Consider the following 230,686-nt stretch of genomic DNA (forward strand, 5'->3'; position numbering starts at 1 on the left):
AATGCCTTAAAATGCGAATGTAGGGGTTAATTCGTAATATGAATATGATTTAGTTGCATTAACTTTGTCATTCAAGCGACAATTTCTAACGGAATTGCTATGATCAGCATTTTTTTGTACATTTTCTTTCGCTTTTCTTTTTCCTCCATAATCGATGATATGTCATGAATTGTTTTTTGCGACCCATCCTTGAAAGAAGCCAAAGAACTTCTTATGCCTTTAATATTTTCTAATTGTTTCGTTTTTTTCTTGACATCCGCCTGAATATTTTTTTCTTGCTCATCAAGCAAAAGTTCGATTACCTTTTTTGACTCTTCGGATTCCAATATTTCAGCAATATCTTTTATAGAGATATCCAAATCTCTTAAAAAGCAAATCGTTTCCAATGTGGCAACATCCTCTTCGGAGAACAGTCTTCGTCCCCCTTCCGTCAAATCTGTTGGCACCAAAATACCTCTTTCATCATAGTATTGAATCGTTCTTACTGAAACGTTGCACTTCTTTGCAAGCTCTCCTGTTGTGTATAATGACATATCCTGCCTCCTTTCAAGGTCCATATTAGTACATAACGTAGCGTGACAAGCAATATATCACGCTACGTTATTTTTTGATTTTTTCAAATAATCAAATTTTTATATCAAACCAGACAGCGAGAGAAATTCAAATTTGCTTATTTTAACCAAATCGGACCGACAATAAATATTCCCCAAAAGAGAACTGTAATAATGACTAAGGCTTCAGATACAGACCAGTAAATGATTTTATATTTTTTTACCGTAAGAGGATATATAAAATATATCAGTACAACTAATAGCTGTAAAATGATAAATAGTATTGTTTCCTCAACCGTTGCAGATATGAAAAAGTCAGCAGCGCCCTTTGCTACACCCTTACCTATAAGCCAGATATTGACTGCCAAAAAAGAAACGATTGAAAGAATTAGCTTTACACCAAATCTATTCATGTTATTCCCCTCCAAATTCAAATTTTCACCTTATTTTACAAATCAAACAATTGCTCATAATCCACATAATCATCTGAGATTGCCTTAATCGTTAGTTGCGGCTGTGTAGAAACAGCTTTTTTGAAAATATAATATATCTTAACAGGTTCGCTCTCTAAGTCATTCTCTTCAACAAATAATTTTACACATGCTTTATCTCTTGGTAACTCTAACTCGTCATAAGCTTTGATGAATGTATTTTCATCAGCTAACCAATCAAATTTTGCCCAATCACTTACATAACCACAATTTAATATAATGCTAAAAAAATCTTTAATGTTATTTGCTATAATCCCTGCTTGCCCTTCGGAATCCAAATATCCTATTAACGATTGATTTAACAAAACAAACACTCCTCCCGAACCATCACACGCAAATGGTTCCATATCATAATTACACTCACTACATACTATAAGTGATTTCAAATCATCACATAGGATATCATCTTCTGCAAAATCAACACCACATTCACACGATAAATAATCACATAAGTCTTCACTATTTTTAATTTGTTTTATAAATTGAATATCACAATCTCGCATTGCCTTGCCTCCACTAACTTCCGATTTTCACGTTAGGTTTCATCCAAATATATTTCTATTTTGCTGAATACCTTATCTTTACAGAAATCAAACTCAGGAGTCTTTTTGATATAGCTGAATATATCTTCTTCAATATCCTCATTCCATATAGTTCGTTGAAAATCTTTATTTTCTTCCGTTGGAATATATAACACATCCACATGAATTTGATAATACTCTTCCTCATCATTAGGAAATTGTCTAACCAAAGAAAAGTTAAACATAGGTTTTCCTGTAAAAGAATAGGTTCCTGTTTCAAATAAAATCATATCTTCTTTAAGTGGCATATTACACATCTCTTCGAACACGCTTACTATGTGTTCCAGGCTAGAATTATCTGAAATGCTATTTTGCAAATATCCTAATAAACTTTCCTTTGATATCTTCTTAAATCTATCAAATAATCCCATTTGAACCCTCCTGTAATTTGTACTTATAGGCTCAGCATAAGCTCCCAATATCATGTGTGATATATTATTACAACCAAACTCTAACCCATGTTGTAATATCGTTCTGATTCCATAAAAGACTAAATAACCGCCTTGCCTATTTCCTCAGCATCTGCATCAGCAAATAATATAAATTCTTTGATGATTTCATCATATGTATATTGTCTTTTATGTGATTTTTTCATCGAATGTATTATATACTGATTATCTTCAGTGATTTTAACACGAACATAATGATTATTTTTCCAAAAAGATACTCGGCTTCTATATTTCGTATTTTTCTTCCATGCAGCATTTTCTTTTCGCTCATTAGGCGTCAGCGAAGATAAAGGACTGTTGACCAATATCATTTTGCGTTCTTATACGAAAGCAAAATATGGCTTGGCGCAAACAATATTGCTGCGATAAGCAATAGAATTGATCTGCTCATAATTCCACTAAACAAGAACAAAACTGAGGGAATAACAGATAGCGCCAGTGCTCTGAATATGCTGCTCTTCTTAAAGCAAATTATCCAAATTGCACAATACAACACTACTAATATCGCGTCCACAATAAGGTATATGGCAAATGCTTCGTCAGACCACCACCCGAACCATGTTCCAGGAATGTTAATTATCATAAAACCAAAGCAGCCAAACCTTCCTATCTGTTCTGCAACCTCAACAAATTTATTGCTCCATTTGTTTTGAAATCCCTCTTTGCATCTAACTGCAAAAATAATATTGGGTATCATAATAACTGCAATCATTATCAGTCCGAATATATTTAACCAGTCCATAACTTTCTCCATAAATTCACATCACCACATGCCCTTGTCTGGACGCACCACTGAATTTTATCTGATATTATCATAAAATCTCTGCAACACGATCGCCAACTCTTCCGGAGCTTCTATGTTTGCTTCATGACCTGTTTTCGCAAGTTCATGGAAACAGGCGTTGTTCAAATATTGGCAAAGTTCTTTTGAAGTTTTTTTGTTTGCAGTGTCCTTTTCCCCACAAATGAGCAATACCGGACAAGACACCTTATGCAGGGAGTCACTGAAATCCAATTCAGCCATCGTCCCGCACAGGCTGATAACATCCGCTTTTTTGAAACCCATTTTACTGAATGCCGAATTCGGCATAAGATGAAACAACATATTCTGAACTTTCAATAATTTTTGAGGCATTTTATACTGTGCTGCAATTAATACGAGCGCTTTTACTTTATCTGGGTGGTCTATAGCATAATTAAGTGCCAAAACAGCCCCTAGAGAAAGCCCACATAAAACAATTTCATCGTTCACCTTGTCACATTCTGATGAGAATGCCGAATATAATTCCTTATATGTAGCAGATTTTCCTTCTAACATCTCTGCCAAACTTAATTTGACACTACTTTCCGATACCTTCGTTTCTTTTATTACTCTATTCCAACTGTCTGGTTTTTGTCCTAGTCCATGCAAATACAAATACTTCATATATTGTCACTCCTCCTCATGTGGGGACGTTCCTTCTCAATAGAATTCCAGCCTGTGCTCCACCAGCTCACTTCCCTCATATACGAGCTTGAGTGAGAAAAATCTCTCCTCCCCTTCAAGCAACAGCTTCAGAAATATCGCATCCCCGCTCCACGTCGGAAGTGTTGGCACGATCTCTTTATCTATCCATTGAAGATCACCCTCATCGCATATCTGGACATCCCCCTCAAATCCATCTGCGGTGAACAGGCACATAAGCTCATTCTCGCACTCATTGCTTATAAATGTCACCAGACCTCTGAATCGATATGATGTAAGCGTAAGTCCCGTCTCCTCCTTTATCTCCCTGAGAAGGCAGTCTTCAGGACTCTCACCCTCCTCGGCATGTCCACCTACACCGATCCATTTGCCTTTATTAATGTCCTTCTCCTTCTTTGTCCTGTGGAGCATCAGGTATCTTCCATCTTTCTCTATGTAACAAAGTGTTGTCATCTTCATAATTACTACTGTCTCCTTACCCTCTTTTGCACGTTTCATGTCGCAAATACAATTAATCTTTCTCGCTCCGTTCTCTGCTGTTCACTATGTATATTCCTGTGCACACCAGCACCAGCGACACCAGGCTTACCGGGCCAAGTGCCTGCGCACCCTCGCGGAGCAGCCATGCCGACAGTATCACGCCGAATACCGGATTCATAAATCCAAATACTGCAACCCTTGATATAGGATTATACTTGAGCAGCATTCCCCACAGAGAATATGCCACCGCCGATACAAGAGCCAGATATATGAGCATCAAAACTCCACCTGTGGATACGGTGCTGAGTCTGCCTCCCATGGCAAAACCGGCAGCCGACAGAATAATTCCGCCAACTATAAACTGGTAGCCACTGAGCATAACCGGATTGTGTTTTACCGAATATCGCTTCAGGAACACCGATGAAAATGCATAAGCCACTGTCGACAGAAATATCGCACCCTCACCTGACAAGCTCATATGGAAATTCATTCCATTCATGTTTATAAGTACAACTCCCGCAAATCCAACCAGACAGCCAAGCATCTTCTTTGCAGTGACATTTTCCTGATGGAATATGAATCCTGACACTATGATGGCAACGAATACATTTACTGCCTCTATGATGGACGCCTTGACTCCGCTTGTATGTGCGAGACCTATATAAAAGAACAGGTATTGTATGACTGTCTGCAGCATCGCCAGCCATGCTATCTTGCCGGCGCAGCCCTTCTCCGGCCTGATGAATCTTCCTTCCAGCAGACTTCCAAATATCACGGCAAGGATTCCCGCCAGCACGAATCGCATACCGGCGAACAGTATCTGTGCCGACGTATCCGCACTCTCTATATTCCACAGTCCATAACCTATCTTTATACAAGGAAACGCACTTCCCCACAACAGGCAGCACAGCATGGCACCGAACCACACAACACTGGTCTTCTGCATCCATTTGTCGTTTATCTCTATCTTTTTCATATTTACTTCTCTCTCGTGTCTTTTATATCATAGACTAACAACATTATATACGATTATAACTGCCAGTCTATATTCTTTGCATTCTCAGCAAGCAGCAACCTGGTCGCAAGCTCTTCATCATCCAGTTCTACATAGTCACCATTTGCATAATATCTCCACTCGGCTGTCATCTTTTTCCCTGTAAAGTTCGTCTCCCTTATGACCCAGAACTGTTTTGGAGACAATCTCTCCTGATTATTTTTCATCAACGTATAGCACTCTGTGTACTTGCAATTCTTTACTAGTTCCTTGACATCCATAAATGTCTCACGATTCTGAACCTGACATATAAGCAGACTGCAATTCTTCTTTGGTTTTCTCTGTACCCTCTCAATGGATATATCAAACCATGAACACAGTATCATATATATCAATATGTATACAAACAAATATGCTATGGAAAATACGACATCACCTTTATCGCCAATAATCTTGTATAGGAACCATTTATTAAAATAGAACAGGATCACGCCAGTCAGAAATGAACATAAGATCAGATCTGTGAACCACTGGCCGGCTATGATCAGCCCATGTGTGTTACGTGAATCTGATAAAAAGCGCAGTATCCATAGAATCAACAGTGTGCCAACCGCCAACACAAGAGCCGCTATGCCAAGATGCACACCTGAGTCAAATATCCAATGCCAGTTAAGCGGCAATTTTATATGTTTTATATCTTGCAAGAGGTACTGCACATCAGGATTCCACACCGTATTGCCCCAATATATGAATCCCCATACTGCACCTATCACAAATAACAAAATCTCCTTTTTCCATCTTCCCCTCATAATGTACCTCCATTCTTAAGCATCTTTTATTGTATATATATGGAAAGTATATTTTTATACACGAAAAAAGTCAATTTTCTTTCCCCATTGGCGCGACTTGTTTTTGGCAAATATTTCTTCAATTATCTCCTCGTATATGATATGCTCTAGTTAGTTTGTGCTAACCATATAGATTATTTACAAGGGGGATTACATGGAACAGAAAGAAAAAATTAAATACCAAAGGAACTGCCTGCTGGGCGCGCTCGGCGCAGCACTCCTGATCGTGGGGGATCTGTGTATCAGCATAGTACCCGCATCACCCGCGGACAAAGGACTTTATGTGAGGGGGGCATATCTGAACGGGGATTTCCAGCTGTGGAGAGTGGCTCTGCTGCTTGTGACAGGTCTTGTCGGTATGTTCTTCTATGCATTTGGCATAGACGCCATATCGGAGCAGATACTTCCCAAGTACCGCAAGACGAGGGCACTCGTCAAATACGCAGGGCTCATGTATGTCGCGTCCGCCGCGACACTGCATTTTCTCGTGGGAACACTCGCTTACTGGGTAACCTATCTGTCTGAACACATTGGAAGAGAACAGGCCATCGCATATTTTGACGACTACTACAATCTGCTCTTTCCAGCCGTCAGCATAGCGTACATACCTACGGCACTGCTCATGCTCACAAGTCTTATATCGCTGCTGGCAGGCAGAACTGTCATGAAGAGGAGCATGATCGTATTTCACATCATCACATGGCAGCTTATATTTGTGCTCATTCCTGACATCAGACAGGCCATGGGCGCCGACATATCCACACTGGATTATGTATTCAGTCAGGCATCAGGAAACACCGCCTGCCTCATCTGGCTAGTTGCCAGCTTTGTATATTCTAAAAGAAACAGCAATTAACAACCGTCTCCAAACTAATTCAAACATATAAAAAGTTCCATGCATCTGCACCGTGCAGACACATGGAACTTTCTTATTACTCTATATTAACTTCAACCTACAGCATACCCTCTTTTATGATATCGTGGTCTCTCAGTACCTTTTCAATCACCGTGCCCTGGATCTTCTTAAGTATAGGTCTCTTGAGCTTGTTCAAAGGTCCAAGATTTATCTCAAGCGGAGATTTGCCATCCATGAGCTTCACGCTGCTGTCCAGCAGTTCACGGATATCGTACACACTTCCCCACACCTCAGGAACACCTCTGTCCACGCCGAGAAGTCCATACACAGCCTCCATGGCTGTTCTGACAGAATACTCTGTGGTGAACACTGTGTCACGAGGAGTGTCGGCGAACTGTCCGAGGAATGCAAAGTTGGTGCATCCATCCGGAATTACGTCTGGTCTGTCGCCCTTTGCCCTTGGCATGAAGAATGCGGTGATATATGGCATCATAGTTGGCACACAGACTGCGCTGTTTGTGGCCAGTTCCTCGATCTCATCTTCTGGCACTCCCAGATGATAGAGCCACTCCTCCGTGATCTCCTTACCGGTACAATCCTTCATAGGCTTCTTGATATAATCGCCCGGAACATCTGTGAACAGGCCATATACCCATACACACACCTTATCCTTGTCCTGGGTCTTGAACTGTCCCTGTCTGTTGATGGTCCAACTCATCAGCCAGCTTGAATCCTGACAGCTCACGATACCACCCGTGACAACCTTTCCTGTTCTCGGATCACGCTTGCAGATATCCACGATGTATGGGATGATCTTGTCGTCAAGCGTTGTTACTGTGGCCGACTCCCAGTTTGTCTTAGATATATCAGAACAGAACTTCTCAGGATGGCCAAATGAAGGATCCTGTGCAGCTATGTTCTTCCACAGGCTCCAGCAGCCGCTTGTTCTCACCTCTGCGTCACCATTTGGCGCATGATTCTGATCACCGTAGATAGTTCCCTCCGTGCAGCTTCCATTTGTGACAAATACAAGATCGTTCTCAGTGAGCGGGATCCCCTTCTCAGTTCCGTTTACCCTGCACTCGATGGTCTTTGCTATCTTCTTGCCGTCTCTCATGTCAAATATGACATTTGTGACCTCCGTGTTGTACTGGAATGTCACGCCCGCCGCCTCAAGATACTTCACCATCGGAAGGATCAGCGACTCATACTGGTTGTACTTCGTGAACTTGAGGGCCGAGAAATCCGGAAGTCCTGAGATGTGATGTATGAATCTCTGGAAGTAAAGTTTCATCTCCAGCGCACTGTGCCAGTTCTCAAATGCGAACATCGTCCTCCAGTACAGCCAGAATGTTGAATCAAATACCTCATCGTCAAATACATCCTCTATCGTCTTGTCATACAGATCCTCATCCTTTGTCATGAAGAGCTTCATGATTTCCATACAGCCCTTCTGGCTCAGATTGAATTTGCCATCTGTGTGGGCATCCTTGCCTCTGTTCACTGTTGCTCTGCACAGTGAGTAATTTGGATCCTCCTTGTTCAGCCAGTAATACTCGTCAAGAACCGATGCCCCTGGTGTCTCTATGGAAGGTATACTTCTGAACAGATCCCACAGGCACTCGAAATGGTTCTCCATCTCACGTCCACCTCTCATGACGTAGCCTCTGGCAGGATCAAATATTCCATCGCACGCACCGCCCGCTATATCCATGGCCTCAAGAATATGGATATGTGAGCCCGGCATCTGTCCGTCACGTACAAGGAAGCAAGCTGCTGCCAGTGATGCAAGACCACTTCCCACTATATATGCGTTCTTGTCATCCACACCCTCTGGCTTTCTCGGTCTGGCAAATGCCTCGTAGTTACCATTTGTATAATAGATTCCCTTACTGTTCTTCTCATGCTTTCCGCGCTCCGTATTGCGGTACTCAGCATGTTCAGCCGCAGCCTTATCCTTCTGAACTTTTGCCTTATTATGATTTTTAACTGTGAGAGCTGCTGCTCCTGCGCCGGCTGCTGCCACCGCTGCTATCCCGATTCCCAATTTCTTCTTTGACATAAGCAATTCTCCTTTCAGTTTGCCGTCTATATCCATCTCATGCCCCTATAATAGCTTGCCCAATTTTTATTTCATATTTACAAAAAAAGTGGAATGATAAAATTTTTATCATTCCACCCGTTTTGTATAACTCTATATTGCATATGTACTCTAGCGATACCTTCTATCGCCGCCCTTCTGCCTGTAATATGCCGCCTTGTTCTCGTACATTCTCTCATCTGCAGCCTTTACTATCTCGTCAAATGACTCCCAGTCCTTCTCATCACTTGACACATAGCCACATGATATCGATACGGATTTCACCAGCTGTCCAGACCATCCACGCACAACGTCATCAAACTCCTGCTGCACTCTCTTCAGCCTTCTGGTATTTACAAAGATGATGGCTGCAAATTCATCACCGCCCATCCTGTACACCTTACCATAGTTTCCAAAACACTGCTCCATACACTCGGCAGCACCCTGAAGCAGTTCATCTCCAGCCGCATGTCCCAGGGTATCATTCACTGGCTTAAGCCCATTTACATCCATGGACACATACACATATACAGAATCCCCCGGAAGCTCCCTGACATCATCTATATATGCGCTCCTGTTATAACATTTTGTGAGCTCATCTGTATAAGACCGTCTTATCAGCTTCTGCTCCCGTTTCTTATCTTCATCTATGTTTCTGGTAGTAAATATGACTTTTAAAGGACGTCCGTCCTCGTCAACATCTATCGATATAAATGACAGTCTGAACCATCCAAGATCCTTCACCATGAACTCACCTGATACAATCTTTTTCTTGATCAGCCTGTCCCCAAGACTATCAAGATCCATGAATTTCTGGGCACTTGCCTGATGTTCATCCACAACCACCTTATGAACGATCTTCCTCATAAGTTCCTTCGCCCCTGCTGCCCGCTCACCAGCCCTCAATATCAGGTCTCCTGCGGTATAGAGTGCAAATGTATCATGTTGAAGATCAAGCATATGCATGCTGTAATACATCCCCGACATGGATGTCAATATTGACAGCTGTTCATTTCTCTCCCGGTTCGCATGTATCACCTTCATCACCATGCTTACCACCAGGCCGGCGGCAAAACACAGATACAGTGCCATGATAACCATGATTGCCATATTACTCCGGCTATTCACATCCATTCTATATATGACCCCGATCACATACTCTCCGGATCTTCGGAATACACATCTGTTTCTAAATCCATTAATCCTTCTTATGCCTGTAAAACTGTCTTCATCGTCCGGCAACATATCATCAGTCACCGAAATGCCGATCTCATCAAGAGTAAGCCCTACTACCGGTTCATATGAACATCCATATATTTCTCCCGATTCGCCATCTGCCACTACAACACTCAGTCCATCATACATAGGCATATTGGCAACCACCGTGGATATCTCATTCTGTTTTACTTCATTCAGAAGTCTTCTCGGCTCGATTCCAACCTGTATCATCTTGGTTCCATCGTCGTTCCATGTTATTGCATACATCATCTTCTTACCCTTTGATGTGTTCGGAGTGACATCCTGACACATGGTGAGATTCTTGTCATCAAGCATCGGCTTGAAATACGCCATCTGCTCCCCGGAATCAAAGCTATATCCAAAATATTCGGGATTGGTACCAGCATATATCACGCCATCCGTATTAAACAAATGCACCTCATCAACAGATATAAGTGCAGCAATCTTGCGGAGCTCCTCCACATCATTTGCCACCTCAGGCTTTGCATCAACTATATACGCCACAGCCTTAGCCCTGACCATATAATCCTCCTTGAGAGAGTCTATCAGATCATCCTCACTTGCTTTATTCTTCTCAATTACATTGCTGACCTGATCCAACAGCACCTGCGAGGTCCTGTCAAAACTCCTGTTATTGATAAAGCTGAGTATGACCGCCTGGATGACCATCGCAACCAGCACGATCCCCCCTGTTATCAATATTATCCCTGGCAATCTCTTTTTCATATCTGATGTTTGACTCATAAGCGCTCTCCCGTATATCCCCGTAGTAACAGTTTTCTTTATCCTAATCTGTCTTCTGCTTTTACATCTCGATTTCAAAATTATGAATAGAATTTGCTATATTTCCACGAAGCGTGGTGCTAAGCTGCTCCACTATTTTATGATAATCGTCTTTCATCCCCTTGTCTACCCAGTCAAGCATAATCCCCACAAATCCATACTTGTAAAAGTCTGCGATGAACTGCTTATCAGCCTCCGAAAGATTATCCCCTGCACATTTCTCATCGACTACATCCGCTATGAGCTGATACGACAGCTTATACAGATAGTTTTCTATCTTAGCCTTATCCACCGACCTGTATATATTTGCGATAAATGGCTTGTTCTCCAGCACAGCCTCAAACACCTGTATCATGCCCTCCTGCCAGGTATCGTAGGTCTTCTTATCCTTCAGCGCCTGCTTTCCATCCTCTATACACACCCACTCGGCAAGCTCATATATATCCTGAAAATGATAATAGAATGTCATTCTACTTATCCCGCAGTCTCCAGTGAGATCCGCTATTGTTATCTTGTCAAATGGCTTTTCTTTGAGCAGTTTCTTAAGCGAAACTTCAAGCGCCTTCTTCGTTGTATTCGCCATCTTACACCTCCTCACAATCTTTTCCCGGGGACGGAGGTACCTGTCCCCATTTTTTTCGACAATTCTCTACTTAAAAATGTTATATTTCCTTATCCTTCTTCTGATCTTACGTCTGTTCTTCTCGTCTCCAAAGAAGCTGCTGAGCTTTTCAACAAACAATGTCAGATACCTGAACATGGATTCCGCCGCAAATGCAAATACAACCATGAGCAGGAAACATATGTTGGATATCGACTCTATGGCAAACAGCCTGCCGAGGAAAAGGCCACAGAACAGCAGTCCGATTATGTTGATAAGAAGTACACCATACTTCATCTTGTTGAACGGATGGCTGATCTTGATTATTATCATGAATCCGACAACCGCAAGAAGCATTGTGCCGGCTGTGGCTATGTCCTCACTCGGGAGATTGAAGACCTGTCCGCAGATTACAAGTGCTCCGACCGACAACACATCCGTGAGTCCTGCAGGCAATGCTTTTAACATGACATTTACCATAAAGTTTCCCTCTATACGATCCCTGTTCGGCTCAAGTGCCAACAGGAATCCCGGCAATCCTATGGTGAACATGCTTATGAGCGATATCTGTGAAGGCTCCAGCGGATATGTGATCGCAAATATCGCTGAGAATATGGCCATCAGCAGTGAGAATATATTCTTAACAAGGAAGAGGCTTGCTGATCTCTGTATATTGTTGACCACCTGTCTTCCCTCAAACACCACATATGGCATACGTCCGAAATCCGAATCCAAAAGCACCGTCTGTGCCGCCTGCGCAGCCGCCTCACTTCCGGATGCCATTGCGATACTGCAATCAGCATCCTTCATTGCGAGTATATCATTTACACCATCACCAGTCATGGCAACCGTGTGCTTCTGTTTCTGGAGCGCCCTGACTATGAGCTGTTTCTGTTTAGGTGTAACTCTTCCAAATACTGTATATTTATCCACAGCCTCAGTTATATCCTTCTCAGACGCCAAAGTGGACGCATCCACATAGTTCTCCGCTCCATCTATGCCTGCCCGCTTTGCCACCTCTGATACTGTGGCAGGGTTATCTCCGGATATGACTTTTATGGCAACGCCCTGCTCTTTGAAATATGTAAATGTGCTCTCCGCATTTTCCCTTATTGGATTTGAAAGCACTATATAACCAATAGGAGATATGCCTCCTAATGGTCTTACCGAACCAATAGAATCCTCTCCTGACTCCGCCATAAGAAGGACTCTGTATCCCTTGCTCTGGTACTCCTCTATCTCTTCGGATATATCCTCATACCTATCCTTCATTATAAACTCCGGAGCACCAAGCATATAGTCTCCCTCGACAAATGACACCTTGCTGTATTTGTTCGCCGATGTGAAAGGTTGTGTCTTGAGCAGTGTCCTGCTGCCCTTCTCTATCTCATTCTTAGCCACATAGGCTCTGATTGCCTCCATTGTGGCATTGTTGTCCTCAATGACCGCCGAGTAATCCGCCAGCAGATGCGCAAATGCTCTCTTGTCCATCTCGGCATCGCCGCATCTGCCGCTTATCACCAGCTCTGTAACCTGCATACCCGGCTCAGTGATGGTTCCGGTCTTATCCACACAGAGTACATCGACTCTCGCAAGTGTCTCTATACTCTTCATGTCATGCAGTAACACTTGTTTCTTCGCAAGTCTTATTGTGCTGAGCGCAAGCGCAACAGTTGTGAGCAGATAAAGTCCTTCAGGGATCATTCCGAGAACCGCCGCAACCATCGATACAACACTCTTCTTGAATGTCTCTCCATTCATGATATACGCCTGGCAGAACAATATGATTCCCACTGGTATGATGATGATTCCAACCCATTTTACAAGCTTGTTGATGTACCTGATCATCTCTGACTGTTCGCCATCACCCATGGCCTTCGCCTGGGCTGTGAGCTGTGATATGTATGACTCATTGCCCACCTTGTCAAGCTTGGCATAGCACTGCCCGGACACCACAAAGCTTCCGGACATGAGTCGATCACCTGATTTCTTCTTGATCTCATCCGACTCACCGGTGAGCAGGGCTTCATTTACCGATATACTGCCGCTGAGCACCGTAGCGTCAGCACATATCTGATTGCCTGCCGACAGAATGATGATATCGTCCTTAACCAGTTCCTCTGATTGTATCTGCTGTTGTTCTCCGTCTCTCACAACTATCGAATGCGGCGCATTTAACATGCTCATCTTGTCAAGAGTCTTTTTTGCACGCAACTCCTGAAATATTCCTATAACCGTATTGCCTATGATGACCGGCAGGAAAGTCAGATTCCTAAATGAACCAACGATACATAGCAGCACCGTAAGTATGAGGAATATAAGATTGAAATATGTAAGCAGATTGGACTTGACAATCTGCCCCACTGTCTTCTGCGTACTTATATCCGTGTGATTGGTAAGTCCCTTGTCGATCCGTTCCCTTACTTCCTCCGATGTAAGGCCAATGATCGGGACTCCCCGTGTATCCAGATTGTTTTCTGAGTTTGTATCCAAATAAAACACCTCTTCCTGTGTATATGGTCGGCAAATGTTATGCATCGAGCAGCATTTTGCATCGACTGCCCATGACATCTCATGATTTCTTTAACAAAGTTCTATTATAAGTACTCCAAGTAAGGTTATTCAAGGATGATGGCAGATATTTCATATTTTTTTAAGAAACCTTGTGTCTTATTAACGACAAGCGGACAACCATCTGGTTTGAGATATAGTTGATGACTGAGTCGGCTAAACAAAATGAGCATAACACATTTCCCATCTGGGTATTATTGTGTTACGCTCATTTTTTATGCAAGCCGCGAACCAGGATCCGCATCTACATCATATTCTATTATCATAGCATAAGCCATATTTGATATATTGACTGCACTATGGTCTCTGTCCCATTGCGCCCTCAAGTGTGATCGTCTCACCACTCATGTACTTGAAATCCGGTGATGCGAGTGCCACGCACGCACGTCCAATCTCCTTCTCTACGTCTCCGAAGTGTCCCATTGGCGGCATCTTAACATTTGCCTTGAACGCATCCGGATATGCCTTCTCAAAATTCTCAAGCTGTGATGTCCATGCGAGAGGACATACTATATTGACATTTATTCCGTCAGCTGCCCACTCTGTAGCTGCAACTCTTGTAAGGCCCCTGATGCCTTCCTTCGCTGCCGCATATGCGCACTGTCCGTAATTTCCAAAGAGGCCTGCACCTGATGCAAAGTTGATGACTGAACCCTTTGTCTCCTTCAGATATGGATAGCATGCCTGCATATAGTAAAATGCAGCGTAAAGACCTGAATATATGGCAAGGTCAAACTGTGCTGTTGTGTGATCTGCGATGGTAACGCCTGATGCAGATGCCTGCGCATTGTTGATGAGCACATCTATTCTTCCAAATTCCTTAACCGCCTGCTCCACAACATTCTTGACAACGCTCTCATTGTCCGCACCTGCGTTTACATCAGCCTGGACTGCAAGAACCTTGATTCCATATTTGCTCTCAAGCTCTGCCTTTGCATCCTCAAGCTTCTGGACATTACGACCTGTAAGTACAAGATTAGCACCTTCCTTGGCATATGCTGTCGCTATTCCGTATCCGATAGATCCACAGCTTCCATCGCTGAGAACTGCACGTCCGCCTCCTGTTATTATCGTTGTCTTACCTGTTAAAAAACCCATATGTGTACACTCCTTCCCTAGCCATGACTACTTTCTTCACACCGCATAGATTTCTGTCAACCATAACATATATCTATAATTTCATAGCCCATGTCTATTATTATAGCCACACTACCTACCCAAAACAACACCTTCACATACCTTTAAATGAAAATATTTATGCATATCTTTACTTAACCCACTATCCTGTCCTCTTATTAAAATTTATATAAACTTGCTTGACTAAATCCGATTTCGGATTTATATTGGATAGTGGTGCTTTCCCGATCAAATATCATATATTTTAAGAAAATACTTTCTCATTGCTATGGGTTTAAATTTGCACCCCAATAATAACTAAAGGAGTTTTTTCATATTTTATGATCGCATATAAAGACAGTCATTTACAAGAACAGCTACGCATATTTAACACCCTCTGGAAAGCTCAGGACGATATCTGGCAGGAGGCGGCAAGAAACTCCGGGCTGCCTGAAACTGCTTTCTGGATAATTTATATATTGACCATTGAGAATAAAGCTGAACTTACTCAGGCAGAGCTATGCGACACATGGTTCATACCCAGACAGACATGCAACTCTGCTGTCAAAAAACTGGAAGGCAAGGGACTCATTTCTCTGACAACACACAAAGGTGCAGGGAACATCAAATATTTATCACTCACGGAAAATGGAGTCTCATTCGCCAACAAATATATTACGCCACTGACAAATGCTGATATTTCATCATTTTCGAGTTTTACGGATGAGGAAAGAGAACTTCTGCTCTCACTCATGCAGCGTCAGCTCGATTACCTTAAGAAAGGAACTGAAGGATTATGGAAATAAGACTTTCTGATTCATTTACATATAAAAAGCTTATAAGATATGTGCTGCCGTGCATTGCCATGATGATCATGACATCCATCTACAGCATTGTGGACGGCTACTTTGTCTCCAACATCATAGGCAAGAATCCATTTGCAGCGGTCAATCTGGTCATGCCTGTGCTGATGGCGATATCCGCCATAGGATTCATGATCGGTACGGGAGGCAGCGCACTGACTTCATATTATATGGGGCTCGGGGAAAAGAAAAAGGCAAATGAAGTATTCTCGATGCTGGTGTGGCTTATCATCATCTCGTCCTGCATTGTGGCAGTCATAGGATTTGTCTTCATGCCCCAGATAGTCGAGCTCCTCGGAGCCAGCGATACTATACGCTCAGACGCCATATTATACGGAAGAATACTCATTCTGTCAGAGCCGTTTTTTATGCTTCAGAACAGTTTTCAGAGTTTTCTTACAACGGCAGAGAAACAAAACCTTGGTCTGCTGGTTTCAGTACTTGCGGGTATCACCAACATGGTACTTGATTTTCTTCTCATGTTTGTGTTCCGCCTCGGCATAGCCGGAGCTGCGGCTGCCACAGTGTGCGGACAGATTATAGGAAGTGTAGTACCGCTCATATATTTTGCGACCAACACAACAGGATCGTTAAAACTGACGAAAGCAAAGTTTGACTGGAAGTGTATCTGGAAAGCCTGTGGAAACGGCTCTTCTGAGATGCTTACCAACCTGTCCACATCCCTTGTGTCTGTGGTCTATAACCTGCAGCTTATGAAACTTGCGAATGAAAATGGTATAGCAGCATATGGTGTGATAATGTATGTGTCATTCATATTCATGGCAATATTCTTCGGTTATGCCATCGGAGTCACGCCTATCATCGGTTATAACTATGGTGCCGGTAACAAAAAACAGCTGCACAGCCTGCTTAAAAAAAGCCTTGTGATCACCGCCGTCACAGCCATAACAATGACGGTTTTGTCCGAGGTTCTGGCACTCCCTATCGCAAGAATATTTGTTGGCTATGATGATACACTATGCCGTATGACCCAGACCGGTATGATGCTTTTTTCCATATCATTCCTGTTCTGCGGATTCAACGTATTTGGCTCAGGTTTCTTCACAGGTCTAGGCAACGGGCTTGTATCCGCAACCATATCTTTCCTCAGAACACTGGTGATACAGCTTGCAGCGGTGTTGATGCTGCCTATGGTGTTTGGCATCAATGGAATCTGGTGTGCTGTGGCCGTAGCGGAGGCTGTGACCCTTGTCATAACTATCACCTTCCTTATAAAAAATAAAAAGAAATACGGATATTAAACAAAATAAGCCGGAGTATGTGATTTTTAATTGTCACGCACTCCGGCATTTTTACATCGCCCTATTCACTATGTTCTTAAGTTCCGGATAGCTGGACACAGCCAGTACATCCTCGTCCGTCTTGTTCTGCAGCGACAAATACCACACCGGTGTCATTCCAGCATTTTTCGCTCCCATGACATCCTTCTTGTAGCTATCGCCCACATAGATGACCTCATCGTTCTTTACGCCCAGCTTTGTAGCTATCATATCGAACATCCTGCGGTTCGGCTTTTCTATACCAGCCTCCTCGCTTGTTATCATTGCGTCAAGTCTGCCCGTAAGTCCAAGTCTGTCTATCTTCCTGAACTGGATATGCGCAGTCATATCTGTACAGATACCAATCTTTATTCCTCTGGCTTTCATATCATCTATAAACTCCAATGCCCCGGGGAATATGGATATCTTGTTCAGGAAATTGTTCCAGAAATAGTTGTACACCTGCAGGTCATACTTAAATGGTGATACCCCCAGAATCTCCAGCATCTTCTGGAAGTACAGCACCCTATTGTGCTGCGCCGCCATATCCCAGGCAGAGAGCTGATCCTTTACCATGTCTCTGCCTTCTTCAAAGGCTTTCATCACTGTCACTTCATCTATATGAAGAAGTTCATTTGCCACATATCTCACAGTGTCTTCCACTGCCTTATCATTCTCGTGAAGGCAGTCGTATAATGTATCATCTAAATCAAATACTATTGCTCTTATCATATCTACCGGCACTCCCTTCGAACTTCATCGGTGATCGTTGTTCCACCGGACTTATACCAGTTGTCCACAAAACTGTCAAATTCATCCAGATCTGCTTCACCTGTAACTATCTTCAGGTAAGTATTGCTCTCCAGATTCTCAAGGTGCCACCAGTCTGACACCATGGTCTCAGTCTCACCGAAGTACAGAGATTCGACTTTATTTGTACGCGCATCATTGAGGATCTTGCATGCAGTTATACGGGATGTATATGCCGCCCAGTCCTCCGATGACGCATTATCTTCATTCTTGAGATATGACTCACACGCCTCATAATAAGATTGTTCCAGCAGATTCAGATCATCCGGCTGCCTTATGCCAGAGAACACGTGGTTCAGCTCGCCATAGCATATCTGAAGTGCATTGTTGTAGTCCACGTTCATTGCAAGTGGTCTTGCGGTAGGATCCACATTGAGTTTGTAGTAATCCTTTATAGCCTGATTGTCTTTGTCCTCATATCTTACATAGTCGAACAGCACACTTATTATCTTGCACACTATCTCCGGGTGCTCATATCCCTTTCTGACTACCACGAAGTTGCCATATGGAACCTGAGTGTGATAACTCGTTGAGTCGTTTTCCTCTGTGGCAAGCAGATATGGTTCCCACTTTGCTGTTGGATCGGCCGCTACAGCGTCCATAAGAGGATTATTTGGCGCCCACCATGGTCCAAAGAATGAACCACACTGTCCATTCACTATGAGTTCTATTATGTTGCTGCTTGTCCGCATGAGGAAATTCCGATCCAGAATCCCTTCCTCGTACATCTCATGTATATGCTCCAGAGCCTTCTTTGCCTCCGGCTGTACAGAACCATACACAACCTTTCCGTCCTCATCCTTTATCCACTGTTTCGGAAATGCCCCATATGCGGCAAATACAATGTCGAGTGTGTACTCGCTGCTATAACCACAACCGCCGCAGAGACTTGTGTCTGCCACCAGCCCTACGGTACTTCCTACACCATTATTTCCCGGATCTTTCTCAATAAACTGCCTGATGATCTCCTCCGCATCCGAAAGTGTTCTCGGAGCCTCAAGTCCCAGCTTATCCATCCAGTCTTTTCTAAGCCATATCAGATTTGGTCCATCTGATATATTTGTCTCAGGTATGGCCATGATACGGTCATCAAATGTGACTACATCCATAATACTGCTGCCATAACTCTTATATATGTTCTTTATCGTTTCACTCATACAGTTGTTATAACTGTCTGTGAGATCCTCGATCATGTCATTTTCCACCAGATACTGCAGCTCATCCATGTCCTGGACGATCATCACATCCGGAAGATCCTTCTGTGCTATCACCATGGATACATTATCATCATACTGATTATCAGCAGCCTCAAATATATCCTGGTTCTGCACATTTAAGATTTCATTTAATATCTGTGTGTATGCGTTATTTTCATACGTTTCTCCCTGTGGGAGATTTGAATTATTTGCACCGGACAGCTTTCCCAGGGTATAGGTGAGCTGTTCCGGATACCTTCCAAGCGGCGTTGTCTCCGCAATATGCATGGCAGACTCATATTCTGCATCTGTGGTCGCCTTAGACGGGTTGGAGGGGGTGTTATTGTCCTGGCAGCCACATATTATTATAAGGGTAATTGTTAGCACACATGTTATTATTTTTTTCAGATACTTCATTGCTGGCATATGCTTTCCTCATTCCACTTAGGTTTTGCAAATAATTTCATATATTATCCTTAACCCTTTACGCCTCCAGACATGCTATCCTTGTAGCACTTCTGCATTATCATAAAGAGAATGATAATCGGTACGGATATCAGCACTGCGCCAGCCGCAAATGAGTTGAACCAGTTGTACACATACTCTTTCTCGAGCATGTTCCAAAGTCCGATGGATACTGTGTAATAGTCCTTGTTGGCTCTGCATATAACCTTGGCAAACACAAAATCAATCCATGGTGCAAGGAACGAATTCAGAACCGTATAAACTATGATCGGTCGGCTGAGTGGTATGATGATCCTTGTAAATGACTGCCATCTTGTAGCACCATCAAGGTATGCTGCTTCTTCCAGCGACTTTGGTATAGTATCAAAGAATCCTTTGGCGATATAGAATCCAAGTCCTGAACCGCCTGAATATACGAGTACCAGAGCAACCCTGATGAGTGAGCCTTCTGAAAGTCCCAGAACCTTAAGGATGTAATACACAGCTATCATAGCCATGAATCCCGGGAACATTCCAAGGATAAGTGCCACATTCATAAATGGCTTTCTCAGTCTGAAACGCATTCTTGACATACAGTATGAAACTGCAAGCACGAACGCTGTTGATATTATACATGAGAAAATTGCTATTATCAAAGTATTCTTGAACATCTGCATGAAATTCAGAATACCTGTGTCTGTAAAAAGCTTTGTATAGTTTGCCAGAGTCAGAGACTTTGGCAGCAAAGTTGAAACATACTGTCCTTTCTCTCCTCTGAAGCTTATCATGATTATCCATGCGATCGGCAATACCCAGATAACCGAAAGGATTACCAGTATGATATGAACCACGATGTCTCCCAGTGTCCATTTGCTTCTTGCTTTAATCTCATTATTATTTGATTTAGCCATTACTGAAATCCCTCCTCATCTTTATATGATGCGGTGTTGTGGTAAGTTACCAGTGACACAACAGCGAGAACTATGAATGTCATTATACCTATAACAGCACCTAAGTTGTAGTACTGATTATCAACCGTCAGCTTATAGAGCCATGTGACAAGAAGATCTGTCTTTCCGGCAGTCTTTCCAACCGGGGTAGGCGCTCCATTTGACAGAAGGTAGATAACGTTAAAGTTGTTTATATTTCCTGCAAATGTTGTTATCAGATATGGTGCTGTGACAAACAACATATAAGGAAGAGTGATCTTGAAGAAGATCTTTACCGGGCCTGCTCCGTCAACTCTCGCAGCCTCGTATATCTCCTCCGGTATGCTCTGGAGAATTCCTGTGACCTGCATGACGGTAAATGGAATTCCTATCCAGATATTGATGACAATTACCATGACTCTGGCAAGTGTTGCATTGCTCCAGAATGGAATAGCATTGTCGATTATTCCGTTATTTATAAGTAATGTATTGACGATACCATTCTGACTGAAGATCGTTCTCATCAGAAGAAGTGATACGAATTGCGGAACCGCTGCTGAGAGCATGAAGATTGCTCTCCACATACCTTTTGCCCTGGTTCCCCTTCTGTTGATCACCATTGCGAGTATCATTCCAAGGAAGTAGTTACTGAATGTGGCTGCCACAGCCCAAACAAGTGTCCAGCCAAGCACTGACCAGAATGTACTTCCTATTGCATCACTAAAGTTCAATATCTTTGCAAAATTCTTCAGTCCAACCCAGTTGAATATAACTGTATGTGAATCAAGCTTGCTGTAATTTGTAAATGCCATAAATATCATGAAAACCAATGGCAATATCGTAAATACAACGACTCCAAGTACAGGAAGTGGAAGAAGGAATGCATGAAGATTGCTGTCAAACAGACTCTTCACATCGTCCTTGAACTTTGGAACCTTTTTGCCTGTATCCCACAGGCAATACGCTTTGTATGCGCTCTCTATACTTACTACCCAAAGGCAGATGAATGCGAAAATTATAAACAGTGTTGCCACACCGTACAGGAGCATGAGCAGAGAGTTGTCACCCTGGGTATATTCAAATACACCCTTTGCATCATTCCAGACCTTCTGCTGTTCCTGACCACCCAGATGGAAGATATCCACCAGTAGTGATGCTCCATGCTTTATCATAAACCATATAAACAGTACCTCAAGTACCAGGTACGAAAATCCCTTTACAAACTGTTTTCTGACTATGCTTCCAAACCCCAAGATCAGAAATGAAATTCTGGTAGCTATGTCTCCATTTGCCGCTGCCTGTGCAACGGTATATGGGTAATCAGATCTTCGTATTTTCTTTATTTTGCCTTTTTTATTTGTTATAGCCTGAGCCATCCTAACACCTCCGTCTCAAAGTAAATCATTATCTCTTCTTATTACAAGTGCCCCATCACCTGTAGATGAATGGAGCACCTGTTTTTGAAATATATAACTAGTATTTTTACTGTGCTACATCAGTGTTAAGTGATGTGTTGAATGACTCTGTCATATCTGCTGCGTTGTCGTGTGTAACCTCACCATTTACGAGAGACTTACCAAAGTTTTCTGCTGGTGTCCAGTAGTTGCTCATCTTAGGAACAAATGGCTGGATGAATGCTGTTGTATCGAATGTAGCATTCTGAGCTGTTACAAGTGCATCGCCCTTAACTGCATCGCTCTCAAGAAGGCTTGTGTTACATGGAACGATGTTTCTTGCTGTATAGTGTGACTCCTGTGATGCCTCATTTCCAAGGTAGAGCGCAAGTGCAACTGCAACCTGTGGATACTCGCAGTTAGGATTTACAGCGATTGCCTTTGATCCTGCAAATGAGAGGAGCTGCTTGTCCGCACCGCCGATCTTGGCTGTTGGCATAACTGCGATTCCGAGATCATCTCCAAGTGCATCGTGTAATGCCGCGTAGTCCCATGAGCCTGAGAACATTGCTGATATTGAACCATCTGTCATACCTGAGATACCAACACCTGACTCATCGTTTACAAAGTTCTTGTTGTTTACAAGATCTACCAGGTAGTCTGTAACAGCCTTGCCGTTGTCACCACCGAAGTTGATTCCTGCATCATTGTCTGTACCATCACCGAATAATGTTCCGCCATTTGCAAGGTAGAATGCTGCGATGTACCATGAGTTTGAGAGTGGGAATGAAACCTTACCCTTCTCAAGCATTGTGTCAAGGCTCTTTACATCATCCTCTGTAAATGTCTTCTTGTTGTAGTACATAAACCATGTATTTGTTGTAAATGGCACACCATAGATACCTCCATCAACTGTGATAGAATCTACGATCGCCTGTGAATTTGTTGACTTAACATAATCTGCTGTGCTTCCGCCGAGCTCTGAGATAGCACCTGCATCGATCAGAGTCTGTAACTGGTCATTTGCGAACATGTATACATCTGCTGACGCTGAAACATCCTGTGTTACAGTCTTTCCAGCATCACCCTCACTACATGTACCATACTCAAATGTGATATCCCAGTTTGGATGCTCTTTCTTGAATGCCTCACATGTTGTCTGTAACCACTCGCCGTAATCAGGTGACTGATCCTCAGCTGGTCCCCAGACTGTAAGTGTTGTCTTGATTGCCTCTTCCTCTGAAGCTGCCTCTGTTGCATCTGTAGCCTCTGATGCATCACTCTTTGCTGCTGCTGTTGTTGACTCGTCCTTTCCTGAATCTCCACATCCTGCCAGCATTGACATTCCCATTACACCCGCAAGTGCAACTGCTGCAAATCTCTTAACTCTCATAACCGTTCCTCCTTAAAAATATAGTTTTGATTGAATGTTTTTAACACCTTTGCAGTACCTTTACCTTATGTCATTATTATAAGAAAACGTTTCCAATCCGTATATATCAATGATTTTAGAATCATGTTGGATTTTTTAGATATGTTGAATTTTTTTGATGGGCGGGCGCCGCTCCGGAGTGTGCCGCGGAGATCCGCCGTTATGCATTGTTATTATGTCCACAAAAGTATAAAAAAATGTACCTCTTGAGCTTTAATTAGCTTCAAAAGGTACATCCACTCTTCGTATTTTTTATAATTTTTCTAGTTTTCTACTCTCTTTGGGAAGTGGAGCATTACTTTCGTGCCGGCTCCTGGGGTGCTTTCGATCTTCACCGCGTACTTCTCTCCATAATATAGCTTGATCCTCTCGTTTACATTTGACACACCGTAGCCATTGGACGACTTCGACAGGATCAGGGCGGCCTGGGTCTTTGTCATTCCGATACCGTTGTCAGATACGGTAAAGTCAATGAAATCTCCATTCTCCTTTCCCTCTATGCGTATCTCTCCTCTGCCGTCAGTCTTGACGTCAATTCCATGTCCTATCGCATTTTCAAGCAGCGGCTGGAGTATCAGATTCAATGTTTCATATTTTAAGATACTGTCATCTATGTCGTACACCACATCAAAGCTGTTGTCATGCATGGCAAGCTGGATATCAAGATACGACTTGATATTTGCTATCTCATCTTTGACAAGCAGGATGTTTTTTCCTTTGTTCAGGGCTGTCCTGTAGAATGTTGACAGAGACAAGGTGATCCGGCTTATGTCTTCCTGCTCCGCCTCAAGGGCTTTCCAATTGATCATAGACAGAGAATTGTACAGGAAATGCGGGTTGATCTGGGCCTGAAGTGCCCTCATCTCGTATTCTTTTTCCTTGATCTTGCTCTGATATACCTCATTGACAGTCTCATCAAGGCGCTTACTCATGCTGTTGTAGCCATTTATAAGATCACCAATCTCATCTGTACTGTCATTTTCTATAACCATGCCCAGATTTCCTGTCTCGGTGGCCTTCATAGTCTTCTGAAGATTTTTGATTCGCTTCGTTATAAATTCTGATACCATATTTATACATAATATACCTGCGAGCATACTTACCAGAAGTGCCGCCACCGCTATTATAAGTATCGGACGAACCGATGAGATTATAAGTTTGTTCGGTTTGTATACACATATGTTCCAGCCGGTCGCCTTGGACGTCTTATCTATGAACTGATACCCTGAATTTTCCATCTCTCTCAGAACATCGAATTTATCCACATCCAATTCATATGCTGACTGCTCATCGGCAAATGTATTCTTGTTGAATATCATATGTCCATACTCATCCTCTATGATAAGCCCATAATTATCAAACATTGTCTCTGTATAAAACGGTTGAAATACACTGTCATAATCCACGCCTACATACAAAACGCCCTTGGCACCTTTCTGCTCCAGCATAGCCATCCGGCTGACTGAAAATGCAGTTCGGCTTTCCAGATCAATATGCCAGTGTATATTGTTATCCAGATCATCATATGCATGCGTTCCATCCGCCAGATCTTTTAACGGTGCAACTGTTGACCCATGTTTCACATCACTGGCATCAGTATATATCGTGACCTGGTTTACATCCTCATGGAAATACATGATTGATGCCAGCAGAGGATCGATCACCGTACTGAACTGCTCATAATTCTGATATGCCGATTGATCTGCGCTCAGTATCTTTGCAATCGACTGGTTATACGATATATATTTAGAGAGGTTGTTATATATCTCCAATTCATTGTCCATAGAATCCGTGGTCTGGCTGACATAAGATTCCAAGATTGTTGTCTCCCGGGCCCACAGGATCTTTTTCATCTCCATATATGTTATACCCAGTATTATCATAACAGGCACAAGTCCGGCCAGCAGATAAATAACAACCATTTTGCCAGTCAGCTTCATATCACGAAATCTCTTCTTGACTCCACCTTTGTTCATCTACGATCCCCCTGCTTAACGAGTTCTGCAATCGTCCTTTTCCAAGTCTGCTGTATGTCTACTCACCGCCTGCAACACCGCTCTCCCTGAATTTCTGAGGGCTCACTCCATAAAACTCCCTGAAACTCGAACAAAAGTAGGATACATTCTGATAACCACACATCGCACCTATATCTACAATCTTCGCCATACTATTCTCAAGCATATCCCTTGCCCGCTCCATTCTGTATGACTTGATAAATTTGCTCAGGTTCTGTCCCGTCTCTTTCTTAAACACTGTGCTGAGATAACTTGGGGCAAGATATACCATATCCGCAAGCATATCTATGCCTAGCTCGCTCCCGTAATTCCTGTAAATATACTGCTTTACTATCTCCACTTCCTTATGTCCGGTCTGACTCTTGTCCTCAAAGCAGGCCGCGAGTCTGTCTATCGCAACCTCAACAAGACCTGTAAGACTCTGAAAATCTGTCGTCATATACATCTTTTCAACATCCTTGTTAAGATCCGCCTCACCAGTCCCATCTATACTGCCGTATATGTCCTTCAAAAGATTTGAGTAGAGAAACTTTATATATATCTGTGAACACTCATTCTTGTGCCTGTACTTTTCACAGAATTTGTCAAAATGTTCCCTGAGTGCCTCTACATCCTTCATCTTGATGTCCTGTTTCATCTGTTTCATGAGAGTGTCATCATCAAACTGGATCATTCCTGACGAATCGCTCTCCATATTTGGGTAGAACACCTTTATCTCCGGATGATAAAACTTATTGTCCATAAGCTCATCAAGCTCATCGACCTTCTGTTTCATGTCCTCAGGGTTCTCTATATCCGATGAAACTGCTATAAAACATTCCTCATCGTAATCACTTTTAATTATCCTGGCAAGCTCCTGGGCCGTGTAAACCGCATCTGTTTCATCGCCCAGAAAAATAAGTTCCTGCTGTTGATTCAGATTGAGGTATCTCTGTATTCCAAGTGCCATTATCTTCTCATTTTTCTTGAAATCTACATCTCGTCTTCCAAAGAAATCGTGATTAAATTCAACCAGCAGAATTCTCTTAAATCTGGCGAAATTCAGGTTCAGACCGTTGTACTCTCTGCGTATACTCTCTATATCTTCGCCATTTACAAGCATATATAGCGCATGCTCATAAAGGAATTCCATGCTCTTGCTCTTGAGCTCATCCGAGGCTTTAGCCGCCTCTAGCTCATCCACAACCTTCTCCAACGTCTCCTTAAACTCCTTCGGGTCGACCGGTTTCAATATATAATCCACAACTCCCAGCCTTATTGCTCTCTTTGCATAGTCAAATTCATTGCAGCCGCTGAATATCACACATCTCATTTTCTTCTTCTCATTTACCACATTGTCAATGAGTTCTATGCCGTCCATGAAAGGCATCTTCACATCGGTGAGGAGGATATCATAATTCTCCTGACGCATCTTCTCCAATGCATCAAGACCGTTTACCGCCTCGTCGATATCAAATTCCATATTCAGCTTTTTCAGGAGGAATCTTATCCCGTTTCTCTCTATTCTCTCGTCATCAACGATCAGTATTCTATACATCTCTCCACCGCCTTCCTTTTTCTTGATGTGAACTGTTTTCGCATCACATTACAACTTTAGTATATTTAATTATAACCGACTTACTTCCTGTTCGCCACCAAAACCTAAATCAAAAGGGGACGGAGGTGCCTGACCCCTCCGTCCCCTGCTGTGAAATAAACTAAGTTTTATATTATAATCTCCAAATGTCCTTGTTGTACTCAGCGATGGTTCTGTCTGATGAGAAGAATCCAGCCTTGCTGATGTTGACAAGTGCCTTCTTTGCCCAAGTCTTACGATCCTCGTAGTCTACAAGTACGCCTTCCTTGGTCTTGATATAATCTTCAACATCGAGGAGTGTCATGAACCAATCCTTTACGATAAGTTCGTTGTGAAGTCTCTCAAGGCTTTCCTTCTGTCCGATCTCAAGGAGCTCATCGCTCACGATGAAATCAACAAGCTTCTTGATCTCAGGCTGCTCGTAGTAATCCTTTGACACATAATCAGCCTTTGCATAGTGGTCGATGACTGCCTCGCTTGACTCGCCGAAGAAGTAAATGTTATCCTCGCCGACAAGCTCTCCGATCTCAACATTTGCACCATCTCTTGTTCCGAGTGTAAGCGCGCCGTTCAGCATGAACTTCATGTTTCCGGTACCTGATGCCTCCTTTGATGCAAGGGAGATCTGCTCTGAAATGTCACATGCAGGTATGATCTTTGCTGCCTTTGACACATTGTAGTTCTCGATCATGACAACCTTGAGGTATGGACTTACCTCTGGGTCATTATCGATGAGCTGCTGCAGGCAGAGGATGAGATGAATGATATCCTTTGCGATGGTGTATGCAGGAGCTGCCTTTGCACCAAATATTACAGTCACAGGAGTCTTTGGAAGATTTCCTGCCTTGATATCGAAGTACTTGTGGATAACCCAGAGTGCGTTCATCTGCTGACGCTTGTACTCATGAAGTCTCTTAACCTGTATATCAAAGATAGAATTCTCATCTATGTCAATGTTCTGTGTCTCCTTAAGGTAATCCTTGAGAACGACCTTGTTCTGCTTCTTGATATCCATGATCCTGCCAAGGACTGCGTCATCATCATAGAACTTAGCGAGGTCATTCAGTTTCTCTGCATCCTTTTTGTAGCCGTCACCGATGAGCTCTGTGATATATGCTGCAAGCTGCTCGTTGCAGTGGAGAAGCCATCTTCTGAATGTGATACCATTTGTCTTGTTGTTGAACTTCTCAGGATAGATCTTGTAGAAGTTGTTCAACTCAGAATCCTTGAGGATCTCTGTGTGAAGGTATGCAACACCGTTTACACTGTGGCTATAGTGTATATCAATGTGTGCCATGTGCACTCTCTGATCCTTGTCGATGATATATACGCTCTCATCCTTGTATCTGTTACGAACCTTCTCGTCCAGCTTCTTGATGATAGGAACAAGCTGTGGAACAACCTTCTCAAGGTAAGCAAGCGGCCACTTCTCAAGAGCCTCTGCAAGGATAGTGTGGTTAGTGTATGCGCACACCTCTGTCACGATCTCTGTAGCCTCGTCAAATGATATTCCCTCAGCGGTAAGAAGTCTGATGAACTCAGGGATCACCATTGAAGGGTGTGTATCATTGATCTGAACTGCTGCATAATCAGCCAGATCGTGAAGATTTGAACCCTTTGCCTTAGCCTCATCAAGAATGAGCTTTGCACCATTTGCCACCATGAAATACTGCTGGTAGATACGGAGAAGATTTCCAGCCTCATCGCTGTCGTCCGGGTACAGGCAGAGTGTCAGGTTCTTTGCAATGTCTGTCTTGTCGAAGTTAATTCCGCCCGGCTCCATGATGGACTCGTCAACGCTCTCGATATCGAAGAGGTGGAGCTTATTTGTTCTGTTCTCGTATCCGGTTACATCTATATCGTACATTCTTGACTGGACTTTCAGATTGCCAAATGTGATCGTGTTGGTAACGTCTGTCTTCTCGAGCCAGCTGTCTGCCTCAATCCAAGGATTTGCAGTCTCCTTCTGGTAATTGTTCTCAAATACCTGCTTGAACAGACCCATGTGGTAATTAAGTCCAATTCCATCTCCGTGAAGTCCGAGGGTTGCCATGGAGTCGAGGAAACATGCTGCAAGTCTTCCAAGACCGCCATTTCCAAGTGATGGCTCCGGTTCAACCTCCTCTATGTCATAGATGCTCTTGCCATTCTCAGCAAGCACCTGTTTAACCTCGTCAAATACACCAAGGTTGATGAGATTGTTCGAGAGAAGCTTTCCTATGAGGAACTCTGCTGAGATGTAATAAACCTTCTTCTGTCCCTCCTCTGAAACCTTTCCGTCTGCGAGCTTCTTTGTCATATCAAGGAGTGCGAAGTATATCTCCTCATTTGTACAATCCTTGATCTCCTTGTTGTATTTCTTCATGCAAATATCCTTTAACATAATATCCTCCTTACAAATATACGTCTTCACCCTGTTTCTTCCATACAGTCTGGTGAGATCCCTTAATTTATCTATATGTTCCTGTGTAAATTCCCATGTTGCTCCCTTGGTAAGCCGCCACTTCCAATTGCCGCCAAGCGTTGATGGATAGTTCATTCTGGCGCTGTTGTCCTTGCCCAAAATATCCTGCATCTGAAGTATGACCGTGTCCGCTGAGCTCATGTAAAGTGCATGTATCATCTTCTCTGCCACATCATCCAGGCTGTTCGCCATGAGGTACTTCATCATATATTCCTGAAGCTCCTCACCCTGTCCGCTGATATAACTTTTCAGCATATCATTGTCGTGGGTTCCGATATACGCTACGTAGTTCTTTGCGTGATTGTGCGGCAGATATTCATTTGCCGTATTGCCGTCAAATGCAAATTCCAACACCTTCATTCCCGGATAACCGGATTCCTTCACAAGTTTCTGAACCTCTGGCACGACCACGCCGAGGTCCTCAGCTATAACCTTGGATGAACCTATGGCACTGTCTATAGCATCGATGAGTTTCTTTCCCGGTCCCTGTCTGTAGTAGCCATCCTTCGGCTCGCCATTTGCCGGGATGCTGTAGTATCTGACTATTCCGATAAAATGATCTATACGGATCACGTCGTAGAGCTTTGCAGATGCAGCAATTCTCTTCTTCCACCACGCGAAATCATCCTTCTCCATGACATCCCAGTCATAAATCGGGTTCCCCCACTTCTGTCCGTAGCTTGAGAACATGTCCGGTGGGCATCCTGCCACAACTGACGGTGCCAGACTTCCAGAAAGCTGGAACTGATCCGTGTTCGCCCACACATCAGCACTGTCCAGTGCCACATAGATTGGAATATCTCCAATGATGCTTATGCCGTTTCTGTTGGCATACTCTTTTAATGGCATCCACTGCTCGTAGAACTTGAACTGAAGGAATTTGTAGAATTCCACGTCTTCACCAAGCTTTTCTCTGTAAGCTGCCATAGCCTCCGGCTTTCTCTTCTTGATCGCCGGTTCCCACGCAAGCCATTCTCTATTGTTATGATCAGCCTTGATCGCCATATACAGCGCATAGTCATCTATCCACTGTTCATTTTTCTCTATGAAATCTACGTAATCCCTGCTGTCTTTGTGCTCTGATCTGCCAAATGCTTTTCTGAGAACTTCAAATCTCTGTCTGTATATTCTGGCGTAGTCGATCTCGTCATCACTGTCAGCCCATTTGTAGGATTCTACCTCCTCTTTCTTGAGAAGCCCTTCAGCTATCAATGTATCCAGATCGATAAAATACGGATTGCCCGCAAATGCTGAAAACGACTGATAAGGACTGTCACCGAAGCTTGTTGGTCCTATCGGAAGCACCTGCCAGTACTTCTGCCCTGCTCTTTTCAACATATCAACAAAATCATAAGCATCTCTTCCCATAGTTCCAATTCCATATGGTGATGGGAGGCTGCTTATCGGCAGGAGTATTCCTGCGCCACGCTCCAACGCTTTACTCATATATGATACCTCCTGAACAGTTCCTGTTATGGCTTGTATTTTATTAGCATTTCCCCTTTTATGCTTGCATTATATAAGCAATTTATTGTACAATTCTATCATCTTGATGATGTACAATATGTAAAAGCTGTAAAAAATCGTCGAATTAACAAAAAGGAGGCACATGGTTATATGAACAGTCTTGAATACGAAAATCTTCTGGAGAATAAGACCCATGCGGACCCGATGTTTCCGTACAATACTTACCTGTGCTCCATACCACTTGACTTCAATTCTGTGTCTCTGCACTGGCATGAATTTATGGAGATTATCTATATCAAAAAAGGCAAGGGAAATGTGACTGTGGACTTCACAACTCACTATGTTGAGGAGGGTGACATAGTCATTATCCTGCCAGGACACATTCACGGAATCTCCCAGCACGAAGGATATTCAATGGAATATGAGAATATTCTTTTCTCCGTCGACATGTTCAGATCCAGAAATCACGACTCACTGGACAGCGAGTTTTTCCTGCCTCTGCTGGCGGGCGACGTGGATATCAAGAGTATTTATGACAGGGACGATCCATTATATCCGTCTCTTTCCGCGTGTCTTAACAGGGTAGACAAGCTCTGCTCAGAGACGCCAAAGGGATACCACCTTGCACTTAAGGGATGCTATTTTGAATTCTTCTACATTCTCTATGCCAACTCCACCGCAAGGGATGAGGCAGACAGGAAGAACCGAGCCAGGGATCTGGAGAGAACAAAACTCATCCTCTCCTACATAGACGAAAATTACAAAGAGGCCATATCCATAACGGATATAGCCTCCTACTGTGGATTCTCTGAATCCCATTTTATGCGATTTTTCAAGAACACCATGGGGGTGTCATTTGTATCATATCTGAACGACTTCAGGCTGAATGTTGCCGCAAGACTTCTCTCCTCCAATGACGAGAGCATACTCTCCGTCGCGGAGAACTGCGGCTTCTTCAACCTGTCCTACTTCAACAGGATGTTTAAGAAAAAATACGGCGTGACTCCGGGTAAATACAGGGATAATCATAACCTGTAAGCGGCCACTCATTGCCTACTACGCATCAGATCTTGAATACGAGTTCTTCATCTGATTGCTGAGTTCATAGAGAACCCTGCCAAGGGTTGCATTTGCCTCACGTCTCACCATGTCTGTGGTCTCCTGGTTGGCCTGCTGGCGGAGTTTCTCGCCCAATGGCTGTTCATTCATAATATCATCATATCTGTATATTATCTCATGTGCCTTGGACATGACTTTCTCCTCGTACCTTTCGATATGGAACACCGACTTCGCATAAGATGCATCCGCCATCGCCGCGATCATACGGCTGGTCCAGTAGAAGTTGTCCGTGGAAACATCCGCCCCTGTATTTGCCAGATACTCAGGAGTCGTGTCTACATTTGCATAGAAAGGAACCATGACATTGAATGCATTCGATGCAAATGCTATCCACTGTACAGCGCAGATATCCTCACCAACATATGGTCTCATCTGGATCGCCGACATGAAATCCGTCCTGTTCACACCTATCGATCTATATGCCCCGCGCATCTTATTGTCGCCGTAATTGCCGTACGGATCATACGGAGTTCCCTGATAATGCGAAGAAAGCACATACTTCACATCCTCCATGGTTATCTTCTTCTCTGGTATCATGCACCATGGAATGTCATCCGAAACCGGCGTAAAGTCCGCATCCGGTCCGTCCCAGACTGCCGAATTCGGGTTGAGCGTCCTCTCCATGAACCATGCCCTCGGGGTGTTGTACACGTGATCCGCATCGTCGTGACTGCCGAATATATCCCGTGGACAGATCGTGTCCTCCATATTCTCCACGTTCAGATGATACTTCTCTATAAATGCTGGAAGATCTGCCGGGCACATGAACTCGCTCTGCGCTCCCATTGCGTCTGCCATATCAAATTCGTCCATACCAAACTGGTTTGGCATGACAACATACACATCATCAGGAACTTTTCTCGCGATCCAATGATGTCCTCCGATGGTCTCAAGCCACCAGATCTCGTCTACATCCTGAAACGCAATTCCGTTCATCTCATAGGTTCCATATCGTTCAAGCAGGCTGCCAAGTCTCTTCACGCCCTCTCTTGCGCTCTTTATATATGGAAGTGTGATACTGACTATATCCTCCTCGCCGATACCTCCAGCCTTCTCAGGCTTATCTCCCTCCGCAGGCTCATAGCACACCAGTGGATCCGCGCCGAGCACTCTTGGATTTGAGGTTATGGTCTCCGTCGCCGTCATAGCCACATTTGCAGAATTCACTCCGCTTGCCGCCCAGATTCCTTCGCCCGCCAGCGCATTTGGAACACAGGTGTAACGCATCGGATCATCCGGAAGTTCAATCTCCACATGGGATATCTCCGACTTGTATATTCTTGGCTGCTCCTCCGGCTTCACAACCACATATTTCTTCGGCGTGTACGAACCGGCACCCGAATCGTCATTTCTCGCTATTATTGTTGAACCGTCATAAGACGCATTTTTTCCTACCAATATTGTTGTACATGGCATGATCTATTCCTCCATCCGTTAAATTATTTGCTTTCACCTTATTTATTTCTGAAAATATGTTACCTATATCTGCCCAACGCCTGAATCTGTTTTACACCTATAACCTTTTTTGCGATCAGAAATATAATATATCCCGCAAGGCTTCCGAGGGTATTCATAACTACATCATCGAGCTGGCAGTAACCGCGCTCTGTTATAAGCTGAACCGTCTCTATGCAGACACTGCACAGAAATCCAAACAGTACAGTACATTTGGACAACCTGTCTACCGCCCTGCCATCGCCATTCTTACTTCCAGCCACCGCCAGCGGGAAAAGCACGCCGAACGGCACAAAGAGCAATATATTTTCTATGACAAATGCGTGCTCCTGGGGCGTCACTCCCCACGTATGAAACAACGTCATGTCAATGCCCTGCCTTGAGCCCGGCTCTCTGGACAGGAACACAGTAACTGCCATCACCGCCAAATACACCACCAGCAGGAACCACACTATTAACTTCTTCACACGTCCGCCGGCACTGACCTTTTTTCCTGCAGGACTCACTGTATACACGAGATAAACCACGACTGCTATGCATCCGCATAGAATCCCTATCGGAAGGTAGCCCGCGACCTCCATTATATCTTTTATAATAAGTTCAAACATACATTCCCCTCAGTAATTTCTACTATACTATGTCTTGCTGCTCATTATATCATATATCATCGTGCGCAAGCGCGATGACCTGCGCACGCATCAGCGTGCTACATTATACCACGATTCCCAACATGTGTCATTTTACACATTGTTTACATACACCGCGTCTGATATACTTTACATGTCAGTCCAACTAACCATTTGGACGGGCTGAACAAATATAGAACAGGAAATATCCAACATGATAATAGCAAAAAAAATTCTAAAAATAACATGTATCGTCCTCGGCGTGATCCTTGCGGCCGCCATAATATTTGTGGGAGTTCTCACTATAACAGAATACAAGCCAGACGATTCCGAATCCCTTGAGGTCACATCCGGAAGCACATTTGGCAAAAATGCAACCGGCTCAGCCAAGCTTTCACCATCTGTCGGCGACTCCATATCCATCGTGACATGGAATCTCGGCTACGGATCCCTCGGTGCAAATGCTGACTTTTTCATGGATGGAGGAGACAGTGTGTACACTTCCACAGCCAAGCAGGTAAACGACAATATGGAGGCCATCACATCAGAGCTGAATTCACTTGCCGCTGACATCTTTCTTCTCCAGGAGGTTGATGAACGATCATCCAGAAGCCACAAGATAAACGAAGCCGATATTTTGAGGGAAAAGCTGCCGTCATACACAAGCTCATACGCCTACAACTACAAAACACTCATGGTTCCATATCCACTTCCACCGATCGGCAGAGTGACATCAGGAATAATGACTCTCAGCTCATTTGAAGTATCGGATGCAGAAAGAATACAGCTTCCATGTCCATTTTCCTACCCGATCAGACTGTGCAACCTGAAAAGATGCCTGATCGTGTCCAGAATACCGATTGCCGGAAGTGAACACGAACTCGTCATAGTAAATCTCCACTTGGAGGCTTATGACTCAGGCGAGGGCAAAGCCGCCCAGACCAGGATGCTCGCCGACATTCTCCAAAATGAGGCTGCAGCAGGGAACTACGTTATCGCAGGAGGCGACTTCAACCAGACTTTTTCAAATGTGGATCTGTCCGCATACCCTCAGCAGTCCGCTGACCTGTGGGCACCAGGAAGCATAGATGTATCTGAATTTGGAGATTCCTTCACCTGCACCACCGATTTCTCAGCTCCGACATGCCGATCCCTGGACAAACCATACGAAGGACATGACCACGAGAGTTTCCAATATTATGTCATCGACGGATTCATAGTATCGAGCAATTTGCAGATCAACTCCACAGAGACCATAGATCTGGATTTTAAAAACAGCGATCACAATCCGATAAGACTCGATGTTGCGTTGAAATAAACTATATTTTCAGTTGTTTTATGTATGTTATTTTAATTAACATTAATTATGTATAATTTTATGTTTAAAATACATTTTTCTCTTGATTTATGCCGTTTTTACATGTATTATGGCATTGTAAATGTTATAAATATTAACATTTGTTGCTAGTTTTGAATAATACTTCTAAGAATAATAGAGAATACTCATCAGAGAAAGGAATTTTGATCATGAAGAAATTATCACAGTCACGTCTCGCCGACACTGTCATGAACGGAAGAAAAGAAAAGGGTATGACCCAGGCTCAGCTCGCCGATGCAACCGGTATCAACAGAGCACTCATTTCCAGAATAGAGCAGAAGGATTTTGTTCCTTCTATAGAGCAGCTCGAAAGTTTATCAGAGGTTTTGAACTTCGACCTCACAGAAATGTTCATCAATGCTGGCGCACACAAGCTCGAGTCTCCATCCCCACTGAACATTGCAGTGGCAGGAACCGGTTACGTTGGTCTGTCCATTGCGACCCTGCTGGCACAGCACAACCATGTAACGGCAGTTGACATCATCCCTGAAAAGGTTGATCTCATCAACAACAAGAAATCCCCTATACAGGACGACTATATTGAGAAATATCTCGCCGAGAAGGAGCTTGATCTCACAGCAACTCTCGATGGCAAATCAGCATACAAGGATGCAGATTTCGTAATCATAGCTGCTCCGACAAACTACGACAGCAACAAGAACTATTTCGACACATCAGCCGTTGAGGCCGTTATCGAGCTCGTCCTCAAGGTCAACCCTGATGCCATCATGGTCATCAAATCAACTATACCAGTTGGATATACCGAGTCCGTAAGGAAGAAATACAACACGTCAAATATCATTTTCAGCCCAGAGTTTCTTCGTGAATCAAAGGCACTGTACGACAACCTCTATCCATCAAGGATAATTGTCAGCACAGACAAGAATGACGAGAAGATAGTTAAGGCATCCCATACATTTGCCGCACTGCTTCAGGAGGGTGCCCTCAAGGAAGATATAGACACTCTGTTCATGGGCTTCACCGAAGCTGAGGCTGTAAAGTTATTTGCAAATACCTATCTCGCACTCCGCGTGTCCTACTTCAACGAGCTTGACACATACGCAGAGATGAAGGGACTTAACACACAGGACATCATAAACGGCGTATGTCTCGACCCAAGAATCGGAACACACTACAACAACCCATCATTTGGATACGGCGGATACTGTCTGCCAAAGGATACAAAGCAGCTCCTTGCCAACTACAACGACGTGCCTCAGAATATGATGAGCGCCATCGTTGAGAGCAACAGAACGAGAAAGGACTTCATCGCAGACCGCGTTCTCTCCATCGCAGGCTACTACGACTACAACAATAACGGTGATTACTCAGCAGCCCAGGAGAAGGAATGTGTCATAGGTGTATACAGACTGACGATGAAGAGCAACTCCGACAACTTCCGCCAGAGCAGTATACAGGGTGTCATGAAGCGTATCAAAGCCAAGGGCGCAACCGTCGTTGTATATGAGCCAACCCTTGAAGACGGAACCACATTCTTCGGAAGCAAAGTTGTAAATGACCTAGACAAATTCAAATCCATGTCCGACGCTGTCATCGCCAACAGGTACAATTCATGCCTCGACGACATCAAAGACAAGGTATACACAAGAGATCTGTTCCAGAGAGACTAATCCTTAAGAAGACCTTTAAGAACATTTTTATAACATAAAAAATAACCGAATGATACGAATTAAAACTTGTATCATTCGGTTATTTTTTGTCAATATTTCTTATGAATTAGCCTGAGCCTTGAGCTCCTCAAGCATCTGAGGAAGTCTTGTATCCATCTCGTCATCCTTGAACTGACATGTACCAACCTTCCTGTGTCCACCGCCACCATACTTGAGCATAAGGCTTCCAACATCCATGGTCGCTGTGCGGTTCAGGATACTGTATCCAACTGCTGCCGAACATCCCTGTCCACCACGTCCGCTTACTATCCACGCTGACACATTCTGTTCAGGATACATACTGTATATCATGAAACGATTGCCGGTGTATATCGGATCCACTCCGCGAAGATCGCTTATGATAAGATTACCGTCCACTATGGTATGTGCCTTGACCATCTCCTTGAACTTCTCTGTCTGCTCATTATACAGAACTATTCTCTCCTGTATATCCGGCATGGCAAGTATCTCATCAGTGGTCATGGTACGACATGCATCTATAAGCTTCTCCATGAGCTGATAGTTTGATATGGTGAAATTTCTGAATCTTCCAAGTCCGGTTCTAGGATCCATCAAGAATCCAATAAGTATCCATCCCTTTGGATTCTGTACCTCATCGATGGTAAGGTAAGATTACCTGAATCAACCTTATCAACAGCCTCCATCATATCGTCAAACTGCGGAAATCTCTCTCTGCCTCCATAATACTCATAGATTATTCTAGCGCACGATGGAGTTATACGACTCTCCCCCTTGTATTTACCCTCAAGCGCCAATCTCTCATGCTCACTTGAATGATGATCGAACCAAAGTCCGCAACCCTCAACAAATGGCACATTTGCAAGGCAGTCATCCTCCGTAACCTCGATCAATCCGTCCTGAAGATCCTTCGGATGCGCAAACTTCCAATGATCAATAATTCCCGCTTCCTTCAGCAGTGCGCCACACGCAAGTCCATCAAAATCCGATCTTGTAACCAACCTCATAGTAATTCCTCCCTGGTATTGAACTTCAGCCCTGTAAAACCGGGCTGAATCGTTCATTTTCCGTAACAAATATATCTTAATTATATAGAAGCGGGTGGGGTATTTCAAGGTTGGATTTTCCATAAATGTCTCATTGATTAAATATTCCTATCTTTATTTTTTTGTAACACACTTTTACTCACGCTCCAAAACTCTAAAGCTCTAGCACTCCACACATTTACTCATTATTGACTTCTTTATACATATGTAATATTATAATCAAAAACACTAAAGAGAGGTTACTATCATGGCAGATATAAACTGGGAACCATTTATTTCTACTCGTGCCCACAAAGCATCACAGGCACTTCCACAAATAACGATCTCAAAAGACAATGGTCGTATTTCTTTAAATGCGACTGCCTGCGAGTTAATCCCTGGATTTTATTCATTAAAATACGCGGAGGTATATTGCGGATCTATCGAAGGAAAACTTAAGAAAATACGACTACAATTCACAAATGATAAAACATTTAAGAGTATCCCTATCTCTCGAAAGAAATACAAGGGAACATTTACAAACGGAGCCGTCATACACTCTAAATCATTAGTTAATGACATTTTTAGTACTTATCCAGATTTAGAGCGCACTAGCCATTTTAGTGTGGAACCTCTAACTATAAATGACAATATCGGACTTTCTTTTGACTTTGTTGAATCTCTTATAAAATAATTGACGTTATATCACAAGATCCCCCTTTCTTGTTGCTAAGAAAAGGGGGATCTTATATAATTCTTCCTAACCATTACCTGAGCAGGCAAACCCAATTAACTAATTTTCATTGTTTTGGGCCTTAAACATAAACGTTACAAATTCGTCTACATTCTTCCTTTCAATTGATGTCAAATTGTAAATATCTAAATTATTAGTTACAACATACTTATAGAATTCTATAACATCATTAACTTTTTTATTATTTCTTTTTAACAGCCCGTAAAAATAATCTTCATTCGTTTTATTTTTTATTCCTTCAGAAATATACCTAATTCCTTCCTTAAATCTATCAAAGTCCTTATACTCCATGATATTGTTAATTTTGGCATAAATCAGAGCTATTGTAAAATCTATATGTGCCAATGCTATTTTTACTTTCTCATTCTCTCTATTCCCCTGTATTTCCAAGTTGTGCTTACTTATCAAGTAACTTTCTTTCAATTTCTTTCTTCTAACACAAAAATGGACTGTGAAAAACCTCAATCGAGTTTTTTCACAGCCATTTTTATGCTCCTCAATATTATTTATCTGTCTCTGCAAATTCCAACTTAACCTATCTCCAATAATTCCTTCCAATTATCAGTAAATCCCATTGTCCTTACATCTACTTTTTCATACTTCTCTATTAATGCTTCTATTTGGTCTACATATAAATTCCAGTGTTTATCATGCAACAGAATGTGTCTCATACATAATAATACACCAAACATTCTATTATTTCCTATTCCCTGTTGGGAATATTCCTTATACAAGATAGGTGTCTTTGATAGTTTTGCATTATACAACCGCCCATAATGTGCACAGATATTACGTACATAAGAAATACTCTCCAGCCAGCTCTCTAAATATGTATATCCAATTCCAAAGCTTTTAGCTACCGCTTTTTTATCTGTATTTTTCATATTTTTATAAAATTTTGAAAGAGTCCCAAAACTGAATACCTCTACCAGAGCGTATATCGGTAAATCTCCACCCTCGTAATTAGTTCTGAAGTTTTTCACAAAAGGGGCTTTAGAATTACGGCCAACTTCCTCTTTTATATCCTCTAAAAAAGATCTGTGATATTCTTCATCAACAAAATTTTCAGAATTCATATAACCAAGGACTCCATATGTTTCCGCAAAGTAATTGGCAATTCTACATCTAACATTTACTTCTATCTTCTCTATCTCAGCAAATGTTATCTGTCTGAAATTAGCATTAAACAGGTATAACTCTACAATCTGCTCAAACGTTACTCCTTCATCATAGTCCCCATTTTTTGCTTTAAAACCCAAACTATATGCCTTAATCAGCCTGAAGTATGATATATCATTCAATATGTGCCTTGCATAATCTTCATCGCTGATAACTAATCCCAGTGTCTTTAAATTCTCCACCTGTTCATCAATCGACAGTGATGGTTGATGCCGTTTCAGTTCCCCCATATATTTTCTCCTTAAAATTAAAAGACCCAACGTGGTCCGCATCGTTGAGAGGCGTGTTGGGTTCTGTTGATATTAGTATATGCGATTTTCATAAAAAAAACAACGTTTTTTTCAAGTATGTGCATTACCTCGCTCTACTTTTCATCAACTCGAAAACATTAAATGATGATTGGAATTTTAATGGGAAATGTCTGCTATTAAGTGTTCTCTTTCACATACCAATCCCGACTTTCCTGCTTTAACAACCATAAATATTCTGATAATAGTTCTTGATTTAATATGGGAACTGAGAATCTATCACTCTTCCCAACTACAGTTATTAACTGTTCTTGCAATCAATTCCATCTATAAACATTGCATATTTATCTAATTTTGAATATGCTATAGATAATATGCCCCAATTTTTGCCTATTTTATTCACCTTTTCTACATATATTAAACCTTATTGCTCCCTCTTTTTTTACAAAATTAATAACTTTATTTTTTTCAGGACAATTTCTATCTACATCATGATTTCCTGGCACTATAAATAAACGTTTCTCTGGCAAGCCAATCGCATTACATATATTTTCTATTTCTTTTCCAGCATTTGAAGGGAAATCTCCACTTGGCGCATGTCGAATGTCCCCCGTAAAAAAAGCATAATCAATTTTTCCAACTACAGTGTCCAAATACCACAAAAGATTTTTGCGTAATCTTTTGATTTCTGTTCCAGTTAAATTAAGATGTAAATCTGAAAAATGAATCCATCTAATTCTTGACATTCTTTGCTACCTTCTCCGCATATAATTCTATTATCTGAAAATGTATTATCCTCCCAACGTATTTATATGTGAGTTATAACATATTATTATTCTAAATCTTAAGTTGCAATAATATGTATATTATAATATATAGCTATATCAAAGTCTATACAATATAGAAAAACTTAAAAAAACAGAGAGACTTACATCTCTCCGTCTTTTTCAATTTATATTATATTGCAAATCTTATCATATTTGTAACCATTCTCCCATACTACATATAACACATTACAATTCCGCCCTGGCTCTTCTCCGCTTCAAGCGCCAACACCTCTCCAGCTCCAACGCCCCCAGCGTAAATCCATCATCTATCCTCTTCTTACTAACCCATATCTCCATCTGTTTCCTTGTTAACTCAATGGTAGATATAATCCCTTCATGGCCGCAACGTTGTTTGTAGGCGCCTATATTGGTCAAAAATACATGGACGCATCCCCCCGTGAGGCCACTGTCGGCGGCTATACGGCCGAGTTCAATCGGCTCTCCTATGATATCGGCGCCCAGTTCCTCTCTAATCTCACGGCGTACATCTTCAATCGGTGTACAATTTGGATCAGAAAAACCACGAGGGCATGCATACTGTCTTCTTCTGATTGCATGTCTGAACTGTTCCAGCAAAACATATTTTCCTTTGTGCTTCGCCAGAATAACCACACCATCGTTTCCATTTGGCAGGACTCTCTCATAAGCCATAAGTTCATTATCATCCTTGCGTATCGGGTCTACCACCATCATGTTATATGCGCTGCTGTAAACAACTCCATATTTACGGCTATGTAGCTCCTCGTCACGGAGGATCTGTTTTCTGGCCTCTAAAGTATCCAGGGACGCTATCGGATACGATTTATATTTCGAATCCTCTTTTGTTATATTCCTATCTTCACAAAGCTTTAAATATCTCTTCAGTTCTTTTGTCAATGTGTATCTTATTTTTTCGCCTTCACAAAAATGTTCAGAGTTATCTAATCCTTTCATGACCGAATTCACATATGCCTTACTTTTTCTAAAGGTAATCCGAACCATATCCCTAAGCAGTTGCCAGATTTCCGCTAAGGATTCTGATAATGACAAAGCATCAAGTCCAGGAATCTTAGCTATGAGCGAAGTCACGATCTCTGTAATTATCAGCATAACCATTGTCTGAATACCCGAAGGAACCGAATTCCAAAATGCTACAGCAGGTTTTATCCAACTATTTTGCATAGCTTTTGCGGTCCAATAATCACCTGTCAGTTCGGGACTTATCACTATTAGAAAACACAAAATAGCAAATACTATTTTCTTCAATATTCCACATAAAAGTTTCAGTTTTCTTCTATACTTGTCCTTCTTAGCGTTATTCTCATAATAGAATACATAATTCCTATCTATTTCTGGTTTATCCTTGACATAACCTACAATTCTTGCAGCATTAACGATCTTTGGGGGGCTATATTTTCCCAGTTTGAATGTCTTAAAATCATTTTTCTCATCAACAAGATATCTTTCATCACGTTTCCTTCCACCATCCCACGTGCGCTTCAATCGCTTAGAAAAGTCACATTCAAATGTATTCTCACCATGGCAGGCACTACCCCAATCTTCTAAATCCCTCACATCATAATGCCTTGACACGTTTGATATACTGCTCTCGCAAGCATAGTTATAACACAAATCAACAATTGCCTGTGCATATTGACACCCCTTGACATTTGTGCCTGTTTCTACCAATTTTTTAAGCTTTCTGATATACACTGAACGATTATTTTCATTCTTATTTTGCTTATATATGTTATCAAGTATCGTTTGAGCACTTCCCCACAGCTCCACATTATCTTTCGGAACATATAAACGTATAACCTTATCCAATATCGAACTGAATTTCCAACAGCCCAACTCACCATCAGCCCTTGGACTTATGTATATATCATGCATCATGCTCAATTTGATCACGGTTTCCATAAAGCTATACAAGTTCTCCAATATCTCAGCCATAGCATCCCAGGATAGATTAGTCTGGTGCTCACCATTCTTGTCCACTTCAACAAATATATCTATGAGCTCATCTCGCCTGTTCTTATAATCATCATTATACTGCTCACCATTCTCATTCTTCTTTAGTGCCAAAGCCATCTGACCGTACTCATATATTTCAGACAAATCAGAATACAGAAGGCACCTCTTCATAATTGCGGTAAGTCGTTTCTGGCTATATTTCAATGGAAGTGCGGAATATATAAATTGCTTGTCATCCTCTATCGAATCCATCAAATACTGGGACACAGTACGTATATCGCCATACTGGGATATCTTGATAACCCCACTATCAAACAATTTCAGCAAAGCCTCTTTGTATTCTCCGTTTTTTAGCAGGCTGAAAAAGCCCCTCGAATCCACCATCTGATTATAAGTCAAGACAACTATATTACCATTTGTCACAATCTCATCGTACAATGCAGCCTGTCCCGCAATTATCTCCTCATCTGTTTTGCGCACAGAATCCAATTCAAACAAATATACATATTTACTCATCCCTTCACTCTCCCATATCCTACATTCCCCTCAACCTATCTGCGTACCACCTGATAGTTTGCCGTATTCCATCATCGAAATCCACCTCCGGCCGCCAGCCAAGAGTCTGTTCAATCTTAGTTGAATCAATAGCGTACCGCATATCATGGCCTTTCCTATCGGTGACAAATGTTATGAGTGACTCAGGCTTACCCAATTCCCTGCAAATCATCCTGACAATATCAATATTTGTCCGTTCACAATGACCGCCCACATTGTATATCTCACCAACTTTTCCCTGAGTCAATATCGCATCTATGGCACGGCAATGGTCATCCACATGTATCCAATCCCTGACATTTATCCCCTGTCCATAAACAGGCAGCGGCCTGTCTGCCAATGCATTTGTCACCATCAAAGGGATAAGTTTCTCAGGGTACTGGTATGGTCCATAATTATTTGAACACCTGCTGATGGTAACCGGTAAGCCATACGTTCTATGATAAGCCATAACCAAAAGATCTGCAGCCGCTTTCGAGCTGCTGTACGGCGAGCTCGGACAAATCGACGATTCTTCAGTGAATAACAGATCCAGCCTGTCAAGAGGCAGATCTCCATACACTTCATCCGTACTTATCTGATGAAATCTGCCGACATCATATCGCATACATGCATCCATCAACACGGAAACACCCTTGATATTCGAATCAAGGAACACCTCCGGGTTATCTATAGATCTGTCTACATGCGACTCCGCTGCAAAATTCACGACCACATCCGGCCTCTCCGCCTCAAATATACGATACATCTCACCTCTATCGCATATATCCGCCTTATAAAAAACAAAATTAGACCTGTCCAAGACAGGTCTAATCGTATCCAGACTTCCCGCATATGTGAGTTTGTCCACGCACACAAACTCATACTCAGGATGTCGATCCATCATATAAAATATAAAATTACTGCCAATAAAACCAGCTCCGCCGGTGATTAAAACCTTCATATGTTATACCTCTTTGTACAAAACAAGTTGTGGTTGGTATAAGTATAACATAAAGATCAGTAAAGCATAAGTTTTTAGAGAATTAGAAATGCATTTATTGTAACCATTTTCATAACCAATATTGACTCTGGTTAGTATATATGTTAACCTAATATATAGATAATTATCAGATTTTTAATATGTTTTATAAATATGCGAAGTCACAAACCCATAATAAATTAATACAAAAGGAGATTCATACTATGAATATAAAATATACGCCAATTTTAAGATGGAAAACTGGAGAAAGAAAATGTCTTGAAAATCTTTCTCCTGAAATATCAAGTCAAATTATTCCATTTATTGAGGTTGCTCCTCCTACAGTTTCCTCAACAACCACAGACGAATCTGCCTACGAAAAAAAATTAAAAAAATTGATATCATCTTTCAACATAAGTTGGGAGGATAAATTATTCTATTTATATTTATCAGCCAGTTGGTACGCAGACGTTTATAACCCTGACGAATATTTTGATATATACAGAAATTTATTCACACTCATACATCATCCAGGAGCTATACCAGCTTTTGACATCAATGATGAAATCAATATCAGCCATGCGGCAAGTTTAGAAAATACAAATGGAATTTGCTTAAGGATACACGTGAACGACTTTGAATCGATAAGTCAAACTCTGCAAGATTATATTGATAATTTATGGATTATTCCCGAAGAAACTGATCTGTTACTCGACTTAACTTACATCGACGATGAGATTTATCCTAAAAAAGCGGCATTAACAACTGCAATATCTGATATCCCTAATTTGTCTAATTACAGACGTATTATTATTGCCAGTTGTTCATTTCCTAAGGATATATCGAACCTTACTTCAAATTGCATAAGCGAGCGCAAACGTGCTGAATTAGCAATCCATCAAATATCTCTGAATTTACAACGTAATTTTACTTTTAATTATGTATATGCTGACTATGGACCTATGAACTTAAATGAAACACCTTACATAATTGGCATGTCTCCTACTTTTAAAATTAAATATTCTACCGAGGAAAAATATCTAATCTATAAAGGACTTCCTCTCAAAAAGGGAGGACTTGACCTAATAAATATAGTAACTGCATGTAAACAGCTCATAAACCACCCTCTTTATTCTGGTAAGTCATTCTCATATGGAGATGGCATAATAGATTCGATAGCTAACGGAACAAATAGCAAGGGAGGGAATCTCACCAATTGGGTCGAATATAGCTTTAATCACCATATTACCTTGATTGTCTCTTTAATGTAAAAAACGGAGAGATTAGAATAAATATATCTAATCTCTCCAATTCTCTCTATATTTAATTGTTTCTCGTGTATAATCTCTTATTTGTTTTAAAGAAAATTTTTCCAGTATTATTTGCCGCAATATTCTTCTATTTTTCCCAGATATTCCTTTTACTCCAGCCTTTTTCAATAACGAAATAAGTTCTTCTTTCCATAATAATTCAAGTAAGGAAATAGCCTCTATGTTTTTATTTATTTTAGCATTTCGTTTTTTTCTAATTCTATATTCTCCTTTGAATTCCCAAACTATGTATATTCCCCAATATTCAGGAATATATTCTTCTATTTTATCTTTAAACTTCTCTCCTACCACAATTGAAACCATATCAAACGTCTTATCATAGCATTTTTGTTGCAACGGAAGTCGTTCTAATGTATCTGCATCACTTTTAATCTCGTATCCACACAGTTTTCCATTTGCAACCGCAACATCAACTCTTGCTTCCCCATCACAAACAGCCAATTCCTCTACAATTCTATAATCATGTTTGGCATTTATTTTATTCAATTCATCAATCAAGGTTGTTCTTATATCATTGTCTTTCAACAAAGCACAATCCCCCTATACATTTCCTGACATATTTGAACTAACGATTAAAAAGTATACCACTTTATATAATAATTCTCAAATAACTTTTATTTGTCGAGCAAATGCCAAAGTTACTGTCAAGGAAGGCTTTGGCAGACATGCTATACTCTGTATGAGTAAACTAGCATATTAAGGAGTCTTGCCCGTATGGACATGCGTTTTCTCCGTCTACTGGATTGGCAATATCTCCACACAATAATATTACTCTGGAACATCCAATATATTTACTATCTTCATTGGCCTTCACATTATATATAACTCTATTCTCCATTCACTCCACCGATTTACTCCAACATCATAACATTGACCTATTGTGCGCTTTTCTGCAATATTTTTCTAATTCTATCAATACAACTTCTTTATACTCCATTAACATTCTACCATACAATTCTTTTTTATACTATGTCTTTAGCATTCAAAATCAATGTGTATCTTTGATATTGTGTTTTTGTATGTCAATATATAATTCCCCATAACCACCAATTGCCAGCCCCTTAAATCTCTCCTATAAATGCAGTAATAAAGAACTTAGCCTTAATCGGATCACCTGGAACCTCAGTCTCAATAACTCCGCATATACTTGCTGATAACAAATACAACATGATTAAATCCTGCCTCTATAGTATAATGAATTACATATCAAGTAACTTTCTTTCAATTTCTAATACATTGGGAATATAAGTTTTGCGCCTTTCCTCTGGAGCGCCAACACTTTGCTTGCTTTTTCTTTTAAATCTTTTTCCAATATACCGGTCACACGAACCGGTACATTTGACCTTGCATCAAAATATTCATTTTTCATATATTTTGATGTAATAGGACACATATTTTGAATAAGGAACGCTTTTTCATGACCGAGCACCTCGCCAAAAACTATGGTATCACAGCGCTTATATTTTTGTATTTTGCTGTTATAGATCTTTTTAAACTTTGATACCTGAGATGAAAATGGAATCATCCAATATATTCCTGTAGAATTATCTTTGAATGTATAAAAACAAGGTCTATCATGCACCTGCCCATTTACTGTCTCTTTATTCTTCATAAAATATTGATCCGGAAAATCCATAAAATAACTATCATCTATGTAATAAAAATGCCCTGCTTCCATTTCTTTCTCCTAACAAAAAGAGACCTCACTCTCACGAATGAAGTCTCGAAACATTTGAACTCGATCTTTTATAAGTCGCATATCGAGTAGCGACAAACATTTGAACTCGACCTTATTTCAGTTGCATATCGAGTAGCAACAAACATTTGCAGCAAATCGCTTACTGTAACTAAAGTATATATTCAAATGCCCTCACTGTCAATACACACGGAGTTCAAAATCAGCTTGCTGCTGTATTATTAGTATATGCTTCTCCACTTCTTCACATTCAAATTTCATTATTCCTTCGCCATCATCTTCATATATGAAATCAGATGTTCCCTGTCTTCAAAACCCATCTTGCCAAATGTATCTATAACCCATCTTTCTTCAGTATCTTTTGGAATAACAACATAGTCCATAGTCTGCCCCCTCTTGCTATCTTCTGTAACACCAGATAGCAGATATTCTGGTGTTACATCCAGAGCTGCACATATGAGCAATATCTTGTCTGAACCTGGATTCGTATTCTTCTTCCGCCAATCACTGATCGTTGTGGTCGCTATCCCAGTTCTAATTGAAAACTCTTTCTATGACATTCCTTTTTGATTCATTCAGAGCCAGAATGCATCTCTAAGCTCCTCGACCTCATCATACGGAAAGCACTCGGCAACCCCTTCGTTTTCTTCCAGATAATTGATAATCTCTCCCACCAATTCAATCCCCTTCCGACTGTGTCTTACGCCAGAATAGTAAACCGATTCATTACTTTCCGTCGGATCGCCGAGTGCGCCATAGAGAGAATAAAGCTACCGCATGACGCCATCGGCATTCAAATCCATCGGCACATAGATTCTCACATTGTCATCTGGCAGAATCCCACCCTCAGACTTTTTCTTTCCAGCGACTGCTTTCTCCATCTCATCTTCCGTTTCATATGGTACTTTCACAGCCAATGAAACATTACTTTTCTATACATAATTTATCCTTTACTTATAAGCCTTGCTACAGGTATAAGGTCTGTAAAAACGCTCCCAATAATATTCCCACACACAGGGCATTCTACCTCTTCACGTTCACGGTTGCCCTCCCATATAGATCTATCATCATATTCCGAAATGGAACCACATTTATCACAAGTCACTCTATGAATCATATCGTCATGCCTCCTTAATATAAACAGATAATATAAAATCTGACATTGTCATTGCCGCATTTACAAACAGTCTTGCATGATGTTCATCAATCGCTATCCTATTAGCCCCAACTCCATGCGCATCACTGTCCTTGTTTCTCATTTCAGCAATTGAAGATCTCTATTATTTTTTATTACGAATTGATTCGAATAAATCATCCATATTATATCCCTCCCCACTTTGTTTTTCGTAAAATTATCATCAGCCACTTGTTTCATTGCATACTTTGGTATTAAACATTATAACATACATTCTTTTTTCAATCCACATTGTATAGCAAATCACAACAGGTCTATAATATTATCTATAACCACCAATTGCCAGCCCTCCCGGGCTGGCAATCACATCACATCCATATAAACATCCTATCTACAAATCCCCAAACAAATCCTTCTCATACATACCGACCTCAATCATCCCCTTAAAGCTCTCCTTAACAGCCTCAGCATCCTCCTTATACGTCCATACCATACCAGGTATCATTCGTCCGGAGAACCTTAACCGTCATCTTCTTCTCATCCAGAAGCTCTCCTATAAATGTAGGAATAAGGAACTCTGCCTTAAGTGTATCAGTCGGGACCTCCGTCTCAAAGAACTCCGCAAATCCTGTCTCCAACATATCCAGGAATTCTGGCGTCAATCCCCACATGTTCATGGACACCAGAGACTCCGTATCAATGGCTGTGCCGTCCGCAGCTGCACCATCCGCAGTCTTGACGATATTCTTGGTCTCCACCACCTCTGTCAGATTATTCTGATCGTCCATCTTGCAAATGCCTCTGGTCACACCGCCATTATCAGACAATGTAATCTTAAGTACGAATCCAGCCATACATGACTGTCCCCCGTTCACCAGATACTCATGAACCAGTCTGAAGCCTTCCTTGCCATAATAATCATCAGCATTTATCACGACAAATGGTGTCTTCAGCACGGCTTTAGCAGCAAGCACGGCCTGTCCTGTTCCCCATGGCTTAGTTCTGCCTGCTGGCAGCTCCCCTGGAATATCCTCAATATCCTGAAATGCATAATCAACCGCTTTGTTCATGGGGTCAGGCACCTACTATCTGTACTATCTGTATAGAGAACCGAATAGCAAACTTACCGCTGTATTATTTTTGCAATATTCATTTGTGTTCAATATATAAGCAAATATATTTGTCATAAAACAACAGAAGCAAAACCCAACAAATCCATACATCGACTGCTTGCATAACATATTCAGTACAAAAAGAAAAATCATGTGCATATAATATATTACTGTACTTGTTCGTCTAAATTTTCTTCCATCGCCAGAGCAGTTGCACATCAGCACTAACATAAAGAACATCACACTCATTATTATTTTCATGAGAAAGAGATTTAAGAATGCTGCAGCTAAAAACGTTCCCACCAATACTGGAAGAATAATTTTTGCCTTTGCAAATATTCTTGTTCTTGCAATCAACACACCCAGCAAAATATAATATGTTCCCGAAAAGATTCTTCCTTTACCTATTGTTTTTTCTATTAAAACAAAAATAATGCCAAGTAACTGGTTCTCAGAAACGGGCACTGCCATAATGTAATCTACCGAATACTGCAAAGTAACGGCAATACAGATAGCTACAATACCGTACAGTTCGAACTTTTTTTTAGATATGATCTTATATACCATAAATCCATATATGGATGAAAGAAGATACCACAACGGCCATGAATAGTGATTTTCACCTTGAAAGATCACATTCCTAAAGAACAAAGCCGTAGACTTTACTATCCCGTCCCCAGATTAGGCAAACCAATATATTGTAATAGGCAGATAAATTGCCGTCTAAATAACATAATACCGTATCAGTTTCTGTATCTGCTTGTTTAATACGAATATCTTGTCATTCCTTTTTTTGCATTTTTTCTCTACAAGATATCCACTTGAAAGAAAAAAGAATGGAACCGCAAGTGAAACAAATATATCAAACAAACTGGTAACTACTTCATTTTGAACATTCTTTAATGGCAATGTATGAATAGCAATAACACAAAATGCCATTATGTATTTCACAACATCAATCGCATAATTCTGCTCTGCTCTGCTCTGCTCTGCTCTGCTCTGCTCTGCTCTGCTCTGCTCTGCTCTGCTCTGCTCTGCTCTGCTCTCAAGATTGTATCGCCCCTGTTTCTTTCGTCAATATTGATTTTTACTGCGTTCACTCCCTGTTAGCGATTGCTGTACATTTTCTCGTAGTAGTTCTGATACTCGCCGCTGATGATGGTCTCCCACCACTCACGGTTATCGAGATACCACTGGATCGTCTTCTTGATGCCGTCCTCGAACTTGGTCTCCGGCAGCCAGCCCAGCTCATTGTGGATCTTAGTCGGATCAATGGCGTAACGCATATCATGCCCCTTACGGTCACCAACATGAGTGATCAAGCTCTCTGGCTTACCCAGTTCCTTGCAAATAATCTTCACAATGTCAATATTCTTCTTCTCGTTATGTCCACCGACATTATATACTTCTCCAACACGGCCATTGTGAATAATCAAGTCAATAGCCTTACAATGATCTTCAACATACAACCAATCACGGACATTAAGGCCCTCACCATAAACAGGCAACGGTTTATCAGCTAGTGCGTTAGCAATCATCAGCGGAATCAACTTTTCCGGGAAATGATATGGGCCATAATTGTTAGAACAACGGGAGATCGTCACTGGCAACCCATAAGTACGATGATAAGCCAAAACCAATAAGTCAGCAGCAGCCTTGGAACTGCTATATGGAGAGCTGGTGTGTATTGGAGTCTCCTCGGTGAAAAACAAATCAGGCCGATTCAGTGGCAGATCACCATAAACCTCATCTGTAGATACCTGATGATAACGCTGTATACCATATTTACGACAAGCATCCATCAGTACACTAGTACCGATAATATTGGTCTGAAGAAAGATGCCTGGATCTTCAATAGATCGGTCAACATGAGATTCTGCCGCAAAGTTAACCACAATATCCGGTTTTTCCTCTTCAAACAACCTGTCCACAGCCTCTCGGTCACAAATATCCGCTTTCACAAAGCGAAAATTAGGGTTATCCATAACAGGTGCCAATGTGGACAGGTTGCCCGCATATGTCAACTTATCCAAACAGATGATCCGGTAATCCTGATACTTATTCAGCATGTGAAATACAAAGTTGCTACCAATAAATCCGGCACCGCCGGTAACAATAATATTCATTTATCCTTTTCCTTTCAAAAAATTATTCTATCTTCTGCCACTCGCCTTAAGTGTTCTCCATAAGGAGACTTTCCATAAGCGTCTGCGGACTCCAGCAGTTTTTCTTTATTGATCCACTTCTCATGATAAGCAATTTCTTCCGGTGCTGATATTACTACATCCTGTCGATTCTGCACTGTCTGAACAAAGATTGAAGCTTCCATTAAGCTGTCCATAGTGCCAGTATCCAACCAAGCAAAACCACGACCTAAAATCTGTGCTTTCAGCTTTTCATGCTGAAGATACATTTCATTCAATGTTGTTATTTCTAGCTCTCCACGAGCAGAAGGCACAACCTGCTCAGCCATTTCAGGCACACCTGCAGGATAGAAATATAAACCTGTAATGCAATAGTTTGACTTCGGATGCATCGGCTTTTCCTCAACGGAGATCACGTTTTTATTTTTATCAACCTCCATGATGCCGAATCGCTCAGGGTCTTTGACATAATAGCCAAAAATAGTTGCATATCCGTTTTCTGCATTATATACTGCATCGGACAAGTTTTTTCTAAACCACCCACCATAGAAAATATTGTCGCCAAGCACCATTGCACAAGCATCATTTCCAATAAACTCTTTTCCGATGATGAAAGCCTGTGCTAACCCATCAGGACTAGGTTGTACAGCATACGATAAGTTAATTCCAAAATGCTTTCCATCTCCCAACAGTTCCTGAAATCTCGGCGTATCTTGTGGCGTAGAAATAATCAAGATATCTCGGATTCCAGCAAGCATTAACGTTGACAGCGGATAGTAAATCATCGGTTTATCGTACACCGGCAATAACTGCTTACTTGTCACCCTAGTCAATGGATAAAGACGTGTACCAGAACCTCCCGCTAAAATAATTCCCTTCATTAGTTTTCCTACTTTCTATAATAATCACCAATTTATAATCATTAATTCATTTCCACCGTAATAGCCATTACATTACCTTCTGCTCACCACGAAGAGATATGCAATTTTTGAGCAACACCCCTTGCATTTAAACACATGCAGACCTTATTATCTATCTATTTTGTTTAATTATCACATATTCTCTTAACCAAGAATAATATCGCAAATTCGATCAACATCTTCCAGTGCAAGGTCTGCATACAACGGCAAAGTCAACACGCGCAGTGCCAAGTGCTGTGCAACAGGGGTTTTCTCCGTTCCAGCAGTCGGATAGTTACGATAGCACTCAAAACTATTTGTCAGCGGATAGAAATATTTTCTAGCCGTGATCCCCTGTTCTTCCAGCATTGCAAAAATCTCATTACGAGTATACTTGTAACCATCGAAAACAACTGGGAAGTACGCATAGTTGCTGTCCACATTCTCCTGTACAGCACTAAGCTGAATTCCCTCTACATCAGACAGGTGCTCGCGATAACGCTCTACAACTTTCTTTCTCTTTGTGATTTCCTCATTCAAGTGTCGTAGATTGCAAATTCCCATAGCCGCCTGGAATTCATTCATCTTGGCGTTGCCGCCAACAAAACATACCGATTCTGGGCCATGAATACCAAAGTTCTTCTGATCATTCAGCAACTGAACCCAATCATCATTTTTAAAGCAGACCGCACCACCCTCTATCGTATTGAACACTTTTGTAGCATGGAAGCTGAACATTGATGCATCACCGAAGCAAGCAGAGGACACACCTTTATACTTTACAGCAAAAGCATGTGCGGCATCATAAATCACTTTCAGGGCATACTTCTTTGCAATCCTGTCAATTTCCTCTACATCACAAAGATTTCCATAAACATGTACAGGCACGATAGCAACAGTACGATCTGTGATAAGACTCTCAATCTTTGTGACATCAATGGTATAGTCTTTCTCATTGACATCACAGAACACTGGAACTAATCCATTGCGCACAATTGCATGTGTAGTAGATGCAAAAGTAAACGGCGTGGTAATCACTTCGCCACCTTCCGGCAAATTCAAAGCAGCAATAGCATTCTCCAATGCCAAGTGACCATTGGTATAGAGTGCAACATGAGAAACTCCTAGATATTCCTCCAACTCTTTCTGTAGCTGTTTATGCTTCACTCCCATATTTGTCAACCAATGACTATCCCAAATCGTCTGGATTTCTTCAACATATTCATCTAAACTTGGCATAGACGAACGCGTTACCAAGATTTTATTACCCATATCATCACACTTCCTTACTCAATTTGTTGAAAATTGTCGCTTATAAATCCTGCAGAGAAATTCTTTTCATAAATTCAATTGTCTCGTCATTTATATCTCTGGCAATCAGTTCAGGCATTGCCTGATTTAAAATTTCTTTAGGCCAATCCCACCACTTAATTTTTTCTAATTCGATAATTTGCTCCGCAGAACATCTATAACCTATAATCTTTGCAGGAACACCAACAACAATTGCATATGGCGGAACGTCTTTTGTTACTACTGCACCACCACCAACTACTGCGCCATCACCAATCGTAACTTTATGTAAAACCTGTGCACCTGCTGCAATCCAAACATCATTTCCAATTTTACAAAAATCCTTATGTTCTGTTCTACTTTCGAGTTTTCCTCCTCCATTTTTTGTCTGAGCATATCGAAATGCAGGCATTGTTGTTACTTTATGATAATCATGGTCGAATCCACCCACATCAACATTACGAGCCAATGAACAAAATTTTCCAATTTTTGTAAAGTTCATTGTAGTATTAATTCCCATATAGGTATACGCTCCAATGTCACTGTCATTAATATATGAACGCCTATTAATAACAACATTATTGCCAATAACGCAACGTTCTACATTTGTATCATCTCCAATAGAACAACCACTATCTATTTTTGAATCCACAATGGTTGCATTTCTAAAAACTTTAATATCGCCAATTTGTGATGAAACCACCCTTGCCGATTCATGAATAAACTTTCCCATAAATTACTCCTCCCAATAATGATTGTTTGCTATAAGTTCCTCATAATCTGTCTTTAAGCACCCCATCAAAATTAGGTCAATATATTTTCCATTTTTATAAACTGCTTGCCGTTGAGTGCCCTCAACCTTAAATCCCACCTTTTCACAGACTCGGAGAGAGGCCTTATTATATGACAATGCGCTACCATTAATTCTATTCAACCTCAGTTCATTAAAAGCATACCGCATTAATGTCATCCACGCATCTGTGGCCAATCCTCTTGTTCGAATTTCCTTCTTTGCAATTCGCATTCCCAATCCAGAAGCAACTCCATTCTTCCAATCAATATTCCGAAGGCCAATCATACCCACTGCCCCGTCTTCTTCTGTTTCAATTGTATAACGAATTACAGAAAGACTATTCTTGCAATTTGCAAACCATTCAAGTTGGTCTTTCTTTGAAATCGGAAATGACCATCCGACAATCATCTTTTCAAAATCAGGACTGTTACTCAATTCTCGTAACATCTCTAAATCTTCTTCTTCAACAGCCCTAAGGATTACCTTTTTTCCATACAATTCCATGTTAATTCCCCCATTTTTCTTTGATAATTTTTTTCATATGTGCAATATGCATTTTTTCATATGCTTTGCCATCTATCATTAAAACTGCCTTCTGTTCTTTTTCATACAGATCTATAATTTCTTGCATAGCTGCTAAATCTCCACCAGAGAAAGCCTTTTTAATATATGCCAATTGTCGAGGATTGATTGCCAGCTTTCCATCAAATCCCAAATCAAATGCATTATCTACTTCTGCTCTAAATAACTCATGGTTATTTAGCTGGAAACTTGGAGTATCATATACTAATTTTCCATAAGCCCTTGCATAGCTCACCAACCGACTCTTTTGATATTGCAAATTTGCAATGGTATTGCTCATTCCCACTGAAGCCGTATAATCTTCGGCGCCAAAAGCAACTGCGTATATTTCTTTATTTTCTAGTATATGCCCGATGTTAATTAAACCTTTTGCAGTTTCAATCAAAACATAAATTTTATGATTATCCCAAGACGTGTCATTCAATGAATACTCATCACTATCTTCATATTTGGGAAGCATAAAATCCACGTTGAATTCTTTGAGTTTCTCCAATTCTCTCTTATATGTCGTTTTATTTAAGCGAACAATAATTTTATGCTTTTCTGCATTACCCCTTAGCCAATTAACCAGTCTTTCTAATGCCTCTTCTTTATCATAATCTTCTATCGAATCTTCCAAGTCAATAATATACGCATCGGCATCAAATGACTCAATTTTGGCAAGCATCCTATCTTTCGCTGGTACAAAAAGTAAACTGTGATTCACTATTTTCCTCCTAACCTTTTAAAAATAACTATTTTTCGTAGTTTCTATTATCCAAATCACAATATTATGACCGTGAGAAGAACTATCTGTAAATCTTTTCGTTCAAGTTCTCTCAGATGAAACACGTTTTATCACCCCCACCAAATATTTCATGTCCTCTATTCCATATCTTTGATCTACTGGAATCGGCAAAATATCTTCCGCATAATAGTATTCCATACTATCCTTCGGACATTCTTCCAGCACATTCGGCCACAATGTTGGGATATAGATTTTATTCTTTTGCAATTTTTTTCGTACTGCGGCACCATTTGGGAGCAGAAGCGGATACATAAATGCTCCATAGACACTCTTTAGCTTCAGTTCATTTATGCTCCTGAATTCAGTATCCAAGCACTCAAAGTTTTCCTGTCGTTTTTTTGCTACGCTCGCATAATCAATCCCCCGCAAAAGGTTTTCCGTCATACGGGACATTCGCTTTATCGGCTCTGTGGAAAACAGCTTATTGTTCGCCACATATTCGCTGTAAAACTCATTTGCACAACGTTCAAAGCGTCCAATAAGAAAATGCATCCTCTCAAAGGATTCATCTTGCAGAAGTTCACGTTCCAGTCTCTTATCGGTATACAAAAACGCTCCATCTGCAACACCGAAATATTTTCTGCACGTATAAAGTGTATCTACTCCTTCTGCAGGCATCTGGAAATAACTCTGTGCGTTGTCAACAATGATCCGATCATATTTACGTTTCAATGCAATCAAATAATCATTATTAAGCTGACCGTAAAAATTGACAATATAAATCCATTCATCTTCACCAAGTGTCAAATTGAAAACTGGTTCAAACCTTTCATTGATGGAATAGTAACTATACCCAACTCCGATTTTATTGCATAGATTCGGGACTGAGGAACAAAGAAAATGCGGTAGATATAGTTTTCTGATTTTCTTTGCTTCGCAAATGTATTCCAATGCCCCTCTGCCACAGTTTAAGGCGACTGCATTGTCGTGGAGCATCTTTCCGTGAAATGTTTCAAATTCTATGTATCCTCCATATTCTTTCATAGTTCCTTGTCCTTCTATCTTTTTACTGAAGTTCAACTGTAATTAGCTCATTAATATGTTCAAGTACACTCTTCATTGTAGTTTCATCAGGAAATCTAAAAAATATAATGCCCAAGCACTTTGAGGCATTGTCAAAATATTCCACCCTATCACCACTCTTTTTATACAAACATTTGCGATAGATATAGGGTTCTATTTCTGGGGAAAAATCGATTTCTTTGTATGTTCCATTTTTGTTGCTATGTAAATTGTGCGTAGCATAGAAACCATTTGGCTCATGGATATTACCTTTAATTGTTGTTCCCATTGCCGATTCTACAGACATTTCTGCAATATTCACGCCAAACATATCTCCCAATATGTCTGGAATCATGTTTCCTCCGCTGCGAGGTCCCACATCAATAGGCCAAACCCGATTACTTTTATCCACCACAAGTTCAACATTCATAGAACCATTACGAATTCCAAGTTTTTCTATCATAGAAGATAATGTATACTTGACATGTTTAACATCTTCATTATCCAACTGCAGAGGATAACTCTTACCAATAGGCACCAGTGGATTAACGTGACTATCTCTATGACAATTCATCAATCCCCAAAGAACAACTTTTCCATCTTCAATAAAAATGTCTCCTCCTATCAAATAAGGATGTTTCTTTTCGATAAAACGCTCAACAATGATCCGATGGCATCTCGAAAACGAAAAGGCAAATTCCAATGCATCCACCAAACCATTTTCTGAGTACAACACCGTTGCACCTTTGCTTCCAGAAGAATCTACTGGCTTAATAATAATCGGATACTCATAGCTTGTTTTGTCTTTTAAGGCATCTTCTGCAAAAGAATATCCAGTAGCTTTTGGTGCAGAAAAGCCATTTTCTAATAAAAATTTACGGAACTGATCCTTATTGCATAAGATCTCAACGGACCGATAAGGATTTCCCGGCAAACCGAGTTTTTCTGCAATATAGGCTGCGGTAGGTGCAGCAGGGTCAGACGCATAAGCCAAAACACCATCAATCTGCTCCTTTTGAGCAACTTCCAAAACGGCATTTTTATCCGTAGTGCTAACAAGATAAAACTTATCAGCCACATACTGACCTGGATTATCAGGGAGGAAATCGCATAGAATCGTGTAATAACCAAGATTCCGAGCAGCTTTTATAGCTACAACCTGTTGTGCAGAACCACCTAATAGGAGTATTTTTTTCATTTTACAGCCTCCTTACTTTCTAATAATTTTTCTTATCATTGGTCGAATTAAATCCATCATGTATTCGAATGATTCCAAATGCAATAATTCTGAAGCAACAATATAAATCAATGCCCCCAATGGAATCTGGATCGACAGCGTAACAATATTCGATAAATTAAACAGCCCCACCATGTTCACACAAAATCCCATAAATGCTGCTAATGCAATACTCGGTAAAACATCCTTCAACTGCTCCAAATAATCATAATTCAGCAGTTTTCTGTTTGGCCAAGAGTTAATGATCTGGCTTAAAACACTGCTAATCAATAGACTATAGGCCATAGCCATAACCCCAAACCACATCGTAGACAACAACAATACCATTCCAACAATTTTCTTGGCGATTTCCAGCTTTAAAAACAAATCGCTTCGCCCCATTGCCTTAATTGCATTCAGGTTTGCTGTATGGATAGGGTAAAACATATATGTAATACAGAATATCCGTAAAAAAGGAACACATGGCAGCCACTTATCCGTCAACACCAGTTGTACGATTGGTTCTGCACAGAATGCCAACCCCATCATCAAAGGTGCCATGATATAGGTACTTGTTTTGATTGCGCGACGTGTCATTGATTTAACACGCCTAGCATCGTCCTGTGCACTAGCCATTGTTGGCAAAAGCACACTATCGATAGATGTATTGATATTGGTTACAATGACATTTGGGAACTTTTTGCCTTGATCGAAGTATGCCAAGTCTGAGGACGAATACATCTTTCCAATAATCAAACTTCGAATATTATTGTAAACTGTGTCCAACAGGGAAGACGCCAGCATCTTCCATCCAAAAGAAAATAATCCCCTTAACCTTTCCCACGAAAACATTTTCTTTGGGCGCCATTTAACCGTCAGCCAAAGAATTAAAGTATCGATAGTAGTATTAGATAACTGTTGTGCCACAATTGCCCAAACACCGAAACCAGCATATGCTAAAGCAATTCCAAAAAAAGCCGAGAAAATTGTTCCTCCCAGCGTCGAGTAGAAGAACCTCTTAAACAGCATATTTCGAGACACATAAGATTGCTGAATTCCCTTAACACCTGAAATTACAATGGTTAAACTAATAACTCTAATAATCTGCGTAAGAGAACCATCATTATAGAATTCTGCTATAAATGGTGCCGCCACGAACATCGCTGCATAAAGGATAAAACAAACTGCAAAATTAAAATAAAATACAGACGAAAAATCCAAATCATCCGCATTCTTTTTTTGAATCAATGCTGTGCCTAAGCCACTATCCACAAACACTTGCATAATTGTCGTAAAAACAGTGATAAGGGCAACCTGACCGTAAGCCTCTGGTGCAAGAATACGTGCCAAAACAACAGAAACAATAAACGTAACCAACTGAGCACCACAGCGTTCAGCAAAACGCCATATAAAATTTTTAAATGTAGAATTTTTATCAATTGTACTCAATTATTTTTCTCCTCATATATTCATGTGCTTTTTATTAAAAATTTAAGATTATTCAACCTTTTTTATCCTTATATCCGGTAAATACACAGATGCCATAAGCATTCGATATATCAGGTAGTGAAATGATATGTGAAATCTATCTGCTTTTGTAATACTTTTTCAGAAATTTATTATCTTATTTTATCGATTAACAAATTTACCATGTCTAGAATCGTTTTCGGAGTTCGCCACTTAATAAAATCTTTGACTCTTTCCTTTTTGGTAGTTGTATCTCGATAATAATATGTCTTCGCAGCCTCTGGATACATTTTTTCTCTAATGTAATACAGGTAATGCTCTTTTGATTTTGCCAATTCAATCGCATCAGTATATTTAAATCCTGTATATTTATCGAACCGATCAAAGAAAGAAAGCATATTTTCCAACAACTTCTTGCTTTTTTTATTATCGCGCATTATCGTTCCGCCAAACGAATTCATGTTGTCAGTTCGATATACGCACATAATATCATCAAAATAGTATACACTTCCTTGTGTCGCTAAATAAAGACGTTTGGGTCTGTCTCCCACACCCGGAATTCTAAATACATCCATAGGCATTTTTTTAAGTGCATCCGATTTAATAACCATTGATGCCGTAGGTGTCATTCCTCCGCTCTCAACTAACACTTCCGCCATGGACAAAAAACCCCTTGTCTTATATGGGTTAAGAGGCTTAAATCGCCCAGTTCTATCATTAAGCCTAAAACCATTGTGAATAGTTAAGGTGCAATCCGTATGTTGCTCCATGAAAGTGACTTGCTTTTGCAATTTATATTCATCAGTCCAATAATCATCCCCCTCACAAAATGCCATATATTTCCCCTTAACCTGCATTTGAAGATTCCTTGATATTGACACGCCTTTACTGTACTGATTTTCTTTTTGATAGATTGGCTTTATCAAATCCGGATATTTCTCTTCAAATTCTCGTATAATAGATGCAGTTGAATCTGTCGATGCATCATCATGAATAATATATTCAACGCTAAAATTTGTCTTCTGCATCACAAATCCCTCTAATGTTTTTCGAATATATTTTTCATGATTATATGCCAGGCATATAACACTTACAGTTGTGCTCATGGTGTATTCTCCTTCCTATAACATCAAGCTATAAATCATTGATTTTATGAGCTTTCTTTAAATTATATCTCCTATCTTAAAACAAAACAGAAAGCATATAACCGTTCATTATGTCTTATTGAAAAGAAAAGTAAAATGGAAGGGTTCCATGCCATCCCAAAATCATATATCCACAAAACCAATATCCCAAGATAGTAATAAACATACAAGCTGTATTTCTATGAACCACTCCAAATTTGACATTGTTTTCTCGAAGTTTCGAGTAGGACATTGGCAACCAAACAATAAAGAAATATTCCATGTACCAAGTAATTCGAACAGCATAACTAGTGTGAAATAGCACAAACAGCACTGTATACACTACTACAGACATAAGCAGAATAATATTAGCCGAATTATACAGGTTCGATTGTCTCTTACTATACTTGCACAAAAAAAGTGGAACCACATACAATATCCATCTAAAAATGAGTTCAACATAGTTACTTTTAGTCAATATAAAATAATAACTATTTTTATTATGTCCTCCAGCGAATATATTAATATAAGTAATAAACCGTCGTGGAAGTATATTTACATCGTTAATCGCCCACATCAAAATATTCTGCCAACTTTGTAAAACAGCAATTAAAAGTATGCATGAAATCACAAATACCAATATTCTTAATTGCTTACTCTGAATTCTATAAAACCATATTCCAAAAAGAATAACTGCCAATCCAATAAACGCAGTATTATGAAACGATTGCGCCAACAAAATCAATATGATGAATTTTAACCATTTCTTTTCTACCAACTCAAAATAAGCAAGTAAGAGTAATGCAGCAGCAATTGACTGCCGCATAAAATTGAATGAAGCAATATAAAATATCATATAATAGACAAGTAATGTCACCCACATAGGACAATTCTTTCTATTCTTAATAGCAACAATATATATTGGGCATATGATTAATGCCTCTGTAAAGAAAAGTATCGCATTGAAATTTTTAAAAATTTTTGTGATAACAAACACAAACACTTCATATCCTGTTTCTGCAGAACCTTGTAGTAAAAATGACTGTAAACTACTTGAATTTAGGGCTTCCAGATAATACGGTTTTGCATATTGAAGAACATCCGTTCCCACCTTTTCTCCTCTAAATGCTGCAAAAAAACATGGAATTATAAGCGCAAGTAGGGAAAGGAAAATAAACTTTCCCTTACTTTTAGCCTTATCAGCTTGATTCACAAAATAAAGGGATGCTATAAACATTCCACTATATATCATTAACCTCCCTACCAACGCTACTACTTCATTTATCATCTCAATCATCCATTCCTAGCTATACTAAATTAAGGCTTAATTGTTGCACCAAGTCTTTCTTTTTTTCCGTCTTGATATCCTTTAAACAGCATTTTCATTACATCCAACTTATTACAGTTACATACCATGCAACAATATATTCTTTTAATTAAAAACAATATGGCATCCTTCTTTTTCCCAAATTGCAAAAAAGAAAACGTATAATTTCTTACGGAATAGTACTCTTTCCAAGCTGGTTCAATGTATACATACATTTCTTTTCCAAAAACTTTTTTCTTCTTGTATCCCCCCAGCTTCGGATGGAAATATCTTGAATCTACAACTGTAGCTACAAAAGCACCTGTGCTCTGCGCCCTTCTTAAATAATCATTTTCATCTCCTTTAATGAAAAACTTCCCATTAGGAAAGCCTATTTTTTCAATCAGGCCGTTAGAAATCCACGTTCCATTAAAAGGATTAATCATATCAACAACTTCATTTTCGGTAACAACAGAATTCAGCTCAGTTACACTTTCTATATGCCCAAGACCAAACGACAGTGTGTCTTTATCACTCAAAACCAACGAATTTAAAAGATACGGTCTCTGTGAATCATATCCTTTTTTTACAATATGCCGCTTCATATTTCCAAAGCAATCTTTATCCATTGGTCGTCCATCATCATCCATTAAAATATACCAATCATACTTATCCTCAAAGGCACATTGCAACCCATAAGAAAATCCACCGGCGCCACCACAATTACTTACCGTTCTACAGTACTTTATTACAGATCCATCATACTTATCTATAAGTGCTCTGGTTCCATCTGTACTACAATTATCAATCACATAGTATGCATCAATCTTCAACTCTTGATTATGTATAATCTCTATTATCTGTTTCTCAAGCAGTTCTTTTCTATTATATGTCACTACTACAGCACAAATTTTCATATTATCCAATACGCTCAACCTTAACTGATTGGCCTTCCTTTCAAAAAAAAATCTATTATTTCATTAAGTTCAAAACGGCTGTTGTGGTGCCGAATCCTAAATAACTTAAAAGACATGCTCCCCTAACTCGAATTGAGGCATATTTATCTCTTATGACGTCATTTCTTACCTGCTTTATGTTTCTCTCAATTAGCTTCTTTTCTGGTATCTTCTCCTTAATCTGAGCCAATATATGAAAGTTAGCGGCTACATATCTGCTCTTCGCAGATTGCAAAAGTTCAGGATAATTAATCATTATATCGTCCAGCATCATTTGGGCAGTTTTTATGCAATCCATTTTTTTTATAGTAAATTTTTGATTTTCTATACTTTCTTTTCGAATTTGGTATCGATACAACTCTCGCGTAGTAAAAGCTACTTTCTGGCATCTAAGTAACGCCTTATAGGTTGTAGGAATATCTTCATGAATTAACCCATCAGGGAATGAAATTCCAATCATAGTGTCTTTATGATACATTTTTCCCCATGCAGCGACATCAAAATCCTTTTGATACAGCATATTCTTTATTGCTTCTTCGGCATCAAAGCATCGATCGTTTATCCCTGCATGGCTATTAACAAGTGGACCACCTTTTTCAAATGTAGAATTCTTGCAAACTGCAACCTGAGCGTTATATTTATCAATTATTTTCAACATTTCTTCAACAAAATCATATTCCAAAATGTCATCACTATCAACAAATGTAACATATTCTCCTGTCATAATGTTCATTCCAGCATTGCGTGCTTGTGACAATCCACCATTAACTTTATGAATAACCTTTATTCTAGCATCATTTCTCGCAAATTCATCACACATTTGTCCGCAATTATCTGGAGAACCATCATCAACAAGAATGATCTCTAATTTTGTATAGGTCTGGTTGCAAATACTTTGCACACAAGCCGCCAAATCTTTTTCCACCTTATATATAGGAACAATAACAGAAACTAAATAATCTGTACTTTTTATCATCAATATCTACCCGCTATAACATTATTATAAAATTGAATATACTTTTTCTTCATCGCTTCAGTGTTATAAATCTCAAGGACATCCTGATAAGCTCGTTCAGGAAGTTCTCTAGGGAACTCTCTCATAACTGCTTTTATACGATCAGCATACTCCTCAGCCGTATCACACACATAGCCATTAACGCCATCGTTAATAACACTTTTATTTCCCATTGTATTGCTGACAAGAATCAATTTTTTAATGTACATATTTTCAATAAGACTCATTGCAATGGCTTCACCAAGGCTACACAAAATGAATGCATCTGCACCCTTAGCCATTGCTAAAGCTTCCTTACGGGGTTTCCATCCCGTTACTTCAATATTGGAAGCGGTCAATTCATTTTCGAGTTCTCCATTACCAATCCAAATAAACCTTGCATCTGGCACTAGCTCCGCAATTTTATTAAAAAGCTGCGGCTGTTTCTGAACACAAGCACGACCAAGTGTAAAGACAGTGAATTTGTCATTTTTCATGGGCTTTATACCATCAAGGGACGCTGAGAGATCTGCAAGGTTCACACCAGTCTCAACATAAGCTGTTCTCTTGGAAAACTTCTTTGCTTCCTCATCTTCACTTTCACAACAAGTAAGTGTAAGTGCACGATTTCCGAGAATCTTTTCAGCAAACTTACAGACTTTGCTCTTTTTCCCTGGCCCCATAAGAATATGTGCATATCCATGAGGTGTATACACTACAGTATTATTCTTTCCATTATACGCGAGTCTACCCAAACCACCTGCAACAGAGGAATGCAAGTGAATTACATCCGGCTGAACATCTTTTTCAATCTGGCGCAATTCTCTGATTGCTGCAATGTCACTTTTTAAGTTGATCAATCCATTAACTCCGACATTTTTCATTTCAATCAAATTCACTCTATGATTCAAGAAATCTTTGTAATTCTTAGGTGTCTGCGGTCTGAGGGAATATGCAAGATAGACATCAAAATCATCCACCATATCGTTGCAGAGCTGGGACACGTAAGTAAATACACCGCCTCCAAAAGCCTCACAGACCATTAAAATCTTTTTCTTTGCCATTTTACTCTCCCAGTTCCTTCTCACATTTGTCCAACACAGCAGCAATTACCTGATCCATATCGTAATACTTATACTCACCCAGGCGGCCACCGAAAATTACATTTTTCTCTGCCTCCGTTAACTTCTTATACTCAGAATAAAGCAAGCTGTTCTTAGCATCATTGACCGGATAATACGGCTCATCACCTGGCTTCCACTCGCTACTATACTCACGGCTAATAATCGTTTTGGGAAGATCATTTCCGTTCTCATCTTTTCCAAATTCAAACCATTTGTGCTCAATAATTCGAGTCCACGGTGTTTCACGGTCAGTATAGTTCACCGCAGCATTGCCCTGGAAGTTTGGTTTATCCAAAGTTTCCGTTTCAAAGCGAACAGAACGGTATTCCAATGTGCCCAGCTTGTAATCAAAATAAGCATCAATCGGTCCAGTATACACTATCTTATCAGCCAGCGCATCCAACTCGGTTTTATTCTCTAGATAGTCTGTGTTCAAACGAACCTCAATAGCATCCAGCAAATTGGCAATCATCTTAGTATAGCCACCAATAGGAATGCCCTGATAAAGTGCATTGAAGTAGTTATTATCAAAAGTCAAGCGAACCGGAAGACGCTTAATAATAAAAGATGGCAGCTCTTTACAATCACGTCCCCATTGCTTCTCAGTATAACCTTTGATAAGCTTCTCGTAGATATCCCGCCCCACAAGGGAAATAGCCTGCTCTTCAAGATTCTGTGGCTCGCCAATAATTTCTTTGCGTTGTTCCTCAATCTTAGCAGTAGCTTCCTCCGGCGTTACAACTCCCCACATCTTGTTAAAAGTGTACATATTAAAAGGCAAAGAGTACAACTCGCCCTTAAAATTTGCTACGGGGCTGTTTGTAAAACGATTGAATTCTGCAAACCGTGTGATGTAGTCCCATACCTTTTTATTATTGGTATGGAAAATATGTGCGCCGTACTTGTGGACGTTGATTCCCTCGATATTCTCTGTGTATACATTGCCCGCTATGTTTGGTCGTTTGTCTACTACTAAAACAGATTTTCCATGAGCTTTAGCCTCATGTGCAAAAATCGCTCCGTAAAGACCAGAACCTACTACTAAATAATCAAATTTTTCCATAATTTACTCCTCCACCATTACCTGATTCATACCTCTTTTTTCTATGTACACATCCGCTATTGGCAAATGGCATTCTTTCTAATTTCCCCATGTTTTATCTCACGTTCTCCCATTGCCTGTATATTATAATTCCTACTTTGATCCTTCCCTTCCAAGTACAACCTTGATAGTCTTAAGAACTATTTTAATATCCAACCCAAAGCTCCAGTTTTCTATATACTCCGTATCCAGTCTCACGACCTCCTCGAAGTCCGTGATGTCGCTTCGGCCGCTCACCTGCCACATTCCGGTGATACCCGGTTTCGTAGCAAGACGGCTCTTGTGGTGCATCTCGTACTGCTCCACCTCAGAGATGAGAGGCGGCCTGGTTCCAACCAGTGACAGATCCCCTTTTAGCACATTGAAGAACTGTGGGAACTCGTCTATGGAGAAGTCCCTGATATACTGGCCGATTCCCTTCTTCTTGGTGCCGTCCGACAGGATCTTGTTGCCTATGACTCTCGGATCAAAGTCCATCTTGAACATCTTAGAATCGCTCATGGTGTTCTGCGCCATGAGTTCCTTCTTGCGCTCCTCAGCGTCCATGTACATGCTTCGGAACTTGTACATCTTGAATATCTTGCCGTTCAGTCCCACTCTCTCCTGCTTGAAGAAGATCGGTCCCGGGGACTTGATGTATATGATAGGTCCTATGAATATGGTGAGGATAAGCGTGAATACGCTGCCCACCAGACCACCTATTATATCTGCCGTTCTCTTGAGCAACATCTGCTTTGGTGTTGCGTAGTTCATCATGGTCGTGACCACGGTCTCACCATTTATCTTCTGGATGAGCTGCTTGTCGCCGTGGGTCTTCACGATGGATGATATACACATGTGAACCGTGATGCCGCCCTCGACAAATGCCTCTATCAGGGTGTTCGCATATCCGTATGCTCCGCGCACATCCACGTATATCTCGTCCACCCATGCGGTTCTCACATAGTCAACTGCGGTGTTGTAATCCGCCACCACCGGCACTCCCTGAATCTCCTGACCGACGAGATTGGCATCTATCACCATGACTCCTACTATATCAAACCCGGAGTAGTTCTTCTCCTTGAGGCCTGCCACCACTTCATCTACTACATGTCTGGTGGTCATGACCAGGAGCTTCTTGCCCTTGCCATGCTCTGCATATTTCTCGAGATGCTTCTTCCACAGGCTCCTCACTGCAAATGTAGCATATACGTATATGGCCCACATGAGCAGTATAGTAGTTCTGGAATATATAGATGTATCCTTGAGGACAAACACATACAGAAGGAGCAGTGCAACGATCACGAAACCGTTCTTGAAGCTGGATATGAATTCCTTGAAGTATCCTCTTCTGATGACGCCCTCATATGTATTCAGAAATATCATGGCTACTATATCCGCCAGCTCCGTGATGATAGCCAGCGCGAGATAGTCTCTGTTCGCATACGGATTTACCATGCCGTGTCTGATCTGGAATGCCACAAGAAATGACAATTGAAGTACTATAAGATCCAGCAGCATGAAGTCAAAGTGCTTCAGCCAGCCTTTTGCGCCTTTCTGATACATAATTTTCTCTCCTCATCCTCTGTCGTCAGGGTCATATTTGTGCCCGCATGACCCGGTCTGTTGATTCATACATGAAATGACTCAGCCCGTGTGATTGTCGGCTGAACCTTTTCATCTGTAAACCATGTTACTCATTAAACGGTCTGTTATTTATCACCCACACTGGCGGCGCGGAACGTCCTGTGGCATGGACATTCGTTTTGCGCCACCGGCTAGGGCTTGGAACTATTTAACATAGCAGGTTGATTATTTAACCTTGTAAATAATTGACTTGCTGTATGCCTTGTAGTTCTTTGTTGCAGCAACCTTAACAGTGATTCTTACCTTTGTGCCCTTCTTGACACCCTTACCAACAGTAATCTTGCCATTCTTAACCTTGACCTTCTTATTGGCTGACTTGTAAGTAACCTTTGCCTTTGCCTTAACACCAGATACAGTGATCTTCTTCTTAGAAGCATTTACCTTAACCTTAACAGACTTCTGAGCAGCCTTGTTAATTGTGTAGTAAATTGTCTTTGTACCCTTGTAGTTGTTGATACCCTTTACGGTAATCTTATACTTGCCAGCGTTCTTAGCCCTAGTTACACCAGTAATCTTGTAATCAGTACCTCTCTTGAGAACTGTGTTACCATACTTAACTGTAACCTTGGTTGTCTGATTCTTAGCATTGTATGTCTTTGCAGCAGCAGTAGCCTTGTAGCTCTGCTGTGCGTTAACTGTGTACTTAACTGTTGTATCGCCTGAATAGTTACCTATTCCCTTGATCTTAACTGTGTATGTACCAGCCTTTGTTGCCTTAAGGCTTCCTGAAACGACTTTGAAATCCTTGTTCAGGGTAAGTGTCTTACCGTTAACAACAATTGTTGTTGTCTGGCTCTTTGCATTGTATGTAAGCGACTTTGCTGTAGCAGACTTAACGTTTACCTTAGTTGGTGATGATGTAGCTGCAAATGCAACTGTTGGCACCATCATTGCGATACATACAACTATAGCCAAAAGCTTCTTTAAATTCTTCACAATAAATTCCTCCTTCCCAAAAAGTTCTATTGTATTGAATATATGATAAAACGCCCTGCACGCCACTATACATGGCGTTATATCCAAAGTGAATTATTTTGACGGGGTACTGTCGCTGGAGGCTGCAGCCTCTTTGCCGTAAGTGCCATAACCATAGCCGTACTGGCTATAGTATTTGCCATACTTGCCGTAGTATTTCTTGTATGCTCTACCCGTTGTCTGGGCTCTGTTGAGTATGACTCCAAGCAGCGTACAACCTACCTGGTCAAGCTGCTGGAATGACTGTTTGATGAGACTTCTTGATGTCTCACCTGCTCTGACTACCAGAGCTGCGCCATCGCACAGTGATGCGATCTGAGCGGCATCCGCCACACTGCCAAGCGGTGGCGAGTCTATAATGACATACCTATATGTCTCTGCCAGCTTGTCAAGAAGCTCTGCAAATCTGGCATCCTCCAGAAGAGCCGATGGGTTCTCCAGAAGGTTCATACAAGGTACGATGCATGCATTTTCTACCTGTGTTTCATAGATGACATCCTCCATCTCAGACTGTCCCGACAGGAAATATCCAAGATCAGGAAGCTTGTCAGCATCCTTTATATGATGTCTCTCCTTTATGACTGACTTACGAAGATCCACATCCACCAGCACTGCAGGGAATCCTGCCTCGGCGAGCATCTTCCACAGGTTGATCGCCACGCTGCTCTTGCCCTCATTTGGCATGCTGCTGGTTATGAGTATCTTTCTTGTGTTCTTACCACAGAACTTTATGTTGATCCTGAGACGGTTCATCGCCTCCTCCACTGCATATGGGAGTTCCTGAAACTCTATGTTAAGCTTCTTCATGCTCTGACCCTCTCTTTCCTGTTGTGTTTCTTTCCAAATTCATCCTCTGTGTCGTCTGTCCTGAACTGATCACTCTCAGGTATTGTCGTGAGCGGTACTATTCCGAAATACTTCTCCATGTCGTCTGCTGAGTGGATCGTGTCATCCATCAGGTATCCCACAATGACGATCAGGCAGTAGATGAGTGCTCCAAGCAATGCACCTATGGCGGTGTACTTAAGGTAGCTTGGTCCGACCTTCTGGTCTGCTACCCTTGCAACTTGGGCTATGTTAGGTGCGCTTGTGCTCATGGTATCCGGGAGATACTCTATCGACACGTTTGCCAGTGTATTTGCAATGTCACATGCCTGTTGCTTGTCAGTGCTTGTGACCGTGATCTTCAGGACTCGTGTGTCTGAAGGATTCTCAAGGGTTATCATCTTGGCAAGCCCCTCTGAGTCCATGTCAAGGCCGAGCTTTTCGATGACCTGGTCGAGAACCGGATAGCTGAGTATCAGGTCTTCGTAATCCTTGGTCAGGGATGAACCGATGTTCAGATCCTGGAGATTTACTATGGAATCATCTGATGCTGATACCACATACAGCTTGGCTGTCGACTGGTATGTCGGCTTGATCAGGAAGTATGCAAATGCGTTGAACAGCACCGCACCGATCAGGAAGCACAGTATGATGTATGGGAGCTTCTCAAGAAGCGCCATTCCCATGTCCAGTAGATCGATTTCGGTTTCATCATCCTCTGTATTCTTGTATGTGTTCACTGCGGCTATATGTGTGGTCTCATCCTGCACAGCAGCCATTTTCTTGTTGGAATTCATATATTCCCTCCATCCGTTTTTTTGTATCTATATCCCCTGCATCAAATGTGTGATGCTAGTTATATTCCTTGTAGAACAGCTCTACGATCGCCCGCTGAAGGCTGTCCGCATCCGGCTCCACCTCGACAAATCCGAGATCATCTATGGTCTCTGTTCCAGCTATCGACACCGTTCCGGCATCCTTTTCCTTGAGAACAAGTAGCGCCAGCTTGGAGAATTTCTGTGAGCTTATGTCAGTCACCATGTAATCTCCCAGGGCGTCATATATGGTCAGTGGATATGTGTTATCCTCGCTACACTTTGCCGCCAGGTTATCCTTGAGTCCTGCCTTGTACACCTCCTGACGCTTCATTCGCTGGGTGTTGGATTCATCTCCCACATCGAATCTGTCATGGATAAAATGTACTGCCTGCTCATCGGTCAGTGTGATGGTCTCTCCCTGCTTCATGGTCTTATCCACCTTGGAGAAATCATCCTCTATGGTAACCGTGACTCCGCCAGCCAGATTGTTGATGGTTCCTATGGCCCCCATATTCACCGCTGCGTATCCGTCTATCTTCTGGCCGCCAAGGAAGTTTGACACCGCCTTGACCACGTTCTCGCAGCTTATCTCCATTCCGTCACCATTCTCATGTGCCAGAGCAAGCTGTGCCGGGCTCGTTGCAACGTAGGTTCCGTCGGGATCCAGTGTATCCTGCTCCACTATGGTATTTCTGTCTATGCTCAGCGTCTTGTATGTTCCATCTGTCAGGTCTCTGACCATCAGCATGACCACATCGCATCGGCCTGCCCCCTCATAATCGGTGACTTTCTGAACCTTGCCCATGTTGTCGATTCCCATAAAAAGATATGTTTCTATATTCTTCTTGGGAACGTATTTGACTCCGTCCACCTCGATCATGCCTTCAACCGCCTGTGTGCCCGATGCATTGTGTGATGCATTTCCTTTTGTCGGTCTGAGTGCTATCGCCAGTGCAATGCATACGACCAGTATGGCTGCGATCACAAGTCCAAGCTTCTTGTATATTCTCTTTTTTTCTGATAGTGTTCTGTTCCTGTATGACATATGTATCACCTCGTTGGAATGTAATGTGCTATCTCAGAACGTTCAGCATAAGCAGGTCTGTTCCCGCTGTAGGCCACTTCTTCTCGCACACAATAAGACCACACAGTATTATGAACAGCACAATACTGATGATTATCGCTGTCTTCTTAGACATGTTGTTGTCCTCCATCTATCTGTTTATCTTTTACATGTTTCGTTGTTATTGCTGATTATGGGTGTATCTGATGTTCTTTCAGGAGCTTTGTTCCGTAGCTGTCCATGTTCTCCAGGAATTCATGTCCCAGCTTCTTCTCCAGCACCTCGCGGCCCAGCCACAAGTTCGGCACCCTGTGATGCATACCATGGCAGTCGCTTCCTATGATGTGTGCCTGTCCTTTCTTGAACATCTTGAGCATTTTGCCCTTCTGTCTGAAATCCAGAAGTGTCTCCGCATTCACCTGCACCGTAACTGGCAGTTCAAGGATCTGTCTCACATATGGCTTGTTGCCTGGTATTTGTAAGAATCGCTCTATATGAGCTAGTATGATATGGAAATGTCTCTTCTCAATTAAGTCTCGTACTTCCTGCACTACCGAATCACTCCATGTCACAAACGGCATCTCCAGCAACATGATATCAGTTCCTTCTACTTTTAGTGCGTCCGTTTTCTCCGCTCTGCTTATTCCTGCAAAGAACGCGACCTCTGCCCCCATTATAATCTGCGGTATGTCCATATTCTCAGCCATGACTTTATCATATGCTTTCTGTCTTGAATCAATGAACCTCTCCACAGTATTTGAATCAGCATAAAAGTGCGGCGTTGCTATCATAGTATCCACGCCGTGCTCTTTGCACATCCAAAGCATGCCTATAGATGTCTCGACATTCCTGCTGCCGTCGTCTATACCCGGCAGTATATGTGAATGAAAATCTATAACACCCATGTTTTCCTCCTGTTTTCTTTATAAAAAACTATAAATATTTATATAGGAAAATTCTTTATCCATGCTCACACCCTAATTTAACAGTTTCTTCACAATTTTTCAATTCCATTTGCGATTTAAAATCGACAAAAATCCTCGTTGATTTTTCGCTTAACTATACAATTTGTATAAACCACTTTATTTTCTTAATCCAATTTCTTCCATAATAAAAAAGCGGGATATGATATTTCATATCCCGCCGTGTCAATCTCTTCTTTATTCTATTATACATACATCTCCGAGCCGTTGCCCAGGCAGTATATTCCAAGCTGTCCGCCCTTGCCGCACCCGCAGTCGATGGCAACGTTGTTGTTCTTCTTAACGATCTTGCCCTCACCGCCGAGCTCTGTGGTTGGCACATGTCCAACGACGAGTGTTCTGTTCTTGTAATATGTCTTGTCCAGGTCTGCTGGCTCTGTGATGAAGTCCTCTGTGTCGTACTCATCCAGTTCCTTCTTCGGATCGAAGTTTCTTATTCCGGCGTGAACCAGCACAAATTTCTTTCTCGCCATCATCACTTCGAGGAACGCTTCCTCAGAAATCTCATCTATATACTCTATGACATCCTCACGCTCTTCATCGTCAAGCTGCAGGAACTCCTCCACCGCACCTGAGAGCTCTTCTCCAAGCATGGATGTTATCTTGTCTACCAGCATCTGTGGTGGCACCTCACCTGTGGACTGGATATGGTCATTCAGTGCCTTGAGTGCCTGTGTGATCTTGTACTCGTTCTCACCGACAACTGCGATGACATTATCTCTGCTCATCATATCCTGAAGTATCTTCATGGATCCGCCGCCTGCTCCGATTATATTGCCAAGGACATACAGGACATCCTCGCCCTCAAGAGTGCTGATGACTGCCTCCTCGTTCATGATGTCCTCTTCCTTTATATCGTCAAGGTTCTGAAACTTAAGTTTCTTGAGTGCTCTCTTGTATGCCTCATAATCCCCGTTAATTCCTGAAATAGCATAAAACATGTCTATCATCCTCCTAAGTCTTTTCCTTCTGCCGACTGTGAGCCTGTCCGTTCACGTCCTGACTATTATAACATATTTTCCATATCCTGTAGATATGTATGCGTATTTTTTGAGGGAGGTTTTTCGACGTTTTACGAGCGCCTGCCAAGCTCCCAGAATGCCACGGCACTGGCTGCAGCCACATTCAGGCTGTCCACTCCGTGATACATTGGTATCTTCACTGTGTAGTCGCTGGAATCTATGGTCTCTGTCTTGAGGCCTTCTCCCTCGGTTCCCAGTATTACTGCAAGTCTGTCGATCTGCTTCAGCTCCGGGTCGTGTATGTCTATCGTGTCATTTCTTAGCGCCATGGATGCCGTCCTGAAGCCCATACTGTGAAGTTGTCCCATCCCAAACTCCGGCCATATGTCATGATCTGCTTTATTGTGTGCAAGACCCAGGGTGTCAAATGTAATATATGTCCACGGTATCTGGAACACCGTTCCCATGCTGACCCTTGCCGCCCTCCTGTAGAGCGGGTCACTGCAGCCCGGCGTGAGCAGTACAGCATCCATCCCGAGTGCCGCCGCACTTCTAAATATCGCTCCCACATTTGTCGGGTTCATCACTTCCTCAAGCACCGTTATTCTGGTGGCATGTTCACACACGCTCTCAACAGACGGCAGCTCTGCCCTCCTCATGGCGCACAGCATCCCCCTTGTCAGGGCAAATCCCGTGAGCTTCGTGAGGACATCAAATGGTGCTGTGTATATCGGTATATCTCCGCACCGCTTTATTATATCCGCGCACTGTCCTTCCACGTGCCTGTCTTCCAATAGAATGGACACTGGCTCGTAACCCGCATCCAGTGCCCTCTCTATGACCTTTGGACTCTCAGCTATGAACAGCCCGGAAGCCGGTTCATATATGTGCGCCAGTTGATTCTCTGACATGCGCGCATATATATCAAGCTCGGGTGCCGAAAGGTCGGTTATATTTATTATTCTCATATCTGTACCTTATCCAGTGCATTTTCAAGATCTGCTATTATGTCTTTTACATTCTCAATGCCCACCGACAGTCTCACAAGATCAGGACTTACTCCTGCCGCCAGAAGCTCCTCGTCATTCATCTGTCTGTGTGTAGCTGATGCAGGATGAAGAACGCATGTATGTGCATCCGCCACATGTGTTGCTATCATCGCAACCTTGAGTTCCTTCATGAAGGCCTCCGCAGCAGCTCTTCCTCCCTTGACGCCAAATGACACAACTCCACATGTGCCGTCCGGCATATACTTCTTAGCACGCTCGTAATACTTGCTGCTCTCAAGTCCAGGATAATTTACCCAGGCTATCTTATCGTGTGCCTCGAGGAACTTCGCAACCGCCAGTGCGTTCTCACAGTGACGTGGCATACGCACGTGAAGCGACTCCAGTCCAAGATTGAGCATGTACGAATTCATAGGTGCAGGTATCGGGCCGAGATCTCTCATAAGCTGTGCCACGATCTTGTTGATATATGCGCCGCCCTGGCCGAACTTCTCTGCGTATACCACTCCGTGATATGACTCATCAGGTGTGGTGAGTCCTGGGAACTTGTCTGCGTGTGCCATCCAGTCGAATTTGCCTGAATCCACGATTGCCCCACCCACGGTTGCATCATGTCCGTCCATGTACTTCGTGGTGGAGTGTGTGACTATGTCTGCGCCCCACTCTATAGGTCTGCAGTTGATCGGTGTGGCAAATGTGTTGTCCACGATGAGTGGTACTCCGTGTGCATGTGCCGCATTTGCAAATCTCTCTATATCGAATACTATGAGTGCCGGATTGGCTATGGTCTCGCCAAACACGGCCTTGGTGTTCGGTCTGAACGCTGCCTCAAGTTCCTCGTCCGAACAGTCAGGATCCACAAATGTGAATTCCACACCCATTCTCTTCATGGTCACAGCAAAAAGGTTGAAGCTTCCTCCGTATATGGTGGATGATGCCACAACGTGATCTCCCACTCCGGCAATGTTGAATACCGAGAAGAATGTTGCTGCCTGTCCTGACGATGTGAGCACTGCTGCCGATCCCCCCTCCAGGGCACATATCTTTGCTGCCACATAGTCATTTGTCGGATTTGCAAGTCTGGTGTAGAAATAGCCGCTCTCCTCAAGGTCAAACAGCTTACCCATATCCTCGCTCGTGTCGTACTTGAACGTTGTGCTCTGTACGATCGGTATCATTCTTGACTCCCCATTCTTAGGCTGGTATCCAGCCTGTATACACATAGTCTCTCTTTCCATTATTCCTTTATACTCCTTTGAATTAATAACGCTCTACTACCTTGCGCTCTATATTCTCATTGTTAAGCATGAACATGTATCTTCCATTCACCAGACGTATGTCCTGCTCTGCCGCGGATATATCTATGTTCAGTGAATTCCTGACAACCACATTCAGATCTGCATTATTGTTGGACAGCATGCCTGTGCCGTCTCTGCTTCCAAGTGCGAAGCACGCTTCGCCCTGAACCGCCAGCCTTGAGTTGGCGTCCGTCATGCGTATGTCTGCTATTCCATGGTCAGATCCCATGGCTATACACGAATTGCCCTTAAGGTTCATGTCCACATGTGCTCTGCTTATATCTACGCTGCATCCATCTCCGTCCAGGGTTCCGACCGCCACGTATCTGTTGCCCGATCCTCTGAGCGATATGGATGTGTTCTTTATCGCGATATCTGCATGCTGGCTCACCGAGCCGATGGCGACTCCATTTGCAGCCTCATAGGTTATGTCTATGTCCGCCTGCAGGAGATTCAGATTCACCGGGGTGCTTATGCTTCCAATAGCAACTCCGTTCTCGCCGTTGATATACAGGTCGTATCGTCCCTTCTCTATACGTATATCTCCTCCGAGTCCGGCGCCTATTGCCACTCCGTTCACACCGTTTGTTTCTATATTAATGGCGCCCTCCTGCTTGAACTTCATGACTCCATGCTTTGAATTAATGTCATTGCCTATTCCGTAATAGCTGTTACCGTTGACGCGGATCATTATATCCCCATCTCCGATAAATGTCACTCTGGACGACTCCGGTATCTTTATTCCGCCATTCCTACAGAAATTCTTACCCTCAAGCATGATGTGCAGATCCGTATTCTCACCGCAGTCTATACAAGGCTTGTCACGGTCGCCCGAGAAGCTTACATTCTGCAGCACTATGGTTCCGGTGAAACCATCCTTTATCTTGAGTGTCATATCTGACTTGAAGCCCTGTGCGCCGACTATGCGAACATTGTTGTCGCCACCGGCTCTCTGTGCCACAACTATCTTCCTGATTCCCCGGGATGTGAGCTTCAGAAGTGATGCACTTCTCTCATGCTCCATGACAAATATGCTGCTGTTCTCAGCCACCTCTTCCTGTTGGTTGTACTGAACTATCTCATTCACAACCTGTGGGGATATGAGCTGTACCACCTCCGCGTTCGGATGGGCGGTATAGTATCCCTGAATGAGATCCGCACCGAGCTGGATGACGGTCTTCATCTCCTTCGTGGTCTCAACGCCCTCTGCCAGCGCCTTGATGTCGTTGGTCGAGGTGAATTCTATTATATCCTTGACGAAATGCTGTCTGTGTGGGTCTGCATCGATCCCTGTCAGAAGCATTCTGTCTATCTTCACATACTCAGGCATATACCTGAGAAGATTGTTTACATTTGAATAGCCTGAGCCGTAGTCGTCTATGGCGATCTCCATGCCATTTCCTCTGAGGAATGCCTTGAGATCATTCAGTTCCGCATCCGACAGCTCTGCTCCCTCGGTAAATTCTATGACGATGCCTGCACACTGGAGCGTCTTCACCTTTGAAATGAATTCATTTCTGTCCTGTGCGTTGAGCATATGCCCCGGCATGCTGTTGATAAATACCTTCTTGCCCCTGAACATCTCAGGATTCGATGCCACGATCTCCACGATGTTGAACAGTGTGAGTTTTTCCACATCGTACAGTCTGTTCAGTCTCTCTGCACTCTCCAGAAGCTCAGGGGGTGACATTCTCATAGGAACCAGTATCCTCATAAGTGCCTCGTATGCAAATATGCTTCCGTCACGGGCACTTACTATAGGCTGGAAATGATATGTAAGCATGTTGTTGTCCAGTATCATAGCTACTATCTCATCTCTCTCCAGATCCCTGTTCGTTATCGTCGCTTTGTTGCGTCCCTTGGCATTGTTCTGTTCTTTTATGCGGTTCTTCTGGTTGACCGCATCGTTGATGAGGGTCTCCAGCTCGGCAGATGACTTGACCAGAGCCTTCTTACATCCGTAATATATACCGAGCTCGTAATCGTCCTTTCCGCCACTGTTTGCCGCCTCAAGCTTCTTCTTGAGTTCCTCGGCTATATATTCTCCCCTTGAGATATCGCCACTCTTTGCCACTGTGGCTATGACGAACTCGTCATTTCCCATCCTCATGGATATCTCGTATGGGGTAAGTATCTCATTTATCGACTGGGCAACATAGCTCAGGACTCTGTCACCCTCTGTTCTTCCGTAATTGCTGTTTATCTGGCGTGTATTCTTCAGATCCACCGCCAACACAAGTATCTCGGACTTCTCTTCAGCGGCCTGGACTATCATGTCATTTGCCCTGCCCATGAAGCCTCTGAAGTTGTACATTCCGGTGAGACCATCTCTTATCTGATCCGCCTCAAGCTTGTTTAGAAGTACATTGAGTCCCTGATGTCTTGCAAATGACTCCATGTCCCTGGCAACCGTCTTGATCCAGGATCTGTATACATCTTCGTACACCCTCGGCTCTGCACCGTAGTTCACCACTGCATAGCCAAAGCTTCTGTCCTGGAAGAACAATGGTGTAAATATGAACGCTGTAGGATAATCCCTGTCCTCGTACAGCTCCGGCAACAGCTTCGCAGACTCGAATACGTCGTCGTAGCGTATGTGTCTCTCTTCTTTTTCATCCGGGCCACACTTTATCAGTCTGTATACATGATCTGTGTAACCGTGGCGAAGTGCCTCATCGCCGGTCATGACCTCCGGATTTCTCCAGTAGTCGTTCAGGCACAGATGGAAGCTCTCAAATGGTCTTATCTGGTACACGTATTCCGACACGGTGTCGAAGAATGACTCCACGCTCGTCTGCGCCACAAGGTCATCCGCCATGTTGTTGAAGCAAGAGTAGAAGCCGGTCTCTGAGAGGTCTGTCTCCCATTTGTCTCTTCTGATCCTGACTGTCTCTCGTTCCCAGCCCTCACAGCCACAGGTTCCACCTATGTACAGCTCCACGTTGGACTTGAATTCCGGTACGTCATGTCCGTTAAGCTTTGCATCTATATATTTCATACAGTAGTGCCCGCAGTCATCCGCCGGTATGTCCGCAGATGTGATCGGAACAGGACTGTTTCTTCCGTCTTCTATGGAGTCATAGCCCACCACGGCTATGTCCTCGGGAACTCTTATTCCATATCTGTCAAATGCGGTGCACACTCCGATGGCCATACAGTCATTTGCACATACGATGGCATCCGGCAGATGCTCCTTATCCTTCACAAGCTCGTCCACCATGTAGTCGCCGCTGTCGTACCAGTATGTTCCATAATATATCATGTCGTCCGTAACCGGCAGGTTGTGCGCCTTCATGCTGTCTATGTAACCGGCGAGTCGCTGCTTGGAGTGTATGTGCTCTTTGAGTCCGCCCAGGAAATATATATTCTTGTGTCCGTGAACCTCTATAAGGTGATCCACGAGTTTTACTATAGGGGTATAATGATCCATCATGACCGTTGGGAATATGTTATTCTCTTTGTCGACTACCACTACCACACCATTTGCAAATTCTGACTGCAGGCGCTTCTCCAGCTTTTCTACGACTCCCGGAGTCTGTATGGTGTCCTGACACAATACCACAGCATCAAAAAGGTTAAAATTAATAAGGTTGTAGATGTTTGAATCTCCAACCTCCCTGTCTGTTGAATCCTGGTACTTCAAAAACATGGAAAATATGCAGACATCGTAATTCATATCATATGCCTGCTTCAGAAATCCCTGCATGAAGCGATTCTGTGTACTCTCTTCAACCTGTGCTGTTATAACGCATATTCTCTTCCTGTTGCTCATCTGATCATCCCCAACTGCATTTTTAAAACATTCTTTATGCAATTATATCATGTTTGCAGGCTAAAAAAAACCTTATTTATGCAATTTGACAAATGCCATAGTTTCTGTCTACATTTTTAGTCTATTTTTCACCTCAAGCGCCATCTGCTCGTCTGCTATGTCCAGGGCATCCGGAATCCTTGTATCATCCGGCAGCATTCCCAGAAGTCCTGCCACTATGGCCTTTCTGGTACCATGCCCTTTGCCGGTCGTCAGAAATAACCCATACAGGCATATCTTAACTGCCTTATTTCAATTATAGACCACGAGTGCGGTTATTTGGAATTTATTATCTTAGTTTTTTGACTCGGATATACTGTCTTTTTTCTTTTTCTGCCCGAAAAAGCAGGAAAATTTTTTCGCAAACCCGCTTACTCTGCCTTGAGCACATAGAGTCTGGAATCATAGTCTCCGCAAGGCATATCCTCTCCGACTATCTCTCCCGCCGATGTGTCGCTGGTGATGAGTCCGAGGTTCATCAGCTCATCGCCATAGCATGATGGGCCTGCGATGACATTGACTGCAGAATCCTCTCCTTTGTCTCCTGACACTTTCTCATATATCAGCTTTCCATCCGGTGTCTTGCTCACTGTGAGCGCCTGTCCCCCGAGCACATTGCAGCTATATATCGCATCAGGATCAAGGCCGTGGAGCTTCATTCTGGTGAAGCATTTGTTCGGTGTGTAGAGTGTTCTGAACCACGCAACGATGGCGGTCTTCTTATCGTCTGATACGACCATCCAGCCGCACTCCTCATTGTCAAATGGACTTGCAAGCCTGTAGAATGTTCCGTACTGGATCACCTCACGGTATGCCTTCATGAACTTGACCTGCTCCTTGACCTCCTCTATCTCCTCGGCTGTGAGCTTGTTCAGATCCAGCTCATATCCAAATGTTCCGAAGTATGCAGCATTTGCACGGGTCTTAAGCGGAGTCTCACGTCTTGTCTGATGATTTGGCACAACCGAAACGTGGCTTCCCATACTGCTGATCGGGTAACACATGGATGTTCCATACTGGATCTTGACTCTCTCTATGGCATCCGTGTCATCACTTGTCCAGCCCTGTGGCGCATAGTAAAGAATGCCCGGATCAAAACGTCCGCCGCCGCTGGCACATGACTCAAAGAGTACATGCGGAAATGTGCTTGTGAGTCTCTCATACAAATCGTACACACCAAGTATGTATCTGTGGAACACCTCGCCCTGTCTGTCAGCCGGAAGAGCCGCACTATAGCACTCGGTGATACTTCTGTTCATATCCCACTTCACATATGACACCTTTGCCGTGCTGAGTATCTTTGCCATCATCTCATATATTCTGTCAACGACCTCTTTTCTGGAGAAATCCAGAACATACTGGAATCTTCCGTGTGAGTCATGTCTTCCCGGAACTGAAAGTATCCAGTCTGGGTGCTCTCTGTAGAGGTCTGAATCTTTATTTGTCATCTCCGGCTCGAACCACAGTCCGAACTTCAATCCTACCTTCTCTATATCCTCTGCAATTCCTGTGATTCCCTCCGGGAGTCTGTCTGGATTTGCAACCCAATCTCCAAGGCCTGCATGGTCTGTGGTTCTGGCTCCAAACCAGCCGTCGTCAAGAACGAACAGCTCAACTCCGCACTCCTTTGCCTTCTGTGCGATGGCTATGAGCTTCTCTCTGGTGAAATCAAAATATGTAGCCTCCCAGTTGTTGATGAGGATCGGCCTTGGCTTGTCTCTCCACTCGCCTCTTGCAAGTCTCTTCTGATACAGCTTGTGGAAGGTCTGGCTCATCTTGTTGAGTCCCTGATCTGAGTATACGATGACTGCCTCAGGAGTCTGGAAATGCTCACCTGTATCGAGCTTCCAGTCAAATGTATCTGGATTTATTCCGGCAAGAATGCGGGCTGTATTTCTCGTGTCAACCTCTGCCTGTATCTTGAAATTGCCGCTGTATACAAGGCTTATTCCAATCGCCTCTCCCTGGTTCTCGTCAGTTGTCTCTCTCTTCAATACGATGAACGGATTATGCTCATGGGATGAATGACCACGGTTACTGCCTATGGACTGTACTCCCTGCTCAAGATCTCTGGTTATTATGTGGCGCTCCCTTGCCCATGCGCCTGAGAGCTGCATCCACTGATAATCAGGATCAGGGAGATCCAGGCACATACTGTAAGCAGTGGTGAGATGTACCGCCTCTGTGCCTTCATTTACATACTCCACACTCTTTGCTATGACTGGTCTGTCGCTCCATATCGTATAGAGCATTCTCGCCTTTATGCCTGTGAGTGAATCCTTCAATGTGACGATCAATGTCTCTGCCTCGTCATCATTCTCTGTGTATGTTGCCGGCAATGCCTCAAGCTTTGGCTTGCCCTCATTTACCTCATGTGATACATATACAAAATCTGATATCCTGCTGCCATTTGACTGAAGTACCTCAACCATCGGTACTCTGTAGTCTGTGGTTCCGTACACAGGAAGCTCCTGCTTCACTGACTCAAGTGAGAACAGTCTGTCATCGTCATATATATACTGGAACATAGGTCTCTGGACAAGCTCCAACAGATGTGAGAAATCCCCTCTGTCCCTTATCGCCTTGCCATAGTACAGATTTCCCAGATGTCCATTGGGGAGCACTGTCATGATGTAGCTTATCTCGCCATTTGTAAGGTGAAATGTCTTTGTTTCTTCGTGAAAAATAATACCCATAAGTGTGACTCCTTTTCTCCATTTATTTGTCTGAGCAGACAACCTCCGTTACGCCTGTGCACTGCGCACCCTCTGCTCTAAAATCTCATGTCTGACTGCTTTTAATACAGTTATTTTAATATCTGGGAATTAGATTTTATATGGAAAAAAGTTGACCAAATATGGTACCGATGATGGTTAAGTTGGGTGATTATTCTGAATTGTGAATACGCTTTGAACATTAAGACATATCTTGCATTTAATGATCCATTCACTTTGTCTATAGATTTGAGCAAAGTATCCCAAAAGTATACAGACAATGAAAAAAACCTGAATACTGATACCAGACCAACTGTAATTTTCAATCAGTCTCCACCAATATTCAGGCTTTTTCTGCCAGCTCCGGTCTACACCGCGTACACCACAGTCTCATAAGGTCTGAGCGTACCATCGTAATCCGCATAATTACCCATAAGCACATCCGCAGTCTCAGGAATTACATAGCCCACATCCTCACCGGTCATGTTGACAACAACATATACCGATCTGTCTGTGCTTTCTGCATTTGCTCCAGTTCCACATGCACACTCAATCTGAACCGGCTTGCGCCTGTACACTATGATTCCTGCATTATCCGTCTCCACATCCTCCAGGTCTCCGTAGATGAGAGTCTGTGTGTACTCCGAGTGATTTCTGAGCTGTATCATCGCCTTATAAAAGTTAAGCACAGAATCCTTATCAGCGCTCTCAAGCTCCACTGTCTGGAGGTCACACTGATTGTTGCATGCCAGCCATGGCTCATGCACTGAGAATCCGAAGTTCTTATCGCTGTTCCACTGCATCGGAAGTCTTGACTGGTCGCGGCTCCTGATATTTACAGATTCCATCGCCTCTGCCTCGCTGTATCCGGCTTCAATGCATCTTGCGAACTGTCCCTTGGAGTTGATATCGTCCAGCTCATCTATGTTGTCAAAATGAGTGTTTATCATGCCAAGTTCCTGTCCCTGATATACAAACGGCGTACCCTTCAGGAAGAAGAACAACGCACCCAGCGCCTTTGCCATCTGTGTTCTGTATTCAGGAATATCACCGGCCGGGAAGTATTTGCCTATACTTCTAGGCTGATCGTGGTTTTCCAGGTAATTTGCTGCCCATCCGATCTTTTTCACAAGTCTCTGATTGGTGAACAGCTTGTCCTTGAATTCCTCTATCGTCCAGTCTCTCTGGTGCAGCCAGAGATCGCCCGGATTGATATCTATATCTGTGTAGCTAAAGTCAAATATCATGGAAAAATGTCCATCTCTCCCAATATATCTGTCCAAATCCTCATTTGGAACTCCAGGAGTCTCTGCGACAGTCACAAAGTCTCCTCTGCCATATGTGTTGAGTTTTAACTCGTGAAGGAACTCATCTATTCCCGGCCTGTTGAGGCAGCATTTGCCAACATCGCATCTGCCGTCCTCGCCGTCTGACGGCATAGGCGGGAATGAGAGGTCTTTCTTGATAAATGTGATGGCATCCATTCGGAATCCTGAAACTCCCTTGTCAAGCCACCAATTCATCATGTCGTAGAGCTCTTGTCTCATCTCCTCACATTCCCAGTTGAGATCCGGCTGTTCCTTCGCAAATGAATGGAAATACCAGCTGCCATCCTCAATCTGTGTCCATGTGCTTCCACCGAAATTAGATCTGAGATCTGCAAGTCCATCTATGTTGTCCTTAAATATATAGTAATTTCTGTATTTGCTGTGTCTGTCCCGGCACGCCTCCTGGAACCATCTGTGCTGGTCTGATGTGTGATTGATGACCATGTCCATGATGATCTTGATGCCATTTTCATTTGCGCGTCTTATAAGTTCATCCGCATCCTCTATGGTTCCAAACTCAGGATTCACATCGTAGTAATCCGATATGTCATATCCGTTGTCCTTCATAGGCGACTTGAAGAATGGACATATCCACACAGCGGTCACGCCAAGATTTTTGAGGTACGGCAATTTCTCAGTTATTCCCTTCAGATCTCCTATTCCATCTCCGTTGCTGTCATAGAAGCTTCTAGGGTATATCTGATAAAATACCGCCTCTTTCCACCATTTTCTGTCCATATTTTATGTTTATCCTTTCACAGCTCCGGCTGAAATTCCCTCGATGATATTCTTCTGAAGTATGATGAATATGATCACGATAGGGATGATGCAGAGAAGTACCGCAGGGAAGATGAGCTCCCAAGGATTTCCGTACTGTCCTGACAGACTCTTTGCATAATATAAGCTCAGCGTGAGCGTCTTTTTGTCGTTATTTCCTATTACGAGGAATGGAAGAAGGTAATCGTTCCATATCCACACTGCGTTTGTGATGACAACTGTCATGGTCGTTGGCTTTAAGAGCGGCATGACAACGTATCTGTATATCTGGAATATATTTGCTCCATCGAGCATGGCTGCCTCCTCAAGTGACAGCGGGATACTCTTGATGAATCCTCTGTACAGCAGAACCGACATACTGATTCCAAAGCCTCCGTACATGAGGATCAGCCCCGGTGTGTTTTTGAGTCCCAGCTTGTCCATCAGCGATACCAATGGGTACATAACTGACTGGAAAGGTATGAGCATGGCTGCTGTGTATGCGATGAAGAGTATATTTGCCACCTTGGAATCTGTCCTGGCAATTGCCCATGCGGCAAATGAAGATATGACCACGATAAGTGCCACTGCCGCAACTGTTATGAGTACTGTCTGAAGCAGGCTGCTGCCGAGATTTATCTGCTCAGCTGCATTCTTCAGATAGTCCAGATTCCATGATTTCGGGAGAGCTATTGGAGATGCAACTATCTCCTGCTGTCCCTTGAATGAATTGACGATCAGGAACCATATCGGGAATATGGTCACGATTGCCAATACAGCGAGTATAACCACTATGATTGCTCTTTTGATCTTGCCTCTTACTCCCATTATGATTCGATCTCCTTTCTCTTAGTGATCATTACCTGAGCTATAGATATAACTGCAATGATAACGAAGAATATAACTGCCTGTGCCTGTGCCTCTCCGTATGCCGGAGGAGAGCTCTCTCTTACTGTTTTCAGTATCATGTAGGATATCATGGTCGTTCCGAAATTGCCCTCTGTCAGTGAAACGTTGAGATCAAGCATCTTGAAGCTGTTTGCCAGTGACATGAAGAGCACTATCGTAAATGAAGGCATGAGAAGCGGAAGTGTGATCTTCCTGAAGCTTGTCCAGCCCGTAGCCCCATCTATTCTGGCAGCCTCATAAATATCCTCTGAAATATTGTTGAGTCCGTTGAGGTAGATTATCAGATAGTAACCTGCAACCTGCCACACACCAACGATCGCATATGCCAGAAGTGCTTTCCACTGATTCTGAAGCATGTTGTTGAGCACCTCTACGTGTACCACACCGTCTGTTCCGAACAGCGTCTGTGAAAATACATTTTCAAATATGAAACGCCATACATAACCCATGGCGAGCATTCCAAGTACATATGGAAGGAACAGTACCGTTCTGAAAAGTCCCTTGCCCTTGGTAAGCTTCTTGATCATGAGTGCCAGAAGAAGACTGACAACATTCTGTGCTATTACTGCGAGTACAGCATATATGGCCGTGTATCCAAGTGACTGAAGGAAATCCTTCGACTTGAATATGCTTGTATAATTCTTAAGTCCCACCAGTGCATTCCACCAGTGCTCCCCACCTACGAAGTAGGAACCTCTCCACTCGGTGAAGGAGTAGATCACACCCTCTATAAAAGGAACTATGATAACCAGCAGAAACAACACTATAGAAGGCAGAACCATAAACCAGAATTTTCTCTTGTAAAATCTTTTCATAGTTTTTCCTTTCCTACATTGAACACCAGCCATACAAAATTTGCCTTCGGCAAATGGCTGGCGCTACATGTCAGGTTTTCATAGAAAACCTGACACATCCCATTGAACACCGATTACTCTTTGATGCTGTCCTTCCACTTTGTCAGTGCATCTTCCACACCTGTTCTTATAGTGTTCTCATCCCACTGATCAGGATTTGTAAACAACTGCTCCTGAATAGTTGCACCGATGGTGTTGAGTCCCCATGACTCAGGGAAAGCATCGAAGTCATTGCCCATCACAAGGTCATTGCTCATATAGTATACAAGTGAATTGCTGAGCGGATTCTCAAGCTTCTCGCTCTCGTCTGCGTTGAATGGGACAAATGCGAATTTGTTTGTGATGTAATCTTTTCCTGTATCTGATGTGTAGAGCCATACAAGGAAGTCCTCAGCGGCTTTCTGCTCCTCTTCTGAATCCTTCTTGTTGATAACGTAATACTGTGAAACGAACTCAGGGATTGAGCTGTTCATCTTGTCAACTGTAACGCCCTCAGCTGAGATGTCACTCTGCTCAAGGTTGACCTTCATTGGGAGCATCGTAAGTCTTGATGCCTTGTCTGCATCCACACCTGCGATGGTTCCGTATACCCAGTTACCCTGCTTGATGAACATTGCCTTACCCTCGGCAAATGTCTGAACTGCCTGATCATATCCTGTCACTGTTGAGTTGATGTACTCTGATCCACGCTCTACCTTGCCGCTTGGTCCTGCTGTGTAGCTTGAAAGCATATCGAGCTCCTGAACCATCTTTACAAGTGGCTCCTCAAGCTTATCAACATCTTCCTTTGTAGCTGCTGCCGTTGCATTGTAGTTAGGGAATACTGCATTCAGTGCGTAGTTTGTATAGTGGTTTGCATATGTCCACTTCTCTGCGCCTGCGATTGCAAATACTCCGTTCATGTTCTCTGTTGTGGCTGTCTTGTCCTTTGCCGTGGTGTATGCATTGCCTGAAAGTGTAACCTTCTCGCCACCCTTGCCGTTTATGTAATCATCGATTGCCTTGATCATGCCTGTGAACTCTTCATAATTGGCACTTCTGTAATCAGCGACAAATGCGTCTGCGCTGTCAAGTCCAAATACATCACATATCATCTGCGTATCTGCGATAAGTCCGTAACCCTCTACGTTGTAAGGGATTCCGCAGCTTGCTCCGCTCTCATCTGCGAGCTGCATGCTCTCTGGAATTGAATCGTAGATTGACTTTAATTCTTCATTATTTACTGATGTTGATGGAAGTACAAATCCGCCCTCGTTCCACTCTGTGAACTGTGCCTGATTTATCGCGTACAGTGTAGGATAGTTCTTGGAATTCATCTCAGATCTGAGTGTCTCCATGGTCTCCTGTGTACCACATGTGTAAACCTTAACCTTAACTCCTGTCTCTGTCTCATAATCCTTGCACAGATCCTGGATACTGTCTGCGATCTCGGACTTTGTGTTGTAAATATACAGATCGTAATCCTTCTTTGCTGAACCACATCCTGTCATGGATGCAAGTCCCAGCATCATAGCTGCTGAAAGTGCACATGCTACTAATTTCTTTGCTCTCATAACCTTTTCTCCTTTTCTTGCTTTGAATTTTCCCTCTTGTTAATTCTCGCTATCATTCATATTGTTCCGATAAAACACATTTCATAAGCGCTTAAATGAAACATGTTTCATTTGCATTAAGATTATCATATGAAACATGTTTCGTCAATAGGGGATTTATAGATTTTTGTATTTTGTGCTCTTAGTAAGTTTTTTATGTTTTGTACCCGCATAAAAAAGAAGTTCATGATTTTTGAGTGGCACCTCATTTTCTCTTCATGAACTTCTTTTCGTAATCATACTATAAAGTTGTATCGCCTTTTTCTACGCTCACCGGAAGTAGTATAAGATTTCCGTCTATATGTGTGTTTCTCTCTTTTACGCTGTCGATCTGATCTGCGGTTGCACTTTCACCCTGTCCTTCGGCATCATCTTCCTCCTCCGGTCCGTCGATCATCTCCATAAGCTGGCGTACTGCCTCCTGGGCGATCTCCTTGTACGGCTGATGTATCGATGTGAGCCTTGTCGTGCTGGCGTTGGTTATGTACGTTCCGTCGTATGCCACGATCGCCAGGTCATCAGGAATCTTTTTGCCTATGGCAAGTGCTGCCTTGAGGAATGCTATCGCTGGCATGTCTGCGGCAAATATTCCGTCCACGTCAGGATACTCCTCCAGTATGCATTTTGCCATCTCAAAATATCCATGAAAATCAAAGTCGTTCCACTGTATTGGAACTCGTCTGGATTTTATCCCATTCTCGGCAAGGACTCTATCTAGTTCCTCATGGCACTCAAATGACATGATATTCTTATCTACCTTGATTCCTGATATGTGGATGACATATTTGCATCCACTGTTTATAAATTCCTGGGCAGCAAGCTGTCCGCCCATCTTGTGATCCGACACTACGACAGGAAATTTGCTGCCAACCTTATAATCCAGCATGACCATCGGCTTATCTATCTTCTGGTATTCCTTCGCCGTACATGCCGACGTTCCGCATATGATCCCATCCACGATGTTGGACTTTAACAGCTTGAAACACTCCTTCTCCCTCTGCTTGTCATCGGATGTTGAAAAAAGCATAAACTTGTATTTCTTCTCATAAAGTATCTTTTCTATCTCCGATGCCAGTGATGAGAACCATGGGTGCTGGATATTTGGAACCAACATCGCAATGGAGTTTGATCTGCCCTTGAACATGCCTCGCGCAAGCTCATTTGGAACATAATCCAGTTTCTTCATCGCATCTTCTATCTTCTTCTGAGTCTCAGGTTCAACATTTGCCGTGCCGTTGATAAGTCTCGACACCGTGCAGATGGCGACCCCCGCCTCCTTCGCAACGTCTCTTATACTTGCCATATATAAATATACTCTCCTTATGAATTTCAGACTGTAGTCCATGAAACTTGTTTCATAAGAAGAGTATACCATAATACTTTCCGTAATGTAAATTGTGTAATATGACGATAATCAGCTCAAAAGCTCCTCTATCATAGCTCCGTCAAATGTCACGCTCTGAACGTGATTTACCTCGATCTGGTAAAGCGCATGTGCAACTATGTGCTCTGCAGCCTGCTCTATATCTCTGATTCCGGTCACGCCGTCGCACTTCTTGATGACAGCATCCACGCCGTCTGGAAGGATGATGCACTCGCTCCCTTCAAGTCCGATGCGCTTGAGCACCTTCGGCAGAACAAATTTGTTGAATATCTCCTTCTTCTCATCCGGGGTGTAATCCGGTATGTCTATAACAGCAAATCTCGACATGATCGGCTTGCTGATGTTCTCCTTGTCATTTGCCGTCGCTATAGGATACACGCCATTTGTCGGGATCATGCACTCCATGTAGTTGTCGGTGAATCCCAGGTTGTCCAGCAGTGTCAGCAGTACATCCGCAGGATTGCCGTTGCCCTTGCCGGAATTTGCCTTGTCCAGCTCGTTGATGATGAATACGAGGTTAGATTCTCCAGCCTGTGAAAATGCCTCCATGATGATTCCCGGCTTGGCATTGGAATATACTCTTGAACTTCCTGTAAGCTGTTCCGGATCGTTGATGGAACTCATGTCAAGGGTCGTCCATGGAAGTCTGAGTATTCTCGCAACCGCATAGGCTATCTGTGACTTTCCTGTTCCGGCAGGTCCGCAGAGCAGAAGTCCATATGCAGGAAGTGTATGTGTACGGTTGATCTGGATGATTGTCTCGATGATCCTCTGCTTTACCTTCTCCATTCCGTAGAGTTCCTCGTCCAGTATCCTTCTAGCCTCTTCCGGATCTATCGCCTCAAAGTAATTGCTCTTCCATCTGATGTTCATCGCCATGGAAAGTGCTCTCTGGGCGTGGCGTCTCTCCTCCGGTGATACCTCGCTGGATCTCGCAACCGCAAGATTTCTTCTGGCCCACAGCCTTATATTGTCAGGAAGTGTTCTTCCGGCGCAGTGCATGAAGTCAATGATGCTCTGCATGCTCGTGAGCTTCATGTCATCGCCCAGTGCCTCTTCCTCTTCTTCCTCCTCGGATTTCTCCTCTTCTGAAGGGGCGTCGCTGGCAAGAAGTCTCTCTATCATAAACTGCAGGAATCCATCATTTGCCGAGAGCTTTGATCCGCCGCCGAACTCGGTCTCCCTTATCTTGTATACCGCATAACCCTCCGGTCTGTTCTCTCCCGACAGACGGACGTTGATGTGATTCTCGCCGAGCCATTTGAGAAGGCTTACAAATCTCGCATCTATCTTCAATATGTCTGCGGACTGGACTCCGTCTACCTCGTCAAATTCAAATGCTGTTCTCTTGATCGGATTGGTGAACTTTCCGCTGGAGTGGTGAGCCCACTTCCTGGTCGTGTTCTCAAGGATCATGATCGGCTTCTCCGCTGTTGCTGTAGACTCCGAAGACTGAAACGTCTCATATGTAACTATGTTCTTATTCTTGTTGTCACTTCCACTGAAATCAAATACTGGCATATTTTCCTCCCTGTTTAACGATGTTTTATTGCAAGTTTAATCATGCCTTGCAATTATAAAACATCATATTTAATGTTCGTCAAACACCCGCATCCATCTTTCCCGTTTAAGCCTTGTGGTGAACAGGATTCCTCTGAAACAGAGCTCCACGCACATGGCGATCCATACACCGTAGAGACCGACTCTAGGTGCAAGTATGGCTGCAAGCGGTATCCGCACACACCACATACTTGCAAAGTTCATGCAGCTTGGGACCAGAGTGTCCCCGGCTCCCCTGAGTGCTCCCGATGCAACTATGGATGCGGCATAAAATGGTTCGGCAAATGCCTCTATCCTCAGCACTGCCGCCCCAAGATTTCTTATCTCTTCGTTCGGTGTCAGCACACCTATCATGGACGGAGCTGCTATGTACATAAGGACTCCGCCAATGGTCATAACCGACACACCTAATCCCATTGTAATCCATGCCATTCTTCTGGACAACTGTTTTTGTCCTGCTCCCACGCATTGTCCCACAAGTGTGGTTGATGCCGCCTGTACTCCGTACCCCGGCATGTAACAGAAGCTCTCCGCAGTAACCGCAAATGAGTTGGCTGCGATGGCTATCGTTCCAAGCGGTGACACGATCTTTGTGGACATGACATACGCTGAGCACATGACCATCTGCTCAAGACCCACAGGTGCTCCAATCTTCACCGCCTTGGCAAGGGTATCCCTGTGAAATCTTAAACGTTCTCCCTTTCTTAAATGGAGTGTCCTGTTCTTCCAAAGAAGTGCAGTGACCATGATGGCACAGGTAACTGCTTCAGCAGTGATGGTTCCAAGTGCCGCCCCAGCAACGCCAAGTCCAAGTCCCGGCATGGTAAATGTCAGTCCATTCATCGAGGTTTCAGACTGCACAAGTGTTGACAAATGGGAACCAAAGGCTCCTGCCTGAACCGTTCCTGCCATCTGAGAACCAGCCAGCCTTACGCTGGATAAAAACGGAATACTTAAATTTACAATTCTTGTCGGAAATATAAAGAACAAATTAAAAATCACATCCATCACACAGCACATGACATTCAGTATACCTGGGAGTCTCATATTTCCGGAGCTCTGGTGCATACCGCCCGCTATGCTGTTCATCTGCAGAGCAGGAAGTCCCAGCATATACACAAGGAAATACTGGCTTGCCATCTTCTGTATAGCAGCTTCACCGCCGAGCCAGCTCGGAAGCGGTGTGCTTATAAGTGCTGCAATGAGTGCGAGTATGACGCTTATGCACAGGGCTATTATGAGTCCCTGTTTCATGATATTTCTGGCAGATTTATCCTCACCGGCCCCCACAGCCTGGGCTATCTGCACAGTAAATCCTGTAGTCACCGCAATGCATAGCCCGCCAAACAGCCATGTCGTGGACGAAACAAGTCCGATGGCTCCCGATGCATTTGCACCAAGACGCCCCACCATGGATGCATCGATGTACTGCATGACAATGGACGAGATCTGGGCAAGGATCGCCGGGATACTGAGCCTGACCGTAAGTCCTATCTGCTGGGATGCGGTCATCGACTTTCCAGATATCATGTCCTTCAGCAAGTTTTCACTGCTACTCATCTATATCTCCTTTTTTAGCCGCATTGTCTATGTTTACCATCTCTGCGTTCATTTTTCTGAATGCCGTGGTTCCCTCGGCAAGTCTCTTCATGCCCTCTTCCACGATCGACCTTGGACATGCGATGTTAAGTCTGATAAATGCCTTTCCGTTCTTACCATATGAAAGTCCCGGCGACATATAGAGTCCGGTGTTCTTCCTGATAAATGCTGAAAGCTGTTTTGCGTTGTCAGTTATCTTACTGCAGTCAAGCCAGAGAAGGTATGTTGCTTCCGAGTACACCACCTTCATGTCAGGGATATTCTCAGATACAAATTTTCTCACATACTGCTTGTTCTCATACAGATACTGCCTGAGACTGTCCAGCCACTCGCCGCCATTTGTAAATGCTGCTATCGCCGCATCCACCGCAAATGCATTTGGCTCGGCTACCTCGTCTGTGTTCAGACCTCTCCACATCTTGTGTCTCAGGAATTTATTTGAAACCACAATGGCCGCAGTCTGGATTCCGGCTATGTTGAAGGTCTTTGTCGGCGCAATACAGGTCACGCTTATATCCCTGCATGTGTCAGATGCCGTGGCAAATGGCACATACTCCTTTCCAGGATCGGTGAGATCGCAGTGTATCTCATCCGAGATGACCGTCACACCATACTTTGCGCATAGCTCTCCCACATGGGCAAGTGTCTCCTTATCCCAGATCTTCCCCTCAGGATTCTGTGGATTGCAGAGTATCATGAGGCTGGTCTGTGGATCTGCAAGCTTTGCCTCAAGATCCTCAAAGTCCATGGCATATCCCTCGCCGTCGTATTTCAGAGGGCTTTCCAATATATTTCGCCCATTGTTGTATATAGAATTAAAGAAAATATTGTAGACAGGGGTCTGCACTACAACATTCTCTGCAGGTGTAGTGAGCTTTCTCACCGCCGTTGATATGGCTGGGATGACTCCGGTGCAGAACACCAGCCAATCCCTGTCTATCGCAAATCCGTGTCTGCTGCCCCACCAGTTCACGTAGGCATCTGCCCACTCGTCCGGGATGATGGAATATCCGAATATTCCGTGCTCAACCCGGGCTGCCAGTGCCTCCCTGATGCACGGAGCCGTCTGAAAGTCCATGTCTGCCACCCACATTGGCAGTTCGTTTTCCGGCACGTCCCACTTCAGGGAGCCTGTGCCGCGTCTGTCTATAACCTTGTCAAAATCAAACTTCATGTTTGTCCCTCCACTTCATGGAGAGATTCCGCGGCTGCTGTGGCAAACGGCTGGCACATATAGAGTGCTCCATCACGTTCGTCTTCCCTCGCCTTGCTTTGCTTCTATCTGCACTGCGCTCTGCAAGCGATAAGTGCGTTGCTTGCGCCGCTCCGGCAAGAAGCAGCAAGGCTCAGTCGACTTCACTACCGATTGAGCAATCTATATGTGCCAACTCGTATCACCACAGCAGCCGCGGAATCTCATTTACGTTATGATATATCACCAAATCTTAAACTCGTTTAGTCCTGTACTATTATTTTTGTCTTTGACGAATCTACTTTGTCTTTTTCTATTATCAGGTTGTCGATGTGCTGGGCTTTGATGGTTCCTGATGTCGGGTTCATGACACTGTCTATCTTGCTGCAGATATCAGCATCCACTGTTGAGTATTCGAAGGCAAGTGTTGTGTTGATGAGCTTGCAGTTTTTCATCACAAGGTTGTCGATGTAGCACATGCCCTGAAGGCTCTCGATGGTGCAGTTCACCAGGGTGAGGTTCTTTGCGTTCCATCCAAGATACTCGCCCGATATGAATGAATCATATACGGTCACATTCTCTGTGTTCCAGAATGCATCCTTTGAAAGCAGATTGGAGTTTCTTATCTCCACATTCCTGCATCCGTCAAATGAATAGTTGCCGTCAAGCTTCAGGTCGTCTATCTTCATATTATTGCTGTTCATGGCAAAATAGTCGCCCTTTGCTGTCACGTGGTTCATTATCACGTCATCGCAGCTCCACAGTGTCTCCTCCGCATGGGTGAATGTCACATCCGTAAGCTCCAGACCTTTACATCTGCGGAAGTTCTTTGGTGCCTGGATGAGTGCCCGCCTCACCGCGATATTATCAGTGTACCAGACTCCGGCTCTCGCCATCTCAAACCAGTGGCAATCCTCCGCAACAATGTTCTTGCTGTACCACAGCGGATACTTCCATTTGAACATGCTGCCGTACAGATTTATGCCGCGGCTCTCCTTAAGCGGAGACTCGCCGTCGTCAAATATCGTATCATATATATCGAGATTTTTTCCCATGAAAAGAGCTCTCTCACCTGTCAGAAACTCCTGTCTTATGATTTTCTTTTCTTCTTTCTTATCCATCTCGTTCATCTTCCTTTTGTATATTCTCTATTATATTATTGGCCTATTATCACCATGTTATCACTTCTGGCAAATGCGAATATGACTGAGCTTATGACCACCATGAGTGGCAGTGCATACAGTAATATATTTATTACCTGAGATTTGCTATATTAACAGACTTATCCTCTTAAATTAAGGGATTCTCAACCAGTCTTCTTTATATTATAATCTACACATACAAGTCCGGCATGTAAATAGGGATCTCATGTCTGACATTTGGGGGAAACAACAATTTCAGGAGGTACATTATGATTTTAACATCGGGGGATTCTATCAGTATTTTTTTCAGACTATTACCTTATACGACTTACATTATTCCAATAGCATCATTCATCATAGCTGTGGTCATCGGTCTTTCCATACGGGGTAAGGCATGCCGTATCGAGCGGGACTATACCAGAACGTCCGCCAATATCACATCTGTCAGAAGAGTCAGTAAAAGAACCCATATCAACTATGAATACCGCGACCAATCCGGAGTATTGCACAATGGTTTTCTTTCCGTCCGCGGTCTAACAAATTACAACTCCATGTCGTCCATCGCAATATATTACAACCCGGAGAATCCATCCGCATCTTATACGGAAAAAACTATGAACAGCGACAAAAATGCACCATTCATCTATGGTGGTGCTGTTCTGCTTGGAACTTTGGTATTTTTATGGAGAAGGCGCTGATTTCTCAGCGTCTTCTTTTTTATACCCTGATGAGATCCTTTGCCACCTCACCGGCTATGATAAGCCCTGCGACTGATGGCACAAATGCCACGCTGCCCGGGATGTCTCTGCGCTCTGTGCATTTGTGTTCTGCACCCGGAGGACAAATGCAGTTGTTTCTGCAGCTTATCGCCATATCTTCGATTGGCCTTGTCGGAATCTCTTCAGAGTATACGACCTTGAGTTTCTTGACGCCCCTCTTCTTCAGTTCTCTTCTCATGACCTTCGCAAGAGGGCACACCTTTGTCTTGTATATATCTGCAACCTTGAACTGGCTTCCGTCAAGCTTGTTTCCCGCACCCATGCTGCTGATGATCGGAATGTTCTTCTCCTTACACTTCATGACAAGAGCGATCTTGGCTGTCACGGTGTCCACCGCGTCGACTACGTAGTCGTAGCTGTCCCAAGGGAAGTCATCCGCATTCTCCGGAAGGAAGAAACATTTGTGTACCTCAACCTCCACATTTGGATTGATGTCAAGCATCCTGTCCCTCATAACATCGGTCTTATACTTTCCAACTGTGCTCCTTGTCGCTATGATCTGTCTGTTGAGATTTGTCAGACACACCTTGTCGTCATCTATCAGGTCAAATGCTCCGACACCGCTTCTGACCAACGCCTCGCATACATAACCGCCAACTCCGCCTATTCCAAATACCGCTACCTTAGAGCCTGCCAGCTTGTCCATGGCTTCCTTGCCAAATAGCAGCTCCGTTCTCGAAAACTGTGTTAACATCTCTTATTCTCCTAATATGATATATATCCCACTACAACTATATACAAAATAAGTTTTTTTTCAACTGAAATCTTATTGCCCCTCCGGGGACGGAGGTACCTGTCCCCTCCGTCCCTGATTTATATTGAGTACATGTATCCGATCCGGTCACTGTACTCCCGGGTGAGATCGGCGATGGTTTTGTTGTCAAGGACATTGTTGATGGCAGACTCAAGATCATCCCACACCTCTCCAATGACATCGTTCATGACCATATTGGTGTCGCCATCCTCATCAACTCTGTTATCGATTGGTGATATCCTGCCCTCTATCGCCCTTAGCACCATCCCAACCGTGATCTCCTCCGCCGGCATGTTCAGACGGTAACCACCTCTCGGACCTCTCACGCTCCTTAAATATCCTGCCTTTAGCAGAGAAGATGTAACCTGCTCAAGATATTTGTCAGACAATCCACATCTTCTGGCTACGGCTTTGACAGTAACCGTGCTGCCGCTGTTTATCGATATATCTACCATGAGTCTCAAAGCATATTGTCCCTTTGATGATATTAACATTTTTCCGCCTCCTGTTCATTGTTATATTTTACCTATAGAATTACTATGAATTAGTTTTATTTTTTTGGCAGGGAGAAAAAGCAGTTATATCATTGATGTTCTTACCTTATCTCCGTGCCAATTATTTTCCGTTTAATTCACTTGATTTTTATGATTATGTTTCTATGCTGCCTACCATGTGTTGCTGATCAGATACTCAAGTTATACCTTCTTTTTTAATCCGTTCAGGTATTCCTCAACATAATGGACAACTGCTGCACCATCTCCAACTGCTGTCGCCACCTGGCGCACTGCCTTGGTCCTCACATCTCCCGCGGCAAATATTCCCGGTGTGCTGGTCTGTCCGGTCTCGCCCGCTGCAACATAACCAGCGTCATCAAGCTCCACAACGTCACCGAGGAAGTCTGTGATAGGGCTTGTTCCTATGGCAATAAATACACCGGCTACCGGAAGCGTGAAATTGCTGTCTGTCTGTCCGTCCACTGTTTTCGGTGTCTTAACAGCGACCTTGAGTTCCAGCTTGCCCGGCGTTCCGCCTATCTCTGTCACCTGCGCAAATGGGTGGAATTCTATATTCTCAGTCTCAAGCACCTGCGCTCCGAGTATTTTCTCGCCTCTGAACTCATCTCTTCTGTGGATCAGATGTACCTTGCTGCACATCTTTGACAGATACAGGGCATCCTCAAGAGCTATATTACCTCCGCCCACAACTGCGACTTCTTTGTTCTTGAAGAACGCTCCATCACATGTGGCACAGTAAGAAACTCCTGCCCCTGTGAATTCCTCCTCACCGAGAACGCCAAGCTTTCTGTGCTTTGCACCCGTGGCTATCAGAACCGCCTTTGTCTCTATGCTGCTGCCATCCTCCAGGCTGACCTTCTTGTGATCGCCGTGATCCTCGATGGCTGTCACCTCTCTGTCATCAAACTCCACGCCCAATGTATCTGCGTGTTCTTTGAACTTCATACCCATGTCAAAGCCGCTTATGCCCGGCAGTCCGAGGTAGTTGTCCACCTGCTCTGTATTTACGATCTGTCCGCCGGAGAATGCTTTCTTCTCCAGTACCACCACGTCCATCATCGCCCTCTTGGCGTAGACTGCGGCGGACAGACCCGCAGGGCCGCTGCCCACAATAACCAAATCTCTCATATTTCCTCCTTGTCGAAGAAGGTCGCTGTCATGTTTATGTGATGCTCCAAGGCTACGCACGACTCTGTAGCATCACATAAACATGACAGCTTACTCTTCGATAACCGTTAGTTTTATTATGTTATTTCCAAACCACTCTTTTAATACTTATCTAATTATTTCTACAATATAGGAATATAAATTCCTTTTTAATGAGACATCTTCTGACCTACTAAGTCTCTCTAGTTCTCTTTGTATTTCTTTATCAGCTCACAGGTTTTGGATACGTCTTCCTTGCTGTGTGCGTAGGACACGAACATTGCCTCGAACTGTGATGGTGCAAGGTAGATTCCGTTGTCCAGCATGTATGAGAAATACTTTGCATACCTTGCGGTGTCGCTGGATATTGACGTGTCCATATCCACTACTTCCTGATCTGTGAAGAATACGCTCATCAGTGAGCCTATCTGGTTGACATGGACTGTGTCGCCAAATGTGCTTCTGACTGTGTCGGCTATCTGCCTTGTGCTCTTTTCTATCGCAGGATATACAGTGTCTTTTTCCTTCTGGAGTATGCGGAGCGTTGTGAGTCCGGCTGTCATGGCTATCGGATTGCCCGACAGAGTTCCCGCCTGGTATACTCCGCCAAGTGGTGCCACCATGCTCATGACATCGCGGCGTCCGCCATAAGCTCCCACCGGCATTCCGCCTCCAACTATCTTGCCAAGTGTTGTGAGATCCGGCTTTACCCCGAAGTATTCCTGGGCACCGCCAAGGCTGAGTCTGAAACCTGTGATGACCTCATCAAATATAAGAAGTGCGCCGTATTCATTTGTTATGTCCCTGAGAAACTGAAGAAATCCATCATGCGGTGGGACAACTCCCATATTTGCGGCAACCGGCTCGACCACGATTGCGGCAATGTCTTTGCCCTCCGCCTCAAATAACTTCTTTACGCTGTCCTCGTTGTTATACTCTGCTATGAGTGTATGCTGTGTATACGACTTTGGAACTCCCAGGCTGTCCGGAACTGACTGTGTAAGTGCCGCCGAGCCTGCCTTGACCAGAAGTCCATCACTGTGTCCGTGATAGCAGCCGCGGAACTTTACAATCTTGTCTCTGCCTGTAAATCCCCTCGCCACTCTGAGCGCACTCATCACTGCCTCTGTTCCCGAGTTGACCATTCGGGTCAGCTCCATTGACGGCATAAGCTCATTTACCAGCTCTGCGATCTCGAGCTCTTTCCTTGTCGGTGCGCCGAATGTAAGTCCGTCATCACAAGCCGCCTTCACCGCATCTATGACTCTGTCATCGGCATGCCCCAGAATTCCCGGGCCCCAGGAACAAACATAATCCACGTAGGAATTGCCATCCTCGTCAAATATATGTGAACCTTTTGCTTTCTTCATAAATACAGGTGTCCGTCCCACCGAGCCAAATGCCCTGACCGGTGAATTGACGCCGCCTGGAATTACCTTCTGTGATTTCTCAAATAGATCCTGTGAATTTGTCATTGCCATTCTTCTTTCTATAATTTATCGTCCTGTGTGACTTTTTTCTTTGTTTCCTTTTGTTTTTCGCAAAGCTATGTTATTTTAGCCGTTTAGATACAATATTGTATCTTTTTCTAATTTATATTCCAAATAGATAAAAATGCCTCGTTATACATAGCAACTATTGTCCTACTCAGCTCTATCTTCTTTTAAGTGTTGATGTCGCATTCTCCTCATCTTTGGTAACGCCCCTCTCTCCTCCGTCGAGTGGGGCAGATCGTCGGAATCATTCCGAAATATGACTCCGTCATATTGATTCCGACTCAAGCCAGTGTGCCACGTCTATGGCGTGATAGGTTATGATGATCCCTGCTCCGGCACGTTTCATGGCTGTCATGTTTTCCATAACGATCCTCTTCTCGTCTATCCAGCCATTTGCCGCAGCTGCCTTGACCATGGAGTACTCGCCGCTGACATTGTACACCGCTATCGGATAGTCCGTGTGGTTTCTCACATCCTTGACTACATCCAGATAAGCAAGTGCCGGCTTGACCATGATTATGTCTGCTCCCTCGGCGATATCCGCCTCGCACTCTCTCAGAGCCTCCCTGCCATTTGCGGGATCCATCTGGTATGTCCTTCTGTCTCCAAACTGTGGTGCAGAATGTGCCGCATCGCGAAATGGTGCATAGTAACCAGATGCAAATTTCGCACTGTAACCCATGATCAGTACATCCGTCAGCCCGTTGTCGTCAAGTGCCTTTCTGATGTATGCGGTGTGTCCATCCATCATATCCGACGGAGCCACCATGTCTGCGCCAGCCTTTGCAAGTGATACAGCCATCTTGCCCAGATATGGAAGAGTCTCATCGTTGAGTATCTTGCCGTCATGGATAATTCCGCAGTGACCGTGTGATGTGTACTCGCACAGACAAATGTCCGCTATGACTATCATATCCGGATACAGCTCTTTTATCCTCCTGACTGCTTTCTGCATGATTCCCTGATCGTCGTACGCGCTGCTACCCACCTCATCCTTGTGAGCCGGTATGCCGAACAGGAGAACCGCGCTGATTCCGGCGTCCGCCACTCTGCGAAGCTCCTCCTCAAATGTGTCGAGTGAATACTGGTATATTCCCGGCATGGAGTCTACCGGATTCTTGATCCCTGTGCCCTCCGCCACAAACATCGGATATACAAGATCCTCCTTGTTAACCCTGTTCTCTCTAACCATATTTCTGATGGCCTCGCTTCCGCGAAGTCTTCTGAGTCTTATCATGTTACTGCCTCTTTTCTCTAAAATAATAATCACCGATGGCTGATATAAGGTGCTCGATATCACCAACCTCTGGAACTATATCCGCATGATAACCAGCCTTCTCCAAAGCCTTCTCGGTCACATTTCCAAGTGCCGCTATGCGGATATTCTTCATTATATCATGTATTTTAAAACTGCCGTCTGTATTGTCCGTATGATCCCCACATGAATCTATATCATTCAACATATGAGCCACACCGCAGTTTTTTTTCTCTGCATCAAGAACATCTAGAAATCCTCTGACACCTGACGCGCTGACAAATGTGATCACATCCAGATCCTTCAGATACTGTATGCTCTCCATCCTGCGTCCAACCACATCATAAACTGGGATCTCCTCATATACCACACCGCCCTGATCAAGTATGTCAAGCATTGTCTCGCTGCCCTGAACGGCTCTCGGAAGGAGAAGTTTCTCTCCGTCATTCATCACATTTGCAAGTCCCATAGCAAGAGCACTTGTGGTGTACTCGTCCGGCACATAATCCGCTATATATCCCTCAACCTTAAGTGCGTCCCTTGTTCCGGCGCCGACCACCGCAAGTTTCAGATGGGCCAGTTTTCTGACATCTATATTCCATTCTCTGAGCCATTTGAAAAACAAGGTTATGGTGTTCTGACTGGTAAATGCCAGCCAGCTGTAATCTTCTATATGTTCCAGAGCCACTCGCAGCCTGTTCTTCTCCTCTGTCTGCTCCACACTCATATCCACTATGCTGTAGGACTGACCGCCAAGTGCATCTATTGCAACTCTCATCTTCTCGCGAAGCTTTGGCGTTCCAATAAGTCCAACGTGGACATTCTGAAGCGGTCCTCTGTTTGGTGCTGTAAAATCCAACGCTGCATTTTCACCCACAACTATGATCGCAGGAGATTCAAGCTTTGCCTCGTTCACCTTGTCCGCAATTGTCTGTATATCGCCGCGGACTATCCTCTGTCCAGGCATGGTTCCCTTGGAAATGACCGTGACCGGAGTATGTTCCTCCGCCCCAGTCTGAACAAGTCTCTCCATGATCTGTGGCAGTCTGTTCAGCCCCATCAGGAACACGCTTGTCCCTTCCTGATTTCTGATGTAGTCGTAGTCATCTAAACCACCTTCATCAGATCTGTGTATGTCTGCCCGCTTGTGTCCTGTTATCACGTGAAAGCTTCTGCTCGTTCCGCGGTGGGTCACCGGTATGCCGCACACCTCCGGAACCGCCACGGCGGACGTTATTCCCGGTATCACCTGAAATGGGATCCCCGCTTCTAAAAGTGCGGTCACTTCCTCGCCGCCTCTTCCAAATACAAATGGATCGCCGCCTTTGAGGCGCACCACCATGTTGCCTTTGCGGCCTTCCTCAACAAGTATCTCGTTTATCTCAGGCTGCTTCTTGTAGTGGCTGCCCGCCTGTTTGCCAACGTATATCCTGCGGCAGTCCGGCTTCACCATCTCCAGAAGCTGATAGGTTCCGAGTCTGTCATATATGATTGTATCGCATTGTTTTATGAATTCCAGGCCCTTCACCGTGATGAGTCCCGGATCGCCGGGGCCTGCGCCTATCAAATATACCATTTTTTGCTCTCCATTCGCCGTGGGAGTTGGATGGGTGTCTCTCGGCTACGCACAGCTCAGTCACCTTGTCTTGCTCCTATTTGCACTCACTCCCGCCTCCAATAAGGGCGTTGGAGGCTCCCGTTTGGCAAGGAGCGACAAGCTTCCATCGCTTATGTGCTACCCGCCGTAGAGACACCCATCCAACTCACACGGCTTACGCATCGAAAAAATTTACTTCTTTACTTTTCTTTTATCTTCAATACATACTACTTCAAAACAATCTACATTTTATGTTTTTATTTATCTTTTAAATATACTGTTGCAAAACAACTTACTCTACTTTATTAAATTCTCTACCAGCTGTTCCCATTCTGCGGTGTTTCCTTCTACCGTCTTTCTGTGTATCTGGATTTCTTCATCTTTCTCTTTGTCCGATGAAGCCGCATCTGCTTTCATCAGGCTTAGCTTCATGTGGTCGCCATGAAGTTCTGAATACACGCCTATCGGTTCGTGACAGCCGGCGTTCAGGCGATTCAGAACTGCGCGCTCGCATGTGAGCTGTGTGTATGCCTCTGTGTCATTTATCGCTCTGACCATGTCGTATACCTCGCCAGAGGTTCGTGTCTCTATGGCTATGATTCCCTGACATGCTGCCGGAAGCATGGACTCTGTGCTGATGTATCTGAATGTAAGTTCGTCCTTGTGCACTTCAAAGCATTCTGTGCTGTCATTGCCTTTGTCTTCAATAACTCCCAGGCGCTCAAGCCCTGCCGCTGCAAGAATGATGGCATCGTATTCGCCATCTTCCAGCTTCTGTATGCGGGTGCCGACATTTCCTCTCAGATTCTTGCACACAGCATATGGATACATGTCTCTTATCTGGTACTGCCGTCTCAGGCTGCTGGTTCCCACCACGAAACTGTCGTTTCTGTCAAATATTCTGCCGCTCTTATATATGAGAACGTCCTGCGGACAGGCCCTTGGAAGTGTGCCCGCTATCGTAAGACCTTCCATGATCTCCATCGGCATATCCTTGGCACTGTGTACCGCTATGTCTATGTCACCTTTAAGTATAGCTTCCTCGAACTCTTCGACAAATACCGCTTTGCCTCCGAATTCCAGAAGCGCTCTGCTGGTGTCCCGATCCCCCCGGGTACTCATTGTAATCATCTGAAAATCAATCTGGGAAAATCTCTCCTTGAGTGCCTTTATCACCAGTTCAGTCTGAGCAAGAGCAAGCATGCTGCCACGGGTTCCAACTTTTACTGTTTTTTTCTGTCCTCCGCTTTCGCAATCCAAACCGTCACTATTGAATCCATCTGCCATGTCATTCTCCGCAAATTTACGAATATTCGGTTTATTTTTACCATGTCCATTCTCAACTCTCATCTAACAGACTCCTAACCATTTGCTGAAATGCTTTCTTTCGCTCTTCCTCGCCGTCTATCTGTGCTTTGATCTGCTCCCGGAGCTCACCCATCCGCTCCGCTATGTCGCCATAACTCCTGCCTAAATGGCTCTCTATATTTCTCTTGATCGTTCCCGCAAGCACCGGACTCTGTCCTCCGGTGGAAACGCTTATCACGACCTCTTTATCCTTTATGATCGCCGGAAAGTAGAATCCACAATCCGATTTCACATCCACCACATTTACCAGTATGCGCTGCTGCCTGCAGAGCTCAGCCATGTCGTGGTTGACCTTCTCATCGTCCGTCGCCATTATGACGACAAATGCACCGTCAATATCCTGCGGCTGCACACGTCTTTTTACAAGTGTTAGGCATCCAGAATAATCTGCAAAATTCTCTACAGAACCACGATCATCGCTTGTCGCTGCACAGTATTTGTCTGGCGTATTCACCTGCTCCACCAGTTCTAAAAGCTCCGGGCAGAACTCCGGTGACACCACCGTGACCACCGCGCCAAATTCCAGCATGCTGCACACCTTTCTGTATGCAACAGTTCCGCCTCCTGCGATCAGGCATCTCTCATTATTCAATTCTATCATAAATGGGAAATACGACATCACTACCTCTAATTTCTATTATTGAGTATCTATTAAAAAGCACCAAAAGTTGTTCCAATTATCTGACATAACCATCATCAGCCGATGATACTGCATAACCTCAGGCAAACAAGCAGTATTCAGTTCTCACATCCGGCAGTCACAATACTGTCCAGCATTTTCTCAAATGCCTCATACTCAAGCTGTCCTTTGAGTTTATATACCATCTTTGCACCATCTATAGTCTTAAGCTTCGCCATCACGTCCCTGTGCTCCCTGTTGAACCTCGAAAATGCTATGTTCTTCATAATCTCGTCAACCTGTGATATGAGCCACGGCTCCATCTCTGTGATTGTCTTTGCCCTGCTTTCATTGTTCTCTCTGGAGAGTGTTCTGATATAGTCTATGTCACGCAGCACACATCCGTCCACATCTGAGACCGCAGGATCAATGTCCTTTGGCATTGCCAAATCAAGGAGCAATCTCCGCTTCGGCTGCATTTTCACAGCCTCCGCCAGCTCATCCCTGACAAATGTATAATGAGGGCTTGCTGTCGCACTGATGATGACATCCGCCCAGGCTGCCAGCTCATATCTTCTGCTGTAGTCCTCTATCCTGATCTGCTGATGTCTGTCAAATATGCTATCTGCACTGTTGTGACTTCTGCTTGTGCCTGTTATCTCTATATCTGGTGCAAGATCTGCAATATCCTTGACAACTATGCTGCCTATCTTGCCTGTGGCTCCTACGACTAGGATATGCCCGGTATTTGCCTTTTCAGCATCCACACTCTCAACTTGACTGCTGCTTACCACATCACTTCGAACATCTCTGCACGTGTTTTCAATGCCGCCATTTCTTGTAAAATTCACTGCCTCCCGTGCTGACAAGGTTCCGACGGATACCGGAAGTCTCGTAGTGTCACTCTCCGTCGCCACCGCCTTTGCCGCCGCAAGTGCTCCCTGAAATGCTATATTCAGCTCGCCGTCACAGGCTCCAAGCTTCTTTGCCACAAGATATGCGCTCTTCACCTGATGTATGATCTCCACCTCGCCGAGCACCATGGAATCCATACCACACGCCACTCTGCACAGATGTAACATACACTGGAATCCCTCATAATTCATGCTATATCTTCTTATGAGGCTGACAGGGACATCCCTATCATTAGCCAGAAGCATTTCTACCTGTTCAAGCAGTCCACCTCGCCCACCGGAAGCTTCACCGCTGCTCATTTTTCCTGTTATAACAGACCCACATGGCTCACATTTATCCGTAAAGTATATTTCCATCCTATTGCAGGTCGACAACACGACACATCCACCCACCGCAGCCTTTAGCCGCTCGGTGAACTGTCTCTGTCCTTTTGTCGAAAATGCAAAGCTCTCCCTGACATCGGCCGGTGTATTCTTATGATTTATACTTATGCAAAACATATCTTCAGTAACTCCAAATGAAAATTTATGACAAGCTCACGTAAAGAACAAGGGCGGGTATCAAAGCCCGCCCTGTTCTTTCAAATGCCTGCTATCTATCATGATTCTATAACAAGCTCCTCTATCGTCACATTCTTTTCCTCATCTATGTTGAAGGCTTTGAGTACCGGATTGTCTATCTCCATGAGGGAGAGGATCAGATAATTCACCTTGGAATCATATGCAAGCCTCTTATCCTCCTCCGAAGGTCTGGATGGAGACTCTGGATGGGAATGGAAGTTGCCAAGAAGCTCGTATCCATTTGCACGCATATCCTTAACTGCCGCAAGCTGCTCTCTCGGGTCCATGGAAAAATGCTCGTTGCTGGCGTCAATATTTGTCAGGAGATACACCTTCCTGATGTACTTCTTGTCTCCCTCTCTGACACCGCCGATCAGACCACAGGACTCATTTGGAAGGCCCTCCTTGCAGTGTGCAAGTATCTTCTCGTAATCAGACTTTGTCATGTACAACATCTTACTTCATATCCTCCTTATTATCAAGCATTGAGCAGACGCATGAAAAGGCGCTTCGCGCGGCGTCTGCGTGCTTCATAAGGAATCTCCCGCAAGCGGGTCCTCCTTATGAAAATTACTTTCCGTCACACTCCACCTGCTCGTAGTCGATGAGCTTGGTGATGGTTGGATTTGGTCCACATACAGCACATCCACAGCCCTTCTTGTGAGGGAGCTTTACTGTGTGGAATTCCATCTTAAGTGCGTCAAATGTAAGGAGTCTTCCTGTCAGAAGATCGCCAACTCCAATGAGATACTTGATTGCCTCCATAGCCTGAAGACTTCCGATAACACCGCCCATTGCTCCGATGACTCCGGCCTGCTTACATGTAGGAACCGCATCCTTTGGAGGTGGATCCTTGAATACACATCTGTAACATGGTCCCTCATCTGGAACATATGTCATAAGCTGACCCTTGAATCTGATGATTCCTGCATGTGAAAATGGCTTCTTAGCCATAACACAGGCATCGTTGATAAGGAATTTTGCAGGGAAGTTGTCTGTTCCATCGATGATGAAATCATAGTCCTTGATGAGATCCATGATGTTCTCTGATGTCACGAACTCTCTGTATGTGATCACATTTACATCAGGGTTCATGGCGTTCATGGTCTCCTTTGCGGATTTGACCTTTGCCTTGCCCACATCTGCTGTTCCGTGAATGATCTGTCTCTGAAGATTTGACAGATCTACCTCATCGGCATCAACTATACCGATGGTTCCTACTCCGGCTGCTGCCAGGTACATAGCGGCTGGCGCTCCCAGTCCACCTGCGCCTATGATCAGCACCTTGCCATTTAACAATTTCTTCTGTCCCTTCACGCCAACTTCCTGAAGGATAATGTGACGTGAGTAACGTTCCATCTGTTCATTTGTGAATGCCATTAGAAGCTGCCACCTCCCATGAAGTAGAGGAACTCTACTGTATCGCCGTCCTTGAGCTCTGTTGTTGCAAATGCATCTGAGTCAACAAACTCATCATTGACTGTTACTGTGACATAGTCCGGATTCTCAACGTTCTCTGACACGATGATCTGAGCTATTGTTGTCTTCTCTGCTATCTCTTTCTTCTTTCCTGCTATTGTGACTGTCATTTTTCTTTCCTCCTGACGATTCATTTGCCTGTCCGGGATTACCGGGCTGCATAAAATGTGATTATATACTTTATAATTTTAATTATATAGTTTCATTCTTCTGTACACTGGAAGTAATTGACTACAGTCAAATACTCCATTGTGTCACTTTACCAACGAATTTCTACAATAATTTGCCAACTTCCTCCTCCAGCGCATTTCTCTTCACAAGACCGCGGATGCGGGAAACCTCCTCACCACTCTTGAAGAAGAGTATGGTTGGTGATGCCATGACTGCGTACTTCTCAGCAAGCTCTGCGTCGAAGTTTACATTTACCTTGTATACATTTACCTTGTCCTCGTAGTCATCTTCGATGCCGCCAAGGATAGGTGAGAGCTGCTTGCATGGTATGCAGCTGTCCGAATAGAATTCCACGATGACCGGGAGCTCCGACTGAAGAACCTTCGCATCGAAATCCTCTGCACTGACTCTTACTGCCATTCATTTTCTCCTTTCCTGCCGGATGTTTTCACTGCAATAATTTATACTATGCGTATATGTTCTGTCTTAACATACCTATCATGGGTCGTTTCCACTTAACTCAGTCTGCAGCGGTACTATCGCTCGCAAGCTCGCTGAGTACCGGCGACTTCGTATTCCCATGATATGGTAATGTTAAGCAGAACATGTGACAGTATATAACAAAAGCAGTGAAAACATCCGGCTTACCTTATAGGATCAATCCTCCAGCTTCTTAACTATGAGATCGTAAGTACCGTTCTCGTTGTCGATGAGCTTCAGGATCTGCTGTCCTTCCTCCTTAAAGCTTCTTGGTACGTTCTGTACAGGCTCGCCGTCGTTCATGGTAACCGCAAGCACCTGTCCTATCTCAAGCTCCTCCATGGCTACCTTCGCCTTGACAAATGTCATCGGGCACACCACATCAGTTATATCTACTCTGTCATCGATTTCGTAATCAGCCATTGTAAGCCTCCTTTAATATTTCTTTGAATTTGTCTAAGCCCACGCGCTCCAGTGTAAACTGGAAACGCTCGCTTGGCTTTGCATTGTCTGCAAAGAACTGTATTGCCGCATCTGTGATACGGAAAAGCTGTTCCTCAGATTTAACAACCGGAAGTAACTCCTCGCCGCGGTGGATCGTATTTCCAAATAATCCTCCGAATGAGACAAGGTATCCTGTCTCGCCCTTCCATGCATCTGTAGGACATGCCTTTGCGCATCGACCGCAGTAGTTACATTTGTCTGTGTCGAGGATGATCTTGCCGTCCGCCATGGTGATCGCACCCTCACGACACGCCTTGACGCACACGCCACACATGATACATGATGGCTCATCCCACTCTACTACCATTGCGCCCTTGATTCCCACGTCGTTCTCCTCTGCCTTCAGACAGTTGTTCTGGCATCCTGTGACACCGAACTTGAACTTGTGAGGAAGCTCCCTTGCGTAATATCTCGCATCAAGCTTCTTTGCTATATCATAAGTGTCTATATTGCCGCTCGGACAGATCTGATTTCCCTGGCACGCTGTGACTGTTCTTACTCTTGGGCCACACACACCCGGCTTACAGCCTCCCTTTGCCAGTTCTTCCTTTACCTCTTCCACATCGTCAAGCTTAACAAATGGGATCTCAACACTCTGTCTCGATGTGAGATGTACATGTCCATCTCCGTATTTCTCGGCAACCTCTGCTATCTTCTTGAGATTCTCTGCGGTAAGATTTCCTCCCACCACCTGAAGTCTCAGAGAAAAGTTATTCTTCTGTTTCTGTCTCATGAATCCGCCCTTTTTCAGAGCTGCGTAATCTACTGCCATATGTAGTTCCTCCAAATCATATTTACGTGTTCAATCAATTGTGAAACCTGAATGTTGTTTAACGCATGAGGTGATTTAGTATACCGATTAGGGGTCGCTTTCGCTTAACTCGGTCTTCGCAATTGCTTAACTTTCCAAGGCCTTCCGGAAGTCCTCTATGAGATCCTCCACATCCTCGATTCCGACACTAATACGAATCATATCATCATATACGTTGGCGTCAAGCTTCTCCTGCTCTGTGCTGTGCGCATTCAGTGTTGATTCAGGATGCACGATGAGCGTCTTTGTGTCTCCTATGTTCGACACTATCTGCGGTATTGTGAGCTTGTTCATCACCGCAAATGCCTTCTCCTTGCTGCCGACTCTGATGGTGATTATGGCACCATAACCACCGTGGAGCTGTTCATCTGCGATGTCATGCCAAGGACTGGATTCAAGTCCCGGATAGTTGACCTTTACACCCTCCTGACTTTCCAGAAACTGAGCAAGGGCAAGTGCATTGTGTGAGCATCGCTCCATTCGAAGTCCCAATGTCTCCATGCCCAGCATATTGTAAAATGCTGTCTGTGGAGCTATGCAGGCTCCTGTATTTCTAAAAAGTCCGTTCCTGAGTTTTGCTATGTAGGCGAACTTTCCGAACATCTTGTACTGCTGCAGAAGCGGATAACGCTCTGCGTCCCATTTGAAATTGCCGCTGTCGGTGATGACTCCGCTTATGGCATCGCTGTTGCCATTGATGTACTTGGATGTGGAATTGATGACTATATCCGCTCCAAGTGTCAGTGGTGTGACCAGATATGCAGTTGCCACTGTATTGTCTATTAGGAGCGGAAGCCTGTGTGAATGTGCCAGCTCCGAAAGTGCCTTTATATCCACCACATCCAGCTTCGGATTGCCGATCGTCTCAGCAAATATCACTCTGGTATTCTCATTTATCGCTGCCTCAACCGCTTCCTTATCCGATATCTCCACAAATGTCGTCTTGATCCCAAATGCCTCCAGATCGTGGAACAGATCTATCGTTCCCCCGTAGAGTCCTGTGCTGGACACTATCTCTCCGCCAGCTCCTACTATATTTAAGAGTGCATTTGTGAGTGCCGCCATTCCAGAAGAACACGCTACCGAACCCACTCCCTTTTCAAGATTCGTCATCCGCTCCTCAAATGCAGCTATCGTCGGGTTGTTGATCCTCGTATAAGAATAACCCGTCGCCTTGTTGTGGAAGAGCTTCTCATGCTGCTCCGCTGAAGGCTGATAGAATGCACTGGATTGATAGATCGGTGTAAGTGTGGCGCCTGTATTCTCATCACCAAGCTTTGCGCTGTGTAATAATGCTGTGTTAAATCTCATGATCTTCTATGCCTCACTAAATAATAAATCCTATAATTCCTACGAACATGATAGGATTATAGCTCTTATACCCTACTATGTCAATAGGAATTATAAAATAAGCAATGCAGATAATAAAAAAATGCCAGTTGATGGGAGCTTGCTCACAATCAACTGGTGTTTTTTTGTTATCTATATGGCGCATGCCATTCCACGAGCTGCGTTAGCAGCGAGGGGAGCATGGCTTATTTTATAATTTCGTCCGTCTTCCACGGCGCATGCCATCCTCAGGGCCGCGTTAGCGGCGAGGGGCGCATTGCTTATTTTATAATTCCGTACGGTATACACGGCACATGCCATTTCTCTGGCAGCTTCCCCATACGTTTTCACTCATTTCTTATTTGCAATTTTCTTATACAGCATCTTCCTCACATAGAAATAACATACTATCTGCATAGCAAGGGTTATGATCCAGGACGCCGGATATGAGATGAACAGAACCGCCAGGGATCTGTGTCTCGGGAAAATCCAGTATATCCACACGATTCGGGTTCCCACCGTTCCTATGATCGAGAGGAGCATCGGAACTCCGGAATGTCCCATCCCACGAAGCGCCCCCGGGAACAAGTCCATAAATCCGCACAGGAAATATGTGACTGTCGTATACAGCAGAATCTCCATTCCGCACTTTATAACCGCGTCGCTGCTCGTATATATATGCAGCAGCTGCGGTCCAAAGAAATACGCTCCATTGCCCAGAACCATCATTGCCGCAAATGACAATATCAGACAGTCGATCAGAACTCTCTCCATACGTTTCCATTTGCCGACACCGTAATTCTGGCTCGTAAAACTCATGCACGCCTGCGTTACAGCATTCACCGTCACATACAGAAAGCCAAATATATTATTTGCCGACGTGTAGCCCGCCATGGCAACCGAGCCAAACGAGTTGACTGACGACTGCAGCAGTACATTTGAGAAGTTGATGACCGTGCTCTGGATTCCAGCCGGAACTCCGACCGAAAAGATCTGCTTTACATATGCACCCTTGATGGTAAGCTTTGAAAATCTAAGCTGATAGCTCGTTTCTGACCTGCACAGGCAGCGGAGGACGAGTACGCAGGATATCAGCTGTGAGATGACTGTTCCGATTGCGACCCCCGCAACTCCAAGCTTGAAAATGATCACAAAACACAGGTTAAGGCCTGTATTTGCAATTCCGGATATAACCAGAAAAAGGAGTGGTCTTTTGGTATCTCCCACCGCCCTGAGTATGGCAGCGCCGTAATTGTACAGCATGAAAAATGGCATTCCCAGGAAATATATCCTCATATATAAAGAAGAAAGTCCGATGACATCCCCCGGAGTATCCATAAGCTCAAGCGCCGGTTTTGCGCAAATCCACCCGACAAAGGCCATAATAATACCGCTGACCAGCGCCAGCGCGATCGCGGTATGTACTGTCTCTGACATTTCTTTATCTTTTCCTGCGGCATAAAGCCTTGCCGCAAGCACATTTGCCCCAAGGGATATCCCTATGAACAAATTGGTGAATACATTGATAAGTGCTGTGGTTGAACCGACCGCCGCCAGCGACTCGTTACCACTGAACTTCCCTACAACAATGATATCCACCGCATTGAACATCAGCTGCAGAATACCCGAGAGCATAAGCGGGAGCGAAAATGAGATCAGCTTATCCATGATCGTCCCGTTGCACATATCAATTTCATATTTATTTTGTTTTAATGTAGAACTCATTTCTTTCCTCACCAACTAATAGCATATATGTTCTGATAAATCACACACAGCAATGCTTATGTTCGCTCTTCTGCCTGTACATATATTCATCAGCCCGCTTCATGGCGGTCTCCCAGTCGCAGCACCTCGTACCATTGGTGCCTAGTCCCATGAACAATTTTAACACAGAGTATGTTGGGGCACAATGGAGGATGTGAAGCAAACAAAACAAGAGCAAAACATATTCCCTCGTCTACTATACAAATAGTAAAATCACCTCCCATTTCCCCCTTATTTTTCCACTCACAGCGTCACTCTGCGCTTTATAAACGCATTTGTCAAAACCTATTGACACAGCGATTTGAATGGTCTAAATTGTGCCTACCGGCCGGATAAAATACTAAGGAGGAACACTCTTGCCAACAACAAGAAAACTTTATGACAGCATCTTCAAGAAGATTCTCACGCTGTCCTCGAAAGCTGTGATCAACATGATTAACGGCCTGTTCAACATGTTTTACGCTCCGGAAAACTCAACAGTATCTTATCACTGGACTGAAAATGTTCACGATAATCAGAATTCTATGACCACAACTCTGGCCGACACCATACTCGTAATCAACAATTCCGATGCATATCATATGGAAGCGCAGATGAAAAAGGATGATTCTATTGTATTCCGTGTATTTTCATATGGAGCGGGATATGCAGATCAGACTAAGGAGATACTGCAGGACGAAGAGGGCTGTCAGGTATATCGAATTCATTTTCCTGAACCCTGTGTGATATATCTGAGCAATGTACCAAAATCAGTACCTGATACATATTCGTTGCAGGTGGGATTCGGGCATACCCAGAACATAACCTATAACGTCCCTGTTACAAAACTCACGTCCTGCTCCGTAAAGGAAATAAACGACAGGAAAATGATCATCCTGATTCCATTCTACATTCTGAAACTCCGCGAAAAGCTGAGGAATAAGAAAGCACGTACACCAGAGAATATAGCCTCATTGAAAAGCCTCATCAAAACAGATATAATGGGTAGCATAGACAAGAACGTGGAACTTGGGAATATAACAGCTGAGGATGGAGCACAACTATACAGATTTACTCAGATGCTTTATACTCGCCTATATTCCCAGTTTGAAGAGACCGAGGAGGTTACGGATATGGTGGAACAGTCGATTATTACATTTGTGGATGTTTTTCAGGAAGAGAAAGCCAGGATGGAAAAACGTATGGCTGAGATGGATAAGGAGATTGCCGACAAAGACAAGAAGCTCGCCGACAAGGACAACGAGCTTGCCGAATTAAGGGCAGAAATAGCCAGACTTAAAGGTTCTGACAAATAAATATTTCATATTACTACTTTCTATACAAAAGCGAAGGACGAAGGCATAAAACACCTCCGTCCTTCGCTTTATTATTATATTACTACGTGATCTTTTTTAGATGTAGTTTCCATCGTGAACCTGGGCCGCGTCGTATACAGACTCCTTGCGGATCTCGTCTGCTATCTCGTCTGCGTCAAGCTCGCCGTCAGCATTCCAGTCACCGCTGTAGACCTCGGCGCCTTCTACCTTGATTCCTGCGATCTGCTGCTCGCTTGCGAAGAGAAGCACGATGATTCCGGCATGATGAAGATGTTTTAATACAGCATTTACATCCTCGCGGATATCTGGAGCGTACAGATATGTATGACGTCCGTCGATGCTGAGCTTCTTCTCCACCGACTCAACGAAATCTCTTGTGACATTGCCTGCTGCAAATGGAACTATGACAGCCTTCTGTCCCTTGATCGCTGCACGCACATTTCTGTCTATGCGTCCCTCGTAAAGTCCGGTCTCCTCAGTGTGAACCTCCTCGACAACACCGCAGGCACTTGTCATGTCTGTGACACGGTCGATGAGTATGAGTTCTCCGAGAGTCTTATGCTTCTTGAACTCGTCAACCACGATCCTGTCGGCAAATGCGATCCTGCAGACTGCGATACCATTCTTCGCAAGGGTGTCCGCTGATTTCTGCTCACCTGTATTTACATCTATGGTGTAATCGATATGTGTAACTGTACCAGGGATCATCTTGGTTCCGAGCTTCACGAAGAAGTTCTTGCCATTGTACAGCTCATCGTCATCCATCCAGAGAAGTGTTGCGGTGATCGAAGATGCAATCTTTGCGCCTGAATCAACTGTGAGCACACATCCTCTTGACACATCAACCTCACGGTCAAGCTGTATTGTTACAGGCTGTCCCTTCTGTGCTGAGTCCACTGTGTCAAATCCAACATGGATGCTCTTGACCTTTGCGGTCTCGTTGCTTGGGAGTGTGTTGATCTCGTCTCCGACGTGGATCTCACCATCCTCGATCTGACCCTGAAAACCTCTGAATGTGTGGTCAGGACGGCACACTCTCTGAACAGGCATATAGAATCCTGCCTCTGTGTTATCCTCTGCGATATCTATATCCTCAAGGTATGTAAGGAGTGCGGGACCCTCATACCAAGGAATGTTCTCTGACTTCTTTGTCACATTGTCACCCTCTGTAGCTGACACAGGGATGATAGTGATATTTGGCAGGCTGAGCTCTGATGACAGCTCATTTATCTGCTCAACTATCTCGTTGAAACGCTTCTCATCGTATCCGACAAGATCCATCTTATTTACTGCAAATACAAAGTATCTGATTCCCATCAGCGCACAGATCCTTGCGTGTCTTCTGGTCTGTACGAGCACGCCCTGCTTTGCATCTATGAGGATGACTGCCAGGTCGGCAAATGATGCTCCAACCGCCATGTTCCTTGTGTACTCCTCATGACCCGGTGTATCCGCCACGATGAAGCTTCTCTTGTCTGTTGTAAAATATCTGTATGCAACATCGATGGTGATACCCTGCTCACGCTCCGCCATCAGTCCATCCAGAAGAAGTGAATAGTCGATGGCACCGCCACGGCTTCCTACCTTGGAATCAAGCTCCAGAGCCTTCTCCTGATCTGCATATAAAAGCTTTGAATCGTATAATATATGTCCTATAAGTGTTGACTTTCCGTCATCTACACTTCCGCATGTTATAAATTTAAGTAATCCGCTCATCTTAGAAGTATCCCTCCCTCTTTCTACGCTCCATGCTGCCTGCTGCCTCGTTGTCAATAACTCTGGTGGTTCTCTCTGAGGATACCGCACTGAGCGTCTCCTCGATGATCTCAGGGAGTGTGTCCGCTGTGGACTCCACGCCGCCTGTCAGTGGATAACATCCGAGAGTTCTGAAACGAACACTCTTCATCTCTATCTTCTCACCAGGTCTGAGTTTCATTCTGTCATCATCGACCATGATGATATTTCCGTCACGGTATACAACAGGCCTAACCTTTGCGAAGTACAGCGATGGGATCTCTATGTTCTCACGCTCTATGTACTCCCATATATCAGCCTCAGTCCAGTTGGAAAGTGGGAACACTCTGACCTCCTCGCCCTTCTGGATCTTGGTGTTGAACAGCTTCCACATCTCCGGTCTCTGGTTCTTTGGATCCCAGGCATGCTGAGCATTTCTGAATGAGAGAATTCTCTCCTTCGCACGGGACTTCTCCTCGTCTCTACGTCCGCCGCCAAATGCTGCTGTGAAACCGTATTTGTCAAGAGCCTGCTTGAGCGCCTGTGTCTTCATGATATCTGTGTATGCTGAGCCGTGGTCAAATGGATTGATGCCCTTCTTGACACCCTCCTCGTTGATGTACTCTATCATGTCAAGTCCGTATTTCTTCGCTGTCTTGTCTCTGAACTCGATCATTTCCTTGAACTTCCATGTTGTATTTACATGCAAGAATGGAAATGGCGGCTTCTCAGGATAGAATGCCTTGAGTGCCAGATGAAGCATTACCGAGCTGTCCTTTCCTATGGAATAAAGCATAACCGGCATCTCACACTCCGCAGCAACTTCGCGGATGATGTATATCGCCTCTGCCTCCAGTTCGTCAAGATGTGATAATGTACCCATATCTATACCAACCTTTCTTCTTTTTAATATTTATTAGCTTCCTTCTTGTCTATCACTATCTGGTCTGTGGTGCCATCCATCTTGCGGATATTCCACAGAAGCAGATCTCCTTTGTTCTCCACCGACATCCGGCTTCCCATTCCGCCGATGTCAGCTCCGAGATATAATGAGATGGCGTCAAATGCACACTCCTTGATACAGGATGAGCATCCCCAGCAATCCTTTGGGTATTTCATGAATATCTGTCCATCCTCATCTCTCTTTATGAGGGAACCCGGGCAGACATTTGCACATTTGCCGCAGTTTTTGCAAAGCTCTTTATTTATCACTATGCTCATATACATTCCCCTTTCCTTGGAACATCAGCCCATTTGAAGTCGCCTCCGGCGAGGGGCTGACGCTGCATGCCATATTTCCTGCGGGAACCTGACACAAATTAACCAGGTCTCTGTGTATCATCTTAAGCTCGCCGTCCACCATCTTGGAGTTGACAAATATCTCCCAGTCTTTACTCTTCTCCGGGTAGTCCAGGTTCTCAGCAAAGCTGTGCCATCTCGTCTCCTTCCTGTCCTTCAGGTGTGCGATTACGGAGAGTGCAACTGTGAGTCTCTCCTTCACCTCATACACAAACATGAGCTCGTGCATGTCGTGGGCACTTATGTGCCATACAAGTTTCTGGAGCTGCTCTATCTTCTCCTTTGCCAGCTCAAGCTGCTTCTCGTTGAACTGGTAGTGGGTTGATATTCCTCCGGCGTAGTTGTCCATGACCTTTTGCATGGCCTCCTCTATCGCCTCGTATGTGAACATCTTCTCGTCAGTGTCGAGGAAATGGTCATACTCTTCTATCTTTCTGTCAAATGCAGCCTCCTCGTCAAGCTCAGGATCAAGGTATCCCTCGTCAAGCTGCTTTACCATGGCAATGGCTGCTATCTCTCCCTCAACCATCGCACCGGTCACATACTTCTGTGGACATCCGCCCGCCACATCTCCGGCGGCGAACAGTCCGCGTATTGTGGACTCTCTGTCGTTGTCCACCCAGTAACCACTTGCGGTGTGGCCGCCGACTATATAAGGCTCTGTGCCCTCTATCTCCACATTCTGCTCACTCGGATTCTTGCCGGACTCAAGCCATTTGAGAGTCTGGCTCGGAGCCATGTTGAGGTATGCCCTCTTCAGTGAGTCATCCTGCTCTGGGGTGATGCCCTCGGTTCTCAGATAGCATGGACCTCTGCCTTCTATATTCTCCCTCACCGTTCCGTACACTCTCTGGGATGTGGTGAGTCCGTATTTGTTCTCGTATATCTCGCCGAGTGAATTGACCTGCTTGGCACCGACACCCTGGGCTATGGTTCCCGTAGGTGCTATTGTGTCCTTACATCTGAGTGCTATAAATCTCATCTCAAATGTGGTCATCTCCGCTCCGGCATTTATTCCCATTGCGTATCCCGCTCCGGTGTTGAACGGCGGATACCACATCTTATGTCTCGAAAATCCCGGATTGTTCGGTCTGTAAAGTCCCGCCGCACCACCTGTAGCACAGAGCACTTTCTTTGCTCTAATCTCGTAGGCTGTATTATCCTCTATGGAGAATCCAAATGCCCCGAGGATCTGATTGTCCTCCACAATATAGTCCGTGATGTTGACTCTGTTCAGTATCTGACAGTTGTCAAGCTCCTCCACCGCCTTTGCCAGCAGCGGCTTCATGTTCTCACCATTTATCTTGATATTTCTGTTGCCCCTTGCAACATACTCTCCATTCTCATCCTTGAGGATAACCAGCCCCAGCTTCTCCATCTTGTCTGTGACACGGTTCAGCCCCTGTGACATTGAAAGCAGAAGATCTTCTCTGACAATTCCGTCAGCATCTGTCCTGCAGTAATCCACATAGTCCTCAGGCTTTCTGCCCTTCACTATGTATGCGTTGATGGCGTTCACCCCCGCCGCCAGACATCCACTTCTCTTTATGTTCGCCTTCTCGGCGATGATGATGGAATAATCAGAATGTTCTCTGACGGTCAGCGCTGCATAGCAGCCCGCCGTACCACCACCGATTATCAAAATGTCCGTATGAAGTATTTTCCTGTTTGCAATACCCATATTTTCTCTCCAATCACTTTTATAATTAGATGTAGAATACATCGTTATCCTGCATTGCCTTGTTCTCCAGCAGATATGTCTGATTCTCATCAAATACATACAGCCTGTAGATGAGAACGTGGACCTGCTCCCCCGGCTTTACGACATCCTTCTCCATGGATCTCTCGGCGACGATCTCCACTCCATTGACATCCACCGTGACGTCCAGATGGCTTCCGCGGAACAGCACATCCTTGACTATCCCCGACTCCGCCGCACTCTGGTACTGATCCAGCCTGCCGCTCTTGGATATCTTGACGAACTCCGGTCTGATGACCGCCCTGTCCGCTCCCGGCACCCTGTCAAAACCCTTGAGTTTCTCGTAGTCCTCCACAACAGTTGACCTTCCGATGAACTGTGCCACAAACGGTGTGGACGGCGTCTTGTATATCTCCATCGGCGATCCCATCTGCTCTATCTGTCCGTGGTTGGTGATGATGATCTCATCCGCAACCTCCACAGCCTCATCCTGATCGTGAGTGACAAATATGCTCGTTATGCCAAGCTTTTCAACCATCTCCTTGAGCCAGGTTCTAAGCTCCGTCCTGACCTTTGCATCTATCGCGGCAAATGGCTCATCCAGCAGCAACACCTGTGGATTCGGTGCCAGCGCCCTGGCAAATGCTACCCTCTGTCTCTGTCCGCCTGAGAGCTGGTTCGGATATCTCTTCTCCATACCTGACAGCCCTGTAAGCTCCAGAAGCTCCATAACTCTCTTCTTGATCTCTTTCTTTGGAACCTTCATGAGTTCAAGTCCAAATGCCACATTGTCAAATACCGTCATGTAACGGAACAGTGCATAATTCTGGAATACAAATCCTATTCCTCTCTTCGCAGCTGGTATATCATTTACACGCCTGCCGTCTATGTATATGTCACCGGAATTTGGATTTTCAAGTCCGGCTATCATTCGGAGAAGTGTCGTTTTTCCGCTTCCCGACGGTCCCAGAAGCGCCACCAGCTTGCCCTTCTCCACACCAAAGCTGACATTGTTGGACGCCAGGAAATCTCCATATTTCTTATATATATTTTTCATCTCGACGTACATGTCGTCAGCCTCCTTTTTGTTCTCTTATTCTTCCGCACCTGATCTATCTCTCGAAACTCCTGCAAGCCATCCCATATGCAGACTATCTCACTTCGCCCTTATCGGATATCGCCCTTTTTCGGGTATCGCCCCCTCGCCTCCGCTCAGCGGCAGGTCGTCACGCGCATGAGAGTTATGAACTTCGTTCATAAGCGCGTTTCCTCTTCGCTCTGTACTCAAGCAGATTTCTCAGAAACAATATGATGACCGCTATGATCACCAGTATGGATGATACTGCAAATGCCGCTGTGATGGATTCCTCCGTTCCCGACATGTACAGCGCATCGATCTCAAGTGGAAGTGTAAATGTCCCGCCCCTTGTCTTGGACAGTGCATTTACCGCACCGAACTCGCCGAGTGCTCTGGCGGTACAGAGAATTATTCCGTATATGAGTCCCCATTTCATCTGGGGAAGTGTTATCCTTCTGAATATCGTGAAGCCCTTCGCCCCCATGAGCGCCGCAGCCTCCTCCTCATCCTTGCCCTGGGCGTTCAGCACCGGGATAAGCTCCCTTGACACAAATGGGAATGTCACGAATATGGTAGCAAGCACAACGCCCGGAACTGCAAAAGTTATCCTGATATTTGTTCCCAGCATATCATTGATCCATCTGATCGCCGGATACGTCCATCCGAGTCTTCCAAATGTCATGAGGTAGGCAAGACCTACGATGACAGGTGATATGGAAAACGGAATGTCTATCAGTGTCGCCAGCACCTGCTTGCCTTTGAAGGAGAACTTCGTCAGCAGCCATGCCGCACATATTCCGAAAAATGTGTTTACCACCACAGCTATGACTGTGGCAATAAGTGTGACTCCAAGCGCGCTTATCACGTACTCTGTCGTGATGGACTGCAGGTAGAACTTAAAGCCCTCCTTCAGCGCACTTGTTATCACCGATATAAGTGGAACCACCAGCATGAGCACTATGAAAAGCACCGTCACGGTTATCAGTATTATCTTTGTCCTGCGCTTGCCGCGCTGCAGCTTTTCCTGTTCGCTCATCGTGTTTCCTCCTTTCGTTTGTGCATTTGCACATCAATGATTGTCGTAACTTATTATAGGTTTATAGTAGGTTTGTCCTTCTCGACTGCCTCAGCTGTACTATGTTGATCGCGAACAACAGTACAAATGATATGACCAGCATCACCAGTGCTATGGCTGTTGCGCTGGCATAGTCTATGTAGCTGAGCTTCTGCATGATCACGTATGATATGACCTGCGTCTGCTCCTTTGCGCTGTTGCCCGATATGTAGATGACACTGCCGTACTCTCCGATCCCTCTGGCAAATGCCAGTCCAAATCCTGTAAGCAGTGCCGGCCTGAGCTCCGGAAGAATAACCTTGAAGAATGTTCTTCTCGGTGTGGCTCCCAGCATGTAAGCCGCCTCCTCGTACTGATTGTCCATCTTCTCAAGTATCGGCTGCACCGCCCTTATGACAAATGGTATTCCAACGAATACGAGGGCGATGGTAAGTCCTATCTTCGTGTATGCAACGTCTATTCCAAGAGCCGCAAGCGTTTTTCCAAGAAATCCATCCTCACTGTAAAGTCTCGACAGTGTGATACCGGCAACCGCCGTTGGCAGACAGAATGGAAGCTCTATGAATCCGTCCAGTATCTTCTTGCCGGGAAAATCGTATTTGACCAGTGTCCACGCTATTATCAGACCAAACACCGTGTTGACTATCGCCGCTATGAACGAACAGCCGATGCTGGTCTTAAATGCATTCAGCACATTCTTCTTCAGAAGCAGATGCCAGAATTCACCCGGTGAGAGCTTCAGCGATGACACCAGCACCGATGCCAGCGGGATCAGAACTATCAGCGACAGCATTGCAATGACTATTCCAAGCGTCAGATGATATCCTGGGATAACTCTGGTCTTCTTTGCGTTATTAAGTTTATCCTTCTTGCCATTTTCCTCTGCTGCCATCTCGTCTTCCAATCCATTTTAATAATCATATATCTCGTCAAACTTTGCACCGTCATCGAAGAAATCCTCATAGGCTTTGTCCCAGCCTCCGAAATCATCTATGGTCCACTGCTTGATGTCCAGATCAAATACGTCTGCATACTCTGCAAGTATCTTCTCATTTGTCGGGCGATAGCCGCTCTCAGCCTCAAGCCTCTGAGCGTCATCGCTGTACAGGTACTTCAGATACTCTGTGCTGACCGACTCTGTTCCATTGTGCTTTGCGTTGTCATCGACAACCGCCACACTCGGCTGAGCCAGTATACTCACCGACGGATTAACTATCTCGTAATCCTCCGGGTATTCCCTCAGGGTTGCTATCGCCTCATTCTCCCAGGCAATCAGTACATCACCCTTGCCATTCTCCACAAATGTGGTCGTCGAACCTCTGGCTCCCGAATCCATGACCGACACATTCTGATAAAGCTTCTTCATAAACTGCCATATATCAGCTTCATCGCTGTATGTAGTTCTGGCATAGGCAAGAGCCGCAAGGAAATTCCAACAGGCTCCGCCGCTACTCTTCGGATCAGGTGTTATGACTTCCACATCGTCCTTCACCAGATCGTCCCAGTCCTTTATATCCTTAGCATTTCCCTTTCTCACCAGGAACACGATAGTAGATGTGTAGGGTGCTGAATCCTTGTCAAATTCATCTATCCAGCCCTTATCTATCAGACCATTTGCCGATATGAGGTCAATGTCATGCTCAAGTGCCAGTGTGACAACATCCGCATTACAGCCCTCCACAACCGATCTGGCCTGTGAACCGGAGCCTCCATGAGACTGGATGACCTTGATGTCCTGTCCGTACTGCTCTTTGTAATACTGTTCAAACATGTCATTGTATCGCTCATACAGCTCCCTCGTCGGGTCATACGAAACATTTGTAATTGTGATAACATCGTCCTTCTTCCCGCCACAGCCGGCCGCGCCTATCGCCAGCACCGCCGCCATGGACAGAAGCAATACTTTTTTTCCAAGTCTCATATCTTTTCTCTTTCTCATAAATAGGTCAATTCATCCAATGAGCAATAATTGCTGCAACGATATTAACTTCTGCTATACAGTTTTGACATCATCCAAGGAGGGACATACGAAGTCGCCGGTCCTTAGGTGGCGCCTTAGGCGGCACCTTAGTACCGCTGCAGACTGAGTCGAGCGAAAGCGCTCCCGACTGGATATGTCAAATACTGTATACAGTTCACAACCTCCAGGCAATTATTGCGGTCTACAGGTTAAACAGTGATGTTGAGAGGTATCTCTCTCCTGTATCCGGGAAAAGAACCACAATAGTCTTGCCCTCGTACTCAGGTCTCTTTGCAAGCTCAGTTGCCGCATAGAGTGCCGCACCTGCGGATATTCCAACCAATACACCATCTGTCTTTGCTATTTTTCTCGCTGTGTCAAATGCGTCATCGTTCTGGATCCTGATGATCTCATCCACGATGCTCAGATCCATGACGCCAGGTATAAATCCGGCTCCGATTCCCTGGATCTTGTGTGGGCCAGGTGCTCCGCCTGAGAGAACAGGTGAATCAGCAGGCTCAACTGCTATCAGCTTGACATTCGGGTTGTGCTCCTTAAGTCCGCTTCCTGTTCCTGTGGCTGTTCCGCCTGTTCCTACTGCTGATACAAATGCATCAACCTTTCCGTCTGTATCTCTCCAGATCTCCTCTGCTGTTGTCTTCTTGTGGATAGCAGGATTTGCCTTGTTCTCAAACTGCTGTGGGATGAATGCATTTCCATACTGCTCCTTGAGCTCATTTGCCTTGGCGATGGCTCCCTTCATTCCTTCTCTTCCAGGTGTTAATACGATCTCAGCACCGAGAGCTGAAACAATCTTTCTACGCTCAACACTCATGGTATCCGGCATTGTAAGTATCAGGTGAAGGCCCTTTGCCGCTGATACAAATGCAAGTCCGATTCCTGTATTTCCTGATGTAGGCTCAATGATGACTGTCTCCTGGTTGATGAGACCATCCTTGATTCCCTGCTCGATCATGGCTGCTGCCACACGATCCTTTACTGAGCCAAGTGGGTTGAAATACTCAAGCTTTGCAACGATGTGTGCCTTGAGTCCAAGCTCCTTCTCATAATTTGTGAGCTCCAGAAGTGGAGTGTTTCCTATAAGTTCTGTCAACTGTGATGCTATCTTTGCCATGATTTTGTTTCCTTTCTTTTTTTACTTTTTTCAAGTCTCTATGTTCTTTCTTGATTCTTTACTATCTTTATATACTGTACATTATTTTCTATATAATTCTTAACAGGCCATCTGATAAATCTTTTCCTCTATCGCTCCCGCCAGTGCCGCGTGGCCTTCAGGATTCATGTGTTCCTGATCTGCCTCGCTGCTGTCTGCCACGGATGATGCCGCCAGGAAGTCCACGCCAAACTCATCGGCTATCTTCCTGTACACATCTGTGAGTTTTCTTGACACCTCAACGGATTCCGGTGAGAACTCAGGATCAAATTCATCCTTCCACACCTGCTCGCCCAAATGTATCGGCGATACGAGAAGTATCCTGCTGTCCGCTGAATACTGTTTTGCCTGAATGAGCAGTCTCCGTATTCCCTTGCCTATCACATCCGGCGATGCCGAGAACGCTGTCTTACAGTCATTTGTTCCAAGCATGATCACTATATTCTCCGGTTTGTGTGTCTCCAGCAGAGTAGGGAACAGCGACACGCCCTTTCTTCCCTGTCTCAGTGGATCCTCGAACACTGTTGTTCTTCCACAGAGACCTTCCTCTATGATCCTTATATCTTTATTTGCCAGCTTCTGCTGCAATATACTGGTCCATCTGATTCCCCAGGGAAATCTCTCCCCATTCTCAGGATTGTATCCCCATGTATTGGAATCTCCAAAGCACAACACCTGTTGCATGTGTCCACCTCCTGTCTATTGAACCTCGCACTGTTCAATGGATTTCACCATCAATCCACATATATCCTATCTGATATGTAGTAATTATCTGTCAACATGTTGGAGTATACAACTTATTTCCTACTATGTCAATAGGGATTATGTGCTTTTGTATACAAAAAGGCTGTCACCCGACTTAATCTATAAGTCAGGCGACAGCCTGTCCACATTTTTAAATTAACTTATTCACCCGATCACGGAGAAACGGAAGATATATACAGTTTTCTTGTTGCTGACCTTTGCTGGAGTGACCGTAGCCTTAAGTGCAGCGGTCTTACCCTTGACCACGATCAGCGATGTCTTGCTCAGCTTCACGCCTGTCACCGGCTGTCCGACCGTTACTGTGATCACCTTCTTCACTGTAATACTCTTTACACTCGTTGTCGCTGCTTCTGCCGGCACGCTGACACTCGTAAATGTCAGCGCGAAAGCAAGGAGCACCGCAACAAATGCCATATCTTTCTGTACCTTTTCATACAGTCCCTCTTATTTTAACTTACCCCCCCAATAGTTAATTACCCGATTTCGGGTTAGTTTTTGATATATATACATTCGACGAATATCTGCTTACGGATATATAATATGCCTTGCCCGCAACACATTTATAACTCATGCAAAAATCATTTTTATTAGTTGACAGATCGTGATTTACATCATCCACTGCTGCCAGCTCTTTTCTGTTCTCATCATACAGATATCCATACGGATCTCCTGTCGAAATTGAATAGAAGTAATATGTGCCCGTGGTTTTTGGAACAAATTTGTATAACTCTTCTTTTTCTGCATAAAATGAGGTTTTATCGCCAATCTCGATCACATCCTCAGACATTTTTGCTGTGACTGAAACTGCCTTTCTGTCTACCTTTGCAGTTATCACTCCCCGCTTACCCATTCCTTTGGCCTTAAGTGTATATGATGTTCCTGGGACAAGATAAACATACCCATTTGTACCGCATTGTCTGTCATATTCATCATACCATGCTCCGATATCATCAACAGAATACTTGGCATTGTCAGGATTTACAGTAAGTTTTAATACATCTGATACAAAGTTTCTGCCAGTCTCAGACTTGTCAAATTTCTGATTATACAGATATGTGCTGTCATCTCTTATGGATATTACCACTTTGTATGTACCAGGGAACAGATCCATCGAATATGAGCCATCATTTCTTGATGTAGCACCATTCCACGCAAGCTTATAAGGAGTTGCTTTATCCTGATTGTAGAACTTGATCGATACCCCGTTCAGGTTATTTCCATTTATATCCTTGACATACCCCTCAACCTTGATCGCCTTTTTAGCATTTATCTCACAGTTAACTGTGGTGCTAATCTTCGTATCGTTGTCATCCGTTATCTTTACCTTCAGGTTATATGTTCCCTCCTGATAAATTTTTCCTGTGACCCTTCCTGTTATATCAACACTCAAGCCATAGTCATCCCCGTCTATGCTATAAGTGTATTTCCCTGAACCGCCTGCGACAGATGCAGGCTTCACACTTACTGAATAATATTTATCATCCGTGCCTATCATGCCGTATTGAGGTATATAATACGCCGCGATCACCGACGAACTGCTGACATTCCATGTGATTATGTATGTAACTATATCCCCCAGCTCATCAACAGACTTAATTGTTGTTTTCGTTGTTCCTGTCTTTCTCACTGTTCCACTGAAACTGATCGCGTTACTTCCATCCGTTTTTATTGCATATTTCACACCATCAGGGAGCTTGTCTACAGTAATTTTACATATTCCTCTTGCGCGATCCACTGTAAATTCTCTGCTGAATGACTCATTCTGTTCAAGTTCATAAGTCATATAAACCCTTCTATTTGAATGATCCTTGGAATAATATGTCTCAATACTTGACTTACCTGTGCCATACAGTCCATCTACATAGACACAGACTCTCACATAATCGCTTAATGAGCATCCTCTTCTCAGCGCTATGGTGTATGTTTTATTGTCCTTTGTCGTCACGCCGTCCAATGGAATGGTATAGTTATATGTTCCATTCAGTACCGTGCTCGCCTTTACAACAAAACTGGAAGCCGGAAGTTTCTGACTTCCCGATAATGTAACCTGCACAGTTTGTGGGTCACTGACAGTTGCAGATGCTATGGTGTTCGCTTTCGCAACTGTGACTTTGTATGTCGCCTTCTTACCTGTGCCATCTGTAGCCTTTGCTGTTATCACTGCTGTTCCTGCAGCAACCGCATATACTTTTCCTTCAGAATTTACCATGGCTACCTTATCATTTGAAGAACTCCATGCACATTTCTTATTGGTTGCATATGCCGGCTTTATAACTGGGCTGAGCTGCATCGTTTTGCCTACATACAGCCTTCCACTTATTTTGCTGAATTTTAATGATGTTATCGGTGCCTTTACTGTTACCTTGCAGACTGCTTTCTTTCCTGAACCGTCAGCAGCCACTGCTGTGATAGTCACTGTTCCGCCTTTTACCGCTGTGACCCTGCCTGTAGCACTTACCTTTGCGATCTTGGAATTGCTACTCTTCCAGATAACCTTCTTATTGCTGGTTGTGTTAGGTCCTACTGTCGCCTTTATCACTGCCGACCTGCCCTTCTTGATCGTCAGCGCAGATTTGTTCACCTTGACTCTTGTGGCCGGCTGTCCGACTGTGACCTTCACCACCTTCTTGATCTTCGCATTTGACTTGAGAGAGATCGTGATATTTGCACTACCCTTTTTCACTGCTTTTATCTTGCCTGCAGAAGATACTGTCACGATCTTTTTATTGCTTGTTGAGAATTTCAGATTGCCTGAAGTCGTATTTGTCCTCAGAGTAAATGTTTTCCCTGCCTTGAGTGTTAGTGTATTACTTGGAAGATTTTTCACCGTAATACTACTGATGGTTGTTGTGGTCGCTGCTTTTGCCGGAATGCTGACACCTGTAAATGTCAGCGCAAACACAAGGATCAGCGCAACGAGAGCCATAAACCTGTTCCCTTTTTTCATAAATTTCCTCCTTTTTTATGTAACATTCCCTTTTATTACACCATATCATATATTAAAAATTATATACTATGCTTGTCAATCTCGCACATGCTATTGAGCATTACTCATATCCACATAAAAAGACGTACGGGTATCCACTTAATTTCCAGGATACTCTGTGGTTATATATACCATACTGCTGTTTCGTGTAACATTAATATAGTAGACTTTTCCTGCTTCACAGTTATATGACATATAGAAATCGTGGTCATTTCCTGTGCTGATATGCTCCTGCTTGTCATCATCATTAATTGTAAGCACTTCTCCATCTGCATCATAAAGATGTCCATATGGATTATTACTCGATCCAGAGCTTGAATAGATATAGTATGCTGCCGTCATCTTTGGAACAAATCTATAGTATGTTCCCACTGATGCATTTATAGAGGTTCTATCACCAATCTCCTCATAGTCTGTCTTAATATCTGCTACAACATATGAAGTCTTGCTGTTTATCGTTGCGGTTATAGTTCCGGCTAAAGCAACCCCGCGACCTGTAAGTCTGTAAGTACCAGGCGCCAGATAAACGTATGCACCAGCTCCAACGCTGTTGCCATCCTCGTCATACCATGTGCCGATATTCTCTATATTATATCCGTTATCCTTTGATCTAACGGATATCTTTTTTACATCCGACGAATAATTTCTTCCCGAAATGTTTCCGGTAAACCGCTGTGAATATATGTATGTTGTGTCCGAACCCGAATATATAGCTATATCATATGTCCCAGGAACAATATCTACAGAATACGATCCATCTCTTTTTACATCAGAATAACAGTAATATGTATACTCTGTGGATTTGTCCCTATTCGTAAATATAATATATGCATTTGACAATACTTCTCCTGCCACATCCCTGATATATCCCGATACTGTAATTCCCTGTGCAACATTTATCACACAGTCTACAGTTGTGCTGACTCCGGCATTATCGGAATCCGTTATCCTGACTTTTATATTATAAGTACCAGCCTTATTGATGTAACCCTCCAATTTACCATTACTATAAATATCAAGACCATAAGTATTGCCAACTATATCATAGATATAATTTCCTGAGCCACCAGCTACAGAATTTATATCAGCAGCTACATGCACAGCCGCTCCACTTTCACCACGAGTGCGATAATACCTTGGGCTGTAATAAGCTGATATCACGGAGCTGTTGTATACACACCATGTTACGATAGTTGTCATTGTATTACCATACTCATCAACTGCTGTAATTGTCGTGACTGATGTGCCAGACTTGGTTATTTTCCCTGTGAAAGTAATACAGTTGGAACGCATTCCACCTATTGTATACCTCATTCCAGCCGGAACGTCCTTTACAGAAACCTTGAGGTAGCCACTGCCAGATAAATTAACGTCTGTATTCACATTCGCATTCTGCTCAATTGCTCTGGCTTCATAATATGTCTTATTATACTTTCCGTCAGAATAATATGTCTCCACCTTACCGGTTCCTGTTCCTGTAAGTCCACTTACGTACACACATATTCTGTCCGAAGATGAAAGCCTGTTCTCCTTGTTTAACCTGATCGTGTATTTTTTATTGTCTCCTGTAGACACACTTTCAATCGGAATGCTCTTGTTGTATATGCCGCCATTTAATGTGGTCTTTACTTTAACAGCAAAATTTGATGCTGTCAGCTTCTGTGCAGATGACAATGTAACATTTATTGTCTGCCTGTTATCCACCTGCGCCGAAGCAATCTTCACAGCATTTAGAACTGTCAGCTTATATTTTACTGTCTTTTTTGTTCCGTCTGTAGTTGTTGCTGTAATCACTGTGGTTCCAGCGCCAACAGCCACAACGAGTCCGAATGAACTTACCATAGCGACCTTATCATTCGAAGACTTCCAGGTACACTTTTTGTTTGTTGCATCTGCCGGTGCAATGACTGGGTTTAACTGTTCTGTTTTTCCCACATACATCTTACCGCTGCCCTTTTTGAACTTTATAGAAGTTACATACGCCTTGACTGATACCTTACAACTTGCCTTCTTGCCGGAACCATCTGCAGCTACTGCTGTGATGACTGCTGAACCACCTCCGGCTGCTGTTATCCGTCCTCTGGAATTAACCTTATCAACCTTTATATTGCTGCTCTTCCATACGACCTTCTTATTGCTTGCCTTGCTTGTTCCAACAGAAGCCTTTACCACAGCACTTTTTCCTTTTACCAGCGTCAGCTTGCTTTTAGTAAGCTTTACAATCGTGACAGGCTGTCCTGCAGTTACCGTAATAACCTTCTTTACCTTAGGATCAGCCTTCAGCGACATTGTAATCTTAGCTGTCCCATTTTTTACATTTCCTGCTTTGATCACTCCCGCAGTTGTCACGGTTGCTATCCTTCTGTTGCTGGTTACGAATTTCAGCTCTTTCGCCGCCACATTTGTCTTAAGAGCAAATGACTTTCCCGCCTTGAGCGTAAGTGTGCCGGCTGGCAGATTGCTCACAGTGATGCTCTTTACAACCGTGTTTTTTGCCGTAGCCGCCGTTGTAGCTGCCAGCGCAGTTCCCGGAACATTCATACCTGAAAATATCAGTGCAAATGCAAGAATGACCGCCACAGCCTTCATGATTTTTCTGTACCCTTTCATAACACTCCTCCTGATTTAATAAAAAATCCGCTATACTTCATAAAATCAGTATAGCGGACTTTATTTTATTAATCTACCATCAAATACTATCAATGAGTTTTTCGCTGTCATCACACATCCTGTATCCCACGCCCAGCTCATTGATGATAAAACTCTTCTTGCCCGGCTTCACTCCGAACTTCTTTCTTATATTCGCCATATTGACCTGAAGTCTCTTGGTGCTTCCCATGTCATTGTAGCCCCAGACCTCCTTGACTATAAAACTGTATGTAAGCATCTTGCCCGGATGTCTGGACAGAAGATCGACTATGTTGTACTCAGTCTGAGTCAGCTTGATCTCCTCATCCCCTATGAACACTCGTCTGGCCTCATAGTCTATGAGCAGATCCCCAGTCTGGAATTTCCCTGTCGGCAGTTCACTGTCATGTGCCTGGTAAAGCACTGTGCGGAGTGCAGATCTGACCCTGGCAACCAGCTCCTCCGAACCAAATGGTTTTGTAACATAATCATTTGCACCCAGATTGAGAGCCTCCACCTTATCCTTCTCATCAGATCTCGCCGAGAGAACTATGACCGGTGTAAAATCCGTCTTCCTTATCTCTGTGAGGAACGATATACCATCCTTATCCGGGAGTCCGAGATCAAGTATAACTATGTCAGGCCTATGAGACGCATACATCATAAGTCCACTCCCGCAGGATGTGGCTATGATCGTCTGATAACCATTTGCCTGCATCAGGGTATCCAGCAGGTTGTTGATATTTTGTTCATCTTCTATTATCAAGACTTTGTATTTGTTATTGCTCATCCGTAACCTCCTCTATCTTCAGTGTAAACCTGAATACTGCACCACCTTCCGCGGAATTGTATGCACTTATATCTCCTCCATGTGCTTTTATGATGGTCGCACATACCGACAGACCTATTCCGGCATTTCTTCTCGGCCTGCAGTCCGCGGACACCTCATCAGAGCTGTCCCCCAGAAGGCTTCCATCAAACAGGTGTTTCAACCTATCCTCCGGTATTCCATCGCCATCATCCTGTACCTCAAACACAACCCTGTCGCCATCGCATTTCACATTCAATGCCAGATTCTTCATTCCCTCTGCATGCTGTACTGCATTCTCAAGGATATTGATGATAACCTGCTCTATGAGAATTGCATCCATTGGTATGATGACCAGCTCATCGGGCAGATCGACTTCTACCTCCTGATCAGGATATCTCTTTGCAAATTTGATAAGCACCGAATCTATCAGCTCATCCAGGGCTATCGGGGTCTTTATGAGATTAATGTCTCCGTCTAGCCTCGTTACGGACAGCAGATTCTCAACCATACGATAAAGCCACTGGGAATCCTGTTGTATTCCCCTGAGCATCTTCTCCTTCTGCTCATCCGTAAATTCGCTGCCACTCTCTATAAGTGCCGAGCTGGCCCCGTAAATGGTGGTAAGCGGAGTTCGAAAATCATGCGACACTGCACGCAGCAGGTTCGCCCTCATTTTCTCCATCTCACTTTCTTTCTTGAGCATTTCCTGATGCTTTATCTTACTTGTAAAACCACAGGTGATAAACGCTATGGCTATCATGATTATCGCCGATGTGATATTTTCAGGTATCAGGAAATCTATCTTGAAATACGGAAATGTAAATGCAAAATTCACTATTATCACACTGACTACAGATGCCAGTATTCCATACACATATCCGTCAGTGAACACCGATATCAAAAATACCGAAAACACCATGACGGCCGGTATCAATATGTCTGTAGTAAATGTTGTCTTTATTATCAGACACAATCCAACCCCTATGGCTATCATCACCAGCATCAACAGCACATTTTTTATAATGTTCTTACATTTACACCCCTTATTTTTTTTGCTTTTTTGTATATTTATTTTTTTCATATGTATCAATCCCTTTTGGATTATTTTAAAGAAAGCGCCACCAGTACACCTTATGTCACAAACGACATAGATCTTACCAGCGGCGCCCGCTTTCACACATTCAAGTGAAGTATATCATGCCTATAGTTAAGATGCAGATAAAGAATATATCATAAGGAATCCACCCTTATGATATATTCTTCAGTGCTTCTTCAAGGGTGTGCCATCCGAGGACCGCACACTTTACTCTGGCCGGCATGTGCGCTATATCCTTGAGCGCTGATGCCTCCTCAAGCTGGTCTATCTCCTCGTCTGTAGCCTCTCCCTGTATCATCTTCAGAAAGAGCTGCCCAAGCTTCAAGGCCTCCTCCTTGGTCTTTCCTATGATCATTCCAAGCATTATATCTGCCGACGCCTGGGATATAGCACATCCGTCTCCCACGAATGATCCATCCTCGATGACTCCGTTCTCAACCTTCAGTTTAAGCCAGATGTCATCACCACAGTTGGGATTTACACCCTCCAGCACAACATTTGCTGCAGGAAGATCATATTTGAATTCAGGTCTCATATTGTGCTCTGTAAGGATCTCATTATAAAAATTCCTGTTTTGAATATTATTCTGCATATCCCATTCTCCTTCTCACATTTGCGACACTCTCCACAAATGCATCTACCTCTTCATCTGTATTGTAGAACATAAAACTTGCCCTTGTCGTGTTGTACACGCCAAGGTGTACAAGCAGTGGCTGTGCGCAGTGATGTCCAGCCCTCACATCTATTCCATCCGCAGCCATGATCTCGCTGACATCATGCGGATGTACATTGTCTATGGTGAACGCCACTATTCCGGTGTGGTTCTCCGGCTTATCTGAACCGATGACATGCACATGAGGAAGCTTTGCAAGTCCCTCCATGGCACGGGTCGTGAGCTCCAGCTCTCTCTTTTCTATATAGTCAAATCCAACCTCTTTGATGTAGCCTATAGCAGCCGCAAGTCCCGCAGCTCCTGCCGCATTGACTGTACCAGCCTCAAACTTGTGAGGCAATTCCGCATATACCGCGCCATCCCTTGAAACTGAATCTATCATCTCTCCACCTGACATGAATGGAGGCATGGCGTCAAGCAACTCCTGTCTTCCGTATAACACTCCTATTCCCATAGGTCCCATCAGCTTGTGGCCTGAAAATGCAAAGAAATCAGCGCCAAGCTCATGCACATCTATAGCCATATGCGGTGTACTCTGTGCGCCATCGACAACGACAACCGCGCCAAAGCTGTGTGCTCTGTCAGCCATCTTTCTGACCGGATTCACACATCCGAGGACATTTGACACATGTCCGACAGCAAGCAGCTTTGTGTGCTCGTTGATTCCCGCATTGATGGTCTCGTCAGTCAGCGTTCCATCCTTCTCACAGTCGAGATATCTGAGAGTTGCGCCTGTGACTCTGGCTGCCATCTGCCATGGAAGCATGTTGCTGTGGTGCTCCATGATCGTAACTGCTATCTCGTCACCAGCCTTAAGGTTATTCAGCGCGTAGCTGTATGCCACAAGGTTAAGGCTCTCTGTGGTATTCCTGGTGAAGATTATCTCCTTCTCAGAGTCAGCGTGAATGAAGTCCCTGACTACCTTTCTGGCACTCTCATACTTCTCTGTCGCCTCAAGGCTGAGCGGATAGAATCCTCTGAGTGGATTCGCATTGCTCTTCTCATAGAACTCTCTCTCAGCGTCTATGACCACCTGTGGCTTCTGCGCTGTGGCCGCATTGTCTATATAAGCTGTGTCATTGTTTCTCAACAGAGGAAAATCCTCTCTATAATTCCTGTCTGTCATATTCCATTACCTCCGCAAGCTGCTTCTCCACCAGCTTCTCTGTGTTCTCGTCCTGGATCTTGCGGTAGAGGACCTCCATCTTGCCCTTGGTCATCATGTCCTCGGCTGTCTCCATATCGATTCCCCTTGACGCGAAGTAGAATAAAGTATCCTCGTCAAGCTCACCGATGGTCGCTCCATGTGATCCCTCCACATTTTCCTCTGCACAGAGGATAAGCGGTATAGTCTTGTTCACCACATCATCGCCGAGCAGCAGTACATTCTCAGTCTCAGCGCCCTTCGAATCCGATGAACCTGTCTTGAAATCTATCGAACCTCTGAATATCTTCTCCGCAGCATCCTTAAGTGTTCCATCCACCTGTATGTTGCAGTTGGTCTTCTTGCCTATATGGTTAACCACAAGGTTGATATCTATGACCTGCTTCTTCTGGCCAAGGTAACCTATATCCATGTTGGTTGAAGCACGCTTACCAATGAGCTCAGTTCTCACGCCGTTGTACAGATTGCCCTTGCCGATAAATATCTGAAGCACATCTAGCTGTCCGTTCTCCGCACACTCACTGCCAACATCGTTGAGTATGGTCGTGTTCTCATCCTGCATAAATATCTGTACAAGACGTATGTGTGCGTCCTTCTCTATATTAAAACGCGTACGGAATGCCAGGCTGCCGCCCTCCGCATTCTCGCCAAATGTCTCTATGACTGTCATGTCTGAACCTGCATCTGCCTGCACGTAAGCATAACCGCTGCTGCCATTTGCCCCGGTTCCATTTATCAGCACGTGCACTGTCTGCCCTTTATTGGTCTCGTCCGCAACGAGTACACTTCCTGCTGCCTGCTGTGCGAAGAGTACGTCCGCATCTCTTCCTGCACCAGTCTCTATTCCATCGAAATCAGAAGCCTGCTTATCAGCTTCCTTGCCGCCATCTATCTTCACACTGCATCCCGCCATGTCCGGATTCCAGTTAAGTGCTGTGTCGTTCATGCGAAGCCAGTACCATGTCTTTGCCGGGAGCTTGTTGATCTTCATCTCGTTATTGTTCTCCATGTCACCGCACCTCCTTAACCTATGCTGCCCTTCATCTCAAGACGGATGAGGTTGTTCATCTCAAGAGCATACTCAAGCGGCAGCTCCTTCGATACATTGTCTGCAAATCCACTGACGATACATGCTCTCGCGTCTTCTTCACTCATTCCTCTGGACATCAGGTAGAACACAGCCTCGTCACTGATGCTTCCTATCTGTGCCTCATGTCCCACATTTACCTTCTTGGTTCTGATATCCATGGCCGGTATGGTGTCCGAACGTGATATCGAATCAAGCATAAGTGACTGGCAGGAAACTGCTGCCTTGGAGTTCTCAGCCTCCTTTGTCACTACAACTGATGAACGGAATGTGCTTATACCCCCGTCCTTGGAGATAGACTTTGTGTTGATATATGAGCTTGTGTCAGGTGCCGCATGAACTACCTTCGCTCCTGTGTCAAGGTTCTGTCCCTTACCGGCAAATGTAACTCCGGTGAACTCCATCCTGGCGCCCTTGCCCTTGAGCACGCTCATCGGGTAAAGGTATGACACATGTGATCCAAATGAACCCGATACCCACTCGATGGTTCCACCCTCTTCAACGCGAGCTCTCTTGGTGTTCAGGTTGTACATGTTCTTGGACCAGTTCTCTATGGTTGAATATCTGAGCTTTGCGTTCTTGCCGACAAACAACTCCACACAGCCTGCGTGAAGGTTCGCCACATTGTACTTCGGTGCCGAACATCCCTCTATAAAGTGGAGGTCTGCTCCCTCATCTACTATGATGAGTGTGTGCTCAAACTGACCCGCGCCCGCTGCATTAAGTCTGAAGTATGACTGAAGTGGGATCTCAACCTTTACTCCAGGTGGCACATATACAAATGAACCGCCTGACCACACAGCTCCGTGAAGTGCTGCAAATTTGTGATCATGAGGGGTGACAAGCTTCATGAAATGCTTCTGCACCATGTCTGCATACTCACCTGTGAGTGCACTCTCCATATCAGTGTACACAACTCCCATGTCCGCAACCTCCTGACGGACATTGTGATATACGAGTTCTGAATCGTACTGTGCACCAACTCCCGCAAGGGATTTTCTCTCAGCCTGAGGGATTCCAAGTCTCTCAAATGTATCCTTGATATCCTCAGGAACTTCATCCCAGCTGCCCTTCATCTTGGTATTTGGTCTTACGTAAGTAACTATATTGTCAATATCCAGTCCCTCGATGGATGGGCCCCAGTCAGGCACCTGCATATTGTTGTATATCTGTAAAGACTCAAGTCTGAAATTCTGCATCCATGCCGGATCATGTTTCTCCTTTGAAAGCTGCTCAACTATCTCAGGTGTGAGACCAGCTTTAAGCTTATAGGCATCTTTGTCATCATACTTGAAGTCATATATATTTCTGTCTATGTCCTCTACATATGTCTTTTCCTTCATCTTCTATATCCTTTCATACTCTGCAAATCCAGACTCGTTGATCTTGTCCACAAGTGATGCGTCACCAGTCTCTATGATCTTGCCCTCAACCATGACATGTGTGTAGTCAACGGTGAGTGACTCAAGGATCTTGGTGCTGTGTGTGATGATAAGCAGACTTCCCTTGCAGTTCTTCTGGTATTCCTCGATACCTGCTGATACTGTACGGACTGCATCAACGTCAAGTCCTGAATCTGTCTCGTCAAGGATTGCCAGTGATGGCTTGAGCATCAGAAGCTGAAGTATCTCTGCCTTCTTCTTCTCACCACCTGAAAATCCCACATTCAGGTCTCTCTCCGCATAAGATGGATCCATCTGAAGGATCTCCATGGTTCTCTCAAGCTCCTTCTTGAAATCCCAGAGACGGATTCTCTTGCCGGTCTTCTGCTCAAGGGCATTTCTTATAAATGAGCTGAGTGTCACACCAGGCACCTCTAGAGGATTCTGGAATGAGAGGAATATTCCTGCCTTTGCACGCTCATTGACAGCCTCTTCTGTGATGTTCTTACCATCAAACCATATCTCGCCCTCTCTGACTGTATATCTAGGATTGCCCATAAGTGCATATCCAAGGGTTGACTTTCCGGTTCCATTAGGTCCCATAAGTACATGTGTCTCACCCTTGCCTATCTCCAGGTTCACACCGTGAAGGATCTGTTTATCCTCAACATCAACATGTAAATTCTTAACTTCCAATAATTTTTTATCTGACATCAGTCTGCCTCCTTTTATACCAAGCCCGGCAATTGCTTTATCACTGCTATATCCGGCGATTCAATTGTCCCGCTTTAATTATCTTTTTGCTTGTATCAAATTACTCTGCTCATTCCACATTTCTGGCTATATCCGCCAGTGTCTTACCCTGGAAATAATCCTGTATCAACTCCGCCAGTCCCTGCCATATCGGCAAAGTGTAGCACTGTCCGGATCTGTCACAGGTCATTGCGCTGTTCTTCATGCATGCCACCGGGGCAAGTCCACCTTCCGTGAGTTCAAGTATCTCCCACAGTGTATATTCCTCAGGAGCCTTTTTGAGTCTGTAGCCTCCGCCATGTCCGCTGGCTGCCTCTATCAGATTTGCCTTGGACAGCATGCGCATTATACTCTCCAGATACTTCTGGGACAGTTCCTCTTTCTGAACTATTTCTTTTAACGGAATGAATCTGCCGTCGTGGTTTATGGCAAGGTCTGCCATGACCCTCAGGGCATATTCTCCCTTTGAAGAAATCACCATATCTGTAAATCCTCCTTACATATGAGTGTGATCACATTCCAGCCGCAAATACACGGTCATTCCAGTCATCACCCTCATCCGCCATTTTGGGGCGTAATAAGTCAATATCTGACTCGCAAAAATAGGATATTCCCATTTACCTACTATGTCAATAGGTTAATACACAAAAAATAATAGAAGGTGTGGCAGCCTTCCATTATTTTCCATTATTTTGTCTTTTTCAAGCATTTTATATAATTTATCCGTGCAGCAGTCTACTCATGATATGTTATTATCAGCCCGTCTTTTCCCATATAATAGCTGCACAGCCCGCTTGCAGGTACGACGCTCACATCCGTGTCGAGCCATTCAGCCTTGATAAGATGCCCCAGCTTTTCTGCTCCCTCCTCATTCATACAGTGGCTTATGACCAGCTCTCCCCCTGCAAATCCCGTCTCCCGGAGAGTATCTATCAGCTTATCATATGTCTTCTTCATACCTCTGAATTTGTGTCTGAGTTCAATTCGTCCACCAGGTGATGCCACACCTATTGCGGATATATTGAATCTATGAGCCGCATAACCCACAAGCTTATTTAATCTGCCCGCCTTTATCAGGTTGTCCAGACTCCCCAAGGCAAACATTACCTGCGTCTCCCTCACTGCTTTGTCGGCAGCACTTACTATGGCATCAAATGAATCACCTTCATGAATACCTTCATATATTATATTTGTCAGCTGTTCCGGGAGCCCCCCGGCACCACATGTGTTTATCACCGCAATATTCCTGTCCGGATATTTCTCAAGCGCCATATGTCTTGCAGCTATGGCGCTGTTGTAACTTCCCGACAATGCAGCTGACAACGTAAATGCGATAACATTTTCCGCATCCCCCCACGCCTCAAGCCACGCATGGGGTGAAGGGCAGCTAGTTCTTCCGCCTGACCGGCAATTTGCAATATGTTCAAGCATCTTCTCTATATCTATACCCGGTTCGTCTATATAATCTGTGTTATCAACAGATATTACAAACGGAACCTCAGCATAATCTATATCTATATCTATTCCAGCCAGTCCATCCGATCCATCCGGCACAAGCAGACTGCAGCCGGAATCCGAAACCAGTTTCCATCCATGATCATTTCTTTTCATCTCAACAACACCTCCATGCACAATATGCATCACACAAGTATTATTAGATATTTTTTCTGTATTTATACATTTTAGACATTTTTTCTGGGAGCATAGATTTTACAAAAAAAGGTATGATCAAGCTGCACTCAACGCAACCTGATCATACCTTTTATTTATTATATAAATTATCAATTCTTAACCTTAACAACATCCTTCTTCCTGTACTTCTTCACCTCATACAGCTTCTCATCTGCCATAGTCATGGCATTCTGAAGACCTTTCTTGTTATATTCTACGATCTGACAGTTTCCAAGCGATACACTCACCTTATAAGGCTTATCACAGTGCTCATTAAACTTCTCAAATGAACTGTATACTTCCTCAGCAAATGCATCTGCAGCGTCAGAGTCCTTAAGGCCGAGTACAAGACAGCAATACTCGTCGCCGCCTATTCTGCCTACGATTCCATTATCGCCTACAGATTTGATCAGAATATCTCCTATGGTTTTAAGAGAGAAATCACCCTCATCATGTCCATATCTGTCATTGATGATCTTGAGACTGTTCATATCAGCGTAGAATACCGTAGCCGTCCTTTTCTGCTCCTCACATTCCTTGAGCAGCTGTAATGATCTGTCAAAGAAACCTCGTCTGTTCATGATTCCTGTAAGGGGATCCTGTTTTGACAGATTGTCAAGCATAATGTTGTTTTTTTGCAGGATCGCCATACTCTCCTCAAGGCGCTTCATGATCTCCTCGTTCGTCTTGAGCAGATTGATCATCTTGACAGCAGCTGAGACCTGGTTTCCAAGAAACTCCCCATTCACCAGAACTCCTTCCGTGAGATCACACAGAAGAACTCCATAGAGTATTTCGTTGGAATACAGCGGCAAGAGTACATATATTCCAGCTCCTTCCACACCGAGGCTCTCAAAATCATAGAGATTTGATGATGACACCTTCTGGTTCACAGTGATCACACTGCTGACCTTCTCTTTAAGATCCTTAGTCTTGAGATATAACTGGTCAGGCAGTTCAAATGGCTCACCGATCAGATGTATTATTGGCTCTTTATATAAGAATATAAATGCATTCTCTATGTCCAGCCAGTCCATGGTGCCAAGAATCTCTCCATAACTTCTGTCGTTGCCTCTGTCAAAGCTCAAGACCTTCTGGATAAATGTTTTCATCTTGAACTGAGTTTTATTCCGCTCTTCCCACTGCTCTGAGAGCATATGGTTCATTGAGAGATATCCCTCAATGACATTCTTACTACGTTTTCTTGATCCGCCTTTTTTACAGAATGAATCTCTTCTGATAAACTCAGTAGGAAGTATCTTACTCTCAACCTGCTTGCCATCAATGAGCCTGACCATAAGATTTACAGCCTCTGAGCCAAGTTTTCCCGCGTCTGCACGCACAGTCGAGAGCGTCGGATATATCTGTGTAGCCCACTCAATATCATCGTAACCCATGACTGATATATCTCTTCCCGGCAGAATATCCCTCGCCTTAAGTTCTTCATAAAAACCAGATGCACAGGAATCATTCACACAGAACACTCCCTGCATATCCGGATTTCTGTCCAGAATATCTCTGAAAACCTCTTTTGATTCCGATGTAAGATTGCCCTCCACATAAAGTCCCGGATCAAACTCTATTCCATGAGCCTCAAGCACCTCAATGTAGGTTCTCCTTCTCTCCTTTGCATCATAATTGGAGTCCGGACCGCCTATCATGCCTATTCTTGTATAACCAAGTTCCTCGATCATGTAATTGAGTCCTTCTCTTATGCCTGCTCCATTGTCATATCTGACACAAATCTGATCCGGCTCATCTGCAGCCACTATCACGCACGGCATCTGCAGATATCTTTTCATAAATTCGCTGATACGCTCCTTGGTTGCAAAGCAGCCAATACAACTCGATGCAACAATAACGCCGTCCAGATTCTCCTTTGTAGCATAGGAAAACAGTGTCTGGTACTGATATTCATAATATATATCTGACGTTTCTGGGTATTCCCGGTCAAGGAACTTACCCGGAATAACAACTATATTGACATCAAGTGTCTTTGCTCTCTCTATAACCCCATGACAGAGCAGCCTCGTAAAATCATCCGTGATTCCGCCTACCAGAACACCTATCGTCTTTCTCTTCATAACTATCCCCCTTGACATTCTCTTCCAAAGGCAGGATCTTACTTGCTGACTGTGGATGCTACGATCTCCATATTGCCCTCAAACACTGGGTTGCTGTATCCGTTTGGCAGGATAAAGTGATCACCCTTCTTTATAGCGTTTCCATCCACTGTTCCACTTCCCGCAACTACAGACATGATAAGGAATGGCTTGTCGCCCACATTCAGCTCTGCCTTTCCCTCAACATCCAGCTTGTATACTGTGTAATACTTACAGCTTATAAGCTCACAGAGTTCATTTGCCTTATCTGCCTTGACACTTATAACGCTGTCCTCAACCGGCTTTGCAGGAACTGTTATAACATCTATGCTCTGCTTTACGTGAAGATCTCTAGGCTTTCCATTGCTCAGTCTGTCATAATCATAAACTCTGTATGTGATGTCACTGTTCTGCTGTGTCTCAAGAAGTGTAATTCCACCCTTGATCGCGTGTACTGTACCGGGATCTATCTGAATGAAATCCCCCTTCTTAACAGGGATCTCTCTGATAAACTCCTTCCATTTCTTACCTTCGATCATATCACATAATTCTTCCTTTGTCCTTGCATTATGACCGATTACAAGTGTTGAATCTTCCTTGCAGTCAAGAATATACCAGCACTCCATCTTACCAAATGAACCATTCTCATGTTCTGCTGCGTATGCATCGTCCGGATGCACCTGAATACTCAGATCATCTTTTGCATCGATTATCTTTATAAGCAGTGGGAATCTGACACCGTCTATGCCGCCAAACAGCTCTCTGTGGCTGTCCCATAAGTCGGCAAGCGTCTGACCTGCAAACTCGCCATTTTTCACTGTACAGTTGCCATTCTCATGTGCCGCAACTCCCCAGCACTCGCCTATATCATCGCCCTCAACATCATATCCGTATTCTTCTCTGAGCTTTGTACCGCCCCAGATATTGTGCGTAAACACGGGATTTAAAAAAAGTATTTCCTTGTTCATTGTCATTTTCCTCCTTTTGACGTACGGCAATTGGAGAATCTACGTTGTGAGATATTGTGTATGATACTCTTGTTTGTCCCCAATTGCCTGTTCTATATAAGACGGTGAAGGAATCATATTTTTACATTGACTATGACTTCTTCACTCGTCATTTCCATGATAATGTATGCCACTGTTATTTTATTGCATCTGTTGCCTTTTTCTATACATCAGAGTCCTTTTCCCGGCTTATTAGATCCAAAATCTGTCATATGATTGCCAAAGCTCTCAGAACCAAATTCAGCCCGGCTTACTGCCAGGCTGTCATAGTCTAAAAGTTTTGGCAATCACCTGCCATTACATTTCTTTTTAGAGGGGCCCCGAAGGCGGCGGGCACCGCCTTGGGAAATGAGAAAAAAATAATACAATTGCCGCGTATGAGTAGGGGCTCATAGCGATCTATAACTAACTATCTTCTACCGATCTCGGTATCAGAAGTTGTTACCACACTGTGTGACTTGATATAATCTACGATCTCATCAAGCTTTGTGAATGCAAGGCCAACATAGCTGTCAGCTGCACCGTAGTAAATGGCGATCTTTCCAGACTCGCTGTCGTGAATAGTAGCACATGGGAAGCATACATTAGGAACAAATCCACGCTCCTCGTACCACTCTTCCGGTGTGAGAAGGAAGTTCTCACAACGATACTTAACGATCGATGGGTTGTCGATATCAAGGATTGCTCCACCGATTGAGTATACATAACCGTTACATGTTCCCGCTACTCCATGGTAGAATAACAGCCATCCTTCAGAAGTCTCAATAGGGGCTGCACCGCCGCCAATCTTGAGTGACTCCCACCACTCGCTGCTCTTGCCCATGACATGTCTGTGCTTACCCCAATAAACCATATCAGGACTCTCACTTACGAATATATCACCAAATGGTGTGTGTCCACTGTCACTTGGGCGTGACAGCATCACGAAATTACCGTTGATCTTTCTTGGGAAGAGAACTGCATTTCTGTTAAATGGAAGGAATGGGTTCTCGATTCTCACAAATGTCTTGAGATCCTTTGACTTTGCGATGCCTATCGCTGCACCATAGAAATCCTGGCACCAGATTGCATAATATGTATCCTCTACCTTTACAAGTCTTGGATCATATGCGTATATAGGCATGAACTCTTCACCGTTCTCATCAACAAACTTGATCTTCTCCTCGCTGATATTCCAGTGGATAGCATCCTCGCTCTCTCCGAGGTAGATGTATGGAATTCCATTCACCTGCTCGCCTCTAAATACTCCAACAAACTTTCCATCAAATGGAACTACTGCACTATTGAATATTCTTGCAACACCCTTTGCCGGATTTCTTCCTATTATAGGATTCTCTGTATATCTCCAGATTGGAGCGTCATGATTGTCATTTGCCGGTCTGTCCTGCCATGGCACGTTTGGCACAGGCTCGCTGAACATTTTTACTTCTGACATAAGTACCTCTTTCTTCCGGCATCTTAGCCGGATTTTTTATTTTATTATCACGTTATATGGTATCTGCACAGGCAAAGGGCATACTAACCAACGTGCTGTTTCATCTGGCAGCCCATATATTATATTTTCTTACTTGTCTGTATTCTTAAGGAACTCAAGGTTCTTCCTGATCAGCTCACATCTCTGCGCTACACACTCAACGCTTCTTCCCGGATCAGCAGGTGTGTTGAATACATAGTCGATGAGTCTGTCAACTGTTGTTGTTGCAACATGCATTCTTGTATCGCTTGATGCGTAGTAGATGAACACTTCGTTGTTCTCGTTTACGATGGCGCCATTTGTGAATACAACGTTGGATACATCGCCGACTCTCTCCTCACCACGAGGTCCGATGAGCATTCCTGATGGCTCAGCGATAACCTTTGAAGGATCATTGAGGTCTGTTGCAAATGCGTAGAGTACATATCTAAGACCGGCAGCTGTGTTTCTCACACCATGTGCGATGTGGATCCAGCCCTTGTCTGTCTTTATTGGAGGTGCACCTGCACCGTTCTTTGCCTCTGTTATAGTGTGGTACTTACGAAGACTTGTCATCTTCTCCTCGTCTATAACCGCATGCTCTATATCATCACAGAGACCGAATCCTATTCCGCTGCCGCTTCCTGTCTCGATGAAATCATCCATTGGACGTGTATAGAATGCGTACTTGCCATCCACAAATTCAGGGTGAAGTACAACATTTCTCTGCTGTGGGGAACGAAGAGTCTTGAGGTTGTCAAGGCGCTCCCAGTGCTTTAAATCCTTTGTTCTCACGATACCTGCTGCTGCAACTGCTGCTGAGAGGTCATTTACAGTTGTATCCTTGCTCTCTGAACAGAACACACCGTAGATCCATCCATCCTCGTGCTGTGTCAGTCTCATATCATATACATTTGTTTCCTCAGGACATACATCATCCAGAAGGATTGGATAATCCCAGAAACGGAATCCATCGATACCGTTGTCACTCTCAGCTACGCCGAAGAATGACTTTCTGTCATTTCCCTCTATTCTTGCGACAAGATAATACTTGCCGTTCAGGTAGATAGCACCTGAGTTCATGACAGCGTTAACTCCGAGACGCTCAATGAAGTATGGATTTGTCTCAGGGTTTAAGTCATATCTCCATGTGAGAGGTATCATCTCTCTTGTGAGTACAGGGTACTCATATCTGTCATAGATTCCATTATAGAAATCTGTCTTCTTATTCTTTCTCTCAAGAAGCTTGTTCAGTTTGTCAAGCTCTACATAATATTTCTCATTCATCATTTAGGCATTCTCCTTATAATTTGAAAGCAATTGAACGCTATCTACTTGCCGTCAGCGAGTCTGCTCATAATCTCAAGGCACATTCTGCCGTTGTGGTATGGGCACTTCCATGGCTCAACTATAGGACGTCCGACTCTCGGTGTTCCATCTGCATTCAGATCCCAGAACCACTCTGATCCCGGTCTCTTGTCGATAAAATATTCCTTTATGTACTCCCAGACTTTCTCGGCAGCCTCGTAATACTTCTTATCACCCGACTTTTGATAAGCATTTATAAATCCTACTATTGATTCCGCCTGAACCCACCATACTCTTACCGTGTATGGCACGCCCTTTTCACATTCTGTCAGAACTGAATGTCCATCGAAAGCAAGCTCATATATCTGCTCTGCAAGGATATCTGTTATCTTTGTAATCTTCTCTGTGTACTCTGCCTCTCCAAGCACCTCGGTCGCCCTATCCAGGAGCCATGATGTCTCAATGTCATGTCCGTATGAGTACAGATCGATCAGAGAGTTATAATCCTTATCAAAGAACACTTCCTGTCTCTTAAGCTCCGGATTGTATACCTTATCAGCAAATACATCGAGCAGCCATTTCAGGCGCTCCTTTACCTTGGAATCCTTGGATACCTTATAAAGTTCTGTGTAAGCCTCAAGTGCATGAAGCAGTGTGTTCATTGTTCTCTCTGCGAGAACACCATTCTCAGAAAGCTTATCATTTGACTCTGGCTTGAACTCTCTTGTAAATGCCTCGAGATAGCCACCTTCGTCAGTACATTTCTCTTCTATTGTATGGAAAAGCTGCAGGGCCAGGTCCAAAGCTTCCGAATCGCCGGAAGCTTCGTAATAGGCGGATAAGGCATATATACTAAATGCCTGATTGTAGGTGTGTTTTGTCGTATCTTTGGGTGAACCATCGTAATTCATGGACCAATATATTCCGCCATATTCCCTGTCTATACAATATTCTTTCAGAAATTCATATCCATGAGCAGCCTCATCTAGAAGCTTCGGGTCCTTGAGTGCCTTATACGCACTTGCGAAGAACCAGGTAATTCTACTGTTAAGAATACAACCCTTCTCAGCCTTTTTATCAAGGTTGAGGTCATAATCCATATACCCATAAAATCCGCCGTACTCATCATCCCTCAGGGCCTCCCAGAATGGGATGATAGCATCTATTAATTCTTTTTGAATTTCATTTCTCATATTCATGAACTCTCTTCTTCTAATAAATTATTAACCCTTTACAGCACCCTGTGTAATACCACTGTAGATCTGTTTCTGACAGCAGATGAATACTATAAGTGCCGGTATGATCGATATGATAACACCTGCACATATCAGGTTGTACTGGCTGCCCATAGGTCCTACGAACTTGTAAAGTGAGATAGCCATTGTCTTGATCTCCGGGCTTATGAGGTAAAGGTTTGCAGCGTAGTACTCGTTATAGATTACAACGCCTTTCAGTATACAAGCAGTAACGATAGCCGGCTTGAGAAGTGGAAGTATGATCTTCCAGTAGATGGTCCAGTATGATGCACCATCCACGATAGCTGACTCGTCAAGAGATACTGATATGTTCTCCATAAACTGTATAAAGATGTAGATCGAGATAACATCTGTACCACAGCTCATGATGATGTAACCATATAAGTGATCTATGAATCTCAGATCACCCATGATGTTGTAGACTGTAACCTGCATAGCAACTGCAGGGAGCAATGATGCCACAAGGAAAAGTGTTCTGATAAAGCCGTTTCCCGGGAACTTGAATCTGTTAAGCACATATGCAAGCTGTGTTCCTATTACTACTGACACAAGGAGTACACATATCATAACTATGACTGAATTGATGAACGCACGTCCCATGTTGGCAGTCGTGAATGCCTTTACAAAGTTGCTGAAGTTCAGAAAGCTTTCAGGAAGTTGCATTACTGAAGTAGCCTTATACTCATCTGTTGTCTTGAAGGCTGTTGTAATACATGATATAAGAGGTACAACCGCACACAGTGAGAAGAATATGAGTACAAAGTACTTGAGGAAACCTCTTACATAATATCCAACGGTTCGTTTTTCTTTTATTGGTGCTATGCTTGGCACATCCGTCTTTCCTCTTGCCATGTTACTTGCCTCCCTTCGCAGAAGCAGCCATCTGCTTCACGTATTTCTTGGTATCTCTCTCCTGTTTCTTACGAAGCTTCTTTGCCTTATAACTCTCATCATCTGAGCTTGAATCCTTGAAGATGTACTCAAAGAACAGCTTCTGAAGCGCAGCACATATAAGTATGATAAGGAGAAGTACAACGGCCATTGCTGATGCAAGACCAACCTTCTGGCTTGTATGTGCTATCTTGTTCATGATGATGAAGTAAGTACCTGTTCCGTTTGCACCTGTTGTGATAACGAAAGGCTGCTCGAAAGCACTGAGTGATCCTGTTATTGCTAAAATTACATTTAATGTAACGATTGTCTTGATACTTGGCAGTATGATATATCTAAACTGCTGGAATTTATTTGCACCATCAAGCTCTGCCGCCTCATAAAGTTCTGCATCTACCGACATGATAGCTCCAACGAAGAGAACCATCATCTGTCCAAGGTATCTCCAGACCGAGGTTGAAACCAGTGTCCAGTTGTTGACACTCTGGTCTTTGAGCCAGTATGGAAGGTTGTCTAAGCTAAATCCACACAACTGAAGGATTGAGTCAAACACGAATCCTCTTGTGAAGAAGAATTTGAAAATGAAACCTACAGCGATACCACTGATAAGATAAGGGAAGAAAATAAATCCCTTGAAAAGGTTACCACCTTTTACTTTGAAACTCAGAAGAGTTGCAAGGAAAAGTGCAAGCACTAACTGTACAAGTGCTCCTACGATGTAATACAAACTGAGCTTTAATGCACCGAAACAGTCTTTTCTTGTGAACACATCGATATAATTTGCTAATCCTACGAATTCTCTCTTTTCTACAGGCGTCGTATATTTCATCTTGTAGAAACTAAATTTAACCATCTCTCCGAATGGTATATATGTAAATACTAATAGCAAAAGCAATGGGATAATTGCGAAGGCTGCGCATATTATAACCTGCTGCCCCTTCCTGCTTGACGCCCATTTACCAAAGCCGGATTGTTTTTTGTTAGCCATACTCATTCCACCGCCTTTTTATAATCATGAGCTACACTGCTGGTAGCCTGTCATCAAATACTCGTTTGATGACATTTTTTCTCAAAATAAACCGGGGCGGGCAATCCCCGCCCCGGTCTGTAGCTTATTCTTACTTATTTATATTGAAATCTTTATTACTTCTCAGTAACTTCGATTCCTAATGACTCCTGAGCATCTGACCACTTCTGATTCCACTCAGCCATGATATCATCGAATGACATGTCGCCATTTGCAGCATGCTCGATGATGGCCTGGATCTTGTCGTTACCACCATTGCTTACGTTAAGCTCTGACTCTGAATTGAGCTGATTGAGGTAATCCTCCTCGCCCTCAAGAGCTGGCTCGTCTGCAACGAAGTCAACACCGTCGAATGAGATCTTTGACTCTGAACCAGGAACAATTGCAAGTGAATCCTCGTTGTAAGCATATCCTGACTTCTCTGTCATCCACTTAACAAATACAAGAGCTGCCTGTTTCTCATCATCTGAAGCGTTTACGTTGATACCGAAGCAGTAATCTGCTCCTGATGAAGCGTACTGCTTACCATTTACTGAGATAGGGAAAGGAATGTATCCTATATCGTCTGCGTTAGGTCCGCCTGCTTCCATCTGTGGGTATGCCCATGAACCAAGTACCATACATCCGATCTCGCCGTTGTTGATCATTCCCTTACATGACTCCCAATCTGTTGTTGAGTAATCATCCTCTGTAAGTCCCTGTGATACTGCATCGTAAAGGATCTTATATACTGCATAAGCATGTGTATCGTCGCCATAGTTCTTGAATGGATCCTTTGTATGGGCTAACTTCTGGTTCTTGTATGTAGCATCGCCTGTTGCTGTGATCGCGATATAATCATCCCAGGCTCCCATTGTCCAGCCTGCTGCATAGTTTGTGTAAAGTGGAATACAATCCGGATTCTTATCCTTGATTGCCTTGAGTGCCGCAATGAACTCCTCTGGTGTCTTAGGTACGTCTGTCACACCTGCATCAGCAAATACCTTCTTGTTGTATACGATACCCTGTGTTGTAGCTGCAAGAGGTACACCATATACCTGACCCTGATACAGCCATCTGTTTGAGTAATTTACAAGACTGCTCATTGTATCATAATCGCCATATGACATGAAATATGTTGAAAGGTCTGCCATGTCAACTGCTGGGATACACATTACTGTCTCGTAGTTTCCTGACTGAAGATGTGTAAGAGCATCTTCTGCATAGTTTGTATCTGTGATGACATCAACCTTGATGTTTGGATACTCCTTGTTGAAGTCCTCAAGATACTGCTTCCAGTTCTTTCCGCCGTAGTCATCTGAGTCCATATCAGTTCTGTTGTTGTAGAACTTGATCTCCGCTGAAAGATCTGTGAAGTCTGTTCCTAACTGGATGTCTGCATATGACTTGATTCCCTCAGCATCAGCTGTTGTGTCATCTGCTGAATCACTTCCTGCTGCCTCTGTGGCAGCCTTTGTTGCCTCTGTTGTGTCCTTGTTATCGCTGTCTGAGCCTCCACAACCTGCAAGTGATGCTGCCATAAGACCAGCCATTGCGATACATGCAATACGCTTTGATTTCATAGTTTTGTCCTCCTTAAAACCTTCTTTGTTTTTAACTTTATATTAAGTATACATTAATTTACTTTTTAGTCATCACTCAATTTTGTTTTTAATCACAGTATTTTGTACTTTTCGTTAATTTTACCATTATCATTATTTTTTTTCAATATCACATAGGCATTTTATCTATATATTTTTATCTTTAATTAGTATTTTATTGTTTTTTTAGCTAATTAACCACTAATTTATATCGCTTTTAGCTTGTGATGATTGTTTAATAATTGTATTATTATGGATAGGAGGTGGTTTACATGTTAGCTAAAGAATTAATTTCCTGCACTGTACTGTCAGGTTACAATATTCAGAAAGATATTGAGAACGCAAGATTCCACAGCGCGTTCTTTACATATGAAGAATCAATGATTAACGATGGCCTGATTCATCTTCTGGCCAACGGCGATATTTCTTTTGCTTATTCATGCAGTTATACCTTCTCTTTCATTCCGTGTTACCATTTCTTCTATATATATGAAGGAACTCTTACAGTAACATCGGGCAGCAGCAAATCATCATATTCCAAGAATACAGCCGCGCTTTTTGAGGCAGGATCAGAAATAACATACGCCACGAACGGCAAGTGTCGTTTCTACGATGCATTCATCCTCGGAGCTCCGCTTCGCCTGTATCACGAGTTTCTCCCCGAATCCATATATTATAAAAAGGACTCTGCCGGAGCCTCTGTACTCTGGAGCCATCTTTCACTGATAAGCAGACTCCAGGGGGAGTTGTCTGCCACCGATATTTTCAGAATTTCCAAATGGTTTAATGATATCCTGACCGAATTATGTGTATTTATTGAAAACTCATCCAAGAAGATGGATTGTGTGCCTTCTTATCTTTTATCGGTAAAGAATCAGATGGATACAAACTACGCCGAACCGATGTCGCTTGATGACCTCGAGGCAACTTACAGGATCAGCAGATACAGGATATGCAGAGAATTTTCATTTCACTTCGGTGAATCACCTATGCGCTATCTCAACAGTCGCAGGATCGATGCTGCCAAAAGGCTCCTTCTCACAACAGATCTGTCCGTCCACGAGGTCGGATCCCAGGTTGGAATCGAGAACACAAACCATTTTATAAATCTGTTCAAAAAAGACACCGGTACAACTCCGCTGTCTTTCAAGCAGGCTGCACCGGTGTCTATTTCCGATTTGCATTACAATTAATATGTAGTTTTATTATCGTTCTATTCTGGCAACGCTATCCTTTACCACGATTCGTCCATCCACGACAAATATGCCATCAGTATATTTTTCGTTGGATATCTTTTTTATAATCTTATGCATGGTTCTCTCTGCCATCTCCTGCATATTGATCTCGTATGTGGTCACGCCTATATCGCAGCTTCCAGGATACATGTAATTATCAAACCCCACAACGGACACATCCTCAGGAACTCTGTAGCCCGCAGCATTGAGTATCTTTATGAGCGTAGCTGCCGCAAGATCACAGTTGCACACAAACGCTGTAGGCATATTCTTTGGAAGTTTAAAACAGTTCTCCTCGTCAAACTGACCCGTCTTCACATCTCTGTCCGGAATAACCCAGTCTTCTCTGAGCGGAATATCATGCTCCAACAAAGACTTTATATAGCCCAAATATCTGTCAGTTATACTGTTCGTTGAACCTATCGTGCCAACATATGCAATATCTCTATGTCCCATATCATACAGATAATTAGTCAGCATATAGCTTCCATAGAAACTGTTTGCTATAACCGTGTCTATCGGTCTCGAATTGTCATAGTAATCCACATATTCTACAGGAACCTTGGCTGTCTTCTCCAGCTTTTCCAGGTATTCCTTACCCATGGAACCTACAACAACTATTCCATCAACCTTGTCGTCCTCCAAGAGCATAGGCATCTCAGCGTTCAATACACTATCTCTGGAAACAAACTCCAGCATAGTAAAGCAGCCTCTTGCCACCGCCTTTTTGTTAAGTACCTGATATAACTGCCAATAGAACGACGGATACTTTCCAAGGTATATCTCTTGAATGAGAACACCAATATTATACTTTTTCTTTGCCGTCTTCTTTCTGATCTCAGATGGTGACTGGTATCCCATCTCATCTGCCAACTGTTTGATCTGTGCTCTGAGTTCCTCGCTGACACCCTTCTGATCTGAAAGTGCCTTTGAGACCGTCACGGTACTCACGCCAACAATGGCAGCTATGTCTCCCAATTTTACTGATTTTGCCATAACTAGTCCTTCTCACTTTATTTTTTCACGTGGTTAAATAACTTAATTTTTATTTTATTTTTAGGTTAAACTATTGTCAAGTACAAAGTGATACAGTCTGCTCATATAATCTCCACGCATAGTTTCAATGAGCATTCCGGCATTCATGAGGAGATCTCCCCCATACACTTTCTCCGTTCCGTCAAGTCTGTAATCTGCAGCCACGTCAAGCCCTAAAAGTTTTATCTTTCTACTGTGTACGTTAGGTCTTCCAAGCACCTGAACGTAAGTCACCAACGCCTCACTCTTATCCTTTGCAACAACCATCCAGCAATCATACAGTCCATTTTCCCTGTACGATGCAACCCTATAATAATCACCCTCCCTTACAAGATCATTATATTTATGATACATAGACACCTGCTCAGGTATCATCGCACGTTCTTCTTCACTTATTTTTGTGATATCGAGTTCATAGCCAAATGTTCCCGCCAGAGCCACATGTGCCCTGGTCATAAAAGGTGTACTCCTTCCAACTGTGTGATTAGGGCAATCCGACACATGGGCGCCCATGGTCGAAAGCGGATATATCAGTTCCGTTCCCTCCTGTATAGAAAGTCTCTCTATGGCATCCGTGTCATCGGAGCACCATATCTGCGGACTGTAGTAAAGCATGCCAGGGTCAAATCTTGCACCACCGCCCGAGCAGTTCTCAAGCAAAAGATCTGGGAAATCGTTAACAAGGCGCTCTTGCAGCTCATATACTCCAAGCACATACCTGTGAGCCAATTCTCCCTGCCTGTCTCCGGTGAATTCTACGCTGCCGATATCCGTGAGCTGTCTGTTCATATCCCACTTAACATACTCAATATTTGCTGATGAGATCACGTTATGCACACATTCACACACGTAGTCTCTAACTTCTTTTCTCGAGAGATCAAGCACGTACTGATTTCGCGACAATGTAGCCGTTCTCTCCGGAACCGCAAATGCCCAGTCAGGGTGCTTTCTGTAAAGTTCAGAATCAGGGGAAATCATTTCAGGCTCCATCCATATTCCAAATTTCAGCCCCAGCTTATTCACCTCATCAACAAGATGTTTCAAACCGCCCTTGATCTTGTTTTCATTTACAAACCAGTCTCCAAGACTTGTGGCATCATCATTTCTATGTCCAAACCAGCCATCATCCATAACCAGCATCTCTATTCCATGTTCTGCCGCACTCTTTGCTATCGCAAGGAGCTTATCAGTATCAAAGTCAAAATATGTAGCCTCCCAGTTGTTGATAAGGACAGGTCTCTTCTGGTGAAGATATCTGCTCCTTATCATGTGGCATCTGTAAAAATCATGAAGATTTCTAGTCATCTGTCCAAGTCCATCATGGCTGTATGTAAGCACAACCTCAGGCGCTGTAAACGTCTCTCCAGGCGTGAGCCACCACTCAAAACCCTCTGAATGTATGCCCATGACTGCGCGTATGGAATCAAACTGTGATTTCTCTATCTGTGCGATGAAGTTACCCGAGTACACAAAATGCATTCCATATACATCACCCGTAGTCTGATCTGTACCCTTTGTCATCCATGCCATAAACGGATGGTCCTGGTGGGATGACTCACCGCGGAGAGAGCTTACACTCTGCTTGCCATAAGCTATCGGGCGTCTCTCGATCTGTCTCTCCCTAGCCCATGAGCCATGAAGAGTGAGCATCTCAAAATCCTCGTCATCCATGTCTATACATGCAGAATATACCTTTGTGAGCCTGATATTCCTATCACCTGCATTTTTCACGCTCACACTTCTGGTTATAACATCCTCATCCTCAAACACAGAATATATCAGGTCAACATCAATGCCACATCCCCCATCCATCATATGGACAACGAGAGTCTGAACCTCCTCTTCTCCCGCAAATGATGCCGGAAGGCCACTAATCCCCGGTTTTCCATTTACAATATCGTAATCCACAAATTTCAGATCAACGGTTCTGCTGCCATTTGCGGTCTTTACTGCAATACAACTCTCCCTGTAGTCTCCTATTCCATTTCCGGAATACTCTGTCGGAAATGTATCCATAAATGAACATCTCTCCCTGTTATTCTTGGACGGAACAAAAGGAGCCTCACACGTTCTCAAAAACTGATCACATTTCTGCGGACGAATCTTCTGTCCATAATATATATGTCCGACAAACCCCTCTTCATCGACGATTCCGATCCGGTAACTCGTGTTTCTCGTATCAAGTTCAAATATTCTGTTTGCCTCATCATATCTTATGCTCATATGTATCTATAGTCTCCTCGTTTTATTTATGGGTATCACTCTCTGCTTATGTATTCAAGAAATTCAAGTGCAAGATCCATATTCTTGGCATTCTCACCAAATCCCACTGCAGCATCCATTTCATACCAACCGGTATCCTTCACCCAGGAATTATCACCGATCTTTATTCCGACAGGTATCTTCTCACCCGTTTCAATAACCGTTGCATACACAAACGAATCTTTATACTTTTCTTTCAGTTCATCAGTCAGCACCTTATCAAGATCCTGCATATATCCGAACTCTCCAAAACTCATGACAAGGTCTGTGTCGGCAAAGAACACGTCCACCGCATTCGCCATGAATTTGTTCTGTATAAGCTGTAGACTATCCTGACTCATGGCATCATTCGGATCAGTTGATACGCCGATCCCTGTACTTATGCTGACATATTCCTTCTCCGCATCAAGGCCATTTTCACTGAGGAATTCCTCATAATATGCCTTGTCATTCGCCGCAGATTCCTGTTGTGTAGTGTTGACCGCAAGGATGTTGAGTGCAGCAGATTCCGCCGTAAAATGTTTTACGACAAGGAATACAACTATGCCCACAACAACAAGTGCAAATAGAGCCTTCGGAGCATAATACTCCAGTATGTATTCCTTTTTCTGCTGTTTGTTCATAAGGCTGAGTTTCTGTTTCTCAGACATATGCTCATCCACATCCAAGACGCTCTCCGGCTCTCGCTTCTCTTTTTCATCGGTTTTCTCATCGATGATATGTCCAGCGATACTTTTTATATTTTTCTTTTCTATTTCTCTCTCTTTTTCTATTTCTTTTTCTGGCATATAATCTCCTATACTACTCCTATACGCGTTTGCCACACACTGCCGTTACTTTAAATATTATAACATTTTTTAGTTAATTTTTAAACAGCTTTTAGTATTTTTAACTATATTTTACTTTGTGACATATAACAACGTTCAGTTATCTAGTCCCCTGAAGCTCCTGATTTCCTGCCTTCTTTTTATACAAAAGGGACCTCAGCATCAAGGCCGAGATCCCCCTTGTTCAGCGCATTGGCTGGAAAGTGCATTTACATGTTTAATTTTGTAGTATATGGAAGGAATGTTTTTCTTTTCTGGCAGTAAATTCTGCCATATTTTGTGTTTGTTTATTTAGCAAGCTCCTGCACACATGCTTTCATCTCATCTATCTTTGACATGGCATTTTTTAGGCTGATTTCATTCACGCCAAAGTAGAATTTGATCTTTGGTTCATTTCCAGAAGGCCTAACCGCGAACCACGCATTATTTTCCAGCTCATAGTACAGCACGTTTGATTTTGGAAGACCCATATTCTCCTCCTCGCCATCAAGCGGCTTGCGGATTCCGCTCACATAGTCCCTCATGCCGATAACCTTGATACCTGCAAAGGTCGTAAGTGGATGGTTTCTGAAGTTCTCCATCATCTCCTTAATCTGTGCTGCACCATCTACACCCTTTAGAGTTATCCCAAACGCACCTTCAAAGTAATAGCCATATTTGCGGTAAACCTCTTCCATGGCATTACAGATGGTTTCTCCCTGCAGCTTATAAAATGCTGCTATTTCACATAAAATGACAACGGCTGCGCAGGCGTCCTTGTCACGAGTGTAGTCTCCTACCAAACATCCAAAGCTCTCCTCCATTCCGAAGATGAACTTGTATGTGTTGTTCTTCTCAAAGAGAAGTATCTGCTCACCTATGTACTTGAATCCGGTGAGTGTCTCTATATATTTCAGTTTGTAATTCTCTGCTATCGCCTTTGTAAGATTGGTGCTGACAACCGTGTTACAGATAGCTCCGTTTGCCGGCAGCTTGCCGACTGCCTTCTGCTCGCGGCATACATATTCTGCTATCAGGGCACCTGTCATATTGGCATTGAATCGGACATATGGATATGCCGGATCATCTGCAAATTCCGTGTCCTTCCAGATTCCCGTGCTGTCCTTGACGTATATTCCAAGTCTGTCTGCATCAGGATCTGTGGCCATGATAACGTCCGCATCAACCTTCTTTGCCAGTTCTATTCCCATGGCAAATGCTGATGGTTCCTCCGGATTTGGTGACTTGACTGTACTGAAGTCCCCGTCAGGAACAGTCTGCTCCTCTACAACATATACGTGCTTGAAGCCAAGTCTCTTGAGCACTTCCCTTACAGGTACATTTCCTGTTCCATGAAGTGGTGTGTATACTATCTTGATATCGTCTGCAACCTTCGGAATTATGTCGCCGTGGATGGTCTGCTTTATGAGCGCCTGATAATAGTTCTCATCAACACTTGCAGGAACCATACAGAACAGACCGTCTGCAACCGCCTTGTCCTTGTCCATGGTCTTGACATCCTCGTATCTCTCTACATCCGCCACATGCTTCAGGATATCCTGATCCTGAGGGGATACGATCTGGCTGCCGTCCTCCCAGTACACCTTATAGCCGTTGTACTCAGGTGGATTGTGGCTTGCTGTTACCACGATTCCGGCTATACATCCAAGCTCTCTCACTGCAAATGACAGTTCAGGTGTAGGGCGGAGTGCATCAAACACATAAGTATTTATGCCATTTGCATTGAGACACAGAGCTGATGCCTCTGTGAACTCTGCTGACATATTTCGGCAGTCATGTGCAATTACTACACCTCTCTTAGCAGCCTCAGGGCCAACCTCAAGTATGTATTCTGCAAGGCCCTGTGTAGCCTTTGTAACTGTATATATATTCATTCTGTTGGTTCCAGCACCCATGATTCCGCGCATTCCGCCGGTTCCAAATTTCAGATTCTTGTAGAATCTGTCCTGGATCTCTTTGTCATCATCTGCGATACTTCTAAGCTCTTCCTTGGTCTTCTCATCAAAGCAGTCTGACTCAAGCCAGAACTTGTATTCGTCCATGTAACCCATCTTTTTTACCTCCACCTTGTAATTATTTTTAGTCGCGACCGCGATCTTCGAACCTATTTTCTGCTGACATTTATTTGCCAGCCATTTCGTTTCTTACCAATCATCCCGTTTTATGAGAACATCGCCTTCACATTTGCCGCAAGCCCGTCAAGCTGCTCTGCCGCATCCTCCTGTGAGTTTCCCTTTACCCCGAGATAGGACTTGATCTTCGGCTCTGTGCCTGAAGGTCTCACAAGGAACCATGCGCCATCCGCAAGCTGATAATATATCATGTTGGACTTTGGAAGCACCGCCGCCTCGGACTTGCCTGTCGCTGCGTCTGTCTCTGTTCCAAGCTTGTAGTCGTAGATCTTCTCCACGCTGTAAGTTCCGACCTTCTGCACCGGATTATCTCTCAGCGTCTGTATCATTGACTGTATCTTTGCAGCACCCTCGCGTCCGTCAAACTTCATGGTCTGAACCTTCTCTTTGTAGTAACCATATTCCTGCCACAATTCAACCATTCTGTCCCACAGAGTCATGCCACGGTTCTTGTAGTATGCCGCAGCCTCACAGAGAAGCATCAGCGTTCCAACCGAGTCCTTGTCCCTTGCATATGTACCAGGCAGACATCCAAATGTATCTTCAAGCCCGAACACATAATTGTGTTCACCTGTCTGCTCATAAGCCCTCATTCTCGATGCTATATTCTTAAATCCGATCAGGTTGTTGCAGTCACAGAAAGTGTCGTACTTCTTACATATCTCCTTGACCATATTGGTGATAACAACCGTAGTTACAATCGCCGGATTCTCAGGCAGTCTTCCGCTCTGGGATCTCTGCATCAGCACGTAATCACAGAGGATCGCACCGAACATATTTCCCGTAAATTCTTTATATTCATTATTCTTGCTGTCATATCCATACATTCCGAGTCTGTCAGCATCAGGGTCTGTGACAAGAATCAGCTCGCCGCCGACCTTCTTCGCCAGCTCAAGACTCAGGGCATACGCCTCTGCGCCCTCAGGATTTGGAGATTTCACAGTTGGGAAATTACCATCTTGAACAGCCTGTTCCTCAACGACATGTACATCCTTGAAACCAAGTTCGCTGAGAACTCTTGTAACAGGCTTAAGGCCTGTTCCGTGAAGCGGAGAATATACGATCTTCAGATCTCCCGCCTTCTGAATCTCCTCCGGATTCATGACAAGCTTGTGAAGCTCTCCTATATATGCGTCATCGATCTCCTGACCGATCACATTCAACAGTCCTGCATCTATTGCAGCGTCCTTGTCCATAGTCTTAACCATGGAGAAATCTTCTATATTGTTGACCTCTGCAATGATCTCCTTATCCTGAGGAGATACGATCTGGGCTCCATCATCCCAGTAAACCTTATATCCGTTGTATTCCTTTGGATTGTGGCTTGCCGTTATATTCACGCCGATATTGCAGTGCAGATGTCTCACTGCAAATGAAAGCTCCGGTGTCGGACGGAGCGCATCAAACAGATACACCTTCACGCCATTTGCACACAGGCAGAGAGCAGTTTCAAGCGCATACAGCGAAGCATTGTTTCTGTTGTCAAATGCTATAGCTGCCGACGGCTCTGATATTCCGATCTTCGCCAGGTAGTTAGCAATTCCCTGTGTTGCCATGCGAACCGTGTAAATGTTCATGCGGTTCGTTCCCGCTCCCATCACGCCTCGAAGTCCACCTGTTCCAAACTCAAGGTTTGTGTAAAATCTATCTTCAATCTCCGCTTCATTATCCTTTATGTTTACGAGCTCCTGCTTCGTAACATCATCTACCTGATCGCTGCCAAGCCACATCTCGTATCTCTGCTTTGCGTCCATCTTCTACCCCTTTCCTGACCTCACAGGCCACACAGATTTTTCCTTTTTTATCTATCCACAATTTATCTTCCGTTCATTTTATTAGGCTATTTTTAGCTAATTTATTGTTATTTGTATAATATATTAAGCAGTTTTTAAATTCAATATTTAATCTTGCAATTTATATCACTTTGTTGCGCAGATGTATATTGCAGCCGTTTTATTATGGTGGTATTAACTAAAAGAATTATATTTTCTGCAATTGACTTGTAATATAACCGACCTTTTTTATTCCTTTACAGAAGCCATTTGTGATCTGCTCAAGATCAACCTGAGCGTTGTAGCCGGATTTGTGTACAGCAAGATCACGGAAGCACAGAAGGATCAGAAGGAGCTCGTAGTCCAGGTGGCATCCAGGGATCTGAAGAGCCGAATGCCGGAGTATGAACTGATCAGTATCATCGGTATACTGATCGATAATGCGCTTGAATCGACCGCCCCATTTGGCACTGCATATCTGTACCTGGACAGCAGGCAGAACCAGATAGAAATAAGAACAAGAAACAAGGGTTCCGTCAAAACCAACGAATTCCGCCAGAATATGTTCTCACCGGGATATACCACCAAAACCGGAGACGGACATGGCCATGGTTACAGTCTCTACAACCTGAAAAAACTGACCGACAAGTACAATGGTAAAATATATCTCGACACGGTAAATACCGACCAGGGAGACTACATACAGTTCGACGTCATCGTATAATGACAGCAAAGCGCCGTCCGGTCACCAGACCAGACGGCGCTTTTTTGTATTTGCTATATATTATTCTTATGCTACTCTGCCAGCTTGTTGAGCTTCTCAACAAGTGCTGTCTGGAGAGCTTCAAGCTTTGCATCTGCATCATCAAGGCTTGTTCCCTTGATTCCGTAGTACAGCTTGATCTTTGGCTCTGTTCCTGATGGACGTACACATGCCCATGCGCCATCCTCAAGGTCGTAGTAGAGAACGTTGGACTGTGGAAGTCCTGACTCTGTGACCTCTCCGGTGGCAAGATCTGTGATCGTGTTCTTCTCGTAATCACGAACCTTGAGAACCTTGAGCGTATCGATCTGAGTAAGTGACTCAGCTCTGAGTGAGGACATGATCTTGCGGATCTTCTCTGCTCCTGTAACACCCTTGAGCGTTATTGTGTAGAGGCCTTCCTTGTAATATCCGTACTTCTCATAGAGATCAAGCATGTGATCCCACAGAGTGATTCCCTGGCTCTTGCAGTATGCAGCAGCCTCGCAGAGACACATAACTGCAACCGGAGCATCCTTGTCTCTTGCGTATGTTCCAACGAGACATCCGTAGCTCTCCTCCATACCCATTACGAAATTGTATGAATTATTCTGCTCGAAGAACTTGATCTGCTCACCGATGAACTTGAAGCCTGTTAGAACCTCGATGAGGTTGACATTGTAATCTGCAGCCAGTGGATCAGCCATATTTGTGGTTACAATAGTCTTGACCATGGCCGGATTCTTTGGCATGAGACCGCATTTTGTTCTCTCTCTGAACTGGTATTCAGCGATTATAAGTCCTGACATATTTCCTGTAAATGGCATATACTTGCCTGTCTTTGTATCGAGTGCGTATATTCCAAGACGGTCTGCATCAGGATCTGTAGCGAGAACTATGTCCGCATTCTTCTCCTTTGCCAGCTTGAGGGCAAGCTCAAATGCCTTTGGATCCTCTGGGTTTGGATACTCAAGCGTTGTGAACTCAGGGTCTGGAAGCTCCTGCTCAGGAACAATGTATACGTTTTTGAAACCAAGCTCGGACAGGACTCTCTTTACAGGTACAAGACCGGTTCCGTGGAACGGTGTGTATACGATCTTGATGTTCTCTGACTGCTCCTTGATGATCTCAGGATGAATGATCTGCTTCTTGAGTTCCTCCATATACGCGTCATCTATCTCGGCACCTATGATAGTGAGAAGGCCCTTGTCAAGTGCCTCCTGCTTATCCATGGTCTTTACTGTATGGAAATCTGTTACAGCCTTAACCTCTGCGATGATCTCTCTGTCCTTTGGAGCTGTGATCTGCGCGCCATCCTCCCAGTACACCTTGTAACCGTTGTACTCTGGTGGATTGTGGCTGGCTGTTATAACTATACCTGCTGTACATCCAAGCTTTCTGACTGCATATGAAAGCTCAGGTGTAGGTCTGAGTGACTCAAAGAGATATGACTTGATTCCATTTGCACACAGGCAGAGAGCTGCTTCTGCTGCAAACTCTGGAGAATACTTTCTTGAATCGTATGCTATTGCCACGCCCTTGTCCTGCGCATTCTGCTTCACAATGAAGTTTGCAAGACCCTGTGTAGCCTTGCGGACGGTGTAGAAGTTCATTCTGTTGGTTCCCGCGCCTATCACACCTCTGAGTCCACCAGTTCCAAATACAAGATCACGATAGAATCTGTCCTCGATCTCAGCCTCATCATCAGCTATGGCTGCAAGCTCCTTCTTGGTGTCCTCATCGAAATAATCATCTGTCATCCAAAAATCATATGTGTCTCTGTAACTCATCTTTCTACTTCTCCTTCTTTTTTCTCATTTAGTATGCCCTTTTATGAACGTTCTGCTGTTTGCGCAATCACTGCTCAGCGCTTCCTATTTTCTCAGGAATTCTAGTGGATCTCCCTCAGCCAGAAAATGTGTCATGAGGTATGCTCCTCTGAGCGACACCTGTTCCTCTGACAGGATTCTTCTGACCTCACCTCGGTCTGCGAGTATGACCTGTATGTCCTCTGTGCTCTCCTTGCTGTCGAGATTTGGTGTTCCTGTAACTGTTCCAAATACAGCACTGCTCATCTCATCCGTAAATCCCGGGCCCATATAGAATGGCCTTCTGTAGAGTTCTTCTCCGCCCTCATATACATCAAGGGTAAGCCCTGTCTCTTCCTTCATCTCCCTGACTGCTGCCTGCGCCGGAGTCTCATCTCCATCCACCAGTCCTGCAGGAAGTTCATATATATATGTATCGAGTGGGTATCTGTACTGCCTTATGAGCACCAGCTTCGGCTCATCTTCCAGCTTAACTCCATATATAACTATTCCTTCCGGTTTTATATCGTGGGTCTTTATCTTGATGTCGTTCTCTTTATTCCTTGAAGCAAAGTAATAATTGAAGTCTTTTCCAGCCGTGTCAACCGCATCTATATGATAGAGGTTGAGGAACGGATTGTCTGTGAGTTTTTGTACACCTTTGTATTTCTCTTTCACTTCATCACATCCCTTCTGTGTATTTTAATGTATTCAGCCGACCATACATTCGCAAAACCGCACGGTTCCCGTGCTCTTTCGCTGCTGCGCAGCTATTTTGCTCATTGTATGGGGCGGTGACTCTATTCGAGTCACCACAGGATAAGAACACCTGATTCTTACATGCAAGCATGTCGAATCCGCTGTTCTTATCCTGCACGGCTGAATATTTACCTTTATTCAAAATTAGCATAGTTTTTACAATATATCAAATTCTTTTTTAAGTAATTTTATCATTTTTTAGCTATTTTTAATGTTTTTTAGTATATTTGCGTCATTTTGCCATATTTTTCTATGTGATTCCTGGTTTTGATGCAGCTATGTTCCTCCTGATTCTGAATATTTTTTACTCAAAAAATCCGGACACTTTGATCTGCCCGGATTCCAAAAATGTTATGCAATTTATACTCTACTGATTCTCTGTCGATACCAGTTGATATTCTGCATCTCTCAACCTGCAGTAATAAAATGTCTGTCCAGCCTCTTCTGTGTAAGTTTCAAATACTCCCGTCACTATCACCTGGCTCTGATCCGCCGGGTAATCATCTGGATATACGGCATCTCCACCAAGTTCAAATTCAAGTCCCTGACTGCAACATGCCAGAGCATCGGCTATAAGGCAGTAATTATAATATTTGTCGGTTATTGGATAATAGGATGCATAATACTTTCCTTCTATCCTTATCGTCTTGCCCTCATATTCCTCAGGTTTTGACATCATCTGATATACCGTCGCATATACAAGATCGCTTCCCATAAGTGTGAGATCCACATCCACACCCTCAGACTTGTATTGCGCTATAACTGAGCTGTCTCCATTCACGACCTGCCCATATGTTGGTTCTGATGTCACCTCAGTTACAGATGCGGATTCTGTCTCTGTCGTGGTTTGCATCTCTGTTGTGATCGTCGTCTCTGTTGTGGCTCCCGCCGACGACTTGCTTTCCACATCACCATCGCCTGTTTTCTGATTAAGCACCTTATCCACTGCATTCTGTGTGTTCAAACGACTGCCCGCAGTCTGAGATGCTCCACCACAGCCTGTGACAGTCAGCAACATACTCAGCACCAATATTGACATAATCAATCGCTTAAATCTGTGTCTGCATCCATGCATTCTTCTATTTCTATTCATATACATATTCTTATCTCCTCATCACTTTCCCTGCTATACTGTTAAATGCAAATATAACCATATCGCATGCAACGATCGTAGATCCTACCGGTGTTGAAAATAATATGGATACCAACATTCCAGCCAAAGTTCCCACAACCGAGAGAACAGCTGAATATAATACCACCGACCTGAAGCTATACATAACTCGCATTGCCGAAAGTGCAGGGAATACCAGAAGTGCCGTGATGAGCAGGGAGCCCACCAGATTCATTGCAAGCACTATTATCACAGCGATTATCACCGCCAGCGCCAGATTATATGCCCCTGCATTTTTCCCGATTGCCCTGGTAAAACTCTCGTCAAATGTGACTGCAAATATCCTGTTGTAGAACAAACAGAAAAACGCTATTACACATATTGACATAACTATACACAGCCACACTTCTCCCATTGTCAATGTAAGTATTGAGGTTGAACCAAACAACGTAGAGCACACATCCCCCGATACATTTGCTGACGTGGAAAATACATTCATTATCAGATAACCTACGGCTAAAGCACCGACAGACATCATGGCTATCGCGGCATCTCCCTTAAGCTTCGCATTTTGTCCCGACATAAGTATGAGAATTGCAGCAGCCACAGTCACCGGCATCACTATGATCGTGTTGTTTGTCAGTTTCAGAACAGATCCTACCGCCATTGCTCCAAATGCAACATGCGAAAGTCCATCGCCGATAAATGAAAATCTTTTCAAAACCAATGTTGCACCGAAAAGTGACGAACACAATGCTATAAGAATACCAACCACAAGAGCATACTTAACAAATGGATACTGCATATAGTAAATTAACTTATCAACAAGCTGCACTCTGTTCACCACCTTTCTCATATTCTGCCGAAATGATGTTCCAATATCTGCTGTTCTTATATTCCTCTCTGCTGCCCCAGAACGAACCCTCATGATTCATATGAAGCACATGTCTGGCGCAATCTATTGCCCTCAGATCATGTGATATCATGATCACTGCCACACCATTTTCATTTAACTGCTGTATCATCTGATAGAACTGTGCCGTTGCGACAGGATCAAGGCCAGTTACCGGTTCGTCAAGCAGAAGAAGGTTCTCAGTTGCACACAGAGCTCTCGCCAGAAGGACGCGCTGCTGCTGTCCTCCCGACAAATGCCTGTAACATTTCCTGCGTATATCCCATATTCCAAGTCGTTCAAGTTGAGATTGTGCAAGCTGCTTTTCCTTTCTGCCATAAAAAGGACGTGCTCCGCACTTAGGCAGCGTTCCCGACAAAGCCACCTCCCATACAGTCGCAGGGAAATCCTTCTGCACAGGTGTCTGCTGCGGCAGATAGCCTATATCACGCGATGTCAAACCATCGCCAAACTTTATCTCTCCTGAAACCGGTTTCAACAGGCCAAGCAGAGTTTTTACCAAGGTACTCTTTCCCGCTCCGTTCTCTCCAACTATACAGAGATAGTCTCCCTTGTCTATACTGAAATTAAGGCCTGACGCAACTGCACGTCCATCATATCCCACTGCCAGGTCTTTGCACGTTATATATGACATTTGTTTTCTCCTATAAATCTAAATTAGTTTTATTGTTCAGCAATTAATTCAATGCCTGAGAAAGTACGTTCAAGTTATCTTCCATCACGTTCAGATACGTCTCACCATCAGCTACAGTCTTTGCAGTCACAGACTGCATGGAATTCATCGTCAGGATCTCCTGATTTTTCGAATCTGTTGTCTTCTTTATCGACTCTGCTATACTGTGATCTGCACCCTCTATCGTCAGAATAACCGGAAGCTTTAACTCATCCACCTTCTGCGCAAGGAATGTTATCGTCTCAAAACCTGCCTCCGACTCAGCACTGCATCCCACAAATGCAGCATAGTAGGTAAGCCCATAATCATCCGCCATATATCGGAAAGGGAATCTGTCGCCAAACAGAATTGCCTGACGTTTTCCCTTAGAAACTGTTAGTTCGTACCTTCCATCAAGATCATTGAGTTCATCAACGTACTTACCTGCATTCGCCATGTAATCAGATTTATTATCTGGATCAAGTGCCTGGATATTATCCGCCAACACATTCGTCAACGCCACTGCGTTCTTGAGTGAAAGCCATACATGTTCATCATACTCCGGGCCTTCCTCTCCTTCCTCTCCTTCCTCTTCTTTCTCTGCCTGCATGCCTGGAACTACCTCTTCCTCTTTGACTGCAGTTCCCAAAGCGTCAAGCATATTTACAACCTTCATATCCTTATTAGTCGCTTCTTTCAGGGCACTATCCACCCAGCCATCAGACTCACCGCCAACATACACGAACATATCTGCGTCAGCTATCTTTGCTATATCCTCTGCAGTTGGCTGATAACTGTGAAGATCCATCCCCTGATCGAGCAGCATAGTAAGCTGGAACTTGTCGGAATCACCGCCTATAATATTGCGGATCCAGTCATACTGAGGAAAAGTCGTACATACAATGCTGTACGCCGCAGCATTTGCCGTATTTTCAGGCACACTGCCCCCTTTCTGATCAGAATCTGCTGCCGTCATTGATGCTCCGCAGCCACAAAATGCTGAAACAGTAAGTACCGATGCCATAACAAGGCCAAATATTCTATTTTTCATAATGATCAATAAACCTCCGAATTGATTGATAAAATTGACAGGCATATTTTGATGCCTATAATTGGGTAAATTTAATAAACTGCCTCTAGATCAAAAAACACCAATAATAAGTATTCGCCCTTATCTTTAGATGTATTTCCAGACGCAATTCTCAGTCAATATCCGTACTTTAAATCAATTCAGCAATTCCACCTTCAGGGAAACGAGCGTATCGGTACAATACTCGTGGGTATACACCAATACAACTCCAAGTGTGAACACACTTAAGAACGCCAGGAACACTGGCGTAGTTGACATTGTCTTTATATTTGAAAGGAACTGTGCAGCCTGCTGCAAATGCATACATATAGGACATTCCTGCCCCGTACAGTCATGCTCCACATTGCGCGCAATATAGCCGTAAGAGAAAAGTACTCCCGATACAAAGAACACTATAAGAATCCATGACATAATTCTCTTTTTACTCATTCTGCACACCTCCTTTTCATTGTAGGAATTTGGGGATATATAGTTTTCGTTGTGACCGTAACGATACAATCCCATCTGTAACAATCACGTTTAGTTTAGACTACAGCGACTCCACAACGCCTCTTACAATCTTTGCAAATACCACATATCGACGATCTGTCACAGTCGATCATAAATCCATACCTCTCCTGAACTCCTTTAGCTATGTGATTCATGGTATCGCGGTCAATATGTATAACTCTTCCACACTTAACACACTGCATATGAAGGTGTTCGTGACAACTATGATCAGCCTTTTCCATTCTATACATACTTGAACCACCATCAGCACTCTGATACTTTATCAATTTGTCCTGGGTAACCATGCGGTCAAGGTTGCGATATACAGTTGTTGTATTCGCATCTATGCCATTCTCATCCAAATACACACTTACATCAGCCGCACAAAACCCTCTGTCCTGCCTCTCTGCAGCAAATGCCTCTATAGCCTGACTTATTCTCGTTTTATACTCCCTCGCCATAATATTCCTCTTTTTTGAATTTGCAAGTCATTTGCATTTTGCTGTATCATAAATGGCTTTTAACTTTATGTCAACACTTTTTTATCACTTTTCCATCACTACTATCTTGTTTGATATATTGCTGACAAATGGTATTTTGCCAATGACTTTATATACCGGTATGAACTCAGCCATTCCTTCTACAAGACTGTGCTGTTCTATGTATCTGTATTTCGGTATGATCTCCGCCAGCTTCTTTCCATTTGACACGCCCCAGGAAAACCTGGCATGGCTTCCATGGATGGATTTCTCCTTGATATGCTTTGCCATGAACGGAGCCATAGTCTCTACGAGCACCGTAGCATGAGTAAATTTCCTGTCTATTATGTCGAATATTTTCTTCACATCAGCTTCTGTGAGATACATCGTAAGCCCCTCTATGATGACCAGCACAGGTTCACCTGCATACTCTACCATGTCTGCCCATTTGCCGTCCATGGCGGATTCCGCTATCTGGTACACCGGTCCGTCCTCCTGCAGGAACTTTTCCCTTACAGTCATGGTCTCCGGGAGATCAATGTTGTACCAGCCTTTATATTTACCCTCATTTCTATAGCAACGGGTGTCAAGACCACAGGCGATATTCACAACCACAGCACCCTTGTGCTTCTTCAGGAATTCTGATACAAGCTTATCAAGCACTATGGTTCTCGCTATAACTCCGCTCCCCATCGCCAGATCCTTGTCCGCCAGTGAAAAGTCATAATCCAGGCTGTCAACTATCTCTATGGCCTTGCCATCGTATATGGCATGATCCGGTTTTCTTGATTCTTTCGCTCTGGCATAGAGTGTCTGGAGCATCGTCTCCGGGACTCCCGTTATATCTACCTTTGATCTGCTTACTGTATTGTTCTGTGTGCTAACCATTTTCTCATTTCCTCCTGCTTTTTAATTGTGCAAACACATGAGAGGCGCTGCGCGCGGCGTTTACGTGCCTCACAACATGTCGTCAAGCGCAGCTTGATGACCTGCGCGCACATCAGTGCGCTTCCTCTGCCGGAATCCTCCCACTTACGTGGGCCCCTCCTTATAATGGAGCAAACGCATGAGAGGCGCTGCGCGCGGCGTTTGCGTGCCTCACAACATGTCGTCAAGCGCAGCTTGATGACCTGCGCGCACATCAGTGCGCTTCCTCTGCCGGAATCCTCCCACTTACGTGGGCCCCTCCTTATGAAATATAACATTTGTCATGTTTTGTTATGTTCATAAAAATAAGAGGTTCATCATCGATGAACCTCTTTCTTTAAACTCTCTATCAACTTTTCTGTACCGCCTGTGGCATGAATGCCAATCTTTTCTGTCAGATACATTTTCTTCTCCACATCTACATCCTCGTTCAGTATCGCCATGGCTCCTTCAAGCCGCATCTTCGCCAGCACGCGAACCAAAGTCTCATCCGGCTCGTATCCGAGCTGTGACCGGTAATATGCCGCAAATGAATGTCTCATGAACTCCTCAACCCTCTGGTGATAATTCTCATAGCAGCTGCCGTCAGCGCCATGCATGATGATCATTGCCTCTTCCCTGTGTGACAAAAGGAATTGCATCATGATCTTATCTGCATCTACGCCCGTGGCGGGGTTCTCAATCTCCCCCTTCATAAGTTCTCCAAGCATGGCTTCATATTGGTTCACAAGCGGTTCAAGTATCGCCTTGAACAATGCCTCCTTACTCTCAAATGAAAAGTAGAAGGCTCCGGTGGTAACTCCCGCACTCTTGCATATCTTTCTGAGGCTTGCCCTCTGGTAACCATTTTCAAGGAATTCCTCTTTACCTGCTTTTTTCAGTTTTTCTATCGTTTCACTGCGCTTGTCGTTTTCCATAACATATGTTATGTTAGCACAAACTAACTAGTCTGGCAACATATTTTTGAAAGTTATCTCTATTTGCCATCCAGGTATCTTCGCACCGTCTCAAGGCCGCCGAGTGGCACGCAGAACTTCTGGTCATGGTTCTTACATGCCTCATAGGTTTCATCCAGATCAAACCAGCTCACGCCGTCCAGCTCTTCCTTCTGGATCGTCAGGTCTGCTATGTCCACCGTTTTCTGATACACGAACACAAATGCCACCTCATTGTCCCTGAACATTTTGCCGTGAAATTCCTTCTCATACCGGATCCTGAATGTTCCCGCGAAATCAAGATCTGCGGCCTCAGCTTTGATGCCAAGCTCCTCTCCGAGTTCCCTGAGTGCCGACTCCATCGGTTCATCGCCTGCCTGTATATGTCCGGCAGAGGAAGTGTCATACCTTCCAGGAAAAGAATCCTTATCCATCGACCTCTTCTGCAGAAGAACCTTATACCTTCCATTCTCTTGCTTCGCTATCCAGATATGGGCAGTCCTGTGACATATGCCTTTTGCATGTGCCTCGCTCCTCTCCACTTTGTCTCCGGTAGGGTTGCCCTGTTCGTCGCATATATCAAAAAGTTCCATTATTTTGTACCGTCCTTATTCATTCATACATGAACCATTATTGTTTATCAACTCCGATTTGTAAAGCAAACAGCTAACATTTTTCTACTATTCTACACTTTGTATACTTTTATAAACGTTTTATAAAATATCAGTAATTACACTTGATATTGATCACTTTTTAGGATATTCTCAGATCACTATAAGTTACTAAATAAGTCAGCTCTAATTGACACTAACATTATTGAATGTTAGAATTCTTGTATGATATGATTATGGTAACCTTACCATGCGAAATGGGAACTTTAAGAGATGGGTGTTCTACCATATAAAACAAATGAACAATTTTAATATGGATGTTCTACCATACAAAATGGAACAATTTTATGGGAGCCCTACCATGCAAAAAGGTTTTTAAGAGCTGTGCATTTTAGCACAGCTCTTTTATATTCTCAGAAAGGCGATAATGGATATCCTAAATTTTTACTATATTGATTTAAAATACATAAGAAATCTGTCTCGTGCAGATGACAACGTAATGTCAGTCTCCCCTCAGGTAGGTAAGGAGAATCGACCATTTCTTGGAATAATCATTCTTATAGGTGGTCAGAAATATTGCATCCCCCTTACCTCACCAAAAAAGAAATTTGAAAATATGAAAAGCCAGATTGATTTCATCAAAATATTTGACCACAACAGCAGGCATCCTGAGTATTCTTCTAAAATCATAGGAATTCTCAATCTAAACAATATGATTCCAGTTAACAACTCAGTTATATCTAAGGTCAATCTGAAATTAAACCCTCACGATACCCCAGATAAAACAAAACGAAAGATTCTTATGCAGAAACAATTATCCTGGTGTCGGGATCATTCCGATACTATAATCAATAGAGCCAATAAAGTCTACTCTCTCATAACTGATTTTCCCGACAAAAATCGCAACCTTACAAAAAGATGTGTAGACTTTAATAAACTTGAGCAAATTTTATCTAAATACTCAGATGACTAAAATCCCTACACCACCAGCCTCGCCTTCGCCCTGCCGGTTCTGTCCTTTTCCACCACGATCTGCTTGTCAATCTTCTCCTTGAGTTCAGTCACGTGCGATATTATTCCCACCAGCTTGCGTCCCTCGGTCACGCTGACCAGCGCTTTGTATGCCTGTGGCAGAGTCTTTTCTGTATCAAGGGATCCAAAGCCCTCATCCACAAACATGGTATCTATCTGAATTCCGCCAGCCGAGGCCTGCACCTCATCGGAAAGTCCAAGCGCAAGGGAAAGTGAAGCCATGAATGACTCGCCCCCAGAAAGAGACTTAACGTCTCGTCTGCTGCCGTTGTAATGATCCACAACACAGAGGTCAAGGCCGATCTGGCTTCGCCTGTCACTGCTGTCCGTCACACGCCCCAGTTCATACTGACCGTCTGACATCTTCAGAAATCTCAGATTTGCACGCTGAATTATCCTGTCAAAATACGACATCTGTATGTATGCCTCTAGGTTTATCTTATTCTTGCCGGATACATTCCCTGAGGCAGTGTCATAGAGCGACTTCACACTGACGTATTCCTTTTCTTTTGCCAAAAGCTCATCGGACTTTCTGCCGATATTCGCCATCGCCGTTTCATTTGCACGGATGCGGCTGTTTCCATCCTGCATGAGAAGTCTGATCCTTCCCAGCTCATCTCTTGCTGCGTTTTTATCTTCCTCAAGCTTGGCAAGTTCAAGCTTCTCTGCTGACTCCAGCGTGTCTGTCAGAGCCTTTATCTGCCCCTCCAGCGTCTTAATATCCTGGATCACAGCATTATATTTCTTCTCAGAGACGTCAAATGAATCCTGCAATTTCTTTGCTCTGCCAAGAATCTCGTTCATCTGCGTTTCCGCCTCACTCCGATTCCTGAATCTGAGCCCCGCGGCCAGTTCTGTCGCCTGTTCTCTGTCTGAGACAACCTTTGCCGTGAGCGCCGATATATTTCTCTCAAGCTCCGCCAGCTTAACCTGCATCCCGGCAAATGTTTCTTCTTCCTGAGGAAGTTTTGCAGCAAGCTCATCCCTTCTGCTGACCCTTTTGCGTTCAGCCTCAATCTGTCTGTCAGTCTCCGCAATCTTCTCATTATAGTATCCAATATTCTTCTCAACCTTTTCCGGCAGAACATCTATATCCTCCGGATCGTCAAATTTCCTTCCAGCCTGCTCAATAATGCTGTTTCTGATCTCCATGACGCTGGCAAGCTTTACCTTTGCATCCGTAGCACTGGCATTTGCCCTGTCGCGGGCTTTGTCAGCATCCTTCTTCGCATCATCTAACTGTGCATCTGTCGGAGCCTCCTTTGGCAGCGATGCAAGGAGTTTGTGCTCCGTCGCACCGCACACAGGGCACGCCTGTCCCTCCTTCAGATCCTTTGCTAGGATCCCCGCCTGGGCATTCCTGTAGAGCGTGCTCATATGCTCATACATATCCTGCTTTCTGGTATACATCTCATTATCAAACAGATACTGCTTCTGTGCTTTGTACACCGCCTGCTTTCTTCTGCTGTATTCCATGAGCAGTCTGCTTATGCCATTCAGATAGTCAACAGCGTCAGCCATCTTCTCCCTCGATGCCGTGATTGCAACTATTTTCTCCCCCGCATCCGCAAGCTGTGTCTGCTCCTGCCTCAGCTTTTCTATGCTCTTCTGTTTGTCTGTCACAAGCATTCTGCCCTTCTCGGCCTGTTCATTTTGCCTTTGCAGGAGCTGTTCCTCGTCTGCAATATTTTTTCGCTTCTCGTCCAGTTTCTCATAGTTTGGAAGCTCGTTATTTATAACTGCTGCCTGCCTTTGGAGCTCTTCCGTCTCTGGGAGCGCTTCCTTTGTCCTGTTTAGCTCTGTCTCAGCAGTAGTTCTGTCATTCTGTACATTTGCAAGCTCCAAATGTGTCTTTTCAAGCTGCACTCTGGCTTTCTCTGTCTGCTGTGCCTTGCCTATCAGCGTGTCAAGTTCCCCGACCCGGGTCTCAAGTGTACCGATCTGCTTCTCATATGAATCCGTTCTTGCCTTCTCCGTTACAATAAGCTTTCCGATGAGTTTGATCACCTCATCAATTGGCATCTGGCCGTCCTTCGCTTTTTGGACACTGAGCCCAAAAGGGTCATCCTCTCCGCAGACTATCCCGGATATATACTGCTCTATACTCTTCTTCATATCGTCCCGTTCACTCTGAAGCTTTCTCGTCTCATCCTGAAGACGCTTCTGCAGAACAAAATACCTTGATGTGTGAAAAAGCTTGCTGAATATCTTCTGTCTGTCCCCGGACTCCGCCACCAACAGTTCCTTGAACTCGCCCTGGGCAAGCATGGATATCTGCGAAAACTGCTCTCTGTCCACACCCAACAATTCCTGAAGATATGAATTTACCTTCGTTCTGTTGGAGATGACCGAGTCATCCGGCAGATACAATTCTGCAGCCGCATCCTGCAGGGTAGTTCCTTCACCTTTTTTCTTACGTCTCTCATAGGAAGGATTTCTTTTAACTCTGTAAGTCTTCCCCATATGATCAAATGTCAGTTCAACGTAGGTATCTGTGTCCACATCGGCATACGTTGATCTCATCATCCTCGCATCACGGCTCGCTCCGCTCGGCTCATCATACAGCGCATAACAGATGGCATCGAATATCGTGGTCTTTCCCGCACCTGTATCCCCAGTCACAAGATACAAGCCTTCAGCCCCAAGCTGGGCCATGTCAAGCATCTGGACTCCCGCATATGGTCCAAATGCCGACATCGTAAGATTAAGTGGTCTCATAATCGCTCCTCTCTCCATATAGAGTCTATAATATCCTGAACAAAACTCCTCTGTTCATCGCTCATTTCCTTGTTGTTCTGCTTCTCATACAACTCTCCAAACAGATCTATAGGCTTTTTTCCTTCAAGCACAGCGCCATCGTCTATCGTCTGTGTCACACGGGTTCTGGTGTTGTCGTATCCAAGCTTCATCACATTTGGATAGACCGTTCTGAGTTTTCCCAAAGCATCCGGCACGTCATCCTCGTCCGTGAGAACCACATACAGATAATCATCCACAGCCGTCCCCTCATAGTTTCGCCTGTCCATCAGCTCGTCAAATGTTCCCTTTACCTCGCGCAGCTCATGCATCGGAACAAGCGGAACAGTCCTTATCTCTATTTTCTTGTTCTCAGGGATGTCAACAACTGCCACCGATTTGGTGTGGTTAGCCTCCGAAAGAGAATACTTAAGCGGTGTTCCACAGTATCTGACAGTCTCCCTGCCCACCTTCTGCGGCCCATGTATATGCCCCAGCGCCACATAGTCAAATGAGTCGAATACCGACACATCCACATTGTCCAGACCGCCCACATTCTCCTCCGACTCCGAGCGCACAGCCCCGGTCACGAACTGGTGGGCCACAAGGATATTTGTAACCTTCTCATCAACATCCATGTGCTCCACCGCCACACGGCAGGCATCCGTGTAATCTTTTATATCATCCGCCTCATCAGGGAATACCGCTCTGACCATTGCCGGCTTCACAAATGGCAGCATGTATATGTTCGCCAGCTGTCCTTTTCCATCCTCCAGCTTATATGGTCTGACCAGCCCATCTCCCATCATGGCTATATGTGCCGAATCATATACCGGCGATATATGGATTCCACTGAGATCAATCAGACTTGATGCAAATGCCAGCTTGGCCGCCGAATCATGGTTGCCGCTGATGATATATACTTGCAGCTTTCTCTTTGCAAGCGAGGTCAGGAAGCTGTCCAGCAGTTTCACCGCCTCCTCGCTCGGCACAGACTTATCATATACATCCCCGGCTATGATGACTCCATCCGGCTGCTCATCATCGATGATGCCCAATATTTCTTTTAATATATACTCCTGATCCTCCAACATAGAAAATTCATTTACACGCTTTCCTATGTGAAGATCAGATAAATGGATCAAACGCATATGTACTTCCCCTTTAAACAAAACATTCGTTGAAATAATTATAACATCACCGACAATATATCCCAATTATGTTTATCTTAATTTCGTTGATTTCGGTTTCTCCGCTACATGAAATACCATATTCGTCATATACTATGTAATATAGCACTAGTTTTCATCGGAGAACTCTCTATGGCAACTACTAACAAACTCAATTTTTTTCGTTTTTTCTTCATATCGATCCTCGGAGTGCTGCTGCATTTCACCTACGAGTGGTCAAATGACAATCCCGCTGTCGGACTATTCTCGGCAGTGAACGAGTCAACCTGGGAACACCTGAAACTTATATTCTTTCCAATGCTCCTGCTGACAATGATTGAATTTCTCTGGGCTCATATAAAAGATAAGCCCCTGCCGGAACATTATCTTCCAGCAAGGACTGTCGGTATCCTGTCAGGTATGGCATTCATTGTGGTCGGTTTCTACACTCTAAACGGTGTACTGGGCAGGAATTATGAATTTCTGAATATCGCACTTTATTTTGCTGGGGTTGTATATGCATTGCGCACCGAAAACAGATTAGAATCCAGGCAAATGTGCATAAACGACTACGTTTCCATGACTATCCTGGCAATTCTCGCGGTTGCATTCTTTGCATTTACCAACTATCCGCCTGAACTTGGGATATTTTCGGATCCTACAGCAGATTAACCACACACATCAAAAGCACCACCTGCATTACAAGTATAAGTGGCACTCCAACCGAGAAATAATTCTTCCTTATCTTGTGCCTAAACACCACCATTCCAAGCAGAGCACCGATACTTCCACCGGCAAATGCCATACCGAGAAGGACCGCTATAGGTATCCTGTATCCGCCCTTGACCGCTCTGTATTTGTCAATTCCGAACATGACAAATGTTACAACACTCACTGCCGCAACGAACCAAAGTGTCCATCTGTATTCCACAAACACATCCCAGAATGCAAAGCTCCATTTGCCCACAGGTCTGAGCTTCCACGTCATGAACACCGCAAGCTCTATCACACACACGCACACAGTGAACACTCTCAGCATCATATTCGTCTTGGAGGCCGTCCTGTCACACAACGCAAATGCTATTATCATGCCAGGGGCACCACCGGCAATGGCTATGATCCCCAGCAGAACACTGAGCGCCTTATGGCTTGTTCTCCTGCGTCTCGCAGCCGTCACTCCATCAAGGACAGCTCCTAGTATATTTATACATATCAGATATATGATCAACTTATCCATTATATATACCCACCTTGTCTACTGACATTGTATACATAGTTCCACTCTCCTATATACTTCTACTGATCTGCGATGAGCACCTGCGGCTGAACCTTTCTGATGTTCCCCGCTCTGATAAATGCTACCACAGAGAATAACACGCTCATAAATACCAATGGTATAAACAGTGATATCACACTTGTACTTAAATTAAAACTGTATATTCCAAATGATTCAAATCCTGCCTTGAAGAATGGCTTGCTGACGATAAGTGCCAGAACTATACCAAGCAGCGAACCCACAACTGCCGTCACGATAAAGCGGACCGCAAGCTGGCATCTGAGTCTGAAGGATGTAAATCCAAGTGCCTTGTATATTCCGATATCCTTCTGCTCACGCATGAGAACCTTGCCACACACGATTATGACCGTGACTATCACGAATACAGCCCCTAACATATATGTGAGCAATGTGAGTCCCTGTATTGCAATGTTGACTGTACCCGCCACTCCTTCAAAATCATCCTTTGCTGAATGTATTGAATACGTGATGCCCTGATTATCGCCATATCTCTTATCTATCTCCTGGATTATCGCATCACATTCATCAGTATTGTCAAGATCATAACATATTCCTTTGCCGCTCCATTCCTCCTCATCTGAACTGCTTTTGGCGGCTCCACTGACACCAGACTCACTTACGGTCTCTTCGCTGGCAAACTTACTATATGCAGCCTTACTAATTGCAAAGTTCTTGCCCATATCATTTGCCGAATCGTATATGCCGGAGATCACCATCTTCCTTGCCACGCCGCCGCGCTTGACTGTGACTGTGTCACCTACGTTCATGTGAAATCCATCAGCCACATACTGGGTTATCAGCACTTCATTGTCATATGTGCAGGTTCTTCCCTTTCTTATCGTGTTGATCATATCAGGGTCCTCCACTATATAACAATACATCTGCACATCATCGAACAGAAGGTACTCGCTGGACATTTGATATTTTCTATACGCTGTGTGTTCTGATATAACATTCTCTATATCCTTCTGCGTATCCTCATCGACAAACGAAGCAGTCAGGTCATACTTCGTGACTGAAAACATATCCACCAGCATATTCTGTGAATTAAACCAGCGCATCATATCATTCATAAGTATCATGAACATGGCAAGTATAGCAGTCACTATGATGGCTGCGGCATACTGTTTCTTCTCAGATATAAACTGTCTGTATGCAAGACTCACACCAAGTTTCTTGCCTGAGACCGGAAGCTTCAGAACGCTTGAGAAATGCACACTGTCCCGTCCACCTCTTATCGCCTTTATAGGTGTGGCCTCGGATATTCTCCTTGTCTTCAACATGATAAATGCTGCTACCAGAAGCAGTATCGCCAATATGACACACAGCACAAGTCCTACATTAATATCAGACGGAACTTCAAGTCCTGAAGAAGATCTTGTGGCACTATTTATAATTTTTAGTATTGGAATGGCCAGTGGTATTCCAGCAAACAGTCCAGCTGCCACAGTGCACATATACCCGGCAAGCAACGCCAGCTTCACCGATGCATTTGTCATTCCGACCGCTTTGAGTATTCCTATGTTAACAAAATCCATCTCTATGCTGCTGCCGATGTTGTGTCCTAGAACTATCATAGCCGCCACCAGAAGCAGCACAACAAATATAAGCAGCACCGCGGAGAATACCTTTGTCATAAGAAGCATGTAATTTCCCGCCTGCTCCTTTGATAAAGTTATCCAGCAATATGACGCGAAATCACTCACATTATTCAGTTCTCTCTCAAACTCCATCTCCGTGAGGTCCAGGCCCGGCTTTTTATCTATTATGATAAGCTTTGACAATTCAAAGGATCTCTTGTCATCTTCCAGTCCGCTTCTATTATCTTCCGCAGCCTTTGCCTTGAGATCCGCAAAATCCTCATCTGAGATCAATATCGTCTTTATTCCCATGACCGAAGATCCCATATATGGATCCTCGAAAAATGACGCAACTTTGAAGGTATAAGAACCGTTATCATTGCCCAGCTCGACTGTATCACCAATCTTGCAGTCATACATACCTATGAAACTGAACGGCACACTTACCTCACCTTTTTCAAGCCGGCGATCTGTCATTTTGTTATCCACATCATACTGATCATATGTGAGCACGCTGTCTGTATCATTCAAAACGAAGCTGCTGTTTCCGCCTTTTCCATTGCAGTCCTTAAGCAGCAGATATACAACATCTGCTGCTTTCACTTCCTGCACCGCATCACATTTGCCAATATTCTTTATTATCTTGTCTGCACTTGTTCCATAGGCATCCAGCCTGTTCTCCCCATAAAGTGCGGCAAGCATACCTCCATAACCAACCTCTTCCATAGCTTCCGAATCATGCCTTATGGAATTCGTGTAGTAAGAAAGCACTGAACAGAATGCCAGAGAAATGATAAGCATAAGCACGAACACACTTATATGCACGCCCTTGTTTCTTCTCATATTTCCTCGAAGCACCATCATGATATATCTCATCCCGGCACCTCCTACCACTGCATGGAACCAAGCCATGCATCTATCTGGCTCTCACGGCTCTTGCGATCTTCTTCAATATATTGTGACAGCTTCAGCTCACCTATGATCCTTCCGTCCTCTATGTAGATGATCCTGTTCGCCCTGATAGCAGCCCTCACATCGTGGGTAACCATGAGTATGCTCTGTCCCTCCACGTTGAGCTCGGTGAGAAGATCCAGCACATCCTGGGTATTTCTGCGGTTTAATGCGCCTGTCGGCTCATCTGCGAAAAGGATACCCGGACTGTTGATGACCGCTCTGGCAATAGCGCCCCTCTGTGCCTCTCCGCCGGACACCTGTGCAGGAAGTCGGTCAGCAGCACTTTCTATATTCATCTTTTTTATGAGTTCATCAGCCCTGTTTTCAGTCTCTTTTGTTCTCGTATCCTTATTCATATAACCCGGCACAAGTATGTTCTCTCTAATGCTGAGGTTACTAACAAGATGTATCTGCTGAAACACAAATCCAAACTCATATACTCTGAGTTCTGCCATGCGCTTCTCATTATATTCTGTTATATCCTCGCCATCATATATGACCTTTCCCGAAGTCGGTCTGTCCATCCCGGACAGACTGTAAAGCAGTGTGGATTTTCCCGAGCCTGACGCTCCCATGATGACTGTAAAATCTCCCTTATAGATATCCAGATCCATATTGTTGAGCACATGATTCTGCACGCCCTCACTGGAAAAGCTTTTGCAAAGGTCTCTTGCCTGAAGAATTATATCTGCCATTTCTCTCTCCTTTTTATAGTTGTAGCACGGGGGCATTCAGACATCCTCTACAGATCTTCACCTCGCCACCGTGCTACAACCATATCACCCTATTTATTAACAAGTCCTTAACAAACCTTTCTTGCTGCAAAATATAACACTGCCTCCAGGCCATCAGCATGATTTACAAGTTCCACATCTCCGCCCATTCTGTCCATGAGATAATGGACAATAAATAGTCCAAGGCCCGCTCCAGGTTCATCACCGGAGTTTTCCCCTCGATAAAACTTCTCATATATGAACGGCATGTCCTTATCCGGGATTCCTGTTCCATGATCCTTTATGGACAGCCTGTATACCATATCAGCGCCGCTCACATGGACATTCCTTGGAAGTTTTTCGGGCGATATACATTCCGTAACAATACTTATCTCTGTGTCTCTGGCATACTTAGCGGCATTTGACAGTATATTTTCTATCACCTGAACCACTCTTCCCGAATCTGAATGCTCAAGCACTGCCTCGGTTATATCTCCATTCACCACGATATCCATTCCGAGACCTATATCTGACAGGACCTGTTCCAGCAGAGGTTTTATCTCAACCTTATCACTCTTCACCACCAGTCTGTCCAGATCATGCAAGGAATGAATAAACATGTCATTCGTTATGGACGTAACCTCATCACATTTCTTCATGATGACCGACGCATACCTCTCCCTGCGCTCCTGGGTGGCATCCATATTCATGACCAATGCCTCCGCATATCCTCTTATAGATGCGATCGGAGTCTTTATATCATGTGACAGCGTGGCTATAACTGTCTTGTTGTTCTCTATCGCTTCCTGCTCTCTACGCCTTGCATGCACTATCTCCGTTCTCATATGGTCAAATGCCCACGTGAAGCTTCCGAACATATTTACCCGTCTGTACTTAAGTTCGGTGTCCATATCCCCTGCTGCCAGATGTGATGCATAATCCTCCAGCTCGTCAAATGGCCTGAGAACACACACGTATATGTACAGGAATAATACAATCACAACACACAAGACAACGATATACATGATCACTATATTCCTAAGTCCTGACTTGCCGGTATCTATCTTTTGTTCCCTGAGTTCATTCATTACAGCGTCAAGCTTTTCGTCAGCATCTGTGGATCCCGAATCATACAGTTGTTTCACTTCATTCAGTTCCACTATATACTGCCCATATTCATCATCTTTTATCCGCCGTGTCTCGTCCTGCTTCTCCCTGTAGAACAGCCAACCAAAAACTATGGTTATAGCGCACATGAACACGATCAGCATTTTTATTATATTGCTTCTTACTGAATGTCGCTTCATATAAACTCCCTATAGCTGCCAAGTGGACATCCACCTTACAAGCTCATATTATTCTCACTGTCTTTGTCTATTCACTATCTCCCAGCACATATCCCGTTCCCCATACCGTACGGATAAGCTGCGGATGTGAAGGATCTGTCTCAAGCTTTTCCCTGAGCCACCTTACATGCACCGCAACCGTGGATGGCTCCACATCGCTGTACACCCCCCACACGGCACTCATGATCTGTTCCTTGGTCAATACCCTGCCTCTGTTCTCCGCCATGTATACAAGCAGGTCAAATTCCTTCGGCTTCATATCCACATTACTTTTGTTTCTGCTCACAGTCCGTGCGTGCCTGTTGATCTCTATCTCGTTCCCGTCTGTGTTCATGGTCAACATCTCAGACTTATTGTCATCAACACCATAAGTTCTCCTGAGTATCGAACGGATACGAGACATAAGCTCTTTCAGTGAATACGGCTTTGCGATATAGTCATCTCCACCCATATCAAGGCCATTCACCTTGTCATCCTCACTCGTCCTTGCACTTGCAAATATGATTGGCACCTGCGAAGTATGCCTGAGTTCTTTACAGAATGAGAAACCTGTACCATCGGGAAGATTGATATCCAGAAGTATGAGATCACATTTGTTATCTGTCAGCACTTCATATGCATCGTCTATGCTGGCTGCGTACAGAAAAGCATAGCCGTTGTCCTCCAGCATATCCTGTATCAGCATAGACAGATCAGCGTCATCATCCACTATAAGTATTGTTCTCTTGTCTGTATGCTTTTCTGTCATCCTATACCCTCCAATATCTTCACTGTAGACAATTCATATTATATGACTCTAAACTGCCCACATATCGTCTGTAATATCATCCACAAGCAGTGCATACAGCCAACTATTTTTCTTTATTCACCAGCATGTCATATGTAACACCATATTTCTCCGCTATGTCACTGGCATATGATTTACCAGCAGGTGGCGCTATCTCGATCTTGTAAGATCTTTGTGAGCCCTCATTGTGTACGATCAGCGAATATACCTTGCCCTCTGTATGCCCTTCATTCATCTCATCCACATCAAAGCCCAGCTTATGCATATGGGTGTTGTATATCGTTCTCGTTCCCTTTGTCAGAATCGCTCTCACGGAATCTCTGGCTATATAATAGCCCTCCTCAAATGACGTAGTTGAAAACGTCTCATTGAGAAGTATCAGGCTGCTGTCACCCGCACCGTCAAATATCTCCTTAAACCTCTTACACTCCTCACCAAGTCTTCCAAGATCCAGGGTCTTGTCTTCGTCAGCAGGGAAATGTGTAAATACGCAGTCCACTGGAGCAAATTCAAATTCATCACCTGGGATATATATACCCCCCTGAGCCAGTACAAAAAGCTGACCTATCGTCTGTGTTATGGTCGTCTTTCCACCCCTATTTGCTCCTGTCAGAATATACACTCTGTGCTCGCTGTCAAAGTCCAGATCATTGGTCACTATGTGCTCCGACTCCTCCGTGTCAAATGCCGCAAGCTTGATATTGTATATGCCACGAGCCTTCATATAATATCTGCTCTTTGAATCGTCCTCCTCGGAAATATCTGCGTTCGGCTGATATGCAGAGTTCACAACCTTTGCCTTGGAAAATGCTGCGCCGCGTTTCTGCAGTTTTTCTATGTACTCAGCCCATCTTATATAGTAAGTGAGCTCAGGTATGAGATCCGTCATATCAGTTATAGTAATCGACACATACTTATTTAACGTCTCCCTCATCCTCTTGACAATTCTTGTTATGAGCTTGGTGACTACCCTGTCTGTATACCGCGTAATATCTTTGGATTTGTCAGAATCAGGAATACCAACCATTCCTGCCGCCAAGTTATTTGCACCTCCAGTTACCACTCTTCCCTGAAGTTCCTGCTGAAATTTGGATAATGCTTCATTTACCGCATCTAACGGCTGAAATCTGAAGTCACTCTTAGCGTCGAGGTTGTCACTTATCTTATCTCTGGACATCAAATGACCGTAGAAATTGCTCAGCACACCGCCCCTCGTAAATTGCTTACTATTTACAGATATCAAGCCAACGCCATCAGCCTCATATCTGCTGTTCAGATTAACTCCTATAGTTATACTTCGAACCTCACCACTCACCTTTTTCAGCTCTGATATGTCCTTCTTCAGCTCACTGAAACCGTTGTCCTCATATATATTCTGAACATACTCCTTAAGACCTGTAAATCCCTCGGAATGCAAGTTTTTATCCTTCAGGCAGGAATATAACGAATCTACGCATTCTATGTAATCGCCTATCTCATCAAGTCTGTGCATAAGATCCCATATACCTGAATTCTCATCATAATCGCGTTTAAAGCTGCCGTAATCCTTGAGAAAGCTTATCTTCCCAAGAATCTCCATCATATCGTCTCTGAGTTTTTTATTTCCAATTATGTCGTCAAACACACCACCTCTGTACTTTGTAACAGATGAATCTGCATATATCCGTGACATAACTCCCATTATATAATTCTGTTCAGACTCATTTGCCGACAGTTGTCTGCATATCATATCAAGCCCAAGGTCATGCATGACCACAGGGCTCAGTGCCCTAAATGAATACTCACCATCCGGTACCAGAAGACTGTATTTTCCTGTTGTATTTTTCCCCATATCTACACCTTTCAAGTAATGCCTAAAGCCTGTCAATCCAGCTCATACCATATATCTTCCGCCAAGCTCAATTCTAATTTCTGCCTATCACCTTCATATACGCTGAAACCATCTCCACGACGCCGTCCACGCCGAGCTTCGCCTCATCAAGGCACAGGTCATAATGTCCTGAATATCCCCAATTCTCTCCTGAGTAATAGTCATGATAGCTTCTTCGCTTGGCATCAGTCTCCTCCACAAGACTCTTTGCCTTTGATTCTGATATGCCATGCTTGTCCATTATCCTCTTTATTCTGCTGTCTTTATCTCCGCACAGGAATATTCTCACTGCATCGTTCCTGTTCTTGAATGCAAAGTCCGAGGCTCTTCCCACTACAACGCCATCCTGTCCGTCAAGCAATCTCTCAAGTACATCCTCCGGGGTCTTTCTTCTCTTCACGACAAAGTCATCTGACACCGACTGCATCATAGAATCTATAGCCTTCTCTCCAAAGAAAAACGGATATTTGTCATACACACCCTTCTCCTTTGCCAGCCTTATTATCTCTTTCTTTGTGTAACAGGCTATACCATATTTTGAGGCAAGTCTTGCTGCCACCTCATCGCCGTCACATCCACACTCTCTGCCTATTGTAATTATCATTCTGTGCACCTCCACTCGTCATTCTTATATAATAGAAATGTCTCATCTCTATAACTCATCAAACAATACACCCCCATTATATTACAATATAGCTACAGCTGCATCCTATAACTTGCAATATCTACCTCTTTAGAATCCCCGTTCCATACATACGAAATGCTTATCAAAAAGATCACACTCTCCAACCGTTTCAAAGCCAATCTTGGCGTATGTCGAAAGCGCCACCACATGTCCTTCTCTGACAAGTATATGAACGCCCTTCTTGCCTCTGCTTTTCAGGACATCACAGGCATAGTTCATCATAGTCTTCGCAATTCCCTGTCCCTGCATATCCTTCCTGACGCACAGCCTTGAAAGTTCTCCCGATGGAGCCAGATCTGCTCTCCAGCACGTAAGTGCCTCAACAGCATCGTCGTGATCTATGGATATTGTGGCTACAATCTCTTTTTTGTCATTCTTCATAACAAACAGATCCTCGTTCTTCAGGTCAAATACTATGGTATTCTCGTCAGGATAATTCTCGCTCCACTCACACGGTCCGCCTATCATGGCGTGATAGAGCGAGAGCAGTTCTTCTTTGTCTTTTGGTGTTGCATTTATTATCTTCATATGTCTGATCCTCTTTCTAAAAATGATTACAACAAATCAAGCAGTTCTTTATTGTATATACTATCATCCAGTTCTGGTTCATTCCAATCTGACGCACACATCTCTGAGAATCTTAGAACTGCATTAGCTATCTTAAAACCATCCTCATCTGTACTAAGCAATAGTTTTAACATCGTATATATTTTATTACAAACATCAATATTAATTGCTTTCATACAACTATCCGGTATACCTCTAAAATAGTCTTCCCCTTCGCATTCCCCCGCATGTACATCCTCTATCTTTCCATTTCTGTATACAGCCACACTTAATGCTTTTGCCAACCTTTTCAACACAATATCTCGTATAATTCCTTTTCTTTCAATAAATTTTATTTCTTCATCCGTTTTTAATTTCTTAATCTCGTTTACTACTTCTTTTTCATACAAACTGTATATAGTTTCAAATACCATTATCTTCATACCTCATTATTGTCAATCTATTGTTAATCATAAAGTAATCTATCACTTTCTTTTTAAACGTATCGATTTCGATCCCTTTAAGATGAATAATATTTTTCTCACTCCACTATTCCCTCACCGTATCCTGTGAAAAATACTCCTTAAGCAGAGTTATTATCACCTTCTGGCTCTCCCTGCTATGTGTGATTGCATAGTATCTTCTGCCAAACTTCGCTTTCCGCTCTTCCTCACGGATTCCAATCTCCGCCCCTTTTGAGGTAACCCGCTTCGTCTTGCTGCCATCATCCATGTCCAGTTCTTCAATGTAGCCATTTTGCTGTAGCAGACCATTGATAAATGCCGCTGTCAGCTTTTTCATGCCTGTGATTCCCTGTTTCTGATTCAGTTCATTTATACGATTCGCCAGCTCAGAAACAATACATTCATCGACGATCTCCACATCATCAAGCATGTTCGGATCAATATAGAACTCTTTCTTCCTGACTGTTTTCTCTTTTCTGCGCTGCTTTTCCGATTCCACACCTTGTGTCCCTAAGTCACCAGGATTGTCAGAATCCAAAGCTTCCGCTTTCATGCTCTCCACATATTCCGTATGTGCAAGGCAGAATTCGTCTATAATCTCTGCAAATGTCTCTCCATAACTCTCCGTCTTCTGCACTCCCATACCATATACGTTCTTCATATCCTCACTGTTTCTCGGCAACTTAATGCACATATCCTTGAGAGTCTTATCCGAACAAATGATAAATGGCGGCACATTCTGCTTCCTTGCGAGCTCCAGGCGTCCAGCCCGGAGAAGTTCAAACAGTTCCATTCCCTCATCTGTCAGATCAGCCATCACCGCCATCTTTTTCACAGCACGTTTGTCTGTTATGTATGACTGCTCAGTCTCTTCCTCCGTCACAACACAATTACTGCATTTGTCACATGTGCAAGGGCTTTCATCTCCAAAATACCTCAGTATATACTGTCTCAGGCACTGATCCGTTTCACAATAACGTATCATTTGATTCAGCTTCCGCTGGTCATTTGCCCGCAGTTCATCATCGTCTATGCCTGCATTTGCAGAACTGACCTTATGTTCCAGCAAACGCTTGTTTATCATGATATCCTGCTTTGAGAAGAACAGTACGCACTCCGCTTCCTCACCATCACGTCCGGCTCTTCCAGCCTCCTGATAGTAATACTCAAGGCTCTGCGGCATATTATAATGAAGCACATACCTCACATTTGACTTATCAATACCCATGCCAAATGCATTTGTCGCCACCATCACACTGAGCCTGTCATATGTAAAATCCTCCTGACTCCTCTTGCGCTCCTCCATCGATAATCCGGCATGATACCGACCGGCAGATATTCCATGTGCCACCAACAATTCGTGTACCTTCTCCACATTCTTCTTGGTAGCACAATATATGATCCCGCTCTCTCCCTCATGTCTCTTGACATAGTTCAATACACTGTTGTCCGTCTCACGTCCGCCTTTCCTGTTCACAACCTTGAAGAACAGATTCGGTCTGTCAAATCCTGTGACAATCGTGACAGGAGATTCAAGTCTAAGATTCTGGACGATATCCCGCCTTACTATATCTGTTGCTGTAGCGGTAAACGCACTCACAACAGGGTGCACTGGCAGCTTATCTATAAAATCCGCTATTTCCAGATAGCTTGGTCTGAAATCCTGTCCCCACTGGGATATGCAATGAGCCTCATCAACTGTCACCATTGCAAGACTTGCCTTGCCGGCAAAATCCAGAAACTGCGCAGTGCCAAGTCTCTCCGGGGTAACATACATGAGTGTATATCTGCCCTGTCCGGCATATTCCAAAGCTTTTCTGATCTGTCCTTCTGTCAATGTACTATTGATATACGCAGCGTGAACTCCCGCCTGGTTCAGTGCCTTAACCTGATCCACCATGAGTGATATGAGCGGTGAGATAACTATTGTCACTCCCCTACCGGCAGCTCCCATCAACAAAGCCGGCAACTGATAACAAAGCGACTTACCGGCTCCGGTTGGCATAATTCCAAGCACATCCCTTCCTGCAAGTATTCCATCTATAAGCTCCCGCTGTCCTGATCTCAGACTGTCATATCCAAAATAGTGTTTTAATGTCTCCTGTAAATCCAATCTATGTCCTTTCCGCAATATAACTGTTGACTTTTCCTGTAGCATGTTTTATTCTTATTCCATTAAGAAATGGGTTTTCTACTGAGTAATGTCATCTGACTGGAAAAGGCTACCCGTTTCTTTTTTTATATTCATAATATCGTATAAATATTTTTTTCCATCCTCGCTATGCCTTATAATCATTGCCACATGATAAACATTATATCTTATTACTTCTCTACGCTCACTGTACACAGGCAAAGCAAAGCGGGATTCATACCTATACCAACCATATTTTGCATCTTTTTCGTGCTTTTTCTTCGAATTTTCTGTATGCCGTTTTTCTGTTGCAATTTCAATAAGCTCTGGTATTCCCTGGGCGGCATTCGCTTTTGCCTTAGCATTTGCACCTTTCAATACTCTGGTATATTCTGAATGTGCATACTCATCCGGCAAATCAGCCCCTATATAAATCTCATCTTCCGTATCTGAAATCAAATAAAATTCTCCAACAAATCTTTTTAAATATGCTTCCACATCGTTCCACTTTATTGATTGCTTACCCATAAAAATAATATCATTGATAAACACAATATTATTCCCATCCACATCCTGTATAACGGCAACATTTCTCTGTGGTGTCCCGGTCGCTTTTCTCTCTGTCTTGTCAATAAGCTCCATATATCTGAGCATATGCTTTCTCACATAATTATCCGATCTGCGATAACACTCAATGAGATATTTCTCATCAGCACTATAATCGACGCTGCTGTTCTCAGCCCCGTCTTCTCCAAGAAGCTCTGCCAATGACATGTCAAGTGCCTTACAGATAACAACCAGCTTGTCCGCCTGTGGATTGATCTTCTTCTTTTTCCAGTCATTTATCGTGCTGGTTGAAATCCCCGTTCGCCTCGAAAGCTCTGACTGGCTCATACTCAGTTCGTCAAGCCTTGCAAATATCTTCTCATATACCTTCAAAATATGTCCCCCTGCTTCTTCCGACTTTTCGGACATTGTATCATATATTCACCCTTGCTGCAATATCTACAGCAAGATCGGACCTGTATGTGAATCTTACGGTCGCACCGTGCTGGTAATCGGCGGGGAAAAAGCTCTAGCTGCCGCCTACCAAAAGATAGCTGCGGCTGTCGCCAAGACAAAACTTACTATAATTGGAAAGGAACTGTTCGGAGCAGACTGTACCTACGACAATGTGGAGCGTCTTCGCGCACTCCCTGTCTATCAGCAGGCCGACATGGTATTTGGAGTCGGTGGCGGCAAGGCACTGGACACAGTCAAATGCCTGTGCATAACTGACGACAAACCCGTATTTACATTTCCAACCATCGCATCCAACTGCTCTGCCTGTACATCGGTATCCATCATGTACAATCCGGATGGCACATTTTTGAAGCCGCACTTCTTTATAAGACCGGCCATGCATGCGTTCATAGACACCGAGATAATCGCCAAGGCGCCAAGCTGCTATATGTGGGCCGGCATAGGTGACACCTATGCGAAATACTACGAATCGACCATATCCTCCAGGGATGAACGCCTGGAACATTTCACATCGATTGGAGTTGCCGTAAGCCGTATGTGCCGGGATCCACTGCTGTCCTACGGGCCCAAAGCATTTGCCGATCATCAGAAAGGGCTGTGCACGTATGACGTTGAACAGGTCATCCTCTCCATAGTGGTGACCACCGGCATTGCCTCTATCTTCCTCACAAAGGACTGCACCCCGGACTACAACAGCGGTCTGGCCCACGCCATATTCTATGCGCTGACCAATTACCCTGTCATAGAGAAAAATCATCTTCACGGTGAAGTTGTAGGATTTGGCGTCCTGATCGCACTTATTGTTGATGGACAAATGGATGAATTCGAGAAAGTATACGAGCTCAACAAAGCCATACATCTCCCGGTATGCCTGAATGACATAGAGATCACGGAAGAAGAGTGGGAAGAAACCATGAATCGCATACCGGATATGTCCGATGTGGCACATTATCCATACAAGGTGACAAGAGATATGCTGGTCAAGGCTATGAACGAACTTGATATGAGGAACAAAGAATAAGCTGATATTCAATGACAGGAGAATCACATAATGGAGAAATCAACGCAGTCGAAAAGTAAATATTCCATAATATTAGGAGTTGCCTTTGTGTGGTTCACCACCCACTTTGGCGGCGGCTTCGCATCAGGCGCCCAGATATACAGCTACTATGTACGCTATGGAGTCTGGTGTCTCATCACGCCAGCCATCGCCATGATCTACAATGCGGTATTCTTCGCATACTGCCTGTATTTTGCAAGAAAACACGAAGTCTATGACTACCGTTCATACAACAATGCCCTCTATGGCAGATTTGCCCCTATATTCTCAAATCTCTTCGAAGTGCTGTACATCTGTGTCATGTGTGTCGCGCCTGCAGTGGCATTTGCTACAGGCGGCGCGACCTTGAGCACTCTGACAGGTCTGCCATATCTTGTCTGTACACTCGTCATAGGCGTATTTATATTCATAGTTGCCATATTCGGAACTGACCTGGTGCGCAGAGTTGCATCCGTTTTATCCATATGCATCATCGTCGGACTGCTCATCGTGTACATTCCGAATATCATCGCGAGCTCACATGAGATCAGCCAGACCGCATCGACCATGAACTCCGACGCATTTCCTCTTGGCAAGGCACTTTACTCCGCATTCCTGTACGGGACTTTCCAGCTTGCAAATGTAGCTGTATTCGTGCAGCATGCCAGATCATTTGACAAACCGAAGGACGCGGTAAAAAGCATGGGAATAGGATGCGTGATAAATATAATCATGATGACCGTTGTCGTTCTTGGAATAATGACTGTGGCATCAAATCCTGACATGGCAAAACAGAGTGTGCCTACTCTGTTCATGGTTCAAAGCGGCGTGGGCAGTCGATTCCTGACACCGCTCATCTCCGTTCTTATAATACTAGGTGCCGTGTCCACCGCGGTGAATATGGTAGCCGCAATGGTCGCAAGAATTTGCAGCCAAAAATCCGTTAAACCTGCCAACAGTCCTGCTGCAGGCTCAGCCCGAATAACCCGCAAAGAGATCATAGCTGCGCTGATCTGCTGCCTTGCCGACTTCGGAATTGCACAGTTCGGTCTACTGACTCTCATACAAAAGGCTTATAGCTTCCTGGCATATCTGGCAATTCCTGTTATTCTGATTCCTTATGTGGTCAGGATGATATGGGAAAAACTAAGAAGTAAATGGATGCACAAGCCATTCGCCTGACTCCGTGACTTTGTAATATTTGTCCTCATCTGTATCGACCAGAAGGACTGGGATAATGCCGCTGTCCAACACCGTTCCATCAATGTAATAGTGAGAATCACCATCATAATAAATATCGTGGAACCTTGGATCCCCGGCTATTTCGGCTGTGCCAACGTGACCGGCTACGACCTTCATATCAAGACCTTCTATCTTCCCAGTCTCCGCTGGGTATTTGTTAACATAAGTGTCCTCGCTGGTCATCCATTCCCACATGTCACCAGCTTCCTCATCGATACCGGCATGGACAAATATCGTGTTCCCCTCTGTAAAATACCTCGGAAGATTCTCGATCCATCTTATATATCTGTCATCATCATGTTCCCGGGCATCATCTGCGTCATCATCAAAGACTCCGATCAGCCGGGTTATACTTGAATCGCCCAGAAGGACAAATTCTTCATGGTTACCCATAAGAGCAACTACCTTATCAGGTCCATATTCCTTCTGCAGACTCATTATCCTATCAAGGACTGCATAACCATCTGTGCCTCCATGAATGTAGTCCCCAAGCAGGCAAAGCATAGTATCAGGCTCATCCAGATGATCTCTCACCAATGCTAAGGCGTCCTCGAACTCTGCCATACAGCCATGTATATCACTCATACAATATATCCTCATAAGCGCTCCTCCCTGTTCTCTTGAACATCAGTCTCCTGTATAGAATTCCTTTCCGTCATCAAGCCTTATCGCCGCAAGCCGCCCGCTTCTTCTCACCGCACCGCAGTCGATGGCGATATGATTATTCTGTCTGTATATGTATCCAGGTCTGGGATTACCCGGTATGCCCTGTGTCGGGGTATGGCCTGTCACAACATAAGTGTCGTCAAAATACTGAATATCATACTCCGCGCTTGCCCATATGAGTTCCTCAATCGTGTAATTCTCGATCGGTTTACCCGGATAAAAATCTCCTAGTCCGCCGTGCACAAGTAGATACTTCTGACCAGCTACCGATATCTCCTCTATCTCTGGCATATCCTCTATGAAGTCAATGATCTCTTGCTGCGTCGCTCTGTCCAGTGTCCGAAACCCGTCTATGGTCGTCTTGCTGCCATTATACTGCCAAGTCACAAGATTCTCCAACATCTCCTCAGATACTCCAGCCAATGACTGCTCCGTTATCTCAGTAGTCATAAAAAACTTAAGACAGTCAAGCGCCATGTCCTCGTGATTGCCAAGCATGCATATCACATTTGGCATGCTCATTATCTTGAGCAATGTTTTGATCGGATCTGGCCCCCTGTCCAGAACATCGCCCAGAATATACAGAGTGTCCGTATCCCTCAATTTGATCTTATTCAAAAGCTCGATGAATCTACTGTACATTCCGTGTATATCTGAAATTACATATGTAGACACTTAAATCGCCTCCCAAATATTTATAATATTAATCCCACCATATATGAAGCTCTCCTTTTTCTCTTATTATTTTTCGCATTTCTTCATATCCGCCGCTACAAACCGCATCTGCATGAAGGTCCTCACATTCTTTGATCAAATCCTCTATTTCTATATCAGATAGCTTTCGGTTCAATACAAAATCAACGCTGTTATATGATAATCCAACTATCTCCGTGCCAAATCGCTCTTGCCATTCCTTAGCTCTATTATACATCTCTGCTGCTGTCGGCGTCGAGTTCCATCCGCCCCAATAATTTCCAAGTACTGCAAATACCTCATAAGTGTGATCAATATTTTTAAAATCAACAACTACTCCCGGATTAGGGTTACTGATATCAACAACCCTGTTATCACAATAAAATTCGTTCTTGTCTGTCTGGTGTATATACTTTTTAAAGAACTGGAACATACAAGGTTCATCACTCGCTTCAATATTTATCTTTTTTCCCATATGTGAATCTCCCCTTTCATCCTTGCCCCCTGACCGGTTAATTTATGCTATGCGTAAAATCTCTCGCCCGTCTCCAGACATATACACGCCAGAGCACCATTTGGCAAGCCACAGCCACAATCCAGCATATACACATTTCCCAAATCATTCGTCCAAATTGAATGTTGTCCATCAAGGTATCTACCATGTGGATTATTATACTGGTAGCTTGAATCTGTATGACCTGTCTTACAGTTATACTGCGTCAATATCTGTCCGCGCTGTATTTGACAGAACAATTACCATTTGCTTGTTCATGTAAGAATCACACTTTCTTTTTTCTAACATTTTTATAATATTTTTATCACTTTCATCCGAATTATCCTCCATGCCTATGCCATATAAAAACATGTCATCATAATTACTAGGGATATCTTTTCGATATTCATATACTTTGTATGACCAGTCTTCTCTGTTAACGACAGCAAAATTCCTACCTATCTGTAAGTACGGTTTAATATCTTTGAACAAAAGAACATCTTCTGCTTTTCTTTCTATATTGCGCGGAGCTTCATGAATAACAATCTCAATCGCAGGTTCTATAGTATCATCTTTTGTTGAAGTGATTACGCCATCCAAATCCTTTGGATCAGCGTACACATCCATACTAAATTCTACGTCGATCATTCCAACTCCATAAACATATAGATTCTTATACTTTTCAGCCGGAACATCTGAAATCATCAGATAATTGTGGTAATACCCATTCTCAAAACAAATTGACAACCTAACGTTTCTTGCTAAGTATTGCCTAAGCTCATTAAATTGAATTGCCATAGTGTATCATCTCACTTTCTTTTATAACTCTTTTTCCATAGCACATGAACATATTTATTCATGTTCTGTTCATCTCTCGTTCATCTGCACCTGACACCTTGCGTCTCATTTTGTACCTGCTCCATCTCTATACTATTTTAAATTATAAATACTTAATATGCTTTGCTAACAGACAAATTCCTATATATAACGGACAATTTAATCAAAAAGCACCTCCAAGATACTTGTTTGTCCAGTCTAGAGCATATTTGTCCGCTCGCTTATTATATTTTGGTGTATGATTAAGCAAAAAGATAAAGGAGGATATCATGAATATCAATGTTGATATTAATTACGAACCGCTAGTCTACTGGGAAACCATTCCTGCCGATTGCTTTCCCTTCCAGGATTCAGACCATCATGTTTTCCTAACCACCCCCCCTCTGAGAGGTGGGGCCATGCTTCACCGTTTTAAAGTGGCAGACGGTACAGAATACTCAGGTATTTATATAGGTGCACTCGAGCAGACATCAGCCTATCGCGAGCATGAGGACATGATTATCAAAGATTGGATTCTCAACGGCATACGTTGATCCAATATGACCAGTAATTCCAGCCACATGACGCATCCCTGATTAATGCTTAGGTGAGTTCATGTGGCGTTCATCTGCACCTGACACCTTGTGTGTCTGACACATAAGTGTGATCAATTTTATTATTAAGCTCTTGACTGCCCAATTCATGCATAGAATCTCTCACCTGTTTCCAGGCAGATACATGCAAGCCGGCCATTTGACAGACCACATCCGCAATCCAGCATGTACACATTTTCCAAATCATTCGTCCAAATTGAATGTTGTCCATCAAGATATCTACCATGTGAATTGTTATACTGATAGCTTGAATCTGTATGGCCTACAAGTGATACATACCCTTTCACGCCCTGGTGCCAATACTCTTCCATGTCATAAAGACCTTCCAGATACAACGTATCGTCCTGTTCTACAAGTGCCGGATCAAATGTCATGGCATGCGCAAGAAGATATTTCTTTGATCCAATATTGATCTCTATCTGCAGGGGCAGCCCCTTTATTAAATCAGCCAAGTCCTGCATGTCCACTGGAGCAAGTCTATCCTTCATCAGATCAAACGAGTTGTATTGATATGGTGGTATATTGCATCTCTTCTTTTCAACCATTCCATAGTAAGAATAAATATACTCCGCGAGCATGTGGTCGTGATTACCTCGAACCCACTTCACGTTTACATGCATGCTTAGCCTCAAAATGCTAAAGTAAACGCCAACTGGATCTGGATTCTCCCCTCCGCGATCAAAGACATCCCCAAGCAGGACGATTTCATCCTGCACTGAGGGGGCTATCTGGCCTATTATCCTATTAAACGCTTTTATCGAATTGTGTATATCAGCAATAATATAATGATACATGTATATGCCCCCTACCACTATAATAATCTTCCAGCAATCTTTCCTTCATATCATCATACCAGGCTCTCAATGTAGATTGGGGGTAGTATAGTTCGTCTCTGCTATTTTTATCAATCTCTATAATGTTTTCAGTCTTTACCCCCATGTGAAAGATGACCTTTCCTTCAGCGTCACCGGAATACTCGTTTACTAAACAGGCATCAGCATCCTTGGCAATTCTTCATTTGTTCCCATAATTATTTTCTCATTTATTCTTTATCTCTAATCTATTTTTACGTAGTTCTTCGTTGGTCATAGATCTGTGATGTGATTGTACAAATGCCACTGCCCTCTTTATTCCTTTCACCATTTTGATTGCTTGTTCTGAATATTCACCATAGTCCGTTACGATATCTACATGTTCCGGATCTTGCAAAACCATAGCTAACACGCTATCGAATCCATGGACGTGATCCATCTCGCCATTATACATAAAATGATATATTAACCCCATTCCAGAGAACTCCGTTGCAATATAATTTACATCTCCACTTTCAAAACCATATCCCATCTGCACACACCAATTACCAGTAGCCTCATCTTGAACCGGGATATAATTACCAAGATATCTTTGCTCTAATAAATCATCTGAACCACCCGCATATTCAGGCTTATTATTATCGGTTTCACCCATAGCATCCTTTTTGCTATATAAATTCGTAAGATAATTGAGATATGCCCTTCTTTCATCTTTTTCATTTAAAGTTATACGCTCAATGTATATTGGATTAATGTGCTCGTGTTCAAACTCTCCCTGATAAGCTGCTCCGTCAAACTTAATATCTACACAAACCTGAACATCTGAATAATCCCCTTTAACATTTTTATAGAACTCATATTCTTTATCAGAATAATTGAGAATTATTCCTACTTTTTCACAAAACTCAGTTGTATTCCAGTCACCATAGAGGCATCTTACAATATCCCCATGTCGAAAGTCATGTGGAATAAATACAAAGTCAAAAAAAGATTCATTATAAGATAAATTCTCTAATGCCTTTGATATTCTATCTTTTAACGCGTCATCAGATATTTGGTGCATAAAATTATTTAGCCATTTTACTTTTTCTTCATATGAAATCATAATATGGTTTGCAACAATCGTTGCCTTCTCCAAATCCGTGAATTCATAATGAATGCTATGCAGGTAAGCTCTTGTATCTTTTGACGGTATAAATTCATCGATAAAATCTTTCCCCATTCTCTTCTTCTCCTTTCGCACGTGCAATATAAAAGTTCCTCCCTCTATTACTTGTGTGTCCAATTACAGCCAGCAGTATCCCATTATTTCCAGAAAAAGTCTCCCCGCCTTAATGTAATCTTCCTCAACTTCATACTCTTTTTCTTCAGACCATGCATAATCCTTTAAATATTCGCTGATAGATGGATTTAACTTCCTTTCATCGTAATATTCCATAGCCTCCACCTCAAATTCTTTAAGTTTAAGCAACTCATTTTTATCACATTCATTCCATGAATTTGTCTTAGTCCTACGATTGTTAGTAGGTAAATTTACTTCCATACTTATACTTATCGTTTTATCAATATAATGTCTTTAACAGTCTTTTACCAATAAATTATAAATAATTATTTGAATGTAGAATGGACAATTTAATCAAAAAGCACCTCAAGATACTTTTTTGTTTGTCCTTTGTAGAAGCATATTTGTCCGCTCGCTTACCTATGTTTTGGGGTAAAATTTAAGCAAATTATGATAAAGGAGGATATTCATGAATGTTAACATCAATGTCGATTACGAGCCACTGACCTACGTGGAAACTATCCCTGCCTCTTGCTTGCGCTTGCCATACCCCAAAAATCTAGATTCAGATCATGAGGTGTATCATACTTCCCCAAGGCTAAAGGGTGGAGCAACACTTCACAGGTTTAGAAATGCAGCAGGGGTAGAGTACTCGGCTATCTACGTAGGCCGAGCTGAACAAAAGTCAGCAGAACGTGCACACGAATACATAATCATAATAGATTGGTATCTCTATTGCGTGGAGAACGGCATACACTGATTCGATACGACCAATGTTGCAGCCACATGAACACATCCCGGATAATGGTTCATGTGGCGAATCATCATATCTCACTTTCTCTTATAACACTTCTCCCATAATTTTTCCTTTATATTCCGTGGCGATTCCTCCCTCCATATTGGTTCTCCCCAAAATCTATAATCCCAAATATACCACGAGCCATACTCTCTACGATAATAATTAGATTTACCGGAATACGCATCTTCAATATTATTTTTCACAGAACGACGAATCTTCTTATTTGCCTGTCTCTTGGCGTATTTCGTTTTACCACCAACTTTATATACTGGTGTGTGCTTATAACTCCTACTCATTGTAAAACCTCCCATATCCACCAGCAAAATGCAATCAATTCTTCCTGTATTCCACGCATCGCCATATCTCCAAGAATATATACCGTACATATACTTTACTCTGAAATATTCGGGCGTGAATGGACAAATATGCTTCTACAATGGACAAACAAAAAGCACCTCAAAAGAGCATAGTGCTACAAAGATTACAAATGTATATATAAATTACAAATAATGCTTGCAATTCGAAAAAACAGTGTTACAATACATTTAACACAAACAGCTACAATTATTACAAGGAGGCATAACTATGTTAGACAAGATTAGACCTGCGAGAGAGGATATCAATTATGAGTCACTAATCTATAATGAATGTGACGAGAATGAATTGCTTGAAGAATTTGAATCTGAGGCTATCAACTATTATTACGACGAAATGCTTGGTGACTACGATGAAGATGACAAGAACGAAGTAAACGACGGTTATGATTTCTAACTCATTTTCGGCTGTTGCTTGTCGAATGAGAGACTGGCATGTATCTGCCCGGAAACAGGTGAGAGATCCTACGCATGAGCCCTGTTGAATACATAGTACATCTTGGCTCCCCCAAATAGCGTAGCAGCCATCAAAACTGCTACGCTAAAAAAGTCCAACTTTTTGGCGTCCCATACTGAGATACTTTCACTATTATTTAACTTTTTATTTTCAGTCTTTGTTCTAGTATATTCAAATAAGTCTTTTCAAATTCGATATAGAACAATTGCATCTCTTTTTCAAAGTTATTCTTTGCATCTTCGTCCACGCCCTTAGTCCTAAAGAAGTCTCGTCTTTGTGCTACCTGCTTTTCCACCTCGTCTCTACTACTTCCAATCGTAAAATTAAAATTAATGTTTTTATAGTTACCATTGATAATCTGTTCATATAATTCATAATCCGTTTCTGCAATATCATATACACAATCAAAATAGCCTATGGCAGGATTCGCCTCCAACCAGAGACTTGATGTAATTCCCGGGAAATCACCGCCTGGATAACTGTCATCACTATCTCCATCACCAATGATACGCCTAAATGGTTCCATAATTTCCTGCCACAGTGCATATGCATTTTTATCCTCATCTTTAAACAATATTTCAATGTTTTTCTCTATCATGTTTACCTGGTTCCAGTAGCATTTGTACCCTAACGCTTCAGTTGTATGTGGTATATAGTAAAAAAAATTCGAATTGACCATTATGTCAATTAAAGGCCTAAGTAATGAATCTATGTATTGATTTTTCTTACTTAAACTTTCCTGTGGATCACTCAGAAACTGTGTATTAAAGAAAAGCTCCATATCTTTGATCAGGCAGATACATTTCTTGTGATCATATTTTGATTTATCTTTTTTTATTAATGCTTTAAAATAATTATTGAATGTTCTGCACGCATTGCACCCTTCTGCATATCGCTTTTTACCTTCTTTAATTAACTCTTCCTCCAGAAAGGCAGTTATCTTATCATCAAAGCGCGTCTTACTTCTATAAGGCTCTTTATCAAAATATTTATCCATATATGTAATTATCTTATCTAGCCGCACCTCATAATTATTATCACCTTCTGTTAAATTTATTTTTAAATATGCATACTGACCATATTTGCTCCTGAATGTTATCGTTTTTCGATTTTTCGCCATATTCTACCTCTCTAGAAATTCCACTATTTTTTCTATGTTTCCTGACTGGATCAACCTTGCTGCCGTCTCATTTACCCTACGCAAAAGCTCAACTCCATCTATATTCTGTACCTTAACAACCTTCTCTTCCCTCTCTGCAGGAACAAGTCTTTTTCTTGCCGCAAGTATGCATAATCTCGTCATGTATGAAATTCTTACTTTCTCGATACCAAGCTGCTGTTTCAAACTTTCAACGACAATATTAAAATCCTTCTCATCAACAGTAAAGCTCATTGTTCCACCACATGACTGATCATCGACTTCACTATCATCATCATTAAATTTCAGCTTTTTAATTGTGTTCCAGTCTGGAATATCTTCTGCGGCATCTTTATACGCAAAAAACAAAGCTTCGCTCGGGGATTTCTCGACGCGCATATCGTTCTCAATAATTTTCTGTATTCCAATAATATCTGCTTTCGTAGGTCTAATACTTTTGTTTAGCATAGTTATGCCTCCTCATATAATCAAGTCTTTTTTGTTGAAATTATAGGTTTTTTCAGCCTTATATATCTCAGTGAATAAGCCGGAGCTATGAGCATTCCGATGTATCAGGTACTGAAATAGCGGTTTATAGGTATACGAAATAAAACGTCTTTGACTCACGCTTTACTGGCCTTGTGTATACCCATCCCTCTATGGCAGCTAACCTCCTATATCCACCAGGATCATCTCTGTCTCCAGAGGTCCTAACTTCCTTCGTCCTGCCTGCCCATAACCAGGGTGTCAGCTGTGCTCCTTTACGGGGTCTTGCCCCATGGTGTCTATTTCTGCCGACTACTGGCTCATTCTTTGTTTTTTGATTACTGACTCGCTTCCTGTTCCAGCACTGTGTTCAGTGGACGTTATCTGTTACATTCTGCTTTATTCAGTGGCTGTCCACGTGACAGCCTCCACTATAGTTACTTGTCTTTCTTATGCAGCCTGTAGATAAGCTGCTGGTCTCTTGATGTCACTGACCATCTTCTTGGGATCATACTCCACACCTTTGGTCAGCATGGCATAAAAGACACGTATCAACTTGGCTGATATTGCCATAAGTGACTGCATTTTCTTCAATGGATTCAGCCTTCTGGTTGTGTAATAATTATGGAGTTCTCTAAACTCCGGATTCTTCGCCACAAGCGACATTGCAACCTCAAACAGCAGATATCTCAATCGTTGTCTGTCCTTTGTGCTTTCCCGAACTGTTCTCAACCAACGACTTATCCTGTTCTGGATTCTCGTAAGTTCTGACTGGATCTGAAACCTCATATTTGAAGCGGTTCTCAGATCTGCATATACACCCTCAGGCAGATATGGGATCATATATCGTCCCTCTTTTACCAATCCTGCGATTACCTTTGGATCCTTACGATCATTCTTTGTCGGATTATTGTCATCGAGTTCTTTTGTTTTTTTTACATGATGAGGATTCACAAGCACCGGTTTCATTTCATTATCCTGAAGATACTTTCCAAGATTAAACCAGTAGTGTCCTGTCGGTTCCATCCCTGGCACAACCTTATCCTTTTCATGCTTTTCCTTGATATCGGAGATCCATGCTTTGAACATTTCAAATCCGGCTTCGCTGTTACTGAAGCTGAATGGCTTCTTTGAATACTCAATACCTCTGTAATCAAACGCTCTTGCATAGTGTGTTTCACTTCCTACATCGATTCCGATTACCAAAGTTTTTTCTGTTATTGCTTCTATTTTTTATTCTGTGTGTTAGACTTCATTGTAGATACCTCTCTGTTCAATAAGATTTTTACTAACCTGCCAGTCAGTAGTCTTATTGTACTCTGAGGTATTTTTATTTTTCAACGTCTACATTTTGAATTATACAGGAGCTCCTTTTATGTAATTTTCGTGCTAATTGTAGTATAATGTATTCCTATCCGAATGTCAACCACCAATTGTATTTATATGTAATTTTTGTAGTGTTATGCTCTTATTCGTAGCATTTGCAGCCGGAAAGGAAGGCACTAACGAAATAAAGACACTTAAATATATGCGTAGCACCAGACTCCAAAAGAAACATTCCACGAATAAATTCTTAAGGCGATTGTCTTCTGATGACAAGTGACACTCGGGTTTCTCAAGTTATCGTGACAGTCTCAACTGTCTCGTACAAGCACAGGCTTCAACTCGCTGCTCATGCAAACAAAATGCCAGATACGGATAGATCATAATATAATTTATGTTCTATCTGTACCTGGCTCTTTTTGCATTTCTAATGTTACTTTTCAGCCCCTGATCAGCCTTTTATGGCTTCCAGAAAAAACATTGCCTCAATCGCCGGTGTCTTTGATGCATATTCGGTATTTTCTATGCCATTGGTAAGCAACAGCCGTTCCCAAAGCTTAGGATAATTTGAAAAATCAAATGTATTGTCATCCAGTATCACGTATTCATCTATCTCGGGATGTTCCGCCAGATAGCTCTGAATGCCCTCTCCTCTGCCAACCCAGACATCGGTTGTCTTTCCAGACAGGCTTAGTCCAAATTTTCCCAGCATAGATACAAGATATGAGAAGTCATCCCCGTCTTCTCTCATAAGCTTCCAATCTGAAGTCAAAACGATCTCCGCATCTCCAAACTGTTTTAACGCCTTTTTCAGCAGCCTCACTCTGGACTCATCTATCCCGGTTCTTCCACTCGGTGCCCCCACAACTGTCGTCCGGGTATTCAATACACCATCTACGTCCAGAAACAATGCAAAGCTCATATGGCTTCTCCTTTCTTGTGAATGCCAGCACATATATAATGCGCTGGCATTTACCATTTATAAATCTCTCTTATCAAGATCAACTTATATCATATACACTTCTAAGCCTCAGCTTATCCACACTTCCACTTATAACCTTTACAGTCTTTGAATCTGCATTCAGGTCAAAATAATTATCCGACAGAATCAGATCCTCATTCTGGTTCAGGATCTCCACACTCTTCGCATACGCATCCGCACTGACTGTGATATAGTCGCCATCCACTGTCGCCTGCAAATGAGGCTCCTCGTAGCAGAAATACTTCGGATATGAGAATATGACAGTCCCCTCTGATATTACCTGTCCTTTCATGCTTGCCTGATAGCTCACATACTGATGGTAAATGTCGATACCAGGAAGTTCAACCTTGTCAAGCCATACGCTCGTCAGCGCTGGCGCAGTGATCTCCTCCTCGTGGGATTCAAGAACACGAGCTGACGCATCCCTCAACTGCCAGGACACAAGTATTTTCTCTGTGTTCATGGTTTCATTTGCCACACAGAGGCGTATGGACTTCGGGAATTCAAATGGGAGTCTCACCAGCTCCTGTCCGCTTCCAAGCATGCCCTCCTCTTCACAGGAGATCATGATCGGAGCAAAGAAACGTCTTGCATAGTAGTGAAGTGCCTTTAAGCGCTGGCAGTAATCCACACTGGACCAGGATGCAACCGGCCAGCAGTCGTTGAACTGCCAGTACACTGCTCCCATGCACCTGTCATCATTTCTGTTTCTTCGAAAATGCTCGACGCCATACCTGATAGCATCCGCCTGCAGAAGCTGCGATGCGTAGATAACCGTCTCGAAATCAGATGGATATCTATATGTCTGTTGCATATAATTCATTATCTTTCCATTTGCCGAGCCATTTCTCTGATGCCGCTCCATAATGTATGAAAAGATATTCATATCACGCTCATCATCCGTAAATGTCTCAACAGTCTTCTTTGAAGGAAATGACTGGAAACCGAATTCGGAAAGATATCTGAAGCAAAACTTTCTGTACTCAGAAAATGGCTTATCACCATGCCACACAGCCCAATAATGCACATCTCCGCGGTTCTCGTCTCTCGGATCATCAAATGAACCACCTGAGGACGGGCTCGCTGGCCAATAAAATACCTGTGGAGCATACTGCTTCATGATCTGCGGGAGAATTCGCTCGTACATAATAATATAGTCCCGAACCTCGCTGTCCTTGCTCACCCATTTTCTCTCCTTAACAAACTGCTCCATCTCATTATTGCCACACATAAGTCCGAGTGACGCATGATGACGGATCCTCTTTAAGTTGTCAATAAATTCCGCGGTGATATTTGCCTCAAATTCTGGTGTGAGATCGTAGACAGCACACGCAAACATGAAATCCTGCCACACCACAAGTCCCATCTCATCACACATATCATAGAACCAATCGTCAGGATAATATCCACCGCCCCACACTCTTATAGAATTGAAGTTCGCAAATACCGCCTTCTCAAGCAGAGTCCTTGTAGTCTCAGGTGTCACACGTCCAAGAAGATGATCCTCCGGAATGTAATCGGCACCCATGGCAAATATATTTACGTCGTTTACGCAGGTGGCAAAGCTCTCACCCCATTTGTCCTTTGTGCGGTCCATGGTTATTGTCCGCAGGCCGATCTTTCTCGTCCAGTTGTCAACCACCGTACCATCATCTTTCACAAGGTCAACGGAAACAGTGTAAAGGTTCTGCTCACCATACCCACGAGGCCACCAGAGCTGTGGGTTGTCTATATGTATATTCTTCGTGATATCTTCATTTAATATTCTATTTATAATTTCGTTTCCAACCGGATCTACTACTCTAACGTTTGCACTCAGCTGTCCCGTCTCTGATCCAGAACCAATATACTTCCGGGCAAATTCTATCTCCGGCTTTATATCAAGTTCCACTGAGTCCTGATCATGATGCTGCAGGATTTCAACAGAATCTATCCGTGCGGTATCAATTCCAAGCAAGCTGACCGGCCGCCATATTCCTGCATCTGGAAGATGTGCGCCCCAGTCCCAGCCAAACATGCAGTGAGCTTTTCTGATATGTACAAATCCGTTCATGGCATTCTCGGTTCCCCGTGTTGGAGCCTTCGCAAATGCATCTGCGATGAACTTTGTCGGCGAATAAAAATATACACTTAATATATTATCCGTCTGCTTCAGGGTATCCTTTACCGAATACTCCCATGTCCTGTGCATATTGTCGGCGTGTCCAAGCTTCACACCATTTAGCGTGATATCCGCAATGGTGTCCAGCCCTTCAAACCGAAGGATAACCTCATCCGATCCCAGCAGCTCATCATCACACGAAAAGCTGGTGCGGTACTCATAATCGTAATCCATCAGCTTCAGTGCTTCTATCTCATTGTCCTTCCAGAACGGATCTTCCATCTTGCCCGCCTGCAGCAGATCCCCATACACCGATCCCGGCACTGTCGCAATGATCCAATCGTCATCGCCTACGCGATGCATTTCCCAACTGTTGTTTACATCAATTTTTTTCATTTTTTCTCCACGGGGACGTTCCTACTACAGCATCTTCTCTGTCCACTCTTTTTCTTTAAATCCAGTCAGCATGAAACCTTCAGCAACGACAAGCGGTCTCTTCACCAACATGCCATTTGTCGCAAGAAGCTGCAACTGCTCATCCTCGCTCATGTCCGGAAGCTTGTCCTTCAGTTTCATCTCCTTATACAGCATGCCGCTCGTATTGAAGAATCTCTTGAGCGGAAGTCCACTCCTACCATACCATTTCTTAAGCTCATCATATGTAGGATTATCATCCACAATGTGGCGCTCCGTGTATTCGATCTTATTCTCGTCCAGCCATTTCTTTGCCTTCTGGCAGGTTGAACACTTTGGGTAACATATAAATTCCATGATTATCCTCCTTTTCTATTTAGCTTATTGATGCAAGCCTCAATTTCATCATATCAAGTTACTTAGTGATTTTCTCTCCAATATTTCTGACAAATGTCACACATCCCCATGTCATTTACTCTAAGTGGGAAAAAATACTTCTTTATGTTTCTTGAAAATACAGTATTATATTCTCCATTGCCATCTCTCGAAGTAATCTTGTCTGGCATATCAGGATTATAGCTCATTGAGCCACAGCAAATGCAGGTATTCATCCATTTTGCCATCTTGGGGTATTGTTTCAGGTAGTTTAGGACTTCGGTTTTTCTGTCCATGGAGTCTCCTTATCTTCTTTATCCTTTTTAGGCAATGCTGGATGCTGCATTGGCTATATTACAGCCTCATTTTCTTTATGCTCATTTACAGAAAGATTTTCCATCAAATCTTCACCAATTTTATAGACGGATAACTTATCGATTGCCATTTGAACCTGAAACTCATTTAGTTCGATCTCAACATCGTGAATGTTTCCGCTTTGGGGCAGTCTGACATGAATAACTGCAAAATGCTGATACTCCTCAGTATTATAAATTCCATCCTCATACTTCTTAAGACGTACTATTTTTCTTGATATTCCTTCCACCAACCGATAATCTATTGCATATATTTTTTTCTCTGTGAATCCATGTAAATGTGTAGTTCCAAATGCTAACGCATTTGTTTTATAGAAAAGCATCTGACTTTTTAAATATGACGCTTCAAGCTCCTCATAATCAATATCGCCCTTCAGCCACTTCCGTACCGGCATTCCTATATACAGTGAAAACTCTAGCCAAAACAAGAATCCGAATAGGCAAAATCCTATGATAGCCATATAATAACGCCCTAAAGGAATAAGACACAAGGTACAAAACATTAGGAACAATGGCAATATCATTTTGACAAGATATTCCCGTCTTTGAAATCTTTTTAATAAATCCAGTTTCATGCTTTGATATTTAGGTTTCTCAAATGTGTGCTCATTGAGATAGGCTACATATTTCTCATGCCACTCAGGGCTTTCAAAATAACTGCCATTCATATATTGTGCTTTCATCTCACGAGCTTTCGTATCTGCTTTACTTTCCTTGCAATACGCATAGAGCAAATATGCAATGAGCATCGGACAAACAATGCATGCCGCACATTTTCCAGCCATATCTCCTATGACAAAAAACAGAAATAGTCCCAGAAGAACTGTAAAAACAATATACACAACCAATAATTTCCTAGTCATAATAAATGGAAATCCGTCTCTTTTTCTCATATAATTCTACTTTCTCCAACTACGAACTCATTTCTCAACAATGGATACAACTATTCGCGTACACATTATCCGTCAGGACCACCTAAATACCGCATAAACTCATGGTTTCTTGCTTAGCAAGCAGACGGTCTTCACATGAAAAGACAGCACTCTATGAATTACCGATTTGTGTCTGGAAGTTACTCATCCGAACCCATCCACATCATCACTGGTTTCATGCTACTTCTTCGCATTCTCTTCCAATTCCAACATGTACTTATCAAAATCAGACATGAACAGCCTATCCTGAATAACACGATATTTTTCAAATTCAGTTTCAGCTTTTGCCTTGGCAATCTCAGCAGTGATTTTGCCTGCATCCTGAAGAACATCTCTGTCGTCGGCCATCAAGAATAAATCCAAACGCTTTGCCCAATCCTCCATCGTCATTGGAATATGACGTTCCGCCCGATCCTCTGCCAAATCCAGATAAGCAGATACAATACGCTCTAATGAACGCATTTCCTTCTCTGAAAGATAATTCTTCGCAACACTCACATCACTTTTTACAATCTTGCCTTCCGGCGCTGCTGCCCAAGTAGTTAATCCCATGTGTGGCTTATCTGCATCAGCCCGCTCATAAATCAACTCTGCTGCTGTATGTCCGTGAACTGCATAATGCATCTTGTTTTGAACCTTTGCAAAGAACTGCTTTGTTGTTTTTGCTGTTCGGTCATAATCAAGAGCTGTAGCATAGATGTCCGTTATTTTCTGATAAAATCTCCGCTCAGAGAGACGGATCTCACGAATCTGCTCAAGCAGGCGGTCAAAGTATTCTACTGTAAGCACAGAGCCACCATTTTTCAGACGTTCGTCATCCATGACCCAGCCTTTAATAGTGTAGTCTTTCACGATACCATTGGCCCACTTGCGGAACTGCACCGCTCGCTCATTATTAACCTTGAATCCGACCGCAATAATCATTTGAAGATTATAATGCTTTGTATCACGAGTCACCTGACGGGAACCTTCCGTTTGAACTATCCGGAAATTCCGGATAGTTGAATCTTCCTCAAGCTCTGAGTCGGAATAAATCTTCTTAATATGCTCATTGATTGTACGAACATCCACATTATACAATGTGGCCATCATCTTCTGTGTCAGCCATATATTCTCATCCTCATAGCGCATCTCAATACTGTCCTGCTGACCACCGATAGAGGCAACATAGGTTAAATATTCTGCTGCACTGGAACGGATGGTTATTTCATCCTTTTTCTTTTTCAAATAAGAGGTCTCCTTTTGCAAATACTTATTTATTTCTCCAATATTTCTGACAAATGGCGCACATCCCCATGTCATTTACTCTCAGTGGAGAAAAATACTTCTTTATGTTTCTTGAAAATACAGTATTATATTCCCCATTGCCATCTCTCGAATTAATCTTGTCTGGCATATCCGGGTTATAACCCATTGAGCCACAGCAAATGCATATATTCATCCATTTCGCCATCTTGGGGTATTGTTTCAGGTAGTTTAGGACTTCGGTTTTTCTGTCCACTTGGTCTCATTAGTAATCTTTCTTCTTATTCTCATCAACTATAATCCAACGTCCGTTTTCCTTCTATTGCTCCATGCCTCGTGGTTGTTGCAATCTTTGCAACAACCACTTTTTCATCTAATTTACCTGTTTCAAATATTTTTTCAAATGTCTGCTTATTCTGGACTTATCCACCCCAAATATCTCAGACATACCTTTCTGAGATACCCAAATGCTTTCATCCGCTATATATGCATCAACTGATACATCACCTTCATCTGAATGATATAACACCATTTCCATTTGTTTATCAAAATCAGTCATAGAATTCCTTTCTGAATCATATACTTTTGATGTGACATTTTTACATTACCCTGATTCACCATTGCGTACTGCATGGTAGTGTCAATTTGGGAGTGACCAAGTATTTTCTGCAAGTTCAAAGTATCAGGCGCACATTAACACGGTACTAGATGCACCTACCCCCTTGTGACTTCATCTTTAAAGACATCTTAATTATAGTACATGCGGAAACAATTCTAAGATAGTTCATCCATCATAATTATGTCAACAGTGTTGACACTTTTCATTATCCTTATAATGCTAAATAAGACTACATGCCTTTTTATATCCACTATAGGGTGTTGTCAATACATTCAAACGTAAACAAAAGATGTATTATTATATTTTACTTTATCCCACCATGTTAAACCAATTTACCAAACGTCATTCTCGGAGTATCTTTTCCACATAATTTATTAACACAAAAATTTACAATCCGACTTATCGAAAACAATTTTTAAAACGTTCAAGTATGTTTGTATAATAATCTCTTTCACCTATAAAATGCATATCTCCAATTGCATCGTAGTCGCCCAACACCTTCAGCACACTTTCACATCTTCCTTCAGAATTTTCATTATTAAGCAACGTATATATTACCTTGTTGAATTTCTCCCTGTCATTCCGATATGTTGCTAATAACATTTCTAAATCCTCAATTGTCATAATATAGCATCCTTTATCATTAATAAATATATCAGGTATAGACGCCATTATAATTTGCATATTTGTTGCACTTTCATACAACAAGAAAATTTTAAGTATTTGCTTTTCTCCTTGAAACTCTTCCTCAGAATTTTTTAACTGCTCATATGCCTCTAAAATATTTCTTTTGTAGAAAGTATCAATCTGTTGAATATCCGGCACTTGCTGTTTAGCACCTATTCCAAGCAATCCCGATTTTAATTCAAATAATAGAATTGCATTATCAAATTCAACATAATAATCTGCACTTTTTTTCTTTTGTACTGGAATCTTAAACCATTGTTTTTCATCCAAATAAGTATCTGCTAACTCCTGAAAATAATCTTCAAACATTTCTCCAAATGAATTTATAAATTTCTGTCCCCAATTATTATTTCTATAATAATCTCTCATCAGCCAATAAAGTCCGTCAGCAAAAGTCATTGCCAACAAATAAAAACTTACCATTATATTTTCTTGAGTCTTATCTGTTTTTACAAAAGGTTTACTGTAAAATATCTGCTTACCTATCGGCGAATTCCTTACATCTTTATATGTAACACTATAGTATCCTACAACTTTTTCTATCGCTTCTTTTGTTATAACACCTGTTTCAGATCTATTATATAGTTTTTCTGATGCGGTCAACGGGCTAGGATTTTGACTACATAACCATAGTATCATCATTTCAACCGCTAATAACTCATCAACGTTCAATCCAAATAATTCATCTGTTATTTGATTGATATCTATAATTTTTTCTCTGTTTATATTTGGAGACCCAATCAATATGTGATAATTTCTACAAAAGTTCTGAATTGTCCATGCAAGATTCTGATACTTAAATTGCTCATATGTCATACCCATCATAATTTTGAATATATCGGCTGAATCCGCATCTTTTAGAAATTCACTCTTCGAATGTTCATTTTCATATCCTCTATACAGATTCACAATCATACCCATGTCTTGAGATAATAAATCATCATGCCTATAGTCATTTGAATTTCTAATTGATAAATATGCCATATCCTGAATATCCCATGCAGATAGCATCACATTTACCTGTTTATGTATAAACCCAGACTTTATTATGTTTAGCGGAAATTTCATACAACAATTCATGTCTTTCTCATTATATCTCAATTGTTTTTTTAAAATTTCTATAGATTTATTTGAAAATAAATATATAAAATCTCTTGTTGAATATTTCTTAATAAAGCTAATAAAATTTTTCATATCACTTCCGCCTTTATCGTACTTATTCATAGGATTATTTAATGTTTTGACAAATGCTCATATAAAATTTCATTTGCTTATACCACTCTACGTTAGTTATAAAAGAATGATGTATGTGACAAACTTCTGCCAGTTCATCTGCACCTAGCACCATTCATTATTAGGTTAATCGCACATGATAATAACGTATCCTCGTTCTCGACTTTTGTTTTCATTTTATATTCAGAAACTACATCCCCAAACGGCTTCTTTTCCCATTCAGGAAATGCACTTCCATCATCTGCTTTGAATCTTACTTCCCGACTAAACAGCTTCTGCATCACACCTTTTTTTCGTTCTTCCCATGCAGATACAGTTTCCTTTTGTTTCTCAATCACTGTATCAATCGTTGATAAGAAGTCTGCAATTTTCTGTTGTTCAGGGAATGATGGCATGTTTACTGTTATCTTTAACATTGAATCTTTCAATAATTTTTTTCTACTGGCTCCTGCTAACTGCGTCCATCTTCTTATGTCTTTATGTTCTAATGACGCAAATAAAAAATAAGAATTTCCATTAGCTCTTAATACATGTGCATGATTATTTACCCAACTTTTCCCGGTAACGTACTGAGCGATTGATTTTGTCTGAAAATCATCAAACGCATCCCCATCTTCAAGCAATAATACAAGTTCTTCATCAAATAAATAATCATCTATATACCCTTGAATACCACCAGCACCATAATAAGGAATTATGCCCACTCGCTTCTTACGTTCTTCAGAATTTACAGGAACACGCTTGTTATCCAAACATTCTGCTACTTCATCAATCGTTTTTTCTTCCCAATCTGGAAACTGACTTCCATCATCAGCTTTGAATCTCAATTTAGGTTCAATCATTATGATTCCACTTCCTTTCCAGTATCTTTCACATCAAGTTTGATTTGTCTACTGCCAGGAATCAATGCTTCTGTATAGGTAAATGACCGAATCTTATAGCTATACTTTCCACTGCCGGAATCATAAACAATTCTATATCTTCCTAAGCATCGAGAACAAACAATCACACGACTTATCTCTTTGTATTTATCAAAAATGTTAATCATATCACCAGTAATAGGCAATGCATTCATTTTTGTTTCTCCACCATTATCGAATTTAACCGTGAAATGGTTATTTTCAATGCCTATATCTATTAAAAACCAAACTTCATCACATTTCTTTTTGTATTCGGGTACCTTACTTGCATGATGTTGAAAAATCCCTTTTAGATTATTGATAAACGTCTTATAATCAAATTTTGATACAGCATTTAAACTTTGATTGATAGATATTTCAATATCTTTTGCGGATGCATCCGCATCAAATTCATCATTCAACAACTTTGCATGGTGCTTTTCGTACATCTTTTTTCGTTGTCCATCAAACTTCATGTTTTCAGAATCTGTATGTTCATTCAAGATGGTATCTGCCCGAAAATGTTCAACTCCAATCTTATGACCATTCTTTGTCAAAACAAAATCTGGTCGTTCTCCTTCATCAACCGCATATCCTTTCAGTTTACGATTGCTTTGGAGAAAGGCATCCAATGCATTTCTCTCTAATGATTTCTTTTCATCAGACACATTTATTCACCTGCCTTTACAGTCCAAGCTGTCTCATAAAACTTTCAGCCTTATCAATCGCAGCTTTTGTTTCAGAATCCAGTGTCTTAATCTGAGCTTTTACAGCATCCAAATCCACAGGTTCTTCTTCCTCGAATGTATCAACATATCTCGGAATGTTCAGATTGTAGCCGTTCTCGATAATCTCACTCATATCTGCTACATGAGCAAATTTATCTACGTCTACACGCCTTGCATACGCATCTACAATCTTATCAATATGCTCCTGTTCCAAGACATTCTGATTCTTTCCAGCCTTGAACTCTTTCGATGCATCAATGAACAGAATATTTCCTGAATTGCCGTTTCTCTTGCTTTTCAGCACCAGTACGCACACCGGGATTCCTGTTCCATGGAACAGATTTGCAGGCAATCCGATAACAGCATCCAGTCTATTCAAATCTTTGATGATATATTTTCTGATTGCTTCTTCTGCTCCACCACGGAACAATACACCGTGAGGTAACAGTACAGCTACACGACCATCTGAATCATCCATGTGATAAATCATATGGAGTCTAATTTCGAATGATCATACACTGTTCCAATCGCTGTATAAGTTTCCCCATTAATCATATATTCCTGACATGGAATTGCTACCAAATAACCGTCTTTTTTCACTTGTTCAAATTCCAAAGCGACCAATTTCCCAATATTAGATCCGTTTCTCAAATCCAGCAAAAGCTTACTAGGCATATCAACTTTCAGTTTTGTTCCATCTGAGGTTATAGCTTTTCCATTTTCCTGTAGAAATAAAAGTGTACTCTCAGATTCTTTTTCCCATGCATTAAAAAAGATTCGGTTATTTTCTGTTTCAAGGGATATTTTCTTCTCTTTACACAGATAGCCCTCAACAAAATGTAACTGTCTATAGTATCCACTCACTTGCATATCATAGGTCTGTTGAATCTGTTCGACAACAGCTTCCATACTGATTTCTCCATTTACCTCAATATATGTATTCATCCTATTCAACAGAAACTTTACAAAAACAAAACTTGAAAGAATGAAAATTATGACAAACAATGGCATTATTATTTTTTTTCTCTTAATTATCTCTTGTTCTATTTGCACTTTATTTTTCAACCTCTATATAGTCTTCTGGTGCTGACGGTTGCTGCCCATTTGACATGGCCGCAATCCATGCACTAGATAATGTTGTATCCCCTATTTGCCCAATAGCACATTTTGGATTAATTTTTTTCAAAATAGATTTTGTCGTATCCGTAAGAAGAATGGAATATTCTTTTTCTGTGTCTATTTTTTTATCATTTATTGTTATATCCTTTAATGAGAATCCGTTTTCTTCGTTTTTGACAATTATTTTCATACCAGATGCAATCGGCAACTCACCATGCTCTTTAAAATAGCTATATAAATCAGTGTCATTATTTCCAATAATAAATTCAATATCCTGATCTGGAAACTGCTCATGGATATAAGAAGCAATATTTTTCATTAAACGATTCTCCCACAGATACACGGTAAGGTGATCGTTTTTTTTAGATTGTCCATATCCAGCCAAAATACCAGTTACTAAAAGTACACCAGACACCAATGCGGCCAGATAACATTTTGTTTTTTGCATACGTCAAATTCCTTATTCTTTCGATTAAAACACATTTCAATATTTTCGTTTTACAAGCTCTTTAGCTTTGTGTCACAGATTTTCATCTGCTTTGTCTCAATTCTTTTTATTATAGCATTTTATTTTTTCACGTCCATATTTTTCACGTTAATGTAAAAAATGAAACACTTACATATATACAGAAACAAAGAAATTAATCAAGAAATATGGAACCCGAGATCCATTTGAGATCATGGATCAGATGAACATTATTGTCGGGGAAACTTCCAGATATAAGACACTGAAAGGATATTGTTTTATGAGCTGCAAGACGATACACTCTACAATATGACGGATAATACAGAATACCAGGCTTATCATATGCCGATGGAGATTCAGAGCAATTTCCTGGCGAAATAAAGTAAATAAAGATCCTGTTCTATATATCATAGTATGAACAGGATCTTTTTATAATGATTTATTTTCTATCTAAAATTTTATTAAACCGACTAAAGACTCCATAGTTTGTGTGTTTGACTTACTGTTTATATCTATCTTTTTTAGACATAAACCAATAAAATATAACACAAAATGCTAAAGCAAACACAACACCAAAAACATTTTGAATCACTCTAAGACTAACCGCTCCTTGTAGTCCATAAGTCTCTGCAGCAATGGCTAAAGCACCAAATGTGTTAAATACTGCCTGCCAGCCATATTGTGCTGAAAATCCTACACCGATTCCACCAAGAATTCCTATATATGCATAGATTGACGAAGGAAGCAGAAAATATAATACTGTAAAACATATAACACCTGCAATATTTCCGACAATCCTTTTACGGACTCTGTAGTGCATATCTTCCATAAACGGCAAAATCACGGACATGGCCGCAATACCAGCCCACATAGCACGTGGCATATTACAAAGTTCTGCAATGCAAAGGACAATCGGTACGCATAAAATCTGACATATCTGCCATTTTGTTCTGGAAGAAGTGATATCAAATTCTTGTATCAGATCTTTCAGATTTCTTTTATAAGTTCTGTTTTTATGATTTCGATAAAATACGAAGCAGGTAAGTGCTGCACCTAAAGCCATTCCGACTAATCGCATCTGATAGCTTTTTCCCGTAACATCATAACCATATAGCAGCAGATACCCAAGAACCAATGTAGATTGATTAAACATGAATGGATTATGGCATCCGAACAGAATCAACACAGCCAGTGCCGCAATATTTAACAGCATTCCCAATACCGGTGAAGACTGATTTGCTAAATGCGGACATACAGTCATAATTACAAAGAACAAAGCCAAAAGCATCGTAGATTGTCCGGTGCGGATCCCCAGATCCGCATTTCTAAACACCATGAGACATAATAAGACTACTACACCTACAATGCTGTTCTCATTTCCAAATAGGATGCTGAAAATACTAACAAAGAAAAAACAAAATGCCATTGTAACAGCTATCTTCACCAGATATACCCACATATGATATAACTTTTCTTTTAGTGTTTCACTCTTTTTCAACAGGTTTTTAGAACCTGCCTGATTTAACTGCAACTCCTGATAAAATGTCATATAAATTCTCCCATCTTCTAATTTATCTTAAAACTATATAATCTCATCTTTCTGCTTTGGCAGCTCTATAACAAATCTGCATCCACCATATTCACGGTTTTCTGCTTTGATTGTTCCTCCGGCACTATCTACAATCCGTTTTACAAGTGCAAGACCTAGGCCATTTCCTTCTGCTTTATGAGATCCATCTACCTGATAGAACTTGTCAAATATTCTGGATTTTACATCATCCTCTATTCCTGGTCCTTCATCTTCCAGAATGAACTTAACAGAATCCTGTTCTTGTTTCAGAAACATCATAATTGTCCCCTTTGAAGGGCTGAACTTAATCGCATTATCCAAAAGATTTATCCAGATGTGCATAAAAAGTTCTTCATTCCCAGTATATTTAACTTCCTCCAATTCTACCTGAAAACCAATTTCTTTTTCTGTCCATTTTGTTTCCAATGAAAGAAATGCCTGGCGAATCTGTTCATCCAGACGATATTCTGTTTTTTTCATTGGTATATTCTGATTCTCTAACTTGGATAACAGCAAAATATTACCAACCAATCCGGAAAGTCTTTGGGTGTTAAATAAGATTTTTTCTACATATTCCTCTTGATCCGGAGACAGTTCTTCTCCCTGAAGCAGCATTGTATATCCTTCAATGGCATTAATCGGGGTCTTAAACTCATGAGAAACATTAGATACAAAATCCATCTGCAGCACCTCTGTTGCACGAAGTTCTTTTGTCATAACGTTAAAACTTTGATAAGATTCTCCAACTTCTGCTATACGGCTGTTAGTTTCCAAATGCTGTTCAAAATCTCCCTGAGAAACTTCCTTCATTGCTTTACTAAGTCTGGTAATTGGTTCCAGCAACTTTGCATTAATAAAGGAAGTAATCAGCCCTGCAATCAATGTATTGAAAATCAAAAGCCAACCAAGCACAGGTATGCTGCCTGGCAGATTAAAAAAATGATTCAAAAAAGCAAATAATAATGCAGATATGACTGTTGAAAATACAAGTGCCAGCCAGATTGCACCAGTCAGACAGGATCGGATCCGCAATCCTTTTTCTTTCTTTTGTTCCATTATTTTTTCACCACCTTGTATCCAATTCCACGCATTGTTACGATTTCAAAATCAGGGTTATCTTTAAAACGCTCTCTGATTCTTCCTATATGTACCTCTATCGTATGTGGGTCTGCCTCCGTCTCGTATCCCCATACTTCATCCATCAACTGTTGTTTTGTAAATGTTCTGCCTGGCGAAGCTGCAAGCTTATATAAAAGCAGGAATTCTTTTTTAGGCAAAACAAGACTTTCCTTATCAGTTGTAACCGTCATTGCATCATAATCAAACTCTGTTGAACCGATCACAATTTTGTGTTCATTCAGTATCTGTGCACGGCGAAGCAGTGCTCCGACTCTTAAAACCATTTCATTCACATTTACCGGTTTTACCATATAATCGTCACTTCCCGAAAGAAATCCCTGGCGCATATCATCAAAGGAACCTTTCGCAGTGATCATAAGTACCGGTATCTGATATCCTGCTGAACGGAGTTCCGACACCAGTTCATAACCATCCATAACCGGCATCATAATATCGGAAATGATCAGATCAATATACTCTTTATCCAATACTTCTAATGCCTGTGCTCCATCCGATGCACTTTTGACCTGATATCCATTCTTCTCAAGCACTTTTTGGAATAGCTGGCTTAATTCTTTATCATCTTCTACAATTAATATTTGAAACACGATCTTCTTCCTCCTTTATCAGAACAGATATCTTGCCCATCCAAGCAGATGCTGTACCAAAAGTACGTTTCTCTGACGCTTCTTTGTCAATTCAATTGGCTCTACATGATACGGATCACGATAGGTTCCATCTTCCAATACCTGTCGGGACACTCTTTCATATTCCATCATGCCCTCTTCCAACTGTTTATTAATATCTTTACTGCGTATTACAAGCATCAGTTCCGTATCCAGATATGCACTTCTCATGTCCATATTAAAGGAACCGATTACAGACAGATCATCGTCAATCAGAATACTTTTTCCGTGGTATGAATAACCGCCTTCATATTCCCAGATATTAATTCCTGTACTTAAGATTCTATTTCTGTTTTTCGCATAATCGGCAGACCCAAATGGATTCCTATTATTCGCAACTGAATTTGTCATAATAGAAAAATCTGAAACGTTCTCTGCAATCTCCTCCAATGTATTATACATCATATCATTACAGATAATATATGGCGTGTGGATCTTCACACGATTTTTTGCATTTTTCATCAATTCTCCCAACTGATACCACACTACTGGTTCTTTGGAACCTGTGTGAATAGGATTTGACACTAATGTAATCTTTTCTGTCTCAAAAGTTTCGTCCGTATAATCGGTCTCGCAGATTCTTTCCTTATTCTCCTCAAAATATTTCTGATAGCTGTTCTGCAGCTCTAAAACTGCGTTCTTTACAGATTTTCTATTTGCCAGTTTTTTATTGTTATGAAAATAACCACTGTCTTCCTGATTCCATATGGTTTCAAAATACTCTGACAACTGGTTAACTGAATTTTCTTTCTCAGGTTCATCGCAAACCACTAACACGTCTCTGTCATAGTTCTTATGTCCCGGAAAATCACCCAGGAAATAATTGTGTGTATTTCTTCCCCCAAGAATATATCTCTTTCCATCTGCAATCAAATATTTATCATGCATTCTACCCATCATTTTCCACGGTTTCAATGGATTGGCCTTATTATACAGTTTAATTTCAACATTCTCATGGGAAGATAGTCCATAGAAATACGGATTTCCTTCCATATCAATCCAGCTCTCCATCCGGACCACGGTCATAATTAAACCTCACATCATAAAAAATGTGTTTCATATCGTTACTTAAAGCTTGTAACACTCGAAACCCTTTCATAGAAAACTTTCCTTCTTTTATACCATTCTCCACACAGGGCTGTCTCGCCCAATCCATCATAAACCAATTCTCCATCGGCATATTTACACCATATCCGGAATCTGACAAAAAGTCATTTATCTCATTCCAATTTATCTGTAACGGCAAATCGTTTTCTTTCGCAAATAAATAGTCATCACGCTGTAATTCCTGTTTTTTTCGCTTTCTTGTATTTCTTTCATAAACAATCCAGTATATTACCATTGCTGCTATAATACACACGCTAAATATCTTTGTAATCATGGTATTTCCTTTATAAATAATCAAGTATACTACGGTTACTACCGCAATACTTATGCTGAGTACCTTTATAATCAAACCATTCATTGTGTATCTCCCTATCACTAAAAATTGGAAATTAACAAGTCGACAAATTCAAATAAACGCGTGCTTTTATAGCTCGCCTCTCAAACGTGCTTCTATATCAGATGCCGTGTATAACACATCCGTTACAATTACCCTTTCGTCACGGATTATGTAAAACACTGAATAATTATCGACGAGCATTCTACGCAACTCCATTCTCTTTTCCGGCTCAGAATCCATAATCCTAAATCGTTCTGGGAAAGTGTCTAATGTAAGTATTTCATCAGCAATGAGATTATATTGCCCCATTGCATTATCCGGAGCAAGCAAATCTATAGCAATATAATTGTATATATCTTCCATATCCTGCAAAGCTTCTTTTGTAATCTCTACCTTATATTGCTTCATTAATGCCTCTCTCTAAATGCCACAAACGCACTAGCTGCATCCTCAACATTTCCTTTCTCTATATCGGCATATCCTTTTTCTAACTTTTGATGAATCTGTGTAACAGACATCATATCTGCATTCACTGAATTAGCTGCTTTTGGTAATACAATAGAAAAGGGAATTCCTCCTACTAATGATATTTGTTTTAAATACATATCTATAGCAGTAGCCATTGGTATCCCTAATTGTGCCAATACTCTTTCTGCATTTTCTTTTACATCTGGATTTACTCTTATATTTAATGTTGCTGTTTTTCCCATAGAATACACCTCCATCTTTCTTTTATTGTAACGTCTTTTGCGTTACAAGTCAATCTATGAAATATATTTTCGATGCGATAGCTTCACATTGTTTTGATTAACCATTGCATATCTGAACGTTGTATCTATTTGCTCATGTCCCAGAATTTTCTGTACCTGTTCAATCGGCATACCTTTCTCAATTGCTCTGGTGGCCATAGTCCTTGGGTGTACCTTTTCTACACCTAACTTCTTCCCCATTTCTCGTAATCGTAACTCCACACCGCTTTCAGTAAGTCTACTGTGTGGTTTATTTAACGACACAAATAACGCTATATTATTATCTGTCCTTGATTCAATATACTTCAACAAATGAATTTTGGTCTTTGATAACTATATTAGAACTGCCAGCAAGATAATAAACGCAACAGTCAGACATATTGGCAATCCCTATAGTTACCATCATTTGCTGTAGAAGTCGCATATCTCTGTCGTACTCCGCTTTTTGTCTGTTAGCGAGATACAACGTTCCAATTAGCAGTATACTAATAATATTTACATAGCTTAATTGCGGTCTATTTAGCTTGTTTCTTGACTACTCAGGAAAAATATTTCTACCCTCGCCCCACCTGTATTTTCAGAATTTGAAAGTTTAATACCTCCACCATATTTTTCAGCCACAGTTTTTGCAAAAAATAGTCCCATCCCATAATGGGCTTCGCCATTTCTACTTGTGTCATCCATAAAAAACTGCTCTGTGCCATGCAATAATGCTTCTTTTGTAAATCCTGATCCGCTATCCTCCACAATGAATGTCAGCCGGCCATCCTGCTCCTTTGCGTCAATATAAATGATTCCATTTTCTTTTGTATGCTCCACTGCATTCTGAATCATATTCATTACGGCCCGGAACATTGGATCATAAGCAATCGTTACCTTTTTATCACTTTGTCCCGCCTTCCAATCTATTTTCTGGTGATAGCTTTCTACCAGTCCGAGTGCCTGTTCCTTTATATCTGCGAAAAAATCTTCTAACCTCACCGTTGTATAGGTAACATCACTGCAATTCCATGATTTTGTGACATCTATCAACTGTTTTACATAACTTTGTATCTGTGTTGTGCCGTTCAAAACATAAGTGATATTATTCTTCTGTTCTGTGGTCAGTTCAGTCTCTGAAAGTAGTTCTGCATTTCCCCGTACAATCGTAAGAGGTGTTTTAATATCATGCGCCAAAGCAGACATCTGTTGTTTCTTTTCCTGCTCTGTTTTCCACTGCTTTTCTAAAGATTCTCGCAATGCATCTCGCATATCATCGATTGCCGATAAACAGTCATCAAACTCTTTGATACCGGAACAGGATGTCTCATATTCCAGATTTTGATCCTTTATTTGTCTGATTGCGTCTAATACAGGCTGCATCTGCTTTTTGATTCTTTTTCCAAAACGTATGGACGGAATGATGATAATCGCTACCGCTCCAATCACTGACATAATACTCATCACATTCTGTGGTCCTATAAAATGCTCCCTCAAAAAAGCTGAATGATATTGAGGTGTCAAGCGATATTGCAATACAACATATTCATTTTCCCTTACAATTACTTTATAAAAATATTTCCCGGATGCGTTTCCGTACTTTGCAACATTCCATGCTATCTGTTCGTATTGTTCTGACAGATCTCCACCTATTTTCTCTCCATTCTCTGAAAAGATTACATAATCACAAAGTGCAGGAATCATCTCAGCAGTTACTTTATCCGCACGTAAAATCGTATCATATGCTTCATTAATCTTTTGCTCTGCATAATTCGCCGGATAGATACAGCCCACACTAATCAAAAGGTACAGCAGCAGCCAAGCAACAATCACCAAACCTACTAATGATCCAAGCATGACCAGTACATATCTCATAAAAATCCAGCTGAGTGCATTGCTTCTCTTTACTCTTCCCATTTATATCCAATCCCCCAGACTGTTTTTATCGGTGTATAATCATAATCCGCAAATTTTGCTCTTATATTTTTGATATGCGTGATAACGGTACTGTCATTACTCTCACTGTCAAAACCAAAGACCTCTTCTAAAATCTGTTCTTTCGAGAAAACCTGTCCCCTGTTTTTAGCCAGGAATTCACAAATTTCGTACTCCGCTTTCGTAAGAGGAAGTTCCTTATCATCAACCAATAGTTTCTTTTGAGATATTTGAATACAGACCCTCCCAAAAACCATCCGGACAGAATGTTCCCTGTGCTCTCTTCTAAGATGTGCATGAATCCTTGCCCGAAGTTCCATCACTCCAAATGGCTTTGAAATATAATCATCTGCTCCCAACGAAAGTCCGTTCACCAGACTTTTTTCCTCCGTTTTTGCGGTAAGAAACAAAATCGGACAATCCACAAGTGCCCTGATTCTTTTGCATAATTCGAAGCCATCAATTCCAGGCATCATAATGTCCAGTAAAATCAGGTCATAACGATGTAATTCTTCCATATTAATTTTTAGTGGATTACTTACTTTGGTAACCAGATGTCCATCCTTATTCAAAATGCTTTCTATCATTTCCAAAATTGCCGGTTCATCATCAACTGCCAGTATTTTTGCCATAGTTTCCCTCGATTCTATTCCGATATTCTGTTTCCTTCCCAGTGGTTTACCCACCAAAAATAGTATACCATACTAATCCCTGTAAATATTAAGCAACCTGGTATGAATGACAACCATTCACCTACACTAGTTTCTCCCAATACAGATTGCAGATAAGTATATGGTGCTCTACCCGTCCAGCAGACAAATACATATTTCCACACATAATCTCCAAGTCCGGTAAGCATCAATGCACTAATTAGTCCTGATATAATCCCTGCTCCAATGGATACCCCTTTTCCAAACTGAAAAGCCAGAATCAGCTGCCACAGATAAAGTGGAACACTGCTTCCCCACAGCAGCAATGCTGCAAATATACATCCTTTCATGATTTCGATATCGCTTGATGCGATTCTTCCAAATCCAATTCCGAATATGATTGCTGTCAATAGGATAGAGCACAGACACAAAACCAGTAGCATCAACAGTTTCGATAAAAATGCTGCAGGTTTATCCGGTAAAGACAACAGATTTTGAAAATCACCTGCATTTTGTTCCTGTTCCATCACACTTGCTGTAAAAATTCCAATAAGTACCGGAAGTCCTGCTCCTATTGCCTGATAAAATGCAATCACTTTCATATTTTCATCCCATGGTGAAAAAAAGTAATATATTAAAAATATAACGCTGGTTATAATCGGAATCAGTAAGTGTGCCAGAATCACAGATGTTCCTTTCATCTTTCGCAAGTCTGCATTAAGAGATCTTCCAATCATCTTATTTCACCTCTCTTCTCTCAAACCATTTCAAAAACAGAACCGTTACAAAAACAAACCAGATGATTGAGAGACACATTCCCGGAACAATGACTCCCGTATCCAAAAGAGGATTCCCTGCTTCTGCGGCAAGTCCATTTGGTAAAACATGAAGCAACGGGCACATCATTCGCATAGGGATTGCAGAAACAAGTACATACCAGATTCTGGTTTGTGATATTACCACACCGCTGACGGTAATAAATAGGCAGACGAACAGGTTTACAATCATTCCAAATCGTTCACTTAAAAATAAAGCTACCGGAATCTCCCATAACTCAGAAACCGTCAGAAACAATACTGCAATCAACGCTCCTCCAACTGGAACATGTGTCGTTAGAAGAAAGCCTCCAAGCGTTGCTCCTGCAAACACAATCACATTAGAAAACAAAATCATGTACCCAATATAAATAATTTTCCCCAGCAACAATTTTCTTCTGTCTGTGGGAATAGTCATTAAATGATAGTATTTTATCTTTTTCTCCTGCGCCACAGAAAGATAACAAAATAGAGCAATCATCCCCGGCAGCAAAAGTGTATACCACCAGTTCCAAACACTTTCTGCATAAGCATTTGTCATCCCAAGAGTAAATATAAATGCCGTGACAAATGTAAGAAGAGGAAATCCCCAGATAAACTTTTTTCGCATGGTTCTTTTGGCTTTTTGATGTTCTGCTTTTATAATATTAACCATGGATTTCACCTGCTTTCTGGTTTTTTCTTACCACATTCATAAACAAATCTTCAAGATTATCTCCCTGCTTTAATGCTCCTTCGTATCCTAAGATTCCACCTGAAATAATCCCGACTTTATCTGCAAGTAACTGTACCTCTGAGAGAATATGACTGGAGAGAATTACAGTGATTCCCTGTTCCGGAAAAGACCGGATCAGCTCTCGTAATTCCTCGATGCCTATTGGATCTAATCCATTCGTAGGTTCATCCAATATCAAAAGTTCCGGTTCTCCAAGCAATGCCATTGCAATGCCTAGTCTTTGCTTCATCCCCAAAGAAAACTGTCCTGCTTTCTTCTTTCCGGTGTTTGTAAGCGATACAATCTGCAAGACCTCATCAATTCTGTTTTCATCTGTACTAAGCAATAATTGTCTTACCTTCAAATTCTCTCTGGCGGAAAGATTTTCATAAATAGGCGGATTCTCAATTAGCGCTCCTATTTTTGATAAATCTTTCCTATCCCAAAGTTTTCCATCAAAATAAATCTTTCCTGCAGTGGGTTTCATCATACCGGTCAGCATTTTCAATGTGGTAGATTTTCCCGCACCATTCGGTCCAAGCAGTCCATAAATCTGTCCCTTTTCGATATTAAGCGAAACATTATTTACCGCTTTCTGTTTTCTAAAATATTTACATAGATTTTGTGTCTGCAACATCATTTCCATCTTTACTATCCTTCCTTCTATATTTCATTTCTCACTGAAATATAATCTATCAGGGAAAAATAAAGATTTGATGAAGATTTATTCCCGTATGGAATAAACCAACAATTGAATATCATTATCAGAACTCGGCTTTCCACTAAAATCAGCAAAGCTGTTACAAATACAAAGTCCCAATTTACCGAATATCTCCGTGATTTCATCCAAACTATATAACCTTATAGGATTTCCTTCTTTCATTTCAGGCTTATAAAGTGCTTCTCCATACATATAGTCTACCTGCCCATATATCAGTGTTTTTCTATCCTTCTCCCATTCAAAAGCAGATAATGTAAGTCCCTTTTCTCCTGCATCCCATAACTTGCAACGGGTAGAAATAAGAGTGTTCCACTCTCTGCCACAATCCTTACACTTCCACCAAGCCTTACGATTGGCAAAGACCGTAACCTGAGTTGGAAGTAACGGATAATTTCTGTCGGACCACTCGGCTGCTATATCCGGCAGAAGTGTTGCAAGGTCATTAAATCCTCCCATCAAAATACTTTTCTGTCAGATAAGTTCCGCGTTTGAGACGCTCGTCATCCATAACCCAGCCTTTGATGGTATAGTCCTTTGCAATTTGATTGACCCATTTACGGAACTGCACCGCACGCTCAGAATTTACCTTAAATCCTACTGCAATGATCATCTCTAAGGAATAGTGATTTGTGCTGTAGCTTTTTCCGTCGGCGACAGTTATTCGAAATTTTCGAATAACTGAATCCTCTTGTAACTCACTGTCCTCAAAGATTTTCTTAATATGATAATTTATAGTGTTAGTGCCGACATCGTACAATGTTGCCATCATCTTCTGTGTCAGCCATATATTCTCATCCTCATAGCGCATGAGGATTATTCCAAGATTATTTATGACTTGAAAGACAGTTACAAAGAGCTTATCTATTATCTGTATATTCGAGATTACAGCACTCTTTATGTTGGAAATCTGTTGGGACAGACTGACCGTAATATCAGAGGTGTGAGAAATACCATCTTAGGTCAGATAACCAAAAAGGTAATTGCGGTGCTTTTAGAACGACAAGAATTTGATATCCCTCTATGGACAACAGAACAGGAATTTATGGAAAAGTACAAAGAGAAAATACCTGACATACAAAGAAAAGCTAAAAAAGAAAAGGAAAAGATTATCCGTGAAATCGGTGTGCTGGCAAGAAAGGTATTAAAGCAGTACCAGAAAAGCATAACAAATCAGACCAACTGCTAATCTATTATAAGAAAAGCCACAGAATAGAAATAAAGTAATTACATTTCCCTTTATCTGTGCTATGATAGTAATAGTTTTGAATTTTATTCAATTACTTTTATATAGAAACGAGGAAGTATATGATGAATTTATTTGCAAACTCCAGTTCCAACTGGGTAAAATATGATAAATACGAATGGAAAAAGGCAGACAATGGAACTCTCTATATCACTCCCACAGAGGATGCAAAGCCATCCCTTTACAATCCGGTTAAAGAATATCAGGATATGGTTCTGGCTGCCATTAACATAGGCACTCTTGCCATGAAGGAAGAACCGAAAGAATCCCTTCAGGCTTCTATTATTGATTTTGCCTGCAATTATGGTTTGCTCGGACTTATGACCGCATTACCTACCACACCGGAGTTTATTACATATGAAGCAGTATATTTACCAAAGAACCATTTTATCAGGGAAGAAAGTCTTAGCACAGAAAAGTACCTGTCCTACTTTTTTCCTTTTGATAATATTGATTTTGTAAAGCATGGTGTTGAATCTTCATGGAGTACTGACAGTTCGGAAATGATTGCATTGATTATGGCGATGAAGAACAAACCGCAGGCAGTTCTTATGAGCTTTCAGAAAGAATATGCAGAACGCTATGACTGGCTTGTGACAGTATTCAGAGATTGGGCATTTACCTTTTTCTCAAGTTTTCTGTATTATCAGGATTATGACCGGTTAGATGAAAACGAAAGAAATCTGTACCGACAGGGAATGGCTGTATTTGGCGGTATTGCACCAACTTATCACATAGAACTGCTGGACAAACCTACTATTGTGTGGGAATTCCACTCATTACTGCTTGGTATCCAAATGATGTTTTCATTTATGCTTACCGATGATAACTCTACTCTGAAAGTATGCAAGCACTGTGGCAGTGCCTTTGTAGCAACCAGAAGCAATATGGAATTCTGCTCTCCTCAATGCAAGAACCAGTACAATGTGTATAAGAGCAGGGCGAAGAAAAAGGAGGATTAAGTCTATGAATAACTCAAATATCATTATGTACACAACCGAAGACGGACTGACCAAGATAGAGACAACTTTTGAAGATGATACAGTATGGCTGTCACTTGACCAGATGGCTGAATTGTTTCAGCGTGATAAATCAACCATATCCCGCCACATCAAAAAAATCTTTGAAGAAGGGGAATTACAGCGAAATTCAGTTGTTGCAAATTTTGCAACAACTGCCGCAGACGGTAAAATCTACAATGTAGATCACTATAACCTTGATGTCATCATCTCCGTTGGATACCGTGTAAAATCCCATCGTGGTACACAGTTTCGTATCTGGGCTATGGGAATTTTAAAGGAATATATGAAAAAAGGATTTGCTCTGGATGATGATCGCTTAAAACGATTGGGTGGCGGCAATTACTTTGATGAACTGCTTGCCCGTATCAGAGACATCCGTTCTTCTGAAAAAGTATTTTGGAGAAAAGTGTTAGAAATCTATGCGACCAGTATCGATTATGATCCTCATGCTGAAGCCTCTGTCCAATTTTTCAAGCAAGTTCAGAACAAAATGCACTGGGCAGCCCACAAACACACCGCTGCTGAAGTAATCTATCAGCGTGCTGATGCAGAAAAGGAAAATATGGGACTTACTTCATGGAGTGGTGATACCATACATCGTTCTGATGTGGAAGTTGCCAAAAACTATCTCTCGGAAGCAGAACTGGATGCCCTAAACAAAATCGTTACTGCGTACCTTGACATTGCCGAAGTCCATGCCCTTAATCAGGAGCCTATGTATATGAAGGACTGGCTGGAAACCATTGACGATTACTTGAAAATGACCAGAAGGGATATACTTACCACCAGCGGTCATGTCAGCCATAAACAGGCTATCGAAAAGGCTCATGCTGAATATGATAAATATAAAAACCGACTGGAGGATAGCCTTTCTCCGGTGGAGAGAGATTTTATTAAAAACATTGGAACCTTGGAAATGATTGCGGATTCGCAATCATAATTCGAAAGGTGGATTGCCCCACACTCATTTTAGGGCAATCCATCTCATTTCTCTGTATCCTTTCAATTTTCCGCGATTTATCAACCTCAAATAAATGCGTGCTTATTTAATCATACTTTAAACGAATCTATCCACTTCTGGGCTTCTATTCCTGGATCATAATCTTCAAGTGCACTCAATTCTTCCCCATATCTATAATTTGAATCAAATGCACCGGAAGCAACATTATATACATACCTAAATTCTTGAGGCATAGGCATATCGTATTCTTTACATATATCTTCAAGTTCAGGTATAATTTCATCCTCTATCACATCAAATATCTCTAATATATCTTTATCCGATATACCCGCTTCAAGATTACCAAGTATTGAGCCTTTTACTCCGAAGGCACATGTTTCCATTGCTGACCATTCATCCGATTGAATGAAAACATATATTGTATCTACATTATCACCTATAACCTCTAAAAACATTGATATTATTTCTGATTGTTTTTCTGTAAATGCATCTTCAAAAATCATAATTGCCCCTTCAGCAAATTTAGAATTTCAGCTTTCCCTTACCAAGTAAGACAAAGTCTGTTCCCTTTGTCATCATATTCTGTATTCCAATAATGCGGAGCATTCACTTTCGTATAAATTAAAGCCTACTCCCATATTATTTTTGTCCTGCCTATACTTTTTTCCGGTGCAAAATAGAATTTTACAAAATCGCCTTCCTTTACGTTGTGTTCTTCCTGTTCTGATTTTGTTATTGCTACATCTGCAATTGTAATTTTATTATATTCATTATTTTGCAGTACCTCGTTAAACCATAATAGCCTTATGTCTATTTTATTTCCTTTATCCTTCATTTTCGCTACCATTGCTTTTTGTACCCATGCATTTTTCTCAACAAAATTCACTTCTGTTGACATTAAAATATTTCTCTGCTCCTCTGTTAATTTAGAAACCATATCTATGCGTTCTTTACTGTCTTTTCCTGCCACTATAAAAACTACGGCAATAAAAATAACTACTACAACTGCTACAATTAAGTATGGCATAAAACATTCCTCCTGCTTAATTCCATTTCCAAGCTTTAATAACCTGAATAAAGGAAATTTCATTTTCCCTTATTTTAACACATCAATTACAGATATTCTATCCTCAAAACTTGTAAATTTTATCTTTTCATAAAATTCTGCTTCATCGAATCCGAACAAATTCTCTGAATTCTCATATTCTTCATCCGTCGGTTCTATGATGAATGCAGGAGTCAATGACACCCCTTTTAGGAATTCATCTTTTATTCTAAGCATAGTCACGCACCCTTTTTTGTCATTCTTACCTAACTCCATTGCTTCCCTTAATCACAATCAACATTCAATCTAAATTTTCCACAATGAATACATCTGAACAAATATCCAGCCAGGGAACCGCCCTTTTCTAACATTTCATTATCAAAGTCCATTCCCTCTACTTTTTTGTATTCTTCAATAATACTTACTAAATTCATCTCTTTTAATTCCGCATATCCTACATCACCTAAATACTCACAATAGTCATCGCAACATGCCAACCAATATTCGCCTTGCCAAGAACAATATCCCGGTGTTCGCCTAAACAATTCAGTCCTTTTCTCCTCATCTGATATTTCCTCTGCGTATTGGATAAATTCACCATCATACTTTTCTGCTGCCTTACCATTTGCCACACATTCCATGCAAATACAATCCACTTCTCCACTGCAGTACATAGTTGACACATACACATCTGTTTTGTTGCCACAACACTGGCATACATTATTATCGAACTGAACTGCATCTAAAACTTTTTCTTTATCGTAAACATTAGGATGATATTTAAATTTGGGTAATTTCAAAGAATTATCATTCATTTTTGTATCCTCTTCATCTTCACAACTACATCAACTCCGGACAGTTCTCTACATACTCAGAAAACAGACCCCCACCAATCTCATAATCTCTTAATGCAACTTCCTTGCTACTCATAACCTCAGGGTTCAGTTCGTCAGGCAGAATACAAAGCAGACATTCTTCATCCGACATCGGTAAGTCATATTTGGAAATGCCGTACTTTTCATTAAAAACCCTGCCATTTACCACATAAATTTTCAGATGCTCATTCATAAGCAAGCGCTTCTGATTTAATGTTTCACTATAAAATCGGTTATATAAAAAATCAAGCATCTCGTCACTTGGCTTTGAAAAGTAGCAAAGTGCAGTCTGGGAATTGAGCAAATCAAGAAATGCTATATCCTTCACATAAATAAGCTCACACCGTTTTGCACCATCTGGTACTTTGTAAAATGTGCGCTTTACGTGGTTTTTCCACAGACAGTAAATCCAGACATCGACATAAAACAATAAAAATGCCAAAAAAGGTAAACCGAAGTATGTCAGGACACACGTACCACCAATAAACAAAACGATCATAGTTATAATAACAGCCACACCTTTTGCCGAGCCATATATATGTATATACCATTCTTCGATGTATTTGTACCGATAGGATTCTTCTATCTCTGCAGGGTCTTTCATTTTTTTCCTGCATTTAATTACAAAAGGCGACAGAGTTATAATCGCAAAGGCAAGCATTGCCGAAAGTACAATAAATGCATAGCTTACCTGCTCATTTTCCAAATTAAACCAAACATACAGACAATCAACCGCCAATATGAAAAAACCAATGTATTGCCAAAATAAATACGGATGCTTTTTTATGAATTTCATTCTATACTTAAATTCCCTTTCCACTCCAATATACCTATTACAACTTATCCCACACCCAATCGGGTGCTGAATAATGAATATTCAAATTGATAGATTTAACCCCCTGTAACTATGTCGTCCAAATATCTTCCAAACACCATATGCTCATACGAAAACTGCTCCGTATTTTCTGCATTGATATTCAGATCGCCCATAGCGATACATAAAATCTGCGTATCATCATTTACTTTGCAGGCAAATCGCTGATTCCACAGCTTTCCTGTAAGGTAATACAGTTTAAGTTTGCCTTCCGGCAATGCATTCATGCCGATTAACCAGTTGTACAGAATATTGAAAAATTCTTCATCCGGAATAGCTTCCATTCCAATAGTAAGTGCAGATTCCTCGTACAGTTGATTCAGAATCTCTACCTGTTTAACATCTATCTTTTCTATATTTTCCGCTCCCACAGGCACCGAATACAGCAGCTTCATAATACGTTTTTTCCTTAGCAAAGCATATGTAACAGCTGCTCCAAAGCATAAAAAAATTACAAGGAGCATGATAACTCCTGCTTTTACGTTCGCTCCCATCAAGCCAAATGCAGCTATAGTCAAAATGAGACACAAAAAAAATATTGTTCCAAATATCACATCAAAACGTTTCTGATTTTTGTTGTTTCTGTTTCTTGTGTTATAGGCTCTAAACAGGGCATCTTTTATACTCTTGTTAATTGTGTTCATAATCTCACTTACTACTTTCTATCATTATTCTGTTCAAAAAAACTCACCAATTCTTACACAAATAAACGGCTTTCCAATACCATTTGGACATTTCTGTGCTTCAAAAAAGCAATCTATACTTTTGCGAATTTCCTGTGCAAGTTATTTTCTAAAGCCGATTGTTGTACAGATTGCCAAGGCTGTTATCTATCTCATATCCGCACACACCATTTTGCCCTTAGAATCCACATCTACATCAATCTCATGTCCGCCAAATACATAGCCATCATCATATCCTATAGTATAGGAACCATTTTGATTCACAAAGATGTATTTCATGCGTTCTTTTAATGCGTTTGCAAATTCTTCCGGTGTAGAAAAATGAATTTCACATTCATCTTCATAGTCTTCCAAGCACTCCAAAGCAGCGTCATACAATGCTTCATCAGCTGCAATATATTCTCTAAATGCTTCATCTCTTGACACAATATGCTCCACAAAATCTCTTGCAACAGCCAAAGGCTTTTTCCAGGTTGCTTTACTGCTCCACTCTACCTCAATATAAATCGTAATATCATTACCTAAAAAATGATACGTTCCTTCAAACAGCCCTTCTGATTTCTCTAACACCAATTTCCCCAAAACATCATCTTCTAAAACAATCGGTGCCAGATATTTTTCCTGCTTTTTATCAAGCTTTGTTCCGGATACATTTTCTTCTAATACCTCTTTTACATACAAAAATGCAAGTTCCCCAAAGGTACTATACTGTAATCTTCCCAAAACCTTATAAATCACACCATCTTTAAATCTGTTAAAATATTCGCTGTTTTCATTCTGTGCCTCATACTCCTGATTTGATATAGGCCATGTCATAATCTTTATCTTCTTTACCACACAATCAGCATTTATATCATATATTGCAACAGCAGAACATGTAATAATATGATACTTTTCATTCTTGCTCAAACGTGAAGAACCACCGTTTCCAGCAAGGACATAATACAAGCTCTCCTCGCCATCAAATTTATTATCTTTCTGATAGATTCCATTCATATCCATACACATTCCTCCTACTTAATTCCCTTACCAAGCAAGGCAAAGTCTATTCTCTTTGTCATCATATTCTGCATTCCAATAATGCGGGTCATTTACTTCCATATAAGTTATACCCGGGATATCCGTCCTAACCTTCGTCTTTAGTGTCTTATTTAGAAAAATAAATGTTGTTTCATCACTATCACTGAAACGACCTCTATAGGTTTCACGTATTGTATTTCCAGCCTCAAGCTCTGCCAGCAAAATATCATATAGTTTACTATGAGATTTTTTAAATCTCCGGATATTATTCCATTCATAAAGAAGCTTCTTAAGATCTTCGGTACTTACGCAAAGAGGCTCGTAATCGTCAACCAAATAACATGTTATAACGGTAATTTCCTTTTCTATGTCCGCAGAAA

The 230,686-nt window shown here is 42.8% G+C and carries 220 protein-coding genes and 5 pseudogenes (1 of these 225 cut by a window edge); 22 read left to right on the forward strand and 203 right to left on the reverse strand.

The genetic code is table 11. The features are described 5' to 3' along the window. Positions 1-71 precede the first annotated feature (71 nt). The 10 genes from GT575_RS00005 to GT575_RS00050 form a co-directional block, all read right to left on the reverse strand. On the reverse strand, positions 72-533 hold the full coding sequence (locus GT575_RS00005; protein WP_161171219.1) for a MerR family transcriptional regulator: 462 nt from the start codon (positions 531-533) through the stop codon (positions 72-74). A 137-nt stretch (positions 534-670) separates the two neighbouring features. Beyond that, positions 671-964: a hypothetical protein gene (locus GT575_RS00010; protein ID WP_004853536.1), complete on the reverse strand. Its 294-nt coding sequence runs from the start codon at positions 962-964 to the stop codon at positions 671-673. Between the two features lie 35 nt (positions 965-999). Then, positions 1,000-1,545 (reverse strand): hypothetical protein, encoded by a 546-nt coding sequence (locus GT575_RS00015; protein WP_161171220.1) that lies wholly within the window; start codon positions 1,543-1,545, stop codon positions 1,000-1,002. A gap of 32 nt (positions 1,546-1,577) precedes the next feature. Next, positions 1,578-1,994 (reverse strand): hypothetical protein, encoded by a 417-nt coding sequence (locus tag GT575_RS00020; RefSeq protein WP_022216316.1) that lies wholly within the window; start codon positions 1,992-1,994, stop codon positions 1,578-1,580. Between the two features lie 119 nt (positions 1,995-2,113). Continuing rightward, the gene (locus GT575_RS00025; protein ID WP_022216317.1) at positions 2,114-2,383 is read right to left on the reverse strand and encodes a hypothetical protein; all 270 of its coding nucleotides are present in this window, start codon (positions 2,381-2,383) and stop codon (positions 2,114-2,116) included. Continuing rightward, entirely contained in the window at positions 2,380-2,826 is a 447-nt protein-coding gene (locus GT575_RS00030) for a hypothetical protein (protein ID WP_004853452.1), read from the reverse strand. The genes GT575_RS00025 and GT575_RS00030 overlap by 4 nt, the downstream gene beginning before the upstream one ends. Positions 2,827-2,871: 45 nt before the next feature. After that, a complete protein-coding gene (locus GT575_RS00035; RefSeq protein WP_161171221.1) occupies positions 2,872-3,498 on the reverse strand; it encodes an alpha/beta hydrolase in 627 nt (208 codons plus the stop codon). A 36-nt stretch (positions 3,499-3,534) separates the two neighbouring features. Then, a complete protein-coding gene (locus tag GT575_RS00040; RefSeq protein WP_055145633.1) occupies positions 3,535-3,996 on the reverse strand; it encodes an NUDIX hydrolase in 462 nt (153 codons plus the stop codon). 52 nt (positions 3,997-4,048) lie between these two features. Next, positions 4,049-4,993, reverse strand: a complete 945-nt coding sequence (locus GT575_RS00045) for a DMT family transporter (RefSeq protein WP_161171222.1) — start codon at positions 4,991-4,993, stop codon at positions 4,049-4,051. Between the two features lie 53 nt (positions 4,994-5,046). Further along, positions 5,047-5,820: a hypothetical protein gene (locus GT575_RS00050; protein WP_004851542.1), complete on the reverse strand. Its 774-nt coding sequence runs from the start codon at positions 5,818-5,820 to the stop codon at positions 5,047-5,049. A 193-nt stretch (positions 5,821-6,013) separates the two neighbouring features. On the opposite strand from GT575_RS00050, the gene GT575_RS00055 reads away from it, so the two are divergent. Next, complete coding sequence (locus GT575_RS00055) at positions 6,014-6,715, forward strand: DUF6796 family protein (protein WP_161171223.1); 702 nt, start codon at positions 6,014-6,016, stop codon at positions 6,713-6,715. Between the two features lie 97 nt (positions 6,716-6,812). On the opposite strand, the gene GT575_RS00060 is transcribed toward GT575_RS00055, so the two are convergent. The 5 genes from GT575_RS00060 to GT575_RS00080 form a co-directional block, all read right to left on the reverse strand. After that, positions 6,813-8,777 carry an oleate hydratase gene (locus tag GT575_RS00060; protein ID WP_055223562.1) on the reverse strand — a complete coding sequence of 655 codons (1,965 nt, stop codon included), beginning with the start codon at positions 8,775-8,777 and terminating at the stop codon, positions 6,813-6,815. Between the two features lie 150 nt (positions 8,778-8,927). Further along, complete coding sequence (locus GT575_RS00065; protein ID WP_161171224.1) at positions 8,928-10,778, reverse strand: GGDEF domain-containing protein; 1,851 nt, start codon at positions 10,776-10,778, stop codon at positions 8,928-8,930. Positions 10,779-10,839: 61 nt separating this feature from the next. Beyond that, positions 10,840-11,400: a TetR/AcrR family transcriptional regulator gene (locus GT575_RS00070; protein WP_055272436.1), complete on the reverse strand. Its 561-nt coding sequence runs from the start codon at positions 11,398-11,400 to the stop codon at positions 10,840-10,842. A 66-nt stretch (positions 11,401-11,466) separates the two neighbouring features. Then, on the reverse strand, positions 11,467-13,956 hold the full coding sequence (locus GT575_RS00075; RefSeq protein ID WP_204987949.1) for a cation-translocating P-type ATPase: 2,490 nt from the start codon (positions 13,954-13,956) through the stop codon (positions 11,467-11,469). Positions 13,957-14,286: 330 nt separating this feature from the next. After that, positions 14,287-15,087, reverse strand: coding sequence for an SDR family NAD(P)-dependent oxidoreductase (locus GT575_RS00080; protein ID WP_161171225.1), 801 nt, complete (start codon positions 15,085-15,087; stop codon positions 14,287-14,289). Between the two features lie 359 nt (positions 15,088-15,446). On the opposite strand from GT575_RS00080, the gene GT575_RS00085 reads away from it, so the two are divergent. Both GT575_RS00085 and GT575_RS00090 read left to right on the forward strand, forming a co-directional pair. Further along, positions 15,447-15,911, forward strand: a complete 465-nt coding sequence (locus GT575_RS00085) for a MarR family winged helix-turn-helix transcriptional regulator (protein WP_004851558.1) — start codon at positions 15,447-15,449, stop codon at positions 15,909-15,911. Next, positions 15,902-17,230 (forward strand): MATE family efflux transporter, encoded by a 1,329-nt coding sequence (locus GT575_RS00090; protein ID WP_004851560.1) that lies wholly within the window; start codon positions 15,902-15,904, stop codon positions 17,228-17,230. The genes GT575_RS00085 and GT575_RS00090 overlap by 10 nt, the downstream gene beginning before the upstream one ends. A gap of 51 nt (positions 17,231-17,281) precedes the next feature. On the opposite strand, the gene GT575_RS00095 is transcribed toward GT575_RS00090, so the two are convergent. The 9 genes and pseudogenes from GT575_RS00095 to malQ form a co-directional block, all read right to left on the reverse strand. Next, complete coding sequence (locus GT575_RS00095; protein WP_015534106.1) at positions 17,282-17,980, reverse strand: HAD family hydrolase; 699 nt, start codon at positions 17,978-17,980, stop codon at positions 17,282-17,284. 2 nt (positions 17,981-17,982) lie between these two features. Then, on the reverse strand, positions 17,983-19,680 hold the full coding sequence (locus GT575_RS00100; protein ID WP_015534107.1) for an extracellular solute-binding protein: 1,698 nt from the start codon (positions 19,678-19,680) through the stop codon (positions 17,983-17,985). A 50-nt stretch (positions 19,681-19,730) separates the two neighbouring features. Further along, the gene (locus GT575_RS00105; RefSeq protein WP_022215950.1) at positions 19,731-20,609 is read right to left on the reverse strand and encodes a sugar ABC transporter permease; all 879 of its coding nucleotides are present in this window, start codon (positions 20,607-20,609) and stop codon (positions 19,731-19,733) included. Next, positions 20,609-22,003, reverse strand: coding sequence for a carbohydrate ABC transporter permease (locus GT575_RS00110; RefSeq protein ID WP_161171226.1), 1,395 nt, complete (start codon positions 22,001-22,003; stop codon positions 20,609-20,611). The genes GT575_RS00105 and GT575_RS00110 overlap by 1 nt, the downstream gene beginning before the upstream one ends. Positions 22,004-22,109: 106 nt before the next feature. After that, on the reverse strand, positions 22,110-23,414 hold the full coding sequence (locus tag GT575_RS00115; RefSeq protein ID WP_022215948.1) for an extracellular solute-binding protein: 1,305 nt from the start codon (positions 23,412-23,414) through the stop codon (positions 22,110-22,112). Between the two features lie 302 nt (positions 23,415-23,716). Then, positions 23,717-25,429, reverse strand: coding sequence for a sensor histidine kinase (locus GT575_RS00120; protein ID WP_022215947.1), 1,713 nt, complete (start codon positions 25,427-25,429; stop codon positions 23,717-23,719). A 58-nt stretch (positions 25,430-25,487) separates the two neighbouring features. Next, complete coding sequence (locus GT575_RS00125; protein WP_015534111.1) at positions 25,488-27,005, reverse strand: response regulator transcription factor; 1,518 nt, start codon at positions 27,003-27,005, stop codon at positions 25,488-25,490. 172 nt (positions 27,006-27,177) lie between these two features. Next, positions 27,178-29,427 (reverse strand): glycogen/starch/alpha-glucan phosphorylase, encoded by a 2,250-nt coding sequence (locus GT575_RS15495; protein ID WP_243147815.1) that lies wholly within the window; start codon positions 29,425-29,427, stop codon positions 27,178-27,180. 48 nt (positions 29,428-29,475) lie between these two features. Continuing rightward, positions 29,476-30,954: pseudogene (gene malQ, locus GT575_RS15500) on the reverse strand (4-alpha-glucanotransferase); the annotation flags it as partial. 171 nt (positions 30,955-31,125) lie between these two features. On the opposite strand from malQ, the gene GT575_RS00135 reads away from it, so the two are divergent. After that, positions 31,126-32,013 (forward strand): AraC family transcriptional regulator, encoded by an 888-nt coding sequence (locus tag GT575_RS00135; RefSeq protein WP_022215944.1) that lies wholly within the window; start codon positions 31,126-31,128, stop codon positions 32,011-32,013. A gap of 18 nt (positions 32,014-32,031) precedes the next feature. Here GT575_RS00135 and GT575_RS00140 read toward each other — a convergent pair whose 3' ends face one another. After that, positions 32,032-33,510 carry a C69 family dipeptidase gene (locus GT575_RS00140; protein ID WP_161171228.1) on the reverse strand — a complete coding sequence of 493 codons (1,479 nt, stop codon included), beginning with the start codon at positions 33,508-33,510 and terminating at the stop codon, positions 32,032-32,034. Between the two features lie 59 nt (positions 33,511-33,569). After that, positions 33,570-34,157 carry a VanZ family protein gene (locus GT575_RS00145; protein ID WP_161171229.1) on the reverse strand — a complete coding sequence of 196 codons (588 nt, stop codon included), beginning with the start codon at positions 34,155-34,157 and terminating at the stop codon, positions 33,570-33,572. Between the two features lie 232 nt (positions 34,158-34,389). Here GT575_RS00145 and GT575_RS00150 point away from each other — a divergent pair, with 232 nt between their 5' ends. Next, positions 34,390-35,493, forward strand: a complete 1,104-nt coding sequence (locus tag GT575_RS00150) for an endonuclease/exonuclease/phosphatase family protein (protein ID WP_161171230.1) — start codon at positions 34,390-34,392, stop codon at positions 35,491-35,493. 209 nt (positions 35,494-35,702) lie between these two features. Beyond that, positions 35,703-37,184 (forward strand): nucleotide sugar dehydrogenase, encoded by a 1,482-nt coding sequence (locus tag GT575_RS00155; RefSeq protein ID WP_022215939.1) that lies wholly within the window; start codon positions 35,703-35,705, stop codon positions 37,182-37,184. Between the two features lie 99 nt (positions 37,185-37,283). Here the strand turns inward: GT575_RS00155 and GT575_RS15365 are convergent, their stop codons facing one another. Both GT575_RS15365 and GT575_RS15370 read right to left on the reverse strand, forming a co-directional pair. Continuing rightward, positions 37,284-37,796 (reverse strand): hypothetical protein, encoded by a 513-nt coding sequence (locus GT575_RS15365; RefSeq protein WP_330577003.1) that lies wholly within the window; start codon positions 37,794-37,796, stop codon positions 37,284-37,286. Then, positions 37,796-38,209 carry a hypothetical protein gene (locus GT575_RS15370; RefSeq protein ID WP_330577002.1) on the reverse strand — a complete coding sequence of 138 codons (414 nt, stop codon included), beginning with the start codon at positions 38,207-38,209 and terminating at the stop codon, positions 37,796-37,798. Before GT575_RS15370 ends, GT575_RS15365 begins: the two co-directional genes overlap by 1 nt. A 286-nt stretch (positions 38,210-38,495) precedes the next feature. On the opposite strand from GT575_RS15370, the gene GT575_RS00165 reads away from it, so the two are divergent. Continuing rightward, positions 38,496-38,921, forward strand: coding sequence for a hypothetical protein (locus GT575_RS00165; RefSeq protein WP_022215937.1), 426 nt, complete (start codon positions 38,496-38,498; stop codon positions 38,919-38,921). Positions 38,922-39,020: 99 nt separating this feature from the next. On the opposite strand, the gene GT575_RS00170 is transcribed toward GT575_RS00165, so the two are convergent. The 5 genes from GT575_RS00170 to rfbB (GT575_RS00190) form a co-directional block, all read right to left on the reverse strand. Next, positions 39,021-39,539 carry a hypothetical protein gene (locus GT575_RS00170; RefSeq protein WP_156332990.1) on the reverse strand — a complete coding sequence of 173 codons (519 nt, stop codon included), beginning with the start codon at positions 39,537-39,539 and terminating at the stop codon, positions 39,021-39,023. After that, a complete protein-coding gene (locus tag GT575_RS00175; protein WP_022215935.1) occupies positions 39,512-40,390 on the reverse strand; it encodes an Abi family protein in 879 nt (292 codons plus the stop codon). Before GT575_RS00175 ends, GT575_RS00170 begins: the two co-directional genes overlap by 28 nt. Before the next feature lie 413 nt (positions 40,391-40,803). Next, entirely contained in the window at positions 40,804-41,154 is a 351-nt protein-coding gene (locus tag GT575_RS00180) for a metallophosphoesterase (protein ID WP_015534121.1), read from the reverse strand. Between the two features lie 267 nt (positions 41,155-41,421). Continuing rightward, on the reverse strand, positions 41,422-43,704 hold the full coding sequence (locus GT575_RS00185) for an NUDIX hydrolase (protein WP_055145591.1): 2,283 nt from the start codon (positions 43,702-43,704) through the stop codon (positions 41,422-41,424). A gap of 19 nt (positions 43,705-43,723) precedes the next feature. Then, the gene (gene rfbB / locus GT575_RS00190; protein ID WP_161171231.1) at positions 43,724-44,686 is read right to left on the reverse strand and encodes a dTDP-glucose 4,6-dehydratase; all 963 of its coding nucleotides are present in this window, start codon (positions 44,684-44,686) and stop codon (positions 43,724-43,726) included. A 242-nt stretch (positions 44,687-44,928) separates the two neighbouring features. Here rfbB (GT575_RS00190) and GT575_RS00195 point away from each other — a divergent pair, with 242 nt between their 5' ends. Continuing rightward, the gene (locus GT575_RS00195) at positions 44,929-45,975 is read left to right on the forward strand and encodes a beta family protein (protein WP_161171232.1); all 1,047 of its coding nucleotides are present in this window, start codon (positions 44,929-44,931) and stop codon (positions 45,973-45,975) included. Between the two features lie 27 nt (positions 45,976-46,002). Here the strand turns inward: GT575_RS00195 and GT575_RS00200 are convergent, their stop codons facing one another. The 47 genes and pseudogenes from GT575_RS00200 to GT575_RS00420 form a co-directional block, all read right to left on the reverse strand. Next, on the reverse strand, positions 46,003-46,560 hold the full coding sequence (locus GT575_RS00200; protein WP_161171233.1) for a sce7726 family protein: 558 nt from the start codon (positions 46,558-46,560) through the stop codon (positions 46,003-46,005). Positions 46,561-46,723: 163 nt separating this feature from the next. Next, positions 46,724-46,873, reverse strand: coding sequence for a hypothetical protein (locus GT575_RS00205; protein ID WP_161171234.1), 150 nt, complete (start codon positions 46,871-46,873; stop codon positions 46,724-46,726). A gap of 390 nt (positions 46,874-47,263) precedes the next feature. Next, positions 47,264-47,713: a type III toxin-antitoxin system CptIN family toxin gene (cptIN, locus tag GT575_RS00210; protein WP_161171235.1), complete on the reverse strand. Its 450-nt coding sequence runs from the start codon at positions 47,711-47,713 to the stop codon at positions 47,264-47,266. Between the two features lie 278 nt (positions 47,714-47,991). Beyond that, positions 47,992-48,114 (reverse strand): hypothetical protein, encoded by a 123-nt coding sequence (locus GT575_RS15265; protein WP_279284474.1) that lies wholly within the window; start codon positions 48,112-48,114, stop codon positions 47,992-47,994. A gap of 93 nt (positions 48,115-48,207) precedes the next feature. Further along, positions 48,208-48,270 (reverse strand): annotated as a pseudogene (locus tag GT575_RS15600) (helix-turn-helix domain-containing protein); the annotation flags it as partial. A gap of 404 nt (positions 48,271-48,674) precedes the next feature. Further along, entirely contained in the window at positions 48,675-48,848 is a 174-nt protein-coding gene (locus GT575_RS00225) for a hypothetical protein (RefSeq protein WP_004851608.1), read from the reverse strand. A 4-nt stretch (positions 48,849-48,852) separates the two neighbouring features. Next, positions 48,853-48,999 (reverse strand): abortive infection family protein, encoded by a 147-nt coding sequence (locus GT575_RS15510; RefSeq protein ID WP_334296675.1) that lies wholly within the window; start codon positions 48,997-48,999, stop codon positions 48,853-48,855. A 343-nt stretch (positions 49,000-49,342) separates the two neighbouring features. Further along, the gene (locus GT575_RS00235) at positions 49,343-49,936 is read right to left on the reverse strand and encodes a hypothetical protein (protein ID WP_330577001.1); all 594 of its coding nucleotides are present in this window, start codon (positions 49,934-49,936) and stop codon (positions 49,343-49,345) included. 24 nt (positions 49,937-49,960) lie between these two features. After that, the gene (locus tag GT575_RS00240; protein ID WP_055272393.1) at positions 49,961-50,449 is read right to left on the reverse strand and encodes a hypothetical protein; all 489 of its coding nucleotides are present in this window, start codon (positions 50,447-50,449) and stop codon (positions 49,961-49,963) included. A gap of 252 nt (positions 50,450-50,701) precedes the next feature. After that, positions 50,702-50,917: a hypothetical protein gene (locus tag GT575_RS15605; protein ID WP_420314947.1), complete on the reverse strand. Its 216-nt coding sequence runs from the start codon at positions 50,915-50,917 to the stop codon at positions 50,702-50,704. A gap of 167 nt (positions 50,918-51,084) precedes the next feature. Next, on the reverse strand, positions 51,085-52,104 hold the full coding sequence (gene rfbB / locus GT575_RS00245) for a dTDP-glucose 4,6-dehydratase (RefSeq protein ID WP_161171236.1): 1,020 nt from the start codon (positions 52,102-52,104) through the stop codon (positions 51,085-51,087). Positions 52,105-52,118: 14 nt separating this feature from the next. Then, positions 52,119-53,003: a glucose-1-phosphate thymidylyltransferase RfbA gene (rfbA, locus tag GT575_RS00250; RefSeq protein ID WP_161171237.1), complete on the reverse strand. Its 885-nt coding sequence runs from the start codon at positions 53,001-53,003 to the stop codon at positions 52,119-52,121. Positions 53,004-53,186: 183 nt separating this feature from the next. After that, a complete protein-coding gene (locus GT575_RS00255) occupies positions 53,187-54,293 on the reverse strand; it encodes a DegT/DnrJ/EryC1/StrS family aminotransferase (RefSeq protein WP_161171238.1) in 1,107 nt (368 codons plus the stop codon). A gap of 40 nt (positions 54,294-54,333) precedes the next feature. Then, positions 54,334-55,044 (reverse strand): CatB-related O-acetyltransferase, encoded by a 711-nt coding sequence (locus GT575_RS15275; protein WP_161171239.1) that lies wholly within the window; start codon positions 55,042-55,044, stop codon positions 54,334-54,336. Between the two features lie 3 nt (positions 55,045-55,047). Beyond that, positions 55,048-55,608, reverse strand: a complete 561-nt coding sequence (locus tag GT575_RS00265; protein ID WP_161171240.1) for a GNAT family N-acetyltransferase — start codon at positions 55,606-55,608, stop codon at positions 55,048-55,050. A gap of 1 nt (position 55,609) precedes the next feature. After that, complete coding sequence (locus GT575_RS00270; RefSeq protein WP_161171241.1) at positions 55,610-56,392, reverse strand: HpcH/HpaI aldolase/citrate lyase family protein; 783 nt, start codon at positions 56,390-56,392, stop codon at positions 55,610-55,612. 102 nt (positions 56,393-56,494) lie between these two features. Continuing rightward, entirely contained in the window at positions 56,495-57,457 is a 963-nt protein-coding gene (locus GT575_RS00275; protein ID WP_161171242.1) for a hypothetical protein, read from the reverse strand. A 22-nt stretch (positions 57,458-57,479) separates the two neighbouring features. Next, a complete protein-coding gene (locus tag GT575_RS00280; protein WP_161171243.1) occupies positions 57,480-58,673 on the reverse strand; it encodes an ATP-grasp domain-containing protein in 1,194 nt (397 codons plus the stop codon). 12 nt (positions 58,674-58,685) lie between these two features. Then, positions 58,686-60,140 (reverse strand): lipopolysaccharide biosynthesis protein, encoded by a 1,455-nt coding sequence (locus GT575_RS00285; RefSeq protein WP_192934939.1) that lies wholly within the window; start codon positions 60,138-60,140, stop codon positions 58,686-58,688. A gap of 170 nt (positions 60,141-60,310) precedes the next feature. After that, a complete protein-coding gene (locus tag GT575_RS00290; protein ID WP_161171244.1) occupies positions 60,311-61,264 on the reverse strand; it encodes a glycosyltransferase in 954 nt (317 codons plus the stop codon). Between the two features lie 115 nt (positions 61,265-61,379). Next, positions 61,380-62,570 (reverse strand): EpsG family protein, encoded by a 1,191-nt coding sequence (locus tag GT575_RS00295; protein WP_161171245.1) that lies wholly within the window; start codon positions 62,568-62,570, stop codon positions 61,380-61,382. A gap of 29 nt (positions 62,571-62,599) precedes the next feature. Further along, complete coding sequence (locus tag GT575_RS00300) at positions 62,600-63,505, reverse strand: glycosyltransferase (RefSeq protein WP_243147817.1); 906 nt, start codon at positions 63,503-63,505, stop codon at positions 62,600-62,602. Between the two features lie 55 nt (positions 63,506-63,560). Further along, positions 63,561-64,520 carry a glycosyltransferase gene (locus tag GT575_RS00305; RefSeq protein WP_161171247.1) on the reverse strand — a complete coding sequence of 320 codons (960 nt, stop codon included), beginning with the start codon at positions 64,518-64,520 and terminating at the stop codon, positions 63,561-63,563. Further along, positions 64,520-65,602, reverse strand: a complete 1,083-nt coding sequence (locus GT575_RS00310; protein ID WP_161171248.1) for a glycosyltransferase — start codon at positions 65,600-65,602, stop codon at positions 64,520-64,522. Before GT575_RS00310 ends, GT575_RS00305 begins: the two co-directional genes overlap by 1 nt. 1 nt (position 65,603) lies before the next feature. Further along, positions 65,604-66,725 carry a UDP-galactopyranose mutase gene (glf, locus tag GT575_RS00315; RefSeq protein WP_161171249.1) on the reverse strand — a complete coding sequence of 374 codons (1,122 nt, stop codon included), beginning with the start codon at positions 66,723-66,725 and terminating at the stop codon, positions 65,604-65,606. 132 nt (positions 66,726-66,857) lie between these two features. After that, positions 66,858-68,309: a sugar transferase gene (locus tag GT575_RS00320; RefSeq protein ID WP_161171250.1), complete on the reverse strand. Its 1,452-nt coding sequence runs from the start codon at positions 68,307-68,309 to the stop codon at positions 66,858-66,860. Between the two features lie 246 nt (positions 68,310-68,555). Continuing rightward, a complete protein-coding gene (locus GT575_RS00325; RefSeq protein ID WP_055223477.1) occupies positions 68,556-69,326 on the reverse strand; it encodes a hypothetical protein in 771 nt (256 codons plus the stop codon). 93 nt (positions 69,327-69,419) lie between these two features. Continuing rightward, positions 69,420-70,172, reverse strand: coding sequence for a CpsD/CapB family tyrosine-protein kinase (locus GT575_RS00330; RefSeq protein WP_161171251.1), 753 nt, complete (start codon positions 70,170-70,172; stop codon positions 69,420-69,422). Next, complete coding sequence (locus GT575_RS00335) at positions 70,169-70,987, reverse strand: YveK family protein (RefSeq protein WP_022217120.1); 819 nt, start codon at positions 70,985-70,987, stop codon at positions 70,169-70,171. Before GT575_RS00335 ends, GT575_RS00330 begins: the two co-directional genes overlap by 4 nt. Before the next feature lie 55 nt (positions 70,988-71,042). Then, on the reverse strand, positions 71,043-72,053 hold the full coding sequence (locus GT575_RS00340; protein WP_161171252.1) for an LCP family protein: 1,011 nt from the start codon (positions 72,051-72,053) through the stop codon (positions 71,043-71,045). Positions 72,054-72,081: 28 nt separating this feature from the next. Continuing rightward, positions 72,082-72,207 carry a hypothetical protein gene (locus GT575_RS15280; protein ID WP_015534756.1) on the reverse strand — a complete coding sequence of 42 codons (126 nt, stop codon included), beginning with the start codon at positions 72,205-72,207 and terminating at the stop codon, positions 72,082-72,084. Positions 72,208-72,262: 55 nt separating this feature from the next. Next, complete coding sequence (locus GT575_RS00345; protein ID WP_022217122.1) at positions 72,263-72,976, reverse strand: CpsB/CapC family capsule biosynthesis tyrosine phosphatase; 714 nt, start codon at positions 72,974-72,976, stop codon at positions 72,263-72,265. Positions 72,977-73,239: 263 nt separating this feature from the next. Further along, the gene (locus GT575_RS00350; RefSeq protein WP_015534754.1) at positions 73,240-73,995 is read right to left on the reverse strand and encodes a hypothetical protein; all 756 of its coding nucleotides are present in this window, start codon (positions 73,993-73,995) and stop codon (positions 73,240-73,242) included. 131 nt (positions 73,996-74,126) lie between these two features. Continuing rightward, a complete protein-coding gene (locus GT575_RS00355; protein ID WP_161171253.1) occupies positions 74,127-74,984 on the reverse strand; it encodes a TrmH family RNA methyltransferase in 858 nt (285 codons plus the stop codon). Continuing rightward, entirely contained in the window at positions 74,981-76,261 is a 1,281-nt protein-coding gene (locus GT575_RS00360) for an O-acetylhomoserine aminocarboxypropyltransferase/cysteine synthase family protein (protein WP_015534752.1), read from the reverse strand. The genes GT575_RS00355 and GT575_RS00360 overlap by 4 nt, the downstream gene beginning before the upstream one ends. A gap of 22 nt (positions 76,262-76,283) precedes the next feature. Continuing rightward, complete coding sequence (locus GT575_RS00365) at positions 76,284-80,093, reverse strand: EAL domain-containing protein (RefSeq protein ID WP_161171254.1); 3,810 nt, start codon at positions 80,091-80,093, stop codon at positions 76,284-76,286. A gap of 108 nt (positions 80,094-80,201) precedes the next feature. Then, entirely contained in the window at positions 80,202-80,369 is a 168-nt protein-coding gene (locus GT575_RS00370; protein WP_082431301.1) for a serine dehydratase beta chain, read from the reverse strand. Positions 80,370-80,503: 134 nt separating this feature from the next. Beyond that, on the reverse strand, positions 80,504-82,828 hold the full coding sequence (locus tag GT575_RS00375) for an alpha-galactosidase (protein WP_161171255.1): 2,325 nt from the start codon (positions 82,826-82,828) through the stop codon (positions 80,504-80,506). Between the two features lie 386 nt (positions 82,829-83,214). Continuing rightward, a complete protein-coding gene (locus tag GT575_RS00380) occupies positions 83,215-84,912 on the reverse strand; it encodes an alpha-glucosidase (RefSeq protein WP_161171256.1) in 1,698 nt (565 codons plus the stop codon). Positions 84,913-84,921: 9 nt separating this feature from the next. Further along, positions 84,922-85,758 carry a carbohydrate ABC transporter permease gene (locus GT575_RS00385; RefSeq protein WP_004851675.1) on the reverse strand — a complete coding sequence of 279 codons (837 nt, stop codon included), beginning with the start codon at positions 85,756-85,758 and terminating at the stop codon, positions 84,922-84,924. Beyond that, complete coding sequence (locus GT575_RS00390; RefSeq protein ID WP_044998090.1) at positions 85,758-86,654, reverse strand: carbohydrate ABC transporter permease; 897 nt, start codon at positions 86,652-86,654, stop codon at positions 85,758-85,760. Before GT575_RS00390 ends, GT575_RS00385 begins: the two co-directional genes overlap by 1 nt. Before the next feature lie 113 nt (positions 86,655-86,767). Continuing rightward, positions 86,768-88,246 carry an ABC transporter substrate-binding protein gene (locus tag GT575_RS00395; RefSeq protein WP_161171257.1) on the reverse strand — a complete coding sequence of 493 codons (1,479 nt, stop codon included), beginning with the start codon at positions 88,244-88,246 and terminating at the stop codon, positions 86,768-86,770. Between the two features lie 280 nt (positions 88,247-88,526). Further along, positions 88,527-89,588 carry a LacI family DNA-binding transcriptional regulator gene (locus GT575_RS00400; protein ID WP_161171258.1) on the reverse strand — a complete coding sequence of 354 codons (1,062 nt, stop codon included), beginning with the start codon at positions 89,586-89,588 and terminating at the stop codon, positions 88,527-88,529. Between the two features lie 111 nt (positions 89,589-89,699). Beyond that, on the reverse strand, positions 89,700-91,190 hold the full coding sequence (locus GT575_RS00405) for an AAA family ATPase (protein WP_161171259.1): 1,491 nt from the start codon (positions 91,188-91,190) through the stop codon (positions 89,700-89,702). Positions 91,191-91,259: 69 nt separating this feature from the next. After that, the gene (locus tag GT575_RS00410) at positions 91,260-92,789 is read right to left on the reverse strand and encodes an MATE family efflux transporter (protein WP_161171260.1); all 1,530 of its coding nucleotides are present in this window, start codon (positions 92,787-92,789) and stop codon (positions 91,260-91,262) included. Further along, complete coding sequence (locus tag GT575_RS00415; RefSeq protein WP_161171261.1) at positions 92,782-94,002, reverse strand: MalY/PatB family protein; 1,221 nt, start codon at positions 94,000-94,002, stop codon at positions 92,782-92,784. Before GT575_RS00415 ends, GT575_RS00410 begins: the two co-directional genes overlap by 8 nt. A 281-nt stretch (positions 94,003-94,283) precedes the next feature. Next, on the reverse strand, positions 94,284-95,141 hold the full coding sequence (locus tag GT575_RS00420) for a DUF3737 family protein (RefSeq protein ID WP_161171262.1): 858 nt from the start codon (positions 95,139-95,141) through the stop codon (positions 94,284-94,286). Positions 95,142-95,431: 290 nt separating this feature from the next. Here GT575_RS00420 and GT575_RS00425 point away from each other — a divergent pair, with 290 nt between their 5' ends. Beyond that, the gene (locus GT575_RS00425) at positions 95,432-95,860 is read left to right on the forward strand and encodes a DUF3592 domain-containing protein (RefSeq protein WP_120123682.1); all 429 of its coding nucleotides are present in this window, start codon (positions 95,432-95,434) and stop codon (positions 95,858-95,860) included. A 19-nt stretch (positions 95,861-95,879) separates the two neighbouring features. Here the strand turns inward: GT575_RS00425 and GT575_RS00430 are convergent, their stop codons facing one another. The 17 genes from GT575_RS00430 to GT575_RS00510 all read right to left on the reverse strand — a co-directional run bounded on the left by GT575_RS00430 (position 95,880) and on the right by GT575_RS00510 (position 112,665). Next, complete coding sequence (locus tag GT575_RS00430) at positions 95,880-96,635, reverse strand: tRNA threonylcarbamoyladenosine dehydratase (RefSeq protein ID WP_117550388.1); 756 nt, start codon at positions 96,633-96,635, stop codon at positions 95,880-95,882. A 119-nt stretch (positions 96,636-96,754) separates the two neighbouring features. After that, entirely contained in the window at positions 96,755-97,189 is a 435-nt protein-coding gene (locus GT575_RS00435; RefSeq protein WP_015534740.1) for an RrF2 family transcriptional regulator, read from the reverse strand. Positions 97,190-97,390: 201 nt separating this feature from the next. Next, positions 97,391-98,338: an NAD(P)/FAD-dependent oxidoreductase gene (locus GT575_RS00440; RefSeq protein ID WP_161171263.1), complete on the reverse strand. Its 948-nt coding sequence runs from the start codon at positions 98,336-98,338 to the stop codon at positions 97,391-97,393. A 221-nt stretch (positions 98,339-98,559) separates the two neighbouring features. Next, the gene (hemL, locus tag GT575_RS00445) at positions 98,560-99,837 is read right to left on the reverse strand and encodes a glutamate-1-semialdehyde 2,1-aminomutase (RefSeq protein ID WP_161171264.1); all 1,278 of its coding nucleotides are present in this window, start codon (positions 99,835-99,837) and stop codon (positions 98,560-98,562) included. A gap of 280 nt (positions 99,838-100,117) precedes the next feature. After that, positions 100,118-101,089, reverse strand: a complete 972-nt coding sequence (hemB, locus tag GT575_RS00450; protein ID WP_044998093.1) for a porphobilinogen synthase — start codon at positions 101,087-101,089, stop codon at positions 100,118-100,120. 1 nt (position 101,090) lies between these two features. Continuing rightward, a complete protein-coding gene (cobA, locus tag GT575_RS00455) occupies positions 101,091-102,683 on the reverse strand; it encodes a uroporphyrinogen-III C-methyltransferase (RefSeq protein ID WP_161171265.1) in 1,593 nt (530 codons plus the stop codon). A gap of 318 nt (positions 102,684-103,001) precedes the next feature. After that, positions 103,002-104,054 carry a hydroxymethylbilane synthase gene (gene hemC / locus GT575_RS00460; RefSeq protein WP_161171266.1) on the reverse strand — a complete coding sequence of 351 codons (1,053 nt, stop codon included), beginning with the start codon at positions 104,052-104,054 and terminating at the stop codon, positions 103,002-103,004. After that, entirely contained in the window at positions 104,044-104,691 is a 648-nt protein-coding gene (locus GT575_RS00465; RefSeq protein ID WP_243147791.1) for a precorrin-2 dehydrogenase/sirohydrochlorin ferrochelatase family protein, read from the reverse strand. The genes hemC and GT575_RS00465 overlap by 11 nt, the downstream gene beginning before the upstream one ends. Positions 104,692-104,810: 119 nt before the next feature. Beyond that, positions 104,811-106,106 (reverse strand): hypothetical protein, encoded by a 1,296-nt coding sequence (locus GT575_RS00470; RefSeq protein WP_161171267.1) that lies wholly within the window; start codon positions 106,104-106,106, stop codon positions 104,811-104,813. A gap of 98 nt (positions 106,107-106,204) precedes the next feature. Further along, a complete protein-coding gene (locus tag GT575_RS00475) occupies positions 106,205-106,621 on the reverse strand; it encodes a M67 family metallopeptidase (protein WP_004851714.1) in 417 nt (138 codons plus the stop codon). Positions 106,622-106,736: 115 nt separating this feature from the next. Beyond that, complete coding sequence (gene thiF / locus GT575_RS00480; protein ID WP_004851717.1) at positions 106,737-107,546, reverse strand: thiazole biosynthesis adenylyltransferase ThiF; 810 nt, start codon at positions 107,544-107,546, stop codon at positions 106,737-106,739. Beyond that, complete coding sequence (thiS, locus tag GT575_RS00485) at positions 107,546-107,755, reverse strand: sulfur carrier protein ThiS (RefSeq protein ID WP_015534732.1); 210 nt, start codon at positions 107,753-107,755, stop codon at positions 107,546-107,548. The genes thiF and thiS overlap by 1 nt, the downstream gene beginning before the upstream one ends. Positions 107,756-107,918: 163 nt before the next feature. Beyond that, on the reverse strand, positions 107,919-108,236 hold the full coding sequence (locus tag GT575_RS00490; protein WP_055280281.1) for a thioredoxin family protein: 318 nt from the start codon (positions 108,234-108,236) through the stop codon (positions 107,919-107,921). Positions 108,237-108,473: 237 nt separating this feature from the next. Then, complete coding sequence (locus GT575_RS00495) at positions 108,474-108,719, reverse strand: sulfurtransferase TusA family protein (protein ID WP_004851723.1); 246 nt, start codon at positions 108,717-108,719, stop codon at positions 108,474-108,476. Then, positions 108,712-109,572 (reverse strand): 4Fe-4S binding protein, encoded by an 861-nt coding sequence (locus GT575_RS00500; RefSeq protein ID WP_161171268.1) that lies wholly within the window; start codon positions 109,570-109,572, stop codon positions 108,712-108,714. Before GT575_RS00500 ends, GT575_RS00495 begins: the two co-directional genes overlap by 8 nt. Positions 109,573-109,698: 126 nt before the next feature. Next, positions 109,699-110,922, reverse strand: coding sequence for an O-acetylhomoserine aminocarboxypropyltransferase/cysteine synthase family protein (locus tag GT575_RS00505; protein WP_161171269.1), 1,224 nt, complete (start codon positions 110,920-110,922; stop codon positions 109,699-109,701). Positions 110,923-111,291: 369 nt separating this feature from the next. Beyond that, on the reverse strand, positions 111,292-112,665 hold the full coding sequence (locus tag GT575_RS00510; RefSeq protein WP_055145444.1) for an MATE family efflux transporter: 1,374 nt from the start codon (positions 112,663-112,665) through the stop codon (positions 111,292-111,294). A gap of 395 nt (positions 112,666-113,060) precedes the next feature. On the opposite strand from GT575_RS00510, the gene GT575_RS00515 reads away from it, so the two are divergent. Continuing rightward, the gene (locus tag GT575_RS00515) at positions 113,061-113,999 is read left to right on the forward strand and encodes a hypothetical protein (protein ID WP_161171270.1); all 939 of its coding nucleotides are present in this window, start codon (positions 113,061-113,063) and stop codon (positions 113,997-113,999) included. A 96-nt stretch (positions 114,000-114,095) separates the two neighbouring features. Here the strand turns inward: GT575_RS00515 and GT575_RS00520 are convergent, their stop codons facing one another. The 30 genes from GT575_RS00520 to GT575_RS00665 all read right to left on the reverse strand — a co-directional run bounded on the left by GT575_RS00520 (position 114,096) and on the right by GT575_RS00665 (position 149,662). Beyond that, a complete protein-coding gene (locus GT575_RS00520) occupies positions 114,096-115,736 on the reverse strand; it encodes a sulfate adenylyltransferase subunit 1 (RefSeq protein WP_070097464.1) in 1,641 nt (546 codons plus the stop codon). Between the two features lies 1 nt (position 115,737). Beyond that, positions 115,738-116,637: a sulfate adenylyltransferase subunit CysD gene (gene cysD, locus GT575_RS00525; RefSeq protein ID WP_161171271.1), complete on the reverse strand. Its 900-nt coding sequence runs from the start codon at positions 116,635-116,637 to the stop codon at positions 115,738-115,740. 23 nt (positions 116,638-116,660) lie between these two features. Further along, complete coding sequence (locus GT575_RS00530) at positions 116,661-116,975, reverse strand: 4Fe-4S dicluster domain-containing protein (RefSeq protein ID WP_118650012.1); 315 nt, start codon at positions 116,973-116,975, stop codon at positions 116,661-116,663. Continuing rightward, entirely contained in the window at positions 116,956-118,734 is a 1,779-nt protein-coding gene (locus tag GT575_RS00535; protein WP_161171272.1) for an adenylyl-sulfate reductase subunit alpha, read from the reverse strand. Before GT575_RS00535 ends, GT575_RS00530 begins: the two co-directional genes overlap by 20 nt. A gap of 25 nt (positions 118,735-118,759) precedes the next feature. Further along, on the reverse strand, positions 118,760-119,821 hold the full coding sequence (locus GT575_RS00540) for an ABC transporter ATP-binding protein (RefSeq protein WP_004851740.1): 1,062 nt from the start codon (positions 119,819-119,821) through the stop codon (positions 118,760-118,762). A 172-nt stretch (positions 119,822-119,993) separates the two neighbouring features. Beyond that, positions 119,994-120,866 carry a sulfate ABC transporter permease gene (locus GT575_RS00545; protein ID WP_004851742.1) on the reverse strand — a complete coding sequence of 291 codons (873 nt, stop codon included), beginning with the start codon at positions 120,864-120,866 and terminating at the stop codon, positions 119,994-119,996. Positions 120,867-120,927: 61 nt separating this feature from the next. Continuing rightward, a complete protein-coding gene (gene cysT, locus GT575_RS00550; protein WP_015534719.1) occupies positions 120,928-121,797 on the reverse strand; it encodes a sulfate ABC transporter permease subunit CysT in 870 nt (289 codons plus the stop codon). A gap of 18 nt (positions 121,798-121,815) precedes the next feature. Then, a complete protein-coding gene (locus GT575_RS00555; protein ID WP_161171524.1) occupies positions 121,816-122,826 on the reverse strand; it encodes a sulfate ABC transporter substrate-binding protein in 1,011 nt (336 codons plus the stop codon). Between the two features lie 241 nt (positions 122,827-123,067). After that, a complete protein-coding gene (gene cysK, locus GT575_RS00560; RefSeq protein ID WP_055223423.1) occupies positions 123,068-124,000 on the reverse strand; it encodes a cysteine synthase A in 933 nt (310 codons plus the stop codon). Between the two features lie 99 nt (positions 124,001-124,099). Continuing rightward, positions 124,100-124,723, reverse strand: coding sequence for a GDSL-type esterase/lipase family protein (locus tag GT575_RS00565; protein WP_161171273.1), 624 nt, complete (start codon positions 124,721-124,723; stop codon positions 124,100-124,102). A 225-nt stretch (positions 124,724-124,948) separates the two neighbouring features. Further along, positions 124,949-125,218, reverse strand: coding sequence for an Ig-like domain-containing protein (locus GT575_RS00570; protein WP_015534715.1), 270 nt, complete (start codon positions 125,216-125,218; stop codon positions 124,949-124,951). A 55-nt stretch (positions 125,219-125,273) separates the two neighbouring features. Beyond that, entirely contained in the window at positions 125,274-127,751 is a 2,478-nt protein-coding gene (locus GT575_RS00575) for an Ig-like domain-containing protein (RefSeq protein ID WP_161171274.1), read from the reverse strand. A gap of 138 nt (positions 127,752-127,889) precedes the next feature. After that, entirely contained in the window at positions 127,890-130,400 is a 2,511-nt protein-coding gene (locus GT575_RS00580) for an Ig-like domain-containing protein (protein ID WP_161171275.1), read from the reverse strand. 79 nt (positions 130,401-130,479) lie between these two features. Further along, entirely contained in the window at positions 130,480-131,208 is a 729-nt protein-coding gene (locus GT575_RS00585; RefSeq protein ID WP_055145411.1) for a response regulator transcription factor, read from the reverse strand. Continuing rightward, on the reverse strand, positions 131,198-132,310 hold the full coding sequence (locus GT575_RS00590; RefSeq protein WP_330378010.1) for a sensor histidine kinase: 1,113 nt from the start codon (positions 132,308-132,310) through the stop codon (positions 131,198-131,200). Before GT575_RS00590 ends, GT575_RS00585 begins: the two co-directional genes overlap by 11 nt. 166 nt (positions 132,311-132,476) lie before the next feature. Continuing rightward, a complete protein-coding gene (gene sufU, locus GT575_RS00595) occupies positions 132,477-132,917 on the reverse strand; it encodes a Fe-S cluster assembly sulfur transfer protein SufU (protein ID WP_004851759.1) in 441 nt (146 codons plus the stop codon). Beyond that, positions 132,907-134,124: an aminotransferase class V-fold PLP-dependent enzyme gene (locus GT575_RS00600; RefSeq protein WP_117550342.1), complete on the reverse strand. Its 1,218-nt coding sequence runs from the start codon at positions 134,122-134,124 to the stop codon at positions 132,907-132,909. The genes sufU and GT575_RS00600 overlap by 11 nt, the downstream gene beginning before the upstream one ends. Beyond that, the gene (locus tag GT575_RS00605; protein WP_055145402.1) at positions 134,105-135,172 is read right to left on the reverse strand and encodes a SufB/SufD family protein; all 1,068 of its coding nucleotides are present in this window, start codon (positions 135,170-135,172) and stop codon (positions 134,105-134,107) included. The genes GT575_RS00600 and GT575_RS00605 overlap by 20 nt, the downstream gene beginning before the upstream one ends. Before the next feature lie 14 nt (positions 135,173-135,186). Continuing rightward, a complete protein-coding gene (gene sufB / locus GT575_RS00610) occupies positions 135,187-136,593 on the reverse strand; it encodes a Fe-S cluster assembly protein SufB (RefSeq protein WP_004851766.1) in 1,407 nt (468 codons plus the stop codon). Positions 136,594-136,596: 3 nt separating this feature from the next. Further along, complete coding sequence (gene sufC, locus GT575_RS00615; protein ID WP_004851768.1) at positions 136,597-137,346, reverse strand: Fe-S cluster assembly ATPase SufC; 750 nt, start codon at positions 137,344-137,346, stop codon at positions 136,597-136,599. A 109-nt stretch (positions 137,347-137,455) separates the two neighbouring features. Continuing rightward, positions 137,456-137,866: an RrF2 family transcriptional regulator gene (locus tag GT575_RS00620; protein WP_015534709.1), complete on the reverse strand. Its 411-nt coding sequence runs from the start codon at positions 137,864-137,866 to the stop codon at positions 137,456-137,458. 254 nt (positions 137,867-138,120) lie between these two features. Then, positions 138,121-138,996, reverse strand: a complete 876-nt coding sequence (locus tag GT575_RS00625) for a DegV family protein (RefSeq protein ID WP_015534708.1) — start codon at positions 138,994-138,996, stop codon at positions 138,121-138,123. A 170-nt stretch (positions 138,997-139,166) separates the two neighbouring features. Then, on the reverse strand, positions 139,167-141,140 hold the full coding sequence (locus GT575_RS00630) for a GGDEF domain-containing protein (protein ID WP_238050635.1): 1,974 nt from the start codon (positions 141,138-141,140) through the stop codon (positions 139,167-139,169). A gap of 38 nt (positions 141,141-141,178) precedes the next feature. Continuing rightward, on the reverse strand, positions 141,179-142,126 hold the full coding sequence (locus GT575_RS00635) for a type I phosphomannose isomerase catalytic subunit (protein ID WP_022216165.1): 948 nt from the start codon (positions 142,124-142,126) through the stop codon (positions 141,179-141,181). Between the two features lie 448 nt (positions 142,127-142,574). Further along, positions 142,575-143,600, reverse strand: coding sequence for a glycoside hydrolase family 130 protein (locus GT575_RS00640; protein WP_022216164.1), 1,026 nt, complete (start codon positions 143,598-143,600; stop codon positions 142,575-142,577). 129 nt (positions 143,601-143,729) lie between these two features. Continuing rightward, positions 143,730-144,908 carry a glycoside hydrolase family 130 protein gene (locus GT575_RS00645; RefSeq protein WP_118016874.1) on the reverse strand — a complete coding sequence of 393 codons (1,179 nt, stop codon included), beginning with the start codon at positions 144,906-144,908 and terminating at the stop codon, positions 143,730-143,732. Between the two features lie 41 nt (positions 144,909-144,949). Next, the gene (locus GT575_RS00650) at positions 144,950-146,125 is read right to left on the reverse strand and encodes an AGE family epimerase/isomerase (RefSeq protein ID WP_015534704.1); all 1,176 of its coding nucleotides are present in this window, start codon (positions 146,123-146,125) and stop codon (positions 144,950-144,952) included. A 24-nt stretch (positions 146,126-146,149) separates the two neighbouring features. Beyond that, positions 146,150-147,034, reverse strand: a complete 885-nt coding sequence (locus GT575_RS00655; RefSeq protein ID WP_192934937.1) for a carbohydrate ABC transporter permease — start codon at positions 147,032-147,034, stop codon at positions 146,150-146,152. Between the two features lies 1 nt (position 147,035). Beyond that, positions 147,036-148,067, reverse strand: coding sequence for a carbohydrate ABC transporter permease (locus GT575_RS00660; protein ID WP_161171276.1), 1,032 nt, complete (start codon positions 148,065-148,067; stop codon positions 147,036-147,038). A gap of 149 nt (positions 148,068-148,216) precedes the next feature. Then, positions 148,217-149,662 carry an ABC transporter substrate-binding protein gene (locus tag GT575_RS00665; protein WP_022216160.1) on the reverse strand — a complete coding sequence of 482 codons (1,446 nt, stop codon included), beginning with the start codon at positions 149,660-149,662 and terminating at the stop codon, positions 148,217-148,219. Positions 149,663-149,952: 290 nt separating this feature from the next. On the opposite strand from GT575_RS00665, the gene GT575_RS00670 reads away from it, so the two are divergent. Next, positions 149,953-150,873: a helix-turn-helix transcriptional regulator gene (locus tag GT575_RS00670; RefSeq protein ID WP_161171277.1), complete on the forward strand. Its 921-nt coding sequence runs from the start codon at positions 149,953-149,955 to the stop codon at positions 150,871-150,873. A 12-nt stretch (positions 150,874-150,885) separates the two neighbouring features. On the opposite strand, the gene GT575_RS00675 is transcribed toward GT575_RS00670, so the two are convergent. From GT575_RS00675 to GT575_RS00695, 5 genes are all read right to left on the reverse strand, one after another. Then, positions 150,886-151,911 carry a LacI family DNA-binding transcriptional regulator gene (locus GT575_RS00675; protein ID WP_022216158.1) on the reverse strand — a complete coding sequence of 342 codons (1,026 nt, stop codon included), beginning with the start codon at positions 151,909-151,911 and terminating at the stop codon, positions 150,886-150,888. Between the two features lie 60 nt (positions 151,912-151,971). Then, positions 151,972-154,173: an alpha-galactosidase gene (locus GT575_RS00680; protein ID WP_161171278.1), complete on the reverse strand. Its 2,202-nt coding sequence runs from the start codon at positions 154,171-154,173 to the stop codon at positions 151,972-151,974. A 35-nt stretch (positions 154,174-154,208) separates the two neighbouring features. Further along, entirely contained in the window at positions 154,209-155,000 is a 792-nt protein-coding gene (locus GT575_RS00685; RefSeq protein WP_161171279.1) for a hypothetical protein, read from the reverse strand. A 326-nt stretch (positions 155,001-155,326) separates the two neighbouring features. Then, on the reverse strand, positions 155,327-157,090 hold the full coding sequence (locus GT575_RS00690; RefSeq protein WP_161171280.1) for a phospho-sugar mutase: 1,764 nt from the start codon (positions 157,088-157,090) through the stop codon (positions 155,327-155,329). Positions 157,091-157,200: 110 nt separating this feature from the next. Then, the gene (locus GT575_RS00695) at positions 157,201-158,925 is read right to left on the reverse strand and encodes a phospho-sugar mutase (protein ID WP_161171281.1); all 1,725 of its coding nucleotides are present in this window, start codon (positions 158,923-158,925) and stop codon (positions 157,201-157,203) included. Between the two features lie 241 nt (positions 158,926-159,166). Here GT575_RS00695 and GT575_RS00700 point away from each other — a divergent pair, with 241 nt between their 5' ends. Beyond that, on the forward strand, positions 159,167-159,667 hold the full coding sequence (locus tag GT575_RS00700) for an ATP-binding protein (protein ID WP_022216153.1): 501 nt from the start codon (positions 159,167-159,169) through the stop codon (positions 159,665-159,667). 71 nt (positions 159,668-159,738) lie between these two features. Here the strand turns inward: GT575_RS00700 and GT575_RS00705 are convergent, their stop codons facing one another. From GT575_RS00705 to GT575_RS00755, 11 genes are all read right to left on the reverse strand, one after another. Continuing rightward, entirely contained in the window at positions 159,739-161,475 is a 1,737-nt protein-coding gene (locus GT575_RS00705; RefSeq protein WP_022216152.1) for a phospho-sugar mutase, read from the reverse strand. 84 nt (positions 161,476-161,559) lie between these two features. Then, positions 161,560-162,171: an NUDIX hydrolase gene (locus tag GT575_RS00710; RefSeq protein ID WP_117550306.1), complete on the reverse strand. Its 612-nt coding sequence runs from the start codon at positions 162,169-162,171 to the stop codon at positions 161,560-161,562. A 448-nt stretch (positions 162,172-162,619) separates the two neighbouring features. Then, entirely contained in the window at positions 162,620-163,345 is a 726-nt protein-coding gene (locus GT575_RS00715; RefSeq protein WP_243147792.1) for a hypothetical protein, read from the reverse strand. 10 nt (positions 163,346-163,355) lie between these two features. Continuing rightward, the gene (locus GT575_RS00720; RefSeq protein WP_161171282.1) at positions 163,356-164,219 is read right to left on the reverse strand and encodes a metal ABC transporter permease; all 864 of its coding nucleotides are present in this window, start codon (positions 164,217-164,219) and stop codon (positions 163,356-163,358) included. Beyond that, positions 164,185-164,910, reverse strand: a complete 726-nt coding sequence (locus tag GT575_RS00725) for a metal ABC transporter ATP-binding protein (RefSeq protein WP_161171283.1) — start codon at positions 164,908-164,910, stop codon at positions 164,185-164,187. The genes GT575_RS00720 and GT575_RS00725 overlap by 35 nt, the downstream gene beginning before the upstream one ends. Before the next feature lie 43 nt (positions 164,911-164,953). Continuing rightward, positions 164,954-165,979, reverse strand: a complete 1,026-nt coding sequence (locus tag GT575_RS00730; protein ID WP_161171284.1) for a metal ABC transporter substrate-binding protein — start codon at positions 165,977-165,979, stop codon at positions 164,954-164,956. A 174-nt stretch (positions 165,980-166,153) separates the two neighbouring features. Further along, positions 166,154-166,447, reverse strand: a complete 294-nt coding sequence (locus GT575_RS00735) for a hypothetical protein (protein ID WP_015534692.1) — start codon at positions 166,445-166,447, stop codon at positions 166,154-166,156. Between the two features lie 95 nt (positions 166,448-166,542). Beyond that, entirely contained in the window at positions 166,543-166,968 is a 426-nt protein-coding gene (locus tag GT575_RS00740; protein WP_161171285.1) for a Fur family transcriptional regulator, read from the reverse strand. Between the two features lie 84 nt (positions 166,969-167,052). Beyond that, positions 167,053-167,874 carry a class I SAM-dependent methyltransferase gene (locus tag GT575_RS00745; RefSeq protein ID WP_055145276.1) on the reverse strand — a complete coding sequence of 274 codons (822 nt, stop codon included), beginning with the start codon at positions 167,872-167,874 and terminating at the stop codon, positions 167,053-167,055. Between the two features lie 356 nt (positions 167,875-168,230). Continuing rightward, positions 168,231-168,830 (reverse strand): TetR/AcrR family transcriptional regulator, encoded by a 600-nt coding sequence (locus GT575_RS00750; protein ID WP_161171286.1) that lies wholly within the window; start codon positions 168,828-168,830, stop codon positions 168,231-168,233. 59 nt (positions 168,831-168,889) lie between these two features. Beyond that, complete coding sequence (locus GT575_RS00755) at positions 168,890-169,441, reverse strand: NUDIX hydrolase (protein ID WP_118016888.1); 552 nt, start codon at positions 169,439-169,441, stop codon at positions 168,890-168,892. Between the two features lie 445 nt (positions 169,442-169,886). On the opposite strand from GT575_RS00755, the gene GT575_RS00760 reads away from it, so the two are divergent. After that, on the forward strand, positions 169,887-170,432 hold the full coding sequence (locus tag GT575_RS00760) for a type III toxin-antitoxin system ToxN/AbiQ family toxin (RefSeq protein ID WP_055280258.1): 546 nt from the start codon (positions 169,887-169,889) through the stop codon (positions 170,430-170,432). Between the two features lie 5 nt (positions 170,433-170,437). On the opposite strand, the gene GT575_RS00765 is transcribed toward GT575_RS00760, so the two are convergent. Together GT575_RS00765 and GT575_RS00770 are read right to left on the reverse strand one after the other, a co-directional pair. Next, on the reverse strand, positions 170,438-173,209 hold the full coding sequence (locus GT575_RS00765) for an AAA family ATPase (protein WP_118649982.1): 2,772 nt from the start codon (positions 173,207-173,209) through the stop codon (positions 170,438-170,440). After that, positions 173,206-174,378: an exonuclease SbcCD subunit D gene (locus GT575_RS00770; RefSeq protein ID WP_161171287.1), complete on the reverse strand. Its 1,173-nt coding sequence runs from the start codon at positions 174,376-174,378 to the stop codon at positions 173,206-173,208. The genes GT575_RS00765 and GT575_RS00770 overlap by 4 nt, the downstream gene beginning before the upstream one ends. 171 nt (positions 174,379-174,549) lie before the next feature. On the opposite strand from GT575_RS00770, the gene GT575_RS00775 reads away from it, so the two are divergent. Further along, positions 174,550-175,068: a DUF6512 family protein gene (locus GT575_RS00775; RefSeq protein ID WP_055272281.1), complete on the forward strand. Its 519-nt coding sequence runs from the start codon at positions 174,550-174,552 to the stop codon at positions 175,066-175,068. Here the strand turns inward: GT575_RS00775 and GT575_RS00780 are convergent. From GT575_RS00780 to GT575_RS00830, 11 genes are all read right to left on the reverse strand, one after another. Further along, complete coding sequence (locus tag GT575_RS00780) at positions 175,055-175,633, reverse strand: DUF1294 domain-containing protein (protein ID WP_015534682.1); 579 nt, start codon at positions 175,631-175,633, stop codon at positions 175,055-175,057. The two genes, GT575_RS00775 and GT575_RS00780, sit on opposite strands and share 14 nt — an antisense overlap. 59 nt (positions 175,634-175,692) lie before the next feature. Then, the gene (locus GT575_RS00785) at positions 175,693-178,149 is read right to left on the reverse strand and encodes an ABC transporter permease (protein WP_243147793.1); all 2,457 of its coding nucleotides are present in this window, start codon (positions 178,147-178,149) and stop codon (positions 175,693-175,695) included. An 11-nt stretch (positions 178,150-178,160) separates the two neighbouring features. Beyond that, positions 178,161-178,922, reverse strand: coding sequence for an ABC transporter ATP-binding protein (locus GT575_RS00790; RefSeq protein WP_015534679.1), 762 nt, complete (start codon positions 178,920-178,922; stop codon positions 178,161-178,163). 107 nt (positions 178,923-179,029) lie between these two features. Next, positions 179,030-180,247 (reverse strand): sensor histidine kinase, encoded by a 1,218-nt coding sequence (locus GT575_RS00795; RefSeq protein WP_161171290.1) that lies wholly within the window; start codon positions 180,245-180,247, stop codon positions 179,030-179,032. Positions 180,248-180,314: 67 nt separating this feature from the next. After that, positions 180,315-181,034, reverse strand: a complete 720-nt coding sequence (locus GT575_RS00800; protein WP_161171291.1) for a response regulator transcription factor — start codon at positions 181,032-181,034, stop codon at positions 180,315-180,317. Positions 181,035-181,137: 103 nt separating this feature from the next. Beyond that, positions 181,138-182,904, reverse strand: coding sequence for a MutS-related protein (locus GT575_RS00805; RefSeq protein ID WP_161171292.1), 1,767 nt, complete (start codon positions 182,902-182,904; stop codon positions 181,138-181,140). Positions 182,905-182,977: 73 nt separating this feature from the next. Continuing rightward, entirely contained in the window at positions 182,978-183,547 is a 570-nt protein-coding gene (locus GT575_RS00810) for a cytidylate kinase-like family protein (protein WP_055145241.1), read from the reverse strand. A gap of 129 nt (positions 183,548-183,676) precedes the next feature. Then, positions 183,677-184,156, reverse strand: coding sequence for a GNAT family N-acetyltransferase (locus tag GT575_RS00815; protein ID WP_161171293.1), 480 nt, complete (start codon positions 184,154-184,156; stop codon positions 183,677-183,679). 26 nt (positions 184,157-184,182) lie between these two features. Then, complete coding sequence (locus GT575_RS00820) at positions 184,183-184,617, reverse strand: hypothetical protein (protein ID WP_161171294.1); 435 nt, start codon at positions 184,615-184,617, stop codon at positions 184,183-184,185. Positions 184,618-184,723: 106 nt separating this feature from the next. Then, entirely contained in the window at positions 184,724-186,751 is a 2,028-nt protein-coding gene (locus GT575_RS00825) for a RecQ family ATP-dependent DNA helicase (protein WP_161171295.1), read from the reverse strand. A gap of 78 nt (positions 186,752-186,829) precedes the next feature. Next, the gene (locus tag GT575_RS00830) at positions 186,830-187,708 is read right to left on the reverse strand and encodes a helix-turn-helix domain-containing protein (RefSeq protein ID WP_243003511.1); all 879 of its coding nucleotides are present in this window, start codon (positions 187,706-187,708) and stop codon (positions 186,830-186,832) included. A gap of 76 nt (positions 187,709-187,784) precedes the next feature. Between GT575_RS00830 and GT575_RS00835 the strand changes: the two genes are divergently transcribed. Both GT575_RS00835 and GT575_RS00840 read left to right on the forward strand, forming a co-directional pair. Further along, complete coding sequence (locus tag GT575_RS00835; RefSeq protein ID WP_334296676.1) at positions 187,785-188,813, forward strand: iron-containing alcohol dehydrogenase family protein; 1,029 nt, start codon at positions 187,785-187,787, stop codon at positions 188,811-188,813. Positions 188,814-188,843: 30 nt separating this feature from the next. Further along, positions 188,844-190,013, forward strand: coding sequence for a YkvI family membrane protein (locus GT575_RS00840; RefSeq protein ID WP_161171296.1), 1,170 nt, complete (start codon positions 188,844-188,846; stop codon positions 190,011-190,013). On the opposite strand, the gene GT575_RS00845 is transcribed toward GT575_RS00840, so the two are convergent. The 4 genes from GT575_RS00845 to GT575_RS00860 form a co-directional block, all read right to left on the reverse strand. Next, entirely contained in the window at positions 189,978-190,673 is a 696-nt protein-coding gene (locus GT575_RS00845; RefSeq protein ID WP_161171297.1) for a metallophosphoesterase, read from the reverse strand. The genes GT575_RS00840 and GT575_RS00845 overlap by 36 nt on opposite strands. 27 nt (positions 190,674-190,700) lie before the next feature. Continuing rightward, entirely contained in the window at positions 190,701-191,414 is a 714-nt protein-coding gene (locus GT575_RS00850) for a metallophosphoesterase (RefSeq protein ID WP_161171298.1), read from the reverse strand. Positions 191,415-191,442: 28 nt separating this feature from the next. Next, complete coding sequence (locus GT575_RS00855) at positions 191,443-191,907, reverse strand: DUF4253 domain-containing protein (protein ID WP_161171299.1); 465 nt, start codon at positions 191,905-191,907, stop codon at positions 191,443-191,445. Between the two features lie 234 nt (positions 191,908-192,141). Continuing rightward, complete coding sequence (locus GT575_RS00860) at positions 192,142-192,723, reverse strand: hypothetical protein (protein WP_161171300.1); 582 nt, start codon at positions 192,721-192,723, stop codon at positions 192,142-192,144. 308 nt (positions 192,724-193,031) lie between these two features. On the opposite strand from GT575_RS00860, the gene GT575_RS00865 reads away from it, so the two are divergent. Then, complete coding sequence (locus GT575_RS00865; protein WP_161171301.1) at positions 193,032-193,295, forward strand: hypothetical protein; 264 nt, start codon at positions 193,032-193,034, stop codon at positions 193,293-193,295. A 146-nt stretch (positions 193,296-193,441) separates the two neighbouring features. Here GT575_RS00865 and GT575_RS00870 read toward each other — a convergent pair whose 3' ends face one another. The 3 genes from GT575_RS00870 to GT575_RS00880 form a co-directional block, all read right to left on the reverse strand. Then, positions 193,442-194,149 carry a metallophosphoesterase gene (locus GT575_RS00870; protein ID WP_161171302.1) on the reverse strand — a complete coding sequence of 236 codons (708 nt, stop codon included), beginning with the start codon at positions 194,147-194,149 and terminating at the stop codon, positions 193,442-193,444. Between the two features lie 244 nt (positions 194,150-194,393). Continuing rightward, the gene (locus GT575_RS00875) at positions 194,394-195,389 is read right to left on the reverse strand and encodes a hypothetical protein (RefSeq protein WP_243147794.1); all 996 of its coding nucleotides are present in this window, start codon (positions 195,387-195,389) and stop codon (positions 194,394-194,396) included. A gap of 63 nt (positions 195,390-195,452) precedes the next feature. Continuing rightward, positions 195,453-195,710: a hypothetical protein gene (locus tag GT575_RS00880; RefSeq protein ID WP_161171304.1), complete on the reverse strand. Its 258-nt coding sequence runs from the start codon at positions 195,708-195,710 to the stop codon at positions 195,453-195,455. Between the two features lie 208 nt (positions 195,711-195,918). Between GT575_RS00880 and GT575_RS00885 the strand changes: the two genes are divergently transcribed. Continuing rightward, positions 195,919-196,209, forward strand: coding sequence for a hypothetical protein (locus GT575_RS00885; protein WP_161171305.1), 291 nt, complete (start codon positions 195,919-195,921; stop codon positions 196,207-196,209). Between the two features lie 71 nt (positions 196,210-196,280). Here the strand turns inward: GT575_RS00885 and GT575_RS00890 are convergent, their stop codons facing one another. Then, positions 196,281-196,544 (reverse strand): hypothetical protein, encoded by a 264-nt coding sequence (locus GT575_RS00890; protein WP_161171306.1) that lies wholly within the window; start codon positions 196,542-196,544, stop codon positions 196,281-196,283. Positions 196,545-196,833: 289 nt separating this feature from the next. On the opposite strand from GT575_RS00890, the gene GT575_RS14845 reads away from it, so the two are divergent. Continuing rightward, complete coding sequence (locus tag GT575_RS14845) at positions 196,834-197,019, forward strand: hypothetical protein (protein ID WP_192934936.1); 186 nt, start codon at positions 196,834-196,836, stop codon at positions 197,017-197,019. A 196-nt stretch (positions 197,020-197,215) separates the two neighbouring features. Here GT575_RS14845 and GT575_RS00895 read toward each other — a convergent pair whose 3' ends face one another. The 31 genes and pseudogenes from GT575_RS00895 to GT575_RS01050 form a co-directional block, all read right to left on the reverse strand. After that, a complete protein-coding gene (locus GT575_RS00895) occupies positions 197,216-198,199 on the reverse strand; it encodes a hypothetical protein (protein ID WP_161171307.1) in 984 nt (327 codons plus the stop codon). A 3-nt stretch (positions 198,200-198,202) separates the two neighbouring features. Next, on the reverse strand, positions 198,203-198,685 hold the full coding sequence (locus GT575_RS00900) for a hypothetical protein (protein ID WP_161171308.1): 483 nt from the start codon (positions 198,683-198,685) through the stop codon (positions 198,203-198,205). Positions 198,686-199,153: 468 nt separating this feature from the next. Beyond that, positions 199,154-199,933 carry an IS110 family transposase gene (locus GT575_RS00905; protein WP_161171529.1) on the reverse strand — a complete coding sequence of 260 codons (780 nt, stop codon included), beginning with the start codon at positions 199,931-199,933 and terminating at the stop codon, positions 199,154-199,156. Positions 199,934-200,477: 544 nt separating this feature from the next. Continuing rightward, positions 200,478-200,948, reverse strand: coding sequence for an HAD domain-containing protein (locus GT575_RS00910; protein ID WP_161171309.1), 471 nt, complete (start codon positions 200,946-200,948; stop codon positions 200,478-200,480). Positions 200,949-201,027: 79 nt separating this feature from the next. Beyond that, positions 201,028-203,505: a beta-mannosidase gene (locus GT575_RS00915; RefSeq protein ID WP_161171310.1), complete on the reverse strand. Its 2,478-nt coding sequence runs from the start codon at positions 203,503-203,505 to the stop codon at positions 201,028-201,030. A 24-nt stretch (positions 203,506-203,529) separates the two neighbouring features. Beyond that, positions 203,530-203,880, reverse strand: a complete 351-nt coding sequence (locus GT575_RS00920; protein ID WP_015534671.1) for an arsenate reductase family protein — start codon at positions 203,878-203,880, stop codon at positions 203,530-203,532. Positions 203,881-203,942: 62 nt separating this feature from the next. Beyond that, positions 203,943-204,194, reverse strand: a complete 252-nt coding sequence (locus GT575_RS00925) for a hypothetical protein (RefSeq protein WP_161171311.1) — start codon at positions 204,192-204,194, stop codon at positions 203,943-203,945. 53 nt (positions 204,195-204,247) lie between these two features. Continuing rightward, a complete protein-coding gene (locus GT575_RS00930; RefSeq protein WP_161171312.1) occupies positions 204,248-205,165 on the reverse strand; it encodes a hypothetical protein in 918 nt (305 codons plus the stop codon). A 219-nt stretch (positions 205,166-205,384) separates the two neighbouring features. Beyond that, positions 205,385-206,431, reverse strand: coding sequence for a virulence RhuM family protein (locus tag GT575_RS00935; protein WP_022216845.1), 1,047 nt, complete (start codon positions 206,429-206,431; stop codon positions 205,385-205,387). Between the two features lie 391 nt (positions 206,432-206,822). Next, on the reverse strand, positions 206,823-207,008 hold the full coding sequence (locus GT575_RS00940; RefSeq protein ID WP_161171313.1) for a hypothetical protein: 186 nt from the start codon (positions 207,006-207,008) through the stop codon (positions 206,823-206,825). 459 nt (positions 207,009-207,467) lie between these two features. Further along, positions 207,468-208,949 carry a hypothetical protein gene (locus GT575_RS00945; RefSeq protein WP_243147795.1) on the reverse strand — a complete coding sequence of 494 codons (1,482 nt, stop codon included), beginning with the start codon at positions 208,947-208,949 and terminating at the stop codon, positions 207,468-207,470. Between the two features lie 134 nt (positions 208,950-209,083). Continuing rightward, a complete protein-coding gene (locus tag GT575_RS00950; protein ID WP_161171314.1) occupies positions 209,084-209,830 on the reverse strand; it encodes a restriction endonuclease subunit S in 747 nt (248 codons plus the stop codon). Continuing rightward, positions 209,830-210,555: a hypothetical protein gene (locus GT575_RS00955; RefSeq protein WP_161171315.1), complete on the reverse strand. Its 726-nt coding sequence runs from the start codon at positions 210,553-210,555 to the stop codon at positions 209,830-209,832. Before GT575_RS00955 ends, GT575_RS00950 begins: the two co-directional genes overlap by 1 nt. 16 nt (positions 210,556-210,571) lie before the next feature. Then, positions 210,572-211,093: an N-6 DNA methylase gene (locus tag GT575_RS00960; protein ID WP_243147796.1), complete on the reverse strand. Its 522-nt coding sequence runs from the start codon at positions 211,091-211,093 to the stop codon at positions 210,572-210,574. An 8-nt stretch (positions 211,094-211,101) separates the two neighbouring features. Then, the gene (locus tag GT575_RS00965; protein WP_243147797.1) at positions 211,102-211,524 is read right to left on the reverse strand and encodes a hypothetical protein; all 423 of its coding nucleotides are present in this window, start codon (positions 211,522-211,524) and stop codon (positions 211,102-211,104) included. A gap of 145 nt (positions 211,525-211,669) precedes the next feature. Then, the gene (locus tag GT575_RS15045) at positions 211,670-212,182 is read right to left on the reverse strand and encodes a hypothetical protein (protein ID WP_243147798.1); all 513 of its coding nucleotides are present in this window, start codon (positions 212,180-212,182) and stop codon (positions 211,670-211,672) included. 517 nt (positions 212,183-212,699) lie between these two features. After that, positions 212,700-213,749 carry an FUSC family protein gene (locus tag GT575_RS00975; RefSeq protein ID WP_161171316.1) on the reverse strand — a complete coding sequence of 350 codons (1,050 nt, stop codon included), beginning with the start codon at positions 213,747-213,749 and terminating at the stop codon, positions 212,700-212,702. A gap of 33 nt (positions 213,750-213,782) precedes the next feature. Continuing rightward, positions 213,783-214,826 carry a HAMP domain-containing sensor histidine kinase gene (locus tag GT575_RS00980; protein WP_055272245.1) on the reverse strand — a complete coding sequence of 348 codons (1,044 nt, stop codon included), beginning with the start codon at positions 214,824-214,826 and terminating at the stop codon, positions 213,783-213,785. Then, on the reverse strand, positions 214,826-215,497 hold the full coding sequence (locus tag GT575_RS00985; protein ID WP_003698938.1) for a response regulator transcription factor: 672 nt from the start codon (positions 215,495-215,497) through the stop codon (positions 214,826-214,828). The genes GT575_RS00980 and GT575_RS00985 overlap by 1 nt, the downstream gene beginning before the upstream one ends. An 18-nt stretch (positions 215,498-215,515) precedes the next feature. Beyond that, a pseudogene (locus tag GT575_RS00990) lies at positions 215,516-216,586 on the reverse strand (phospholipase D-like domain-containing protein); the annotation flags it as partial. Continuing rightward, entirely contained in the window at positions 216,570-217,040 is a 471-nt protein-coding gene (locus tag GT575_RS00995; RefSeq protein ID WP_243147799.1) for a hypothetical protein, read from the reverse strand. The gene GT575_RS00995 and the pseudogene GT575_RS00990, both read right to left, overlap by 17 nt. A gap of 66 nt (positions 217,041-217,106) precedes the next feature. Continuing rightward, positions 217,107-217,427: a type II toxin-antitoxin system RelE/ParE family toxin gene (locus GT575_RS01000; protein ID WP_004851526.1), complete on the reverse strand. Its 321-nt coding sequence runs from the start codon at positions 217,425-217,427 to the stop codon at positions 217,107-217,109. Next, on the reverse strand, positions 217,427-217,729 hold the full coding sequence (locus tag GT575_RS01005; RefSeq protein ID WP_186814605.1) for a type II toxin-antitoxin system RelB/DinJ family antitoxin: 303 nt from the start codon (positions 217,727-217,729) through the stop codon (positions 217,427-217,429). Before GT575_RS01005 ends, GT575_RS01000 begins: the two co-directional genes overlap by 1 nt. 54 nt (positions 217,730-217,783) lie before the next feature. Then, a pseudogene (locus tag GT575_RS01010) lies at positions 217,784-218,098 on the reverse strand (tyrosine-type recombinase/integrase); the annotation flags it as partial. Positions 218,099-218,287: 189 nt separating this feature from the next. Beyond that, positions 218,288-219,664, reverse strand: a complete 1,377-nt coding sequence (locus tag GT575_RS01015; protein WP_161171317.1) for a sensor histidine kinase — start codon at positions 219,662-219,664, stop codon at positions 218,288-218,290. Beyond that, complete coding sequence (locus GT575_RS01020) at positions 219,652-220,314, reverse strand: response regulator transcription factor (RefSeq protein ID WP_161171318.1); 663 nt, start codon at positions 220,312-220,314, stop codon at positions 219,652-219,654. Before GT575_RS01020 ends, GT575_RS01015 begins: the two co-directional genes overlap by 13 nt. A gap of 14 nt (positions 220,315-220,328) precedes the next feature. Beyond that, positions 220,329-221,069: a lantibiotic immunity ABC transporter MutG family permease subunit gene (locus GT575_RS01025; protein WP_161171319.1), complete on the reverse strand. Its 741-nt coding sequence runs from the start codon at positions 221,067-221,069 to the stop codon at positions 220,329-220,331. A 1-nt stretch (position 221,070) separates the two neighbouring features. Further along, a complete protein-coding gene (locus tag GT575_RS01030; RefSeq protein WP_161171320.1) occupies positions 221,071-221,802 on the reverse strand; it encodes a lantibiotic immunity ABC transporter MutE/EpiE family permease subunit in 732 nt (243 codons plus the stop codon). Continuing rightward, positions 221,795-222,508, reverse strand: a complete 714-nt coding sequence (locus tag GT575_RS01035) for a lantibiotic protection ABC transporter ATP-binding protein (protein WP_117550256.1) — start codon at positions 222,506-222,508, stop codon at positions 221,795-221,797. Before GT575_RS01035 ends, GT575_RS01030 begins: the two co-directional genes overlap by 8 nt. Before the next feature lie 78 nt (positions 222,509-222,586). Next, positions 222,587-223,039 carry a zinc-ribbon domain-containing protein gene (locus GT575_RS15050; RefSeq protein WP_243147800.1) on the reverse strand — a complete coding sequence of 151 codons (453 nt, stop codon included), beginning with the start codon at positions 223,037-223,039 and terminating at the stop codon, positions 222,587-222,589. Beyond that, a pseudogene (locus tag GT575_RS01050) lies at positions 223,029-223,397 on the reverse strand (virulence RhuM family protein); the annotation flags it as partial. The gene GT575_RS15050 and the pseudogene GT575_RS01050, both read right to left, overlap by 11 nt. A 96-nt stretch (positions 223,398-223,493) precedes the next feature. Here GT575_RS01050 and GT575_RS01055 point away from each other — a divergent pair. The 3 genes from GT575_RS01055 (at position 223,494) to GT575_RS01065 (ending at position 225,788) form a co-directional block, all read left to right on the forward strand. Next, positions 223,494-223,769 carry a hypothetical protein gene (locus GT575_RS01055; protein ID WP_161171321.1) on the forward strand — a complete coding sequence of 92 codons (276 nt, stop codon included), beginning with the start codon at positions 223,494-223,496 and terminating at the stop codon, positions 223,767-223,769. A gap of 119 nt (positions 223,770-223,888) precedes the next feature. Further along, positions 223,889-224,788 carry a hypothetical protein gene (locus tag GT575_RS01060; protein ID WP_055271924.1) on the forward strand — a complete coding sequence of 300 codons (900 nt, stop codon included), beginning with the start codon at positions 223,889-223,891 and terminating at the stop codon, positions 224,786-224,788. A 4-nt stretch (positions 224,789-224,792) separates the two neighbouring features. Further along, entirely contained in the window at positions 224,793-225,788 is a 996-nt protein-coding gene (locus tag GT575_RS01065) for a virulence RhuM family protein (RefSeq protein ID WP_022215857.1), read from the forward strand. A 110-nt stretch (positions 225,789-225,898) separates the two neighbouring features. Here GT575_RS01065 and GT575_RS01070 read toward each other — a convergent pair whose 3' ends face one another. The 8 genes from GT575_RS01070 to GT575_RS01105 all read right to left on the reverse strand — a co-directional run. Then, complete coding sequence (locus tag GT575_RS01070; RefSeq protein ID WP_022215858.1) at positions 225,899-226,312, reverse strand: hypothetical protein; 414 nt, start codon at positions 226,310-226,312, stop codon at positions 225,899-225,901. A 125-nt stretch (positions 226,313-226,437) separates the two neighbouring features. Next, entirely contained in the window at positions 226,438-226,836 is a 399-nt protein-coding gene (locus GT575_RS01075; protein ID WP_022215859.1) for a hypothetical protein, read from the reverse strand. A gap of 69 nt (positions 226,837-226,905) precedes the next feature. Continuing rightward, entirely contained in the window at positions 226,906-227,091 is a 186-nt protein-coding gene (locus tag GT575_RS01080; RefSeq protein WP_156329424.1) for a hypothetical protein, read from the reverse strand. 47 nt (positions 227,092-227,138) lie between these two features. Continuing rightward, complete coding sequence (locus GT575_RS01085; RefSeq protein WP_022215861.1) at positions 227,139-227,669, reverse strand: CbrC family protein; 531 nt, start codon at positions 227,667-227,669, stop codon at positions 227,139-227,141. A gap of 25 nt (positions 227,670-227,694) precedes the next feature. After that, on the reverse strand, positions 227,695-228,525 hold the full coding sequence (locus GT575_RS01090; protein WP_022215862.1) for a hypothetical protein: 831 nt from the start codon (positions 228,523-228,525) through the stop codon (positions 227,695-227,697). A gap of 95 nt (positions 228,526-228,620) precedes the next feature. Next, positions 228,621-228,998: a hypothetical protein gene (locus GT575_RS01095; protein ID WP_156329426.1), complete on the reverse strand. Its 378-nt coding sequence runs from the start codon at positions 228,996-228,998 to the stop codon at positions 228,621-228,623. Between the two features lie 435 nt (positions 228,999-229,433). Continuing rightward, the gene (locus GT575_RS01100; RefSeq protein ID WP_022215864.1) at positions 229,434-230,288 is read right to left on the reverse strand and encodes a DUF2262 domain-containing protein; all 855 of its coding nucleotides are present in this window, start codon (positions 230,286-230,288) and stop codon (positions 229,434-229,436) included. Positions 230,289-230,312: 24 nt separating this feature from the next. After that, on the reverse strand, positions 230,313-230,686 hold the 3' portion of the coding sequence (locus tag GT575_RS01105; protein WP_022215865.1) for a hypothetical protein. The gene runs 184 nt beyond the window's last position; the window shows 374 of its 558 coding nt (coding positions 185-558); the start codon falls outside the window, past its right edge; it ends in the stop codon at positions 230,313-230,315.

Origin of the sequence: Coprococcus sp. BIOML-A2 (assembly GCF_009875795.1) — a bacterium.
Taxonomy (GTDB): Bacteria; Bacillota; Clostridia; order Lachnospirales; family Lachnospiraceae; genus Coprococcus; species Coprococcus aceti.

Excerpts from the sequence above, each read along its gene's own strand:
- GT575_RS00005 (WP_161171219.1), bottom strand. The coding sequence starts at position 533 with ATGTCATTATACACAACAGGAGAGCTTGCAAAGAAGTGCAACGTTTCA.
- GT575_RS00010 (WP_004853536.1), bottom strand. The coding sequence starts at position 964 with ATGAATAGATTTGGTGTAAAGCTAATTCTTTCAATCGTTTCTTTTTTG.
- GT575_RS00015 (WP_161171220.1), bottom strand. The coding sequence starts at position 1,545 with ATGCGAGATTGTGATATTCAATTTATAAAACAAATTAAAAATAGTGAA.
- GT575_RS00020 (WP_022216316.1), bottom strand. The coding sequence starts at position 1,994 with ATGGGATTATTTGATAGATTTAAGAAGATATCAAAGGAAAGTTTATTA.
- GT575_RS00025 (WP_022216317.1), bottom strand. The coding sequence starts at position 2,383 with ATGATATTGGTCAACAGTCCTTTATCTTCGCTGACGCCTAATGAGCGA.
- GT575_RS00030 (WP_004853452.1), bottom strand. The coding sequence starts at position 2,826 with ATGGAGAAAGTTATGGACTGGTTAAATATATTCGGACTGATAATGATT.
- GT575_RS00035 (WP_161171221.1), bottom strand. The coding sequence starts at position 3,498 with ATGAAGTATTTGTATTTGCATGGACTAGGACAAAAACCAGACAGTTGG.
- GT575_RS00040 (WP_055145633.1), bottom strand. The coding sequence starts at position 3,996 with ATGAAGATGACAACACTTTGTTACATAGAGAAAGATGGAAGATACCTG.
- GT575_RS00045 (WP_161171222.1), bottom strand. The coding sequence starts at position 4,993 with ATGAAAAAGATAGAGATAAACGACAAATGGATGCAGAAGACCAGTGTT.
- GT575_RS00050 (WP_004851542.1), bottom strand. The coding sequence starts at position 5,820 with ATGAGGGGAAGATGGAAAAAGGAGATTTTGTTATTTGTGATAGGTGCA.
- GT575_RS00055 (WP_161171223.1), top strand. The coding sequence starts at position 6,014 with ATGGAACAGAAAGAAAAAATTAAATACCAAAGGAACTGCCTGCTGGGC.
- GT575_RS00060 (WP_055223562.1), bottom strand. The coding sequence starts at position 8,777 with ATGTCAAAGAAGAAATTGGGAATCGGGATAGCAGCGGTGGCAGCAGCC.
- GT575_RS00065 (WP_161171224.1), bottom strand. The coding sequence starts at position 10,778 with ATGAGTCAAACATCAGATATGAAAAAGAGATTGCCAGGGATAATATTG.
- GT575_RS00070 (WP_055272436.1), bottom strand. The coding sequence starts at position 11,400 with ATGGCGAATACAACGAAGAAGGCGCTTGAAGTTTCGCTTAAGAAACTG.
- GT575_RS00075 (WP_204987949.1), bottom strand. The coding sequence starts at position 13,956 with ATGCATAACATTTGCCGACCATATACACAGGAAGAGGTGTTTTATTTG.
- GT575_RS00080 (WP_161171225.1), bottom strand. The coding sequence starts at position 15,087 with ATGGGTTTTTTAACAGGTAAGACAACGATAATAACAGGAGGCGGACGT.
- GT575_RS00085 (WP_004851558.1), top strand. The coding sequence starts at position 15,447 with ATGATCGCATATAAAGACAGTCATTTACAAGAACAGCTACGCATATTT.
- GT575_RS00090 (WP_004851560.1), top strand. The coding sequence starts at position 15,902 with ATGGAAATAAGACTTTCTGATTCATTTACATATAAAAAGCTTATAAGA.
- GT575_RS00095 (WP_015534106.1), bottom strand. The coding sequence starts at position 17,980 with ATGATAAGAGCAATAGTATTTGATTTAGATGATACATTATACGACTGC.
- GT575_RS00100 (WP_015534107.1), bottom strand. The coding sequence starts at position 19,680 with ATGCCAGCAATGAAGTATCTGAAAAAAATAATAACATGTGTGCTAACA.
- GT575_RS00105 (WP_022215950.1), bottom strand. The coding sequence starts at position 20,609 with ATGGCTAAATCAAATAATAATGAGATTAAAGCAAGAAGCAAATGGACA.
- GT575_RS00110 (WP_161171226.1), bottom strand. The coding sequence starts at position 22,003 with ATGGCTCAGGCTATAACAAATAAAAAAGGCAAAATAAAGAAAATACGA.
- GT575_RS00115 (WP_022215948.1), bottom strand. The coding sequence starts at position 23,414 with ATGAGAGTTAAGAGATTTGCAGCAGTTGCACTTGCGGGTGTAATGGGA.
- GT575_RS00120 (WP_022215947.1), bottom strand. The coding sequence starts at position 25,429 with ATGAACAAAGGTGGAGTCAAGAAGAGATTTCGTGATATGAAGCTGACT.
- GT575_RS00125 (WP_015534111.1), bottom strand. The coding sequence starts at position 27,005 with ATGTATAGAATACTGATCGTTGATGACGAGAGAATAGAGAGAAACGGG.
- GT575_RS15495 (WP_243147815.1), bottom strand. The coding sequence starts at position 29,427 with ATGTTAAAGGATATTTGCATGAAGAAATACAACAAGGAGATCAAGGAT.
- GT575_RS00135 (WP_022215944.1), top strand. The coding sequence starts at position 31,126 with ATGAACAGTCTTGAATACGAAAATCTTCTGGAGAATAAGACCCATGCG.
- GT575_RS00140 (WP_161171228.1), bottom strand. The coding sequence starts at position 33,510 with ATGCCATGTACAACAATATTGGTAGGAAAAAATGCGTCTTATGACGGT.
- GT575_RS00145 (WP_161171229.1), bottom strand. The coding sequence starts at position 34,157 with ATGTTTGAACTTATTATAAAAGATATAATGGAGGTCGCGGGCTACCTT.
- GT575_RS00150 (WP_161171230.1), top strand. The coding sequence starts at position 34,390 with ATGATAATAGCAAAAAAAATTCTAAAAATAACATGTATCGTCCTCGGC.
- GT575_RS00155 (WP_022215939.1), top strand. The coding sequence starts at position 35,703 with ATGAAGAAATTATCACAGTCACGTCTCGCCGACACTGTCATGAACGGA.
- GT575_RS15365 (WP_330577003.1), bottom strand. The coding sequence starts at position 37,796 with ATGGATCCTAGAACCGGACTTGGAAGATTCAGAAATTTCACCATATCA.
- GT575_RS15370 (WP_330577002.1), bottom strand. The coding sequence starts at position 38,209 with ATGAGGTTGGTTACAAGATCGGATTTTGATGGACTTGCGTGTGGCGCA.
- GT575_RS00165 (WP_022215937.1), top strand. The coding sequence starts at position 38,496 with ATGGCAGATATAAACTGGGAACCATTTATTTCTACTCGTGCCCACAAA.
- GT575_RS00175 (WP_022215935.1), bottom strand. The coding sequence starts at position 40,390 with ATGGGGGAACTGAAACGGCATCAACCATCACTGTCGATTGATGAACAG.
- GT575_RS00180 (WP_015534121.1), bottom strand. The coding sequence starts at position 41,154 with ATGTCAAGAATTAGATGGATTCATTTTTCAGATTTACATCTTAATTTA.
- GT575_RS00185 (WP_055145591.1), bottom strand. The coding sequence starts at position 43,704 with ATGAGTAAATATGTATATTTGTTTGAATTGGATTCTGTGCGCAAAACA.
- rfbB (WP_161171231.1), bottom strand. The coding sequence starts at position 44,686 with ATGAAGGTTTTAATCACCGGCGGAGCTGGTTTTATTGGCAGTAATTTT.
- GT575_RS00195 (WP_161171232.1), top strand. The coding sequence starts at position 44,929 with ATGAATATAAAATATACGCCAATTTTAAGATGGAAAACTGGAGAAAGA.
- GT575_RS00205 (WP_161171234.1), bottom strand. The coding sequence starts at position 46,873 with ATGGAGAATAGAGTTATATATAATGTGAAGGCCAATGAAGATAGTAAA.
- cptIN (WP_161171235.1), bottom strand. The coding sequence starts at position 47,713 with ATGGAAGCAGGGCATTTTTATTACATAGATGATAGTTATTTTATGGAT.
- GT575_RS15265 (WP_279284474.1), bottom strand. The coding sequence starts at position 48,114 with ATGGACTATGTTGTTATTCCAAAAGATACTGAAGAAAGATGGGTTATA.
- GT575_RS00225 (WP_004851608.1), bottom strand. The coding sequence starts at position 48,848 with ATGATTCATAGAGTGACTTGTGATAAATGTGGTTCCATTTCGGAATAT.
- GT575_RS00235 (WP_330577001.1), bottom strand. The coding sequence starts at position 49,936 with ATGAACAAAGCGGTTGATTATGCATTTCAGGATATTGAGGATATTCCA.
- GT575_RS00240 (WP_055272393.1), bottom strand. The coding sequence starts at position 50,449 with ATGGCAGTGCCCGTTTCTGAGAACCAGTTACTTGGCATTATTTTTGTT.
- GT575_RS15605 (WP_420314947.1), bottom strand. The coding sequence starts at position 50,917 with ATGGCATTTTGTGTTATTGCTATTCATACATTGCCATTAAAGAATGTT.
- rfbB (WP_161171236.1), bottom strand. The coding sequence starts at position 52,104 with ATGAATATTATTGTTACCGGCGGTGCCGGATTTATTGGTAGCAACTTT.
- rfbA (WP_161171237.1), bottom strand. The coding sequence starts at position 53,003 with ATGAAGGGAATTATTTTAGCGGGAGGTTCTGGTACACGTCTTTATCCA.
- GT575_RS00255 (WP_161171238.1), bottom strand. The coding sequence starts at position 54,293 with ATGGGTAATAAAATCTTGGTAACGCGTTCGTCTATGCCAAGTTTAGAT.
- GT575_RS15275 (WP_161171239.1), bottom strand. The coding sequence starts at position 55,044 with ATGGGAAAGTTTATTCATGAATCGGCAAGGGTGGTTTCATCACAAATT.
- GT575_RS00265 (WP_161171240.1), bottom strand. The coding sequence starts at position 55,608 with ATGGAATTGTATGGAAAAAAGGTAATCCTTAGGGCTGTTGAAGAAGAA.
- GT575_RS00275 (WP_161171242.1), bottom strand. The coding sequence starts at position 57,457 with ATGAAAGAATATGGAGGATACATAGAATTTGAAACATTTCACGGAAAG.
- GT575_RS00280 (WP_161171243.1), bottom strand. The coding sequence starts at position 58,673 with ATGAAAAAAATACTCCTATTAGGTGGTTCTGCACAACAGGTTGTAGCT.
- GT575_RS00290 (WP_161171244.1), bottom strand. The coding sequence starts at position 61,264 with ATGAGCACAACTGTAAGTGTTATATGCCTGGCATATAATCATGAAAAA.
- GT575_RS00295 (WP_161171245.1), bottom strand. The coding sequence starts at position 62,570 with ATGATAAATGAAGTAGTAGCGTTGGTAGGGAGGTTAATGATATATAGT.
- GT575_RS00300 (WP_243147817.1), bottom strand. The coding sequence starts at position 63,505 with ATGAAAATTTGTGCTGTAGTAGTGACATATAATAGAAAAGAACTGCTT.
- GT575_RS00305 (WP_161171247.1), bottom strand. The coding sequence starts at position 64,520 with ATGATAAAAAGTACAGATTATTTAGTTTCTGTTATTGTTCCTATATAT.
- GT575_RS00310 (WP_161171248.1), bottom strand. The coding sequence starts at position 65,602 with ATGGCAAAGAAAAAGATTTTAATGGTCTGTGAGGCTTTTGGAGGCGGT.
- glf (WP_161171249.1), bottom strand. The coding sequence starts at position 66,725 with ATGGAAAAATTTGATTATTTAGTAGTAGGTTCTGGTCTTTACGGAGCG.
- GT575_RS00320 (WP_161171250.1), bottom strand. The coding sequence starts at position 68,309 with ATGTATCAGAAAGGCGCAAAAGGCTGGCTGAAGCACTTTGACTTCATG.
- GT575_RS00330 (WP_161171251.1), bottom strand. The coding sequence starts at position 70,172 with ATGAAGAAGCTTAACATAGAGTTTCAGGAACTCCCATATGCAGTGGAG.
- GT575_RS00335 (WP_022217120.1), bottom strand. The coding sequence starts at position 70,987 with ATGAATTCCAACAAGAAAATGGCTGCTGTGCAGGATGAGACCACACAT.
- GT575_RS00340 (WP_161171252.1), bottom strand. The coding sequence starts at position 72,053 with ATGTCATACAGGAACAGAACACTATCAGAAAAAAAGAGAATATACAAG.
- GT575_RS15280 (WP_015534756.1), bottom strand. The coding sequence starts at position 72,207 with ATGTCTAAGAAGACAGCGATAATCATCAGTATTGTGCTGTTCATAATA.
- GT575_RS00345 (WP_022217122.1), bottom strand. The coding sequence starts at position 72,976 with ATGGGTGTTATAGATTTTCATTCACATATACTGCCGGGTATAGACGAC.
- GT575_RS00350 (WP_015534754.1), bottom strand. The coding sequence starts at position 73,995 with ATGTTTTATGCTATTTCAGGAATTAACGGGGATTATGAGGCATACAAG.
- GT575_RS00355 (WP_161171253.1), bottom strand. The coding sequence starts at position 74,984 with ATGAGAATAATAAATATAACCGACCTTTCGGCACCCGAGCTTGATATA.
- GT575_RS00360 (WP_015534752.1), bottom strand. The coding sequence starts at position 76,261 with ATGGAAAGAGAGACTATGTGTATACAGGCTGGATACCAGCCTAAGAAT.
- GT575_RS00365 (WP_161171254.1), bottom strand. The coding sequence starts at position 80,093 with ATGAGCAACAGGAAGAGAATATGCGTTATAACAGCACAGGTTGAAGAG.
- GT575_RS00375 (WP_161171255.1), bottom strand. The coding sequence starts at position 82,828 with ATGGGTATTATTTTTCACGAAGAAACAAAGACATTTCACCTTACAAAT.
- GT575_RS00380 (WP_161171256.1), bottom strand. The coding sequence starts at position 84,912 with ATGGACAGAAAATGGTGGAAAGAGGCGGTATTTTATCAGATATACCCT.
- GT575_RS00385 (WP_004851675.1), bottom strand. The coding sequence starts at position 85,758 with ATGGGAGTAAGAGGCAAGATCAAAAGAGCAATCATAGTGGTTATACTC.
- GT575_RS00390 (WP_044998090.1), bottom strand. The coding sequence starts at position 86,654 with ATGAAAAGATTTTACAAGAGAAAATTCTGGTTTATGGTTCTGCCTTCT.
- GT575_RS00395 (WP_161171257.1), bottom strand. The coding sequence starts at position 88,246 with ATGAGAGCAAAGAAATTAGTAGCATGTGCACTTTCAGCAGCTATGATG.
- GT575_RS00400 (WP_161171258.1), bottom strand. The coding sequence starts at position 89,588 with ATGGCAAGTATAAGAGACGTTGCGAAGGAGGCGGGGGTCGCCATCTGC.
- GT575_RS00405 (WP_161171259.1), bottom strand. The coding sequence starts at position 91,190 with ATGCCAGTATTTGATTTCAGTGGAAGTGACAACAAGAATAAGAACATA.
- GT575_RS00410 (WP_161171260.1), bottom strand. The coding sequence starts at position 92,789 with ATGAGTAGCAGTGAAAACTTGCTGAAGGACATGATATCTGGAAAGTCG.
- GT575_RS00415 (WP_161171261.1), bottom strand. The coding sequence starts at position 94,002 with ATGAAGTTTGATTTTGACAAGGTTATAGACAGACGCGGCACAGGCTCC.
- GT575_RS00420 (WP_161171262.1), bottom strand. The coding sequence starts at position 95,141 with ATGGATAAGAAAGAAGAAAAGAAAATCATAAGACAGGAGTTTCTGACA.
- GT575_RS00425 (WP_120123682.1), top strand. The coding sequence starts at position 95,432 with ATGATTTTAACATCGGGGGATTCTATCAGTATTTTTTTCAGACTATTA.
- GT575_RS00430 (WP_117550388.1), bottom strand. The coding sequence starts at position 96,635 with ATGTTAACACAGTTTTCGAGAACGGAGCTGCTATTTGGCAAGGAAGCC.
- GT575_RS00435 (WP_015534740.1), bottom strand. The coding sequence starts at position 97,189 with ATGTTAATATCATCAAAGGGACAATATGCTTTGAGACTCATGGTAGAT.
- GT575_RS00440 (WP_161171263.1), bottom strand. The coding sequence starts at position 98,338 with ATGAGAGATTTGGTTATTGTGGGCAGCGGCCCTGCGGGTCTGTCCGCC.
- hemL (WP_161171264.1), bottom strand. The coding sequence starts at position 99,837 with ATGGCAATGACAAATTCACAGGATCTATTTGAGAAATCACAGAAGGTA.
- hemB (WP_044998093.1), bottom strand. The coding sequence starts at position 101,089 with ATGATAAGACTCAGAAGACTTCGCGGAAGCGAGGCCATCAGAAATATG.
- cobA (WP_161171265.1), bottom strand. The coding sequence starts at position 102,683 with ATGGTATATTTGATAGGCGCAGGCCCCGGCGATCCGGGACTCATCACG.
- hemC (WP_161171266.1), bottom strand. The coding sequence starts at position 104,054 with ATGAGAGTTGAGAATGGACATGGTAAAAATAAACCGAATATTCGTAAA.
- GT575_RS00465 (WP_243147791.1), bottom strand. The coding sequence starts at position 104,691 with ATGTCGTATTTCCCATTTATGATAGAATTGAATAATGAGAGATGCCTG.
- GT575_RS00470 (WP_161171267.1), bottom strand. The coding sequence starts at position 106,106 with ATGTTTTGCATAAGTATAAATCATAAGAATACACCGGCCGATGTCAGG.
- GT575_RS00475 (WP_004851714.1), bottom strand. The coding sequence starts at position 106,621 with ATGTTGTACATGACAAAGTCTGATTACGAGAAGATACTTGCACACTGC.
- thiF (WP_004851717.1), bottom strand. The coding sequence starts at position 107,546 with ATGGCATTCACAAATGAACAGATGGAACGTTACTCACGTCACATTATC.
- thiS (WP_015534732.1), bottom strand. The coding sequence starts at position 107,755 with ATGACAGTCACAATAGCAGGAAAGAAGAAAGAGATAGCAGAGAAGACA.
- GT575_RS00490 (WP_055280281.1), bottom strand. The coding sequence starts at position 108,236 with ATGGCAGTAAGAGTCAGTGCAGAGGATTTCGATGCGAAGGTTCTTCAG.
- GT575_RS00495 (WP_004851723.1), bottom strand. The coding sequence starts at position 108,719 with ATGGCTGATTACGAAATCGATGACAGAGTAGATATAACTGATGTGGTG.
- GT575_RS00500 (WP_161171268.1), bottom strand. The coding sequence starts at position 109,572 with ATGGCAGTAGATTACGCAGCTCTGAAAAAGGGCGGATTCATGAGACAG.
- GT575_RS00505 (WP_161171269.1), bottom strand. The coding sequence starts at position 110,922 with ATGAGATTTAACACAGCATTATTACACAGCGCAAAGCTTGGTGATGAG.
- GT575_RS00510 (WP_055145444.1), bottom strand. The coding sequence starts at position 112,665 with ATGAGTTCTACATTAAAACAAAATAAATATGAAATTGATATGTGCAAC.
- GT575_RS00520 (WP_070097464.1), bottom strand. The coding sequence starts at position 115,736 with ATGAGCGGATTACTTAAATTTATAACATGCGGAAGTGTAGATGACGGA.
- cysD (WP_161171271.1), bottom strand. The coding sequence starts at position 116,637 with ATGGGTACATTATCACATCTTGACGAACTGGAGGCAGAGGCGATATAC.
- GT575_RS00530 (WP_118650012.1), bottom strand. The coding sequence starts at position 116,975 with ATGAGCATAGTGATAAATAAAGAGCTTTGCAAAAACTGCGGCAAATGT.
- GT575_RS00535 (WP_161171272.1), bottom strand. The coding sequence starts at position 118,734 with ATGGGTATTGCAAACAGGAAAATACTTCATACGGACATTTTGATAATC.
- GT575_RS00540 (WP_004851740.1), bottom strand. The coding sequence starts at position 119,821 with ATGTACGTCGAGATGAAAAATATATATAAGAAATATGGAGATTTCCTG.
- GT575_RS00545 (WP_004851742.1), bottom strand. The coding sequence starts at position 120,866 with ATGAGCGAACAGGAAAAGCTGCAGCGCGGCAAGCGCAGGACAAAGATA.
- cysT (WP_015534719.1), bottom strand. The coding sequence starts at position 121,797 with ATGGCAGCAGAGGAAAATGGCAAGAAGGATAAACTTAATAACGCAAAG.
- GT575_RS00555 (WP_161171524.1), bottom strand. The coding sequence starts at position 122,826 with ATGAGACTTGGAAAAAAAGTATTGCTTCTGTCCATGGCGGCGGTGCTG.
- cysK (WP_055223423.1), bottom strand. The coding sequence starts at position 124,000 with ATGGCAAAGATAGCATCACAGTTGACAGAACTTATAGGAAACACTCCA.
- GT575_RS00565 (WP_161171273.1), bottom strand. The coding sequence starts at position 124,723 with ATGCAACAGGTGTTGTGCTTTGGAGATTCCAATACATGGGGATACAAT.
- GT575_RS00570 (WP_015534715.1), bottom strand. The coding sequence starts at position 125,218 with ATGGCATTTGTTGCGGTGCTCCTTGCTTTCGCGCTGACATTTACGAGT.
- GT575_RS00575 (WP_161171274.1), bottom strand. The coding sequence starts at position 127,751 with ATGAAAAAAGGGAACAGGTTTATGGCTCTCGTTGCGCTGATCCTTGTG.
- GT575_RS00580 (WP_161171275.1), bottom strand. The coding sequence starts at position 130,400 with ATGAAAGGGTACAGAAAAATCATGAAGGCTGTGGCGGTCATTCTTGCA.
- GT575_RS00585 (WP_055145411.1), bottom strand. The coding sequence starts at position 131,208 with ATGAGCAATAACAAATACAAAGTCTTGATAATAGAAGATGAACAAAAT.
- GT575_RS00590 (WP_330378010.1), bottom strand. The coding sequence starts at position 132,310 with ATGAAAAAAATAAATATACAAAAAAGCAAAAAAAATAAGGGGTGTAAA.
- sufU (WP_004851759.1), bottom strand. The coding sequence starts at position 132,917 with ATGCAGAATAATATTCAAAACAGGAATTTTTATAATGAGATCCTTACA.
- GT575_RS00600 (WP_117550342.1), bottom strand. The coding sequence starts at position 134,124 with ATGACAGACAGGAATTATAGAGAGGATTTTCCTCTGTTGAGAAACAAT.
- GT575_RS00605 (WP_055145402.1), bottom strand. The coding sequence starts at position 135,172 with ATGGAGAACAATAACGAGATGAAGATCAACAAGCTCCCGGCAAAGACA.
- sufB (WP_004851766.1), bottom strand. The coding sequence starts at position 136,593 with ATGAAGGAAAAGACATATGTAGAGGACATAGACAGAAATATATATGAC.
- sufC (WP_004851768.1), bottom strand. The coding sequence starts at position 137,346 with ATGTCAGATAAAAAATTATTGGAAGTTAAGAATTTACATGTTGATGTT.
- GT575_RS00620 (WP_015534709.1), bottom strand. The coding sequence starts at position 137,866 with ATGGTGATTTCTTCAAAGGGAGAATATGCCCTGAGGGTCATGGCAGAC.
- GT575_RS00625 (WP_015534708.1), bottom strand. The coding sequence starts at position 138,996 with ATGAAAAGAAATGATCATGGATGGAAACTGGTTTCGGATTCCGGCTGC.
- GT575_RS00630 (WP_238050635.1), bottom strand. The coding sequence starts at position 141,140 with ATGAAGAGAAAGACGATAGGTGTTCTGGTAGGCGGAATCACGGATGAT.
- GT575_RS00635 (WP_022216165.1), bottom strand. The coding sequence starts at position 142,126 with ATGAACAAGGAAATACTTTTTTTAAATCCCGTGTTTACGCACAATATC.
- GT575_RS00640 (WP_022216164.1), bottom strand. The coding sequence starts at position 143,600 with ATGTCAGAAGTAAAAATGTTCAGCGAGCCTGTGCCAAACGTGCCATGG.
- GT575_RS00645 (WP_118016874.1), bottom strand. The coding sequence starts at position 144,908 with ATGATGAATGAGAAATATTATGTAGAGCTTGACAAACTGAACAAGCTT.
- GT575_RS00650 (WP_015534704.1), bottom strand. The coding sequence starts at position 146,125 with ATGAATATGAGAAATGAAATTCAAAAAGAATTAATAGATGCTATCATC.
- GT575_RS00655 (WP_192934937.1), bottom strand. The coding sequence starts at position 147,034 with ATGGCAAGAGGAAAGACGGATGTGCCAAGCATAGCACCAATAAAAGAA.
- GT575_RS00660 (WP_161171276.1), bottom strand. The coding sequence starts at position 148,067 with ATGAGTATGGCTAACAAAAAACAATCCGGCTTTGGTAAATGGGCGTCA.
- GT575_RS00665 (WP_022216160.1), bottom strand. The coding sequence starts at position 149,662 with ATGAAATCAAAGCGTATTGCATGTATCGCAATGGCTGGTCTTATGGCA.
- GT575_RS00670 (WP_161171277.1), top strand. The coding sequence starts at position 149,953 with ATGTTAGCTAAAGAATTAATTTCCTGCACTGTACTGTCAGGTTACAAT.
- GT575_RS00675 (WP_022216158.1), bottom strand. The coding sequence starts at position 151,911 with ATGGCAAAATCAGTAAAATTGGGAGACATAGCTGCCATTGTTGGCGTG.
- GT575_RS00680 (WP_161171278.1), bottom strand. The coding sequence starts at position 154,173 with ATGAGCATAAGATATGATGAGGCAAACAGAATATTTGAACTTGATACG.
- GT575_RS00685 (WP_161171279.1), bottom strand. The coding sequence starts at position 155,000 with ATGCCAGAAAAAGAAATAGAAAAAGAGAGAGAAATAGAAAAGAAAAAT.
- GT575_RS00690 (WP_161171280.1), bottom strand. The coding sequence starts at position 157,090 with ATGGGTTACATGGACGAATACAAGTTCTGGCTTGAGTCAGACTGCTTT.
- GT575_RS00695 (WP_161171281.1), bottom strand. The coding sequence starts at position 158,925 with ATGGACGCAAAGCAGAGATACGAGATGTGGCTTGGCAGCGATCAGGTA.
- GT575_RS00705 (WP_022216152.1), bottom strand. The coding sequence starts at position 161,475 with ATGAGTTACAGAGACACATATGATTTTTGGATGACAGATGATTATTTC.
- GT575_RS00715 (WP_243147792.1), bottom strand. The coding sequence starts at position 163,345 with ATGAATAGAAATAGAAGAATGCATGGATGCAGACACAGATTTAAGCGA.
- GT575_RS00720 (WP_161171282.1), bottom strand. The coding sequence starts at position 164,219 with ATGAGAAAGGTGGTGAACAGAGTGCAGCTTGTTGATAAGTTAATTTAC.
- GT575_RS00725 (WP_161171283.1), bottom strand. The coding sequence starts at position 164,910 with ATGTCATATATAACGTGCAAAGACCTGGCAGTGGGATATGATGGACGT.
- GT575_RS00730 (WP_161171284.1), bottom strand. The coding sequence starts at position 165,979 with ATGAAAAATAGAATATTTGGCCTTGTTATGGCATCGGTACTTACTGTT.
- GT575_RS00735 (WP_015534692.1), bottom strand. The coding sequence starts at position 166,447 with ATGAGTAAAAAGAGAATTATGTCATGGATTCTTATAGTGTTCTTTGTA.
- GT575_RS00740 (WP_161171285.1), bottom strand. The coding sequence starts at position 166,968 with ATGGCGAGGGAGTATAAAACGAGAATAAGTCAGGCTATAGAGGCATTT.
- GT575_RS00745 (WP_055145276.1), bottom strand. The coding sequence starts at position 167,874 with ATGGTTAGCACACAGAACAATACAGTAAGCAGATCAAAGGTAGATATA.
- GT575_RS00750 (WP_161171286.1), bottom strand. The coding sequence starts at position 168,830 with ATGGAAAACGACAAGCGCAGTGAAACGATAGAAAAACTGAAAAAAGCA.
- GT575_RS00755 (WP_118016888.1), bottom strand. The coding sequence starts at position 169,441 with ATGGAACTTTTTGATATATGCGACGAACAGGGCAACCCTACCGGAGAC.
- GT575_RS00760 (WP_055280258.1), top strand. The coding sequence starts at position 169,887 with ATGGATATCCTAAATTTTTACTATATTGATTTAAAATACATAAGAAAT.
- GT575_RS00765 (WP_118649982.1), bottom strand. The coding sequence starts at position 173,209 with ATGAGACCACTTAATCTTACGATGTCGGCATTTGGACCATATGCGGGA.
- GT575_RS00770 (WP_161171287.1), bottom strand. The coding sequence starts at position 174,378 with ATGCGTTTGATCCATTTATCTGATCTTCACATAGGAAAGCGTGTAAAT.
- GT575_RS00775 (WP_055272281.1), top strand. The coding sequence starts at position 174,550 with ATGGCAACTACTAACAAACTCAATTTTTTTCGTTTTTTCTTCATATCG.
- GT575_RS00780 (WP_015534682.1), bottom strand. The coding sequence starts at position 175,633 with ATGGATAAGTTGATCATATATCTGATATGTATAAATATACTAGGAGCT.
- GT575_RS00785 (WP_243147793.1), bottom strand. The coding sequence starts at position 178,149 with ATGAGATATATCATGATGGTGCTTCGAGGAAATATGAGAAGAAACAAG.
- GT575_RS00790 (WP_015534679.1), bottom strand. The coding sequence starts at position 178,922 with ATGGCAGATATAATTCTTCAGGCAAGAGACCTTTGCAAAAGCTTTTCC.
- GT575_RS00795 (WP_161171290.1), bottom strand. The coding sequence starts at position 180,247 with ATGAAGCGACATTCAGTAAGAAGCAATATAATAAAAATGCTGATCGTG.
- GT575_RS00800 (WP_161171291.1), bottom strand. The coding sequence starts at position 181,034 with ATGACAGAAAAGCATACAGACAAGAGAACAATACTTATAGTGGATGAT.
- GT575_RS00805 (WP_161171292.1), bottom strand. The coding sequence starts at position 182,904 with ATGGGGAAAAATACAACAGGAAAATACAGTCTTCTGGTACCGGATGGT.
- GT575_RS00810 (WP_055145241.1), bottom strand. The coding sequence starts at position 183,547 with ATGATAATTACAATAGGCAGAGAGTGTGGATGTGACGGCGATGAGGTG.
- GT575_RS00815 (WP_161171293.1), bottom strand. The coding sequence starts at position 184,156 with ATGAAGATAATAAATGCAACACCAAAAGACAAAGAAGAACTGCTCTCG.
- GT575_RS00820 (WP_161171294.1), bottom strand. The coding sequence starts at position 184,617 with ATGAAGATAATGGTATTTGAAACTATATACAGTTTGTATGAAAAAGAA.
- GT575_RS00840 (WP_161171296.1), top strand. The coding sequence starts at position 188,844 with ATGGAGAAATCAACGCAGTCGAAAAGTAAATATTCCATAATATTAGGA.
- GT575_RS00845 (WP_161171297.1), bottom strand. The coding sequence starts at position 190,673 with ATGAGGATATATTGTATGAGTGATATACATGGCTGTATGGCAGAGTTC.
- GT575_RS00855 (WP_161171299.1), bottom strand. The coding sequence starts at position 191,907 with ATGGGAAAAAAGATAAATATTGAAGCGAGTGATGAACCTTGTATGTTC.
- GT575_RS00860 (WP_161171300.1), bottom strand. The coding sequence starts at position 192,723 with ATGGCAATTCAATTTAATGAGCTTAGGCAATACTTAGCAAGAAACGTT.
- GT575_RS00865 (WP_161171301.1), top strand. The coding sequence starts at position 193,032 with ATGAATATCAATGTTGATATTAATTACGAACCGCTAGTCTACTGGGAA.
- GT575_RS00870 (WP_161171302.1), bottom strand. The coding sequence starts at position 194,149 with ATGTATCATTATATTATTGCTGATATACACAATTCGATAAAAGCGTTT.
- GT575_RS00875 (WP_243147794.1), bottom strand. The coding sequence starts at position 195,389 with ATGGGGAAAGATTTTATCGATGAATTTATACCGTCAAAAGATACAAGA.
- GT575_RS00880 (WP_161171304.1), bottom strand. The coding sequence starts at position 195,710 with ATGGAAGTAAATTTACCTACTAACAATCGTAGGACTAAGACAAATTCA.
- GT575_RS00885 (WP_161171305.1), top strand. The coding sequence starts at position 195,919 with ATGAATGTTAACATCAATGTCGATTACGAGCCACTGACCTACGTGGAA.
- GT575_RS00890 (WP_161171306.1), bottom strand. The coding sequence starts at position 196,544 with ATGAGTAGGAGTTATAAGCACACACCAGTATATAAAGTTGGTGGTAAA.
- GT575_RS14845 (WP_192934936.1), top strand. The coding sequence starts at position 196,834 with ATGTTAGACAAGATTAGACCTGCGAGAGAGGATATCAATTATGAGTCA.
- GT575_RS00895 (WP_161171307.1), bottom strand. The coding sequence starts at position 198,199 with ATGGCGAAAAATCGAAAAACGATAACATTCAGGAGCAAATATGGTCAG.
- GT575_RS00900 (WP_161171308.1), bottom strand. The coding sequence starts at position 198,685 with ATGCTAAACAAAAGTATTAGACCTACGAAAGCAGATATTATTGGAATA.
- GT575_RS00910 (WP_161171309.1), bottom strand. The coding sequence starts at position 200,948 with ATGAGCTTTGCATTGTTTCTGGACGTAGATGGTGTATTGAATACCCGG.
- GT575_RS00915 (WP_161171310.1), bottom strand. The coding sequence starts at position 203,505 with ATGAAAAAAATTGATGTAAACAACAGTTGGGAAATGCATCGCGTAGGC.
- GT575_RS00920 (WP_015534671.1), bottom strand. The coding sequence starts at position 203,880 with ATGGAATTTATATGTTACCCAAAGTGTTCAACCTGCCAGAAGGCAAAG.
- GT575_RS00925 (WP_161171311.1), bottom strand. The coding sequence starts at position 204,194 with ATGGACAGAAAAACCGAAGTCCTAAACTACCTGAAACAATACCCCAAG.
- GT575_RS00930 (WP_161171312.1), bottom strand. The coding sequence starts at position 205,165 with ATGAGAAAAAGAGACGGATTTCCATTTATTATGACTAGGAAATTATTG.
- GT575_RS00940 (WP_161171313.1), bottom strand. The coding sequence starts at position 207,008 with ATGACTGATTTTGATAAACAAATGGAAATGGTGTTATATCATTCAGAT.
- GT575_RS00945 (WP_243147795.1), bottom strand. The coding sequence starts at position 208,949 with ATGAAAAATTTTATTAGCTTTATTAAGAAATATTCAACAAGAGATTTT.
- GT575_RS00950 (WP_161171314.1), bottom strand. The coding sequence starts at position 209,830 with ATGATTGAACCTAAATTGAGATTCAAAGCTGATGATGGAAGTCAGTTT.
- GT575_RS00960 (WP_243147796.1), bottom strand. The coding sequence starts at position 211,093 with ATGGATGATTCAGATGGTCGTGTAGCTGTACTGTTACCTCACGGTGTA.
- GT575_RS00965 (WP_243147797.1), bottom strand. The coding sequence starts at position 211,524 with ATGGAAGCTGTTGTCGAACAGATTCAACAGACCTATGATATGCAAGTG.
- GT575_RS15045 (WP_243147798.1), bottom strand. The coding sequence starts at position 212,182 with ATGCAAAAAACAAAATGTTATCTGGCCGCATTGGTGTCTGGTGTACTT.
- GT575_RS00975 (WP_161171316.1), bottom strand. The coding sequence starts at position 213,749 with ATGACATTTTATCAGGAGTTGCAGTTAAATCAGGCAGGTTCTAAAAAC.
- GT575_RS00980 (WP_055272245.1), bottom strand. The coding sequence starts at position 214,826 with ATGGAACAAAAGAAAGAAAAAGGATTGCGGATCCGATCCTGTCTGACT.
- GT575_RS00995 (WP_243147799.1), bottom strand. The coding sequence starts at position 217,040 with ATGAATGGTTTGATTATAAAGGTACTCAGCATAAGTATTGCGGTAGTA.
- GT575_RS01000 (WP_004851526.1), bottom strand. The coding sequence starts at position 217,427 with ATGAAGCAATATAAGGTAGAGATTACAAAAGAAGCTTTGCAGGATATG.
- GT575_RS01005 (WP_186814605.1), bottom strand. The coding sequence starts at position 217,729 with ATGGGAAAAACAGCAACATTAAATATAAGAGTAAATCCAGATGTAAAA.
- GT575_RS01015 (WP_161171317.1), bottom strand. The coding sequence starts at position 219,664 with ATGGGAAGAGTAAAGAGAAGCAATGCACTCAGCTGGATTTTTATGAGA.
- GT575_RS01020 (WP_161171318.1), bottom strand. The coding sequence starts at position 220,314 with ATGGCAAAAATACTGGCAGTTGATGATGAACCGGCAATTTTGGAAATG.
- GT575_RS01025 (WP_161171319.1), bottom strand. The coding sequence starts at position 221,069 with ATGATTGGAAGATCTCTTAATGCAGACTTGCGAAAGATGAAAGGAACA.
- GT575_RS01030 (WP_161171320.1), bottom strand. The coding sequence starts at position 221,802 with ATGGTTAATATTATAAAAGCAGAACATCAAAAAGCCAAAAGAACCATG.
- GT575_RS01035 (WP_117550256.1), bottom strand. The coding sequence starts at position 222,508 with ATGGAAATGATGTTGCAGACACAAAATCTATGTAAATATTTTAGAAAA.
- GT575_RS15050 (WP_243147800.1), bottom strand. The coding sequence starts at position 223,039 with ATGGGAGGATTTAATGACCTTGCAACACTTCTGCCGGATATAGCAGCC.
- GT575_RS01060 (WP_055271924.1), top strand. The coding sequence starts at position 223,889 with ATGATGAATTTATTTGCAAACTCCAGTTCCAACTGGGTAAAATATGAT.
- GT575_RS01065 (WP_022215857.1), top strand. The coding sequence starts at position 224,793 with ATGAATAACTCAAATATCATTATGTACACAACCGAAGACGGACTGACC.
- GT575_RS01070 (WP_022215858.1), bottom strand. The coding sequence starts at position 226,312 with ATGATTTTTGAAGATGCATTTACAGAAAAACAATCAGAAATAATATCA.
- GT575_RS01075 (WP_022215859.1), bottom strand. The coding sequence starts at position 226,836 with ATGCCATACTTAATTGTAGCAGTTGTAGTAGTTATTTTTATTGCCGTA.
- GT575_RS01080 (WP_156329424.1), bottom strand. The coding sequence starts at position 227,091 with ATGCTTAGAATAAAAGATGAATTCCTAAAAGGGGTGTCATTGACTCCT.
- GT575_RS01085 (WP_022215861.1), bottom strand. The coding sequence starts at position 227,669 with ATGAATGATAATTCTTTGAAATTACCCAAATTTAAATATCATCCTAAT.
- GT575_RS01090 (WP_022215862.1), bottom strand. The coding sequence starts at position 228,525 with ATGAAATTCATAAAAAAGCATCCGTATTTATTTTGGCAATACATTGGT.
- GT575_RS01095 (WP_156329426.1), bottom strand. The coding sequence starts at position 228,998 with ATGAAGCTGCTGTATTCGGTGCCTGTGGGAGCGGAAAATATAGAAAAG.
- GT575_RS01100 (WP_022215864.1), bottom strand. The coding sequence starts at position 230,288 with ATGGATATGAATGGAATCTATCAGAAAGATAATAAATTTGATGGCGAG.